The following is a 223950-nucleotide window of genomic DNA, read 5'->3' on the forward strand; positions in this document are numbered from 1 at the left end:
GCCCGGCCAGCGCGGCGAACTCGCACACCACGGGCAGGAAGTCGGGCAGCTCGCCGTCGGGCGGGGTGAGCCCGGCCACGCGGTAGCGCTGCTTGAGCGTCAGCAGGGCCATGCCCCGGCGGCGGGTGTCGCCGTGCAGGTAGTAGGTGAGGTAGAGGCTGGACCTGCGGCGCAGGTCGAAGGTCTCGACGTAGTGGCGGGCCAGCGGCATCGGCTGCCGGTCGCCGAACCACCACAGGAACTGCTCCAGCGCCTGGCGCGGATGCCCGTCGGGCAGCGCGGCGACGGCCTCGCGCAGCTCGGGGCGGGCGGCCAGCAGCCCGGCGTCCGGGTACTGCAGCAGCAGCGAGACCAGCCGGAGCAGCGCGGCGCGGTCCTGCGGCCGTTCGACGACGGCGTCGGGGGCGGGCAGCAGTCTCATGACGCCGGTCCCTTTCCGGTGAACAGCTTCAGGCCCAGGCGTCCGTCGCTGCGGCGGCCGGTCACGCCGGTCGGGTGGAACTCGCTCATCCCGGGGCCGCCGTCGCCGTCCAGGCTGCATCCGGCGGCCTGGGCCGACAGCGCGGCGGCGTCCTCGCGGTGGGCGGCGGGCACGACGTAGCGCTCCTCGTACTTGGCGACGGCCAGCAGGCGGTACATCTCCTCCATGTCCCGGGCCGTCATCCCGGCCGACTCCAGCAGGTCCCCGGCCACGGTGCCGTCGAGGGTGCGGGCCCGCATGTAGCCGCGCATCGCCGACAGCTTCATCAGCACCCCGGCCACCACCTCGGTGTCCCCGGCGCTGAACAGCCCGGCCAGGTACTCCAGCGGGATGCGCAGGTCGGTGATGGCGTGGAAGACGTTGTCGGGGTCGTCGGCGTCCGCGCCGGCCCCGGTCACGGCGTCCAGCACCGGCGACAGCGGCGGGATGTACCAGACCATCGGCAGCGTGCGGTACTCCGGGTGCAGCGGCAGCGCCACCCGGTAGCGCATGACCAGCCGGTAGATCGGCGAGCGCCGCGCGGCCTCGATCCAGTCCTCGCTGATCCCGCCGGCCCGCGCGGCGGCGGCCACCTGCGGGTCGTCGGGGTCGAGGAAGACCTTGCGCTGGGCCTCCAGCAGGTCGCGCGGGTCGGGCACGCGGGCGGCGGCGAGCACGGCGTCGGCGTCGTACAGGACGAGCCCGATGTAGCGCAGCCGGCCCACGCAGGTCTCGGCGCACACGGTCGGCTGTCCCGCCTCGATGCGGGGGAAGCAGAACGTGCACTTCTCGGCCTTGCCGGTCTTGTGGTTGACGTACACCTTCTTGTACGGGCACGACGAGACGCACATGCGCCAGCCGCGGCAGCGGTCCTGGTCGACCAGGACGATGCCGTCCTCCTCCCGCTTGTACATCGCGCCGGAGGGGCAGGCGGCCACGCACGCCGGGTTGAGGCAGTGCTCGCAGATGCGTGGCAGGTGGAACATGAAGGTCTGGTCGAACTCCATGCGCACCTTCTCGGCCATGGCCGCCAGGTTGGGGTCGCCGTGGGCGTGCTCGGGGGCGCCGCCGAGGTCGTCCTCCCAGTTCGCGCCCCACGTGATGTTCATGTCCTTGCCGGTGATGGCCGACTTGGGACGGATGACCGGCACGTGCGGCCCGGCGGGGGCGTTGAGCAGGGTGTCGTAGTCGTAGGTGGCCGGCTCGTAGTAGTCGTCCAGGTCCGGCAGGTCGGGGTTGGAGAACAGGCTGAGCAGCCGCTTGACCCGGCCGCCCGCCCGCAGCTTGAGCCGGCCGCGCCCGTCGAGCTGCCAGCCGCCGTGCCAGCGTTCCTGGTCCTCGTACCGCTTGGGGTAGCCGACGCCGGGCTTGGTCTCGACGTTGTTGAACCAGACGTACTCGACGCCGTCCCGGTTCGTCCAGGTCTGCTTGCAGGTGACGGAACAGGTGTGGCAGCCGATGCACTTGTCCAGGTTCATCACCATGGCGACCTGTGCCATGACGCGCATCAGTAGGTCACCTCCTGGCCGCGGCGGCGGATCACCGTGATCTCGTCACGCTGGTTGCCGGTCGGCCCGTAGTAGTTGAAGGCGTAGGTGAACTGCGCGTACCCGCCGATGAGGTGGCTGGGCTTGAGCAGCAGCCGGGTGAGGGAGTTGTGCACGCCGCCGCGCCGGCCCGACCGCTCGGTGAGCGGGACGTTCACGTTGCGGTCCTTGGCGTGGTACATGTACACGGTCCCGGCCGGCATCCGGTGGGAGACGACCGCCCTGGCCACCACCACGCCGTTGCGGTTGTACGCCTCGATCCAGTCGTTGTCGGCGGCCCCGATCGAGGCGGCGTCCTCGACGCTCATCCAGATCGTCGGCCCGCCCCGCGACAGGGCCAGCATGTAGGCGTTGTCCTGGTACTCCGAGTGGATCGACCACTTCGAGTGCGGCGTCAGGTACCGCACGGTGACCTCGGCGCCCTGCCCGTCAGCCTGCCCGTCGCGCTGGTCGCCGTGGTGGCGGCGCAGGTCCAGCGGCGGCCGGTAGGCCGGAAGCTGCTCGCCCAGCTCGATGATCCAGTCGTGGTCGAGGAAGAACTGCTGCCGGCCGGTCAGGGTGTGCCACGGTTTGTCGCGTTCGACGTTGATGACGAAGGCGGAGTAGCGGCGCCCGCCGGTCTCCGAGCCGGACCACTCGGGCGAGGTGATCACCGGCTGCGGTCTCGACCGCGTGTCGGCGAACGTGATGCGCCTGCCCTCGTGCTCGGCGGCCAGGTCGGCGAGCCTGGTCCCGGTGCGCTTCTCCATGGTCTCGAAGCCCTGGGTGGCCAGGCGGCCGTTGGTGGTGCCGGACAGCGCGAGGATGGCCTCGCACATCCGGTCGGCGGTGCCGAGAGAGATGTGGCCCTCGGGGGTCTCGCCGTTCTGCTCGCGCAGGTAGTCCAGCTCGGGGCCCACCCGGTAGGTGATCCCCTTGGTGGTCAGGCCCAGGTCGGCGAACAGCGGCCCGATCCCGCGCACGCGCTCGGCGACGGCGCCGTAGTCGCGCTCGACCGTGACGATCTTGGGCATCGTCCGGCCCGGGACGGGCTCGCACTCGCCGTGCTTCCAGTCACGCACCCGGCCGCCCGGCTGGGCCAGCTCGTCCGGGGTGTCGTGGGTGAGCGGGACGGCCAGCACGTCGGTCCGCCGGCCCAGATGGCGGGCGGCCAGCTCGGAGAAGGCGTCGGCCAGCCCGAGGAAGGCGTCGTGGTCGGACCTGGTCTGCCAGGGCGGGGCGATGGCCGGGTTGAAGGCGTGCACGAACGGGTGCATGTCGGTGCTGGACAGGTCGTGCTTCTCGTACCAGGTGGCGGCGGGCAGGACCACGTCGGAGAACAGCGCCGTGGACGTCATCCGGAAGTCGATCGTCGTCAGCAGGTCGAGCTTGCCCTCGGCGGCGTTCTCCCGCCAGGTCACCTCGGCCGGGCGCAGCCCCTCGGGCGTCTCCTCGTTGCGCGCCTCGGCGTCGGCGCCGAGCAGGTGGCGCAGGAAGTACTCGTTGCCCTTGCCGGACGAGCCGAGCAGGTTGGCCCGCCACACGGTCAGCACCCGCGGGAAGTTGGCCGGGTCGCCCGGGTCCTCGGCGGCGAAGCGCAACCGCCCGGCCTTCAGCTCCTCCACCACGTACTCGGCCACCGGGACGCCGCGCGCGGCGGCCTCGTCGGCGAGCTTGAGCGGGTTGCGGTCGAACGTCGGGTGCGAGGGCAGCCAGCCCAGCCGGGCCGCCTGGGCGTTGCAGTCGGCGAACGAGCGGCCCGCGAACCTGCCCTCGCCCAGCGGGCTGGCCAGCTCGCCGGCCCCGATGCGCTCGTAACGCCACTGGTCGGTGGCCAGGTACCAGAACGCGGTGCCGGCCATGTGCCGGGTCGGGCGCTGCCAGTCGAAGCCGAAGGCCAGGTGCTGGAAGCCGGTGACCGGGCGGACCTTCTCCTGGCCCACGTAGTGCGCCCAGCCGCCGCCGTTGACGCCCTGGCAGCCGGTCAGCAGCACCAGCGTCAGGAACGAGCGGTAGATCTGGTCGGAGTGGAACCAGTGGTTGGTGCCGGCGCCCATCGCGATCATCGACCGGCCCCGGGTGCGCTCGGCGTTGCGGGCGAACTCGCGGGCGATCCTGGCGATCGTGGCGGCCGGCACCGAGGTGATCTCCTCCGCCCAGGCCGGGGTGTAGGGCTGCGTGGCGTCCTCGTAGCTCGCCGGCCATTCGCCGGGCAGGTCGCGGGCCACGCCGTACTGGGCCATGAGCAGGTCGAACACCGTCGTGACGAGCTTGCCGCCCATCTCGGTGACCGGGACGCCGCGGCGCATGACCGAGCCGCCCTCGGTAGGGCCCTCGTCGAAGCGCGGCAGGTCCACCTCGACCGCGCGCCCGGACCGGCCGAGCAGGGTCAGCGCGGGGACGGCGCCGTCCAGGTCGAGGTTCCAGCGGCCCTCGCCCTCCTGGCCCCAGCGGTGGCCGAGCGAGCCGTTCGGCACCTGCGCCGCGCCGGTCGTCTCGTCCAGGAAGACGGTCTTGAACTCGGCGTTCTCGCTCTCCTGGCCCAGGTCGGCGGCGGTCAGGAAGCGGCGCGGCACGTACGCGTCGCCGCGCGGCTCCAGCGTCACCAGGAACGGCAGGTCGGTGTACTTGCGCACGTAGTCGGTGAAGTAGGGCACCTGGCGGTCGCGGAAGAACTCGGTCAGCGTCACGTGGCCCATCGCCATGGCCAGGGCGCCGTCGGTGCCGGGGTGCGGCGCGAGCCAGTCGTCGGCGAACTTGACGTTGTCGGCGTAGTCCGGGCTGACCGCGACGACCTTGGTGCCCTGGTAGCGCGCCTCGGTCATGAAGTGGGCGTCCGGGGTGCGGGTGACCGGGATGTTGGAGCCCCACATGATCAGGTAGCGGGAGTTCCACCAGTCGGCCGCCTCGGGCACGTCGGTCTGGTCGCCCCACACCTGCGGCGAGGCGATCGGCAGGTCGGCGTACCAGTCGTAGAACGACAGCAGCGTGCCGCCGATCATCGACAGGAAGCGGGTGCCGGCCGCGAACGAGGCCATCGACATCGCCGGGATCGGCGAGAAGCCCACCACCCGGTCGGGGCCGTGGTCCTTGATGGTGTGCACGTGGGCGGCGGCCATGAGCTCCAGGACCTCCTCCCAGCTCGACCGGACGAACCCACCCTTGCCGCGGGCCCGCTTGTAGGCCCGCGCGCGCTCCGGGTCACCGGTCAGCTCCGCCCACGCCAGCACGGGGTCGCCCAGCCTGGCCTTGGCCTCGCGCCACATCTCCAGCAGCACCCCGCGCACGTACGGGTAGCGCACCCGCGAGGGAGAGTAGGTGTACCAGGAGAAGGACGCGCCACGGGGACAGCCGCGCGGCTCGTACTCGGGCGACTCCGGGCCGACCGACGGGTAGTCGGTGGCCTGGTGCTCCCACGTGATCAGGCCGTCCTTGACGAACACCTGCCAGGAGCACGAGCCCGTGCAGTTCACGCCGTGCGTCGAGCGCACCACCTTGTCGTGCGCCCACCGGTCCCGGTAGAAGCGGTCCCAGGCGCCGGGATCCACCTGGTGCAGGGTGCGGCCGTCGGCCGACACCTCCGCCCTGGTGAAGAACTTCCTGGCCGCCAGCAACGGCCCCATGCCCGGGATCGCGTCTATGTCGCTCACAACTCTTCCCCTGCCACAACGGTCATGGATCCAGGCTGGTGGGCGGGCATGCGCTCCCGGCAGGGACCAAAGTCCCTTCGTACCGGCCGATGGGCCCACGACCGGCAGCCGGGGACCTTGGTCCCTACTTCCGGGTGACGGGAGGCGGTAGCGTCGGAGACATGATTCGTGTGTTCCTTCTCGACGATCACGAGGTCGTGCGGCGTGGCGTGGCCGCCCTGCTGGGCTCCGAGGACGACATCGAGGTGATCGGCGAGGCCGGGACCGCCGAGTCGGCCATCGCCCGCATCCCGGCGCTGAAGCCCGACGTCGCGGTGCTCGACGTGCGCCTGCCCGACGGCAACGGCGTCGACGTGTGCCGCGAGGTGCGCTCCAAGCTGCCGGGGCTGGCCTGCCTCATGCTGACCTCCTTCGCCGACGACGACGCCCTGTTCGACGCGGTGATGGCCGGCGCCTCGGGCTACGTGCTCAAGCAGATCCACGGCTCCGACCTGGTCGGCGCGGTGCGCACGGTGGCCTCCGGGCAGTCGCTGCTCGACCCGCAGACCACCGCCGCCATGTTGCAGCGGCTGCGCGACCAGGCCGCCCGGCAGGACCCGCTGGCGGCGCTGTCGGAGCAGGAGCGGCACATCCTCGACCTGATCGGCGAGGGGCTGACCAACCGGCAGATCGGCGAGCGCATGTTCCTGGCCGAGAAGACGGTCAAGAACTACGTGTCCAACCTGCTGGCCAAGCTCAACATGCAGCGCCGGACGCAGGCCGCCGCGCTGTCGGCGCGGTTGCGGGCCGACCGTCGCGACTGAGCGTCACCCTCATCGGGACTTTCGCCTCTGACGCCGGGAACGTACCTGGTGGGAGGCTGAGAAGCATGCAACTCGACTCGTCCGGGCTCCAGGTGCTCTCTCGTGAGGAGTGCCTGCGCCTGCTGTCGTCCACGCCGATCGGGCGGATCGTCTACACCGATCGCGCCCTGCCGGCCGTGCAGCCGGTCAACTTCTGCCTCGACGGCGAGCGTGTCGTCATCCGCACGTCGATCGGGTCGAAGCTGGCCGCGGCCACCCGGCACGCCGTGGTGGCGTTCGAGGCCGACGAGTTCGATCCCGCGATGCGCACCGGCTGGTCGGTGACGGCGGTCGGGCACGCGCGGGCGGTGACCGATCCGGCCGAGACGGCCCGGCTGGCCGCGCTGCCCCTGTCCCCGTGGGCTCCGGGCAGCCGCGACCACTACATCGTGGTCGACGCCGAGCAGGTGTCCGGCCGCCGGATCGCCGGGTGACGTACCGCTGACGCCATTGCGCGGGGCCCGGCCGGACGGCCGGGCCCCGCTTTTTTTCGTGCGGTCAGCGCGAGCCGGCCGGGCCGGCGACCCGGCGGGCGGCCAGCGCGCGGACCGCGGTCACCGTCAGGGCCAGGGTGAGCACGGCGGTGGCCGCCAGCAGGGCCAGGCCGAGGCCGTACGAGCCGAGCCGGCCGTACAGGAAGCCCATCACCAGCGGCGGGACGAACCCGCCGAGCCCGCCGGCGGCGCCGACCAGGCCGGTGACCGTGCCGACCTTGTCGGCCGGGGCGACCTGCGCGACCAGGGCGAAGGTGGCGCCGCTGCCGGCGCCGAGCGCGGCGGCCATGGTCAGGAACGCGATCGTGCCGACCGGCATGAGGCCGGGGGTGAGCGCCTGGACGCCCGCGGTGCCGGCGGTGACGACGAACACGCCGGTCAGCACGGGCACCGGGCCGACGCGGTCAGACAGCCAGCCGCCGATCGGCCGCGCCAGCACGGCCAGCACGACGAACCCGGCCATCCGGTTGGCGGCGTCGGCCTGCTCCAGCCCGTAGCCGGTCTGCAGGTAGGCGGGCAGGTAGACCGAGAAGGCGACGTAACCGCCGAAGGCGACCGCGTACAGCACGCACGCCTGCCAGGTGATCGGCAGCCTGAGCGCGGCGGCCAGGCGCGCGCCGAGCGGCTGGGTGACGACGGCGCGGCCGGGCGCGTCGCGCAGCACCAGCCACGCCACGACCGCGTACGCGGCCAGCACGACGGCGGTGATGAGGAACGGCACGGCGGCGCCGCCGCCGCGGACCAGCGGGACGGTGGTCAGCGCGCTGATCGCGGTGCCGCCCATCCCGGCGCCGAAGATCCCGACGGCCAGGCCGCGCCGGTTCGGCGGGAACCAGGCGTTGACGAACGGCACCCCGACGGCGAACACGGTGCCGCCGACGCCGAGGAAGAACCCGCCGATCAGCAGCGAGACCATCGATGTCTGCCCGAACAGGCCGATGAACAGGACGGGGACGATGGTGGCCGCCGAGACCAGCGGGAACATCACCCGGCCGCCGAACCTGTCGGTGAGCGCGCCGACCGGGATGCGGCCCAGCGACCCCACGATCACCGGGACGGCCACCAGCAGGGCCTGCTGCCCGGCCGACAGCCCGAGCAGTTCCTTGAAACGCGGCCCGAGCGGACTGAGCAGGGCCCAGGCCCAGAAGTTCACCGCGAAGCCCAGGGTCGCCAGGGTGAGCATCAACGCCGGGCTGCGGCCGGGGGTGGTGGCCGGTGCGTTCGTCATGTCTTCCTCACGTGGTTCATGCGGAGGTGGGGCGGCCTGGATGGCCGCGATCACCTGGCTGTGCCGTCTCATCACAGCTCAGCGGGCATGACGCGGGGTATGGACGAAGGTCCCGACCTCCCGGGACTTAGGACGCGCGAGGTGCCGGCGCGGCCCTCACAGCGGGACGTGCCAGCGCAGGCGGGTGCCGCCCTCCTCCGGCGTCTCCAGCTCGGCGGCCCCGCCGAGGTCGGCGGCCCGTTCCTCGATGTTGCGCAGGCCGCTGCGCCGCCCGCCGTCGCCCACGCCGACGCCGTTGTCGCCGACGACGAGGGTGAGCCGGCCGCCGGCGACCTCGATGGAGACCTCGGCCCGGGTGGCGTGGGAGTGGCGCACCACGTTGGACAGCGCCTCGCGCAGGACGGCGAGCAGGTGCCCGGCCACCTCGTCGGGCACCAGGGTGTCGATCTGCCCCTCCATGCGCAGGCCGGGCATGAACCCCAGGTGCGCGCCGGCCCCCTCGACCAGGTCGACGATCTTCGTGCGCAGGCTCGGCGCGGCGTCCTCGCGCGGGGCCTGGAGGGCGAAGATGGACGAGCGGATCTGCCGGATGGTCTCGTCCAGCTCGTCGATGGCGTGTTGCAGCCGTTTGCCCGCCTCGGGGCGTTCGACCAGCCGGACGGTGCTCATCAGCGTCATCGCGGTGGCGAACAGGCGCTGGATGACGACGTCGTGCAGGTCCTTGGCGATACGGTCGCGGTCCTCCAGCAGGCCGAGCCGTTCGGCGTCGCGGCGGGCCTCGGCCAGCTCCAGCGCGATCGCCGCCTGCCCCGCGAACGACTCCAGCATCTGCTGGTCGGCCCCGCTGAACGGCAGCCGTCCGCCGCGCTTGGCCAGCATGAGCACCCCGCGCGCGCGGGGCGCGGCGCCCAGCGGGACCATCAGGCCCGGCCCGTAGCCCAGCCGGCGCAGCGGCGAGTCGGGGTAGGGCGCGCCCGGCAGGTCCCGCTCGGACCTGGGCTCGGCGTGCGTGAACGCCTCCCCCGCCAGGGTCGCCGAGACGTCGAACGCCGTCCCCAGCAGCTCGTCGGCGCCCTCGCCCTCGGCCACGTCGACGGTGAGCGTGCTGCCCGACGGGTCGGGCAGCAGCACCTGGACCAGGTCGGCGTCGCTCATCTGGCGGGCCCGCGCCGCCATGGTGGTGAGCACCTCGCGGGAGCCGGCGCCGGACAGCAGACTGGTGGTGATCTCCGAGGACGCCTTCAGCCAGGTCTCGCGGCGGCGCGACTCCTCGTACAGGCGGGCGTTCTCCACGGCGACGCCGGCGGCGGTGGCCAGGGCGATCACGATGGCCTCGTCCTCCTCGTCGAAGTCGCCGCCGCCGCGTTTCTCGGTCAGGTAGAGGTTGCCGAACACCTCGTCGCGCACGCGTACCGGGACGCCGAGGAAGGTGCCCATCGGCGGGTGGCCGGGCGGGAAGCCGTAGGACTCGGGGTGGTCGGAGATGCGGCCCAGCCGGAGCGGGCGGGCGTCCTTGATCAGCAGGCCGAGCAGGCCGAGCCCGTGCGGCCAGTGCTCGATGCGGGCGATCTCCTCCTCGCTCAGCCCCACCGGGATGAACTGGACGAGCGTCTGCTCCTCGCCGACCACGCCGAGCGCCCCGTACGTGGCGTCCACCAGCTTGGTGGCCGTCTCGACGATCCGGCGCAGCACCGTCTCCAGGTCGAGGTCGCTGCCCACCGAGACGACGGCCTCCAGCAGCGCGTGCACCCGGTCGCGGGTGGCCAGGACGGCGTTGAGCCTCGTCTGCAGCTCGGCCAGCAGCTCGTCGAGCCGCATCTGGGGCATCAGGCTGCTCTGCTCACTTTCCGACATGCCGTTCAGTGTCCCAGCTCCTGCACCCGCTGCCGGAATCAGCCCGCCAGGCCGCCGGACGCCAGGGCTACAGCAGCGGCGGGACGGTGAACAGGTCGTCCCGGTCGCGGTCGAGCTCGGTCACGACGTCGACGACGCCCTCCACCGCCCGGACCGCCTCGGTCAGCGCGGCGGCCCGCGTCCCGCTCGCCGGCCTGCCGGTGATCGTGACCACGCCGGCGTCGATCGCGACCGCGAACGTGCCGTCCGGCGGGAGCACGGCCCTGACGTCCGCCTCCAGCTCGGCGGCCGGGCGGGTGAAGACGCGCAGCACGTCGCGCTGGTGCAGGGTGCCGACGACGCGGCCGGTGACCGGGTCGATCACCGGAAGCTGCTTGATGCGCCGGGCGTGCATGATCCTGGCCGCCTCGCGCACCGGCATGCCCGGGGTGACCGTGACCGCCGGCGACGTCATCAGCTCCGCGGCGCTGACGGCGGCGGCCTTGCGGTGCTCCTGCCGCCGCGCCCGCGAGTCGAGGACGGACACGGCGTGCCGCGCCCGGCCGGTCTCCTTGAGCAGCAGGTCGTCCTCCGACACCACGCCCACCGGCCGCCGGTCGGCGTCGATCACGGTGACCGCGCCCACCGCGTACCGCTTCATCGCCGCCACGATGTCGGCGAACGACGCGTGCTCCAGCACCGCGATCGCCACGCGTCCCATGACGTCCTTGACCTCGATCGACATGATCGCCACCTCGCTTTCCGCCTCCACGGTCCCTCGCGCGGGGGCGGTGGCGGCAGCGGCGAACGTCCCGCGGCCGAAGGGCTTAGGTCCTGGACGCCGGCGGCGGTGAGCGGACGTCAGTGGAGCGGGCCCGCGAAGACCACGATCTCGTCGATGTCGCCGGCGGCGGTGAGATGGACCATGTCGGTGCCCGACAGGACGGTGGCGCCGTCGGGTCCCTCGAAGCGCCAGCCGAACCGGGCCCACTCGTGCGGCGCGTCGACGGACGTCGTGCGGACCATGCGGCAGCCGCCGGCCCGGTAGCCCTGCACCACCTCGGTGACGAAGTCGGCCACCGCGCCCCGGCCGGCCCCGCGGCCGAGCGGCCCCCAGAACACCACGTCGGCGGCGAGGGCGCGGCTGAGCAGCGCGGAACGGTGGTCGGGGTCGTCGGCGTTGGCGGCGGCGATGAAGGCGTCGATCGCGTCGGCGTGGGCGCGGTGCTGCCGCTGCGGGGATGCCGCCGGTTCGCGCACGGTCATGTCGTCCTCCATCCGTCGCCGGGGCGTGCGGGAGCCGGGTCCGGTCGCCCGCCGATCGACTTGAGCCAGTACACCACCACCGTACCCCTGACCTACTTCTCTTCCGGCTGGTTCCCCACGAGCAGGTTGAACGCGCCGGTCAGCAGGTTGAGCGAGACCAGGCCGACGACCTCGGCGATCACCCGGTCGCTCCAGCCGTGGGAGCGCAGCGCGGCCACCTCCTCGTCGGTGATGGACGACGGCTCGACCAGCACCCGCACCGCCACCGCGATCAGCGCGGCCTCCCGCGCGTCGGCCGAGGTGCCCTGGCGGGCCAGCGCGACGTCGGCCTCGCTCAGCCCGGCGGCCAGCGCCCCCTCGGTGTGCGCGGCCAGGCACGTGCCGCAGCCGATCCACTCCTGCACGGCCAGCGAGATCTTCTCGCTGAGCGCGCGAGGGAGCTTCACCCGCTTCATCGCCCGGGAGAAGTCCAGGTATCCCTGGAGCAAGGCGGGCGAGTGGGCCATCGTGGACACCATGTCACCCACCGTGCCGTGCCGGGCGACGAGGTCGTCCAGGATCTGACGGGACTTCTCGGGGGCCTTCTCAGGAACGAGCGGTTCAAGACGTCTCATACGGCGCACTCTATACCCTTAGGGGGTATCCAGGAAATCGGTTCCGATTATGTTGAACCGGATCCGGCGGGCCCGCGTACCTTCGAGCATGCACAGGCTCCTGCGCGGTGAGATGTTCATGCTGGGCGGCTTCGTCGCGGCGGCGGCGGCGACGATCCTGCTGATCCTGCCCCCGTCGATCGACCCCGCGGACGCGCAACGGACCATCACGCCCTCGGGCCCCCTCTCGGCCGCCGACATCGACCTGCTGATCAAGGTGCGGCAGGCGGGCCTGTGGGAGATGCCCGCGGGCGAGTACGCCGCCACCCGCGCCCAGTCGCCGCGCGTCAAGCAGGTCGGCAAGCAGATCATGGGCGAGCACCAGAAGCTGGACCAGATCACCCGCGACACGGCGGCCAGGCTCGGCGTCGCCCTGCCCGACGAGCCCAACCCCGACCAGCAGCGCTGGCTGGCCCAGCTCGCGGCCGAGAGCGGCCCGGCCTTCGACCAGGACTACGCGAACCTGCTGCGCGCCGCGCACGGCAAGGTCTTCGGCACCCTGGCGCTCGTCCGGGCCGGGACGAGGAACGCCGAGATCCGCAGGTTCGCCCAGGAAGGCATCAACTTCGTCATGCGCCACATGACGTACCTCGAATCGACCGGCCTGGTGAACCACAACCAGCTCCCCGAGCCGCCGGTCCCGTCCCCCGCCCCGCCCACCTCCTGACCTGCCGGCCCCTGGAAGCGCGTCTTTCCACGGGGGACCGGTCCCATCGACACTCCGGCGGAACACCGACCTCATGCCCGAACTTCTCGAAGCACCCGTCCGCGCGTCGCGGCGGGCGATCGCCGCCCTGGGCATCGCCCTGCTGGCGGGGTGCGCGGCCGCCCCCGTCCCCCAGGGGCTGCCGGCGCACCACCACGGCGCCGCTCCCCCCGCCCCCGCCGCCGCCGCCGCGCCGAAGGTGCCGGCCGGCGACATGAAGCAGCTCACCGCCCTGCTCGGCTGCCCCGGCGGCAAGCTCCAGACCGACGCCGCCGAGCTGCGGCAGGCGGCCTGCGACACCCCCCAGGGGCGCCTGACGATCGTGACGTTCAGCACCGACCAGGGCAAACGAGACTGGCTCGACATCGCCCAGGCGTACGGCGGCGCGTACCTGGTCGGCGACCGCTGGGTCGTCGTCGCCACGGCCGACCTGCTGGAACGGCTACGCGACCGCCTGGGCGGCGAACTGGAAACCCCGCAACACCATTGACCCTTGCCGGCGCCCCCTCTCCCCGTCGCCCGGTGCGGCCGCCTGGTGCGCAAGGGGGCGGATGACGGCCCGGACGGGCTCTGGCACGATGGCCGGATGCAGGTCGGCCGTCCCGTGGTCCGCGCGCTTCGCGCCGCGGTGTTCACGGCCGTGTGCGTCCTGGCCTCGGCGGCCCTGCACACGCTGGTCGGCGGCACGGCGATCGCGCCCGGCCCGCTGGCCCTGGCCGTCGCGGCGACCTTCGCGGCCGCCTACGCCGCCGGTTCCCGCCCTCGTGGACGGGCGCCCCTGCTGGCCATGTGCGTGGCCGCCCAGTACGGCCTCCACGAGCTCTTCGACGCCTCCGAGTCCGCCCGGTACGGCCTGAGCCACCTGCTCGACGCCTCCTCCCCGTCCTTCGCCGGGCCGCCCGCCGGGCCGCCCGCCGGGCCGTCCGCCGGGGCCGTCGTCCATGGGCACGGCTCCGCCGGGATGGTGGTGATCCACCTGGCGGTGGCCCTCTCGTCGAGCTGGTGGCTGGCCCGCGGGGACGCGGCGCTGGCGGCGTTGCTGCGGTTGAGCACGGTCCGGCTGGCCCGGCTGTGGGCCGTCCTGTGCGCCTGGCTGTCCGTCCTGGCTCCGCCGCCCGCCGGGCCCGCCCGCGCGTGCCCGCTGTGGCCTCCCGTGGCGGGTCACCGGGCGCTGCTGCTGGCTCCGGTGCTCTCCCGGCGCGGGCCGCCCCGCCCGGCCGCGCGCGCCCGGCCGTCCGCCCGCTGACGTTCCCCGTCATGCGGCGGGTCCGGCGTGCCTCCAGCAGGCAGTCGACCCAGCCGGCGCCGCCGCGGCACGCCCCTCGCGTCCCGTCGCGCGCCGGACCGCATGTCCATCCGGCGGTCGAGCCGGATCCAGGAACCTCGGAGTTCGCAGTGACCTCTTCCCTTCGTCCCGCGCGTCGCCCGTTCCGGGCGGCCCTTCGTGCCGGTGTCGCCGTCGGCGGCGCCGTCCTGCTGCTGCTGGCCGCCGCGCCCGCCGCGCTGGCCCATGACCGATTGAAGAGCAGCTCGCCCGCCGACGGCGCCAAGCTCGCGCAGGTGGAGAGCATCGAGCTGGAGTTCACCTCCCGCATGACCATGCCGACCCTCGTGCTCGACGGCCCGGCGGGCGAGAACCTGCCGCTGGGCAAGCCGCGGGCCCAGGGCGTCACGGTGAAGGCCGAGCCGGCCGCGCCGCTGGAGCCCGGCCGGTACCGGCTGGCCTGGCGGGTGGTCTCCTCCGACGGCCACCCGATCGCCGGCGAACTGCGCTTCACCGTCACCGCCCCGGCCACCCCGGCCACGAGCACCCCCGAAGCCACCCCGACCGAGGCCCCGACCGAGGCCCCGACCGAGGCCGCAGCCGCGAGCCCGACCGGGACCACGGCCGGTGCCGCCCCGGCGGCCTCCCCGTCGCCGGTCGCCCAGGCCGAGGCGGAATCGGGCTCGGGCGGCGTGCCCGGCTGGTTGTGGGTGGCCGCGGCGGCCCTGGTGGCGGGCGGGGCCGCGACCGTCGTGGCCGGCCGCCGCAGGCGCGCCACCGGCGACGCCGGCGGGGACGCCGGCCCCCGGCCCTGACCGGGGCGCCGGTGCTCTAGGTGGCCATGGCGGCGGGCAGGCGCGGGCGCAGGGCCCTGCGGTGTTCCAGGCGGGCCACCGCCAGGGCCGAGACCAGCCCCGCGAAGGTCAGCGACAGCCAGGGCAGCCCCGCCCAGCCCGCGTCGGCGGCGACGTCCAGCAGCGCGCCCGACAGCAGGTTCCCGGCCAGGATCCCCGCGCCGGAGGCCAGGTTGTACAGGCCGTAGTAGGTGCCGACCAGCTCCTCGCCCGCCATGTCGGCGATGGTGGCCATCTCGAACGGGAAGGCCACCAGCGTCCCGGCGCCGAGCAGCAGCGCGCACACCAGCGCGGCCGTCAGCGTCGCCGCCCGCGGCAGGTGGAGCTGCGCGGCGGCGACCATGGGCAGGAAGGCCGCCCCCATGAGGGCCAGCCCGCGGGTGATCGCCTGGCCGCGGCTCCATCGCTCGCCGCACCAGGCGGTCAGGCGCACCTGCCCGGCGATGCCGAGCAGCGCCGACACCGCGTACAGGGCGGTCACCGCCCACTGGCCGCCGCCGGCCCGCTGCACCGCCAGCGGCAGGGCGAGGTACATCTGGTACGACAGCGCGTACGAAGCGATCATCGACGCCGCGAACGAGACGAACGCCCGGTCACCGAACGCCAGCCGCCACGCCCGCAGCACCGGCTGCCGCGCCCGCCCCGGCTCCCGGGGCCGCGCGGGCAGGTAGAACCCCTGCAGCACGGTCAGGACGGCGAAGATCCCCGCCGCCCCCAGGCACACCGCGGTGAACCCGCCCGCCAGCAGCAGCACCCCGAGCAGCGGCCCGAGCAGGATGCCGCCCTGGTAGAACACGTTGAACACGGCGAAGGCCGCCACCTTGCGCGGCCCGGCCGCGGCGGCGAGGTACGCGCGGGCCGCCGGGTTGAACAGCGCCCCAGCCAGCCCCGTGATCACCGCGGCCGCCACCAGCAGCGGCAGCGACGTGGTGAGCCCGAACAGCGCGAACCCCACGGTACGCAGGGCGCACCCCGCCATGATCATGGGCTTGTGCCCGAACCGGTCGGCCAGCGTGCCGCCGATCAGGAACATGCCCTGCTGGCTGGCGTTGCGCAGGCCGAGGATGAGCCCGATCGTCCAGGCGGCGAGCCCAGCGCCGGCCGACAGGTGCTGGGCGAGGTAGGGCATGAGCATGTAGAAGCCGATGTTGATGCCCGCCTGGTTGATCTGCAGCAGCCGGATCGGCCGGTCGAAGGAGCGGAACTGCGCCAGCGTGGCCTTCATCGCCGGCCCGCCAGCGGGTCGCGGACGGCGGCGCAGCGGGTCCAGCGGCGCACCTCGCGCTCGGCGGGGTCGTCCAGCTCGTCGGGCTCGTCGGCCGGGGTGACGCCGAGCAGGCCGTGGGCGCGGCAGTAGCCGTCGTCGAAGACCGTGTTCCAGTAGCGCCAGGGCCCGTCGGGGAAGACGGCGACGACGCAGCCGCCCGGCCCGGCCCGTCCGGCCAGCCAGCGGGCCACCAGGCTGACGGCTCCGGTGCTCCAGCCGCCGGAGACGTAGTGCTGGGCGGCCAGGGTGCGGCAGGCCCACACCGCCTCGGCGGCGCTCACCCAGTGGACCTCGTCGAAGGCGTCGTAGGCGACGTTGGCGGGGTGGATGCTGGAGCCCAGGCCGCGCATCAGGCGAGGGCGGTCGGGCTGCCCGAAGATGGTCGAGCCGACGGTGTCGACGCCGACCAGCCGCAGCCGGGGCAGGTGGCGGCGCAGCTCGCGGGTGATGCCCGCGCTGTGGCCGCCGGTGCCGACCGAGCAGACCAGCGTGTCGATGTGCGGCAGCTGGGACAGCAGCTCGCGGGCCAGCCCGGCGTAGGCGGCCACGTTGTCCGGGTTGCCGTACTGGTCGGGGCAGTAGGAGCCGGGCAGCTCGGCCAGCAGCTCCGCGACCCTGTCGCGGCGGGCCCGCTGCCAGCCGCCGGTGGGATGCGGCTCCGGCACGATCTCCAGCCGTACGCCGTAGGAGACCAGCAGCCGCTGCATGAGCGGTTCCATGCCGGGGTCGGCGACCAGGACGACCGGATGGCCGAAGGTGATCCCGGCCAGGGCCAGCCCGAGGCCGAGGGTGCCGCTGGTGGACTCGACGATCGTGGCGCCGGGGGCCAGCTCGCCCCGGGCGCGGGCCTGCCGGACCATGTGCAGGGCGGGCCGGTCCTTGATGCCGCCGGGGTTGAAGCCCTCCAGCTTGGCCCAGAAGCCGCCGCCGTCCGCGACGAACGGCGCGGCGACGAAGGCCAGCGGCGTGTTTCCGACGGTGACGCAGATACCCGAATTTCCGATGGCGGGCAGAATGTCAGGGCGCGGCAAAGTGTCGTACGACATTGGTATTTATCCCCGAGATGAACGGCGGCCGCGCGGCACGGAGGACGCCGCGGGCGCGGTGGAAAAGGACGGCGGCGAAAGACGCGCGTCCTATATGCGCATCACGCGGAGATTTTCGTGGCCTGAAACGGCCTGTCGCGAGGCGGCCCGCGGCGCGGGTCGCACGGACCCCGGCACGACGGCCGCGCGCCCGGCGGCGAGCCCGGGGACGGCGGCCACGACCGGCGCGGCGGCGGTGGCCGCGGTGGCCGCGCACTCCTGCTCGGTGCCGTGCAGGTGGCCCGGCGGCAGCTCGCCGTGCAGGCATCCGGCGTCGCGCACCGGCATGCGCCCGGACAGCCATCTGACGTGCCGGTGCACGTCGAGGTGGGCGCTCTGGACGGACGGGACGGGCCCGGCCTGGGCCCGCTCGGACAGCTCGACGGCCGCGCACGCGCCGCCGTGCGCGAACACGACGGTGATCAGCAGGGCGAGGGCCAGCATCGCGTGCGGCCACCACCGGCCGGCCCCCGAGGCGGGCGGGCGGAGCGCGGGAGCTGACCTGGTCGTGAGCATCACCGCAGATCATGCCCGTCACGCGGCGCGGCGCGCCGGGAAAAGGCCAAGGACGAGGTAAAGAAATTCCCGGCGCACGGGAATCGCGCCGTGAATCACCTTGAGCGCCCTCCGTTTCTCGATTTCCCGCCGGATGGCGGGAAGGACGGCGAGCCGTTTTCGCCGCGCGGCGACCTCTCCGCGAGACTGGCATTCGCCGGCGCGGCCACAATTACGCGCCGCCCGACCTTGGGGGTGTCTCATGGCCCTGTCCAGACGCGCGGTCATCGCCGGGGCCGGCGCACTGGCCGCGCTCCCGCAAGCGCTCCCGCAGGCGCCCCCGCAGGCCGTCCCGCAAGCCGCCGCCGACGCCGACGCCGACGCCGCGAGCCTGGCCCGGGACGAACGCTTCTGGGCGGAGGTGGCCGGGCAGTTCCGGGTCAGCGGCGACTTCGTCAACCTGGAGAACGGCTACTACGGGATCATGCCCGAGCCGGTCCGGCGCGCCTACCACCGCAACGTCGACGTCCTCAACGCCCGCAACTCCCACCTGCTGCGCACGGCGTACAAGGGCAGGGCGGACGAGGTGCGCGACCGGATCGCCGCGCTGCTCGGCGTCACCCGTGCGGAGATCGCGCTCACCCGGGGCGGCACCGAGGCGCTGCAGAACCTCATCTCCGGCTACCGGCGGCTGCGGCCCGGCGACGCCGTGCTCTACGCCGACCTGGACTACCCCTCCGCCCAGCACACCATGAACTGGCTGGCCGGGCGGCGCGAGGCGACGGTCGCCCGGTTCGTCCTGCCCGAGCCCGCCACCCGGCAGGCGGCGCTGGACGCCTACGAGCGGGCCCTGCGGACCACCCCGAGGGCCCGGTTGCTCCTGCTGTCGCACATGAACAACCGCACCGGCCTGGTGCTGCCGGTCCGGGAGATCGTCGCGATGGCCCGCGAGCGCGGCGTGGACGTCGTCGTGGACGCCGCCCACTCCTGGGGGCAGCTCGACTTCACCCTGCCCGCCCTCGGCGCCGACTTCGCCGCGTTCTCGCTGCACAAATGGATCGGCGCGCCGCTCGGCACCGGCTTCCTCTACATCCGCCGGGACCGGCTGGCCGACGTCGAGCCCGTCCTCGGCGACGAGAGCTTCCCGGCCGGCGACATCCGCTCGCGGGTGCACTCGGGCACCATGGACGTCGCGGCGCCCCTCACGGTCCCCGACGCGCTCGACTTCCACCTGCGGCTCGGCGCGGCCGTCAAGCAGGCCAGGCTGCGGCACCTGCGCGACCGCTGGGTGAGCCAGGTCCGCGACCTGCCGGGCCTGCAGATCCTCACCCCGGACGAGCCCGGCATGTACGGCGCGATCACCGCCTTCCGCATCGCCGGCCGCACCTCCACGGCCGACAACGAGGCCGTCGCCGCCACCCTGCTGGACACCTACGGCCTCTACACGGTCGCCCGCACGGGCATGGCCGGGGGCGACGCCGTCCGGGTCACCCCGGCGCTGTTCACCTCGGCGGCGCAGGTGGACCGGCTGGCGGCGGCGCTGCGGCGGCTGACCCCGCGGCTGCGGGCCTGAGGCGGTTGACAGATCACCGGCCTGTCCCGCTAAGTTGGACATGTGAACAGTTCTTCAGATGACCACGTGTTGGCCGTGGACGGCTGCGCGGTCAAGGTGGTCGACGCCGACCGCGTCGCGGCCGTGCACGAGCGCATGCCCGCCGCCGCCGACCTGGCCGACACCGCCGACGTCTTCGGCCTGCTGTCCGACCCCAACCGGCTGAAGCTGCTGGTCGCCCTGCTGGACGGCGAGCTGTGCGTGTGCGACCTGGCGGCGGTGACCGGGCAGAGCGAGTCTGCGGTCTCCCACGCGCTGCGGCTGCTGCGCGCCCATCGCATCGTGGCCGCCCGCCGCTCGGGCCGGATGGCCTACTACCGGCTGGAGGACCCGCACGTGCGGATGCTGCTGGACCTGGCGCTGGCCCACACCGAGCACACCGAGGCCATCCACCCGGAACGGGAGGGCGAACGCTGATGGGTCACGGACACGGGCACGGGCAGGCCCAGGGGCACGCCGGGGCGCGGCACCGCTGGCGGCTGGCGGTCTCCTTCATCCTGATCGGCGCGTTCTTCCTGGTCGAGCTGGGCTACGGCCTCGTCTCGGGGTCGCTGGCGCTGCTGTCGGACGCCGGGCACATGGCCGCCGACGTCGTCACGCTCGGCGCGGCGCTGGTCGCCACCAGGATCGCCGCCCGACCCGACACCACCGGCCGGCGCAGCTACGGCTCCTACCGGGCCGAGGTGTTCGCCTCACTGCTGGCCGTCGTGCTGATGCTCGGCGTCGCCCTGTACGTCGTGATCGAGGCCGTCGGCCGCATCGGCGGGCACGCCGAGGTCTCCTCCGGGCCGATGCTCGTCGTCGGCGCCGTCGGCCTGGTGGTGAACCTCGTGGCCCTGCTCCTGCTGCGCTCGGGCGCGAGCGAGAGCCTCAACGTCAAGGGCGCCTACCTGGAGGTCGTGGCCGACACCGCCGGCTCGGTCGGCGTCATCGTGGCCGGCTGGCTGGTGGCCGCCACCGGGCAGGCGTTCTGGGACACCGTCGTCGCGCTGGCCATCGGGGTGTTCGTGGCCGTCCGGGCCGTGTCGCTGGGGCGGCAGGTCTTCGCCGTCCTGGGGCAGCACGTGCCCGAGGGCATCGACGCCGCCGCCGTGGCGGCCGACCTGGCGGCCATCGACGGCGTGCACAACGTGCACGACCTGCACCTGTGGACGCTCACCTCCGGCATGAACGTGGCCACCGCGCACCTGGTCACCGCCGAGCCGGGCGACAACCACGCCGTCCTGGACCGGGCCCGCGACGTGCTGCGGCAGCGCCATCACATCGCGCACGCCACGTTGCAGGTGGAGCCGGTCGACCACCAGGGCTGCGACGAGCTGGGCTGGTAGCGCGCCTCCAGTCCCCACGGTGCACTTGTCCGACATCGGACGACTCAAATTCTTCCCACGGGTGGATTTGTCGGCTTATGTATTCTCCTGGGCCGCTGAATCGGGAAAGACACCTGTTTCATCTCAGTTCGAGGAGCTCGTATGCGCATCACCCTGCGCAGAGGCACCTTCCGCGTCCTTGCGACGGCCGCGGCACTGTCCCTGCCTCTGGCTCTGCTTCCGACCGCGGCGCAGGCGGACCCCACGCCTGCCCCGGCCGAGAAGAAGCTGATCGACTCGGTCACCGCGCCGGCGGTGAAGAAGCATCTGCAGGCGTTGCAGAGCATCGCCGACGCCAATCACGGCAACCGCGCCGCCGGCACCAGCGGCCACCTGGCCTCGCGCGACTACGTCGCCGCCAAGCTCAAGAAGGCCGGGTACAACGTCACCCTCCAGCCGTTCGACATCGCCTACTTCGAGGAGAAGTCCACGGCGCTGATGGAGCGCCTCTCCCCCAGCCCGCGCGTCTTCACCCCGACCCCGCCCGACGGCTCCTCCGTCGGCGAGTTCGCCACCATGACCTATTCCGCGTCCGGCGAGGTCACCGCGTCGCTGCAGAACGTCGATCTCGTCCTGCCGCCCGGCCCGACGCCCAGCACGTCCAACTCCGGGTGCGAGGCGGCCGACTTCGCCGGGTTCACGCCGGGCAACATCGCGCTGCTGCAGCGCGGCACCTGCGACTTCGTGGTCAAGGCGAACAACGCCAAGGCCGCCGGGGCCGTGGCGGTGATCGTCTTCAACGAGGGCCAGCCGGGCCGCACCGCGACCCTGCGCGGCAACCTCGGCACGCCCGTCACCATCCCCGTGCTGGGCACCAGCTTCGACGTCGGCCAGGAACTCGCCACGACCGGCGGCGTGATCCACATCAAGACCGACACCGTCAGCGAGATGCGCACCACCTACAACGTCATCGCCGACTCCAAGTGGGGCGACCCGAACAAGGTGGTCATGTCCGGCGCCCACCTCGACTCCGTCCCGGCCGGGCCCGGCATCAACGACGACGGCTCGGGCACCGCCGCCACGCTCGCCGTCGCCGAGGCCCTGGGCAAGATCCCGACCCGCAACCGGCTGCGCTTCGCCTGGTGGAGCGCCGAGGAGCTGGGCCTGCTCGGCTCGATCCACTACGTGGAGACCCTGCCCGCGGCCGAACTGTCCAAGATCAAGCTCTTCCTCGACTACGACATGCTCGGCTCCACCAACTACGCCTTCAAGATCTACGACGGCGACGACTCCGACGGCGTCGGCGCCCCCGCGGGCCCGCCCGGCTCCGACGAGATCGAGAAGCTCTACGAGAAGTACTTCGACCTGCTGCACCAGGGGCACAACGGCACCGACTTCGACGGCCGCTCCGACTACGGCCCGTTCATCGAGGCCGGCATCCCCTCCGGCGGAGTGTTCACCGGCGCCGAGGGCATCAAGACGCCCGAGGAGGCCGCGATCTTCGGCGGCACCGCCGGACAGCCCTACGACCCCTGCTACCACCAGGCCTGCGACACCATCGCCAACATCAACGACAAGGCGCTCGCGCTGAACACCGGCGCGGTCGCCACGGCGGCCGTCGTCTACGCCTACAGCCGCGACCTGCCCGGCCCCGACGCCGCCCGGCCGGCCGCCAAGGCCCGCGCCGCCACGACCATCCACGACGCGACCATCGAAGGCAGGCAGACCCGCTGATACCGGCCCTTCCGTGCGCCCGCGCCGGGCGCACGGAAGGATCCGCTCACGCGTTCTACATGTAGATCGATTTGTCCAGTACGCCGATCAACGAGCATTTTGCGGACAAATTGGAGAAACGCCATATTTTCTTTCTCGCGTCCACGGGTTGAAATGCAGGCAGACCAGCGATTCACTGCTTCACCGGACGCCAGAAAGGCGGCGCAATGCACGTACTCGCTCAAGTCTCCGGCAACATCACCGCCATCGGTTACGGTCTGGCCGCGATCGGCCCCGGCGTGGGCGTCGGCATCATCTTCGGCCAGGGCGTGCAGGCCATCGCCCGCCAGCCCGAGGCGTATCCGCTGATCCGCCAGAACATCCTGCTCGGTTTCGTCCTCACCGAGGCCCTGGCGCTGATCGGGCTGGTCGCGCCGTTCATCTTCCAGTTCCTCAAGTAATCGCCGCGTTCCGCTGAGCGGATGGCGAATTCGAGCTGAAGACGGGTGGCGATGACCGTTCTGGAGTCACGCCACCCCACGACTCACATTATTCAACGGACCGGTAGACCCGTTACCGCGCGGCCGATGATGAGCCGTTGAATCTCGCTCGTCCCCTCGAAAATAGTGTAGATCTTGGCGTCGCGGTGGAAGCGTTCCACCGGGTGTTCCCGGGTGTAGCCGGCGCCGCCGAGGATCTGGATCGCCTGTTCGGTCACCCACACCGCCGTCTCGCCCGCCACCAGCTTCGACATCGAGCCCTCGGCCTGCTCGAACGGCCTGCCGTTGCGGGCCATCCAGGCGGCGCGCCAGGTCAGCAGGCGGGCCACGTCGACGCGGGTCGCCATGTCGGCGAGCAGGAACGCGATCGCCTGGTTGTCGCCGATCCTGCGGCCGAACTGCTCGCGTTCGCGGGCGTAGTCCCTGGCGTACTCGAAGCCCGCGCGGGCGATGCCGACGGCCATCGCGGCGACCGACGGGCGGGTGGTCTCGAACGTGCGCATCGCGGCCTGCTCGCCGGCGCGTTCGCCGTTGCGGACCCTGGCCAGGCGGGCGTCCAGCTTCTCCTTGCCGCCCAGCAGGCACGAGCCCGGTATGCGCACGTCCTCGAGGATCACCTCGGCGGTGTGCGAGGCGCGGATGCCGTGCTTGCGGAACTTCTGCCCCATCGACAGGCCCGGCGTGCCGGGCGGGACGACGAAGCTGGCCTGCCCCCGGGTGCCCAGGGACGGGTCCACCGAGGCGACGACCACGTGCACGTCGGCGATGCCGCCGTTGGTGGCCCACGTCTTGACGCCGTTCAGCACCCAGTCCCCGTTGTCGTGGACGGCGCGGGTGCGGATGGCGCCGATGTCGGAGCCGGCGTCGGGCTCGGAGGCGCAGAAGGCGCCCAGCTTGACGTCGTTCTCGGTGCCGAACATCTGCGGCAGCCACTCCCCCAGCTGCTCCGGGGTGCCGTTGGCGGACAGCGCGGCGGCGGCCAGGCCGGTGCCGACGATGGACAGGCCGATGCCGGCGTCCCCCCAGAAGATCTCCTCGAACGCCACCGGCAGGGCCAGGCCGCTCTGCTCGAACCATTGGGTGGCGAAGAAGTCCAGCGAGTACAGGCCGATCTTGGCCGCCTCCTGGATCACGGGCCAGGGGGTTTCCTCGCGTTCGTCCCATTCGGCGCCCGCGGGGCGGATCACGTCGCGGGCGAACGCGTGGACCCAGTCACGCACCTCGATCACGTCGTCACTGAGCTCCGGACAGAACCCGGTCATCGCGTCCACTCCCTGGCCGTTCCATTGTTACCGTCGGTAACACCCTACCGGCGAGTAAGGCTCAGCCGGAAGGTGCGACGGCGTGGCGACTCACGGTAATGTTCTGGTCACCGTACGCCCATGTCGATCGAGGAAGGCCGATGGACCGCCGGCTCGCCGCACTTCTCGCCGTCCTCGCGCTGGGGGCGGCGTATCTGCTGCTCAGGCCGGTCGCGGGCGTCCGTGCCGTCGCCTACTTCGACGCCGCCGTGGGGTTGTATCCCGGTTCCGACGTACGGGTCCTCGGGGTGCGGGTCGGGCGGGTCACCGCGGTCCGTCCGGCGGGCGCCCAGGTCCGGGTCGAGCTGGCCCTTGACGCCGGGCGCAAGGTGCCGGCCGGCGCGCAGGCGGTCATCGTGGCGCGGTCGCTGATCGCCGACCGGTTCGTGCAGCTCACGCCGCCGTACCGGGGCGGGCCCGTGCTCCAGGACGGCGGCACGCTGAGCCACAGCCGCTCGCCGGTCGAGATCGACGAGGCGTTACGCGGCTACGACCAGCTCACCGCCGCGCTCGCCCCACCGATTCCGCCCGAGAACGGTCCCCCTCCGCCCTCCCCGCAACCCGGTTCGCCGCGATCCGGCTCGCCATCGCCTTCTCCGCAACCCGGTTCCTCATGGCCCGGCTCGCCAGGGCCACGGGCGGGTGGTGTGGCGGCGGATGAGCGGGGGGCGCTGGCGCGGTTGCTGCGGATCTCGGCGGGCACGTTCGGCGGGCAGGGCGAGACGGTGGGGGCCACCGTACGGGGCCTGTCCGACGCGGCCTCCGTGCTGGCCGGCGACGGCGACGACCTGGCGCAGACCGTCCGCGACCTGGCCACGATCACCGGGGCGATGGCCCGCGACGACGCGCGGATCCGGGCGTTCATGAAGGACCTGGCGGGCGTGTCGGCGCAGCTCGACGGCGAGCGCGAGGAACTGCGCGCGGTGCTGGGTCAGCTGTCCTCCACGCTCACGCAGGTCGCCGACTTCGTCGAGGACAACAGAGGTGAGATCGCCGCCAACACCCGCGATCTCGCCCACCTCACCACCCTGCTGGTACGTCAGCGCGCGTCCATCGGCACGTTCCTCGACACCGCGCCGCTCGCCCTGAACAACGCGAACAATGCCTACGACCCCGTGAGCGCGACGTTCCGGGCCCGGTTCAACCTCAACGGCCAGACCGACGACGTCGCGATGTGGTTGTGCTCGCTGGCCCACTCCATGGACGGCGACTGCGAGTCGCTGCTCGGCGCACTCAATCCCCTGGCGCGGGCGCTCAACGACACGGTGGCGATCGACACGTCGTGGCTGCTGCCCGATGTGCGGGTCGACCGCCCCGACCTGTCGCTCGGCGGGCTCGTCACGACCCACTGACCGCCACACGCAGACCGGCCCCCACCAGGCGCCGGGCCGGAGCGTCTGATGAGGGCCTTGAAGGGACGGATCTGAACGGATCAGCGGGCGGTACGAGGGTCGGCGGGCAGTAGGGGGCGGGTCAGCGGGCGGTACGGGTGGAGCAGTGGGCAGTACAGGGCGGGTCAGCGGGCGGTGCGGGTGGAGCGGCGGGCGGAGGTGAGGACGGCCAGGGCGGCCACGCCCATGCCGATCGCCAGGCCGTACACCAGCGGGGTGAACCCGCCGAAGGCGGCCGCGAGCTGCGGACCGACACTGCCGCCGACGGCGAGGGCGAAGGAGAAGAGCGCGAGCGCCGTGCCGCGGGCCGGTCCGGCCTGGGCGGAGATGGCCTCGTTCATGCTGGGCAGGCCACCGGTGATGGCGGCGACATACACCGCCAGCAGGAGCACCAGGCCGAGCGCGCCGGCCCCGCTGAACGCGACCGCCGCCAGGGCGAGCGCGCCCACGGCCAGGAACGCGGCGGCCCTGGCCGTGGTGGGGACCCGCGCCAGCCACGGCATGAGCACCGGCATCAGCACGATCGAGGGCAGCCCGGAGGCGCGCAACGTGAGCAGGTCGGCGGCGGACGTGCCCCCGTAGATCTGCAACCCGGTGTAAACGGCGACGAACCCGGCCATCAGCATGACCGTCGCCAGGTAACGCAGCGCGAGCACCCGGTCGAACAGCAGGCCGGGCACCGCGCGGTAGGCCGACAGCAGCGACCCGGCCGCCTGGCGCGGCAGGTCGGGCAGCATGACGGCGCGCAGGCCGAGCCCCGCGAGGGCGAAACCTGCGGCCGACAGCAGGAACAGCCCCCGCCAGCCGATCGTCTCGACCAGCACCTGCGCGGCGACCTGCAACAACACGGCCGAGGCCAGGAAAGCGCCGGTCACCGCGGCGATGGCGATCACGCGGCGCCGCGGCTCAAGCCGTTCGGCCAGGTAGGCCATGCCGGCGGGCGGAAACATCGCCACGGCCACCCCCTGCAGGGCACGCAACACCAGGGCCACCTCGACGTTCGGGCTCAACGCCACCAACGCGCTGGTCAACGCGGCAAGCGGCAGACCGGCCAGCAGCAGACGGCGGCGGCCGTACCGGTCGGAAAGGGGGCCGAACACCAGGAACCCGATGCCGTAGCCGGCGCCGAACGCGGTGACCAGCCAGGTCAGGCCGCCGGGCGAGGTGTGCCAGCCGGTCGCCATGTCGTGCAGGAGAGGGATCACGATGTACAACTGGCCGCTGCACAGGACCGCGGTGAGGGTGAACGCCAACAGGGTGCGGCCGAAACGGGCGTAATCGGTACGGACTGCCGGAGCGGCCTCCGTACGGGGAAGCGTGAGTGCCATGGCAGAGGACGTTAGCCAACCAACCAGTTGGACGTCAACTGGTTAGTTGGTTTTCAACCAACTAGTTGTTGGTGGCAGAATGGGGGCATGTCACCCAAGGTCTCGACCGCCGCCACCCGCGCCGCCCTGCTGGAAGCCGCCCGCGAGGAGTTCGCCGCGTACGGCGTGGCAGGGGCGCGCGTGGATCGCATCGCGGAGCGTGCCGGCGTCAACAAAGAGCGCATCTACGGGCATTTCGGCAACAAGGAGAAGCTGTTCGACGCCGTCATCAACGAGGCGCTCGACGACCTGACGTCGCAGATCGCCCTGCCCGGCGCCGACCCCGTCGACTACGTGGCCCGGCTGACCGACTACTACCGGCGCCATCCCGACCTGGTCCGGCTGCTCATGTGGGAGGCGCTCAACTACCGCGGCCAGGAGCTGCTGCCCGGCCAGGAGGCCAGGGTCGAGCGGTGCGCGCGCAAGGCGGCCTCGCTGGCCGAGGGGCGCGGGGAGGAGCCGTCGAAGGCGACGGCGCGCACGTTGTTCATGCTGACCGGGCTCGCGCTGTTCCCGTCGATGATGCCGCAGCTCGGGCGGATCATGCTCGGCGACGACGCCGAAGACCACGACGCCATCCGCGACCAGATCGGCGCCTTCGTCACAGCAGCCCTCAAGTAACCCCTCACCCCCATCCGGCCAAGGGGCGAACACGTCGAACCGGCCCCCCGGCACGATCGCGAAGGCGCGCCAAGGGCGGCCCGAGGGTGATTGAGTCCGTCACGTCGACGGGGAGACAGGCCGGACCGAGGGCGGCCGGAACGGTCGCGCCGGAGGCGCGACAGGCTGGCCCGACCCGTCGGCGGGGCGCCAAGCCGGGCCCCTCACGTCAGCGGCGCGACAAGCCGGGCCCCTCACAGCGGCGAGACGACAGGGTGAGGTGGTTACGTTGGTGAGGGCCGGGTGGGGCGGGGGAGGGTGAGCATCGGGGGGCGTTCGCCGATGGCGACCTGGCGGGTCAGGACGTCGTGGCCGCTCTCGCACCGCCGGAACTGGGCCAGCTCCACCCCCGGCGCATCACGGGCCTCGATCTTCCCCTGGCGCCGCAGCCGCGACCACGCGGCCAGCATGATCTGGGCCGCCATCCCCCCGAGCGCCTCCGTCGACTGCGGGGCGTGCTCGCGCGAGCCCAGGTCCACCTGGGCCAGGCCGTCGAGCCCGGCCAGGTCCAGCAGGTCGATGAGCAGGCCGAGCTCCACCCCGTACCCGGTCAGGAACGGCACGCGTTCCAGGGCCGAGCGGCGGCCGGCGTACTCCCCGGCGAGGGGTTGCACGAACCCGGCCAGCTCGGGCCAGTGCAGGTTGATCAGCGGGCGGGCGACCAGCTCGGTGACGCGGCCGCCGCCGTTGGGGGCGCCGTTCAGCGGACGGTCGTAGCAGCCCTTGGCGTAGGCGACGGTGGGATCGGTGAGCAGCGGCCCGAGCACCCCGGCGACCAGCGAGGCGCGGAAGTGCCTGATGTCGGCGTCGGCGAAGGCCACCACGTCGCCGGAGGTCACCGCCAGCGACTTCCACAGTGCCTCGCCCTTGCCCTCCAGCGGTGCGAGCTCGGGCAGGATGTCGCGCTGGGCGTGCACGGCGGCCCCGGCCCGCGCCGCCACGCGCGCGGTGTCGTCGGCCGAGCACGAGTCGATGACGACGAGCTCGTCCACCAGGCCGTCCAGCTCGCGCCGGATCACCTGGACGATCTCCCCCACGGTCTCCCGTTCGTCGCGGGCCGGCAGGACCACGCTCACCGTGGTTCCCCCCTTGGCCGCGACGAGTTCGCGCAGCGGCCAGTCCGCGGCGCACGACGTTCGGCGATGCCACCATTTCCGCACATCAGGCAGCATGTGCGACACCTCCCCCGTTCCCCCGCTTGTCAGCTTATGCGAGGGTGGCGTGACGCTCCAGGAAGGTATAGACGTCCGCCTCGTCCACACCCGGGAACGACCCGGGCGGCAGGGCGGCCAGGATGTGCGAGTTGGCCCGCGCGGACGGCCAGGCGTAGCCCTCCCAGCGTTCGGCCAGCTCAGCGGGCGGACGGCGGCAACAATCGCCGTTGGGGCAGCTTGACTTGGTCCGGTTGGTGGTCTCCCGGCCCCGGAACCACCGCGACTCCCGGTACGGCACCCCCAGCGTGATCGCGAAGTCCCGTTCCCGCGAGGGATCGACGTGCGCGACGCAGAAATAGGTGCCGGTCGGCGAGTCGGAATACTGGTAGAACACGGAGAACCGGTCGGGCGAGGCGAACACCTGCCGCCCCGACCACTGCAGGCACATCCGTTGCCCCTCGATGGCCCCCTGCTCGTCGGCGGGGAAGACGATGCCGTCGTTCTCGTACGCCTTGTAGATGGTGCCGCCGGCGTCGTTGCGCACGAAGTGGCAGACGAGGCCCAGGTGGTGGGTGGCCAGGTTGGTGAAGCGGTGGGCGGCCATCTCGTAGGAGACGGCGAACACGTCCCGCAGGTCCTCCACCGACAGCGCCCGCGCCGCCTTGGCCTCCTGGAGGTAGGGGGCGGCGGCCCGTTCGGGCACGAGCACGGCGGCGGCGAAGTAGTTGGCCTCGGTGCGCTGGCGCAGGAAGTCGGCGAAGTCGCGCGGTTTGCCGTGGCCGAGCGCGAGGTGCCCGAGCGTCTGGAGCAGGATCGTGCGCGGGGTGTGCATGCCGAGCTGCTCGTGTTTGACGTAGATGCGCCGGTTGCGGAGGTCGGTGATGGAACGCACCGAACGCGGCAGGTCCTGGGCGGTGTGGACGGTGTAGCCGAAGTGCGTGACCAGGCCCTGGATCGTGCTCTGGGACAGGGCTCCGGTGCGGTAGCCGACGGCGTCGAGGGCCTCGGCCGCGGCCTTCTCGATGTCGGGGAAGTAGTTGCCCACCTCGCGCTGCCTGCGCCGCAGCTCGGCGTTGGCGGCCCTGGCCTCCTCGGGCGTGGCGGTGCCGCGGGCCTGCCGGGCGCGCAGCTCGCCGTACAGGCCGAGCAGGTGTTCCAGGACGTCGTTGGGCACGCGCGCGGACACCTTGAGCCGGGGCAGGCCGAGCCCGGCGTAGATGGGGTCGCGCTGCGCCTCCTCCAGCGCGATCTCCAGCTGGGCGCGCCGGTTGGGCGGCTGACGGCGCAGCAGCTCCTCGACGGGGACGCCCAGCGCGGTCGCCAGGGACTTGAGCAGCGAGAGCTTGGGCTCGCGCTTGCCGTTCTCGAGCAGCGACAGCTGGCTGGGCGCCCGGCTCACGCGCGAGCCCAGGTCCGACAGGGTGAGGCCGCGCTGTTTGCGCAGGTGGCGCAGACGCTGGCCGAACGCGATCAGATCGAGCTCCTGCGTCAAAGACAGCGGTTCTTCGCCTAGCAGGGACGCCATACAGGCATCTTAGACAGAAATTCGGCCCATTTTCTAGCCTTTGGGCACCCAGGGCGCGTCGCAGCGGGACGCCCGAGCCGCGTGCGCCTCGGGATGAGGATTGGTCTAGGCCAACAGGAAAACTTGCGATTTCTTCTCATCTGAATACCCACGAGTAATGCACATGATGGAAACTTTGACGCTTCTTCTCCACCCTGAAGCCTATTGACCTGCGGCCTCCGGGCAGATCATCGACGTGAGCCCCAGGGGACGACAAAGGAGCGAACGATGAACGATCGCCTCAAGGGAGCTGCGGAGCAGCTGCAGGACAAGTGGGACAACGACCCTCGCTGGGCGGGCGTCGAGCGCACGTACAGCGCGCAGGACGTGATCCGGTTGCGGGGAAGCGTCCAGGAGGAGCACACGCTGGCCCGGCTCGGCGCCGAGCGCCTGTGGGACCTGCTGCACACCGAGGACTACGTCAACGCCCTCGGCGCGCTGACCGGCAACCAGGCCGTCCAGCAGGTGAAGGCCGGACTGAAGGCGATCTACCTGTCCGGCTGGCAGGTGGCCGCGGACGCCAACCTCGGCGGCCAGACCTACCCGGACCAGAGCCTCTACCCGGCCAACTCCGTGCCGGCCGTCGTGCGCCGCATCAACAACGCGCTGCTGCGCGCCGACCAGATCACCTGGTCGGAGGGCGTGCCGGACGCGCCGCACTGGCTGGCGCCGATCGTGGCCGACGCCGAGGCCGGGTTCGGCGGCGTGCTGAACGCGTTCGAGCTGATGAAGGGCATGATCGCGGCCGGCGCCGCGGGCGTGCACTGGGAGGACCAGCTCGCCTCCGAGAAGAAGTGCGGCCACCTGGGCGGCAAGGTGCTCATCCCGACCGGCCAGCACATCAAGACGCTCAACGCCGCGCGGCTGGCCGCCGACGTGTGCGGCGTCCCCTCACTGATCGTCGCGCGGACCGACGCACAGGCCGCGACGCTCCTGACCAGTGACGTGGACCCGCGCGACCAGGCCTTCACCACCGGCGAGCGCACCGCCGAGGGCTTCTACCGGGTGCGCAACGGCGTGGACTCCTGCATCGCCCGCGGCCTGGCCTACGCCCCCTACTCCGACCTGCTGTGGATGGAGACCGGCACCCCGGACCTGGACGTGGCCCGCGAGTTCGCCGAGGCGATCAAGGCCCGCTACCCGGACCAGATGCTGGCCTACAACTGCTCGCCGTCGTTCAACTGGAAGGCGCACCTGGACGACTCCACGATCGCCAAGTTCCAGCGCGAGCTCGGGCACATGGGGTACAAGTTCCAGTTCATCACGCTGGCCGGGTTCCACTCGCTGAACTACTCGATGTTCGACCTCGCCCAGGGCTACGCCACCGACGGCATGACGGCCTACGTCGAGCTCCAGGAGGCCGAGTTCGCCGCCGAGTCGCGCGGATACACCGCGACCAGGCACCAGCGCGAGGTCGGCACCGGCTACTTCGACCTGGTCAGCACGGCCGTCGCGCCCGACTCCTCGACGACCGCGCTCAAGGGCTCCACCGAGGAGGAGCAGTTCCACCACTGATTTCCTGATCTCGCCGGCCACCTCCAGGGCATGGGATGGTTTCCCCGGCGAAGGGCCGCGCCGGCTCCCCCAGCCCGGCGCGGCCCCTTTTTCATGCCCGCCGCCGACCGCCCGTGACCGCCGTGCGCTCAGCCGCCCTCCCGGGCCCACGACGGCAGGTCCTGCCGCTCGGTGATGTCGCGGACGAGCTGGGCGTGCGCGTCCTCGGCCTGCTGCCTGGTGGACCAGTGCAGGCTGAGCACCTCCTCGCCGCCCGTCCCCGGATCGGCGCCCGGCGGCGACAGGCGCACGGTCGACTCGAACAGCAGCGGCACCGTCCCGCCGTCGGCCTGGTCGAGCACCAGGTGCAGGGTGCGGATGCGGAACGTTCCCGCGGCGGTGCCGACGCGGTCGTCGCCGATCGTGCGCCGGGCGCGGTCGGCCAGCAGCTCCTGCGCCCGCGCCGGGCTGATGGGGTTGCCCTCTATGTCGTAGTAGCTCATGTACGGCCTCGCTCTCGGGTGCGGGAGGCTGACCACGCTTCCCCCGCTCCCCTCGATCATGAGGCATGCGCGGTCAGGACGCTCCGGTGGCCGTCGGGGTGGCCGGGCCCGAGACGGTGGGGCCGGGCGACTCGCCGGGGCCGTCCTGGGGGATCGTGCTGATCGAGCCCGACGGCCGCGGGCAGTCGCGGCGGCCCCCGCCCCCGCCCCCGCGGCGGCGACCCGGCGGACCGGCGCACGGACCGGGCTCCTCCCCGCCCGGATCGCCCAGATCGCCCGGTCCGGACGTGCCGGACGGGCGGGCGGCCCGGGACGGCCGGGACCGGCGGACGTCGTCGGTCCACCGGTCGGGCTCCGGGGTGAGGATCGCGAACTGCCCGCCCGGCGTGCGGGAACGCGTGCCGGGCACAGCCGGCGTGGCCGCGCTCGCCGCAGGCGCCACGCGCGCGGACGGCCGGACGCCGCCAGGGGTCGCCGTGGGCCGCTCGGTCGTGCGGGCGCCGTCCTGCGGCTGGACGACCGCGGGCTCGGGCAGCAGCGAGCCGCCGCCGAGGCTCAGGGCGTCCCCGCCCGAGGCCGCGATCACGGTGACCGCCGCGATCGAGACCGTGGCCAGCGCGGCGAAGCCGGCGTGCGACAGGTGCGCCCCGGCCTTGGCCCTGCCCCTGCGGCCACTCCCCCGCCCGTCCCCGCGCCGGCTCCCGCGGCCGTTCCCGCGCCCGTTTCCGCGCCTGCTCCCGCGCTCGGACCCGGCCGGCTCCTCCGCCGGCGTGACCGGGCCGCAGGCCGCCGGATGGGGCACCTCGGCCCAGCTCCCGTCCAGCACGTCGGAGACCGCCCGGCGCAGGTCCCACGGATCCCCCACACCCCCGGACGCCAGCAGCGCCCGCAGCAGGGCGGCCGATCCGGGACGCGAGCCCGGATCCTTGGCCAGCGCCGCCTCCACCGCCGGGCGCAGCAGGACGGGCACGCCGTCGAGCCGCGGCGGGTCGAACAGGATGCGCCGGGTCAGCACGTCCGCCTCGCCGCCGCCGAACGGGTGGTGCCCGCTCGCGGCGTAGGCCACCAGGCAGCCCCAGGCGAACACGTCCGAGGCGGGCAGGGCCGGGCCGCCGGTCAGCCGCTCGGGCGCCACCCAGCCGGGACTGCCCATGACCTGGCCGGCCTGGGTGTGGGCGGCGAGGGTGTCCACGTCGCGGGCGATGCCGAAGTCGATGACCCGCGGCCCCGCGGGCGACAGCAGCACGTTGCCGGGCTTGAGGTCGCGGTGCACCAGACCGGCCTCGTGCACGGCCACGAGCGCGGCGGCCACGCCGAGCGCCACGCCGTAGGCGAGGTCGGGCGTGAGCGCTCCCCCGGCCTTGACCACCTGGGACAGCGCGGGCCCCGGAATGTACTCGGTGACCAGGTACGGACGGCCGTCCTCGACCCCGTCCTCGATGACGGCGGCGGTGCAGAAGGGCACCAATCTCCGCGAGAAAGCCACTTCCTCGGCGAAACGCGCCCGCAACGTGGCATCGTGGAGATGCACCGCGTGCGGCGTCTTGAGCGCGACCAGGCCCCCTTGCGGGTGTTCGGCCAGGTACACCACTCCCATCCCGCCCGTCCCCAGGCGGCCGAGGAGAAGGTACCGGCCGATGACGACCGGGTCGCCCACCGTAAGCGGTCGCACGCCAGGAGGCATGTCGCTCGCACCACGCGCCATCCGGGTCTCGCCTCTCCTGTGGGGGACACGGCAAGGCACACTGTGGCGGCATCCGGGGGCCCTTTCCGCATGTCTTGCGCAAGGGGTATCGAAGGTAAGGCGTTCGTGCCCGGAAGGTTAGTAAGTCCTGGGTTGGAACGCTCTGAAGTGGTTTTTGGTGATTGACGGACTCTCAGCGGGTCAGGAGGCCAGGGCGCGGGCCTCGTCGGCCTCGACCTCGCGGTTCCAGTCGTTCTTGACCGCCCGCCAGCCCTCGTCGTCCACGCCGATGCGCCAGTAGCCGGAGATGGACAGCCGCTCCATCGGCACGCCCCGCTCCAGCCGCAGGTGACGGCGGAGCTCCTTGACGAAACCGGCCTCGCCGTGGACGAACGCGTGCACGTCCCCCTCGGGGAACTCCAGCGCGCGCACCGCCTCCACCAGCGCCTGGCCGACCGGCCGCGCGCCCCGGTACAGCCAGGTGATCCGCGCGTCGGCGGCCGTGCCGAGCTTCAGCTCGTCCCCGGGGCCGTCCACCTCCAGCAGGACGTGGGCGAGGGCGCCGTCGGGCAGCGCCTCCAGGGAGGCGGCGATGGCCGGCAGCGCGCTCTCGTCGCCCACCAGCAGGTGCCAGTCGGCCTCGGGGTCGGGCGCGTAGCCGCCGCCGGGGCCGAGCATCAGCACGACGTCACCGGGCTCGGCCGCGGCGGCCCACGGCCCGGCCAGGCCCTTGTGGCCGTGGTGGACGAAGTCGAGGGTCAGCTCAAGGGCGTCGGGGTCCCAGGCGCGCACGGTGTAGGTGCGCAGGCGCGGCCACAGCTCGCGCGGCATGGTCTCGCGCACGTGCTTGACGCTGAAGGGCTCGGGGTAGTCCACGCCCTCGTGCGGGAAGACGAGTTTCACGTAATGGTCGGTGAGGCCGCGGCAGGCGAAGTCGCGCAGGCCGTCGCCGCCGACCACGACGCGGATCATGTGCGGGGAGAGCCGCTCGGTCCGCAGGACGACGCCCCGATGGTGGTCCGTGGGCTTGTCAGCCATCACTTCAGCCCCCATGTGTTAGTTAGGTATACCTAACCTTACAGCGGGATTGACGGGCATGGCCACCGTAACGCTGAGACGCCTTCCTCCGCGCGCAACCCCAAACTGTGAAATATCAGCTCAAGCTACCCCCATACGGCTGGCCCAGTCAGGCCGCCGTCGAATGCCCCCTGCGCGCCGCACGGGCCGCGACGGCCTCCAGGAACGCCGACATGTGCCGGAAGGCCAGCCGCGCCTCCGGCAGGACGTCGGCCAGGATCGGGAACGCGTGCGGCATGCGCCGCCACTCCTCGTACCGCACCGGCACCCCCGCCTCCCGGGCGCGCTCGGCCACCCGGCGGGCCTCGTCCCGCAGCACCTCCGTGGAGCCGGTGACGATCATCAGCGGCGGCAGGCCGGTGAAGTCGCCGTGCACCGGCGAGACCAGCGGGTCCCACGGGTCGAGCCCGCAGGTCCAGTGGCGGGCCAGCCATCGCACCCGGCCCGCCGGCAACATGGGGTCGTGCCAGCGGTTGGCGCGGCGCGGGATGTCGGTCAGGTCCGCCCAGGGCGACAGGCAGATCGCGGCGGCGGGCGTCGGCAGGCCGCGGTCGCGCAGCGCCAGCAGGGTGGCCAGGGTCAGATGCCCGCCCGCCGAGTCCCCGGCGATGACGATGTCCTCGGGGGCGTGCCCGTTGCGCATCAGGCACTCGTAGGCGTCCAGCGCGTCGGCCAGGGAGTCGGCCAGCGGGTGCACCGGCCCCTGCCGGTAGTCCAGCGCGAGGACCGGCCGCCGGGCCACGGCCGACAACCGCCAGGTGATGGGCCGGTGGGTACGCGGCGAGCAGGAGAAGTATCCGCCGCCGTGGAAGTAGAGCACCGCCTTGCGCTCGTCCACCCGGCCGGCGCGGACCCACTCGCCGCCGCAGTCCGGCCCCTCGGCGGGCGCGACGACGGCGTGCTCGGGCAGGCGCAGCGGCATCAGCTGCGCCAGCTCGCCCAGGCGGGCCGCGCCGATCAGGGCCAGCGGATGACGCATCAGCACCGTGGAGGCGGGCTTCAGGGTGCCCCACATGACCGAGGTCAGGGCCCTGGCCTGCCAGCTCAAGGGGTAGTCGGGTGCCACGTCCTTGTTGATGCGCATGACGGTCCTCCACCCCTTTTCTTCCCGGTACGTGACGGCTCTACCGGCCAGTAAGGATCTCGTCCCTTCCGCGAATATTCCGGCCTTGTGCGACTCTGGGGATATGGCGGGATATTCGGTGACTCCGCGCCCCCGCAAGCTCGGCATCAAGCCGGGACACCAGGTCCTGGCCCTCGACGCCCCCGCCGGCCTCGACCTCGGCGAACCCGCCGCCACCGTGCACCGCGAGCAGGGCCAGCCCGCCGACGCCCGTTCCCCGTACGACGTCGTCCTGCTCTTCTGCCCAGACGCCGCCACTCTGCACCGCGTGCTCCCGCCGGCCAAGTCCGCGCCGGCCGGGAACGGCGGCCTGTGGATCTGCCGGATCAAACCGGCCTCCGGCATCCCCACCGACCTGTCGGACCGCCTCGCCCGCGACTTCGGACTGGCCGCCGGGCTGGTCGACAACAAGGTCGCGGCGATCGACGAGACCCGGTCGGGCCTGCGCTTCGTTTATCGCGTTGCGGACCGCCGACCCACCGGCGGATAATTCCAGGCTTCCGCCAAGGCAGACCCGTGCCCGACCCCAGGCACGGCGCGTGACCGTGTCCTCACTCTCGGGAGGTGAGCCACCATGCCCCTCTACGCCCGCCTCGTCCGGTACGGCTTCCGCAAACACGCCGTCTACGTCTGGGCCGCGCTCGCCGGCGCGTTCACCAACGGCGTGTTCGGCATCCTGCGCGCCCACGTCCTCATCGCCCTGTGGCAGGCCCGGCCCGGCCTGGCCGGCTACGACGTCACCGACGCCGTCACCTACTGCTTCGTCACCCAGGCCCTCATCGGCCCGATGATGCTGTTCGGCGGCGGCCTGGCCATCCCCGAGCGCATCCGCAGCGGCGACATCGCGCTCGACCTCGTCCGCCCCGCCTCCCTCCAGCTCTGGTCGCTGGCCGAGGACCTGGGCCGCGCCGCGTACCTGCTGCTGGTGCGCAGCCTCCCGCCGCTGCTGCTCGGCGCCGCCCTGTTCGGCATCACCGCTCCCGCCTCCGCGGCCGGATGGGCGGCGGCCCTGACCGGCTGCCTCGCCGGCGTGCTCATCAGCTTCGGCTGGCGCTACCTCGTCGCGCTGTCGGTCTGCTGGCTCGCCGACGACCGCGGCGTGGCCGTCGTCTCCCTGGTCATGACGACGTTCTGCAGCGGCATGATGCTCCCCCTCCACCTGTTCCCCGGCCCGCTGGGCGAGGTGGTCAGAGCCCTGCCGTGGGCCTCCATGGTCCAGGCGCCCGCCGACCTCTACCTCGGCAAGGCCCCCGTGGGGCAGACGGTCGCCCTCCAGGCGTTCTGGGCGGCGACGCTGTTCGCCCTCGGCCTCCTGGCCACCCGCGCCGTCCGCCACAAGGTGGTGATCCAGGGTGGTTAGGACGTACTTCCTGCTGGCCTGGACCTGGACCCGCGCCGCGGCCGCCTACCGCCTCTCCTTCGCTCTGATGGTGGTGTTCGGCCTGGTCACGGGGGCGATCGACGTCGCGGCCATCCTCGTCGTCTTCGCCAACACCACCACCCTGGCCGGCTTCACCCGCGAGGAGGTGCTGTTCCTGTACGGCGCCTGCGCCGTCTCCTTCACGATCTGCGACACCTTCGTCAGCAACCTCGACCGCATCAGCCAGCACATCAAGGCCGGCACCCTCGACACGATCCTCATCCGCCCGGCCGCCGCCTGGGTCCAGATCGCCGCCGACCGCTTCGCGCCCACCAGGGTCGGCCGCGTCCTCCAGGCCGTGGCCGTGCTCGCCTACGCCGCCGCCGCGCTCGGCCTCGACTGGCGGCGGGCCTGGATGATCCCCGTCATGATCGTCACCGGCGTCGTCATCTTCACCGCGCTGTGGACGCTCGCCGGCGCGCTGCAGTTCGCGCTGACCGACGCCCCGGAGGTGGTCAACACCTTCACCTACGGCACCCACCAGCTCAGCCAGTACCCCCTCAGCATCTACGCCCGCGACCTGGTCCGCGGCGTCACGTACGCGCTGCCCCTGGCCTTCGTCAACTGGCAGCCCGGCCTGTACGTCCTGGGCCGGGACGACCCGTTCGGCACGCCCGGGTTCATGCGCTTCCTCGGACCGGCCGCCGCGCTGGTCCTCGCCCTGGCCGCCGCGGCGGCCTGGCGGCAGGGCATCAGGCACTACCGATCGACGGGGAGTTAGCAATGATCGAACTGCGCGAAGCGGGACGCTCGTTCAAGGTCAGACGCGCTGTCGTGCACGCCGTACGCGACCTGTCGTTCAGCGTGCCGGCCGGCGAGTTCGTCGGCTACCTCGGGCCCAACGGCGCGGGCAAGTCCACCACGATCAAGATGTTGTGCGGCATCCTCACCCCCACCACCGGCTCGGTGCGGGTGGCCGGGCTCGACCCCTCGCGCCGGCGCACCGCGCTCGCCCGGCGCATCGGCGTGGTGTTCGGCCAGCGGACGACCCTCTGGTGGGACCTGCCGCTCAAGGACAGCTTCGAACTGGTCCGGCACCTTTACAAAGTAGATCGCGGAACGTTCCGGGTCCGGCTGGCCGAGCTGACCGAGACCCTCGACCTCGGCCCCTTCCTGCGCACCCCGGTGCGCCAGCTCAGCCTGGGCCAGCGCATGCGCGGCGACCTGGCCGCGGCGCTGCTGCACGCCCCCGACGTGCTGGTGCTGGACGAGCCCACCATCGGCCTCGACGTGGTCAGCAAGGCGAGCATCCGCGGCTTCCTGAAGCGGCAGAACGCCGAGCGCGGCACGACCGTGCTGCTGACCACGCACGACCTCGGCGACATCGAGCGCCTGTGCCGCCGGATCATGCTGATCGACCACGGCCGGCTGGCCTTCGACGGGACGCTCGCCGAGCTCATGGCCACGGCGCCGGAGCAGGCCACCATCGAGGACGTGGTGACCAGGCTCTACACCGGCGCTCAGTAGTAGCCGCCCTCCCGCGTGGTCTCGTAATCGTCGTCGTCGTCGAGGTCGTCGTGCGGGCGCGACCAGCGGGAGGGCATCAGCACGGGGATGAACAGGACCACGCCGAGCAGGGCCAGCACGCCCGTGGTGAGCAGCGTCCTGTCGCCCGCGCCGGCGTCCCTGACGATCTGGTGGACCGACGCCGCGTCGGGGATCAGGGACAGCGCCCTGCCGGTGTCGAGGGCGTAGACGACCGTCCAGGCCAGCAGCACCATCGAGGGCACGAACGTGGCCAGCGGCGAGATCCGGCCGGCCACGACGAGGCCGACGACCAGCCCGACCGCGGCCATGGCGCCGAGGGCGATCCACATCTTCTGGTTGTCGGGCGGCGGCGGGGTGATCGCCGCACTGGCGAGGGCCTGCTGCACGGCCCATCCGCCACCCCCGAGGACGGCCGCCGTGACCACGACGCCGATGAGCAAACCTGCTAAGTGCCGCAACGTTCTCACCTCAAATGTCAACGCGAATGTCAACGCGCTCGGCACGACCCTAGCGACAAATGCCATTTCCGGACCAGGCATCAGCCCGCCCGGAAGTTAGGGGTCTCATGCGACCGACCCTCGTGAGACCATGTGGCACACATGCGTGCGCGACTTCCCCTCCGGCTCGCGCGGACGGCCGCCTTCGCCGCCGTCTGCGTGACCCTCGCTGCCCTCGCCCACGTGGCGGGCGGCGGCGGGCGTCCGGGGCCGTTGGCGGCGGCGCTGGGCCTGGTGGCGGTGTCCGGCCTGGGGCTGGCGCTGTCCGGCAGGGAGCGCTCGGCGCCGCTGATCAACGTCGTGCTGGGCGTGGCGCAGTTCGGCCTGCACGAGCTGTTCGCCGGCGGCAGCCCGTCCTCCTACGTCTTCGAGCACGGCCACGGCCAGGGCCTGGCCGTCAACGCGGGCATGCTGCTCGCGCACCTCACGGCGACCCTGATGACCGGCTGGTGGCTGTCGCGCGGCGAGATCGTGCTGTGGTCGCTGCTGCGCCGGCTGGGGTTGCGGCTCGTGCCGCCGCTGCTCGCGGTCGTGCCCGCGGTGCGGCCGGGCGTTCCGGTCGTGCACACCAGGGCGGTCCCCCCGCAGCCGGGGTTCCGGCACCGGGTGGCCAGGCGTGGTCCTCCACTTCCCGCCTGACCTGCTGACACCCGTAGACCCCCTGTCCTTTTCCGAAGTGGAGTTCCGCCATGTCCTTCGTCCGTCGCGCGGCGACCGTGCTCGCCGCCGCCACCGCCCTCACCGCCGGCCTGGCGCTGCCCGCGCTGGCCCATGTCTCCATCAACCCGGGCACCGCCGAGCAGGGCGGGTTCACCAAGGTCGCCTTCCGGGTGCCCAACGAGCGTGACAACGCCTCCACGACCAAGGTCCAGGTCAGCTTCCCCACCGACCATCCGCTGGCGTTCGTGTCGGTCAAGCCCGTGCCGGGCTGGGACGTCAAGGTCACCGAGGGCAAGCTGCCCAAGCCGGTCAAGACGGAGTACGGCGACCTGGAGGAGGCCGTCACCACGGTCGTGTGGTCCGGCGGCAAGATCAACCCGGGTGAGTTCCAGGAGTTCGAGGTGTCCATGGGCCAGTTGCCCAAGGACGTCGACTCGCTGACGTTCCCGACGAAGCAGACCTACTCCGGCGGCGAGGTGGTCGACTGGGCCGACGCGCCCAAGTCCGACGGCACCGAGGCCGAGCACCCGGCGCCCACGCTGAAGCTCGTCCCGGCCTCCGGCGACGACGACCACCACTCCGCCGCGAGCGCGTCGGCCTCGGCCGCTCCGGCCGCCGCCACGGGCCCGTCGGTGGCGCCGGTGGCGGCCGCCTCGGCCTCCTCCTCCGACGGCACGGCCCGCCTGCTGGGCGGCGCCGGGCTGGTCGTCGGCGTCATCGGCGTCGTCGTCGGCGCCCTGGGCCTGCGCCGCCGGGCGGCCTGACCCGCGCGACGCGGCGTCCCCGGCCGGGCACCTCGCCCGGCCGGGGACGCGCCGCCCGGTCAGGACGTGATGTCCTTGCCGGAGAAGCGCGCCCACGCGATCGAGCAGAACAGCACGATGTAGGCGCCGAAGGCCAGCAGCCCGTCGCGCAGCGCCGACAGGTCCATCGGGCTGCGCAGCACCGCGTCGAAACCGGTGAACCTGGTCGGCAGCAGGTACGGCGTCACCGCGCTCAGGTCGGGGAAGGCCCGCAGCACCTGGCAGACGACCACCAGCACGAGCGTGGCGGCCACCGCCCCGATGGACACCTCGGTGAACGTCGACAGCGCCAGCGCGACGGCCGCCAGCGCCGCCATGCCGGCCCCGACGTAGCCGACGGCGACGAGGATGCGCAGCAGCCCCTCGCCCATGGAGATCGTGGTGCCCGACAGCAGCGTCACCGGCCCGGCCGGGAACAGGATCAGCCCGGTGACCAGCGCCGACAGTGCCACCACCGCCGTGACGGCGTAGGCGAAGACGACCGCGTTGAGGTATTTGACGGCCAGCAGGCGGGTGCGTCCCGCGGGCGCGGCCAGCAGGTAGCGCAGGGTGCCGCCGCCCGCCTCCCCGGCCACCGAGTCGCCCGCGACCACGCTGACGGCGACCGGCATCAGCAGCAGCACGAGGAACGAGAACGCGACGAACGTCAGCATGAGGCTGTTGCCCGCCACGCTCTGGACGAACCCGCCCATCCCGTCGCGGTCGTCGCCGCCGAACGCGCGCAGGGCCAGGCCGAGGACGGCCGGCACGGAGGCGAGCACGGCCAGCATCACCAGGTTGCGCGGCCGGCGGAAGGTCAGGCCCAGCTCCGAGCCGAGCAGCCGCCAGAACGCCCATCGCGCCCGCCGCGGGCCGCCGGCGGCGTCCGTCCACGCGTCCTGCGCGGGGCCCGCCGCGACCGCCGCGACGTCCGCCGGGTCCGGGGTGCGCCGCTCCACGGTGCGCAGCGTCTCGGTCACCGGAACCAGGCCAGGCGTGCGCCCGCCGGGCCGGCGGTCGCGCGTCTCCGGCGTCCGGGTGTCCCGCGGTGCGTGCGTCTCAGCGTCCGGCGCCGAGGTGTCAGCCGTCGACATCGAAGCCCTCCCCCGTCAGTCCGACGAAAACGTCTTCCAGGCTCGGCCGCAGCACGGCCAGCCCGCGTACGGCGACCCCTTCGCCGACCAGCGCGGCGTTGATCCGCTCCGGGGCGTCGCCGCCCAGCTCGGCCGTCACCTCGGCCTCGCCGCGCCGCACGTCGGCCAGCCCCAGGCCGCCGAGCACCCGCGCGGCGTCGGCCACGTCGGGCGTCTCGACCCGGACGCGCGTGGCCAGGCCGCCGTTCAGCGAGGCGATCGTGCCCTGGGCGGCCAGCTTGCCGGTCCGCATGATGGCGGCGTGCGTGCACATCTGCTCGACCTCGGCCAGCAGGTGCGAGGAGACGAAGACGGTGGTGCCGCCCGCGGCGATGTCCTTGACCAGCGCGCGCACCTCGCGGGTGCCCTGCGGGTCGAGGCCGTTGGTCGGCTCGTCCAGGACGAGCAGCTCGCGCGGGCCGAGCAGCGCGGCCGCGATGGCCAGCCGCTGGCGCATGCCGAGCGAGTAGTTGCGGTAGCGCTTGCCGGCCGCGGCCGACAGGCCCACCCGGTCGAGCGCGGCGGCGACGCGCGCCCGCGCGGTGCGGCGCACGGCGGTGGGGTCGGCGGCGTCGAAGCGCATCAGGTTGGCCTCGCCCGACAGGTACGGGTAGAACGCCGGCCCCTCCACCACCGCCCCCACCCGGGGCAGCGCCCGCGGCAGCGGCAGCCCGAGCAGGGAGTGCTCCCCCTCGGTGGGCGCGATCAGGCCCAGCAGCATGCGGATGGTCGTGGTCTTGCCCGAGCCGTTGGGCCCGAGGAAGCCGAAGACCGAGCCGCGCGGCACCGCCAGGTCGAGCGCGTCCACGGCCACCTGGCCGCCGCGGAAGCGCTTGGTCAGGCCGCGCGTGACGATGGCGTGCTCCCCGGAGGGCGGGGCCGCCCCGAAGGGCGCCCCCGCTTCCTGCGTGACGGCGGTGGTCACCTGATGCCCGCCGCCTGGGTGATCTCCTCCGGGGTGACCGCGCCGACCAGCAGGCGGCCGTCGTCGGTCAGCAGGACGGTGACGAGCTTGGTCCTGATCAGCCGGCCCGAGCCCCACGTGCCGCTCACCGGCGTGGCCGACTTCAGTACGGTGTCGGCCAGCGCCCCCACGTCGGCCTGCGAGCCGTCGCCGGGCGCGGCCCCGTCGCCCGCCGGCCGGCCGGCCGCCGTGAGGTCCTCCGGCTTGAACGGCAGGACGGCCACGGACGTCCACCCGTCGCCGACGACCTTGAGCTGGCCCGCGACCTTCTCGGCCTGCTCGGCGTGCTGCTCGGCGCGCTTGGCGTCGCCCAGCTCGCTGAGGTCCTTCTCCTCCACCTTGGCGCCCGCGGGCGGGGTGAAGACGAAGTTCTCCGGGGCCGGGGGCGTGAACGTCACCTGGGTGAAGCCGACCTGGAAGGCCGGTTCGGCCGAGCCCTTGGCGTAGACCTGCACCTGGAGCGGGACGTAGGTCTCGCCGTCGAGCGCGAGCCGCACCTCCTGCACCAGCGAGCCCTCGTCCTTGGGGGCGAGGACGAGCTGGTAGACCGGACGGCCCGCCACCTCGGCGGTGTTGATCACGCGGACCGCGGTGTGCTCGTCGGCCTTGGCCAGCACCTGCTCGGCCACCTGCGCCGGCGTCAGCTGGGTCGGCGGCGGGCTGGGCAGCTTGTGCTCCTGGCCCGTGCCGGGCTTGACGGTCAACCTGGTCGCGGTGTTGGTGGCGCTCTGCCAGTACCAGCCCTGGTCGCCGTTGACGATCAGGTTGGTCTCGTTCAGCTGGGTCGGCATGGCCACGCGGAACCGGTCGGCGCCGCCGTACCAGACCTTGATCTCGTGCGAGCCGGACAGCAGGCTCAGCGGCGACTCACCGCCGGTCTGGGGCATCGACGGCAGGCCGAGCGAGGCCGTCTGCTGCACCGTGCCGGACATGGGCGGCAGGCCGCCCCCCTTGCTCGTCGCCGCCACGGCGTCGGCCAGCAGCTGCTGGGCCGAACGCTCGGGCAGGACGGGCTCGCCGCTGACCGCCGCGATCACCGGGCCGGCTCCGATCGCGCCACCGATCAGCGCCGCCGCGGCGATCGGGACTCCCCACCTCACGAACGTGCCTCTGCGCATCTCACTCCTTAACGGTATGTCGATGACCAGAGCCTGCGGCATGCATCCTGTGGCCGGCCTGAGACTGTCTGAGACGCCTCTCAGGCTTCTCAGCGGCGTCTCAGCTGAAGGACGGGAGAATCAGCACATGAGAGTACTGGTCGTCGAGGACGAGCGGCGGATGGCCGCGGCCCTCCAGCGCGGGCTGCAGGCCGAGGGGTTCGCCGTGGACCTCGCCCACGACGGCGAGGAGGGCCTGCACGCGGCCCGGCAGGGCGACTACGACGTCGTGGTGCTGGACATCATGCTGCCGAGGCTGTCGGGCTACAACGTGTGCAAGCAGTTGCGCGCCGAGGAGAACTGGGTGCCGATCCTCATGCTGTCGGCCAAGGACGGCGAGTACGACATGGCCGACGGCCTCGACCTGGGCGCCGACGACTACCTGACCAAGCCGTTCTCGTACGTGGTGCTGGTGGCCAGGCTCCGGGCCCTGCTGCGGCGCGACTCGGGGCGGCGGCCGTCGGTGCTGGCGGCCGGCGACCTGACCCTCGACCCGGCCCGCCGGAAGGTGCAGCGGGGCGAGAGTCCGGTGGAGCTGACGCCGCGGGAGTTCGCGCTGCTGGAGTTCCTGATGCGCCGCCGTGACGAGGTGGTGTCGAAGGCGGAGATCCTGGAACACGTGTGGGACACCTTCGACACCGACCCCAACGTGGTCGAGGTCTACGTCGGCTACCTGCGGCGCAAGGTCGACGCCCCGTTCGGCAGGAACGCGCTGCAGACCGTGCGCGGCGCGGGCTACCGGCTGGCGGGCGACGGTGGCTGACACCCCGATGGCCTGGTGGCGACGTCAGGGGCTGCGGTTCAGGCTGACGGCCGCGGCGGCCGCCGTGCTGGCGCTGGCGCTGGCGCTGTCGGCCTCGGTGCTGCTGTCGGTGCTCGACCGCGCGCTGATCGACACGGTCGACACCTCGACCCGGCAGCAGGCCCAGACCGTGCGCGTGGCGGCCGACGCCGGGACGCTGACCAGCCCGATCACCACGCACGACGGCACGATCGTCCAGGTGCTCGACCGGAGCGGGCGGATCACGCACGTCACGTACGGCACCGACCGGCTGGTGCCGCTGCTGGACGCGGCGGCCAGGGCCAGGGTGCTGCGCGAGGGGCGGGCGACGTTCCTCGACGGGCGGCCGTACGCGATCCCGGGGCCGCTGCGGGTGGTGGTGCTCAGCGCCGACCACGGGCAGACGGTGCTGGCGGCCAGGCCGATCGGCGAGATCCAGACGAGCCTGGGCGTGGCCGGGCGCGTCCTGCTGGTCGGCACGCCCGCGCTGGTCGTGCTGCTGGCGGTGGCGAGCTGGCTGATGATCGGCCGGACGCTGCGCCCGATCTCCTCGCTGCGCCGGGTCGCCGCCGAGATCACGCACACGGCCCGGTCCCGGCGGCTGCCGGTGCCGCAGTCGCGCGACGAGGTGTACGCCCTGGCCACCACGCTCAACGGCATGCTGGCCCGGCTGGAGGAGGCCGAGCAGCGCCAGCGCGCGCTGGTCTCCGACGCCGCCCACGAGCTGCGCAGCCCGCTGGCCAGCATCCGGCTCCAGCTTGAGGTTGCGCTCGGCCATCCGGAGGGCCAGGACTGGCGGGAGACCGCCGAGGGCGTGCTGGAGGACGCCCTGCGGCTGTCCAGGCTGGCCGAGGACCTGCTCGCGCTGGCCCGCCTGGACGAGCGCGGCGGGGTTCCGGCCCGCGACGAGCCGGTCAACCTGGACGAGGTGGTGCGCCAGGTCGCCGAGCGGTACGGCGAGGCCCGGCTGACCGCGTGCGACCCCGTGGTGGTGCGCGGGGACGCCCTCGACCTGAGCCGGGTGCTGACGAACCTGATGGACAACGCCGTCCGGCACACCTCCTCCAAGGTCGAGGTGGCGCTGACCGCCGACGGCGTGCTGACGGTGACCGACGACGGGCCCGGCATCCCCGAGCAGGACCGGGAGCGGGTGTTCAACCGGTTCACCCGGCTGGACTCCGGGCGCAGCAGGGACGAGGGCGGGGCCGGTCTGGGGCTGGCGATCGTCCGGGAGACCGTGCGCGCCCACGGCGGGACGGTGGTCCTGCAGGACGCCGCGCCGGGCCTGCGTGCCGTGGTCCGCCTTCCGGTGTCCCGCTAGGCGGGCCCGAGCCATCCGCGGGGGCGATCGGCGGGAAGGCGGCGGGGACGCTCGCCCGCGCGACGCGCTCGGGGCGCCGGCGGGCTGGTGGTCACAGGCGGGGACTGCGGGGGATCATGGAACGTTCCTGGTCAGGCGGCTGTGCCCTTCTCCGCCGTGGACAGGAAGTCCTGGGCGATGAGGGGCAGGCGGCGGCGTGCGTGCACCACGGCGATGACGCGCCGCACGGCCGGTTCGAGTGAGCGCACCACCAGGCCCGCCCTGGCGGCCTGGTCGGCCATGCCGCGGTACCACAGCAGCGAGGCCTGGCCGGCGCGGACCGCGTTGAGCCAGCCGTTGCGCTCGTCGGTCTCCAGGACGACCACGGGGGTGACGGCGTACTTGCCGAACATGGCGTCGAGCTCCCTGCGCCGCGAGCTGCCGCGGGCGGGCAGCGCCAGGCGCATCCCGTGCAGCTTGCCCATGGGGACCGGGTTGGGCAGATCGAGCCCGGGCGGGGAGATCAGCACGATCTCCTGGCGTTCGAGCGGGTGGGTGATGAGGTCGGTGGGCACGGGCAGATCGGTGAGCCCGAGGTCGGCCCGCTGATCCCGGATGGCGCTGACGACGCCGTCGCGGCCGTCGCAGCGCACGATGTGCACGCGTACCCCTGGGTGCTCGGCCGCGTAGGCAGGGAGCAGCCGCCCCGCGAGTCCGGGTTCGAGACTCGGGGTGGAGGCGATGCGCAGTTCGGCCTCCGTCACGCCGGCGTGGTTGGCCAGGCCCTCGATCTCGTGCACGGCGTCGAGCGCCTCCCTCGCCAGCTTGACCACGCGGCGGCCCTGGGCGGTGACCACCACGCCGCGGCCCGAGCGGGCGAAGAGCGTCATGCCGAGCTCTCGCTCAAGATCGCGGATCGCGCGGGACAGCGCAGGCTGCGCGATGTAGAGCGACCTGGCCGCGTCGGTCATGGTGCGGTGCTCCGCAGTCGCGACCACATAGCGGAGCTGCTGGAGATTCATGCCAACGAAGCTAGGACACCGCCCTGCTCCGGGACCGGCAGATAGCGGAGATCACCTCGATTGATTTCGGAGCGTGACCGAGTACCGCTACATCCGTGACGGGTGATAAATCAGTATGCTTTTGCCCCAAATTTGGCAAAGATCCTTTGGGGTCTGCCGCAAAGCCGTGCATTGCAGACAAGCGGGTTAACGGGGAGACACGGTGACAGCAAACGGGCAATATCCACCTCCGCCACAAGGGCCCGGGCAGCCCCTTCGGCCCCCTTCGCGGCCCTGGCCGCCGCCGGGCTACGGGCAGTCCCAGCCGCAGGGCGGTCAGCCCTACCCGCAGACGCCGCCGGCCCCGCCCCAGGGCCCTCCGCAGGGCCCTCCCCAGGGGCCGCCGCAGGGCCCTCCCCAGGGGCCGCCGCAGGGGCCGCCGCCCGGCCGTCAGCCCTATCCGCCGCAGCACCACCAGCCGCAGGGATATCCGCCGCAGCCACCGCCCCCGCAGGGCCCGCCGCAGGGCCCCCCTCAGGGCCCGCCGCAGCCCCCGCAGGGCTATCCGCCGCAGGGACAGCCGCCGCGCGGCCCGCAGTATCCGCCGCCGCAGTACGGCCGGCAGTACCAGCCGCCACCACCACCGCCGCCGCCCATGCAGACCATGCCCACGAGGCAGTGGCCGCAGCAGCCGAGGAAGAAGTCCGGCATGGGGGTCGCCGGCGTCCTCGGGGTCGTGTTCGGGTCGCTGGCGGCGCTGTTCGTGCTGATCGTCATCGGGGCGGCGATGCTGAAGTCGTCCTCGCACACGGACACGACCACGCCGGTGGCGCTCCCGTCGTACGAGCCGTCGCGGACCGACGAGCCCTTCCCCAGCCAGGAGCCGACGCACGACACCTCGTCGCAGGAGCCCACCCAGGAACAGACGGAGGAGCCGACCCAGGAGCCTACGCAGCAGCCGTCGCAGCGGCCCACCGAGCGGCCGACCCAGGAGACGGTGACGCCGCCCAAGCAGGTCACGCTCAACACCAGCCTGAAGAACAACACCCTCTACCGGGCGGGCAGCCTGCCCCGGGTGAACTGCCGGGCCGGGAACACCAACATCTTCAGCCACAGCCAGCTCAAGGCGCTGATCCTGAAGACCGGCCGGTGCATGGACAAGGCGTGGGGGCCGATCCTGCAGCGGCAGGGGATCGCGTTCAGCCCGCCGAGCTACGCCGTCGCGGCCGGGCGCGGACGGGGCGCGTGCGGCGACTATCCGTCGGCCGGGAGCATGGTGCCGTACTACTGCCCGCGCAACAACACGATCTACGCCTCCACCTCGGCGATGTCCAGGGGCAACGGCAACGCCCGCGGCTACGGCCAGATCATCTCCTGGCACGGCGGCATCATCAGCATGATGGCCCACGAGTACGGCCACCACGTCCAGAACATCACCGGCGTGATGGACTCCTGGTGGCAGGGCACGGTGAACTCCTCCAGCCAGAGCGGCAAGCTGGCGCTGAGCAGGAAGCTGGAGCTGCAGGCCACCTGTCTCGGCGGCATGTGGATGCGCTCGGTCGCCTCGTCCTACCCGGTCCCGTCGTCGCTGCGCTCGCGGCTGTTCTGGTTCTACGCGCAGGTGGGCGACTATCCCGGCTATCCGCGCGACCACGGCACGCCCGCCAACAACAACCGCTGGTTCCGGCAGGGGTGGGAGAGGGACAAGACGTACCAGTGCAACACGTGGCTGGCGCCGTCCTCGACGACCTCCTGAGCGACACGTGGCGTTCATCTCATGTTGAAGAGTTGTCTCTGATGTCCAGGTATGGGGGCTAGAATCCTGGCAATCTTGTGCCCGACATGGGGCGAACGTCATTTTTTGCCTGGTAGGCGTGTGAAGGAGCCGGTGTGAGCAAGCGCGACGGGGTGGGCACCGTGCCCGGAGGCGCCAAACGCCGGACTCCACGCCCGCGCAAGGGCTCCTCCCCCGCGCCGCGCTTCGCCAAACCCCTGACGACCGCCTCCGTCATCGGCTGGACCGCTCTGTCCGCCCTGGTGCCCGGCGCCGCGCATCTGCGGGCCGGGCGCCGTCGTACCGGGCTGATCATGATCGGCGCGTACGCGGCCGTGCTGCTCGGGGCCCTGGCCTTCGGCCTGACCCGCAACCTGAGCGACGTGACCGGCCTGGCCGAGGACGGCGCCATGATGACGGTGATCGTCATCGCGTCCGCGTGCGCGCTGGCCTGGTTCGCCGTGATCGCGGTCTCGTACGTGGCGCTGGGCCCCAACAGGCTGAACCAGCAGGGCCAGGTGGTGACCGGGATCGTCGTGGGCGTGCTGTGCGTGGCCGTCATGTCGCCGTTCGCGCTGACGGCCAACTACGTGCTGGCCGGGCGGAACGCCGTCAACGCGATCTTCCCCTCACACCCGGACCCGGAGAACCCCGTCCAGATCAAGAACCCCGAGGACCCCTGGGACGGCAAGACCCGGGTGAACTTCCTGCTGGTCGGCGGCGACGCCGCGGGCAACCGCGTGGGCGTGCGCACCGACAGCATGACGGTGGCCAGCGTGGACACCAGGACCGGCAACACCGTGCTGTTCAGCCTGCCGCGCAACCTGCAGCACGTGCGCTTCCCGCCGTCCTCGCCGCTGCACAAGCACTTCCCCAACGGCTACATGGCCGAGCTGCCCAACGGCGGCCTGCTCAACGAGGTCTGGCAGTACGCCAACGACAACCCGCAGCTCATGGGCGGCAAGAACCGCGGCCCGCGGGCCCTCATGGACGCCATCGGCTACACCCTGAACCTCAGGATCGACTACTACGCCCTGATCAACATGTACGGCTTCGCCGCCCTGGTGGACGCCATCGGCGGCCTGAAGATCCGGGTCGAGGAGGACGTCAAGTGGGGCGGCCACTTCGGCACCGCGGGCACGATCAAGGCGGGCTACCGCAAGCTGTCGGGCGAGCAGGCCCTGTGGTACGGCCGCTCCCGCGTCAACAGCGACGACTTCTCCCGCATGGGACGCCAGCGCTGCGTGATCGGCGCCTTCGCCCAGCAGGCCACGCCCGGCGTGATCCTGACGAACTTCACCAAGATTGCCGGAGCGGCCAAGCGGCTGGCCCAGACGAACATCCCGCGTCCGCTCGTCGCGCCGCTGGCCGACCTGGCGCTCAAGGTCAAGGACGCCAAGATCACCAGCCTGCAGTTCGTGCCGCCGGACTTCTACTCGGGCAGGCCCGACTGGGTCAAGATCCGCGCGGCGGCGAAGAAGGCGATCGCCGACTCCGACCGCTCCGGCCGCCAGGCCCAGACCGCCAACGTGACCGCGTCCCCCGGCTCGCCGGGCTCCCCGACGGCCACGCCGTCGCGGACCCGTACGCAGGCCCAGGGGGGCACGCCGACCGAGACCCCGACCCGCAACAGCCAGCGGGGCGGCGCGAAGTCCCTGACGGAGCTGTGCGGCCTGTGACCGTCGCCCCCGCCGGAGCCGGGCTCCGGCGGGAGCTCTGATCGGCCGAGGCTCGCGACCTCAGGTCACTTCGTCAGGTGCCCGAGGATCCAGTCGGCGAGCGTGCCGGTGACCGTGCCGTGCTCGGAGTTGTCGGAGTCGCACTGGTAGTCGTCCAGCTCGCTGTGCTCCGGCGACAGGGCGGTGATGTCGGTGTAGAGGTCCACGGTCCAGTCCACGGGGTCGTACTGGAGCGCGACGGCGCTCACGGTGGGGACGAAGCAGGCCGACCGGAACCGGCCGGCGATCGGCGCGCCGAAGGCGTCGGCGACCATGCCGTAGGAGGGCAGCGTGCCGCCGGGCGCCCCGTCGAAGGCCGCGACGTCGCTGGTGCGGCTGGTGCTCGCCCACAGCGGGACGGCTCGCATGCCGCCCACCCGCTGACGGGCGCCCCGGTCCGGCTGGGTGCGCACGGTGGCGCCGGCCAGCCCGTCCCGGGCCGTCCACTCGAAGGCCGGGGCGTCGGGCGGGACGTTGCGGCCGGTGCCGTCGGCGGCGCCGTTGGAGACGCCGAGCTTGCGCGGCCTGAGCGGGAACCAGCCGGCGGCGCGCAGGTCCTCGATGAAGGCCAGGCGCAGCGGGCTGGCCGTGGCGACCGGCCCGCAGTAGCGCCCGTCCGGCACCCAGCCCCACAGGAGCTGCTGCGCGGCCGGGCTCCTGATCAGGTCGGCCTGGCCGGGCGCGGCCGGCGCGAGGGTCTCGGCGAAGTAGGCGAGCTGCTGCAGGATCAGCGGGATCCAGGCGCCGTTGTGCGGCGAGTCGTAGGACAGGTACGTCATCGTCTGGTGGTCCTCGCGGCGGCGTTCCATCTCCGCCAGCGCGTAGCGGGTGACCAGGCCGCCCGCGCCGAGGCCGCCGACGATCAACGGCGTGGTGCCGAGCCGCTCGCGGATCGCGCGGCCCACGCACGCCGCGGCGACCCCGGCGTTGGCCTGGATGTGGGTGTGGCGGGCGGCGAAGCCGAGCAGCACGACGTCGATGCCCTGGGCGAGCAGCCGGCTGAGCAGCCGGTCGCCATGCGGCGGGTACGGCGCGTCGAGCCGTCCCCACAGCCCGGCCAGGTCGCTGGGCCCGTGGCCGAACCCGTCGGCGAAGATCATGGGACGGACGAGCGCGTCGTGGCCGGCGGCGAGGTGGACGGCGGCCGTCCCCGTGGCGAGCCGGCCCTGGTAGGGCCAGGCGGAGGCGAGCTCCCAGCGCGCGTCGGGCTCGCGGTGCTCGCCGGAGCCGCCGGGCTCGTGCGTGAAGAACACCCCCGCGGGGAGCGCTGCGGCGATCTGTTGCGCGCGTCCGGCGGGCGCGGGCTCGCACTCCTGTGCCTGAATGCGCTCGACGTCGATCCTGGCCGCCCCTGGTGTCGCCATGACTGTCACCTTTTCTCGTGGGTTACCGGATGTGACCCCCGATTCGCGTGCCCGCCTTTCTGAATATCGTTCGATCTTTTTCCGGATTCGATGACGTATCCAGCTCACCTCGCCCGCGACGACAAATCAACCCGCGCCGCCGACAATTCATCCTGACCATCGGTCAAGGCATTACAGAGGATCGCCGCGAGCCATTTCCCTTTGTCACACGAGCGCGGTCTTTCGCGGCATCAGCGCCAGGGCGCCCAGGTAGAGCAGGGCGGCCACGATGAGCAGGCCCTTGTAGCCGATCACCAGCGCCAGGTATTCCAGGCAGCCGCCGACCATCGCGCCGAGCAGGTTGGCGCCGAAGGACGTGGTCGCGTCGGCGGTGTCGGAGAAACGTTTGGCGAAGACCACGTTCGCCGCGAAGATCGGCAGGAACGCCACCGTCACGGCCGCCACGGCGCGCAACGGCACCGGCAGCGACAGCAGCCACGCGTTGGGCACCAGCCAGGCCAGCAGCAGGCCGGCCAGCAGCACGGCGTACATGACGGGCAGCGGCGGGGTGCGGAAGCGGCGGGTCACCTCGACGGCGGCGAGCACGGCGACCAGCACCCCGGCGAAGACGATCGCGTTGACCACCCAGGTGGTGCCGAACAGCAGCGCGAAGCCCGTCACGCTCTTGGTCTCCAGCAGCATGAACGCCACCCCGAGCAGGAACAGGTCGGCGTAGGGCTTCATGCGCCCGTAGGGGCCCGCCACCACGCGGACGGCCAGCAGGCTGACGATGAGGATCAGGCCGAGGGTGATGATGTAGATCGGCGGGATCGTCCGGTCCTTCAGGTAGAGGAAGGGGCGGTCGTCGTCGGCGGGGGCCGGGGTGCCGGCGGCCGCGCCGGGCCACTGGCTCGCGCAGCGCTGGTCGGCGGCGGTCAGGCCGGCGGTGATGACGGCCTGCTGGCCGGCGGTGCTGACCACGTCGACGCACGGTTTGTGGCCGAAGGCGGTCTGCATGGTCGAGGCCAGGCGGTCGACCAGCCAGCTCTCGCGGTAGTAGTTGTACATCGAGAACGTGCCGCCCGGCCGCAGGTGGTCGCGGGCGGCCCGCATGGCCTCCTCGGTGAACAGGTAGCTCTCCAGGCGCAGCGAGCTGGCCCCGGACACGAGGGTGAGCGAGTCGGGCAGGGCGAACAGGATCAGGTCGTAGCGGTCGCCGCTGCGCTCCAGGAAGGCGCGGCCGTCGGTGATGTGGGTGGTGACGCGCGGGTCGGCGTAGGGCTTGTCGGGGTGCAGGCTGCCGCCCAGCTCGCGCAGCTTGGGGTCGATCTCGACGGCGTCGACGTGCTGCGCGCCCTTGGACAGCGCGATGGCCACGTCGGTGCCGCTGCCCGCGCCGACGATCAGCACGTTCTGCGGCGGCCTGGTGGTGCGCTCGTAGGGCAGCCCGTACTGGCGTTCCCACTGCAGGCGGGCGTAGGCGGGCACGGCCTGCTGGTGCGGGATGCCGTTGACGGAGATGTCGGTGACCGGCACGCCGAGCATCTGCATCGCCTTGTAGGTCACCTTGTAGTACGGCGACCACAGCGCCCCGGCCGTCAGCGTCTCCGACAGCAGCAGGCCGGCGACCAGGAGCGAGGGCAGGACCACCAGGCCCAGGTAGAGCGAGCGGGGCCGGGGCACCAGGAGCAGGCCGTAGCACAGGGCCGCGACCACGCCCCAGAACACCGGCGGCGCCGACAGGAACGACAGCGCCGTGAACGCGGCGATGCCGCTGAGGCTGCCGATCAGGTCGTAGCGGTAGGCCTCCAGGCGCGGCAGCTCGGGGAAGCAGCGCCCGACCAGCTCGGCGGGCCCCATGAGCACCGCCGCCGCGGCGATGAAGATCACCGGCAGGATCAGCCAGGCGGGCGGCCCGACGGTGCCCAGGCTCGTCCAGTACAGGACGCCCTCGGTGTTGCGGTCGACCGTCACCGGGAAGGCCAGCACGAGGGCCACCAGGACGAGCAGGACGACCGGCGAGTAATACGGCTGGCGGCGCGAGCGCCCCACGCGCAGAAATCCGAGCCCGATTCCAAGAAAAGAACCGAGCAGGACAAAATTGGTGAAATAGCTCAGATGAACGATGTTCGAGCCGGTCCACCTGATGAGCGCCAGTTCGAGGAAGAGCATGAAGGCACTGGCGAGGACGAGCCTCGGCCGCACCGGCAGCCAGTGTTGTCTTTCCCCGTCGGAAACCGGCGTCTGCGCCTGGAGCGTCATGATGCATCACCGTAGTGAACAGACCGAGGACAAGGAAGCCTGACGCCCCGGAAACAATTATGGTCCGCTTCGCCAGTTATGCGGTGTTTTCGCAGGTCACAACCGGCGTAAGGGGCTGGACGCGCCTTGACGGATGCAGGAATGTTGGGTCGTTCGTTTGCCCCCATTACGTTCGGTGGTGACTCATGCGGGTCCTGATCCAGCTCCGTCCCTCCCCCGATCTGGTCGCGGCCGTCGCCGATCCCGGCCAGACCGCCACCACGGCCGACGTCGCCGACGGCCTGCCCGGCGTCGAGCTCGACACGGGCTTCACACCGGTCGCCGTGCCGAGGCCGGTCCCCGCGGCCGGCGGCGATCCCCTCTCCCTCCACCAGCCCCTCGACTTCTCCCTGGCCGCCGAGGACGCCTCCGTGCTCGTCCGCGGCACGATCTCCGACGACGAGCTGACCTCGCGGGTCACGCTGCTGCCCACGCTGCGTCCCGACGTCGTCGGCGTGTTCGCCGACCCGGTGATCGAGTCCAGCCTGACCTGCGGCGGCGATCCGCCGGTGGGCGACTGGCACGACGTCGAGCGCCTGCTGAACGTGGCCGGGCTGCACGCCGAGGGGCTCGACGGCGCCGGGGTGGCGCTGGCCGTCCTGGACACCGGCATCAACGCCGCGCACGTGGCCCGCCACCTCGGCCGCGGCGTCACGCTGGACGCCGAGCGGAGCTGGAGCCCCTCCGGCGTCAACGGGCGGCCCGGCCAGTTCGAGGTCGACCACGGCACGATGTGCGCCTTCGACGCGCTCATCGCCGCGCCGCAGGCGTCCCTGATCGACGTGCCGCTGCTGCGGTCGGCCCGGCCGGGCGGCTCGGCGCTCGACGGCCTGCTGTCGGACGCGGTGGCCGCCTTCACGCACCTGCGCACGGTGCTGGAGGCCCAGCCCGCGGCGTCCAGGTCGCTGGTGGTGAGCAACTCGTGGGGGTCGTTCTCCCCCGAGTGGGACTTCCCCGTCGGGCATCCGGGCAACTACTCCGACAACGCCGCCCACCCGTTCAACCTGGTCGTGGCCAGTCTCGACCGGGCGGGCGCGGACGTGCTGTTCGCGGCGGGCAACTGCGGCAGGCAGTGTCCCGACGGCCGGTGCGCCTTCCCCAACCGGCCCATCGGGGGCGCCAACTCCCATCCCAAGGCGCTGTCGATCGGCGGGGTCGACGTCAACGGCGAGCGGGTGGGCTACTCCTCGCAGGGGCCGGGGCGGCTGACCGCGCGCAAGCCCGACGTGTGCGCGTACACGCACTTCTCGGGGTCGCGGGCGTTCGGCGACGGCGAGCCGGACACGGGCACCTCGGCGGCGACGCCGGTGGCCGCCGGGCTGGTGGCCGCGGTGCGCACCCGGTGGCCGGCCGCCAAGCTGTCGCCGGCGCAGCTGCGGGCGCTGCTGCGGCGCACCGCCGAGGACCGCAGCGAGGTGGGCTTCGACTACGACTACGGCTACGGGACGGTCGATCCGGCGGGCATCCTGGCCGCGCTGCACCGGCGGGCCAAGGCCGCGGCCTGAGGACGGCCCCGAGTACGGGCGGGCGGGCCGTCCCGGAGCGGCCCGCTCACGCGTTCTCCCGGTTGAACACGCGGGCCCCGACGGTCAGGCCGACCACGGCGAGCCCGGCCGTGACGGCCACGCCCAGCCCGACCGTGCCCGTGGCGTAGTGGCCGGCGAACAAATCGCGCAGCGCCTCCAGGACGTACCTGAAGGGGCTGAGGTGCGACAGCGCGTCCAGCCAGCCGGGCGCCATCGACATCGGCAGGAACGCGCCCGACAGCAGCACCAGCGGGATGACCGCCGTCGACATCACCGGCGCGAAGAGCTGCTCGCTGATGGTCAGCGCGACGGCGTACGACAGGGCGGCCAGGCTCGCCCCCAGCACCACGACCAGCAGGAACCCGGCCGCGAGCCCGGCGAGCGGCACCCGCATCCCGAAGGCGAACCCGACGGCCAGCACCATCGTCGTCTGGACGGCCATCGTCACGACGTTGTCGAGCACCCGCCCGAGCAGCAGGGCCAGGCGGCTGGCCGGGGTGACGCGCAGCCGCTCCAGCACGCCGAAGCGCTTGTCGAAGACCACCCCGAACCCGGCCAGCCCCATGCTCATCAGGCCGAGCTGCACGATCAGCCCCGGCACCAGCACCTCCCAGGTGCCGAACGTGGCGAAGATCGGCCCGAACAGCACCAGGAACAGCAGCGGCTGGACGGCGCCGAAGACGATGCCGAGCTTCTGGCGCAGGGTGGCGCGCAGGCAGTGGCGGAACAGCACCCAGGTGTCGCGCAGCATCAGACCCCCGCCTCCTCGCGCAGCGACCGGCCGGTGATGTCGAGGAACGCCTCGTCGAGCGTGCGGCCCGCCTTGAGCTCGGCCGGGGTGCCCGCGGCGGCGATCCGGCCGTCGTCGATGATCAGCAGCCGGTCGCAGAGCGCGTCGGCCTCGTCCAGGTAGTGGGTGGTCAGGAAGATCGTCACGCCGTGCTCCTCGCGCAGGGAGCGGACGTGCTCCCACAGGTTGGCGCGGCTCTGGGGGTCCAGGCCGGTGGTCGGCTCGTCCAGGAAGAGCAGACGGGGGTCGTGCAGCAGGGCGAAGGCGATGTCGAAGCGGCGCCGCTGGCCGCCCGACAGCGCGCCGCCCACGCGCTCCTCCAGTCCGGCCAGGCCGAGCCGGGCCAGCACCTCGCGGTACCGGGACCTGGCCTCGGCCTGGCGCATGCCGTACAGCATGCCCTGGAGCTCCAGCTGCTCGGCGAGCGGGGCCATGACGTTGACGCCGCCGCCCTGCGAGACGTAGCCGATGCGGCGGCGCACCTCGCGCGGATCGCCCAGCAGATCGTGGCCCGCCACGGTGGCGGTGCCCGAGGTGGGCCGGAGCAGGGTCGTCAGCATGCGCATGGTCGTGGTCTTGCCGGCGCCGTTGGGCCCGAGGAAGCCGACGATCTCGCCCGCCTCCACCGAGATGTCGACGCCTTTGACGGCCTCCACGCCGCTCTCGAAGGTCTTGGTCAGACCTGTGGTTCTCAACATGTGATCGCCTCCAAAATTAGAGTAGCCACAATTTTGGAGTCGCTGCAAGTTGGGTATCATGGCGGCATGGAAGAGGGGCTGCGGGAGCGCAAGAAGCGGGAGACCAGGCAGCGCATCGCGGATGTGGCGATGGGCCTGTTCATGACGCGCGGGTTCGACCCCGTGACGGTGGCCGAGATCGCCCGCGCCGCGGACGTGTCCGTCAACACGGTGTTCAACTACTTCCCGACCAAGGAAGACCTGTTCGCCGACCGGCAGGAGCTGGTGACCGACCTGCCGCAGCAGGTGGTGCGCGGGCGGCGGCCCGGCGAGAGCGTGGCGCGGGCCTTCCGGCGCGACTTCCTGGAGGCCCTCGACTCACGCCACTGGCGCTACGGCCTCAACGAGGGCGCCGACGTGTTCACCCGCATCGTCGACGGCAGCCCGTCGCTGGTGGCCAAGCTGCGCGAGCTGCACGTCGCGCGGGAGCAGGCGCTGGCCCGCGCCCTGGCCGACGAGCTCGACGCCGACGCCGACGACCTGACCCCGCAGGTGGTGGCCACGCAGATCCTCGGCACGACCAGGATCCTCGCCACGCACGCGGCGACCCGGACGCTGGCCGGCGAGAGCTGGGAGACGATAGCGCCCGACCTGCGGGCCCAGGCCACGGCGGCCTTCGACCTGCTGGAGTCGGGCATCGGAGACTACTGCGTGCGGCCCTCAGTTGGAGAAGACGGCCGACAGGATGCCGGCCCCGAGCCCGAGGACCATGAACACGGCCCCGAGGATTAGCAGGATCGTGGCGATCATGCCGCAGATGCGGCCGGCCTGCACCGCGCCGCGGTTGTCGTAGGCGTAGCCGCTGCCGTCGATCTCCTTGAGCGCCTTGTTGCCCATCGACCAGGCGAACGGGCCGAGGATGCCGCACACCACCAGGCTGAGGATGCCGAGCACGAGGATCGTGGTGCCGTTGGGGTGGCTCTGGGGCGGCGGCCCGTAATAGGACGGACCGTAGTTCGGATACGACATGCCCCTTGCGCCCCCTTGCCCCTGTGACTGTCAGGTGCGATTTATACCACAGGCACCTCCTTGATCATGTTGCTGCATCATGGAACGGCACATGACCGATCTTTAGGAGCTTGCCCCCGTGCGTGAACGCGTCCGCGCCTTCCTCGCCGACCGGCGTTTCCAGCGCTTCGTCGTCGGCGTCATCCTGGTCAACGCGGCCACCCTCGGCCTGGAGACCGTTCCCGCCGTCGTCGGGGAGTTCGGCCACCTGCTGGTCGTGATCGACCACGCCGCCCTCTACATCTTCGTGGCCGAGCTGCTGGCCAAGGTCTACGTCGAGCGTTCGGCGTTCGTGCGCGACCCGTGGAACCTGTTCGACGCCCTGATCGTCGGCATCGCCCTGGTGCCGGCGACCGGCGGGCTGTCGGTGCTGCGCTCGCTGCGCATCCTGCGGGCCCTGCGGCTGCTGTCGGTGGTGCCGAGCCTGCGCCGGGTGGTCTCGGCGCTGCTGCGCGCCCTGCCCGGGATGAGCTCGATCGTGCTGCTGCTCTCCCTGGTGCTGTACGTCGCCGCCGTCATGGCCACCAAGCTGTACGGCGGCGACTCCCCCGAGCGCTTCGGCAGCCTGCCGACCTCGCTGTTCACCCTCTACCAGACGATGACCGGGGACGACTGGGGCAACATCGCCCGCGAGGTGATGGGCGCCCACCCCACGGCCTGGATCTTCTTCACCATCTTCATCCTGGTCTGCACGTTCGTCGTGCTGAACCTGTTCATGGCGGTCGTGGTCAGCGCCATGGACGAGGAGTCGGCCGAGGAGCGCGCCGCGCTGGAGCAGGACAACAGCCTGCACACCCAGCGCATCCTGGAGGAGCTGGCCGCCCTGCGCCGCGAGGTCGCCGAGCTACGCCGGCAGGACGTCGCCGGCTGAGGCCGTCTGGCCGGCAGGCTCGGAACCCGTCCGGCCGGACCGGTAGACCAGCCGCCACAGCGCCACCGCCAGCAGCAGCGTGACCGAGACGTACCCGGGGACGAGCCCCGACAGCGCGGCGACCCCCAGCGGCGCGAGGGCGGTGGGCACCGCCCACCCCCAGATCCAGCGCCACCCGGCGCGCAGGGCCACGCCGAGCACGGCCGAGGCGGCGAAGTACAGGGCCAGCCCGCCGCCCAGCACCCAGCCGGCGCCGTGGTGCAGCGACTGCGCGGGCTGGGCGGCGACGACGCCGAGCCCGGCCGCCGTGGCCGTCACCCCGGCGGTCATGGCGAAGTGCGCGGGCAGCGCGACGTACGGCGGCAGGCCGCGCTCGGCGGCTCCCGGCACGGTGGTCAGGCCGTACTGGAAGGTCAGCCACCACAGGGCGACGATCAGCCCGAAGCCGGCCGCGGCGGCGACGGCGAGCTCCGGCCCCCACGAGTGGCCCGAGGCCGAGACGACGACCTGCATGACCGCCTCGCCCAGCACGATGATCACGAACAGGCCGAGCCGCTCCCCCAGGTGGGCCGGGTCGAGCACGGCGACGGCGGGCCGGGGCAGCACCCGGGCCGGGCGGCCGGCCCTGGCCCGGCGCTCCTCGCGCTCGGCCAGCCGGTGCGCCTGGCCGCGCATCTCCGCCAGGAACCGTTCGGGCCGGCGGCTGTTGACGACGGAGAAGACCACGTCGAGCAGGATGCCGAGGGCCCACAGGCCGTAGCGCGTCGAGCCGTCGGCCCAGATGGAGGCGACCCAGGGGAACAGCCCGGCGCCGAGCTGGGCCGCGGGCCAGGCCGTCATGATCGTGCCGGCGTGCTGGATCGACCGGGAGGCGCTGATCCGGCAGACGATGTACGCCGCGATGAACCACCCGTCGTGCGTCCCGGCCGCCTTGTCGATCTCGTGGGCCACGTCGGGCGCGGCGGCGGCCATCACCGCGATGCCGAACATGCCGACCAGCATGCTGGGCACCCGCGTCCTGCCGGCCCGGACGTTGGAGTAGAGCGTCAAGGACGTCCAGACGCTCCACACCGCGTAGTAGAGCACCCCGAACAGGACGACGTTCGTCCAGGTCGGGTGCTGGAGCCGATGGGCGAGCTGGGCGACCGCCACGACGACGACCAGGTCGAAGAACAGCTCCAGCCAGCTCGCGTGGCGCTCTCCCGCTTCAGTCACGGCTAACGAGAATAGAACTCCACCACGAGCTGCTCGTCCACGGGGACCGCGATCTGCTCGCGCTCGGGCCGCCGCACCAGGGTGGCGCGCAGCTCGGCGTGGTCGACCGACAGGTAGGGCGCGGTGCGCTCGTCGGCGTGCACGCCCTCGGCGGCGGCCACGAAGGGCTGCATCCGGCGTGAGCGCTCCCGCACGGTGATGACCTGGCCGGGCTTGACCAGGTAGCTGGGGATGTCCACCTTGCGGCCGTCCACGGCGATGTGGCCGTGGCTGACGTACTGGCGGGCGGCGTAGATCGACGGGGCCAGGCCGGCCCGCAGCACCAGGGAGGCCAGCCGGGTCTCCAGGATGGTGACCAGCTCGGCGCCCGAGGCGCCCGGCTTGCGCACCGCCAGGTCCCAGTAGCGGCGCAGCTGCCGCTCGGACACGTCGTAGTACCAGCGCAGCTTCTGCTTCTCCATCAGCCGCAGCCCGTAGTCGCCGGTGGTGCGGCGGTTGGTCTTGCGGCCGTGCTCGCCCGGCGGGTAGGGGCGCTGCTCGAAGTAGCGGACGGCTTTCCTGGTCAGCGGGACGCCCGCGCGACGCGACAGTCGCACCTTCGGGCCGGTGTAGCGCACGTTCACCTCAATGTGGTTAGGTAATCCTTACTTAGGTAAGGCTAACCTATCAGTGGATGTGATCTCAATGCTGCCCCTCGCCGAGCGGATCCGTACTCTCGCCTCGACCTCGACGCCGGCCAAGCTCACGGTGGACGGCGCCGACTCCCCCGCCCGGGGCGGCGTGGACGAGAGCGGCCGCCCGGTGCTGCTGGTCCGGCCCGGCGAACCGCTGCACGGGTTGCGCGAGGACGCCGTGGTCGCGGTGAACCTGACGGCCATGCGGCAGCTCGGCGCGGTGACGCACCCGCGGGCGATGATCGAGGTGCACGGGTGGGCGGAGGCCGTGCCGCGGTCGCAGGCCCGCTCCGCGGCGGTGGCGGTGGCCGCGCACAGCGCCGACGAGGGCCTGTTCGACGCCCTGGAGCGGTACGGCCGTCCCGACGCCCCGCGCCTGCTGCGCCTGGACGTGGCCCAGGTCGTCTACCTGACCGGCCAGGAGTCCGGCCTGCTGGACGCCGACGACTACCTCGGCGCGGCCCCCGACCCGCTCACCGAGACGGCCGAACGGATGATCGCGCACGTCAACGACTCCCACCGGCCGCAGCTCACCGCGGGCGTGGCCAGGCAGCTCGGCGAGGAGCCCGGCGAGGTGTGGCTGTGGGAGCTCGACCGGTACGGCGCCACCGTGCGCGTGGACGAGTCCCTGGTGCGCTTCCCGTGGCCGGTCCCCGCCCGGTCCGGGCTGTGCCTGGAGACCGCGCTGCGCGGGCTGCTGTGCGGCTGTTGATCACGATTGACGCTGAATTTCCCGGCTGGACGTCCGCCACGGACCGACCCATGCCCGCACGTCACTACCATCGGGGTACGTGAGCGGAACCCATCGATCGACGACGCGGACCGCCTCCTCCTCCGCGGAGGGGGGCGCGCGGCGCGGGCGGGCGCTGATGGCCGCCGGGGTGCTGCTCGGCACGCTCATGCTGGCCGGGGCGGGGGCGCTGATGGGCGACGCGTTCAGCTCGCCCGGCCTCGACCCGGTGCACTGGCCGCACGGTCCCGGCCCCACCTCCGGCGAGCCGGGGCCCGTCGCGGTGGGCTCCGAGAGGGCCACGGCCACCCCCACCCCCACGCCCACCGCCACCCCCACGGTCCGTCCCACCAGGGTCCGCACGGGGCCCGCCGTGACCCGTTCCACGCCTGAGAGCGGGCGGGGGACGCGCGAACCGCGCTCGACCGCGTCCGGCGCCGTCGCCGCCTCCCCCGGGCGGACGCCCTCGCCGTCCCCGTCGCACTCGCACAGCTCTCGGCCCGGCCTCACGCCGACGCCGACGCGGACGCCGTCCTGGAGCGCCGATCCGGCGACGACCCCGCCGGCGCACCCGCACGGCACCCCGCCGGGCCGCGACCCGTCCAGGACCCGCAACCCCAGGAGATGACCGCCCGCCCCGTCGCCTGGGCGCGAGGGCTGTTCAGGCGGCGTCGTGCGTCATGCCGCGCAGCAGGTAGCCCAGGCCCGTGGCGAAGGTGGCGTCCCAGTCGTGGCCGAGGCCGTGCTCGGCCAGCGCCGGGTAGCTGGCGGCCCGTTCGCGCAGGAACGCGTCGGTGTCGAGCCGGTCGCGGCGCTGCCAGGTGACCTGCATGATGACCGAGCCCATGACGTAGTTGGACAGGCTGTAGGCGGCCTGCGGGCCGTCCAGGCCGGCCCCGGACAGGGTGCGGTAGAGGAACTCCGTGCGCTCCAGGGCGTTGGGGCCCATGAGCGGGCGGTCGAGGATGGTGGCCGACCAGGGGTGGCGCAGCAGGGCGGCGCGCCAGCCGGCCATCAGGTCGCGTGCGGCGGCCCGCCAGTCGTCGTGCCCGCCGGGGAGCGGCACCTCGCCGAAGACCGCGTCGAGCGCCAGGTCCAGGACGTCCTCCTTGGTCCGGACGTGCCAGTAGAGGGTGGTCGAGCCCGTGTCGAGGCGTTCGGCCAGGCGGCGCATGGTCAGCCCGGCCACGCCCTCCTCGTCGAGCAGCGCGACGGCCTCGGTGACGATCCGGTCGAGCGTCAGCCTCGGCTTGGCGTCCTTGCGGGGGCGAACCCAAACGTTGTCCACCCGATCGATAATACGTTGTACGCGTACCGGATCGATGGTCTAGTAATGGAACATGGGTCATATCGAGGTGAGCGGCCTGACGTACCTGCTGCCGGACGGGCGTCCGCTGCTGCTGGAGGCGTCGTTCAAGGTGGGCGACGGCGCCAAGGCGGCGCTGGTCGGCCCCAACGGCGCGGGCAAGACGACGCTGCTCCGGCTGATCGCGGGCGACCTGCGGCCCGACGACGGGCGCGTCACCACCGGCGGCGGCGTCGGCGTGATGCGGCAGTTCCTCGGCACCGGCAGCGTGCGCGACCTGCTGCTGGGCGTCGCGCCCGCGCGGGTGCGGGCGGCCGCGGCCGAGCTGGACCGCACCGAGGCGGCCATCGGGCTGCGCGACGACGAGCCCCGGCAGCTCGCCTACGCCCAGGCCGTCGCCGACTACGCCGACGCGGGCGGCTACGAGCTGGAGGTGGTGTGGGACGCGTGCGCGACCGAGGCGCTCGGCCTGCCCTACCGGCAGATCGCCGGACGGGGGCTGGCCACGCTGTCCGGCGGCGAGCAGAAGCGGCTGATGCTGGCGGCGCTGCTGCGCGGCCCCGACGAGATCCTGCTGCTCGACGAGCCGGACAACTACCTCGACGTGCCGGCCAAGCAGTGGCTGGAGCGGGCGGTCAGGAGCTCGGCCAAGACCGTGCTGCTGGTCTCGCACGACCGGCGGCTGCTGGCCGAGACGGCCGACCGCGTCGTCACCGTCGAGGGCCGCGAGGTGTGGGTGCACGGCGGCGGCTTCGCCGGTTACGCCGAGGCCCGCAGGCGGCGCGGCGAGCGCCTGGAGGAGCGGCGGCGGCGCTGGGAGGACGAACGGGCCCGGCTGCGCCGGCTGGTGCACGTGCTGCGCCAGCGGTCGGCCAACAACGACGCGCTGGCGGGGGCCTACCGGTCGGCGGTGTCCCGGCTGGAGCGCTTCGAGCGGGCGGGGCCGCCGAGCCGGCCGCCGAAGGAGCAGAACGTACGGATGCGGCTGCGCGGCGGGCGCACCGGGAAACGGGCCGTGACGTGCGAGGATCTGGAGCTGACCGGGCTGGTGCGGCCCTTCTCGGCCGAGGTGGCCTACGGCGAGCGGGTCGGGGTGCTCGGCCTGAACGGCACCGGCAAGAGCCACTTCCTGCGCCTGCTGGCCGGCGAGCTCGTCGCGCACACCGGCGTGGCCCGGCTGGGCGCGCGCGTCGTCCCCGGCCACTTCGCGCAGACCCACCTGCGGCCCGACCTGCACGGACGGCCCGTCGCCGAGCTGGTGACCGAGACGTTCGCGCTGACCAGGAACGACGCCATGGCCGCGCTGGCCCGCTACGAGCTGGCGCCGGCCGGCGGGCAGCGGTTCGAGACGCTGTCCGGCGGCCAGCAGGCCCGGCTGCAGATCCTGCTGCTGGAGCTGTCCGGGGCGACGCTGCTGCTGCTCGACGAGCCGACCGACAACCTCGACCTGGCCAGCGCGCAGGCGTTGCAGGAGGGCCTGGACGGCTTCGCGGGAACGGTGCTGGCGGTCACCCACGACCGCTGGTTCGCCGACGACCTCGACCGCCACCTGATCTTCGGCGCGGACGGCGTGGTGCGGGAGAGCCCCGAACCGCGCTGGGACCTCTAGCCGGCGCCGGCCAGGCCGCGCTCGCGGCGCAGCGTCGAGACCGTCATCGTCTCGTCGACCGCCTCGGGCGAGAGCACGTGGTCGAGCACCATCACCGCGCAGCCGCTGATGCCCGCGCCCGCGCCGAGCCGGCTCGGCTCGATGCGCAGCCGCCGGGTGGCCAGCGCGGTGGAGCGGCGGTAGACGACCTCGCGGATGCTCGACACCAGCGGGCCGAACGCCTCGGCCATGTCGCCGCCGAGCACCACGACCGAGGGGTTGAGGATGTTGACCGCCCCGGCCAGCACCTCGCCGATGCGGCGGCCGGCCGTGCGCACGATGGCCATCGTCTCGGCGTCGCCCGCGCGCACCAGCGCGGTCACGTCGGCGATGGTGCGCACGTCCTTGCCCGCCTCGCGCAGGTCGCGCAGCAGCGCGGTGCCGCTGGCGACGGAGTCGACGCAGTCGGTGTTGCCGCAGCGGCACAGCACGCCGCCGCCGTCGAGCACGGGGATGTGACCGATCTCGCCGGCCGCGCCGAGCGCGCCGCGCAGGATCTCGCCGCCGGCGATCACGCCCGCGCCGATGCGGGTGGAGACCTTCACGAACATCAGGTCGCCGAGGTCGGGGTAGGCGCCGCGGTGCTCGCCGATGGCCAGCACGTTGACGTCGTTGTCGACGAGCACCGGCACGGGGAAGCGCTCGCGGATGATCGGCGGGATGACCACGCCGGTCCACGAGGCCATCACCCGGGCGCTCTCGGTACGGCCCTGCGCGAACTCGACGGTGGCCGGCACGCCCATGCCGACGCCCCTGACGCAGGAGCGGGGGCGGTCGCCGAGCAGGTCGTCCCAGGTGTCCATGAGCAGCGGGAGCACGACGTCGGGGCCCTGCTCGACGTCGATGAAGAAGTCGCGGCCGGCCAGCTCGCGCCCGGCCAGGTCGCAGACCGCGACCCGGGTGCGGCTCGCGCCCAGCGCGGCGACCAGGACGACGCCGCCCCCGGCGTTGAACTCCAGCCGGACCGGCGGCCGCCCGCCGGTCGAGGGGGCGTCGGTGCGCTCGACGACCAGGCCGCGGTCGAGCAGCTCGCCGACGCGCAGTTGCACCGCCGGGCGCGACAGACCGGTCACCCGGCCGAGGTCGGCGCGCGTGACGGCCTCACCCGTGCGGATGAGGCGGAGCACCTCGCCACTCGTGGCGAGGGTCGCGGCGGTACGTCGAGGCATCGGCTAAGTGAATCACATGGGCTTCGGTAATGAAAAGTGAAGACTTTTTCATCTCAGATGCCAAAACCCTGCTTGTGCACGACCCAAACTCTCGTTAGTGTCCGTTCTGTCCTTCCTTGGTAGACCAACGGAGCTTCGCCTTGTCCCCCCTCTCGACCGCCAGCCCCGCCCATACGGCCGATCTCGTCGTCTTCGGCGGCACCGGCGACCTGTCCATGCGCAAGCTGATCCCGGCGCTCTACCACAGCGACAGGGACGGCCGGCTGTCCCCCGAGACCCGCGTCATCGCCATGTCCCGGGGCGGGCTGACCGACGCCGACTTCCGCGGCAAGGTGGACGCCGAGGTGCGCGACCAGGTCCCCGTGGACGACCCCGCCGTCTGGCAGCGCTTCCTGGGCCGCCTGCACCACGTCTCGGTGGACGTCGGCGGCGAGGACAAGTCGGGCTGGGGCGCGCTGACCAGGCTGCTGGCCGGTCACGAGCAGCGCGACCGGGTGTTCTACCTGGCCAGCCCGCCGATGACGTTCGGCCCCTTCTGCCGCGAGCTGGAGGCGGCCGGCCTGGTCACCCCGCTCTCGCGGGTGGTGCTGGAGAAGCCGCTCGGCCGCGATCTGCCCAGCGCCCAGCGGATCAACGACGAGGTCGGCGCCATCTTCGACGAGCGCCAGATCTTCCGCATCGACCACTACCTGGGCAAGGAGACGGTGCAGAACCTGCTGGTGCTGCGCTTCGCCAACGCCTTCCTGGAGCCGATCTGGAACTCGTTGTGGATCGACCACGTCCAGATCACCGCCGCCGAGACCGTCGGCACGCCGGGACGGCGCGGCTACTACGACCACGCGGGCGCGCTGCGCGACATGGTGCAGAACCACCTGCTCCAGCTCCTCACGCTGACCGCGATGGAACCGCCGTCGCGCAACGACCGCGAGTCCATCCGGGACGAGAAGGTCAAGGTGCTGCAGTCGCTGCGGCCGATCGTGGGGACCGAGGTGGACCGGTTCACCGTGCGCGGCCAGTACACCGAGGCCGGCGGCATGCCGTCCTACCTGGACGAGCCCGCCTCCACGCCGACGACCGAGGCCTCGCGGCGGGTGGAGACGTTCACCGCGATCCGGGCCGAGATCAAGAACTGGCGCTGGGCGGGGGTGCCGTTCTACCTGCGGACCGGCAAGCGCATGCCGTACCGGCGGTCGGAGATCGTGGTGCAGTTCAAGGACGTGCCGCACTCCATCTTCCCCGGCGGCACCCCGAACCGCCTGGTGCTGCGGCTCCAGCCCGAGGAGGGCATCGAGCTGCACATCATGGCCAAGGAGCCGGGCGCGGGCGAGGTGACGCTGAAGCCGGTGCCGCTGTCGCTCAGCTTCGGCAAGACGTTCACCGCGCGGGTGCCGGAGGCCTACGAGCGGCTGCTGACCGACGTCCTGGCGGGCAACCCGACGCTGTTCATGCGGCGTGACGAGGTGGAGGCGGCCTGGCGCTGGATCGATCCGATCCTGGCGGCCTGGGAGTCCTCCGCCGACCTGCCCGAGCCCTACCCCGCGGGGACCACCGGCCCCGCCGGGGCCCACGAACTGCTCGGCCGCAGCGGTCGCGCCTGGCACGAGGAGGAAGACCTGTGAATTCCGTCATCCAGGAGATCACCGATCGGATCGCCGAGCGCAGCGCGGCCAGCCGTACCGCCTACCTGGCGCGCATCCGGCGCGACGGCGAGGCGGCGCGGGCCAATGGCCCGGCGCGCGCCCACCTGGGCTGCGCGAACCTGGCGCACGGCTTCGCCGCCGCCTCCGAGGAGGACAAGCCGTCGTTGCGCGGCACGGCGAAGCCCGGCGTGGCGATCGTGACCAGCTACAACGACATGCTCTCGGCCCACCAGCCGTACGAGACCTACCCGCCCGAGCTGAAGGCTGCGGTGCGCAGGGCGGGCGGCGTGGCGCAGGTCGCCGGCGGCGTGCCCGCGATGTGCGACGGCATCACGCAGGGCCGCGCCGGCATGGAGCTGTCCCTCTACAGCCGCGACGTGATCGCCATGGCGGCCGCCATCGCGCTGTCGCACGACATGTTCGACGCCTCGCTGCTGCTGGGCGTCTGCGACAAGATCGTGCCGGGCCTGTTCATCGGGGCGCTGCACTTCGGGCACCTGCCGGCGATCTTCGTGCCGGCCGGGCCGATGACCTCCGGCCTGCCGAACAAGGTCAAGGCGCGCACCCGCCAGCTCTTCGCCGAGGGCAAGGTCGGCCGGGTGGAGCTGCTGGACGCCGAGGCCAAGTCCTACCACTCCCCCGGCACCTGCACCTTCTACGGCACCGCCAACTCCAACCAGGCGCTGATGGAGGTCATGGGCCTGCACCTGCCCGGCTCGACGTTCGTCAACCCGCACACCGAGCTGCGGCACGCCCTGACCGAGGCGGCCGGCCGCCGCGCGGTGGAGATCACCGCGCACGGCCCGGAGTACACGCCGATCGGCGAGCTGGTGGACGAGAAGTCGATCGTGAACGCCTGCGTGGCGCTGCTGGCCACCGGCGGCTCGACCAACCACACGCTGCACCTGGTCGCCATGGCCGCCGCCGCGGGCATCGTGCTGACCTGGGACGACCTGGCCTGCCTGTCGCGCGTCGTGCCGTCGCTGACCAAGATCTACCCCAACGGCCAGGCGGACGTGAACCACTTCCGCGACGCCGGCGGCATGCAGGTGCTCATCGGCGACCTGCTGGACGAGGGCCTGCTCCACGGCGACGTGCTGACCGTCGCCGGCCCCGGCCTCGACCGCTACCGCGAGGCGCCCTCGCTGGTGGACGGCGAGCTGGTCTGGGAGCCGGTCACCGGCGGCAGCAAGGACCTCGACGTGCTGCGCCCGGTCGCCGAGCCGTTCTCGTCCGACGGCGGGATCCACATGGTCGAGGGCAACCTCGGCCGGGCCGTCAGCAAGGTGTCGGCGGTCAAGCCCGAGCACCTGGTGATCGAGGCCCCGGCCAAGGTGTTCGACGACCAGCTCGACCTGCTGCGCGCCTTCGAGGCCGGCGAGCTGGACGGGCAGGACTTCGTGGCCGTCATCCGCTACCAGGGCCCCAGCGCCAACGGCATGCCCGAGCTGCACAAGCTCACGCCGCCGATGGCGGTGCTGCTCGACCGCGGGCAGCGGGTGGCGATCGTCACCGACGGCCGCATGTCGGGCGCGTCGGGCAAGGTGCCCGCGGCCATCCACCTGTCGCCCGAGGCCGCCGACGGCGGGCCGATCGCGATCGTCCGCGAGGGCGACGTCATCAGGCTCGACTCGGCCGCCGGGACGCTGGAGCTGCTGGTGCCCGCAGAGGAGCTGGCCCGGCGCACGCCCGAGGGTCGGCCGCTGAGCGACGCGGAGTGGGTCGGCACGGGACGCGAGCTGTTCGCCACGTTCCGCCGCATGGCCGGGCACGCCGAGCAGGGCGCCGGGATCTTCGGGGTGAGCGGCGCCGAGTCGCCGCACCACGGCCCCGGGCTGGGCTTCCCCGCCGAGGCGGGCGCCTCCCACCTGGAGAGCGGCGCGCCCGTGGGCGCGCGGGGCGCCGGGCTGGGCCGGTGAGCGTCCGTGCCGTCCTTCCGGTGACGACGGCGTCCGACCTCGGTCCCGCCGCCGGGCGCGCCGGAGGTGTGAGACCCGCTGTGAGCGCCGAAGGTGTGAGCCTCGGAGGTGTGAGATGAGTGCCTTTGACCTTCCCTGGCTGGTCGCCGACATCGGGGGGACCAACGCCCGGTTCGGGCTGGTCACCTCGCCGCAGGCCCGGCCGTCGAGCGTCGCCGTGCTGGCCGGCGCCGCCTACCCCACGCTGCCCGACGCCGTCGACGCCTATCTCGCCGAGCACGCGGGCGGGGCGCGGCCGGGCGCGGCGTGCCTGGCGCTGGCCGGGCCGATCGACGGCGACCGCTACCGGCTGACGAACTCGGCATGGGCCGGGTCCGTACGCGACCTGGGCATCCCGTACGCGGTGCTGCTCAACGACTTCGAGGCGCTGGCCGTGTCGCTGCCCCACCTGGAGGGCCCCGACCTGGTGTCCCTGGGCGGCCCCGAGCCCTCCCACGGCGTCAAGGCCGTGCTGGGCCCCGGGACCGGGCTCGGCGTCGGCGGGCTCGTGCCCACGGACCGGGGCTGGACGCCCGTCCCGGGCGAGGGCGGGCACGTCACGGTGCCGGTGATCGACCGGCGCGAGCTGGAGATCGTCCGGGTGCTGCAGGCCGAGGGGTTGCCGCACGTCGTGGCCGAGCACCTGCTGTCCGGCCCCGGCCTGGTACGCCTGCACCGGGCGCTGGCCAAGGTCAACGGCGTGACCGCGCCCGACCTGAACGCCTCCGACATCGTGGCCCGGCTCGACGACTCGCTGTGCGCGGAGACCGTCGAGGTGTTCTGCGAGATGCTGGGCAGCTTCGCCGGGAACGTGGCGCTCACCCTGGGCGCCAGGGGTGGGGTCTACCTGGGCGGCGGAGTGCTGCCCCGTATCGTGGAACGGGTGCGGACCAGCGGCTTCCGTGCCCGGTTCGTCGGCAACCCCGACATGCCCGGATACCTGGAGGCGATCTCCACCACGCTGATCGTCGCGCCCCAGCCGGCGCTCACCGGCGCGGCCGCCTGGCTGCGCGGGCGGGCCACCACCGAACTCGTGGGCTGAGGCCCACCCTGATCACCACTAGACGGCCGTGACCCCGGCCGATGAGGAGAAGACTCTGATGAGCTTGCTCGACCTCGCCCCCGTGATCCCCGTCGTGGTGATCGACGACGTGGCGACCGCCGTGCCGATGGCTGAGGCTCTCGTGGCGGGCGGGCTGCCCGTCATCGAGGTGACGCTGCGCACGCCGGCCGCGCTCGGAGCGATCGAGCGGATCGCCGCGGAGGTGCCCGGGGCCACGGTCGGCGCGGGCACGATCCGCACCACCGCCGACATCTCGGCGGCCGTGGCGGCCGGTTCCCGCTTCCTGGTCTCGCCGGGCACGACGCTGTCGCTGGTGGAGGCGCTGGAGTCCAGCGGCGTGCCGTACCTGCCGGGCGCGGCCACCGTCTCGGAGGTCATGGCGCTGGCCGAGCGCGGCATCAAGGAGCTGAAGTTCTTCCCGGCCGAGGCGGCGGGCGGCGTCCCTTACCTGAAGTCGCTGGCCGGGCCGCTGCCGGACGTGCGTTTCTGCCCGACCGGCGGGATCCGGGCCGAGAGCGCCGCCGACTACCTGCGGCTGCCGAACGTGGGCTGCGTGGGCGGAAGCTGGCTCACCCCCGCCGACGCGCTGGCGGCGGGCGACTGGGCCCGCGTGGAGAAGCTCGCCGCCGCCGCGGCGGCTCTGCCCCGGTAGTTCTTCGGGCCGCCGCCCCGGCGGCGGCCCTGTGCTTTTCTGCGTCCGGTGGGCTTCGGCGTCCCGCGCCCTCTCTGGGACAGGTGTACGGTCCGTGCGGGCACACGTCGCCCTGAGCGGTGACGCTCAGCCCGGACCCCCAGTACGCGCGCACTCCCCGACGAGCCCCACATGGATGTGACGACCGATCCCGGCGCCACCCACCGACCATCCACGTCGGCACGCGCCACCCACCGACCGACCGTCCGCGTCCCGCAGGCGCTCCCACCGACCGTCCGCGTCCCGCAGGCGCTCCCACCGACCGTCCGCGTCCCGCAGGCGCTCCCACCGACCGTCTGCGTCCCGCAGGCCCCGCACCCGGCTCTGGCGCCGCCTCGGCAGGCGTTGCAGCCGGGGTCGGCGTCGTGGCAGAGCGCTCCGCCGCCCGCTGCACGCAGGCGATGTACACCGCCGGGCGCTCGCACCGACGGTCCGTCCCACCGGTGAACCGGCAACACAGGCACACCTCGACGGCGGCGCGCCCCACTCGCGCCCGTGCGCCCTGGATCCGAGCAACCCGCATGCCCGCGCGCCCGCCTACCCGCGCGCCCGCCGCCGACGACGGGCCAGCGAGATCCCCCGATCACCAGCAACGTCACCGCGGCGAGGGCATGGACCCGCAGAGTGATCCGACGTCCTCCCTCGTAATCCCCTCTGAGCCACCGGCGCACAGCCGACGGGCGACCGGCGAGCGAGCGGGCGGGCGGCGAGCGAGCGGGCGGCGAGCGAGCGGGCGGGCGGCGAGCGAGCGGCCGGGCGGGCGCATATGCCGCAATTCCGGATCTATATCCCAAAACACCCGCTGAAGTGGCACTTTCCGGGCACCCAGAGATCATCAGCCTGCTCCGAACCCGGTATTCGGACGCCCGACGGCGGGGTAGGGCAAGGAATGCCAAGCCGTAGCCCCGGGAAGCCCCATCCGCTCCTCGGAGAGCGAAAGGGAGCATCATGCCGCTGGAAACGGCCCGTCAGGAACACCTCACGCGCCCGGTGACGCCGATCGGGAGCCTGGAGCGGGGCATCGACATCCTCCTCGCGCTGAGCGCCGCGCCCCGGCCGGTCAGCCTGGCCCAGGTCAGCCGGAGCACGGGCCTGCCCAAGTCCACGGCCCACCGGATCCTGGGCGTGTTGTGCGCACGCGAGCTGGCCCGGCGGGTGAGCACCGGTTACCTGCCCGGACGGCAACTGGAGACGATGGCCGGCATCGCCCGCAACCGCATCCCCGGGTCGCGGCGGGTGGTGCTGCCGTACCTGCTCTGCCTGCAGGAGACCACCCGCCAGACCGTCAACCTGGCCGTGCCCGCCGGCCTGGAGGCCCGCTACGTCGAGCGCCTCTACGGCCACGACCGCGTCCGGTCCCGCTCCGACGGCACCGACCTCGCGCCGCTGCACTGCACCGCGACCGGCAAGGCGCTGCTGGCCTTCGACACCGGGCTGCGCGAGGAAGTCCTTGGGCGGGGCGGCTTCGAACGGCTGACCAGCCGCACGATCACCGGCGTGGCCACACTGGAGCGCGAGCTGGCCCAGGTCCGCCGGTATGGCGTGGCCTACGCCCAGGAGGAGTACACCGAGGGCGTGTCGTGCGTCGCCGCGCCGGTGTTCGGGCCGGGCGGCGGCGTGTGCATGTCGGTGGGGGTGGCTGCGCCGGGCCCGTCCGCGCCGCTGGCCCGGCTGGGCCTCACCGTACGCGGCGCCGCGCAGGCGATCTCGGCCGCGCTGGTGGTGGCCTGAAGTGTTCCGGCTCCTGGAACGCTCCACGGGACGCGGCTCGAAAACGTTCCGCCCACCGAGACCCCCGCTTGCGCCCCCGCCGGACGGACGATCGCATGACCCCATGGATTTCCTTCCCATTCCGGCCACCGAAAAGGCGCCCACGGCCCGTCCAGCTCAATCCCGGACAAACCCAGGCACGCGGGCGCCGGCCGAATGCGGGGAGACCCGGACAACACTGGCCACACGGAGCTCGACCGGAAACGGGCAGGCCCCGACAACCCCAGGCACGCGACGGCAGACCGGAAACGGGCAGACCCGAACGCCCCCGGCCACGCGGAAGCCGACCGGAAGCGGGCAGGCCAGAACGATCCTGGGCACATGGAGGCCGACCGGAGACCGCGAGGCCCGGACCATCCGCGACAGGCGAGGGCCAGCCGCAGGCAGGGAGGCCACGCGTGCCTAGAGGCCTGCACAGGGCCACCGTGCTGGAGAGCCTGCGCCTGGCCGGCGCGCTCCTGCCGCCGGGCACGCCGCACGCGACGGCCGGCCTCGACCTGCTGCGCTCCCGCTCCCTTCTGACCGGCCTGCACGTCCGGTACGGCGGCCGTCCGGTGCTCGTCCGCGGCCCGCGCCGCACGGCCCTGGTGGTGCTCTCCCAGCGGGACGCCGAACGCGTGCTGTCGCAGCCCGCCTTCGTCCCCACCGTGCGCGAACGGGCCGCCGGCCTGCCCTACGACGTGCTGCGGCCGGCGTTCGCGGAGGTGGCCCGGCAGGAGGCGGCCGCGCTGACGGACGGCGTCATCGACTACGCCCGCCTGGAGTCGCGCTGGCAGCGGGTGGCGCGGCGGTGCGTCTACGGCGCCGGCGCGGCCGGCGACGAGGAGCTGAGCGCCCTGCTCGCCCAGGTCAGACGGGCAGGCAGAGGCCGGGCCAGACGCCGCCAGGAGATCCTGTCCGGCCGCTACGACGCCCGCATCCTCGACCACCTGCGCCGAGCCGAGCCCGGCACCCTCGCCGGCCTGCTCGCCGAGACCAGCGGCCCGGAGGCGCGCGGCCTGCGGCAGGCGGCGTTCTGGCTGCTCGGCTTCAGCGTGACCGCCGCCAGCCTCATGCGCACCCTCGCGCTGCTGGCCACCTACCCCGTCCAGCGCAAGTGCGCCCGCGCCGACCCCGACTACCTGCGCGCCTGCCTGCGCGAGGGCCTGCGCCTGTGGCCGCCGGTCCCGGCCCTGTCCCGCCTCACCGTCGAGGAGACCGACTGGTACGGCGTCGCGGTGCCCGCCGGCACCCACGTGATCCTGCCGTTCGCCCCCCACCAGCGCAGCCCCCGCCTGCACTACGCCGACTCCTTCGCCCCCGAGATCTGGCTCGACGGCACCGCCGCCGGCGAATGGTGGGCCCTGCCGCGCTGCGACGGCGTGCACCTGATGCTCGGCGTCGGCACGGCGTTCCTGGGCGGGATCCTGGCCTCGTCCCGCCCGAAGGCGACCGGCCGGCCGCTGTCCCCGCACCGCCCGCTGCCCCAGACGCTCAACGCCGCCCGCCTGCGGGTGACGATGCGCCCGCTGAAGCGGCGTCCAGGCCAGAGCTGACCGGGCTTCGTCGCCACCGGGCCGCGGCTTCTCCGTTAGAGTCTGGGGTGGAAAAAGGCGTACCGGCGGAAGAAACGGTTCGGTTTGCGACGGGATGACGACGGCGAGAGGACGGCGACCGTGGGGCGCTCGGCAGGCACTCCGCTGAAGCCTGAGGATCCGCCGGCGATCGGCCCCTACGAGCTGTTGAGCCGTCTCGGCTCGGGGGGCATGGGCACCGTCTACCTCGCCAGGGGCGCCGACGGGGTCAAGGTCGCGCTCAAGGCCATCAGACGAGACTTCACGGCCGACCCGGTCTACCGGGCGCGTTTCCACGAAGAGGTGTCCAACGCGCGCAAGGTGGCCTCGTTCTGCACCGCGCGGGTGCTCGACCACGGCGAGGACCGCGGGGTGCTCTACCTGGTCACCGAGTACATCGACGGCATCTCGCTGGAAGACCAGCTGATCGAGCACGGCGCGCTGCCGCCGTCGGTGCTGCACTCGGCGGCCGTGGGCGTGGCGGCGGCGCTGACCGCCATCCACGCCGCGGGGCTGGTTCACCGCGACCTCAAGCCGGCCAACGTCATGCTGACGCTGGCCGGGCCGCGAGTGATCGACTTCGGCCTGGCGCGCTCCACGCACGTCGAGTCCCGGCACACGAACGCCGGCATGGTGATGGGCACGCCCGGATGGATCGCTCCCGAGCAGGTCTTCGAGGGCCACACCAGCCCGGCCGGCGACGTGTTCGCCTGGGGCTCGCTGATCGCGTACGCGGGCCTCGGCGGGCACCCGTTCGGCGAGGGGGACGCGTACGTGATGGCCGCGCGGGCCCGTACCGCGCCGCCGGACCTGCGCGGCCTGCCCGCCCCCCTGGACCGCCTGGTCGCCGCGGCCATCCACCCCGACCCCGCGCGCCGGCCCGCGGCCAAGCAGCTCCTGCTGGACCTGGTGGGCGCGGCCGACGAGCCCGCAGCCCAGCTGGCGGCCACCGAACACCTGACGAACGCCTGGAACCCCTCGGAGTTCCGCCCTCTCGGCCACACGCCCCCACCCGCCGACCGCACCGGCCCCCCGCACCCGCCGTCACCAGCGGAACGGACCGGCCCTCCGCCCCAGCCCTCGCCGGCGGAACGCACGGGCCCTCCGCACCAGCCCTCGCCGCCGGAACGCACGGGCTCCCCCCACCTGCTTCCTCCTGCGGAACACACGGGGCCGCGCCCTCCGATGCCCCCCGCGTCGGGCTCTCGCCCCCCGATGCCCCCGTCCCTCGACCGGACGGGGTCCCGCTCCCCCATGCCCCCCGCAGCCGAACGCACGGGCTCCGCCGTTCCCATGCCACCCGCACCCGAACGCGCGGGATCCCACCCTCCGCTGCCACCCGGGTCCGAACGCGCGGGGGCGGGCTCCGCGATGCCGCCTTCCGCCGAGCGCACGGGCCCGCGCCCACCGCACCCGCCCTCCCCCGCCGAACGCACGCCGCACCCGTCCTCCCCGGCCGAACGCACGGGCCCCCGCCCGCCCATGCCCGCACCCACGGAGCGCCCGGTACCTCGCGCGCCACAGATGCCGCCCCCCGTGGACCGGACCGGAAACATCCCGCTCCCCCACCACCAGACCACCGTCCAGGGCCCCCTACCGCCGAACACCACGGGCCAGGGCCCCCTACCGCCGCACAACACCACGGCCCAGGGCCCGCTGCCCGGGTACACGCCTCCGCGCCGCAAGCGCGGCGTGTTCACCGGCTGCATGACCGCGCTGGTGATCGTGATCGTCCTGTTCGTGTTGGTCCTTGCCACCCTGGCCTGGATCTTCCGCTCCCCCGCCATAGGCGAGGAGGGCCCGGTACAGGACGGAAAGCTGCGCTTCGCGGTAACCGGCACAAAGTGCCCCAAACCCGCAAAGTCGGCCTCCCGTCGCACCTGTCAGGTAACGGTGAAGGTGAACAACGTCGGCCCCGACGCCCGCGTCCTCTACCCCGGCCAGCAGAAGCTGATCGACGAGGACGAGGCCCTGCACGGCGGCAGCAAGCTCCTGGACAAGAGTGGCACCGAGATCACCCCGATCCGCATCGCCCCCGGCCAGTCCTTCACCGGCACGCTGGTGTTCGACCTGCCGAGAAGCGCCGAGCCGGCGGGCCTCGAAGTACACGACTCAGGTCTGAGCGCCGGAGCCCGAGTAGCCCTGGGCTAACCAGCGACTCAGACCTGAACGCCACAACAGCCAGCCCAGGGCGAACCAGCCGCTCAGGCGTGAGCCCCGAGCCCGAATCGCCTTGGGCACCGGGCCGCTTAGACCTGAACGCCACAGCATGACCAGCCCTGAGCTAACCAGCCGAACAGACATGACCCCCAGTGCCCGAGCAGCCACAGCCAACCAGCAACTCAGACCTTGAGCGCCAGAGCACAAACGGCCCTGAACCAACCAGCCCCCCAGGCATGAGCCCCAAAGCCAGAGCAGCCGTGGGCCAACCAAGAACCAACCCCCGCATCCCGGCAAAACGCCCCCTTTGGACCGCACCCATCACCACCTCGCACAGATCACCAGCCTCACGCCAGCCCTCTCCGTCGGGGCCCTGATCCATTGGCGGCGAGATGGCGACGTCACTTGAAAGGCAGAACTCCGGACAAGAAAGCCCGGCCCGCGACAAGGGCACCGCCCGTTCCAACGCCGCCCATGCCCTGCCCCCTCAGAACCCCTGCTCCGGCGACACCACTCCTTCCATCGGGGCGCCGTCGGCGAAGTGGCGCACGTTCGCGGCCACGCGTTCGGCCAGACCGCGCCAATAGGACGACGGTGGATTCGCCGTATGCGGCGTGATCAGCACGTTCTCCATGCGCCACAGCGGGTGTCCGGACGGCAGCGGCTCCGGGTCGGTGACGTCCAGCGCGGCACCACCGATCCGTCCCTCGCGCAGCGCCGTCACCAGGTCGTCTGTCACGACGAGTGCGCCCCGGGCGATGTTGACCAGCCAGGCGTCCGTACGCATCAGGTCAAGCTCGGGAGCACCGATCATGCCCTTGGTGCTCGGCGTGGTCGCAGCGGCGAGGACGACGTACGCGGCCTCCGGCAGCGCCTCCCGGTAACGGTCACGGGGCAGGATCCGGTGTGCACCGGGCGCCCGGCCGCTGTCGGTGACCGCGATCACCGGACAGCCGAACGGCTCCAGCATCCTGATGAGCGTCCGCCCGATGCCTCCACAGCCGATGATCGCCACTGTCGAGCCGGCGAACTCCCTCGACTCGTTCCTCCCCCACTCGGTGGCCCTGGCCAGCCGCGGCAGGTTGCGGGCCGCGGCCAGCATGAGCGCGAGCGCGTGCTCGGCGACGGGGACGCCGTAGGAGCCGGTGGCGGCGGTGAAGACGGGCTCCTCAGTGATCACTCCGGCTTCGGCGTACCGCTCGACCCCCGCCGCGGGCAGCTGCACCCACCGGATGCCGGAATGGATCATGGACCGCAGTTCCTCGGGCCCACCACGCCCGCAGTAGACGATCGCCTCCGCCTTCTCCAGCGGCACGACGCTGCCGCCCGACCGCCGTACGGCCTCGACCAACATGGGAACCGGCTCAGGGCCGACGTGAACGGCGACGCTCATCGGGGAACCTCCGTGACGTGCTCTCGGCCGCCTGCCAGGATCTGCTCGACCTCGGCGCGGGCCCGTCCGACGATGTCCGCGGCGGCCCGCGCCGCCTCGGCTGGCCGCCCGGCGGCGACCGCTTCGGCGATCTCGTGGTGGAGTCCGATGGCGGTCGTCTCCAGGCGTTCGGGCAGGACCAGCAGCTCCCGCCTGGCTTCGAGCAGCACGTCGGTCACCTCGGCGAGCTGGGCGAACATGCCGTTGCCCGACGCGGTCAGCAGCACCCGGTGGAAAGCGGCGTCTGCCGTGAGGTAGGCCTGGCTGTCCCCCTCACGGGCGGCGGCGTCCATGGCGCGGGCGTGGGCGGCCAGCTCGTCCCGCACGCGGGGGTCGGGCCTGGACGCGGCGAGCGCGGCGGCGGCAGGCTCGACCGCGACGCGCAACTCGGCCAGCTCACGCAGCTGCGCCTCACGCCCCGGCGAGGCCAGCCGCCAGCGGATCACCTGGGGATCATAGAGGTTCCAGGCGCTCATCGGCCGTACGGTGACCCCGACGCGAGGGCGGCTGGTGACCACGCGCTTCGACTCCAGCACGCGGACGGCCTCCCGCGCGACGGTCCGCGAAACCCCGTACCGCTCCTGGACGTCCTCCAGGCGCAGCACCTGCCCCGCACGGAGCTCCCCGCCCGCCAGCGACCTGCCGACCGCGTCGAGCACCTGCCCGTGCAGGCCGCGTAGTGTCTCCACGCTCATCGGGCCCCCGCCAGCCCGGCCAGCAGCGCCGCAACCCGTTCGACCGCGGCATCCGGGCCGCCCGAAGTCAGCGCCGAGCCCATGCCGCAGGCCACGGCGCCGGCCGCTATCCACTCGGGCGCATCGTCCACGGTCACGCCGCCGGTGGGGATCGCGGGCGCCTGCGGAAGGGCAGCCCGCACGTCCCGCAGCCAGGCGGGTGAAACGCCCGACGCCGGAAAGATCTTGACCGCGTCCGCCCCCTCCTCCAGGGCCCGAACGATCTCGGTCGGGGTCGCCACGCCCGGGAAGACCGGCACGCCGTAGCGGTGCCCGGCGCGGATCACCTCAGGGTGCAGGCTGGGTGAGACCAGGAAGCGCGCGCCGGCCTCCACGGCGGCCCTGGCGGCGGCCGCGTCGAGGACGGTCCCCGCCCCGACCAGCGCGTCGGGCCGCTGCTCGGCGAGCCTCGCCACGGCGCTGAGGGCGCGGGGCGTGGTGAGCGCGACCTCGACGGCACGCAACCCGGCATCCAGCACGGCCTCGGCCGACGTCAGCGCCGCCTCCGGCGTAGCGGCCCTGACGATGCCGAACACCCGTTGCTCCGTGACAGCCTGGACGATCTCCCAGCGGTACATGACTTCCTTCCTTATCGATCGCCCCTTTGGCGGCGGAGAATCTTCGGCTGGTTCGCGGGCTATCGATGGACCGTTTCGGTGTGCCCCGTGAAGGCGGCCAAGACACGATCGAGGCCCGCCCGGTCCGGAAGGCCGTCGGTGTCGGCTGCGCACTGGACGACGAGTGCCGCCACCGCCGCCGCCTCACGCAGGCACACCTCGTACGGCTCACCGCGCAACATCCCCGACAGGAACCCGGCGGCGAAGCCGTCCCCGGCTCCGACAGGATCGGTCACCGGCACCGTGAACGCCTCCTGCCGCAGCCCTGCGCACGTGGCGGACTTGTCCCGATGCTTGACCACGGTCAGGCCGGGCAGCGTCGCCGGGTCGAGGTGGAGGAGGTCGAGTTCGTCCTCACCGGCCAGCACCACGTCCGCCCTGGCCAGGAGCGGCGCCACCCGCTCGCGCCACGCCGCGGGATCACCCAGCTTGTATCGGACATTCGGGTCGATGGAGACGAGCGCCCCGGCCTGCCCGGCCAGCTCCAGCAGCCGCAGGGTCGCCAGGTGGGCCGAGTCCGACAACATCGGAGTGATGCCCGTGACGTGGACGATCTTCGCACCACTCACCATCTCCGGCGTCAGTTCGTCCGGCCCCATCCTGGACGCGGCGGCCCCGGAACGGTAGTACTGCACGTCGATGGCACGGAAGGGATGACTGTCGCGCACCAGCAGCCCGGTCGGCGCATCGGGGTCGATGACCGCGTGCCGGGTGTCGACACCCTCGGCTCTGAGCATGGACAGGACCGCCCGGCCCGCCGGGTCGGCGCCGACCCGGCCGAGCCAGCGCACGTCATGGCCCAGTCTGGCAAGCCCCGCGGCCACGTTCGACTCCGCGCCCGCGATGGAGCGGCGGAACACCGTGGCGCGCTCCAACGGGATGCCGGGCTCGGCCAGCATCAGGAGCATGGCCTCACCGCACACCACGACGCTCATGACTCGCCCATCTCCTGTCGTCTCGGATCCGTCAACGGTGCTATCACGTCATGCAGGACAAGAGAAGGATCGATCAGGTCGCCCGGTAGGCGGAGGGCTGGGAGATGTCGACCCTGGACCGGTCGGGCAGAGCCAGCACGGCGGCGAACCCGACCACCGCAGCGACGATCATGAAGATCGCTATCGCCTGCCAGCCGTAGTCGTGCAACAACCAGGTCGCGATCAGCGGCGCGGGGCCGCCGGCGATGATCGAGGCGAGCTGATAGCCGAGACCCGCGCCGCCGTACCTGAGGCTGGTCGGGAAGCTCTCGGCGATGAGCGAGGCCTGCGGGCCGTACTCCATGGCGTGCTGGATCTGCGTGATCATGATCGTGAGGAAGACCACCAGTACGACGCCGGTGTTGAGCAGCACGAAGTAGGGGAACGCCACCACCGCCAGCAGCGCTGCGCCGGTCGCGTAGACGAGCCGGCGGCCGATGCGGTCGCTCAGGTGCCCGAAGAACGGGATCGCGACCAACTCCACCGCCGCCGCGCAGGTCACCGCCGACAGCGCGATCGTGCGCGACAGGCCGAGTTGCTGGGTCACGTACGTGATGGCGAACGTCGTGTAGAGGTAGAACGGCATCTGCTCCGACACCCGCAGCAACGCGCTGAGCACGACCTCCTTCGGATGCCTGCGCAGCACCTCGACGACCGGGAGCCTGACCACCTGCCGCCGTTCCAGCACCCGTGCGAACATCGGGGTCTCCAGCACCTTCAGCCGCACCCACAGCCCGACCGCCACCAGCGCCAGGCTGGCCAGGAACGGCACCCGCCAACCCCAGTCCTTGAAGGTGTCGCCCGTCGTGGCGGCCAGCAGCGACATCGCGCCGGTGCCGAGGATCAGCCCGATGGGCACGCCCACCTGCGGCCAGCTCGCCATGAGCCCCCGCCTGCGCTGGTCGCCCCACTCCATCGACAGCAGCACCGACCCGCTCCACTCGCCGCCCACCGCGATACCCTGCAGGACGCGCAGGACCACCAGGATGATCGGCGCGGCGATGCCGATGCTGTCGGTGCCCGGCAGCACGCCGATGAGAGCACTGGCCACGCCCATCGTCAGAAGGGTGACGATGAGTGTCGCCTTCCTGCCGATGCGGTCGCCCCAATGCCCGAAGATCGCCGCCCCCACAGGCCGGGCCGCGAACCCCACGGCGTTGGTCGCGAAGGCCGCGAGGGTGCCCGCGTACGGCGTGGACTGCGGGAAGAAGACCTCGGCGAAGACGACTGCAGCGGCCGTGTTGTAGAGGAAGAAGTCGTACCACTCGATCGCGGTTCCGACCACGCTGGCCGTCGCGGCCTTGCGCACCTGTGCTCTGTGCTCGACGGTCGTTAATGTGCTGCTGCTCTCGGTCACGCTGCACCTCGAAGGCGTCCCTGGGCCGCGTCCGCGCCAACGGGTGTGTTACCCCGCACCCGCGCCTCGAACCACCTCCGGCTTCCACCCCCCGCGGGAACCCTCCGGCCATGGTCGCGCCTCCCCTCATCAGGACGTCCCTCCCCCCGGCATCCACTCGGCTGGATGCGGAGCCGAGCAGAACTCTAACACTCGTTAACTTCTGCGGCTACCGGCTTCACCGGGCGGCCACATGGCGAGAAGGCGTGCCACACAGGCGGTCAAGCAGGGGATTCGCCTTCATCGCTCGGGTCCGGCAAGCCGGCGAGGACGGCGTCGAGCGCGAACTTGAAGTGTTCGACCTGATCAGCCCGCAGGCGAGCGGCCTCGACCGCGTGATAGTGCGGATACCTGTCGGCGGGCAGCTCGGTCCAGTCCCTCGCGGCGGCCTCGTGCAGGACGAGATGCCCGACGCACACGCGCAGCACCGCGCCCTTCACGTGATCCGCCTGGTCAGGAGGGAAACCAGCATCCAGGAGGATGCCGAAGATGGCCTCGTGGAGGCTCATCACGGGCGCGCGTCGCGCGTACGTGGTGATGGACCAGACCGAGGCTCTGGGGTGCTCCAGCGATTGCCTGACCATCGAGGCCATGAGCCCGCGCAGCTGATCCTTCCATCCCCCTTCACGAGGGGCCTGAGAGACGATCTTGCTGCACACCTCGTCCACGATGGCCTCCAGCAGCGACTCGCGCCCGTCGAAGTAGTGATAGATCGCCGTCGCCGTCACATCGAGACGTTTGGCCAGCTTACGCATGCTGATCCCGTGGGCGCCGTCGGCCTCGAGGACCTCCAGGCCGGCTTCCAGGATCTTGTGACGGGTGAGCATCAGAATTGACCTCGCGCTTAACACATGTTAGAAATCTAACGGCCGTTAACTCCGGACAGCTTATCCGAGGGGAGACGATCCTTGGCTGCCGTCCCTACGTGCCGTCCAGTCATCCATCAACGATCAGCCGCTCACCGGGAGACACCCCCGTGTCCACGACCTCCGAAGTGAAAGCGCCGGTGACGGCCCCGCGCCGCCCCAGACGCCGGATCCTGATTCGAGCCCTGCTTGTGCTCCTCCTGCTCCTGGTTCTCGCGGTGGCCGGCGCGGTCTACGCGGTGAACCGGGGCGGAGCCCCGCAGACAGCCGCCCACTTGGGCTCCGAGCCCCAGCTCGGGGAACGCGAGACGTTCCCCATCCCCAAGGTCAACGCCCCCGACGTGGTCGGCTGGCCTTCCGGCAGAGCGCCGAAGGCACCGGCCGGGTTCCTGGTCACCCGGTTCGCGGGTGAGTTGGAACATCCCCGCTGGCTGTACGAGTTGCCGAACGGCGACGTGCTCGTGGCGGAGTCGGCCACCCTGCCCAAGGACCCGGAGTCCCCGATCATGGGGCTGTTCTACTGGCTGCGTCGCAACGACGGCTCGACCACCGAACGCAGCGCCAACCGGATCACGCTGCTGCGCGACACCGACGGCGACGGCGTGGCCGACTTCCGCAGCGTGTTTCTGGAAAACCTCGACCAGCCGTTCGGGATGGCGCTGTTGGCCGCGTCCGCGCCGTACTCGCTCGGCCCGGCGGCCCCGAACGGCACCCAGGCGGCCTTCTACGTCGCGAGCACGGACGGCGTCTGGCGCTTTCCGTACAGGCTGGGTGAAACCCGTGTCACCGCTCCCGGGAAGAAGATCCTCGACCTTCCGGCCGGCGGCTACAACAACCACTGGACCCGTAATCTCTTCGCCGCCCCTGACGGCACCAAGCTGTATGTGACGGTCGGCTCGTCCAGCAACGCGGGCGAACATGGCCTGGATGCCGAACGACGGCGCGCCGCCATCCTGGAGATCAACCCTGACGGCAGCGGCGAGCGCATCCTGGCCTCCGGCATCAGAAACCCCAATGGCCTGGCCCTCGAACCACAGTCCAGAACACTCTGGACAGTCGTCAACGAACGCGACCTCCTGGGCGACGACGCCGCACCTGATTACTTCACACGTGTACGCCCTGGTGACTTCTACGGCTGGCCGTGGAGTTACTGGGGGCAGCACGTAGACGAGCGGGTCCAGCCACGGCGTCCCGAGATGGTGGCTCGCGCGCTCCGCCCCGACTACGCCCTCGGCGCTCACACGGCTCCCCTCGGTCTGGCCTTCTCCGAGAGCCCCACGTTCCCCGAGTCCTACCGTGGCGGCGCCTTCATCACCGAACACGGCTCCTGGAACCGCGGCGATCCGGTCGGCTACAAGGTCGTGTACGTCCGCTTCAAGAACGGCATGCCCAACGGCAGGCCCCAGGACTTCCTGACCGGCTTCAAGCCGGCCCCGGACGAGAGCACTACCTACGGCCGGCCGGTCGGCGTGATCACGGGCAAGAGCGGCCGCCTACTGGTCGCGGACGACGCAGGAAACACGGTCTGGCACATCACGCCCCGATCGTGACCCCAGGCCAGGCCAGATCGGAAGACAGGAGCGGTGGTGGGTTCACGTCCGGGGAAGGAGAGCGCGTTGCCAGCACTTCGCTGTCAGGCCGAGTTCCGTGAAGAGCTCCGTCGCTCTGCGCGCGTCGCCGGCGTCGTCGCTGATGCGGGCCCGCAGGGACAACGCCAGGCCCTCGTGCAGGCGATACCCGGCGGCGCGGGCCAGCGCCAGGGCGAGCCCGGCGTGGCGGAGCGCTGTTTCGTGTGCGCCGCGCAGGCGCTCGCCGGCGGCGAGGCCGAGCAGCGCCTTCGTCTCCGGGTAACGGTTGCCCGCCGCCCTGGCCAGCTCCAGCGCCCGCATGTGGTGGTCGAGCGCGGCGTCCACGTCGCCGAGCGCGAGGTGCACGAGGCCGAGGGTGTGCAAGGTGTCGGCGACGAGCCTGCGGTGTCCGGTCTGGTGGGAGGCGTCGAGTGCCGTGGCGGCCAGCTTGAGCGCCTGATCGAGGTTGCCGGCGTCACGCTCGACCGCAGCCAGGTTGCGCAGCGTGTCCGCCTCGTTGCCGCGGTTGCCCACCTCCCGGTGCAGGTCCAGCGCGGACAAGAGGGTGTCACGGGCGTCGGGCAGCCGGTCCAGCCCATGCAGGACCTCGCCCATGATCGCCAGGCCGTTCGCCTCGCTGGCCCGGTGCTCCAGCTCGCGGCACAGGGCCAGCGAGCGGTTCAAGCTGGCCTCGGCGTCGTGGAGGCGTCCCATCTCCAGGTAGAGGCAGCCGAGGTTGCCCAGGTTGACGGCCTGGGCCGGGGTGTGGGCGATGGCCTCGTTCAGCGTGAGGGCGCGTTCGAGGTGATCGACGGCCTCGCGCAGCATGCCCAGGTCGGCGTACGTGGCGCCGGCGTTGCACAGGGCTGCGGTGAGCGCCTCGTGCCAGCCGGTCTCCTCCGCCAGGCGCATGGCCTCCGCGTAGTGGTCGAGCGCCTGCTGCTGGCGTCCCTGGAAACCGTTCAGCCCGGCCAGGCTGAGCAGCAGCGCGACCTGTGCCCGCGGCTCGCCCGCTGCTCTGGCCGCCGCCAGCCCGGTGTTGCCCATCGTGCGCCACTCCGCCACCTGGTGACGCATGAAGAAGTAGCCGCGCAGGGTGTCGGCGATGAGCCAGGCCGCCTCGTACGGGCCGTGCTCGGCGGTATGGGTCACCGTGGCGAGCAGGTTGGGCAGTTCGGCGTCCAGCCAGCCGGAGGCGGCGGCGTGGTCAAGGAAGCGCTCGGCGGCGGGCGCGACGGGCAACCGCAGGAACTGCGGGTAGAGGGTGCGTGCCGCGGCGTCGGCCTGGTCGAGGTAGTGGCGGTGCAACCGGAGCAGCTCGGCGTGCTCGTCTCGCGCGTACTCGGCGGCGCACAGCCTCAGCAGGTCATGTTGGGCGAACCGGCCGGACAGGTACTCCTCCAGCAGGCTCGCCGCACGCAGGACGGTCGCCAGCTTCTCGGCCTCCTCCTCGGTGGTCCCCAGGAGCGCGGCCATGGCGGGGACGGTGATGTCAGGGCCGGGGATGAGGCCGAGAAGCCGGAACAGGCGTTGCGCAGCCGGCGGGAGCGCGGCGTAGGAGAAGTGGAACGCGGTCCGCACGGCCGATTCGACGTCGCCGGGGATCTGGAGCGCGTCCAGCCGGTTGCCCGCGCGCAACCGCTGCACATAGCGGGCTATGGGGCGGGTGGGCGAGTGCGCATCAGGTGGGGCGAGGGGTCGAGTTGTGGGCTCGGCCTTGTGCTCAGCGGCGGGCTGGGTGTTGCCCTCGGCGATGTGCTGGGCAGTGGGTTGGGCGTTGCGCTCCGGTTCGGCCGCCGGCTCGACGGGCGGCTCGGTATGGGACTGGGCGTGGAACTCGGCATGGGGTGCGACCCTGGGCTGGACCTGTGGCGGGGCGCTGGGCCCGGCGTTGGGCTGGACATGGGTTCGGTGGGTGGGCCGTGCGGTCTGCCTGGTGGCGGTGTGGGTGGCGAGCGTGCTGAGGAGGTTGGCTGCTGCGATGCGCAGGGCGAGCGGGAGGTGGGCGCACAGGGACGCCAGCTCGGACACCGCTTCGGGCTCGGCCCTGACCTGGGGGCGGCCGAGCAAGCGGCTCAGCAGGTCGCGGCACTCCCCCTCGGTGAGCGCCGGCAGCGGGAGTACCCGGGCGCCGTCGAGCGCGACCAGTCCGGCCAGGGTGTCCCTGCTCGTGATCAGCGTGGCCGGGCCCGCACCACCGGGCAGGAGCGGGCGCACCTGGCGAGGGTCCGAGGCGTTGTCCAGCACGACCAGCATCCGCTTGCCCGCCAGCATCGTGCGGTAGAGGGCGGCGGCCTCGTCGAGGTCCCCGGGGACCTGCTCGGGCGGCACGCCGAGCGCGTGCAGGAAGCGGGCGAGCGCGTCGAGAGGGCCGAGGGGATGCGCGGCGGCGTATCCGCGCAGGTTGACGTAGAGCTGGCCGTCGGGGAACCGGTCGCGGGCGCGGTGCGCCCAGTGCACGGCCAGTGCCGTCTTGCCGACACCCGCCGTACCGGTGAGGACGGCGACCACGGACGCCTCGTCCCGCCCTTCGAGGAGTCTGTCCAGGCGGCGCAGCGCGGCGGCACGGCCGGTGAAGGCCGCCACGGCGGCGGGGAGTTGCGCCGGTACGGTCACCACCCGTTCCGGCGGCCGTCCTGCCGGGACCTCGGGCGGGCGGGCGAGGATGCGGTCGCGGGCTCGGCGAAGGTCGTCCCCCGGCTCCACGTCCAGTTCCTCGGCCAGCCTGGCCCGCATCTCCCCGTACAGGCGAAGGGCCGCAGCCTGCTCGCCCTGCTCGGCCAGCGCGGTCATCAGCCGGGCGGCCAGCCCCTCGTGCAACGGTTCGTCGTGCACCACCCGCCACAGCGCGGCCACCACCTCCGGCCCGGCACCAGGGGCGGCGTCGGCGTAGGCCAGTGCCGCGGCGACCCGTTTCCTGGCTGCGGCGACCGCGAGGGGGTGCTCACGCAGACGACTGGGAGAACCCGCCAGCACAGGGCCGCGCCAGCACGCGAGCGCCACGGCGAGCACGGCGTCCCAGGACGGGACCCGCCGGTCGGCTCCGGCGGGAGCCCCGTCGCCACGGCGGCGGGCGGTCAGTGCCTCAGGGGTGGTGTTGTTGATCGAAAGACCTGGTAGGAGGGCGGTCAACGCTTTCAAGGTCGCCAAGTCCAAGCGGGCGTCTGGAAGCGCGCCGGCGCGAGCGATCAAGGCCTTCAATGTCGCCGCATCCGGCGATGTAGCGGGCAGTGCACCAATACGAGCTGCCCATGCTTGTAAGGCTGCCGGATCCAGTGAGGCAGTGGGGAGCGCGTCGAGGCGGGCGGTGAGCGGCTCTGTGGTGGCGGGGTCCGGCGACGACGTGGGGTGAGGTGGCGGGCTCTGAAGCGCCTGGGTGGCAAGGTCCGAAGACGCGTCGGACAGCACATCAGGCCTCGTGGTCAACCCCTCCCAGGTTGCGGGGTCCGGGGTGGTGGTGGGAAATCGGCCGGGTCGGGGTGGCGATGGCTCCCCAGCTGTGAGGTCCGGGGAGGTGGTGGAGAGGGCATCGGGATGCAGGGTTAGCGCTTCCAAGGCGGCGAAGTTCAGAGCGGCACCGCGATGGGCGGGCAGCGTCTGCAAGGCGGCAACGTTCAGAGCGGCGCCGGGGTGGGTGGTCAGTGCTTCGAAGGTGGTCAGGTCCAGGGAGGTGGTGGGGAGCGCGAGGAGGTAGCCGGAGGGCGTCCGCTGGATCGCCTCCTTGCCCAGTGCGGCGCGCAGCCGGGCCGCGTACACGTGGATGAGGTTGTCGTACGTGCGCGGCGGCCGGTCCTCCCAGAGGATGTCCACGATCTCGTCGACCGGGACCGGTTGGCCGGCGTGCAGCGCCAGCAGGCCGAGCAGGGCCCGGGGCATGGCCGCGCCGACGTCCAGCTCGATGCCTCCCCGGCGGACGGCAAGCGGGCCGAGCACGCCGATCCACGGTGGTCGCGGCGCAGCGCGTTCGAAGGCGGCCAGCAGGTCGGCCCGCTCGGGATCGGTCAAGGGCAGCGCGGCGATCAGGCGTTCCAGGGAGGCGCGTTGGGGGCGGCTGACGTGTCCGCGCTCGATGTCGCGCAAGGTACGGACGCCGATCCCGGCGCGGCTGGCCAGTTCGCGCTGGCTCAGTCCCGCCGCCATCCGTCTGCGCCGGAGCGCCTCACCGCCCGAGCTCATACGGATACCGCCGCAGTTCCCGCCTTAGATTCCACCGCGGTGCCTGCTGCGGATTCTGCCGTGAGTTCCACCGTGGTGCCCGCCTTGGTTCATTTCGTGTGCCCACCATGCTTTTCGCTGCCACATCTGCCGCGTCTTCTGCCGGTTGGCCGCCGCAGGTGCCTGGAGTGCCTGGTGGACATACTGGCAAATAGTTAAGAAGCTTGCCAGTAAATCCGAGGGGCCGGTTTTCTACGGTTCGACGCATGGACGTTCTCGCCGTCGGATGTGGCGTCGCGCTGGTCGTGGTGTTCGGGGTCGCGGTCGTGGGCAAGGCGCGGGATCTGCCCGCCTTCGCGCGGTCGCTGGAGGGCAGCCGGCTCGTGGGCCGGCGGCGGCGGGCGTGGGTCGCGGGTGGGGTGGTGGTGGCCGAGTCTGCGGTCGTCGTGCTGCTGGTGGCTCCGGGGACGACCTGGTACGGGTTCGTCCTGGCGGCGGCGGTGAGCGCGATCCTCACGGGGGCTGTCGCGCTCGCCGTGGCCCGGCGTACACCCGCGCCCTGTCTGTGTTTCGGCGGACCGCCGCGTGATTTGGAGCCAGTGCACCTCGTCAGGAACGCGCTGCTTACGGGCGTGAGCGTCCTCGGGCTCGTCACCGGCGGTCCGCCTGTGCCGCCGGTGATGGCGCAGAACGTCGTCGCCGGGCTCGCCGGAGCCGTCGCGGCGCTGTTGCTCATCAAGATCGACGATCTCAGGAGCGTGTTCCGATGACGTACTTGATCATTTTCGTCACCGTGCTGAGCGTGCTGAACCTCCTGCTGCTGCTGGCGCTCGTCGCCCGCCTTCGCGGCGGTGGGGATGCGCACGGCGCCGAGCCCGCACCGGGACGGATCCCGCTGCCGGTGCTCCCGCCAGGAGCGGTGCCCGCGTCGTTCGCGGCCACGACTCAGGAGGGCGAGGTCGTGGAGGCCGACAGGGTGCGTCTGGTCGGCTTCTTCAGCCCCGCGTGCTCGCTGTGCGGTGAGCGACTGCCAGACCTTCTGGACTACGTACGCCGGGGCCGGTTCAGCAGCGACGAGGTGCTCGCGGTGCTCATCGGCGCGCCCGGCGAGGTCGAGGAGCTGGCCGCCAGGCTGCGGCCGGTGGCCAGGGTGGTGGTCGAGGAGGAGGCGGAGGGGCCGGTGTGGCGCGCGTTCGGATTGCGCGGTCTGCCTGCCTTCTACCTGCTGGACGATCGCGGCGTGATCAGCGGTTCGGGCACCGAGCCGGCCGCGCTGCCCACCGCGGAGCCGGTGTGAGCCCGAGCGACGGCAGCCTTTGGCAGCCGGAGACGCGGCAGGAGGCCCAGCCAGAGGAGACGCCTGGGCCTCGGGCTGAGACACAGCCGGGGCTCGCGGCAAGGCGGGGCCTCAGAGCAAGGCCGGGGTCAGGGGCGAGCTCGGAGGCCGAGGCACACCCGGAGGCCGAGGCACACCCGGAGGCCGAGGCACACCCGGAGGCCGGGGCACGCTCGGGCTCAGCAGCAGGGGTCGGGTGGAGGTCGGAGTCAGGGGCAGGCGCGGAGACCAGGTCGAGGCCAGACGCAGAAACCAGGTCGGGGCAGGGCGCGGAAACCTGGTCGGAGCCAGAGGCGAGGGCCGGGGCGGGGCCAGGCGCGAGGGTAGGGGCGAAGGCCGGGGCAGCGGCAGAGGTGCGGTCGGGGATCGGGGTGAGGGCAGGGGCAAGCCCGGAGTGGGGGGCGAGGCTGAGGACGGGGTTGAGGGCGCTTCGAGAGGCGGGGGTGGTGGCTTGGGAGGCGGGTCAGTGGTACGTCCTGCTGCAGGCTGCGCTGACCGCGGTGACGGGCACTGCGCCGGTGCTCACCGCCTGGTGCACCAAGCTCGTCCTGGACGAGGTGGCTGGGCGGGCGACGACCATGGCGGGGTTGGCTCCGTACGTCGCGGCGCTGCTGGTGTTGGCCGCGGTCGCCGGGGTGGGGCCGTACGTGATGGGCTTCGCGGAGGCTGAGTTCGAGCGGCGGGTCGGGCTGGTCGTACGGGACCGGCTCTACACGGCCGTGAACGCGCTGCCCGGTCTCGCCAGGCTGGAGGATCCCGCGTTCCAGGATCGTCTGCACCTGGCCGAGCGGGCCGGTAGTTCGGGCCCTGGCCGGGTGGTGACCAGTGCGCTCGGGCTGGCGCAGGCCGGGATCATGACTGCGGGGTTCCTGGTCACGTTGGCCGAGGTGAGCCCGGCTGTCGCGGTTCTCGTCGCCGTCGCGGCGTTGCCGTTGCTCCGCGTGCATCTGCGGCTGGGACGGGAGCAGGCCGAGGTCATGCGGAGCACGGGGCACGGGCAGCGCAGGGAGATGTTCTTCGCCCGGCTGCTGAGCATGCCGCACGCGGCCAAGGAGATCCGCCTGTTCGGGCTCGGGGACTTCTTCCGCGACCGGATGCTGACCGAGCTGAGGGCGGTCGACGCCGAGCGGCGGCGGGTGGCGGTCCGGCAGCTCCGGGGGCAGGGCGGGCAGGCGCTGTTAGCTGCCGTCATCTGGGGGGCGGGGCTGGTGTGGATCGTGGCGGAGGCGGTCGCCGGGCGGGCGTCGGTGGGCGATCTGTCGGTGTTCGTCGCGGCGGTGGCCGGGACGCAGGGTGGGCTGGCGTCCGGCGTGCGCAACCTGGCCGCCGCGCATGAGGCGTTGCTGCTCTTCGGTCACTACCGGGCGGTGCTGGACACCGTCCCTGACCTGACGCCCGCGACCGGCGCGCTGCGTGGCCTGGCGCCGCAGCGACCGGTGCCGCGAGAGCAGGAGCGAGAGCCTGAGCAGGGCATCGCAGTGCGGGATCAGGAGCAGGGCGTCACGGTTGGGGGGCGGGAGCGGGAGCCAGAGCGGGGCGTCACGGTGCAGGAGCGGGAGCGGGGCGTCGTGGTACCGGAACCTGAGCCAGGGGTCGGGCCGGAGCGGGGCGTCGCGGGGCGGGTGCGGGAACAGGGCGTCGCGGTGACGGAGCAGGGGTCGGGGGCGGAGCGGGGCGTCGCGGTGCGGGAGTGGGGGGTTGCGGGGCCGGAGGCTGTGGTGGAGCGGGGGGTTGTGGTGGAGCGGGGGGTTGTGGTGCGGGGGGTGTGGTTTCGGTACGGGGTTGGGCAGCCTTGGGTGTTGCGCGGTGTTGATCTCGACATTCCCGTCGGACGGTCGCTGGCGTTGGTCGGGCTCAATGGGGCGGGCAAGTCCACGCTGGTCAAGCTGCTGTGCCGGTTCTACGATCCCGAGCGCGGCGCGATTCTCTGGGACGGCGTGGACCTGCGTGAGCTCGACCCCGCCGCACTGCGCGAACGTCTGGGCGCGGTGTTCCAGGATTTCGCCGCCTACGATCTCAGCGCGGCCGAGAACATCGCGGTCGGCGATCTGCGGGCCGGGCGGGCGCGGGTGGAGGCGGCGGCCGTGCGCGCGGGCGCCGACGCGATGGTACGGGCCCTCCCACGCGGCTACGACACGCTGCTCACGAGGATGTTCTCCGACGACGAGCAGTCGGGCGTGACCCTGTCGGGCGGACAGTGGCAGCGGATCGCGCTGGCCAGGGGGTTGCTGCGGGACCGTCCCGAGCTGATGATCCTGGACGAGCCGAACGCCGGTCTCGACCCGGCCGCCGAGCACGAGGTGCACACCGTCCTGCGCGAGCATCGGGCGGGACGGACGACGCTGCTGATCTCCCACCGGCTGAGCACGGTACGCGACGCCGACACGATCGCCGTGCTGGCCGACGGGGAGATCGTCGAGCGCGGCACCCATGAGGAGCTGCTGCGGACGGGCGGCCGGTACGCCGAGCTGTTCGCGACCCAGGCCCGCGGCTACGCACCGGCAGGCGTCCAGTGATCGCCGGCCCGAGCATCCAGGCCGCCGCATCGGTGACGGCCACCTTCGACGCCACTCCGGTGACGGCCATCCTCAGCACCGCGCCGGTGACGGCGATCCTCGGCGCCACCCAGATGGCGGCCCTCCTTGGTGCCACGCCGCTGGTGGCCGTCGTCCGCGCCGTTGCGGTGGTGGTGGAGGCTGTCGTCGCCGTGGTCGGGGTCGTCGGGGGTGTCGGCGCGGTCGTGGCGGGGGGTGTGCTGGTGGTGTTGCGGGTGCGGTTCGTTGCGGTGACCGTGCGCGGGCGGAGCATGGAGCCCACGTTGTGGCACGGCGACCGGGTGCTGGTGCGCCGGTCCCCCCTGGACGGGGTGCGTCCGGGGCAGCTCGTGGTGGTGGCCGCGGAGCCGGGGGCGTCCTGGCTGGTGAAGCGGGTGGTGGCGGTGCCGGGGGATCCGGTGCCGCGGGCCGTGGTGCCCGCGCTGGCGAACCGGCCGGAGCGCGTCGTCCCGCCCGGGCAGCTCGTCGTGCTCGGTGACAACCGGCCGATCAGCTTCGATTCCCGCAGGTTCGGCTACGTGCCCGCCCGGCAGCTCCTGGGCGTGGTCGTGGGCCATCTGCCGAAGACTCCGCGCCGGCGTCCCGCCGGGCGGTGAGGAAAGGTGAGGAAAGGACAACTGTCATGGTCAAGCTCGCTGAGCGGGTGCTCGCCCGCGTCCTCCCCCGGACGACCGCCGACGCCGGTTGCACGTACCAGACCTGGTGCGACCACTGCGGCGGCAGCTTCTACAAGCGGATCTTCTTCTGGTCCGACTGCACGGTGACCTACACCGCCTGCAACAACCCCTGCCCCTGGAACTGACAACGCCCCGGAGGCCGGGCGGCGGTGGGCCGCCGCCCGGCCTCCGGCGGTCCGATCAGGCAGGTCCGATCGAGCAGGCCCGATCAGGCAGGTCCGATCGAGCAGGCCCGATCAGGCAGGTCCGATCAGGCAGGTCCGATCAGGCAGGGTCCCCGGCCGAGGACAGGCGTTTCTCGCCGGGGACGTCCCCCAGCGGGATCCCGCGGACGCTGAGCACGAACAGCACCGCGCACCCGCCCGTCAGCGCGATGTCGGCGACGTTGCCGACGAACAATCCGCCGTAGTCGATGAAGTCCACCACGTGCCCGTGGGCGAACGCGGGCGGGCGGAAGAGGCGGTCGAGCAGGTGGGAGGCGGCCCCGCCGAGCAGCGCGCCCAGCACCACGCCCCAGGCCGGCGACCGCAGCCGCCGGGACGCGTACAGGATGCCGGCGACCGCCCCCGCGGCGGCCAGGGCGAACACCCAGGTCACGCCCTCCCCCAGGGAGAACGCGGCGCCGGGGTTGAGCAGCAGCCGCAACGACAGCAGCCGCGGGATCACCGTGATCTCTTCGCCGCCGGACAACGCCGACATCGCCCAGAACTTGGACGCCTGATCGACCACGAGCACCACCGCGGCCAGCACGATCATCCACGTGCGAGGCCGCCTTCCCCGGCTGGTCTCCTGGGGGCCGCGTTCGTCCGACACTCTTGCCTCACATTCCATGGCTTCTCGCCCCGAATCTACCGAACCTGGCCGCGACCACGCTCGCTCAAAGCTGGGACGCCCTGCTGAGCAGCAGTTTCTCGGTGATCGGGGATTCGTGGGTGCCCTCGACCGTGCACGCGTGGGCTCCGGCGACCGCGCCCAGGGCGACGCACTCGGGGATCGTCCGGCCGTTCAGCAGGCCGTACAGGAAGCCGGAGACGAAGGCGTCGCCCGCGCCGTTGGTGTCGGCCACCGGGCCGGGCAGGGGCGCGGCGGGGAAGGCGCGTACGGTGGCCGACTCGCGGGTCAGGACGAGGCAGCCGTCCGCGCCCCGGGTGCAGACGACCGTGTGGGCGCGGCCTGCGGCGAGGATGTCGCGCATGGTGGCCGCGGGGTCGGCCAGCGCGGTGGCCGACAGGAACACCAGGTCGGAGCCGTAGGCGAAGTCCTTCTGGTAGTCGGCGACGCCGTCCCAGTCGTGTAGGTCGGTGGAGATGGGGACGCCGTCGAGGTCGGGGTAGACGTGGCGGCAGAAGTCCATGATCGAGATGTGCGCGTGCCTGGGCCGCGGACCGGCGTACAGCTCGCGGGGCAGCCGCTCCCCCGGCGTGACCTTGGGATCGTGCAGGGAGGTGCGCCGCCCGTCGGGGCCGACGAGCAGCACGCTGCGCCGGGTGCCCGCCTGCGCCACCCCCCACCTGCAGTCGATGTCGCGCAGGGCGTGCCTGATCAGCGCGCCCTGCGGGTCGTCGCCGACGAGGTCGGCGAAGGCGACGCCGAGCCCGAGCGCGTGGCAGCCGAGGGCGACCCCGGCCCCGGTGTTCCCGACGCGGTCGACGACGGGCGGCACGTGGTAGGTGTCCTGGTACGGCAGGGGCAGCGCGGGCACGTAGACAGTGGTGTCCACCCCGGCGCCGCCGAGGACCAGCACGTCAGGCGTCATCGGCGGGGCCGGCCTTTCACAGGGAGCGTCAGGGGATCAGCGGTTGACCAGCGGACCGGAACCGGTGGAGCCGCGCACGACCAGCTCCGGCTGGAAGATCAGCTCGACGTGCTTGGTCGGCGCGCCGCCGACCTCCTCCAGCAGCGTCTGCACGGCGGCCGAGGCCATCGCGCCGATCGGCTTGCGCACGGTGGTGAGCGGCGGGTCGGTGAACGCGATCAGCGGCGAGTCGTCGAACCCGACCACCGACACGTCGCCCGGCACCGCCAGCCCCTTCTGCCGGCAGGCGCGGATCGCCCCGAGCGCCATCAGGTCGCTCGCGCACACGATCCCGGTGCAGCCGCGGGCCAGCAGCTGCGCGGCGGCGGCCTGCCCGCCCTCGACCGAGAACAGCGAGTGGGAGATCAGGTCGTCGACGTCGGTGGCGCCGAGCAGGTGGGCCATCGCCTGCTTGTAGCCCTCGATCTTCCTGATCACCGGGACGAACCGGCGCGGCCCGAGCGCGAGCCCGACGCGTTCGTGGCCGAGGTCGACCAGGTGCTGGACGGCCAGCCGCGCCGCGAGGCGGTCGTCGGGCGAGATGAAGGGGGCGTCGATGTGCTCGCTGTAGCCGTCGACCAGCACGATCGGCAGGCCGCGGTCGATCAGGCGGGTGTAGCGGTCCATCCGGGCGGTGGTGTCGGCGTGCAGGCCGGAGACGAACACGATGCCGCTGACACCGCGGTCGACCAGCAGCTCGGTGAACTCGTCCTCGGGGGCGCCGCCGGGCAGCTGGGTGCACAGCACGGGCGTGTAGCCGTGCTGGGTCAGCGCCTTCTCGATGGCCTGCGCGAACGCCGGGAAGATCGGGTTGTCCAATTCGGGCGTGACGAGCCCGATGAGCCCGTTGCTGCGCTGCCGCAGGCGGGGCGGCCGCTCGTAGCCCATCAGGTCGAGGGCCGTCATCACCGCCTGCCGGGTGCCTGCGGAGACGCCGGGCTTGCCGTTGAGCACCCGGCTGACCGTGGCCTCACTCACCCCGGCCTGGGCGGCGATGTCGGCTAGGCGAGCGTGACCGTTCATGGAACACACTTTACTTTCCACCAGGCGGCCGAATCGGCTGCTCCGGGGACATCGGAGGCCAGCAGCAGCTCTCCCTCGACGCCGAAGTCGACGGGCGCGCCGGTCAGGTTGACGGTGCACAGCACGTCGCCGCGGGAGAAGACCAGCGTGCCGTCGGGCGAGTCGTGCCAGACCAGGTCGCCGTCCAGGGAGCGGCGCAGGCGCAGCGCGGCGCGGTAGAGCTCCAGGGTGGATCCCGTGACGCCGTCCTGGGCCTGGACGCTGAGGTCCGCCCAGTCGGCCGGGATCGGCAGCCACGGGTCGCGCCAGCCGAGCTCGCGGGTCCACGGCAGCGGGACGCGGCAGCCGTCCCGCCCGCTGTCGGGGTCGCGCAGCCGCTGCGGGTCCTGGCACACCTCGTCCGGCAGGTCGAGCACCTCGGGCAGGCCGAGCTCCTCGCCCTGGTAGACGTAGGCCGAGCCGGGCAGCGCGAGGGTCAGCAGCGCGGCGGCGCGGGCTCTGGCCAGGCTGCCGTAGCGGGTGACGTGCCGCTTGACGTCGTGGTTCGACAACACCCAGGTGGTGGGCGCGCCCACGGAGCCGGCCGTGGCGAGCGAGGAGTCGATCACCGCGCGCAGCTCGGCGGCGTCCCACGGGGTGAACAGGTAGTGGAAGTTGAAGGCCTGGTGGAGCTCGTCGGGCCGGACGTACATGGCCAGGCGCTCGGCGGTGGGCGCCCACGCCTCGGCGACGCCGATGCGCTCGCCGGGGTAGGAGTCGAGCACCCGCCGCCAGGACCGGTGGATCTCGTGCACGCCGTCGTTGTCGAAGTACGGCACCGGCTCGCGGCCGATCATCCTGGTCTGGTTCGCGTGGCCGATGTCGGGCAGGCCGGCCGGTTTGACCATGCCGTGCGCCACGTCCACGCGGAAGCCGTCCACGCCCAGGTCAAGCCAGAAGCGCAGGATCGACTCGAACTCGCCGCGCACCTCGTCGTCGTCCCAGTTGAGGTCGGGCTGGGCGGGGTCGAACAGGTGCAGGTACCACTGGCCGTCCTCGACCTGCGTCCAGGCCGGGCCGCCGAAGATGGACTCCCAGTCGTTGGGCTGGTCGCGGAAGATGTACCGATCGCGTCGCTCGCCGCGCAGCGCGGCCTGGAACCAGGCGTGCGCCGACGACGTGTGGTTCGGCACGACGTCCACGATGACGCGCAGGCCGTGGCCGTGGGCCTCGTCGATGAGCGCCTTGGCGTCGGCCAGGGAGCCGAACAGCGGGTCGACGTCCCGGTAGTCGGCCACGTCGTAGCCGAAGTCGGCCATCGGCGAGGTGTAGAAGGGCGTCAGCCAGACGGCGTCCACCCCCAGCTCGACCAGGTACGGCAGGCGATCGCGCACGCCGATCAGGTCGCCGACGCCGTCGCCGTTGCCGTCGGCGAAACTGCGCACGTAGACCTGGTAGATCACGGCGTCACGCCACCACATGTTCATGGATCTCCCCCCGGGTTTCCCGCACCATGAAAGCCCTTGCCGCAAGTTTACGCAAGCCCTTCCATGCACCTCGTATCCGGATTTATGGGTATACGGCCGCCTAAAACCCCTGGCCGAAACCTCTGCGGATGAGATTCTTTATGTCAAGGGTGGACATCCAGCGTTAAGGCGCGATGTACTACCTCTTCAATCAGCCTCGTCACAGGTGACACGCGCGCAAGGTGTGGGCCCATGAGCTCGGTCGTTCTCGACAAAGTGACCAAGGTGTATCCGGGCGACTACCTGGCAGTCGACCGGCTGAGCCTGCAGGCCGAGGATGGCGAGTTCCTCGTCCTCCTCGGGCCTTCCGGTTGCGGCAAGTCCACGCTGTTGCGGATGATCGCCGGCCTGGAGGAGATCACGGAAGGCGACCTCTGGCTGGACGGCCAGCTCGCCAACCACCTGCCGCCGCGCGACCGCGACGTGGCCATGGTGTTCCAGAACGGCGCCCTCTACCCGCACCGGACCGTGCGCGGGAACATCGCCTTCCCCCTGGAGATCGCCAAGTCGGACCCCGCGATGGTGCGCGACCGCGTCACCGAGCTGTCGAAGGCGCTGCACATCGACGAGACGCTCGACCGCCGCCCCGGCACCCTGTCGGGCGGCCAGCGGCAGCGCGTGGCGATGGGCCGGGCGATCGTCCGGCAGCCGAAGCTGTTCCTCATGGACGAGCCGCTGTCGAACCTCGACGCCGGCATGCGCACCGAACTGCGGATGGAGATCTCCGCGCTGGTCAGGTCGCTCGGGGTCACCACGATCTACGTCACGCACGACCAGGTCGAGGCGCTCACCCTGGCCGACCGGATCGCGATCCTGAATCGCGGCGTCCTGCAGGACGTCGGCACTCCGGCCCAGATTTACAACGATCCAGCGACGGCGTTCGTGGCGGCCTTCCTCAACTCCCAGCAGTTGAACCTGCTGGCGGCCGGTGTCAGGACGCCGCAGAACCAGTACGTCATGCTCGACTTCGGCCCGCACCGGCTCACGATGCCCTGGAGCGATCCCAGGGCGTACGCGATCTCGCAGCACACGGGCGGGCAGGTGCTGGTCGGCATGCGTCCCGACGGGCTGGCGCCGGTGCCGGAGTCCTACGACGGGCCGTCGTTCTACGGGCGGGTGCGGGCGCTGGAGTACCACGGGCACGAGTGGCTGGCGTACCTGGAGTGCGGCATGCCGGCGGTGCCGGTGCCCGAGCCGCCGGACCCGCGCGCCCGTCTCAATGGCGAGCGCGCCGGCGCGGGCGGGCTGACCGGGATGGTGCGGCGGCTGTTCTCGCAGCGCGCGCCGGAGCACGAGGAGCAGGAGCAGGTCGGCCAGAACGTGGGCAGCGGCTTCCACCGCCGCTCCGACCTGATCGTCCGGCTGGGGAACCGGCCGATGTGGCGGGCCGGGGACGCGGCGAAGGTCGCGGTGGACCTGTCCCGCCTCATGATCTTCACCCTGGACGGCGCCCGCATCGACCCGCCGCGCCGCTGACGCCCGACGCGCTTCCGGCCTCGAAAGCCTCTGACGCCCCGCCGGACCGGCGCCGCACCCGACGTGCAGCGCGGGTCCGGCTTTCGCCATGCCCTGGCACCGCCGCGCCTTGACCAACCGGACCCCGGTCCGTATCGTTGGCGACACTAAACGGACCGCAGTCCAGAAAGGTGTCCGCCATGTCCAGGTTGCTGCACATCTCCGCCTCCCCGCGCGGCACGGAGTCGATCTCCGCCGCCATCGCCGAGACGTTCGTCCAGGAGTACCTCGCCACCCACCCGGCCCACACCGTGGACCGCTTCGACCTCTGGGACGGCACCCTGCCCGAGTTCGGCCCCGCCGCCGCCCGCGCCAAGATGACGGTGTTCGGCGGCGGCACCCCGACAGGCGAGGAGGCCGCGGCCTGGGCCGCGGCGGTCAGGACGTTCGAGCGCTTTGACTCCTACGACCGCTACCTGTTCAGCGTGCCGATGTGGAACGCGGGCGTGCCGTACAAGCTCAAGCAGTTCATCGACGTGGTCAGCCAGCCCGCGATGATCTTCGACGTGCACCCTGAGACGGGCTACCGCGCGCTGCTGACCGGCAAGCGGGCGGCCGTCGTCTACACCAGCGCGGTGTGGGGGCCGCGGCTCGGCCCGGAGTTCGGCGCCGACCACCAGTCCACGTTCTTCGGCGACTGGCTGCGCTGGACGGGCATCGCCGACGTGCGGGAGATCCGCCACCACCCCACGCTCACCGGCTCCTACGACGCCGAGCGCAAGCAGGCCGACGAGCAGGCCCGCCGCGTCGCCAGGACCTTCTAGACCGCCGCCGCACTCCAGCGCGGACCGGCCGGGGTGTCCTCCACGGTCACGCCGCCGCGCGCCATCGCCGCGCGCAGCGCGTCCGCGACCTCGTACCGCCCCTCCCCCCGCAGCCGCGCGCGCAGGTCGAGCAGGGGTTCGACCAGGGCGCGCAGGCCGGCGGTCGCGGCGGCCTCGCCCAGCCGGGCGATCAGCAGCCGCATCAGCTCGCGGGCCTGGTCGACCCCGCCGGCGTCCTCCTCGGTGTCGGCCGCCCACGTGACGATCTCCGCCTCCAGGTCGAGCACGAGCCGCGCCGCCGCCACCAGGTCCGGCTTGCCGACCGCGTCCGTGAACAGCCGCTCGCAGGAGCGCATCGTCTCCTCCAGCGGGACGGCGGGCGCCGCGGCGGCGCGGGCGGGCCGGGGCGGCGGGACCGTCGCGGACGTGGCGCCCGCCGCCAGGTCGCGGACGGCGGCCAGGTTCGTACGGGTCCCCGCCGGCAGCACGGTCACCGCCCCCGGACGCCGTACGGTCAGGCCGCCGCGCCCGGCCACCTCCACCGCCTCCGACTCCAGGTCGATGATCAGCGCCGTGTGCTCGTCGAGCCCCAGGACGGCGGTCTCCGGCGGCAGCTCCCGCTCCATGCGCGACAGCCGCCGCTCGCCCAGGTAGCAGTAGCGGGTGTCGTGGGTGCCGCCCTCGGCGTTGTCGAAGTGCGGGATCAGCACGGCCCGCAGCCCCAGCGGCTCCAGCAGGCCGATGCCCTCGCGCCAGTGAGGCTCGGCGCCCACCTTGTAGATCTCGTAGACGGGCACGGTGGCCAGACCGGCGGTGCAGGCGGCGGCCGAGGCCAGCACGGTCACCCCCTGCCGGGAGCGCACCCGGGCCCGCAGGTCGCCGGCCACGCCGGAGGCGGCCCACCGGTCGAGCGCGTACGTGGGGCTGCCCGGCCCGGAGAACACCCAGTCCGCGCCCGCGACGGCGGTGGCCGCCTCGACCTCCAGCCCGACGCTGCGGGCGAAGTAGCGGCGGGCGCGGGCGGAGATGTCGGCGGCGTTCTCCTGGAAGGCGTAGGGCGTGTCGAGCAGCACGGCACGGGCCCCCGCGCGCAGCCCGCGGGCCACCGCCCGGTGGACCTCGACCATGGTCGGGCTCGTCTCCCCCGATCCCATGAGCACCAGCGAACCCGGCATGACCTCGGCCCCTTCCCCACCCGCCGGCGGCCGCGGGGGCCCCGGCACGTGCCCTGACCGGCCCCGGATCCGGCGAGAGGCCCGGGGAGGCCGCGCGACGGCCCGCCGGGGCCGCGCCGATGACCCGCACACCATCTTGCCCGCCGGTCGCCGGCGGCACGAGCCCGGCGACCGGATCGTGCCGGCCTATGCGGTGTGCCCCGGGCCGTCGCCCTGGCCGCCCGCGGCCGAGGCGCCCGTGACGGGGATCACGCGCGGCGCGGCGGCGGACCGCCGGGAGACCCGCCGGCCCAGCGCCTGCATCGGGCGCTCGACGTAACGGTAGGAGAGCGCGCTGACGGCCAGGACCAGCGCCAGGGCCAGCCCGGCCATCGCGAGCTGGTACGGCAGCGGCGCCCGCCGCAGGTCGCCGGTGATCTCCACGAAGTACTTCAGCAGCGGATGGTGCACCAGGTAGAGCGAGTAGCTGATCAGCCCGAGCCAGGTGAGCGCGGCGGGCAGCCGCCGCCCGCGCAGCGCCATCGCGCCCGCGAAGGTGGCCGCCGCCAGCGCGATCGTGGTCAGCCACACGTCGGCCTCGACCCACCACCAGCCGCTCTCGATCGCCCACACCGGAGCCACGGCGACCAGCGCCGCGGTCACCGCGACCGGCCACAGGCCGCCGCGCCCGCGCTCCCACCGGTGGATCGCCGTGCCCGCGAACATGACCGCGACCACGGCCGCGCCCAGCCACGGCACCCGGCTGCTCAGCAGCAGCAACGCCAGCGCCATCAGCCCGAGCACGCACGCCGCCGTCCTGCGGAACCAGCCGCCGACCACGCAGGCGAGCCCGGCGGCGAACACCGCGCACGACACGTACGCCGGCCAGCCGCCCCGCAGGACCGCCCCCGACACCACCAGCCCCACCGCCACGGACGCCCCGGCGAACAGGACGGACGCCAGCCCGCTGCGCTCGTGCGCCCCGATCAGGAACAGCGCCGTGACCAGCAGGTAGAACACCATCTCGTACGACAGCGTCCACATCGTGTCGGCCACCCCGCCCACGCTCACGACGTCGAGCAGCATGGTCGCGTGGGCCGCCACCGCGCTGCCGTCGCGCGGCACGCCCTCGCGCACCGGCACCCACCAGGACGCGGCCAGCACCAGCGCGATCACGGCCAGGTAGAGCGGGTAGAGGCGGAAGGCGCGGCTGGCCCAGAAGGCCCGCACGTCGCCGTGGCGTTCCAGCGAGGTCGGGATGATGTACCCGCTGACCAGGAAGAACACCAGGATCCCGTAGACACCGAGGCTGAACCAGTAGGGGCGCAGCGCGGGCAGGAACCACGGCAGCAGGTGCTCGGCGACCACCGCGAGCGCGCCGATGCCGCGCAGGGCGTCGAGCCAGGCGAGCCTGGACGGCGCGCCCGGCGTGGTCGGGTGGGGGGTCGCGGCGGTCGGCACCCGCCCCAACTTACCCGCAGCGGGCTAGGTGATGCGGTGGGTCGCCAGGGACGCGTGGTGGTCGGCTCCGTCGGGGCCGCAGGGGTCGGTGTGGACGGTGGCGGCGCGCAGGCGCGGCAGGTCGTGGATGAGGCGGTGCTCGGCCTCGACCGCCACGGCGTGGGCGTCGACGACCGACATGGCGTGGTCGACCAGGATCTCGACCTCGGCGTGTAGGGCGTGGCCGAGCCAGCGCAGGCGCACCGAGCCGACGCGCTCGACGCCGGGGACGCCGGCCAGGATGCGTTCGGCCTCGTCCACCAGGGCGGGGTCGACGGCGTCCATGAGGCGGTGGTAGATCTCGCGGGCGGCGTCGCGCAGGACGAAGCAGATGGCGACCGTGATCAGCAGGCCCACCACCGGATCGGCGATCGGGAACCCGAGCGCCGCGCCGCCCGCGCCGAGGAGCACGGCCAGGGAGGTGAAGCCGTCGGTCCTGGCGTGCAGGCCGTCGGCCACGAGCGCGGCCGAGCCGATCTGGCGGCCCACGGTGATGCGGTAGCGCGCCACCCACTCGTTGCCGACGAACCCGGCCAGCGCGGCGGCGGCGACCCAGCCGAGCGCCCGCACGTCCTGGGGCTCGACGAGCCGCCGGACGGCCTCGTACCCGGCGAGCGCGGCCGAGGCGGCGATGAGCACCACGATGACGATGCCCGCGAGGTCCTCGGCCCTGCCGTAGCCGTAGGTGAAGCGGCGGGTGGCGGCGCGGCGGCCCAGCGAGAACGCGATGGCCAGCGGGACGGCGGTCAGCGCGTCGGCCAGGTTGTGCAGGGTGTCGCCGAGCAGCGCGACCGACCCCGACGCGACGACGATCACGGCCTGGACCACGGCGGTGAGCATGAGGACCGCGAAGGACACGGCCAGCACGCGCATGCCCCGGCTGCTGGACTCCAGGGCGCTGTCGGTCCTGGCGGCGCTGTCGTGGCTGTGCGGCGTTAACACGTGCGCGGCCTTGGCGGCCAGCGCCCTGACCCCCCGCCGCTCCCCCGCCCCGCGCCCGTGCCCGTGGCCGTGACCAAGCCCGTGGCCGTGACCATGCCTGCCATGCCCGTGGCCGTGCGGATGGGTATCGGAGTCAGACATGAGCACCCCTTCACTTGCGCTTCTCGTCCGCTCCGACCAGGATATGTAGTCATGTACGCACGCGACAACGTCTCAGGTGCGGACCATGCGCAGGAGCAACCCACTCCCGCCCAGGTCAACGCCGCCGTGGACGCCTTCCGCATGCTCGGCGACGCCACCCGGCTCCGGCTGATGTGGCAGTTGTCGGCCCGCGAGCTGGACGTGAACTCCCTGGCCGAGGCGGTCGGCGCGGCGCGCCCGTCGGTGTCGCAGCACCTGGCCAAGCTCCGCCTGGCCGGCCTGGTGGACACCCGCAGGGACGGCCGCCGCGTGCTCTACCGCGCCCGCGACGGGCACGTGCGGGCGCTCATCGCCGAGGCGCTGTCCCATGCCGACCACGAGGTCTCGGGGCTGCCCCGGCACGACTAGCTACCAGCCCACCCGGCCCTTGCCGGAGACGAGGGCGCGGGCGATCACCAGGCGCTGCACGTCGTTGGTGCCCTCGCCGATCGCCATCAGCGGCGCGTCGCGGTAGAGCCGTTCGACCACGAACTCCTGGGAGTAGCCGTAGCCGCCGTGGATGCGCATCGCCTCCAGCGACGCCTTCAGCGCCACCTCGGAGGCGAAGTACTTGGCCATGCCCGCCTCCATGTCCACCCGCTCGCCGCCGTCGGCCCTGGCGGCGGCCCAGTACGTGAGCAGCCGCGCGGCCTGGATCTCGGTGGCCAGGTCGGCGAGCTTGAGCTGGACGGCCTGGAAGTCGGCGATGGGCTGCCCGAACGCGGTGCGCCCGCGCGCGTACTCCAGGGCGGCGTCGTAGGCCGCCTGCGCGACGCCGACCGCGCGGGCGGCGATGTTGACCCGGCCGATCTCCAGCCCGCCCAGCACCTGCTGCATGCCGCGCCCCTCGACGCCCCCGAGCAGCGCCGAGACCGGCACGCGCACCTCGTCGAGCACGACCTCGCAGGTCTCGGTGCCCTTGTAGCCGAGTTTGGGCAGGTCGCGGCTGACGCTGAAGCCGGGCGAGGCCGGATCGACGAGCAGCACCGACATGCCCTTGTGGGCCGGCTCGGTGACGGAGGTCTTGACCAGGACGGGCAGCGGGTCGGCGTGGCGGGCGTTGGTGATCCACGTCTTGGTGCCGGTCACCACGTAGTGGTCGCCGTCGCGGACCGCGCGGGTCTGGATGCCCTGCAGGTCGGTGCCGGCGCCGGGCTCGGTGAGCGCGATGGCCGTACGCCGGGCGCCCGCGGCCAGGTCGGCGAGGTGCAGGCGCTTCTGCTCGTCGGTGCCGTGTCTGGCGATCATCCAGCAGGCCAGCGAGTGGGAGCCGATCGTGCCGGCCACGCCCATCCAGCCGCGCGCGATCTCCTCGAAGACCAGCGCGAAAGAGACCATGTCGGCGCCGAGGCCGCCGTACTCCTCGGGGACGGTCAGCCCGAACAGCCCCATCTGCTTCATCTTCTCGACGATCTCGGTGGGGTAGCGGCCCGAGTGCTCCCACTCGGTGGCCACGGGCAGGATCTCCTTCTCCACGAAGGCGCGCAGGGTCTCGCGGAAGGCCTTCTGCTCGTCGGTCAGCTCGAAATCCATGGCCTCAGGTCCTTCGCGCGCCGGGAGGGACGGACGAGGCTCACGTTATTCGTCTGATGTTTGGCCGGTCAATCGTCCGGGGGCGCGGGCGGCGAGCTTGGCGACGACGTCCACGATGCGGACCGCGCGTTCCAGCTCGGCCCGGTGGAAGACCGGCCCGCCGGCGCGGGCGACGACGACGTGCATGCCCTGCGGGACGAACGGCAGCAACATCAGCCGCAGGTCCGCCGAGTCCAGGGTGATCGCGCGCGGCGGCGGGTCGGGCAGGTTCACCACCTCCGGCGCGGCCATCGAGGCGTGCCGCACGGCTCCGTCCTCGACCGCGACCGACCACTCGGCGCCGCACAGCGCGGGCAGGGCGTCCACCAGCGTGGCCAGCCCGCGGGCCGGTTCCGTCGCCACGTGCATGAGCAGGTCGTAGTCGGGGGCCGAGCCGGGCACGTCGCGGGTGGGCCAGACGCCCTCGACGCGTACGCCCGGCGTCGCCGACAGCCGCTCGCACACCTCCGTCGCGCTGATCGGGCCCGGCCAGGACACGATGAAGTCGTCCACCGCCCGGCCGGTCTCCCGTTCCAGCACGGTGACCTGAAGGATGTCGGCGCCGAGCGCCCCCAGCGCCTTCGCGACCTGGCCAAGGCCGCCCGGCCGGTCCGGCAGGGACACCCTCAGTCGCAGCAGCATTGCCCGCCCCCTTTCCCAGAGGCTCTCACAGTGCCGTGGACAGGTTTCGCGTACGTTCCACGGATATGTCGCGCATGCTGCGCTTATATCCCAGGATCCGGCGCTAAGTCCGGATTGTCGAACCGGGATGACGGTTTGAGCAGGTGTTTTCCCAAAAACGACCAAGGATCGTTCAAGGATCAGGCAGACCGATCCCCGCACGTGAGGTTCAGGCTGGGATCAGGCGAACACGTCCTGCTGGTAGCGGCCGTCCGCCTCCAGGGCGGCCAGCCAGGCCGCGCCGCCTTCGCCGTCCTCGCCGGTGTGCCGCCGGTGGACGTCCAGCAGCGCCTGGCGCACCGCCGGGGCCATGCGCAGGCCGTCGCCGCAGACGTACACGTACGCGCCCTGCTCCAGCAGCTCCCACACCTCCTCGGCGTGATCGGCCACGGCGTCCTGGACGTACCGGTACGGGTGCCCGGCCACGGCCGAGAACGCGGTGTGCACGGTCACCTCCTCGCGGGCGGCCCAGGCGGTCACCTCGTCCCGGTACAGCCAGTCGTGGTCGGGGTGGCGGCAGCCGGTGAACACCTCGGCCCGGCCGCCCGCCCCGCTCAGCGCCCGCTCCTCCAGGAAGCCGCGCAGCGGCGCGAAGCCCGTGCCGGGGCCGACCAGGATCACCGGGGTGGCCGGATCGGCGGGCAGCCGGAACGGCGGCGCGGGCACGCGTACGTACCCGTAGAACACCTCACCGGGCCGCAGCCCGGCCAGGTACGCCGAGCACATGCCCTGGTAGGTGCCGCTGCCGGACCAGGCGGGCCCCTCGACCAGCCCGACGGTGAGCCGCACCAGGCCGGGGTCGGCCAGCGGCGAGGAGGAGACCGAGTAGTAGCGCGGCCGGATCGGCCCGGCCATCTCCAGGAACACCGGCAGCGGCAGTTCGACGGCCGGGAAGCGCTCCAGCAGGGACAGCGGCGAGACCCGCTTGGCCAGGATCTCGTCGGCGTAGTTGGCGGTCAGCTCGGCGAGCTGGCCGCGCGTCCAGGGGCAGCCGGTGTGCGCGGCCAGGGCCTCCAGGTCGGCCCTGGTGGCCACCTCCTGCAGCTCGGCGAACTCGGTCAGCAGCAGGCCGGCCGTCACCGGCGTGTCCACGGGCAGGTGGGTGGCGCCGGCGGCGCGCAGCCGCACCACCTGCTCGCGCGGCACCCGCAGGCAGCGCAGGGCCCACTCGACCAGCTCGGGGTCGTTCTTGGCGAAGACGGCGACGTGGTCGCCCGCCGTGTAGGTGACGCCCTCGGGCAGGCGGGCCACGATGGAGCGCACGCCGGGCCTCGGGGCCTCGGCCGAGAAGTCCCACAGCCCGGCGGGGTCGCCGGTCAGCTCCTCGTTGGACACGACGGTCATCGGCACGGCCCGCTCCGACACGACGGCCGGCCTGACCTCGCTCTCGCCGAGCACCTCCATCTCGTAGCGCGGCCCGGCCGCGTCCGTCTGGGCGCTGTACTCCTCGGCCAGCGCCGCCCACAGGCGGGCCGTCCAGGCCGAGACGTCGCCGTCGAAGTCGCCGTCGGCGTCGGCCTCGCCGCGCTCGACGAGCGGCACCGCCCCGGCGGCGGTCAGCTTCCCGGCGGCCCGGCGCGGGAAGTCCTGGTACGTCGGCCACTGCGAGTTGCCGCAGCCGAGCACCGCCAGGCGCACGCCCGACAGGTCGGGCAGCTCCTCCAGGGCGTCGAAGCGCTGGGCGTTGTCGGGCGCCTTGCCGTTGTAGGAGGAGGCGACCACGACGAGCAGGCCGTCCGACGGCGGCGTCAGCTCGTCCAGCGTGGTCAGGGTGGTGGCGAAGCCGGACCGGCCGGCCCGCTCGGCCAGCCGCTCGGCGATGTCGGCGGCGGTGCCCAGGTTGGAGCCGTAGGCCACGGTGAGCGGCACGCCGGTGACCGCGAGGTCGTGCCGCTCCCCCTCCTCGGCGGCCTGGACGCCGGCGGCGGGGGCGGTGCGCTCGTGGGCGCGGCGCTCGCGCACCCGCAGGGTGAAGCCGTCGGGCTTGATGGTCAGCGTCTGCTTGATCTGCATCCGGTAGGCCTCGGGGTCGGAGACCGCGAAGCGGCGCAGGATCATGGCCAGGGCCAGCCGGGCCTCGGTCAGCGCGAACTGGCGGCCGATGCAGGCCCGCTCGCCGTTGCCGAACGGCTTGTAGGCCGCCGGGTGGTGCGCCTTCTTGTTCTCCGGCAGCCAGCGGTCGATGTCGAACTCCTGCGGCCGCTCCCACGCCTTGGGGTTGCGGTGCAGCGACGGCAGCAGCACGGCGACGCTCTGGTCGGCCTCGATCTCGTACCCGCCGATGGTGGTGGCCTCGACGGCGCTGACGGTGAAGGCGGGGATCGGCGACCAGATCCGCAGCGTCTCCTCCAGGATGCGGGGGATGACGTCGAGCTTCATGATCGTCTCGTAGCCGGGCGGCTCGTCGCCGGGCAGCAGGCGGTCGACCTCGTCGTAGGCCCTGGCCAGGGTGTGCGGGTCGCGCAGCAGGTTGTACAGGGCGAAGGAGAGCAGGCCGCTGGTGGTCTCGTGCCCGGCGATGAGGAAGGTGAGCACCTGGTTGCGGATGTTCTCGTCGGACAGGCGGCCGCCGGTCTGCGGGTCGGCGGCCTCCAGCATGAGGCCGAGCAGGTCCTTGGCGTCGCCGGCGCCCGCTCCGGGCAGCTCTGTGCGGCGCTGCCTGATCACGTCGTCCACCAGGGCGCGCATGGTCTCGATGTCGCGGCGGTAGGCGTCCTCGTGGCCGCGCTTCAGCTTGGTGACGAACGGGAGCTGCTGGTTGCGCAGCATGGCCTCGGTCAGCGCGCCGCCCATGGCCTTCAGGAACGGGTGCAGCTCGGGAGAGGCGAAGGAGTCGAACCGGAAGCCGAAGCCGGTCAGCGAGATCGTGTCCAGCGTGAGCCGGGTCATGTCGTCGGCCACGGGCAGGTCCTGGCCCTGGCGGCCGGCCCACGAGGCGACGAGCTGCTCGGCGACCTCCAGCATCTGCGGGTAGTACGCCTTCATCGAGCGCTGGCTGAAGGCGGGCAGCAGGATGCGGTGCGCCTGCCCCCACACCGGCTCGTGCGGCTCGGCGGTGAACAGGCCGTCGCCGCCGAAGTCGCGCACGATCGACAGCGGCGGCTTGATGCGCTTGACGAACCTGCTCTCGTCGCACACCTCCGCGACCAGGTCGGGGTCGTGGACGAGCACGATCGTGCGGCCGGCGACCTCCAGCCGGAAGATGCCCTCCTCGAACCGCTCGGCGACCTTGACGAAGTGCTCCACCGGCGAGTGGGCCGGGATCTGCAGCGTGTTGCCCAGGATCGGCAGGCCCTGCGGGGCGGGGATACGCCTCATGAGTGCTCCCTTCGGGTAGCCATACACCGTATGGCTGACGCTACCATACGCTGTATGGCAGTGAGCGCGCGCAGGGGAGCTCCCCTGAGTCTTGACGAGATCTGTTCCACGGCGCTTCGCCTGATCGACGAGGCCGGCGTCGAGGGGTTGTCGATGCGGAAACTGGCCGCCGAGCTGGACGTCAACCCCATGTCGGTCTACCACCACGTCGCGAGTAAGGAAGCGTTGCTGGCCCGCATCTGCGAGACGGTCAGCGCCCGGCTGCCGCTGCCGCCCGACGACGGCACGCCGTGGCCGGACCAGCTCCGCGCCCTGGCCCTGGCCTACCACCGGCACGCCCGGCAGCATCCGGCCATGTGGACCTACCTGCACAACCACCCCGAGTTCATCGAGGACCGGCGGCTGCCGCTGTGGCAGGCGCTCTACCGCATCCTGCGCGCCAGCGGGGTGCCCGAGGAGGAGCTGCGGCGGACGAGCGAGGTGCTGCACGCGTTCGTCTCGGGGTTCGTCTTCGCCGAGACGCGGGGGCACCTGAGCGGCGAGCCGGAGGAGGTCGAGCGCAGCTTCGACGTCGCCCTGCACATGATCATCAACGGCCTGGCCGCCCGGTGACGCCTGCGTTGGAAAGTCCAACCCGCTCGCGTTAGAGTGAGTTGGAATTTCCAACGGACAGGAGGCCGCGATGCGCGACGCCGTCATCGTGCAAGCCGTACGCACCCCGATCGGCAAGGGCAAGCCCGGCGGCGGGCTGCACGGGACGCACCCCGTCGACCTGCTCGCCCACGCCCTGCGCTCCCTGGTCAAGCGCAGCGGCGTGGACCCGTCGCTGGTCGACGACGTGATCGGCGGCTGCGTCGACCAGGTCGGCGAGCAGGCCATGAACACCACCCGCTACGCCTGGCTGGCCGCCGGCCTGCCCGACTCGGTGCCCGCGGTCACGGTCGACCGGCAGTGCGGCTCGTCCCAGCAGGCCGTGCACTTCGCCGCGCAGGGCGTCATGTCCGGCGCCTACGACCTGGTGGTGGCCTGCGGCGTGGAGTCGATGAGCCGGGTGCCCATGTGGTCGAACGTGCCGCCGGGCGCCGACCCGTTCGGGCCCTCGGTGGCCGCGCGCTTCCCCGGGGGGCTGGTCCCGCAGGGCATCAGCGCCGAGCTGATCGCCGCCAAGTGGTCGCTGAGCCGCGAGGAGATGGACGTCTTCGCCGCCGACTCCCACGCCAAGGCCGCCGCCGCCGACTTCGGCGCCGAGCTCGCCCCGATCGCCGGCCTCGACCGCGACGAGTCGATCCGGCCCGCCACCACGCCCGAGATCCTGGCCGGGCTGCGGCCCGCCTACGCCGACCCCGGCTACGCCGCGCGCTTCCCGCAGATCACCTGGTCGGTCACCGCGGGCAACGCCAGCCCGATCAACGACGGCGCGGCGGCCGTCCTGATCACCAGCTCCGAGACCGCCGCGCGGCTCGGCCTGCGCCCGCTGGCCCGGCTGCACAGCTTCGCCGTCACGGGCTCCGACCCGCTGCTCATGCTCACCGGCGTGATCCCGGCCACGGAGAAGGTGCTGCGCCGCGCCGGGCTCGCGCTGTCCGACATCGACCTGTTCGAGGTCAACGAGGCCTTCGCCGCCGTCGTGCTGGCCTGGCTGCGGGAGACGGGGGCCGACCCGGCGAAGGTCAACGTCAACGGCGGCGCCATCGCCCTCGGCCATCCGCTCGGCGCCAGCGGCGCCCGCCTCACCACCACGCTCGTGCACGCCATGCGCACGCGCGGCGCCCGCTACGCCCTGCAGACCATGTGCGAGGCGGGCGGCCTGGCCAACGCGCTCGTGCTGGAGAACGCCGGCTGAGGCTCAGGCGGCGGCCCAGACGGCCTCGAACGCCGCCTGGGTGATCTCGGTCAGCTCCCAGATCTCCAGCGGCTGGTCGGTGAGGAAGCCGCGATCGTCCTGGAGCCGGCCCCACCAGTAGCGGTGGGCGACGCGGTCGGCGCCGACCTCGATCTGCCTGATCGCCCAGTGCTCGCCGTCGCCCTCGACGCTCTCGAACAGCCAGACGCGCCCGCCGGGGTCGGCGGTGTGCCAGAAGCGGTGGGGCACGTCGGCCTCGGCGAGCTGCTTGACCAGCGGCAGGCGAAGATCCGGGACCATGCCCCGTAGGTTACACCGCTACCGCTGGTAGGCCCCGGCGTCGGGCGACCCGGACAGCGGACGGCCCAGCATGTCCTTGCCGAAGGCGGCGCCGCCGTACCAGGTGGGCGACAGCGGCAGGCCGCGGCCCAGCGCCGGGGAGCCTGGACGCAGGCGCAGGTCGGTGCGGGAGACGAACAGCGGGTCGGCCCTGACCGACTTCGGCCCCAGCTTGAAGGTGAGCTTGCGGCCGTAGTAGACGCTGCCGCCGTCGTCGACGCCCTTGCCGTCGGCCCAGCCCGCCTCGCCGCCGACCGCGATCACGTTGTTGCGCAGCCGGAGGATGGAGGGCGAGCAGCCGTCGTGGCAGGACCAGCCGATGGTGTCCTTGGCCGGCAGGTAGACCGAGTTCTGCACGGCGATCGTGCCCTTGACCGGGCCCACGACGTGGCCGGGGCCGCGGGTGATGAGGAAGGAGCCGCGGCTGCGGGCGGAGGTGACGACGTTGAAGGCGAAGACGTTGCCGGTGGCGGTCTTGCCCTTCTGGGCGCCGAGCTCGGTGAAGGTCTCGTTGTCGCGCGCGGTGTTGTGGGTGATGCGGTTGCGGTCGCCGTTGAAGATCTCGACGGCGGCGCCGTCGGTGCCGTAGTCGTGGCTCTTGGCGTAGCTGCCGGTGATGGTGTTGCGGGTCACCAGGTTGTCGTCGCCGTTGAGCAGCACGCCGAAGGCGCCGGAGTCGTTGTCGCCGCCCTCGTCGTCGACGCTCATGCGGTTGTTGCCGGTGAGCGTGCTGTCGCGGACGGTGTTGTGCGAGCCGGACGGCGTGACCCACACGCCCGCGACGTTGCCGTCGGCCGCGACGCCGGTCAGCTCGATGTGGTGGCCGCCGAGCTGGAACCCGGCGAACCGGCAGCCGGTGGCGCGCAGGCCGCTGATCTGCCAGTAGGCGCCCTTGACGACCACGCAGTCGCGCTCCTCGCCGCTGATGCGGGGCAGGGCGCCGGTGCCGTGCGAGCGGACGACGATGGGCCGGGCGGCGGTGCCGTTGGCGGTGAGCCGGAGCGGGCCGGTGAAGCTGCCGCCCCGCTTGAGGCTGACGACGTCGCCCGGCTTGAGGTCGGCGGCACTGACCTTCTCCAGCGACTTCCACGGCTTGTCGGGGCTGGTGCCGGCGGCTGAGTCGTCGCCGGCCCTGGAGTCGACGTAGTAGGTGGTGGCCGCCCTGGCTTCCGCGGCGGTCGGTACGGCGGTAAGAAGCGAAGCTGCGACGGCTACGGAGAGCAACCTCATGCGGGCACACCACTATCCAGTTGGAGACGGTACGGGGCCAGGCCATACCGTAGCGTGATCAGCGTGTGATGCGCCACACACTCACCGAAGGACCGTCCCCCGGGATCACGTCTCCGTCCTGGGCATTGTGGACGCCCTGGGCCTGCGCCCCGATGGGCAGCGCCGCGCCGGGCGCCCGGCGGACGGCCACCAGCAGCGACTCCTCGAACGTCTCGCGCGCGAAGACCAGGCAGTCGGCGTCGGAGTGCAGCCAGCGCAACCCTCCGTGACGGAGCGCGGGCTCCGCGCGACGCAGCCCCAGCAGCTCGCGGTAGGCCGACAGGGTCGCCAGGTCCTGGTCGTGCGGCCGGTTCCAGGGCATGGGGGTGCGCGAGTGCTCCCCGTTGATCCCGGTCAGGCCGAACTCGCTGCCGGCGAAGACCATGGGCGTGCCGGGCAGCGTGGCCTGCAGGCCGAGGGCCAGCAGGTGGCGTTCGCGCGAGCCGGTCACCGTGCGGATGCGCGGCGAGTCGTGGGAGTCCAGGAGCTGCCAGGAGTGCGTGAGCGAGCGCCAGGACATGTGCGAGGCGAAGGCCCTGAACGTGGCCAGGGTGTCCGTGCCGTCGCGCTCGGGCACGCCGCCCGGCACGCCGAGGAAGTGCGGCAGATCCAGGTCGGGACCGCGCAGCCAGGCCCAGACCGGACGGGTGAAGCCGCCGTAGTTCATGGTGCCGTGCCAGCCGTCGCGGTCGAGGTCGAGCGAGGCGTCGTGGTTGTGCTCGGCGATGAAGGCGGCCTCGGGGCCGAGCTGCCGGCGCAGCATGGCGGCGACCTCGTGGTTGCGGTCGTCGGCGCCGAGCCTGGCGGTCATGTTGGCGACGTCCACGCGCCAGCCGTCCAGGGGGCCGAGCCACTTCTTCAGCACCGCGCGCATGCTGGAGCGCACCAGCTCGCTGCCCCAGTTGAGCTTGGGCAGCGACTTGACGCCCCACCACGACTCGTAGTCGCCGGTGTCGGGGTCGAAGTAGAACATCTCCCGTTCGAGGGCGTTGACGTCGGAGACGGCGGCGGTGAACCATTCGTGGGCGTCGCCGCAGTGGTTGGTGGTGATGTCGCCGAGCAGGCGCATGCCGCGGGCGTGCAGCGCGCCGGACAGCCGGTGCAGGGCCTCGTCGCCGCCGAGCAGCGGGTCGACGTGCTCGAAGCTCGCGGCGTCGTAGCGGTGGTTGGAGCGGGCCGGGAAGATCGGCGTCAGGTAGACGGTGTCGGCGCCGAGCCCCTGGATGTGGTCCAGGCGGCGGGTGATGCCGTCGAGGTCGCCGCCGTAGAACTGCTGGGCGACGCCGGGGCCGCTGGGGATCACCGGGTCGCGGTCCCAGTCGCGCGGCAGCGCCCAGTCGGGCAGGTCCGGCATCGGGCCGGAGCGGTCGAAGCGGTCGGGGAAGATCTGGTAGACGATCGCGTCCGCCATCCACGAGGGCGGCGCCTGGTGGCAGACCAGGCGGAAGTCGCCCGCGTCGGTCACGTCGTGGGCGACCGGGCCGGCCGCGGTCAGCCAGAGCCGGCCGCGGCGGGTGTGCAGCAGGAAGCGGTACGGGGTGACCGGGTTGACGGCGGTGATCTCCGCCTGCCACCACACGTCGTCCGCGCCGTAGCCGGCGACCGGCGTGCCCGTCCTGGAGTCGTCGACGCGGGCCTCGGCGTAGCGGGGCTCGCCGTCGCAGACGGTGCGCACGTGCACCCCGGTGATCCCGGCGGCGCGCGGGGCGCGCAGCCAGAGGGTCACCCGCGAGCCGAGCGCCGGTTCCCGGCTGGAGACGTACAGAGCTGAGCCGTCGTGGTGCGGCTCGCCGACATGGCGCAATGGACCTATCCCTTGACAGCCCCGGCCGTCAGGCCGGAGACGATGTACTTCTGCAGCCATAGGAACACGCTCACCGTGGGTACGGCGGTGAGCAACGTCGCGGCGGCGAACATGCCGAAGTTGGCGTTGCGGTGGTCGCCGGCGATCATGCCGTACATGCCGACGGCCAGGGTCTTGCTCTCGGGGTCGCGCAGGAACACGTTGGCCATGAGGAACTCGCTCATGATGCCGATGAAGGCCAGCAGCGCGGTGACCGCGAGGATCGGCGTGACCAGCGGCATGATGATCCGCCAGAAGATCTGCGCGTGGGTGGCGCCGTCCACGGTGGCGGCCTCGTCGAGCTCCTTGGGCACGGTGTCGAGGAAGCCCTTCATCAGCCAGGTGTTCACGCCCAGCGCGCCGCCCAGGTAGAGCAGCAGCAGGCCCCAGACGGTGTTGAAGCCGAACGCCGGGTACAGCTCGGTCACCCTGGTGAAGATCATGAAGATCGTCACGATGGCCAGGAACTGCGGGAACATCTGGATGAGCAGCAGCGCCAGCAGCCCGACCCGGCGGCCGGTGAAGCGCATGCGGCTGAAGGCGTAGGCGGCCAGCATCGACAGCAGCAGGCTCGCGAACGACGAGACCAGCGCGATGAACACCGAGTTGAAGAACCACCGGCCGAACGGATAGTCGTCGGAGGCGAGCAGGTTGGCGAAGTTGTTCAGGCTCGCCCCCGACGGCAGCAGGTCGGTGGAGGCCAGCGTGCCCATGGGGTTGATCGCGGCCGAGACCACGAACAGGATCGGGAACAGCGCGAACGCGCACACCGCCAGCACGAACACGTGCCTGAGCGCGATCCTCATGCGTAGACCTCCTCCTGCTTGCGGGTGCGGCGGAAGGCCACGGCCGAGATGACCGCCACGATCGTGAAGATGAACACCGAGATCGCGGCCGCGAACCCGAACTGCGCCCCGCCCGCGCCGAACGCCAGCCGGAAGGTGTAGGTGATCAGCAGGTCGGTGGCCCCCACCTGCGGGCTCTCGGCCGGGAACGGCCCCCCGTCGGTGGTGAGCGCGATGGCGTTGAAGTTGTTGAAGTTGAACGCGAACGACGAGATCAGCAACGGCGTCAGCGCGACCAGCAGCAGCGGCAGCGTCACCCGGCGGAACGCCTTCCACGGCGTGGCGCCGTCGATGGAGGCCGCCTCGGTCAGCTCGCGCGGGATCGCCTGCAGCGCGCCGGTGGTGACCAGGAACATGTACGGGAAGCCGAGCCACAGGTTGACCAGGATGACCGCGAAGCGGGCGGTGACGGGCTCGCCGAGCCAGTCGACGCTCAGCCCGAAGAACTGGTTGATCAGGCCGAAGTCGCGGTTGAACATGTCGCGCCAGACCAGCAGCATGGCGAAGGCCGGCATCGCGTACGGCAGGATCAGCACGATCCGGTAGATCTTCGTGCCGCGCATGCGCGGGTGGTGCAGCGCCAGCGCCACCGCCATGCCGAGCCCGAACGTGCCGGCCACGGAGGCCAGCGCGAACACCAGGTTCCAGCCCAGCACGCCGACGAAGTAGCCGGAGATGGTGGGGTTGGTCAGCACGCGGGCGAAGTTGTCCAGGCCGACGTTGGTCTGCCAGCCCTGGGCCAGGTGCTCGCCCTCGGCGTTGACGAAGTAGCCCTGGGCCTCGTCGGCCGTCCAGGTGTCGCCGTTGCCCTTGACGCAGTCGCAGGCGGCGTCGTAGACCAGCGCGGCCTTGCCCTCCACGGCCCGGCTGAGGCCGTTGGCCTTGATCGCGCCGCCCGGCGTCGGCACGGACAGCGCCGAGATCTCCTGGCCGCGGGCGGCCGCCTCGGGCGCCTTCAGCACGGTCACGCCGGGGGCCGACAGGACCTTGCCGGTGAGGCCGACCTGGGCGCCGGCGAGCGGGGTCAGCCCTTCGGCGGTGCCCAGCCGTACCTGCTTGGTCGTGGGGTCGACCAGCAGGAACACCAGCTCGTCGCCGCGCAGGGCGGCGGTCAGGCCGTACTCGGGCGAGCCGGGGGCCTGGCGGACCGAGCCGGTCTCGATGGCGGTGACGGCCTCGGCCTTGTCGCCGCGGTGCCCGTCGCCGAAGTTCGTGAACGCCGTGGTCACCGTGTAGAGCACGGGCAGCACCTGGAAGGCGATCAGGAAGACGGTGCCGGGGACGAGGTACTTGGCCGGGATGAAGCGGCGGGTCAGGTAGAGGTAGGCGATGGCCGCGGCGGCCAGCCCCAGCAGCGTGAGCGAGACCCACGACTCCGCGGCGACCAGCGGCGGAACGGCGTAGAGCAGGACCGCCGCGGCCACGGCCAGCACCGCGATCCTGCTCACCACGAACGCCGTGGTGAGCTCCCGGCGAGGCCGCGGGGACACGGCGGTCCCCACGGCCTCGTGCACGTCCTGGGCCATGTCAGTTCTTGAGCGCGCCGTCGATGGCCTTCTGCGCGGCCGCGGCGGCCTTGGCCGCGTCGCCGCCCTTGACCACGGCCGTCTCCGCGATGCCGAACGGCTCCCAGATCGCGGCCATCTCGGGGATGGCGGGCATCGGCATGCCGCTCTTGCCGGCGTCCATGAACTTGGCGGCGTCGGGGTCGGCGGCCTGGACCTCCTGGAGGGCGGCGGTCAGCGCCGGGGGCCGCGGGTCGGCCTCGTACAGGGCCTTGGCGACGTCCTTGTTGGTGACGTAGTTGGCGACGAACTCCTGGGCCAGGGCCTTGCTCTTGCCCTTGGCCGCCACGAAGAACGACTGGACGCCGACGAACGGCGTGGCCGGCTTGCCGTCCTTGAACGCCGGGACGGGCGTGATGTCGTAGGAGATGCCGCCCTTCTTGACCTCGCTCATGGCCCACGGGCCGGAGATCAGGTAGGCGCACTTGCCGGCGGCGAAGTTGACGATGTAGTTCTCGTTGGTGACCGACGTCTTGAGCGCGCCGTCACCCTTCTCGCCGAGCTCCTTCAGCTTGCCGAACGCCTTGACCGAGCCCTCGGAGCCGAGCAGCACCTGCTTGGGGTCGGGGTCGCCGGAGGCGGTCTGGCCGAACAGCGCGCCGCCGGCGGAGGCGAACAGCGGGTAGGCGTGGAAGGCGTCGCCCTTGACGCCGACGGGCAGGCAGAGCACCTCCTTGACCTTGCCGGCCTTCTTCAGCTCCTTGCCCTTGTCGATCATCTCGTCGAGCGTGGCGGGGGCGTCCGGGGCGAGCTCGGTGTTGCGGATCAGGGCGATGTTCTCCACCGCGTACGGGGCGCCGTACACCTGGCCGTTGAAGGTGACCGCCTTGATGGCGATCTCGGAGAAGGCCGCCTTCTGCTCGTCGGTCAGCGTGACGGGGTCGATGGCGCCGTTCTGGACGAGGTTGCCGATCCAGTCGTGCGCGCCGATCATGATGTCCGGGCCGCTGCCCTGCTGGGAGGCGGTCAGGAAGGTCATCTGGTTGTCCTTGCTGATCTCCTTCACCTCGACGGTCACGCCGTTCTCGCTGCCGAACCGGTCGGCGAAGGGCTTGAGCGGCTTGACCCGGCTCGGGTCGGCCCAGATGACCAGCGTGCCGCCGGCCGCCGGGGCCGGAGCCGAGGCCGAGGCCGAGGCCGAGGCCGAGCCGCTGGGCTGCGCCGACGGGGCGGTCGAGCCGGAGTCACCACAAGCCGTAGCGGCGAACGCGAGGGTGGAGAGGGCGGCCACTCCCAGGACCCGTACACGCATGAGACCTCCCGAGGTCATGGAGGAGCGGCGACGCCTGCGTGCGCCGCCGCCGAAGATCGTTTTCCGCCGCTGTTCACGGCTTACGTTTCCGGGACGTTAGCGGCTCTTTGCAAGAATTGGAAGAACTTGCGAAAGAGCGTTACCGGAACCACATCCGACCCGCGACGCGCTGACCTCGCCGCACCTTCGATAACGGCCGTACGGGAAATCTGCAACTTTCCGAAACTTGCACTTGACCTGTCGCAAGGACGCGCGACATCCTGCACCAGACATCACGGACATCGGGGGAAGGAAAGCCATGCTCGGCAACGACGACTGGTGGCGGGACGCCGTCGTGTACCAGGTCTACCCCCGGAGCTTCGCCGACGCCGACGGCGACGGCACCGGCGACCTGAAGGGCGTGCGGGAACGCCTGGGCCACCTCGCCGGGCTGGGCGTGGACGCGATCTGGCTGAGCCCCTTCTACACCTCCCCCATGGCCGACGGCGGCTACGACGTGGCCGACTACCGGGACGTGGACCCGATGTTCGGCACGCTGGCCGACTTCGACGCCCTGGTCGCCGACGCCCACGACCGCGGCATCCGGGTGATCGTGGACCTGGTCCCCAACCACTCCTCGGACCGGCACCCCTGGTTCCAGGCCGGGCTGCGCGACCGTTACATCTTCCGCGACCGGCCCAACGACTGGGAGTCGATCTTCGGCGGCCCGGCCTGGACCCAGGTCGAGGACGGCCAGTGGTACCTGCACCTGTTCGCGCCCGAGCAGCCCGACCTCAACTGGGACAACCCCGAGGTGCGCGCGGAGTTCCGCGACGTCCTGCGCTTCTGGCTGGACCGGGGCGTGGACGGCTTCCGCGTGGACGTGGCCCACGGCATGGTCAAGGCTGAGGGACTGCCCGACGTGGGCCCGAAGGAGGGCCGCCAGGCCGAGATGCTGGGCGACGAGCAGGTGCCCTACTTCGACCAGGACGGCGTGCACGACATCTACCGGGAGTGGCGGCCGATCCTCGACTCCTACCCCGGCGGCCGGATGGCCGTCGCCGAGGCGTGGGTGTCCTCGCCCGAGCGGCTGGCCCGTTACGTCGGGCCGGACGAGCTGCACCAGGCGTTCAACTTCGAGTTCATGATGGCCGACTTCCACGCCAAGTCGTTCCGCACGGTGATCGAGAAGTCGCTGGCGGAGGCCGAGCTGGTCGGCGCGCCCACCACGTGGGTGCTGTCCAACCACGACAAGCCGCGCCACGTCACCCGGCACGGCGGCCTGGCCCGCGCCCGCGCGGCGACGCTGCTCATGCTGGCCCTGCCCGGCTCGGCCTACCTCTACAACGGCGAGGAGCTGGGCCTGCCCGAGGTCCTCGACCTGCCCGACGAGCTGCGCCAGGACCCGGCCTTCCGGCGCACCGGCGAGAGCCGCGACGGCTGCCGGGTGCCGATCCCGTGGACGAGCGAGCCGGGCTGCGGCTGGCGCGACCCGTGGCTGCCGATCCCGCCGTCGTGGACGCGGCTGTCGGCCGAGGCCCAGGAGCACGACCCGGACTCCACGCTCAACCTCTACCGGGCCGCGCTCCGGCTGCGCAGGCAGCACCCGGCGCTCGGCGGCGGCACGCTGCACTGGCTGGAGGCCCCCGAGGACGTGCTGGCCGTCCAGCGCGACCCGGGCCTGGTCGTGATGCTGAACACCGGCGAGCACCCGGTCGCCCCGGTCGTGCCCGGCACGGTGCTGCTGGCCAGCGGCCCGCTGGCGGCCGACGGCTCGGTCCCGCCGGACACCACCGTGTGGATCCAGCGTTGAGGTTGGGGGAACCTTTCCCTTGACGCGGCATTTGGCGGCAATGACGGTTAGTAGTCTCGGGGAGTGCCACCCCTGTGGGCCCGCTCCCTGCGCGGACGCGTCACCCTCATCGCGACGGCCGTAGCCGCCCTCGTGCTGATCCCCGTGGGCATCGCCGGGTGCATCGTCTCGCGTTCCCTGGTGACGGCCGGCGTCTACCGGGACACGCGCGACACCGCCGAGCGGGTGGCCTCCGAGATGCGCGCGGGCGGCCTGCCGCAGGGCGCCACGATCCCGGTGCCCAACCCGTCCATCGACCTGATCCAGATCGTCGGCACCGACGGCCGCGTCCTGGCCAGCAGCGACGCGGCCAGGAACCTGCCGCCGCTCAGCGACGTGCGGCCCACCGCCGAGAGCCGGGTGGTCAACACCACCAACTGCCTGCCGACCGAGTGCGTGCACCTGTCGGCGGTCAAGGCCGGCATGTCGGAGGACTCCCCCATCGTCTACGCCGGCCGCAGCACCCCGGAGGTGCTGGCCTCGCAGACGCTGGAGGTGATCGTGTTCTCCCAGGTGGCGGTGCTGATCGCGCTCACCGCCTGGGCGACCTGGCTGGTCACCGGCCGCGCGCTGCGCCCGGTGGCGACCATGCGCGCCGAGCTGGACGCGGTCAGCGCCGGCGACCTGAGCCACCGGGTCACCCAGCCGGGCGGCGAGGACGAGGTCGCCATGCTGGCCAAGGCCGTCAACAACACGCTGGCCCGATTGGAACGTTCCGCGCTGCAGCAGCGCCAGTTCGCCTCCGACGCCTCCCACGAGCTGCGCACCCCGATCGCCGGGCTGCGCGCCCAGCTGGAGAGCGCCCAGCTCTACCCGGAGGACACCGACGTCGAGGCGCTGGTGGACAGCGCCCTGCGGGACACCGACCGGCTGGAGGCGATCATCACCGACCTGCTCCTGCTGGCCCGGATCGGCTCCCGGGTGGACGTGGCCAGGGAGCCGGTGGACCTGGCCCAGCTCGTCCGGCAGGAGCTGGCCGTGCGCAGCGACAAGCTGCCCACCCGGCTGGAGCTGACCGAGGGCGTGGTGGTCGAGGGCGTGCGCCTGCAACTGGCCCGGGTGCTGACGAACCTGCTGGACAACGCCCAGCGGCACGCCGAGACCATGGTGCGGGTCGTGGTCACCAGGGAGGCGGGCCCGGCCAGGGGCGGCACCGCCGTGCTGGCGGTGGAGAACGACGGCCAGGAGATCCGCGAGGCCGACCGCGAGCGCATCTTCGAGCGGTTCACCCGCCTCGACGCCGCCCGCAGCCGCGACTCCGGCGGCACCGGGCTCGGCCTGGCCATCGCCAGGGACGTGGCGATGGCCCACCGGGGCAGCGTGCGCGTGGAGGACCGTCCGGGCGGGGCGCGGTTCGTCCTGCGGCTTCCGGCCATCTGATGTCGAAAGCGTAGATTTCCGGCAGCCGGTTAGTGGATCATGCCCTCATGACGCAAGAAGTCCCCCAGGGCGTGGATCCTCACATCCCCAACACCGCGCGCATGTACGACTACTTCCTGGGCGGCAAGAACAATTTCCCGGCCGACCGCGAGCTGGCCGAACTGGTGCTGCGCGCGATGCCGGAGGTCAGGGACGGCACGCGGGAGAACCGGCTGCTGATCGGCCGGGTGGTGCGGTACCTGTGCGAGCAGGGCGTCACCCAGTTCCTCGACCTGGGCTCCGGTTTGCCGGCCGCCGAGAACGTGCACGAGGTGGCGCTGCGGTACGCGCCGCAGGCCCGCGTGGTCTACGTGGACAGCGACCCGGTGGTGGCCGCCCACGGGCGGGCCCTGCTGGCCGGCCCCGGGCAGGTGGCCATGCTGCACGGCGACGTCCGGCGCCCGCGGGAGGTGCTGGACAGCCCCGAGGTGCGCGGGCTGCTGGACTTCGGCAGGCCCGTCGCCGTGCTCATGATGTTCCTGCTGCACCTGATCCCCGACACCGACGACCCGCAGGGCTTCGTGGCCGCCTACCGCGACGCGCTCGCGCCCGGCAGCTACCTGGCCCTCTCGCACGTCGGCACCGACCACGCGCCGGAGCGCGTGGCCCGCGTCAGCCAGTTCTACCGGCGGGCCAACGCGCCGTTCTGCCCGCGGCCGGGCAAGGAGATCGCCGCCTTCTTCGGCGACTTCGAGCTGATCCCGCCCGGTCTGGCCACGGGCAAGGGGCCGGAGCTCGGTTTCCCGTTCACCGACCCCGAGAGCCCGCCCTTCTACGACGACGACTTCGCCCGCATGGGGTACGCCGGCATCGGCCGCAAACCCTAGAGCTGCGAGCGCCGGGAGCCGGCAACCCTAGACGCGCGCGGCCGCCCGCTCCGGCTCCGGCTCGGGGCGGTCGTCCTCCTCGTCGATCAGCGTGGACTCGTCGAACGGTGCCCGCCCGGCCAGCACCTCGGCGGCCCGCCCGCGGTCGAAGTCGCCCGTCCAGGTGCCGACCACGACGGTGGCCACGGCGTTGCCCGCGAAGTTGGTCAGCGCCCTGGCCTCGGACATGAACCGGTCGATGCCGACGATGAGGCCGACGCCGTCCACCAGCTCGGGGCGGTGCGACTGCAGGCCGCCGGCGAGCGTGGCCAGGCCCGCCCCGGTCACGCCCGCGGCGCCCTTGGAGGCGACCATCATGAACAGCAGCAGCGAGACCTGCTCGCCGACCTGCAGCGGCGCGCCGGTGGCCGAGGCGATGAACAGCGTGGCCATGGTGAGGTAGATGGCGGTGCCGTCCAGGTTGAAGGAGTAGCCGGTCGGCACGGTGATGCCGGCCACCGTCCGGCTCACGCCGAGGTGCTCCATCTTCGCGATCAGCCGCGGCAGCGCGGTCTCCGACGACGACGTGGACAGGATCAGCAGGAACTCCCGGCCGAGGTAGCGCAGCAGCGACCACAGGTTGACCCGGGCCACCAGCCACAGCAGCGCGCCCAGCACCACGCCCACGAACAGCAGGCAGGTGACGTAGAAGGCGATCATGATGATGGCCAGGCTCTTGAGCGCCTCGATGCCGGTGGCGCCGACCACGGCCGCGATGGCCCCGAACGCGCCGACCGGCGCGGCCCACATGACCATGGCCAGGATGCGGAACACCAGCCGCTGGACGTGCTCCACGCCGCGCAGGATCGGCGCTCCCCGCTCGCCCATGGCCTGCAGCGCGAACCCGGCCAGCAGCGCCACCAGCAGCGTCTGCAGGACCGAGCCCTCGGTGAAGGCCGACACCAGCGTGACGGGGATGATGCCGAGCAGGAAGTCGACCCCGCCGGTGGCCTCGCCCTTGGCCGCCTCGGCCTCGGCGGCCTGCCGGGCGGCGTCGGTCAGGTGCAGCCCGGAGCCGGGGTCGATGACGTTGCCGACCAGCAGGCCGATGACCAGGGCCACGGTGGACATCACCATGAAGTAGCCGAGCGCGAGGCCGCCGACCTTGCCGACCTTGGCGGCCTGGCGCACCGAGCCGATGCCGAGCACGATCGTGCAGAAGATGATGGGGCTGATCAGCATCTTGATCAGCGCCACGAACCCGGTGCCGAGGGGCTTGAGCTCCTTGCCCGCCTCCGGCCAGACGAACCCGACCAGGATGCCGAGCAGGACCGCCACGATGACGGCCAGGTACAGATAACGAGTGCGATCACGCATGAGGGGTCTCCACCGCTTTGGAAAAAGGGGCTGGTCGTGCGACTATGCGGCTCGCTGTGACCCACGTCACGATTGAGTAAGTTTCGTTCACGCAAGGGGGGCTCATGCGCCGCTGGAGCCTGGCGGGCCAGATGCTGGTCCTGCAACTGGTCGTGGTCGCGGTCGCCGTGACCGGCTGCGCGGTGCTCGCGCTGGTGCAGGCTCACCGCCTGCTCACCGAGGAGGCGGGCGCCACGGCCAGGGCCGTGGCGGTCAGCGTGGCCGCCGCGCCGGGCGTGGCCGCCGCCCTCGACGGCCCCGAGCCGACCCTGGCCCTGCAGCCGTACGCCGAACGGGTGCGCAAGGAGACCGGCGTCGACTTCGTCACCATCATGAAGCCGGACGGCACCCGCTACACCCATCCGAACCCGGCCGAGATCGGCCGGCGCTTCCTCGGCCACACCGGGCGGGCCCTGGCCGGCCAGACGTTCGTCGAGACCTACACCGGCACGCTCGGCCCCTCCAAGCGGGCCGTGACGCCCGTGTGGTCCGGCGGCCGGGTCCGGGCCCTGGTCAGCTCGGGCATCACGATCGACCGGATCAGCGCCCGGCTGCGCGACCAGGTCGCCTGGAGCGGCCTGGTCGCCGCCCTCGCGCTCGGCCTCGGCGCGGCCGGGACGTGGCTGGTCACCGTACGGCTGCGCCGCCAGACCCACGGGCTCGGCCCGGTGGAGCTGGGCCGCATCCACGACCACCACGACGCCGTCCTGCACGCCGTAAGGGAGGGCCTGCTGCTGGTCGGCGCCGACGGCACGCTGACGCTCTGCAACGACGCCGCCCGGCAGCTCCTGGACCTGCCGCCGGACGCCGAGGGCCGGCACGTGGCCGAGCTGGGCCTGTCGGCGCTGCTGGAGGGCCGCGAGGAGCGCGTGCACCTGGCCGGCGACCGGGTGCTGGCCGTCAACGGCGCGGCCAGCCGGCTGGGCACGGTGGTGACCGTACGCGACCACACCGAGCTGCAGGCGCTGGCCGGGCAGCTCGACGCCGAACGCGGCTTCGCCGACTCGCTGCGCTCGGCCGCGCACGAGGCCGCCAACCGGCTGCACACCGTGATCACGCTGGTCGAGCTGGGACGCACCGAGCAGGCCGTCGCGCTGGGCACGGCCGAGCTGCGCGCGGCGCAGGAGCTGACCGACCGGGTGGTGGGCGCGGTGCGCGAGCCGGTGCTGGCCGCGCTGCTGCTCGGCAAGAGCGCCGAGGCGGCCGAACGCGGCGGCGAGCTGGTGCTCACGCCCGACAGCGACCTCGACGACCTGGGCCTGGACCCGCGCGACCTGGTGACGATCGTCGGCAACCTGATCGACAACGCCCTCGACGCCGCCACCAGGGTCGAGGTGCGGCTGAGCGCGGACCCGGACGGGGTGGTGATCAGGGTCGCCGACGACGGGCCCGGGCTGACCGCGCCGGAGGCGTTCGCGAAGGGCTGGACCACCAAGGGCGACGGCCACGGGCTCGGGCTGGCGCTGGTCGGGCAGGCGGTGCGGCGGCTGGGCGGCACGATCGAGGTGACCGGGTCGGCGTTCACGGTGCGGCTGCCGGTCCCGGAGCGGGTCCGATGAACCGGCCGGGTGCGGCGGTGTCCGTGCTGATCGTGGAGGACGAGGAGATCACCGCCGAGGCCAACCGGGTCTACGTCGAGCGCGTGGCCGGCTTCGAGGTGGCCGGGGTGGCGCGGTCGGGCGGCGAGGCCCTGCGGTTCCTGCGCGGCCGGCCCGTCGACCTCATCCTGCTCGACCTGTACCTGCCCGACATGCACGGCCTGGAGGTGTGCCGCGCGGTGCGGGCCGGCGGGCTGCTGTGCGACGTCATCGCCGTCACCTCGGCGCGCGACCTGGCGACGGTGCGCTCGGCGGTGTCGCTGGGCGTCTCCCAGTACCTTCTCAAGCCGTTCACCTACGCGACCCTGGCCGAGAAGCTGGCGCGTTACGCCCGGTTCAGGCAGGACACCGGCGTGATCGTCGCCCAGGGCGACGTCGACCGGGTGCTCGGCACCCTGCGCGGCAGCTCCGAGCTGCCCAAAGGGCTGGCCCGCGACACCCTCGACGCCGTGTCGGCGCGGCTGCGCGAGCGGCCCGGCGGCAGCACCGCGCAGAGCGTGGCGCAGGCCGTCGGGGTGTCGCGGGTGACCGCCCGCCGCTACCTGGAACACCTGGTCGAGCTGGGGACGGCGGTGCGCGTGCCGCAGTACGGCGGGGTGGGCCGGCCAGAGTTGCTCTACCGGATCCCCATGGAAAGTTAATGGCGGTGACGCTGCCCGTTCAATCCGGGCCCTTAGCTTCTGGGTGCGATCCGATGCACTGAGGAGAAGTCACTTGCGAGTCCTGGCCGTTGTTCCCGCCCGCGGAGGTTCGGCGGGCGTACCCCTGAAGAACCTCGCCCTGGTCGGGGGCGTCCCGCTGGTCACCCGAGCGGTACGGGCGTGCCTGCGGGCCGAGCTCGTCGACCAGGTCGTGGTCAGCACCGACCACCCGCAGATCGCCGAGACCGCCCGCGCGGCGGGGGCGACCGTGGTGGAGCGGCCCGAGGAGCTGAGCGGCGCGACCGCCTCCAGCGAGTCGGCCGTGCTGCACGCCCTGGACGCGCTCGGCGCGGACCCGGACGTGGTCGTCCTGGTGCAGTGCACCAGCGCGTTCATCGACCCCGAGGACCTGTCGGCGGCCGTGCGCAAGGTCCTGGACGGCGAGGCCGACTCGGTCGTGTCCGGGCTGCCGACGCACGAGTTCCTGTGGACGGCCGCGGGCGCGGGCGTCAACCACGACCCCGCCGTACGGCAGCGCAGGCAGGACCGCGAGCCGCAGTTCCGCGAGAACGGCGCCTTCTACGTCATGCGCACCGCCGGCCTGCGCGAGCACGGCCACCGCTTCTTCGGCGAGGTCGCCGTGCAGCCGGTGCCGCCGCAGCACGCCATCGAGGTCGACGACCCCGAGGACCTGGAGCTGGTGCGCGCCCTGGCGCCGTTCATCGACAAGCCCGAGCCGATCGACGTGGACGCGGTCATCACCGACTTCGACGGCGTGCACACCGACGACCGCGCCTACATCGACTCCGACGGCCGGGAGATGGTCCTGGTCAGCCGCTCGGACGGGATGGGCGTCTCGCTGCTGCGCCGCGCCGGGGTCAAGGTGCTGGTGATGTCCACCGAGCAGAACCCGGTCGTGGCCGCCCGCGCCCGCAAGCTGGGCGTGCCCGTGCTGCAGGGCCTGGCCGAGAAGCGCATCGTGCTGCGCGACTGGCTGGCCATCGAGGGCCTGGACCCGGCGCGCGTGGCCTACGTCGGCAACGACGTCAACGACCTGGGCCCGATGGCCGAGGTCGGCTGGCCGATCGCCACCCCCGACGCGCACCCGCGCGTGCGCGCCGCCGCCCGCGTGGTGCTGACCAGGCCCGGCGGCTCGGGCGCGGTGCGCGAGCTGTGCGACCTGGTGGTGGCCGCCCGGCCCGAGCCGCCGGTCGCCGAGGCCAAGGCCCGGCCGCGGCTCGGCCCGGTCGCGATCGGCGACGTGCTGGTCGGCGACGGCGAGCCGGTGTACGTGATCGGCGAGATCGGCATCAACCACAACGGCGACCTCGACCTCGCCCGCCGGCTCATCGACGTGGCGGCCGACGCCGGCTGCCAGGCGGTCAAGTTCCAGAAGCGCACCCCCGCGATCTGCGTGCCCGAGGAGCAGAAGGGCCAGATCAGGCAGACGCCGTGGGGCGAGATGACGTACCTGGAGTACAAGGAGCGCACCGAGTTCGGCCACGACGAGTACCGGCAGATCGCGAAGTACTGCGACGAGCGCGGCCTGCACTGGTTCGCCTCGCCGTGGGACGTGCCGTCCGTGGAGTTCCTGGAAGACATGGACGTGCTGACGCACAAGATCGCCTCGGCCAGCGTCGCCGACCACGAGCTGCTGCGCGCCCTGGCGGCCACCGGCAAGCCGCTCATCCTGTCCACCGGCATGTCCACGCTGTCGGAGATCGACCAGGCGGTCGAGATCCTCGGCACCGACCGGCTGATCATGATGCACGCCACCTCCACGTACCCGCTGCCGCCGGAGGAGGCCAACCTGCGCACGATCACCACGCTCAAGGAGCGCTACGGCGTGCCGGTCGGCTACTCCGGGCACGAGCGCGGCCTGCAGATCTCCCTGGCGGCGGTCACCCTGGGCGCGGTCTGCGTCGAGCGGCACATCACGCTCGACCGCACCATGTGGGGCTCCGACCACGCCGCCTCGCTGGAGCCGTCGGGGCTGGAGCACCTCGTCCGCGACATCCGCATCATCGAGCAGGCCATGGGCGACGGCGTCAAGCGCGTCTTCCCCGGCGAGGAGGCGCCCAAGGCCCGGCTGCGCCGGGTGACCGTCTGAGTCATGACGCCGACCACTCTCTCCGTCGTCGTGCCGGTGCGTGACGGTGAGCGCTTCATCGCCGACGCGCTCACCTCGCTGGCCCGCAACGCCCGGCACGACTTCGAGTTCATCGTCGTGGACGACGGCTCCGTGGACGCCACCCCGGACATCGTCGCCGACTTCGCCCGCGACCTGCCCGGCCTGGCCGTGCTGCGCAACCCCGCCCCCGTGGGGCTGGCCGACGCCCGCAACACCGGGCTGTCGGCCGCCTCGGGGCGGTTCGTCACGTTCATGGACGGCGACGACTGGCTGGCGCCCGGCTACCTGGCCGGGCTGGTGGCGGCCATCGACGGGCTCGGCTGCGACTTCGTGCGCGTCGACCACGTCCAGGTGGAGGGGCGCAAGCGGGTGGTGCACCGGGCCCCGCTGTCGCGCCGCGGCGTCGTGCTCGACCCCCGCTCGGCGATCCTGCCGGCCGGGGAGCGGACCATGGTGGACTACCCGTACGCGTGGGCCGGGGTCTACCGGCGTTCGCTGCGGGACCTGCTGCACTTCCCCGGCTCGCTGCACACCGCCGAGGACCGGCCGTGGATCTGGCGGCTGCACCGGGAGGCGGCCACGTTCGCGGTGGTGCCGCTGGCCGGGGTGTTCTACCGGCGGCTGGTGTCCGGGTCGCTGACGCAGGTCGGCGACGAGCGGCAGCTGCACTTCTTCGACGCCTTCGAGCTGGTCTTCAAGGACCTGGAGCCGGAGTTCCTGCCCAAGGCGGCGCGCAACTTCTGCGCGCTGCTGGCCCACCATCTGGAGCTCGCGGGCCGCTTCACGCCCGCGCTGCGCGCCCGGTTCGAGGAGCGGGGCGCGCAGATGGTCCGCGGCCTGCCGCCCGCCCTGGTGGCCGACGCCGTGTCGCGGATGGCCGTCGAGCGGGAGGCCGTGCTGCGCGCCCTGGTGCCCGACATTCCCCCCAGCCCCCACGTCCGGATCCGCCGGGATCGGGAGGACTCCTGATGAAGGTCTTCTACGCCTCGACGCTGTTCGGCGCGATGTCGCTGGCCGCGGCCATCGACGACGGCCGCTTCGGCGCGGGCCGGCGCGTGCTGATCGTGTCGAACAACGCGGCGATCCCCGAGGTGTCGGTGCCGCTCGACGGCACGCCCGGCTTCGCCGCCCTGCGCTCGCGCTTCGACGAGGTGCACTCCTGGAACGAGCTGATCGCCCCGCTGCACCCCTCCGACTGGCGGGCGCGGGTCATCGAGGTGCCGATGTTCGAGCGGCTGATCCGCTCCCACCTGGCCCTGGACGGCGTCGAGGAGCTGGTGCTGGAGTCGATCGCGGTGCCGCCCGCGCGCACGATCGCCGGCCTGGTGCGCGACTGCCCGATCACCGTCTACTCCGACGGCCTGATGAGCTACGGGCCGACCCGCGACCCGCTGCCCGCGGAGATCTCCCGCCGCATCGAGCGGCTGCTCCACCTGGACCTGGTGCCCGGCCTGACCCCGCTGCTGCTCAGCGAGTACGGCGTGCCGCCCGTGGTGCTGCCGCAGGAGCGCTTCCTCGCGGTCGTGGACGAGGTGGCCGCCACCGCGCCGGACCTGCGCGCCGGGCAGGCGGTCGTCCTCGGCCAGTACCTGTCGGCGCTGGAGATCGTCACGCCGGAGGAGGAGGCCGGGCTGCACGCCTCGATGCTGCGCGCGCTGGCCGCCCGCGGCTGCACCGACGTGGTGTTCAAGCCGCATCCGGCCGCCGGACGCCGGCACGCGCAACTGCTGCGCGCGGCGGCCGGGCCGCTGGGTGTGCGGCTGACGGTGGCCGGGGAGAGCGTGCCGGCCGAGGTGTGCTTCGCGACGCAGCGGCCCGAGCTGGTCGTGGGCTGCTTCTCCACCGGCCTGGTGACCGCCCGGCGCTACTTCGGCCTGCCGGTCGCCTCCTTCGGCACCGGCCTGGTGCTGGACCGGCTCACGCCGTACGAGAACAGCAACCGGGTGCCGGCCACGATCGTGGACGCGCTGCTGCCCCGGCTGAACCCCGACGGCGTGATCGACGAGCCGCCGCGCACGGACCTGCCCGCGCTGGTGCGCGCGGTCGGCTACTGCATGCAGGCCGACGCCTATCCCGGGCTGCGCCCGTCGAGCGTCGCGTTCGACGGGCGCTACTTCAAGCGCAAGCGCCTGGAGACGCTGGGGCTGGCCGAGCCGCCCTCGGCGCTGTCCAGGCTGCGCAGGAGGATCAGGTCAGCGATCTGAGGTAGCGGCGCACCCGCCGCTTGGCCCGGTAGCCCGCCCGCAGCATCGTGGGCGGCACCTCCACCCGCAACCTGGCCCGGCGGCGGGCCGCGGCGTGCTCGGGGCCGTCCAGCAGGGAGCGGGCGGGCGGGCGCGTCCCGTCCGCGGCCAGGCCGGTCAGCAGGGCCGCCCAGTCGTCGCGGCCGGCCGGGTGGAAGTAGTTGGCCTCGCACCAGCGCGGCTCGGCCGTGCGGAAGTCGCCCAGGGCCAGGTCGTCGAGCGTGCCGAGCAGGCCGCTGCCCTCGAAGACCAGGTTGATCATCTCGGCGCTGACGCCGAAGTCGCTCAGCACCAGCGACGGCACGCCCATGGCGACGGCCTCCAGCGCGGCCGTCGAGCTGACCGTGACGAACCCGGCCGCCCGAGAGAGCTGCTCGTGCATCGACCCGGCCGCGAACGTCAGCCTGCCGGGCTCGCCCATCTCGCGCCACAGCCGCTGGTAGTGGTGGCGTTCGTTGTGGGTCTGGCGCTCGTGCTCCAGGGCGCGCAGCTTGACCACGACCTCCAGGCCGGGCCGGCGGGCGGCCAGCTCGGCCAGCGCCGTCAGCACCCGCTCGCGCTCCTCCCGCGCCCGCGGCACCTTGGCCTGGGTGGCGAACACGACCCGGTCGCCGCCGCCGGACGCCGCGCCGGGCCGCAGGAACGGCAGCCGGGCCAGCCCGACCGCCCCTCCCCCGCCGAGCCGGCCGGCGATCTCGGAGAACTCGGCCACCTCGCGCTCGCTGTGCACCACGAACAGGTCGCAGCCGCTGCGGAACAGCCACGCCTTCTCCGTGGCCGGCACCGAGATGCCGGGCAGCCCGCTGACGAACACCGGCCGTGCCCGGCCGTCCGGCCGCAGCCCGGCCAGCACGTCGGCCACAAGGACGTCCACGACCGGGCCCGTGCAGCCCACCAGGATCGCGTCGGGCCGGGTGCGCTCGGCCAGGCGGCGCAGCGAGCGCGCCGACAGCACCGGGGGCGCCGCGCGCCCGCCCACCGCCGCCGCGATCTGCTCCGGCGAGGGCGCGATCGGGGTGCGCACCACCGCCAGCTCGCTCTCGCAGCCCGCGGGCAGGTCGTCGAGCAGGCAGGCCGCCCACTTCAGATACGAGTCGGAGTCGGCTACCGCCAGCACCCTCACCTGGAAGCTCCTGTCAAATGCGATCGCAGGCCGGGGGCCGCCCTGCTCGTCCACCAGTCGTCGGGAACGTCCACCGGCTCGACCTCGACGCCGCGCGGGCCGAGCAGCACCCGCAGCGAGGTGATCGCGGTCGAGGGCAGGCTGAGCACCCGCTGCCCGGCGTCGAGGCCGCGCAGCGTCAGCTCGGCCGGCACGCCCGCGTCGTGCACGGTGATGCCGGGACGTTCGCCGATCAGCGCCAAGTCGACGGGGTCCTCGCGGCGGTGCGGGTAGTAGGCCAGCGGCTCGCGCCCGGCCAGGTCGGTCAGCCAGCGCAGGTAGTGGTCGCGGTGGACCAGGCCGTTGCGGACCAGGGACGTGCCGAGGACGACCGTGCGCTCGGCGGGCCCCTGGGCGCTCGGCGGCTGGGCGCGCAGCCAGGCGAAGTCGTGGCGGACGAGGTCGACGCCCGCCCCCCGGACGGCGGCGGCCAGCTCGTCGGGGACGGGCAGGGCGGTGAAGACCGACACCCGGCTCAGCCGCAGCCGCAGCGCGGCGGCCAGGCCGAGCAGGGCGCGCGCCCGCGACGGAGTCGCCCGCGCCCGCAGCAGCGGCCGGAACGGCCCGGCGGCCAGCAGTTCGAGCAGCCTGAGCGTGGCCAGGCCGTCGTCCACGACGACGATGCGGCCGGGGTCGGAGGTCAGCCAGCGCATCTGGACCTTGCCGGAGAACGCGTCGCCCACGGCCTGGACGCGGCGCGGCATGCGCTCGCGCGGCTCGTCCAGCACCAGGCCGGCGGGCAGGTCGAGGCGGCGCAGCTCCTTGCGGGTGGCGCGCAGCGGACGCAGGCCGGCGCGCGGCACGACCACGGTGTCCGGGCCGAGCAGCCCGGCATGGTGGGCCTCGACGGCGCACAGCATCTGGAGCGGAGACTCCACCCAGGCCGACGCCTGTCTGACCACTCTGTTTCCCCCAGCCGGTGGATGGCCTTGCACGACCCGCCTCAAGGTAGCCCGGCCTGCTTAAGCCGCAAGAAACGACACGTGAACAATGGAGGGTATGAACTCGCTGATGCTCAACACCGACGGTGTGCAGATACCACAGCTCGGCTTCGGCGTCTGGCAGGTCCCTGCCGACGACGCCGAGCACGCGGTGACCACCGCGCTGCGCGCCGGATACCGGCACGTCGACACCGCCGCCGCCTACGAGAACGAGGAGGGCGTCGGCCGGGCCGTGCGCGCCGCCGGGGTGCCGCGGGAGAAGGTGTTCGTCACCACCAAGCTGTGGAACGGCGATCACGGGCGCGCCGAGCAGGCCTTCGACGAGAGCCTGGCCCGCCTGGGCCTCGACTACGTAGATCTTTTCCTGATCCACTGGCCGGTCCCGCAGCAGGACAGGTACGTGCAGGCCTGGCGGGCGCTGGAGAAGATCTACCGGGACGGCCGGGCCAAGGCCATCGGGGTCTCCAACTTCACGATCGCCACCCTGACCCGGCTGATGGAGGAGACCGACATCACGCCGTCGATCAACCAGATCGAGCTGCACCCGTACTTCCAGCAGCGCGAGATGCGCGCCTTCCACGAGGCCAACGGCATCCTGACCGAGGCGTGGAGCCCGCTCGGGCAGGGCAAGGGGCTGCTGGCCGACCCGGCGCTGCGCGTGCTGTCGGAGAAGTACGGCAAGACGCCCGCCCAGATCGTGCTGCGCTGGCACCTCCAGCTCGGCAACGTGGTGATCCCCAAGTCGGTCACGCCGTCGCGGATCGAGGAGAACATCGACGTGTTCGACTTCATCCTCGACACCGAGGACATGGCGGCCATCGGCGCGATGAACGCGGGGCGGCGGATCGGGCCCGACCCCGACTCGTTCAACCTGACCTGAGCGCTCTACGATCTCGGTCGTGCGAGATTTCACCTGGGGAATAGCGGCGACCGGCGGCATCGCGCGTACCGTGGGGGCGGCCATCGTGGCCGAGCCCGGCATGCGGGTGGCCGCCGTCGGCTCGCGGAGCCCGCTCAGGGCGCGGGCGCTGGCCGACGAGCTGGGCGCGGAGTCGGCCTACGGCTCCTACGAGGCCCTGTGCGCCGATCCGGCCGTCGACGCGATCTACGTCGCCACGCCGCACGCCCAGCACCTGGAGGTGGCCGAGGCGGCCATCGCGGCGGGCAAGTCCGTGCTGTGCGAGAAGCCGCTGGCGGCCGACGTGGCCGACGCCGAGCGCATGGTGGCGCTGGCCCGCGCGGCCGGGGTCTTTCTCATGGAGGCGATGTGGATGCGCTTCAACCCGCTCATCCAGCGGGTGGCGGCCGATCCGCGCTTCGGTGAGATCCGGTCGGTGCGGGCCTCGTTCGGCTTCGCGCTGCCCTACGACCCCGCCCACCGGCTGTGGGCGCCGGAGCTGGGCGGCGGAGCCCTGCTCGACCTGGGGATCTACCCGTTCGGGCTGGCGCAGCTGCTGCTCGGCATGCCCGCGGAGCTGCGGATGGCCGGCTCGCTGGCGCCCAGCGGGGTCGACGCCGAGGCCGGCGGGCTGCTGCTGTACCCGGACGGGCGGCGGGCCCTGGTGGACGTCTCGCTGCTGGCCCATCACGCCAACGACGCGAGCGTGGTGGGCACGTCGATGCGGGCCGACATCGCGGCGCCGTTCTGGGCGCCACGGCGGGTGCTGCTGTCGGGGCCGTCGATGGAGACGGAGGAGCTGGTGCTCGACCCGGCCGACAACGGGTACGCGGGCGAGCTGCGCGAGGTGCGCGCGGCCACGATCGAGGGCCGCACCGAGAGCGCGATCATGCCGCTTGACGAATCCCTTGCCATGATGGGGCTTCTGGCCGAAGCACGGGCACAACTCTCCTAGCTGGACCTTTAGGCATTTGCCACACTCTTGCCCGATGTATTACCTTGTGGGGCATCTCGCGGCAGACGTCCGGTTTGTCCGGCTTTGTCCAACCATCGCAAGACATTTCACAGGATCGTCCTGTGACCGCTGAATCCGCCTCCGGGCGGAACCGGGGACCCACGTCCTTTGGGGTGAATCGGCACTTCGGTGCCGTAGGGCAGCTTCCACGTCCGAACCCGTCAGCTAACCCGGTAAGCGGCATGGAAGCAAGGAGTAATGCCCTCGATGGCCAAGCACCGTCCCATCCGTGCCCCGAAGATCACCTACGCCCACGCCGCGCTCGGCGCGGCCATCCTCGCCTCCGCCATCGGCGCCCACGCCACCGCCGCGGCCGCCGACAGCGCGGGCCCGGCGGCGGCGACCGGCCACTCGGCCGTCGCGCCGCAGGCCGCCGCCCAGACCCGCAAGGCGGAGGAGACCCAGGTCAACGTCACCGCCCAGCAGGTCCTGGCCATGGCCAAGGCCCAGGTCGGCACCTCCGAGAACGCCTACGGCGGCGGCACCAAGTTCCAGAAGTGGTACGCCGACTCCCAGCGCGCCGCCGAGACCATCGCCCGCGACGGCGGCACCCGCGCGATGTACCTGAACGCCCCCTGGTGCTCGATCTTCGTCTCCTGGGTCGGCGAGCACACCGGCGCCCGCCCGCAGGTCGGCTGGGACGCCTGGACCGTGGCCCACGCCAAGTGGTTCGCCGCCAACGACCGCTGGGGAGCCGAGGCCAGGCCCGGAGCCGTGGTCTTCTTCTCCTGGGGCGGCAGCAAGAGCCTGGACGCCATCCAGCACGTCGGCTTCGTCGTCAAGGACAACGGCGACGGCACGATCTCCACGATCGAGGGCAACACCGGCAACGGCAAGGTCGAGGAGCGCGTCCGTCCGAAGTCGCAGGTCGTCGGCTACGGATACCCCCAGTACGCGAGCTGACCTCCCCCGCTCCGAGCGCGCGTCCCGCACGAGGACGCGCGCTCGCCGCGTCTTCAGGGCCGGACCGCCAGCAGCGAGTACAGGATCGGCAGGTGCGAGTCCCCGAACGGGAACCGGTACCGGCCGTCCGCGCCCTGGGTCAGCAGGCCGCGCGGGTCCATCTCCGTCTCGACGTGCTCGCCCAGCTCGGCCACCGTGAACCCGGCCCGCGCCGCCGCCGTGACGATCTCGCCCACCGAGTGCGGGTACTCGACCGCCTCGTGGGCCTCGGTCACCACCGCGGCGTCGGCGTACGTGCCGGTCACCGTCTCCCGGTGGGCCTTGCCGCCGCCGTAGGGCCAGTCGGCCACCAGCGGGTCGAGCGAGGACACCGTCTCGTAGGCCGGATGCAGGTCGACCAGCACCAGCCGCCCGCCGGGCCGCAGCGCCATGGCCGCGCCGCGCATCCAGGCGTCCAGGTCGCCGATCCAGCACAGCACGCCGTACGTGGCCACCGCCAGGTCGAAGCCGCCGGCCAGCGACTCCGGCAGCCGCTGCGTGTCGGCCTCCACGAACGTGGCCGCCAGCCCGGCCCTGTCCGCCAGGTCGCGGGCGCGGGCGACCGCCACCGGGGAGAAGTCGACGCCGGTCACCCGCGCTCCCAGCCGTGCCCAGCTCAGCGTGTCCAGGCCGAAGTGGCACTGGAGGTGGAGCAGGTCCAGGCCGGCGACGTCGCCGGCCAGGCGGCGTTCGAGCGCGTAGAGGGTCTGCCGGCCGGCGAGGAAGGCGTCGACGTCGTAGAACCGGTCGGCGGAGGTGGAGCCGTGGACGCGGGCGCGCTCGTCCCAGAGGGCCCGGTTGGGGACGGGGGCGTCTTGTGCGGGTTGGTGCATGGGGCGAGGATGGCACATCGGCCACCCGGCCGCACGACCGGTACGGTGCCTGGAGGCGGACGGTCCGCGCCCGCGTGTCGATCCGGCCGGCGCCCGTTCGACGCTTCGGCGAGGCCGGCTCCGCCCGGGGGCCGCGGACGGAAGGGACGGCACGATGAAATTCATGATCGTCGGCAAGGCCAACGGGGAGACCGAGGCCGGGGCGCTGCCCAGCCAGGAGCTCGTCGACAACATGCACGCCTACAACGAGGCGCTGGCCAAGGCGGGGGTGCTGCTGGCCGCCGAAGGGCTCTACCCGAGCTCGCAGGGCGCGCAGATCGCCTACAGCAGCGGCCGGGCCACGGTGATCGACGGTCCGTTCGCCGAGGCCAAGGAGCTGATCGCGGGGTTCTGGCTGATCCAGGTGAAGTCCAGGGAGGAGGCTCTGGAATGGGCCATGCGCGTGCCCGTCCCGGAGGGCTCCGACGGGATCGGCCTGGACGTGTGGCGGGTCTACGACGCCTCCGACGCGCCCGACGCGGCCTCGTCCGACCCGGCGGAGATCGAGCGGGAGAAGGCCATGCGCAGGCGTCTGGACGGGCAGGAGGGCTGACCTCGGCTTGCGGCCCCCGGACGGTGCTGGTGTCATGAGCCGGTGATGGCTTCCGACACCCACCGGGCGATCGAGGCGGTCTGGCGGATCGAGGCGCCCCGGCTCATCGCCGGCCTGGCCGGGCTGGTGCGCGACGTCGGCCTGGCCGAGGAGCTGGCCCAGGACGCGCTGGTCGCGGCCCTGGAGCAGTGGCCGGGATCGGGCGTGCCCCGCAACCCGGGCGCCTGGCTGATGACGGTGTCCAAGCGCCGCGCCGTCGACCTGATCCGCAGGAACGAGCGCATGTCCCGCAACCTGGCCGAGCTGGGCCACCGGCTGGAGGCCGCCGGTGAGCCGCCCGAGCCCGACGAGATCGAGGACGACCTGCTGCGGCTGGTCTTCACCGCCTGCCATCCGGCGCTGTCGATGGAGGCCCGGGTGGCCCTGACGCTGCGGGTGCTCGGCGGCCTGAGCACCGAGGAGATCGCCCGCGCGTTCCTGGTGCCCGAGCCGACCGCCGCCCAGCGGATCGTGCGGGCCAAGCGCACCCTGGCCGACCGGAGGGTCCCGTTCGAGGTGCCGCAGGGCGCCGAGCTGGCCGGACGCCTGTCGTCCGTGCTGGAGGTCATCTACCTGATCTTCAACGAGGGGTACTCGGCGACCGCGGGCGACGACTGGATGCGGCCCGGCCTGTGCGAGGACGCGCTGCGGCTGGGCCGGGTGCTGGCGGAGCTGATGCCCGCCGAACCCGAGGTGCACGGGCTGGTCGCGCTCATGGAGATCCAGGCGTCCAGGGCGGCGGCCCGGGTGGGGCCGTCCGGGGAGCCGGTGCTGCTGCTGGAGCAGGACCGCACCCGGTGGGACCGGCTGCTCATCGGGCGCGGGCTGGCGGCACTGGCGCGGGCCGAGCAACTGGCCCGGGACCGGGCCGACGAGCAGGCCGACGAGCAGGCCGACGAGCGGGGCGGCGCGGTGGGGCCGTACACGCTGCAAGCTGCGATCGCGGCCTGCCACGCCCGCGCGTTCGACCCCGGCGACACCGACTGGGTGCGCATCGCGAGCCTGTACGAGTCGCTGGCCCGCCTGGCCCGCTCCCCCGTCGTCGAGCTCAACCGCGCGGTGGCCCTGTCGATGGCCTACGGCCCGGCGGTGGGCCTGCAACTGCTCGACCAGATCGTGGACGAGCCGGCGCTCAAGGGTTACCACCTGCTGCCGAGCGTCCGCGGCGACCTGCTCTTCAAGCTGGGCCGGCGCGGCGAGGCGCGGGCCGAGTTCGAACGCGCGGCCTCGATGACCCGCAACTCCCGCGAACGCGCCCTGCTACGCGAACGCGCCGCCGCCTGCTGAGCACCGCCCCCGAAGGGGCGGGGCACTGCGCCGCCCGCCGCGCCGCCTGGCCGCGCCGGAAGCGCCGCCGTGAGCCCGGTGTTGGAACGTGCCAACAGATCGTCACGCTCGGTGACAACGCGGCCTGACCGGGAGCAAGCCCGGAGGGTCCGGGCGACATGCCCTTGATGCGGCACGAAAGATGTCTCTTGAGGTGGGAGCGCTCCCAAACAGCTCTTCACACCCTTCATCCCCTTAAATCCTGATTACGGGCGGCAAAACGCACGATTGGTAACGGTTCCGTTTCGGCGGATTGACGGACACAGCCGGTAAGTGCACCCTTTGTGGGAGCGCTCCCAAACACTCCCACCGCGGCGGAGCGCGTGCCGCGGTGCACCTCCCATCAGTCACCCGAGAAGGGGTCTCCCATGATGATCAGCAAGCGTCGCGGTCTGGCCGCGGCCTCAGCCCTGGCCGCGGCGGCGCTGACCGTCGCGTCGTGCGGCAGCGGCGACACGCCGGCCGCCGGCAACTCTCCCGCCTCCTCCGCGGCGGCGGCCGAGCCCGTCACCATCCGGGTGCAGACCTTCGGCGGCGGCTCCAACTTCGGCTACAAGAACGCCATCGAGAAGTGGAACGCCGAGCACAAGGACATCCAGATCAAGGAAGAGCACCTGACCGACCAGTTCGAGCAGCAGTACTGGCCCCAGATGATCCAGTGGCTGCAGTCCGGCAACGGCGCGGGCGACGTCGTCGGCATCGACGAGGGCGGCATGGGCCTGGCCAAGGCGCACCCCGAGTGGTGGGCCGACCTGAAGGAGTACGGCCTTGAGGGCCGCAAGGCCGACTACCCCGCCTGGAAGTGGGAGAACGGCGTGACGGCCGACGGCAAGATCTTCGGCCTCGGCACCGACATCGGCGGCATGAGCCTGTGCTACCGCACGGACCTGTTCAAGAAGGCCGGGCTGCCCACGGACCGCGAGAAGGTCGCCGCCCTGTGGCCGACGTGGGACGACTTCATGAAGGTCGGCCAGCAGTTCCAGGCGAAGGTGAAGGACACCAAGTTCACCGACGGCACCAACACGCTCTACAACGTGGTGCTCTACCAGGAGGCGGCCAAGAACGGCAACGTCGCCTACTTCGACAAGGACAACAACCTCATCGTCGACAAGAACCCGGCGGTGAAGGCGGGCTTCGACTTCGCCTCCAAGCTCAGCCAGTCCGGCCTGACGGCCAAGCTGCGCAACTTCACCGACGAGTGGGCGGCGGGCACCCAGAAGGGCGCCTTCGCCACGGTCGGCTGCCCGTCCTGGATGCTCGGCGTGGTCTCCGGCAACGCCGGCGACGGCATGAAGGGCAAGTGGGACGTCGCCTCGGTGCCCGGCGGCGGCGGCAACTGGGGCGGCTCGTGGGTGGCCGTGCCCAAGCAGTCCAAGCACCCGAAGGAGGCCGCGCAGGTCGCCGACTACCTGACCAGCGCGCAGACCGAGGCGAGCATCTTCACCGACTTCGGCAACATGCCGAGCAACAGCAAGGCCCAGGCCGACGCCGCCGTGCAGGGCGCGAAGAACGAGTTCTTCAGCGACGCCCCCATCGGTGAGATCTTCGCCAAGTCGGCGGAGAGCCTGCAGCCGGTGTTCCTCGGGGTGAAGCACGCGCAGGTCAAGAACGCGGTCGAGTCGGTCATCCAGGGCATGGACGACGGCTCGGTGGCCTACGACAAGGCCTGGCAGCAGCTGGTCGACGACGCGGTGAAGGCCGCGGGCTGATCTTGCTCCGCCCGGCCCGCGACTGGCGGGCCGGGCTTGCCGCCGAAAGGTCTGTTTATGAGCTTCGACTCTCATCCGCGGCCGGTGCGGACCAACCGTCGCCGCGCCCGCCCACCCGGCCGCTTCTGGCGCTCTCGACTCGACGTCAGAGCCATGCCGTACGCCCTGGTGTCCCCGTACTTCCTGCTGTTCGCCGCCTTCGGGCTGTTCCCGCTGGCCTTCACGCTCTACTACTCGCTCTACGACTACGACCTGGCCGGCGACACCAAGTGGGCCGGGCTGGGCAACTACGCCGCGCTGCTGGCCGACGAGGACTTCTGGAACGCCGTCACCAACACCGTCGGCATCTTCCTGCTCGCCACGATCCCGCAGATGCTGATGGCGCTGTTCCTGGCCAACGCGCTGAACAAGAAGCTGCGCTGGCGGCTGCCGATCCGCATGAGCGTGCTGCTGCCGCTGGTCACCTCGGTGGTCGCGGTCGCGGTGGTGTTCACCCAGCTGTTCGCGCGCGACTGGGGCCTGGTCAACTGGGTCCTGGGCTGGTTCGGCGGGGACAAGATCAACTGGCGGGCCGAGCGCTTCCCGTCCTGGCTGGCCATCGCCGCGATGGTCGACTGGCGCTGGACGGGCTACAACGCCATCATCTTCCTGGCCGGCATGCAGACGATCCCCAAGGACCTGTACGAGGCGGCCGCCATCGACGGCGCGTCCCGGCGGCGCCAGTTCTGGCAGATCACGCTGCCGATGCTGCGCCCGACCATGATCTTCGTGGTGCTCAACTCCACGATCGGCGGCCTGACGCTGTTCTCCGAGCCGACCACCTTCTACAACGGCAACGTGGACGGCGGCTCGCAGGGCCAGTTCCAGACGGTGGCGATGTTCGTCGTCAAGCAGGGCTTCCGCGAGTTCGACTACGGCTACGCCGCGGCCGCCGCCTGGCTGCTGTTCCTGCTGATCCTGATCGGCGCGGCCGTCAACTTCCTGTTCGTCCGGCGGATCGGAGGCGCCAAGTGACCGGCTGGAAACCGACCGTCATGACGCGGGTCATGCTCGGGGTGGCCATCTTCCTGTCGGCGTTCCCGCTGTACTGGATGCTCGTCATCGCCTCGCGCACGAACTCCGACGCCGTGTCGGTGCCGCCGAAGTTCCTGCCCGGCGGCAACCTCGGCGAGAACATCGTCGCGGTGCTGGAGAACGAGGACGCGCACTTCCTGCTCGGCCTGACCAACTCCTTCTTCAGCGCGGCGATCGTCACCGTGTCCGTGGTGATCATCTCCACCCTGGCCGGGTTCGCCTTCGCCAGCCTGCAGTTCAAGGGCCGCAACATCCTGCTGCTGCTCGTGCTGCTGACGATGGCGGTGCCGCTGCAGCAGATGGGCGTGGTCCCGCTCTACCGCATGATGGTGAGCCTGGAGTGGACCGGCACGCTGAAGGCCATCATCCTGCCGTACCTGCTCAACGGGTTCGGCGTGTTCCTGATGACGCAGTACACGCGGCAGGCCGTGCCGAACGAACTGGTCGAGGCGGCCAGGGTGGACGGCGCGGCGACGCTGCGGATCTGGTGGAACGTCGTGCTGCCGGCCGTGCGTCCGGGCATGGCGGTGCTCGGCATCAACACCTTCATGCTCATGTGGAACGACTACATGTGGCCGCTGATCGTGCTGACGCCGGACAACCCGACCGTGCAGATCGCCATCAACTCGCTCAACGCGCGCTACTCGACCAGCTACTCGCTGATCTTCGCGGGTACCGCGCTGTCCATCATTCCGCTCATCGCGGTATTCGTCGCATTCGGCCGCCAGATCGTCGGCGGACTCATGGAAGGTGCGGTCAAGGCGTGACGACACAAGAGGAACAGATTCGTCCCGGGCTGCGCTTCCCTCCCGGTTTCGCGTTCGGCGCGGCCACCTCGGCGTACCAGATCGAGGGCGCGGTCACCGAGGACGGACGCGGCCCGTCCATCTGGGACACCTTCACCAAGACCCCCGGACGGGTGCTCAACGGGCACCACGGGGACGTGGCCATGGACCACTACCACCGATACCGGCAGGACGTCGCCATCATGGCGGACCTGGGCCTGACGGCCTACCGCTTCTCGGTGTCCTGGCCGCGGATCCAGCCGACCGGCTCGGGCGCGGTCAACCAGAAGGGCCTGGACTTCTACAAGCGGCTCACCGAAGAGCTCCGGCAGAACGGCATCGACCCGTGGCTGACCCTCTACCACTGGGACCTGCCGCAGGAGCTGGAGGACAAGGGCGGCTGGCCCAACCGCGACACGGCCTACCGCTTCGCCGAGTACGCCACGATCGTGCACGAGGCGCTGAAGGACCACGTCCACACCTTCAGCACGGTCAACGAGCCGTGGTGCGCCGCGTTCCTCGGCTACGCCTCGGGCGAGCACGCCCCCGGCCGGCGTGAGCCGCGCAACGCGATCAGGGGCGCGCATCACCTCAACCTGGCCCACGGCCTGGCCGTCCAGGCGATGGACGCGCGCCGCGCGGGCGGCTGCGTCAACCTGTACGCGATCTCCCCCGAGACCGGCAGCGAGGCCGACCTGGACGCGGCCCGCCGCATCGACGGCCTGCAGAACCGGTTCTTCCTGGACGCGATGCTGACCGGCCGCTACCCCGAGGACGTCCTGAACGACATCCCGATCGACGACGACCTCGTGCGGCCGGGTGACATGAAGATCATCAACGCGCCGATCGACGTGCTGCTGGTCAACTACTACAGCCGCTTCACGGTCTCCGGCGCGCCCGGCGGCAGGGCGTCGGCGGCGGCGGCCCCCACGGACACGGCCTCGCCGTGGGTGGGCAGCGAGCACGTCTCGTTCGTCAACGGCGGCCGTCCGGTCACCGCGATGGGCTGGGAGATCGACGAGGACGGCCTGGTGGAGGTGCTCACCCGGGTGGCGCGGGACTACCCGCCGATCCCGATGGTGGTCTCCGAGAACGGCGCCGCCTTCGACGACGTGCTGGCCGACGGCCGCATCCACGACGCGCAGCGGCAGGCGTACGTGGAGGCGCACCTCGGCGCGTGCAGGCAGGCGATCGACGCGGGCGTGCCCCTGCAGGGCTACTTCGCCTGGTCGCTGATGGACAACTTCGAGTGGGCCTGGGGTTACGGCAAGCGTTTCGGCCTGGTCCACGTCGACTTCGACACCCAGGAGCGACTGCTCAAGGACAGCGCGCACTGGTACTCGGAGATCATCCGGCAGAATAGGCGACATGAACCGACCGACTCTTGAGGCAGTCGCGGCTCGGGCCGGTGTGGGCCGGGGCACGGTGTCGAGAGTCATCAACGGCTCGCCGAACGTCAGCGCGAAGGCCCGCGAGGCCGTCGAGCTGGCCATCCGCGAGCTGGGCTACGTGCCCAACAGGGCGGCGCGTGCCCTCGTCACGCGCCGCACGGACACGGTCGCCCTGGTGGTGTCGGAGTCCCAGTTCCGGGTCTTCGACGAGCCGTACTTCGCCGGCACCATCCGCGGCATCGGCTCGGCGCTGGCCGAGACCGGGCTGCAGCTGATCCTGGCGATGGCGCGCTCCCCCGAGGAGCACGAGCGGCTGGAGACGTACCTGACGGGGCAGCACGTCGACGGCGTGCTGCTGCTGTCGCTGCACGGCGCCGACCCGCTGCCGGGCAGGCTGGAGGAGATGGGCGTGCCGACCGTGCTCGGCGGCAGGCCCGTCGGCCTCGATCCCTACAGCTTCGTGGACATGGACAACCGTGCGGGGGCCCGGCAGGCGGTCAAACACCTGCTGGGCCTCGGCCGGGGCGCGATCGCCACGATCGCCGGCCCCCAGGACATGGGCGTGGGCGTCGACCGTCTGGCCGGCTACCGCGACGCGCTGCTGCCCTCGGGGCTGCCGGAGATCGTGGCCTTCGGCGACTTCTCCGAGGAGAGCGGCGCCACCGCCATGCAGGAGCTGCTGGACAGCCATCCCGAGCTCGACGCGGTCTTCGCCGCCTCCGACCCGATGGCCCTGGGCGCGATGCGCGTGCTCAAGGCCGCGGGCAGGGCGATCCCGGGCGACGTCGCCGTGATCGGCTTCGACGACTCCAAGGCGGCGCTGCACGCCGATCCGCCGCTGACCACCGTCCACCAGCCCACGGAGGCCATGGGCCGCCAGATGGCCCAGCTCCTCGTGGCCCGCATCAACGGCGAGGAGCTGCGCCAGCCCGTGGTGATCCTCGACACGCACCTGGTTCGCCGAGAGTCTGCCTGACCAGGCGTTATCCTGGCCCGGCTGCTCGCACGCCCGACGAAAGGACCTTCTCCCGTGCCCCAGCTCGAAGGCGGCGGCTACACCGCGCAGATCAGCCCGCGCGGCGCCGCGCTCAGAATGCTCCGGCACGGCGGGCGCGACCTGGTGACGACCTGGCCCGAGCAGGGCCCGGTCCCCTACTTCGCGGGCACCGTCCTGGCTCCCTGGCCCAACCGGGTGGGCGGCGCCCGCTACACCTTCCAGGGCCGCTCGCACCGGCTGGAGGTGACCGAGCCCGACCGCGGTCACGCGCTGCACGGCCTGGTCGCCGTCGTCGACTGGAAGGTGGCCGAGGCCGAGGCCGATCGGGCGCGCCTGACGTACGAGCTGGCCGGTGCCCCCGGTTACCCGTTCGCGCTGGCGCTGTCGGCCGAGCACCGGCTCGACGCGGGCGGCCTGACCACGACGGTCACGGCCCGCAACACCGGCGAGGCCGACGCCCCCTACGGCTGCGGGCCCCACCCGTGGCTGCTGGGCGAGGAGCTGGAGCTGCCCGCCGCCCGCTACCTGACGACCGACGACCGGCTGCTGCCGGCCGGCCTGGCCGACGTCGCCGGCACCCCGTACGACTTCAGGAAGCCGCGCCCGGTCGGCGACACCGTGATCGACCACGCCTTCACCGGCCTCGACCGGGGGGAGGTGCGGGCCGGCGTGGTGCGGCTCGCCTGGGACCCGGCGGTGCTGCCGTGGGTGCAGGTTTGCACGAGCCGGCAGCTCGGCTACGAGGGCGTCGCGGTCGAGCCGATGACCTGCCCGCCCGACGCCTTCAACTCCGGCACCGACCTGGTCGTGCTGCGGCCGGGCGACGAACACGTGGCGAGCTGGACGATCAGCGTCGCCTGAACCCGGAAGGGGCCTTGCGTGGACAGCAGGACCAAGCGCCGCTTATCGCCCGCCGAGCTCGACGCGCTGGCCAGGCGGGCCGTGGGGGCCGGTGTCTTCACGGCCGTCGAGCTGACCGACGGTTACGCCAACGCCGTGTGGCGGCTGACCCTGGAGGACGGCCGCGAGGTGGTGCTCAAGCTCTCCCCCTCGCCCGACCTCGACCAGCTCAGCTACGAGCGCAACCTGCTGCGCATGGAGGCCGCCGCCTACGAGCTGGCCGCCGCGGCGGGCGTGCCGATGGCCGAGCTGCTGGTGGCCGGGTTCGACGACCCGGTGCTCGGCGGCGACTACCTGATGCTGACCGCGCTCGACGGGGTCTCCTGGAACGACGTCAAGCCCGAGGGCGAGCAGGCGCTGCGCCGGGAGCTCGGCCGCCATCTGGCCGCCTTCAACGCGGTGACCGGCGAGGTGTTCGGCTACCCGCACGCCGGGATCGTCGGCTCGACCTGGCGGGAGGCGTTCCTGGCCATGGCCGGCGCGCTGCTGGCCGACACCGAGCGCTACCCGGCGCCGCTGCCCCGCCCGGCCGCCGAGATCATGGCGATCTTCGAGCGGGCCGCGCCGGTGCTGGACGAGGTGACCACGCCGTGCCTGGTGCACTTCGACGTCTGGGCCGGGAACGTGTTCCTCGACCTGACCGGCGAGCCGCGCATCCAGGCGATCATCGACCACGAGCGGGCGTTCTGGGGCGACCCGATCGCCGAGTTCGTCACCCCGACGATCTTCGACGAGCTGCGCGAGGACGACCCGCTGCTGGCCGGCTACCGCGAGGTGACGCCGCTGGAGCTGACCTCCTCGGCCCGCGTCCGGCTCGACCTGTACCGCGCCTACCTCTACCTGATCCTGCTGGTGGAGAACGGACCCCGGCAGTACCCGGAGTCCGAGTACGCCAGGGTCCGCGATCTGGCCGTCAGCTCACTGACGGACGTCCTGGACCGCCTCGTACGGCTTCCCCTTGACGCCCGCTGACAGCTTGCCGCACTGACCGCCGCCCGCGCCGTCCACCTGGTTCGGCACGCCGAGGTCGGCCGGTCCGGGGTTGTTGCCGGTGCAGGCGAGCGCGCCCTTGACCGTGACGCCCGACAGGATCGGCGCGGTGTTGCCGGTGAGCACGGCCGCGCCGCGCAGCTCGGCGCCCACGACCGTGAGCTGGGCGGCGCCGGTGACGCTGAGCACGCCATCCACGCGCGTCCTGATCAGGTGCACGGCGGCGGGCCTGGCGGCGGTGAGCGTGCCGCTGATCCGGCCGCCGTCGGTCACCAGGGAGGCGCCGGCCTTGACCGTGACCGGGCCGGTGACCTCGGCGTCCTTCAGGCAGGTGACGCCGCCGGCCACGGTGAGCGGGCCCCGGTGCGCGCCGGTGACCGTGCGGTCGCAGGCGGGCGGCGGGGCGATGGTGGTGACGGTGAAGCTCTTGGCCTGCCCGTAGTTGCCGGCGGCGTCGATCGAGCGGTACTCGACGGTGTGCCGGCCGCGCGGCAGCTTGCCGTAGACCAGGGAGTCGATGACGGTGCCCTGCTCGGTGAACGTCCAGGGCAGCTCGGAGGAGGTGGGCCAGCCGAAGTAGTTGAACCAGCCGTCGCCGTCCACCCGGGACTCCGAGACGACGTAGCCGTCGCGGTCGTCGTCGCCGGTGAGCTTCATCGTGAACGGGCCGTTGTAGACGTAGGTGTCGCCGGAGCGGGCCAGCGGCTCGGACAGCTCGTAGCCGGTGGTGGGCTCGGTGGCGTCGACCTGCCAGGTGAGCGTGGTGGCGCCGAGGGTGGCGGTGAGGGTGTGGGCGCCGGGCGCCAGGCCGGCCGCGCCCAGGTCGAACTCGGCGCCGGTGCCCGCCGGCCGGCCGTCCAGCGCCCAGGTGACGGCGGGGACGGACGCCGCCGGGTGGGTGGTCTCGACGTACACGACGGTGTCGCGTCCGGCCGGGCGGTCCGTCGGCGTGGACGACACGACGGCGGCCTGGACGCCGTCGGGCGGCGTGCTGAGCGTGGTGTCCACGGTCCAGGTGCGGGTCCTGCTCATGGCCGTCCGGATGGCCGGGTCCCGGACGAACTCCGTGGGGTCGGCGACCGTGGCCGTGACCGTGTGCGTGCCCGCGGCCAGGCCCAGCGTGCGCAGGTCGAGGACGTCGGCGTCGCCGGGCAGGTTCTTGCCGTCCACGGCCCAGGTGGTGGTCAGCGAGTGCCCGGCCGGGCGCATCGGCTCGACCCAGAGCACCCGGTCGGCCCCGACGGGCGCGGCGGTGGGCGCGGAGTCCTGGATCAGCGTGGTCTTGGCGGTGATGCGCTGGGTCATGACCTCGCGGCTGACCTGGTCGAAGTAGTAGCCGAGGGTCTTCATCATGGAGTGCTTGCTCGGCCGCCACACGCCGCTCGTGTAGTACAGGCCGCCCTCGTAGCGGGCGATCGGGCCGCCGGACTCGCTGTCCTCGCCCAGCCACCGCCACCACTTGCGGCGCTGGTCGAGCATCTGCTGCTCGGTCAGCAGGCTGTGGTGCGCGCTGGAGGGCTCGGCGCCGCCGTAGGTCCCGCCGGGGACGCCGCGCTGGTAGTAGTCGTACTCGTCCTGGAGGCCGCCGAGGGAGTGGCCGAGCTCGTGCGGGCTGATCAGGGCGGACATGGAGTTGCTGCCCGAGGCGGTGGCGTAGCTGCCGCCCGCGCCGCCGTAGGTGCCGCTGTTGGCCAGGGCGAGGATCTGCCGGTTGCCCGACGTCGTCCCGGTGACCAGGTTGGCGAACCGGGTGGCGGCGGAGTTGTCCATGGTGATCAGCCGCTGCACGCTGCCGGGGTTGCAGCCGCCCCAGAAGCCCATGCTCAGCGGCGTGGTACGGCGGGGCGCGTCCAGGCCGGGGTCGCAGCTCACGCCGGACTCGCCGGAGACGATGTCGATCCGGTAGACGTTGATGTAGTCGCGGTAGGTCTTGAACGGCTCGATCGACCACATCACGTTGAGGTGCCGGTCCACGTCGGCCCGGAACTTCGCCTGCTCGGCCTCGGTGTAGCCGTCGCCCATGACGATCAGGTTGAACCGCTTGGCCGGGGCGCCGGTCACCTGGACCGGCACGACGGTGGCCGCGCCGGGCCCGTCGGCGGCTGCGGACGCGTGGGCGGATGGGACATATAGAACAGCGGCGGCCAGCACCAGGGCCGCGAATCTACGCATGTCATGCACTATCGGCCCGATGGATGCGGCAGTCTCATCCCATAAGGGCATAACTCCGGAGTGATAGCTTCTGCGGGATGCAGCTCGAACTGAGACATCTCAGGACGCTGCGCGCCATCGCCGACCACGGCAGTGTGACCAGGGCCGCGGCGGCGCTCGGCGTCTCCCAGCCCGCGCTCACCGCCCAGCTCGGCCGGATCGAGCGCCTGCTCGGCGGGGCGGTCTTCACCCGCGACCACCGCGGCGTGGCGGCCACCGCGTTCGGGGAGTTCGTGCTGGCCAGGGCGCGAGTGGTGCTGGCCGGGGTGGACGACCTGCTGGCCGCCGGGCCGTACGAGCTGGCCGGGCAGGCGGTCCGGGTGGGGGGCTTCGAGAACCCCGTCGTCGTGCCCCTCGTCGCCAACCTGGCGGGCGCGCTGCCCGAGGCGCGGATCACGCTGCAGACCGAGCACTACGTCCGGGTGCTGGTGGACATGGTGGCCAACGGGCGGCTCGACGTGGCGCTGGTGGCCGACTACCCCGACCACGAGCTGCGGCCCGGCCCGGCCATGGGGATGGGCGTGGTGGCGGTCGAGCCGGTGTTCGTGGCGCTGCCCGCCGCCCATCCGCTGGCCGGGCGTACCGAGGTGGAGCTGGCCGAGCTGGCGGGCGAGCCGTGGGTGCTGCCGCCGCCCGACGGGATGGGCTGGCCGGAGCACCTGCTGGAGGCGTGCCGGCGGGCCGGGTTCACGCCGCGCGGGCGGTACCAGCTCGTGGAGGCCGGGGTGCGGCGGGAGCTGATCGCGGCCGGGCACGCGGTGTCGGCCTGCCAGGCGCTCTACGACCCGGGCGAGCGGGTGTCGGTGCTGCCGCTGCGCGGGAACCCGCTGTGGATGCGCCAGGTGCTCATCTGGCGGTCGTCGTTCGCCGCGCACGCGCCGGCGCTGCTGGAGAGCGCCCGCGCGGCCCACGCCGCCGTGGCGGCCCGCAGCCCGGTCTACACCGCCTGGACGGCCCGCTACGGCCGCCCGCCCCTCCCCTCCTGACCCCGCCCCGCTCACCGCCGCCCGGGGCACGCCGGAGGGCGGCGGGGGCTTGCTCATTTCCGGGGACGTGACACAATCTCATTGGGTGATGAATTATGACTTGTGTGATAGCCGGAGGCGGTCCCGCCGGGGCCGTGCTCGGACTGCTGCTGGCCAGGGCCGGCGTCGAGGTCACGCTGCTGGAGAAGCACGCCGACTTCCTGCGTGACTTCCGCGGCGACACGATCCACCCCTCCACCCTGCGCGTGCTGGCCGAGCTCGGCCTGGCGGAGGACTTCCTGAAGCTGCCCCACCGCAAGGCCCACGAGCTGCGGCTGGTGACCGACGCCGGCGACATCAGGCTCGCCAGCCTGCGCGGCCTGCCGGGCGGCTACGACTACATCGCGTTCGTGCCCCAGTGGGACTTCCTCAAGCTGGTCACCTCGGCCGCGAGCGCGTACCCGAACTTCCGGCTGCTGATGAACGCCGAGGCCCACGACCTGATCCGCGAGGGCGGGGCCGTGCGCGGGGTGCGCTACCGCGACCCGTCCGGCGAGCACGAGCTGCGGGCCACGCTGACCGTGGCGGCCGACGGGCGGCACTCGGCGCTGCGCGCCCGCGCCGGCCTGGTCCCCCAGGACCTGCACGCGCCGATGGACGTGGTCTGGTTCCGCCTGCCCCGCCACGACGACGACCCCGACGACACCTTCCTGCGCATCTCCAGCGGCCACATGATGGTCGCCATCAACCGCGAGACCTACTGGCAGCTCGCCTACCTGATCCCCAAGGGCGGCTTCGGGCGGCTGACCGGGCAGGGCATCGACGCCCTGCGCCGGCCGGTGGCCACGCTGCTGCCGTACCTGGCCGACCGGGTCGGGCAGATCGAGGGCTTCGACGACGTCAGCGTGCTCACGGTCGCGCTCAACCGGCTGCGCCGCTGGCACCGCCCGGGATTCCTGTGCATCGGGGACGCCGCGCACGCCATGTCGCCGGTGTTCGGGGTGGGCATCAACCTGGCCGTCCAGGACGCGGTGGCCGCCGCCAACCTGCTGGCCGCGCCGCTCGCCGCGGGCCTGCCGATCCCGGAGTCCGTCCTGCACCGGCTGCAGCGGCGGCGCATGCTGCCCACGCGGGTCACCCAGGCGGCCCAGCGGCTGGTGCAGAACCGGGTGATCACGCCTGCGCTGGGCCGGCGGTTCGACGCGTCCAGGATGCCGCGCGACCTCACCAGGATCCCGCTGCTCAACCGGCTGCCGCGGCGTTTCATCGGCCTCGGCGTGCTGCCTGAGCATGTGAAGTCTCCCGAAAGCTGATAAATGCATTCTCACAACGTGGACAAGGGGGTCGGTGGTGCCGGGTCAGTGGAATACCCTCGTATCTCGTGAGCAGCAATCTCGTGGATCTCGATTCCTGGCGAGCCCTCCCCGCGGCCCAGCAGCCCGACTGGCCCGATCGCGGTGAGCTCGACAAGGTCGTCGCCGAGCTCGGCGGCCTGCCCCCGCTCGTCTTCGCCGGCGAGTGCGACCAGCTCAAGAGGCAGCTGGCGGCCGTCTCGCGCGGAGAGGCGTTCGTCCTGCAGGGCGGCGACTGCGCCGAGACCTTCTCCGGCGCGACCGCCGACAACGTGCGCAACAAGCTCAAGACGTTGCTGCAGATGGCGATCGTGCTGACCTACGCGGCGAAGGTGCCGGTCGTGAAGATCGGCCGGGTGGCGGGCCAGTTCGCCAAGCCGCGGTCGAAGGGCACCGAGATCCGCGACGGCGTGGAGCTGCCGGCCTACCGGGGCGACATGGTCAACGGGTTCGAGTTCACCGCCGAGTCGCGCGAGCCCGACCCGTGGCGGCTGCTGAAGGCATACCACTCCTCGGCGGTGACGCTCAACCTGGCGCGCGCCTTCACCAAGGGCGGCTACGCCGACCTGCGCCAGGTGCACGCCTGGAACCAGGACTTCGTGGCCGAGTCGCCCGCCGGGCGCCGCTACGAGCAGCTCGCCCGCGAGATCGACCAGGCGCTGGCCTTCATGCGGGCCTGCGGGGCCGAGCCCGAGGAGTTCCACACGGTCGAGTTCTACTCCTCCCACGAGGCGCTCATCCTCGACTACGACCGGGCGCTCACCCGCATCGACTCGCGCACCGGCCTGCCCTACGACGTCTCGGCGCACATGGTCTGGATCGGCGAGCGCACCCGCCAGCTCGACGGCGCGCACGTCGACTTCTTCGCCGGCATCCGCAACCCGATCGGCGTCAAGCTCGGCCCGACGACCTCGCCGGAGGAGGCGCTGGCGCTGATCCAGAAGCTCAACCCGGACAACGAGCCCGGCCGGCTCACGTTCATCACCCGGATGGGCGCCTCCAAGATCCGTGAGCACCTGCCCACCCTGGTCAAGGAGGTCACGGCCGCCGGCGCCCAGGTGGCCTGGATCTGCGACCCGATGCACGGCAACACCTTCGAGGCGCCCAGCGGGCACAAGACGCGCCACTTCGACGACGTGCTCGACGAGGTCGCCGGGTTCTTCGAGGTCCACCGCGCGCTCGGCACCCACCCGGGCGGCATCCACATCGAGTTCACCGGCGACGACGTCACCGAGTGCGTGGGCGGCGGCCACGAGATCGTCGAGGGCGACCTCGGCACCCGCTACGAGACGGCCTGCGACCCGCGGCTCAACCGCGGCCAGTCGCTCGACCTCGCCTTCCGCGTGGCCGAGCTGTACCGCGGCTGAGCTCCCCGAGGCTGGGCTCCGCCGAGGCTGGGCTCCGGCGGGGCTGAGGTCCACGGGGCTGGGCCGTACCGCTGAGCGTGGTGTCCACCCAGGGTGAGCCGGTTCCGCGCGGCGCGTGCTCGTGACGCGCGCCGCGCGGGAAACCGAACCGAATTCCAGTGCGGGCGGGGTCGGCGAGGCTATGATCACCCGAAGGACCGAAATTTCGGGAGAAATAGTGGACAGTGCCCCCGAGGGGGTCGACCCCAACGTCCCCAACGTCGCGCGGATGTACGACTACTACCTCGACGGCAAGGACAACTTCGCGGCCGACCGCGCCGCGGCCGAGCAGATCCTCAAGGTGTTCCCCAACACCAAGGAGGCCGCCCGCTCCAACCGGGCGTTCCTGCAGCGGGCCGTGCGGCATCTGGTGGACTCGGGCGTACGGCAGATCGTCGACCTGGGCGCCGGGCTGCCGACGCAGGGCAACACGCACGAGATCGCGCCCGAGGCCCGCGTGGTCTACGTCGACTACGACTCGGTGGTCTGCGTCCACGGCCGGGCGCTGCTGGCCCGTACGGACAACGTCGACATCCTGCAGGCCGACATCCGCGAGGTGGACACCCTGCTGGACAAGCTGGGCGCGCTGATCGACTTCGACCAGCCGGTGGCCTTCCTCATGCTGGCGATCCTGCACTTCATCCCCGACGAGCAGGCCCACCCGATCGTGGCCCGGCTGCGCGAGGTCAGCGCCCCCGGCAGCCATCTGGTGATCAGCCACGCCATCGACGCCAAGCCCGACACCACCCCGCAGGCGCTGGAGGTCTACAACCAGGCCACGGCCGCGCTGAGCCTGCGGACCGACAAGGAGATCCTGGCCTTCTTCGAGGGCTACGAGCTGGCCGACCCGGGCCTGGTCTTCCCCCAGGACTGGCGTCCCACCGAGCCGCCCGCCCTGACGAACGGCACCGACGTCGGCTACGTCGGCGTCGCCCGCAAGCCCTGACGGACGGCCGGATCCGCGCCCGGGGCCCTCGCCCCGGGCGCGGTCAGGGCAGGGCCGCCAGGAGTTGCCGCACCCGGGCCGTCGGCGGCCCGGCCGGCACGGCCAGGTACGTGCGCACCTCGGGCTCGTCCAGGCCGGCGTAGGCCACGCCGCGGACCGGCGGCAGCTCGTCGAAGACCGGGTAGAACAGCGTCCACGACGGCGGGCCCGAGGCCAGGTCGATGAGCGTGTCGTGCAGGCCGGTGAAGGCCGGGCCGCGCGGCGGGTCCACGCCCGCCCGCGCCAGGGCTCCGGTGACCAGGTCGTGGAAGGGCGGGTTGCGCTCGCGGGGGGCGAGCCGTACGGGCAGGTCGCCGAGCTGGGCGAGGCCGAGCGCACCGCCGCCAGCCGCTCGGCCAGCCCCTGTTTGCTGAGCCGGACCCGCAGGCCGGGGTCGAGCCGGTCGAGCATCGGGTACAGGCGGGTGCCGGGCGCGGCGGACACGCCGAGCCGCAGGGTCGTCTCGGCCAGGTGGCCGGTGACCGCCCGGCGGGCCCGTTCGGCCGCGGCCAGCACCGCGCGGGCCTCGGGCAGCAGCCGCTCCCCCGCCTCCGTCAGCCGTACGTGCCGGGTCGACCGGTCGAACAGGCGCGCGCCCAGCTCGCGTTCCAGCCTGCTCACCTGCTGGCTGACCGCGGGCTGCACGATGTGCAGCCGCTCGGCGGCCCGGCCGAAGCCGCCCTCGTCGGCGACGGCGACGAAGTAGGCGAGCTGCCGCAACTCCACTGTGTCTCCATTCATCATGATCCGTGATGACTGTCCAGGAGAACGTCTCCTGGTTCGCCCGCTCTTCCCGCGATGGACTGGCCCGCATGAACGGGAGTGGATCGATCGGGATCAGGCTGGGCGCGCTCTTCGGCCCGGCCGTGTTCGGCGTCACGGCGGCCGGGGTGGCCCTGCCGGACGTCGCCGTCGAGCTGGGGGCGCGTCCTGCCGCGGTGGTGTGGGTGCTGACCGCGCACGCGCTGGCGCTGGGCATCGGGACGGCGCTGTTCGGGCGCCTGTCGGACGCGTGGGGGGTGCGCCGCACGCTGCTGCTCGGCTCGGCGGTGCTGGCGTCGGGGGCGCTGGCCTGCCTGGTGGCGCCGTCGCTGCCCGCGCTCGTGGCGGCGCGGGCGGTGCTGGCGGCGGGGTCGGGCGCGCTGTCGGCGGTCGCGCTGAACCTGGCGGCCACGGCCGAGCCGGAGCGGCGCCAGGCGGTGCTGGCCTGGTTCGGCAGCGCGATGGCGGTGTTCTCGGCGGGCGCGACGCTGGCCGGCGGGCTGGTCACCCAGGCGTTGTCGTGGCGGCTCACGCTCGCGCTGCCCGCGCTGGCGCTGGTGGCGGTGCCGTTCTGCCTGCCGGTGGCGCGGCGGGCGGGGTCGGGCGGCCGGGTGGACGTCGTGGGCGCGGGGCTGCTGGCGGCGGGCGTGTCGGCGTTCCTCGTGCTCGTCCAGTCGGCAAACCTGGGACTGGCCTGGCCGGTCGCGGCGCTGGCCGGGGTGGTGGCGGCGCTCGCGGGGGCCGCGCTGGTCCGGCGCACCCGTACGGTCGCGGGCGCGTTCGTCCCGCCTGACCTGCCGGCCGACCGCGTCTTCCGCAGGGCCGCCCTGATCGGCGTCGGCGTGTACGGCGGCCTGTTCGCCACCATGTGGGCCGCCCCGCAACTCCTGGCCGGGGTGCACGGGTGGAGCGTGCTGACGATCGGCGCCTGGCTGCTGCCGGGCGCGCTGGTGGGCGTGGTGCTGGCCAGGATCGCGGGCACCCGGTCGTGGCTGCTGCCCGCCGTGGCGGCGGCGTTCGCGCTCTGCCTGGTCGCGGCGGGGCTCGCCGGGGCGCTCACCGGCGGGCAGGCCGGACCCGGCGGGCCGGCGGGATGGGCCGCGGTGCTGCTGGTGGTGGCCGCCTCGCTCGGGTTCCCGGCGTTCTCGCTGGCCCAGGTGGTGATCACGGCCCGGATGTCGGCGAGCTTCCCGGTGGAGCGGCGCGGCGGCGCGATGGGCCTGCTGAACCTGACGTTCTTCGTCGGCGGCGGGATCGGGCTGGGCGTGGCGGGCGCGCTGTCACGCCTGGCCGGGCTGCCCGGCACGCTCGTGGTGATCGCGGTGTTCCCGCTGGCCGCCGCCCTGGCGCGGGCGGGGCGACGCGAGGGCCCCGCCGTGCAGGCGGGGCCCGCCGGGGTCAGTTCTGCTCGGCGTTCTTCAGCTCCTCGCTGAGCTCGGCCCGGATCGCGTCCATGTCGAGGGCGCGGACCTGGCGGATGAGGTCCTCCAGGGCCGGGGCCGGGATCGCGCCGGCCTGGGCGAAGACCACGATGCCGTCGCGGATCGCCATCAGCGTGGGGATCGAGGTGATGTCGAAGCCCTGGGCGAGCGCCTGCTCGGCGTCAGTGTCGATCTTGCCGAAGGTGATGTCGTCGTGCTTGTCGGAGGCCGCTTCGAAGATCGGCCCGAACTTCTTGCACGGCGGGCACCACGTCGCCCAGAAGTCGAGCAGCACGATGCCCTTGTCGGCGATGTCGTTGAAGTTCTTCTCTGTTACTTCGATGGTCGCCACAACGGCTCCTCGCTCTTTCGGTGAAATTGCAACCGTGTCAACCACGTACCCCCCACCAGCATTCCATGCCCTGAGGGCCCGCGAGCCCGCCGCGGCGGGCGATCCGGAACGCCGGAAGGCGCGGCCCGCGGGCCGCGCCTTCCGCCCGGGTCAGCGGCCGCCGGGCAGGGTCAGGCCGATGACCAGAGGGTCGTGGTCGGAGGAGCGGTAGGCGTCCGGCTGGTAGAGGCCGGGCGGGTTGAACTCGGTGTTGTAGTCGCGGATGCGCGGCTCGTCGGAGTTGATGTGCCAGATCGTGGTGCTGGTCACCCGCTTGAGCAGCTGCTTGCCTGCGAAGGCGTGGTCGAGCTCGCCGGCCAGGCCGTCGAACAGGTAGCTGTAGCGCTGCGCCTGCGGCACGAACCGCTTGGTGAGGCTGGTCAGGCCGCCGGCCTCCAGCGTGTCGATCGGGTCCTCCTCGCCGTAGGCGTTGAGGTCGCCGAGCACGAGCGGGTTGGGCAGGTCCTGGTCGCCGATGATGCCGAGCAGCGCCTGCGCCTGCTTGACGCGGGTGGGGTTCCAGCAGCTCTGGCCGTCGCCCTGGTCGGCGTCGGGGCCGCCGGCCGGGCAGCTGCCCTTGGACTTGAGGTGGTTGACGATCATGGTGAACGGCTGGCCCCCGCCCTTCCTGCGGAAGGTCTGGATCAGCGGCGGACGGCTGAAGACGGGGTCCTCCGAGGCCCTGGTCTCGCCGACCGGGGTGAGCTTGCCCGGCTTGTAGATCAGGCCGACCTGGATGAGGTCCGTGCCGGGGTAGGGGTGGCTGAGCGCCGCGTACGTGCCTGCGCCGACCTCGGCGTTGACGGCGTCCACGAGCGCCTGCAGCGCGGTCTGGCCGTTGTTCTCGACCTCCATGAGCGCGACCGCGTCGGCGTCCAGGCCCTTCAGCGCGGCCACCAGCTTGGCGAGCTGCCGCTGCTGCTCACCGGCGTTGCTCGCGCCGCGCGAGCCGATGGTGGTGAACCAGTTGAGGGTGTTGAACGAGGCCACCTTCACGTTGCCCACCACCGGGAAGGGCCGCGGCGTGCGCGGGTTGGCGTCCAGGTAGGCGATCGGCTTGGTGGGCTGGAGGCGGTACTTGCCGAAGCCGTACCCGAGCACGCCGGTGACGCCGGCGGCCACGGTGCCCGCCCGCGTGACGGGCGGCAGCGTCGCCGGGTTCTCCCGGTTGGAGCCGTCGTCGATGAGCAGCGAGCGGCGCGTGTCGGCGGCGGGGTCCACGCCGGGCCGGTCGGTGGGCTGGTAGAGCCGGCCGTCCGCCGACACCGTGACCTCGCCGAAGCGGCCCAGGTTGTAGTTGTCGTCCACGGTGAGCGGCTGCGGGAAGGTGAGCAGCATGTTCTCGACGGCCTCAAGGCCGTCCGCGGCCGGGGGCAGCGTGTACGGCTGCGCCGCCACGCTCCCGGTGCCGCAGACGTCCACGGCGGTGACCGGGGACAGCTCGGTCCAGCCGTTGAACTCGGTGGCCTTGCCGGTGACCAGGACGCGGTCGCCGGTCTTGACGTCCTTGACGGACTCGCGGGCGAAGACGAACAGGCCCTCGGAGGTCCTGGGGTCGGCGTCCGGCCGCGGGTCCTGGAGGAAGAAGCCGCTGAGCTGGTCGGTCCGCTGGAAGTCGCCGGTCACGATGCCTTCGACCCGTACGGTCTGGCCGGTCAGGGGGCCGGTGTCGCCGCTGCCCTGCACCTCGGCCACGCGGCGGTCGGCCGGGGTGTCGCAGGGCGCCGCCGCCGTGTCGGCGAGGGCCGGGGTGGCGGTCAGGGCGCCCGCCACGAGGGCAGCGAGTGCTGATCGGGATAAAACGCGCATGACCGGCACTTTAGAGGGATTATTGCCCGCATATTTCCACACAAAAGTGGATAGAACATTAAATCATCGAACCTTGACATTGGCGGCACGCGGGTATGACCAGTGCATGGACTGGGTCACCTGCGCGTTTTCTGCTGCCTGCCCCGGAATCGCCCAACAGCCGTCCGGCCTGTGCCTGGCGCATCTGCCGGTCGAGGACCTGCCCGCCGTCCTCGCCCGGTTGTCCCCCGGCAGGCTGCTCGACCTCCGCGGCACCACCGTCAACGGCGACCTGCTGTCGCGGGTCCTGGAGGCGACGAGTTGCAGACCGGGCCGCGCCCGGCTCGACCGGGCCAGGTTCACCGGCGACGTCAGGCTGTCGGGCGTGACGTTCACCGGGGACGTGTCGCTCGACGGAGCCAGGTTCGAGCGGCTCGCCTCCTTCTTCGGGGCCCGTTTCGAGGGGAACGTGTCGCTGGCGGCGGCCAGGTTCTCGCGCGAGCTGTCCTTCCACGGCGTACGCGTCCGGGGGCACGTCTCGCTCGACCGGGCCGTGATGTCCCGCGACGCGCTGTTCGGCCAGGCCGTCTTCGAGCACGGGCTCTCCTGCGAGGGCGCCCGCTTCGACGGGTACGCCACCTTCGACGACGCCCGCCTGGGCACCGGCGCCACGTTCCGCGGGGCCAGGTTCGGCCGGACCCTCTCCTTCCGCAAGGTGCGCGGGCAGGCGGGGTTCGACTACGCCCACTTCGCCGGGGACGCCTACCTGTCGGCCTCCGGCAGGCTCTCGGCCGCGCGGTCCCGCGCCGACGGCCTGCTCGACGTGACGGTCGCGCGCTGCGGGGTGGACCTGCGGCGGGCCGAGGTCTTCGGGAACGCCACCGTACGGCTGACCGACTCCAGCGCCGACCTGGAGGGCGCCGTGCTGCACGGACCCGCCTCCGTGACCGGCAAGGGGCTGTCGATGCTGAGCTCGCTGCGCCAGGTGGACGCCGCCAGCCTCACGCTGACCGGCCTCGACCTGTCGGGATGCGGCTTCGCCGGGCTCACGCACCCGGCCGGGGTGCGGGTCAGGAACTGCACGTTCGCGCTCACGCCGCGCGGCGTGCGGGTCAGCCTGCGCCGTCCGATGCTGCGCTGGATCTCGCGGCGCAGCGCGCTGGCCGACGAGCACGCCCTGCGCGGCTGGGACGCCTCCGGCGGCTCGCCCACGACCCCCGACCGGCTGGCCGCCCTCTACGCCGGGCTGCGCGGCCGGATCGAGGACCGCGACACCTCGGCGGACTTCGCCTTCGCCGCCATGGAGATGCGCCGCCAGGCCGGTGAGCACTGGTGGCTGTCGCTGTCGTGGCTGCTGTGGGGGTATGGCATGCGGCTCGGACGCGCGGTGGCCTGGTGCACGCTGCTCGCGGCGCTGACGGCGGCGGCGGTGCTGTGGAGCTCCACCTCGCACGCGGCCCGCGAAGCGGTCCACCACAACCCGGTCCTCCATCAGTAGCCGGGCGGAGCGGGCCGCCACGGACCCTCCACCGGCAACCGGGCCGAGCGGGCCGCCACAACCCGGGCCTGCACCGGCGGGCGGGACGAAATGCGGTGGCAGGCGGCGGAGCGGGCTCGCTAGGGTCGCGCCGGTGAGTACCGATCCGCTGCCGCTGCTCTGGTTGACCGGCCCCACGGGCGCCGGGAAGTCCTCGGCCGGGTGGGAGATCTTCAACCGGCTCGGCCGGAGCGGCGTCAAGACGGCGTTCCTCGACGCCGACCAGATCGGCCTGTGCCATCCGGCGCCGGAGGGCGGCCCGCATCGCCTGCGGGCGCGCAACCTGGCGGCCCTGTGGCCCGGCTTCCGGCGCGCGGGGATGCGCTGCCTGGTCCTGGCCGGTTTCGTGGACACGCCCGAGGAGGTCGGCGAGTACACCGCGCTGCTGCCCGGCGCGGCGTTCACCGTGTGCCGGCTGCGGGTGCCCCACGCGGAGCTGAGGGAGCGGTTCCTCGGGCGGGGCTGGCGTCCGGACCTGGTGGAGGACGCCGTGGCCGAGGCCGTCGAGCAGGACCGCAGCCGGTACGCCGACCTGTGCGTGGACACCGGCGGCCGGACGGTGGCCGAGACGGCCCATCTGGTGCTCGACCGGCTGGACGGCTGGCCGCCGCCCGTCACCGTCCCTGTCGCAGAAGAGGCGCACGTCCCGGCTGTTCCGGGTGCGCCGGTTCCCCTGTTGTGGTTCTCGGGGGCGACGGCGGCCGGGAAGTCGACGGTCGGCTACGAGGTCTTCAGCCGCGTCCACCGGTCGGGCGTCCGGGCCGCCTACGTCGATCTGCGGCAGATCGCCGCGCTGCGCCCGTCCACCGGGGAGGAGGGCCGCCGGCTCAGGGCACGCGGCCTGGCCGCGCTGTGGGACGGTTACCGGGCGGCCGGCGCCCGATGCCTGGTCGTCTCCGGCGGGGCGGACTCCGACGCGACCGTCCGCGCCTGCACCCGCCTGCTTCCCGGCCTGACGCCGACCGTGTTCCGGCTGCACGCCTCCCCCGCCACGCTGCTGGACCGCGTACTGCTGCGCGGCCGGGGAGGCGGCCCGGCCACGCCCGGCGACGAGCTGCGGGGGCTCGGCCCGGACGCCCTGCGGGCCGTGGCCGGGCGGGCGGCGCGGGAGGCCGCCGCCCTCGACCGGGCGGGGGCGGGCGACGTGCGCCTGGACACCGACGGCCGGCCGCCGCAGGAGGTGGCCGCGCGGGTCATGGCCCACGTCCGGCTTCCGTCATAGTGACTTTGCGCATTCGTTCAGTTACTTTGAGTGACGAGCCGCAGAGTGCGGCCGACAGTTTCGGAGGTGTCCCCCGTGCCCCGCATCGCCACCAAGATCAGCGCTGTCCTGGCGTCCGCCGTCCTGCTCGCCGCGGCGGGAGCCGTCCCGGCCCAGGCGGCCGGAGAGGCGTACTTCGAGTTCACCGACACCGACGGCCGGTCCCGGTTCGTCATGCAGCTCACCGACCCCGGCTCCATCCGGCACGCCCGCGACCTGCTGTCCGGCGCCACCGACGAGCGGCCGCACGTGCACGGCCGCATCGCCAAGCGGCCCGTCGCCTACAACGCCCGGTGGAGCTACCACCTGCAGCCCGAGACGATCAACTTCTTCGACGTGGCCATCGAGGTCTGCGACGCGCGCATGACGTACGTGGAGGACCACCTCGACGAGGTGGGCGGCGCGTTCCTGCCGGGCGGCCACTGGTGCCCGTGGAGCTCGCGCCTGACCCGCGAGCTGCCGGCCATGTAGGAGCCCGGCTCACAGGGCGGTGGCCAGTTCCTCGATGACGGTGAAGTGCCGGGGCCAGCCGCCGCCCATGATCCGGCGGGAGAGCTGCTGGGTGGGGTCGTCGGGGTCGAAGCCCTCGTGGTCGAGGAACAGCCGGGTGCCCCGGCCCTCGGGCACCAGCCGCCAGGTGACCGTCCAGTCGGCCTGCTTGCGGTCGCTCCAGCTGATCCGCAGCAGCTTCTCCGCCTCGAACTCCAGCACCTGGCAGTGGACCCTCCCGTCGAACCCCACCGCCTTCCTGGGCTGGGTGGTGAAGGTGAACCGGTGGCCCACCTCCAGCCGGAAGTCGTTGGGCATCAGCCAGCGGGCCATCAGCTCGGGGTCGGTCAGCGCCCGCCACACCTTGGCCGGCGGGTGCTTGAGAAACTCGTCCAGCCTGATCGCGGTCCGGTCCTCAGCCATCCTCTTCCTCCATCTCGTCGAGCAGCGCGGACAGGCCGGTCAGCTTCTCGCGCCAGAACCTCTCGTACGGGGTCAGCCAGTCGCGGATCTCCATGAGCGGCTCCGCCTCCAGCTGGTAGTGCCGTTCGCGCCCCTTGCGGGCCTCGGCCACGAGCCCGGCGTCCTTGAGCACCTTGAGATGCTCCGAGACGCTGGGCCGGCTCATGTCGAAGCGCTCGGCCAGCCGCCCGGCGGGCTGGGGGCCTTCCTGGAGCAGCAGGCGCAGCAGTTCGCGCCGGGCCGGGCTGGCCAGCGCGGTGAAGACGTGGTCGGCGGTCATGCCTGGCTGACCACGAACCCGTTGCCGAACGGGTCGCGGAACAGGAGCTGGCGTCCCCACGCCTGCTCGCTCGGCCCCTCGAAGGCGACGTCGTTCGCGGCGAGGCGGGCGGCCAGGGCGTCGAGGTCGGGCGCGGCCACCACGAGCCCGCCGACGGGGGCCATGTCGGGGAACCAGGAGGCCAGCAGGAGCGCGGTCGCCGCGCCCTTGGGGGCGACGGTGAGCCAGCGGCCCATCGGGAACGGGTTGTCGGTGCGCACCTCGAAGTCGAGCGCGCCGGTGTAGAAATCGAGCGCCCGCGCCTGGTCGGCGACGGGCACGGTGACGGTGAGGATCCCGGAAATCAGCATGTCGGACACTATACGTAGGATTTTTCCGACATATCAAGTCGTGGCCGGAAATATCGGGGACTTCCCTGATAGGCCATCGGCGGCTGACTCCGTAAACTGGGATCATGCGGATCGACGACTACGTGGCCGACCTCGATCGTGCGCTCTCCGGCCCGTCCGGCGCGAAGCGCGACCTGGTCGTCGAGGCCCGCGACAGCCTGTCCGACACCGCCGACGCCCTGGAGGCCGACGGCCTCGACCGCGCCGAGGCCGAGCGGCTGGCGGTCGCCGAGTTCGGCCCGGTCACCGAGATCGCCCCCGGCTACCAGAGCGAGCTGACCGCCGTGGCCGGGCGGCGGCTGGGCCTGCTGCTGTTCATCAGCGTCCCGCTGACCGCGCTCATGTGGTCGATGGTGTGGCGCACCTACCCCGCCGACCCGGCGCTGTGGATGGGCCGTCCGGCCTGGTACCACCTGATCTCGAAGCTGCTCGACGTCTGCCAGCTCGCCACCGGCCTGTACGGCGGCCTCGCCCTGCTGGCGCTGGGCCGGGGCGCGCGCTGGATCCGCCGCCCGCACCTGGTGACCAGGTCGCTGGGCATCGTCGTGTGGGGCATGCTGCCGCTCGGGGGCGCCATGAGCCTCGTGCTGTCCTACAGCCCGCCCGGGCCCGGCACGATGACCGGCTACCTGCCCGCGTTCCTGGCGAACCTGGTCACGACCGCGTTCTGGGGCCTGCAGATCTACGGCGCCACGCGCTGCCTGCGGGTCAGCCGCGCCCGCCGGCCCGCCGCCGCCCCGTCAGCCTGAGGCTCGCGCGTCGGCCCGTCAGCCTGAGGCCCGCGCGTCTGCTCGCGCGCCGCCCCGTCAGCCTGAGGCCCGCGCGTCGGCCCTGCTGTCGGCCTGGAGCACGCCGCCGATCACGCTGGTGAACTCCCGCCAGGCCGACCGCTCCCCTTCGAGCTGCTTCCTGCCCGGTTCGGTCAGCCGGTACGTGCGCCGCTTGCGGCCGCCCACCGTGGCCCACTCGCTGGCCAGGTAGCCGACCCGTTCCAGCCGCCGCAGCGCCGGATAGACGGTGCCGGTGGGCACGCTCAGCGCGCCCCCGCTGCGCTCCTGGAGCGCCTCGATGATCGCGTAGCCGTGCAGCGGCTCCCGCTCCAGCACCGAGAGCAGCAACGCGTCCATGTGCCCGCGCAGCGCGTCTGGATTCATGGTCCTGATCCTAGACAACCGTTCGCCATGTAGCCAGTCTACATGTAGGCTGCCTATATGTAGGTAGGCACAACAACGGAGTCGATCGAATGGACGTACTCGAACTCGCCCGCACGCAGTTCGCCGTGACGGGAAGCCTGCACTTCCTGTTCGTCGTGCTCACGCTCGGGCTGGCGCCGGTCGTGGCGCTCATGCACACCCGCCACGTGCTCTCCGGCAGCGCGCTGCACGGCGGCATGACGCGGTTCTGGGGGCAGATCTACGTCATCAACTACGCCCTGGGCATCGTCACCGGCCTGGTGATGGAGTTCCAGTTCGGGCTGTCGTGGAGCGGGCTGTCCCACTACGCCGGAGACGTCTTCGGCGCGCCGCTGGCCATGGAGACGCTGGTGGCCTTCTTCCTGGAGTCCACGTTCCTCGGCTTGTGGATCTTCGGGTGGGGACGGCTGCCCAAGTGGCTGCACCTGGCCTGCATCTGGCTGGTGACGCTGACCGCGTACGCCAGCGCCTTCTTCATCATGGTCGCCAACTCCTTCCTGCAGAACCCGGCCGGCTCGGTGGTCAGGAACGGCCGGCTGGAGCTGGTCGACTTCGGCGCCCTGCTCACCAACAAGACGCTGATCTTCTCCTTCCCGCACGTCATCGGCGCGGGGCTGCTGACCGGCGGCCTGGTGCTGGCCGGGGCCAGCGCGTACCAGCTGCGGCGGCGCACCCGCGAGACGCTGTTCTTCGCCAAGTCGCTGCGCACGGGGGTCGGCGTGGCGGCGGTCGGCGCCTTCCTGGCCCTGGGCTTCGGGTACGCCCAGTTCGGCGGCGTCCAGGAGGGCAAGTTCGACGGCGACGCGGGCGCCGGGGTGCCGCTCGGGCTCATGATCGAGATCGGCCAGCTCCTGGCGTTCGTGCTGCTGTTCGTGCTCCTGCCGATCATCTACTGGCTGCCGAGGTGGCGCTGGACGCACCCGGTGCTGATCGTGATGACCCCGGTGCCGTTCGCGCTGGCCATCCTGGGCTGGATGGCCAGGGAGATCGGCCGCCAGCCGTGGATGGTCTGGCACAAGCTCACCGTGGCCGACGCCCTGACGCCCGGCCTGACCTCGGGCATGGTCACCGCCTCGCTGATCGGGTTCGCCGGTGTGCTGGGGCTGCTGGCGGTCGTCGACTACGTCCTCATCGCCCGGCTCGTCCGGCGCGGCCCGCGCGACCTCGACCTCGGGGCGCTCCCGGCCGGCGCCGAGCCCGCCCCGGCGATGAGCTACTAGGAGTGCTGACATGGAAGTGATCTGGTTCCTGTTCTTCGCGGTGCTGCTGGCCGGGTACTTCGCCCTGGAGGGCTTCGACCTCGGCGTCGGCCTGCTGCTGCCGGTGCTGGGCAGGACGCGCGGCAACCGCGACCGCATGGTGGCCGCGATGGCGCCGTTCGTGCTGGCCAACGAGGTGTGGCTGGTGGCGGTGGCCGGGACGCTGTTCGGGGTGTACCCGCGCCTGGAGGGCGAGGTGCTGTTCGGGCTCTACCCGCTGGTGGTGGCCATGCTGCTGAGCTGGATCGTGCGCGACGCCGGGCTGTGGTTCCGGCGGCGGCTGGACGGCGCGAGGTGGCGCGGCTTCTGGGACGCGATGATCGCGTTCGGGTCGCTGGGGCTGTCGTTCGGGTGGGGCATGGCACTGCACGCCGCCGCCACCGGGTTCGCCTCCTCGCCGGTGCATCCGGTCGGCGTGCTGCTGGGCGTGCTGGTGACCCTGCTGTTCGCCTTCCACGGGTGGACGTTCCTGGCCTGGCGGGAGCCGGGCGTGTTCGGGGCCGTCCGGTCGGGGCGGGCGCTGCTGCTCTCCGGGCTGGTGGCCGCGCTGCCCGCGATCGGCCTGCTGGCGGGGGCCATGCCGTACTTGCTGGAGCACAGCGCGCCGGCGGCTACGTTGAATGTGCTCAGTGTCATGGCGTTGCCGTTCGCGCCGATCATGCTGGGCGCGCAAGTATGGGTATGGCGGACTTTCCGGCCAGGTAAGGGCGCCGTCCCGCTCCCCTCGTTCTTCTGAAGGCCACGTGCATAAGGATCTTCTGCGGCTCATGCGGGCCGAGCGCTCGGTGCGCCGCCACCTGACCGTCACCATGGTCGCGGCCGTGCTCGCCGGGCTGCTCGTGCTCGCGCAGGCCGAGCTGCTGGCCGGCGTGCTGTCGGGCCGGTTCACCGCCGCCGCGCTGGGGGCGCTGGCCGCCGTCGTGGGCGTCCGGGCGCTGCTGGCCTGGACGCAGGGCGTCTTCGCCGGGCGCACCGCGACGGGCGTGAAGTCCGCGCTGCGCCACCGGCTGCTGGCCCGCCTGGGCGAGCTGGGCCCGTCCAGGCTGACCGGTCACCGGTCGGGCGAGCTGGTCACGCTGACCGGCCGCGGCCTGGACGGCCTCGACGCCTACCTGACCGGCTACCTGCCCTCGATCGCGGTGGCGGCGGTGGTGCCGGTGGCCGTGCTGGTCCGGCTGTTCACCGCCGACCTGGGCAGCGCGGTGATCGTCCTGGTGACGCTGCCGCTGATCCCCGTCTTCGGCGCGCTGGTCGGCATGACGACCAAGGCCGTCACCGAGCGGCAGTTCCACGCCCTGTCGCGGCTCGGCGGGCACTTCCTCGACGTGGTGCGCGGGCTGCCCACGCTGCGCGCCTTCGGGCGGGCCCGCTACCAGGCCACCGTCATCCGGCAGGTCGCCGACGCCCACCGCAGCGCGACCATGCGCACCTTGCGGGTGGCGTTCCTGTCGTCGCTGGTGCTGGAGCTGTGCGCGTCGCTGTCGCTGGCGCTGGTGGCGGTGCCGATCGGGCTGCGGCTGCTCGGCGGCTCGCTGGACCTGACGACGGCGCTGCTGGTGCTGCTGCTGGCGCCGGAGGCGTACCTGCCGCTGCGGGCCATGGGGACCCGGTTCCACGCCTCCATGGAGGGCGTGGCCGCCGCCGACGCGGCCTTCGCCGTCCTGGACGAGGCCGCCGGCGACCCGTCCGGCCCCGCCCGCCGGTACGACGGGCACGGCGCGCCGGAGATCCGCCTGGAGAACGTGACCGTCCGCTATCCCGGCAGGGACGAGCCCGCCCTGGAGAACGTGACGCTCACCATCGCGCCCGGCGAGCGGGTGGCGCTGGTCGGCGAGAGCGGCGGCGGCAAGAGCACCCTCCTGAACCTGGTCCTGGGCTTCCTGCGCCCGTCCGAGGGACGCGTCCTGGTCGACGGCGCCGACCTGCGCGAGCTGGACCTGGACAGCTGGCGGGCGGCCCTGGCGTACGTGCCGCAGCGCCCCCACCTGTTCACCACCTCCGTGGCCGACAACATCCGGCTGGGCGCGCCCGGCGCGACCCTGGAGGAGGTCCGGCGGGCGGCCGCCGCCGCGCACGCCGACTTCGTGGACGGCCTGCCCCAGGGTTTCGACACCGTGGTCGGCGAGCGCGGCGCGAACCTGTCGGCCGGCCAGCGGCAGCGCGTGGCCCTGGCCCGGGGCTTCTGCCGCCCGGACGCCACGGCGCTGCTGCTCGACGAGCCCACCGCCCGCCTCGACGGCCGCAGCGAGGCCGCCGTCGTGGCCGCCACCGCGCAGCTCGCGCGGGGGCGCACCGCCGTCATCGTCGCCCACCGGCCCGCGATGATCGACCTCGCCGACCGGATCGTGCGGGTGCACGAGGGCCGCGTCGTCTCCGACACCACCCGCGACCGGCCGGCCCACCCGGACGGCGACGATCTCCGGGAGCCGCAGGGCGTGGCCTCCCTTCCCGAGGGGAGCGCGCGATGAACCGGCGCATGGGCACCCGGCTGGTGTGGGCCGTGCTGGCCGGGGCGGCCGCCGACCTGGCGGGGCTGGGGCTGATCGCGGCCGCCGCCTGGCTGATCACCAGGGCCGCGCAGCAGCCGTCCCTGGCCGCGCTGAGCGTGGCGATCGTGGCGACCAGGGCGTTCGCGACCGGCAAGGGCGTCTTCCGCTACGCCGAACGGCTCACCGGCCACGACGTGGCCCTGCGCGCCCAGGCCGGCACCCGCGAGCGGCTCTACCAGGCGCTCGTCCCGCCCCAGCGTCCCCGCCACGGCGGCGCCGACCTGCTCAGCCGCATGGTGGACGACACCGAGGCCGTCCAGGACCTGCTGGTCCGCGCGCTGCTCCCGGCCGCCGCCGCGCTGCTGACCGGGCTGGCCGCGGTCGCCATCGGGCTGTTCGTGCTGCCGCTGACCGCGCTGGTGCTGGTGGCCGGGCTCGTGGTGGCGGGCGTGCTGCTGCCCGCCGCGACCGCCGCCGCCGCGCGCCGCTGGTCGGCCCGGATCGCCCCGGCCAGAGCCGCGCTGGCGGCCCGCGTGGCCGACCTCGTGCACGGCTCGGCCGACCTGGCCGCCTACGGCGCGGGCGAGCGGGCCCTGTCCGGCGCGCTGGCCGCCGACGAGGCGCTGGCCGCGCAGGAGCGCCGCCAGTCGCGCGTGCACGCCGCCGCGCTCGCGGTCGGGACGCTGGCCCAGGGCCTGACGGTGGCCGCCATCGTGCTGCTCGCCCAGGGGGCGGGCGCCGGGTCCGTCGCCACGGCGGTGCTCGCGCTGACCGCGCTGGTGTCGTTCGAGCCGGTGCTGCCGCTGGCGGCGGCGGGCGAGCGCATGGCCGGGATCACCGCCGCGATCCGGCGGCTGCGCGAGGTCCGCGCCGCCGCGCCGGCCGTCACCGAGCCCGCCGCGCCCGCGCCCGTGCCGTCGGCTCCGCTGACGGTCGAGGTCGACGACCTCGTCGTCCGCCACCCCGACGCCGCGCGGCCCGCGCTCGACGGCGTCTCCCTGCGCCTGACCCCCGGCCGCCGGGTGGCGATCGTCGGCCCGAGCGGGGCGGGCAAGAGCACGCTGCTGGCCGCGCTGATGCGCCTGGTCGAGCCCGAGTCGGGAAGCGTGCGCGTCAACGGGACCGACCTGCGCGACCTGTCCGGCGACGACGTCCGCACGCTGATGACCGGCCTCACCCAGGACCCGTACATCTTCCGCACGACCCTGCGCGACAACCTGCGCCTGGCCGGGCCGGACGCCGGCGACGAGCGGCTGGCGGCGGCCGTGCGGGAGGCCAGGCTCGGCCCGTGGGTCGAGCGCACCGGCTGGGACGCCGAGCTCGGCGAGGACGGCAGGACCGTCTCCGGCGGCCAGCTCCAGCGCCTGGCCCTGGCCAGGGCGCTGCTGTACGACCCGCCCGTGCTGCTGCTGGACGAGCCCGCCGAGGCGCTGGACGAGGAGACCGCCGACCGCCTGATGGCCGACCTGCTGGACGTCATCCGCGACCGCACCACCGTGCTGGTGACCCACCGGCTCAAGGGCCTGGAGTCGGTGGACGAGGTCGTGGTGCTCGACGAGGGCCGCGTCGTCCAGCGCGGGCGGCACGACGAGCTGGTGGCGGCGCCCGGCTACTACCGCGACCTGTGGGAGTCCGAGGCGCTGACCAGGCGCTGACCAGGCGCTGACCGATCCTTCGCCTTCGCTTTGAGTTTGCGTCGCCATCAGGTTTATGATGCAAACCTGTTTGCGGGTAAGAGGAGTTGGCATGGTGGACGACGATCGAGCGCGTACTCCCGAGGAGACGCTGCGGCTGATCGAGCAGCAGCGCACCGCCACGGTCCGGCGCCTGCACGGCGACCCCGTGCTGCTCTACGTCCCCTGGGGCGTGGCCTGGCTGCTCGGCTTCACGGCGCTGTTCCTGCACTACGGCCTCGACGGCGTCCCCTATGCGCCGATCTCCCGCCCGCAGGCGCTCATGGTGCTGTTCGCGGGCATGTCGCTGGCCGGGGCCATCGCGATCTTCGGCATGGTGCGGCTGGGGGCGCAGGTCCGCGGCGAGAGCTCGGCCAAGGGCATGATGTACGGCTACGCCTGGACGGCCGGCCTGGTCTCCATGACGGTGCTCGCCATCCGCTTCAGCCCCCAGCTCCCCGCCACCGAGAGCGGCCTGCTGTGGGGCGGCGGATTCATGATGCTCGTCGCGCTGCTCTACATGGCCGGCGGCGCGATCTGGACGTACTGGCCGATGTTCTTCGTCGGCGTGTGGGCGGCGGTGGTCAACGGGGTGGGCGTCATGCTCGGCGCCGGCTGGCACGCGCTGCTGACGGCCGTGCTGACCGGCGGCGGCTACATCGCGGCCGGCGTCGTGCTGCGGCGGCGGATGTGAGCCCCGACGGGGCCGTCCCCGAGCTCGACCCGGTGATCCACGCGCAGGCCAGGCTGCGGGTGGTCGCCACGCTCAACACCCTCGGCGGGCGCGACGAGATCGCCTTCCCCTCGCTGAAGGACCTGCTCGGGATGACGGCCGGCAACCTCTCGGTGCACCTGACCAAGCTGGAGGACGCCGGTTACGTCCGCATCACCAAGACCCACAAGGGCCGCACCCCCGTCACCTACGTCGCGCTCACCCAGCGCGGACGGCTGGCCTTCGAGGACTACACCAAGGCGATCCGCGCCTTGCTCGACAACGCTGGAGGAACCCCATGACGGCCCTCGCCAGAACGGTGGAGGTCACCCGCCGCTACGGGGACGTGCTCGCGCTCGACCGCGTCTCGCTCGACATCCGGGCAGGAGAGCTGGTCGGCCTGCTCGGCCCGAACGGCGCGGGCAAGTCCACCCTGATCAACCTGTTCGTCGGGCTGCGCCGCCCGACCTCCGGCACGGTCGAGCTGTTCGGCGGCTCGCCCCAGGACCCCGTCATCCGCCGGGGCATCGGCGTCACCCCGCAGGAGACCGGCCTGCCCGAGTCGCTGCGGGTCGGCGAGATCGCCGACTTCGTGCGCGCCCACTTCCCCGACGCGCTCGGCAGGGACGAGCTGCTCGGCCGCTTCGGCCTGAGCGACCTGGTCAAGCGGCAGGTGGGCGGGCTGTCCGGCGGCCAGAAGCGGCGCCTGGCCGTCGCGCTGGCCTTCGCCGGCCGCCCGCGCCTGGTGTTCCTGGACGAGCCGACGACCGGCCTCGACGTCGAGGCCAGGCGCACCCTCTGGGACGGCATCCAGTCCTTCCACGCCGAAGGCGGCACGGTCGTCCTGACCAGCCACTACCTGGAGGAGATCGAGGCGCTGGCCGAGCGCGTGGTCGTCGTCGGGCAGGGCCGCGTCCTGGCCGACGACACCGTACGGGCCGTGCGCGACATGGTGGGCGTGCGGCGCGTCTCGCTCGACGCCGAGGACCTGCCCGAGCTGCCCGGCGTGCTCAGCACCGAACGCCAGGACGGCCGCGTCAGCCTGCTGACCGCCGATCCCGACCGGCTGGTGGTCGAGCTGGTGCGCAGCGGCACCCCGTTCTCCGGGCTGGAGGTCAGGCCGACCACGCTGGAGGAGGCCTTCCTCACCATCACCTCGACCTCGCCCCCCAAGGAGAGCGCGCATGTCTAGCCTGATCGTGGCCCACACCCGGCTGCAGCTCGTCGAGCAGTTCAGGGTGCCCATCGGGATCCTGGCCAGCTCCATGTTCCCGGCCATCTCGATGCTGGCGTTCGTGGTGCCGTTCGCGGGCGGCGACCCGGCGGCGGCGACGTCGGCGACGGGGGCGCTGATGTTCTTCGGCGCCATGTCCTCGGCGGTGATCGGGCTCAGCGCGTCGGTCTCGCAGGACCGTGAGCAGCCCTGGGAGCCCTACACCCGCACGCTGCCCGCCGGGCCGTTCCCGCGCCTGGCCGGGCGGATGGTCTCGACGGTGGTCCTGATGCTGCTGTCGGTGGTGCCGGTGCTGGTGGTCGCGGCCCTGCTGACCGAGGCGGTCATCACGCCGGTCCGGCTGGCCCTGGGGCTGGCCGCGCTGGTCGCCGGAGGGGTGCCGTTCATGCTGATCGGCCTGTTCCTGGGCCTGACGCTGCCGTCGAAGGCGGCGCTGGCGGTGGCGCAGATCGTCTTCTTCCCCGTGGCGATCGTGGGCGGGCTGATCCTGCCGCCGCAGATCCTGCCGGACATCGTGGAGGCCTTCTCGCCGTACGTCCCGTCCAGGGGCGCGGCCGAGCTGATCTGGGCGGCCATCTCGGGGGTCCGTCCCGACGGGGTCGCGCTGGTCATGCTGGGCGTCTGGACGGTGGTCGCGGCGGCGGCCGCGGCGTGGGCCTACCGCCGCGACGAGGGCCGCCGTTTCGCCTGACGGGGGCCGGCGTCCCGCCTGGGGGCGGCGGTTCGCCTGATGGGGGGGTGTGCCGCCGAGTCCGCAGCGATCTCAACGGCACACCCGTCTCCGGGAGGGGGTCCTTGTGTTTACTTCTTCTCTTGGAGGGTGACGGTGGTCTCCGCGGACCGGCCGTCCCTCATATATGTGATCTTGACCTGTTGGCCCGGTTTGAAACCTCTGACCTGTCCAACAACCGTATCGCCTGAGTCAACAGGTGTGTCCCCAATCTTGGTGATCAGGTCGCCCTCCTGCAGCCCGGCCCTGGCCGCCGGGCTGTCCGCGGTCACCTGCCGGATCAGCGCGCCGGGCACGTCGCCGGTGGCGTCGGTGACGCTCACGCCGAGGAAGGCGTGGCTGACCTTGCCGCTCTTGATGAGCTGCTCGGCGACCTGCTTGGCGGTGTTGACCGGGATCGCGAAGCCGACGCCGCCGCCGGCCGCGTCGGAGGCGATGGCGGTGTTGATGCCGACCAGCGCGCCCGCCGCGTTCACCAGCGCGCCGCCGGAGTTGCCGGGGTTGATCGCGGCGTCGGTCTGGATGACGTCGCCGATGGTGGTGCCCTCCACCGGGCTCTGCTGCTGCTCGCCGCCGAAGCCGGGGGGAAGCTGCTGACGCTGCTCGCCGCCCAGCTTGAGCGTACGGTTCAGGGCGCTGACGATGCCCCTGCTGACCGACCCGTCCAGGCCGAGGGGGCTGCCCATGGCCAGCACGTCGTCGCCGACCTTGAGCTGGTCGCTGTCGCCCAGCGTGGCCTTGGTCAGCCCCGAGACGCCCTCGGCCTTGATGACCGCGAGGTCGGTGGCCGGGTCGGTGCCCACGACGGTGGCCTTGGCCGTCTTCCCGTCGCTGAACTTGACCGTCATCTGACCCCCGCCCTGCGAGGCGCCGACGACCACGTGGTTGTTGGTGAGGATGAGGCCGTCCTCGGAGAGCACGACGCCCGACCCCTCACCCGTCTGCCCCTGGATCATGACCACCGACGGCTGCACCCGCTCGGCCACCTCGGCGGTGGACAACTGGTTGGAGGCGGCCCTGAGCACCGGGCTCGGCGCGCTGACCACCTGCTGCGGCTCGGGCTGGAACGCGGTCGCGACGGCGGCCCCCACGACACCGCCGCCGATGGCCATCGCGGCCAGCGCGAGCCCGGCGACGGCCTTCTGCCCGGCGTTGAGCCGCGCCTTGACGGGGGTGGACGGCGGAGGAGGAGGCGGCTGCTCCATGACGATCGTGTCCCGTCGGGGGAAGCCCCCGGCGGCCGGCGGGGTGGCGCCGAACTGGCTCCACCCACCGGTGCCCTGCTCGCGAGGCTCGTTCGCGTTCATCTGTCATCTCCCTCAAGTCCCTATGACTCAAGGGTGCCAAGAGGGGCGTAAGAGCTGGTTAAGGCGCTGATCGGAACTCTGTGAGACGACTCACTCACACCTTATCTCCGCTGCTCACCGCCCGGACGTATCCAGACAAAAGCAGAAAAGAATCTACAAATGCGAATCGTCACAGGGGTATTGGTCACAGCGGGGGCGCTGCTCAGCGTACGGGGCGCTGCTTGAGCCCGGTTCAGCCGGAGGGCGGGGTACGGCGGTCGCGGGTGGCGGTTCTCACCGCGACGACCACGATCAGCGCCGCGACGATGAGGACGGCCAGCAGCGCGAGGATCACGGTGGGTCCGAAGAGCATGAACGACTCCTGGTTGGGCGGGCCGGAATGTGGGCGGTGGCTCAAAGGTGCAGCGGCGGGAGGACGCCGAGTGCTCGCAGCACTCCTACCACTATGGCGACGGGGATGATCATCATCATCCCCGTGCGACGGATTTTCCGGTACAGGTGCGCCATCCTGCGCGCCTCACGCCACTCCCGCTCGTGAGCCTGCCGCGCCCGTAACTCTGCGATCTGCGCTCTGCTGACGACCTTGAGCCTGCTCCGGTCGATCTCCTGGGGCATGACCCCATTCTGGTGCCCGATGCGGCCTTCGTTCCACCGGCAGGTCCGGTCAGCGGCGGGCGCGGACGGCCGCTTCGATGCGCAGGGCGAAGCCGCCCAGGGCGATCACCAGATAGACGAGCAGCCAGGCGGTGGGCTCGTCCTGCCACGGCCTGACGATGGTGAGCACCGACAGCGCCAGGCCCAGGCAGATGGCGAGGGTGCCGATCGTGCGCACCGCCGAGGCGGGGTCACTGTCGCCCCCCTCGGACGCCATGAGGACGGGGACCTGGTTGGGGACACGGTCGTCGGCGTGCTCGCCTGCTGAAGAGGTCACGGGTCCAGAGGCTGCCACCCCGAGATCAAGATCCGATAGCTGCCGGATCTACGATCGGACGACGAGGAGCCGCGGCCTCCGCCTGGTACGGGGTCAGGTCTGGAGGGAGCGCCAGGATTCCAGCGTGGCTTCGGCGATCGTCTCGATGCGCCGGCCGTACGCCGGATGGCCGTCGGACACGAAGCTGCCGTCCCGGACCGGGAGGTCGCGGAAGGTGGCGCGGAAGTGCCGGGGCGGCCCGCCCGGCGGGAGCGGCGCGTACGCCGACAACGGCTCCAGGTCGTGGACCGGCCGCCTCCCGCGCCGGTTCCTGGCCACCTGGCGGGCTCCCACGCGGAGCAGCGCGTCCAGGCCCCGGTCCAGGCAGAGCTGCAACTGGCGGTACTGGCCGTCCAGGTACTTCGGGTGCGCCCCGGACGGATGCTGCAGGAAGTAGGCGCAGACCACCACCGCGTGCCACCGGTACATGCCGGGATCGCCCTGCTCTTCGGCCAGGACGGCGTGGTAGTAGTCCACGCAGGCGCCCAGCGGTCCGGCGGACGCGCCGCACTCGCACCGGGCCACGGTCGGACGATCCGTCATGGCCCGCACCCTAGGCGGCCGCGAGCGGCGCTGTCGAGGCGCCGGCCTCGACCGGGCGGCCCGGCGGCACCCTCGCGTCACGTGCCGCCGGGGCGTTCGCGGTCATCGGTCAGGTACGGGCGGGCCAGTATTCGTCTCTCAAGAGGCGCTTGTAGAGTTTGCCGGTCGGGTGGCGCGGCAGCTCGTCGCGGAAGTCGACCGACTTCGGGCACTTGTAGTGGGCCAGGTGCTCCCGGCAGTACGCGATCAGCTCCGCCTCCAGCGCCGGCCCCGCCTCCGCCGCCGTCATCGCCTGGACCACGGCCTTGACCTGCTCCCCCATCTCCTCGTCCGGCACCCCGAACACGGCCACGTCGGCCACCTTGGGGTGGACGGCCAGCACGTTCTCGGCCTCCTGCGGGTAGATGTTCACCCCACCCGAGATGATCATGTACGAGCGGCGGTCCGTGAGGTACAGGAAGCCGTCGGCGTCCAGGTAGCCGATGTCGCCGAGGGTGGTCCAGCCCCGCCCCTTCGGGTCCTGCGCCGAGCGGGTCTTGTCGGGGTCGCCGTGGTACTCGAAGCGGGCGCCGTTCTCGAAGTACACCGTGCCGTGCTCGCCCGGTGGCAGGTCCTCGCCCTCCTCGTCGCAGATGTGCACGACGCCGAGCAGCGAGCGGCCGACCGTGCCCTTGTGCTCGAGCCAGTCCTCGGAGCCGACGTAGAGGAAGCCGTTGCCCTCGGTGCCCGCGTAGTACTCGTGGATCACCGGCCCCCACCAGGAGATCATCTGCTCCTTGACCGGCACGGGACACGGCGCGGCGGCGTGGATGGCGCAGACCAGCGACGACAGGTCGTACTTCTTGCGGGTCTCCTCCGGCAGCTTCAGCATCTTGATGAACATCGTCGGGACGAGCTGCGAGTGCGTCACCCCGTACCGCTCGACCAGCCGCAGGTACTCCTCGGGGTCGAAGCGTTCCATCACCACCACCGTGGCGCCGAGCCGCTGGAAGGACAGGCAGTAGCGCAGCGGCGCGGCGTGGTACAGCGGCGCGGGCGAGAGGTAGACGCTGTCGGCCGACGGCGCGAACAGCGCCTGGATGAGCCGGACCAGCGTGTTCGACTCGGTCAGCGGCGCCAGCGAGGCGGCCACCTTGACGCCCTTCGGACGGCCGGTCGTGCCCGAGGAGTAGAGCATGTCGGCGCCCTGGCACTCGTCGGCGATCGGGGTGACCGGGCAGCCGGCCACCGTCTCCTCGTAGGAGACGAAGCCGTCGGCGACGCCGTCGAGCATGAGCCGCAGCTCCACGCGCGGCGTGGCCTCGGTGATCGAGGTGGCCACCTCCGCCAGGTTCGCGCTGGAGATGAAGGCCCGGGCGCCGCAGTTGTCCACGATGTAGGCGAGTTCGTCGGTCTGCAGGCGGGAGCTGATCGGCGTGTAGTACAGGCCCGCGCGGTGCGCGGCCCAGGCGATGGCCAGGAAGAGCGGGTGGTTGGCGAGCATGAAGGCGACGTGGTCGCCGGGCTTGAGCCCGGCCGCGCGGAAGGCGTGGGCCAGGCGGTTGGACTCCTCTTCGAGCTCGCGGTAGGTGAGGACCTGCCCGGAGCCCGCCATGATCACAGCGGGCTTGTCGGGGGTGACGGCTGCGATGGCTCCCGGGTACATATTAGAACAGTATTCGGTCCGTCGGCGGCGGCGCTAGGGCGCGCCGAAGCCGCGGCCCCCCGGCGGAGGGCCGCGGCTTTCGAGTCCGCCGGCGCCGGGATCTACTCGGCGGGGATCACCGAGCCCTCGTACTTCTGCTTGATGAAGTCCTTGACCTTCGGGTCCTGGAGCAGCTTGCCGAGGGTGACGATGTTGGCGTCCTTCTCGTGGCCGGCCTGCACGACGAGCCCGTTGACGTACGGGTTGCCCTCGGTCTTCTCCAGCACCAGCGCCTGACTGGCGGGCTTGAGCCCGGCCTCGATGGCGTAGTTGCCGTTGATCACCGCGGCGTCCACGTCGTCGAGCGAGCGCGGGAGCTGGGCCGCCTCAAGGGGCTTGAACTGCAGCTTCTTGGGGTTGTCCGTGACGTCGCGCTCGGTGGCCGCGGTGCCGGCGCCGTCCTTGAGCTTGACCAGGCCGTTGTCGGCGAGCAGCTTGAGCGAGCGGCCGAGGTTCGTGGCGTCGTTGGGGACGGCCACGGTGGCCCCGTCCGCCAGCGCCGACAGCGAGGTGATCTTCTTGGAGTACAGGCCGAGCGGCTCCAGGTGCACCGGGGTGACGAAGCTCAGCTTGGTGCCCTTGGAGGCGTTGAAGTCGTCCAGGTAGGGCTTGTGCTGGAAGAAGTTGGCGTTCAGCTGGCCCTCGTCGAGCTGCACGTTCGGCTGGACGTAGTCGGTGAACTCGACTATCTCCAGCTTCAGCCCGGCGGCGGGGGCCAGGTTGTCCTTGACGAACTTCAGGATCTCGCCGTGCGGGACGGGGCTCGCGCCCACCTTCAGCACCGTATCGGCCGACTCGGCGGCGGGGGTGGTGGTCGCGGACTGCGACGTACCGCATGCGGCGAGCAACAGGGACAGCGCGGCAGCACCCAATATCGAGCGAATCTTCATGATTTTTCCCTTACTTATGTGAAATGCGCCGAGCGACCCAGTCGCCCAGACTCTGCAGAATTTGCACGATGACGATGAGCAGGACGACGGTCACGATCATCACGAGCGTCTCGAACCGCTGGTAGCCGTAGCGCACGGCCAGGTCGCCGAGCCCGCCGCCGCCGACGGTGCCCGCCATGGCCGAGTACCCGATGAGCGCGACGATCGTGACGGTCAGCCCCGACACCAGGCCCGGCAGCGCCTCGGGCAGCAGGACCTTGCGCACGATGGCGGTCCGGCTGGCCCCCATGGCCTGCGCGGCCTGGACGACGTCGGTGCCGACCTCGCGCAGCGCCGTCTCGACCAGCCGGGCGAAGAACGGCACGGCCCCCACGGTCAGCGGCACCACCACGGCCGCGGTGCCGATCGTGGTCCCGATGACGAGCCGGGTGAACGGGATGATCGCGATCATCAGCACGATGAACGGCAACGACCGCCCGATGTTGACGACGATCCCCAGCACGGACTTCACCGCCGGCAGCGGGCGCAGCCCGTCCCGGTCGAAGGCCACCAGCGCCACGCCCAGCGGCAGCCCGAACAGCACGGTGAACAGCGTGGCCCACCCCACCATCTGGGCGGTCTCCCACGTGGCCGGCCACAGCAGCGGCACGATCTCTTCCCAGGTCATGCGGCCTCCCCCGCGACTTCGACGAGCAGCCCCGACTCCCGCAGGAACGACAGCGCCGAGGACGACTCCGCGCCGGTCAGCGCCACGCGCAGGCGGCCGACCGAACCGCCGGCCAGGTCCTCGATCGAGCCGCCGAGGATGTTGACGTCCACGTCGAACCTGCGCGCCAGCTCCGAGACCAGCGGACGGCCCGGGTCACCGGTGAAGGTGAGCGTGACGGAACCGGCCGGAGCGGGCTCGGGCAGCGGGAAGATCTCCCTGGTCAGGCGGGATCCGGGGGTCCTGATGAGGTCGGCGATCGTCCCCGACTCCTCGACGCGGCCCCCGGCCATGATGGCCACCGAGTCGCAGACGCTCTTGACGACGTTCATCTCGTGGGTGATGAGCAGGATCGTCAGGCCCAGCTCGGCGTTGAGCCGCTTGAGCAGGGCGAGGATCGACTGGGTGGTGGCCGGGTCCAGCGCGGAGGTGGCCTCGTCCGACAGCAGCACCGACGGGTTGCCCGCCAGCGCCCTGGCGATGCCGACGCGCTGCTTCTGGCCGCCGGAGAGCTGGTGGGGGCGGTCGCCGCCGCGTCCCTGGAGGCCGACGAGGTCGAGCAGCTCGGCCACGCGCCGCTGCCGTTCGGCCCTGGGCACGCCCATGACCTCCAGCGGGAATGCGACGTTGCCGGCCACCGTGCGCGAGGACAGCAGCGCGAAGTGCTGGTGGATCATGCCGATGCGCTGCCTGGCGCGGTTGAGCTCGCGGCCGGGCAGGGCGGTCAGGTCCTGCCCGGCGACGGTGACCGTGCCCGCGGTGGGGCGTTCGAGCAGGTTGACGCAGCGCAGCAGCGTGCTCTTGCCGGCGCCGCTCTGGCCGAGCACGCCGTAGATCTCGCCCTCGCGCACATGCAGGTCGACGCCGTCGAGCGCGACGGTCTGGCCGTACTGCTTGCGCAGGCCGGAAGCCTGGATCACGAAATTTCCCCACGAGTGAGAGCGGCCTGATGGCGGGCCGCTTCCTTACACGAACATCACCGTCGCAGCGGTGGGATCTAGTGGCTGCCCGGAGGGAACGGCAGGTGGCTCAGCCTGCGCAGCACGAAGCAAAAAGTGTGGATCATGGTGACCTTCGAGGAGAACGGGCGGGATCTGGTCTCTAACGGGCCGGCATTCGCCCCATACGCATGCGACAACACATGGCGTCCCGGTGGGCGCGGTGGTCGTTCGCGTATGCCTCGTTCACGCCGGTGCTAACGCCGCCTTTACATACTCCTATTCCGGGGAATTGTGGTGATCTGCGTCACTCAGCACCGCGGTGAGGAAACCGCCGCGCGGGGCGGGGCGGTTGTACCGGGCCGCGAGGGCGGCGGCTTCGACCGTACGCGCCCGCCAGCCGCGGGCCGTCAGCCGGGCGACGGCGTCCTCGCCAGGGCCGCCCTTCCAGAGCGTGGCGATCCGCCGCAGCTCGGGCATCGTGCGCGCCCGCTCGGCGAGCACGGCGGCCGCGGCCGGGTCGTGCTCGAAGGCGAGCCTGCTGCCCGTCGCCGACAGCGCGCCGACGTCGTCGAGGAGCCGCCCGGCCTCGGCCGGGCTCAGGTAGATCAGCAGGCCCTCGATCAGCCAGGCCGTCGGCCGCGCCGGGTCGAACCCGGCCGCGCGCAGGGTGCCCGGCCAGTCCTCGCGCAGGTCCACCGGCACCGGGACGCGTTCGCACCGCGCCGTCGCGGCCAGCCCGCGCAGCACGCCGTCCTTGAACGCCAGCAGTTCGGGCAGGTCGAGCTCGAACAGCCGCACGCCCGGCGGCCAGTCGAGCCGGAAGGCGCGGGCGTCGAGCCCGGCGGCCGGCAGGACGACCTGGTCGCAGCCGCAACCGCTCAGGTAATCGTCGAAGAACCTGGTCCTGAACACCAGGTGGGCGCTGAAGAGATCACCCGCCCCGCTCCCCCGCCCCGCATCCGGCGACCCGGCGTCCGCCGCCGCCACGAAGGCGCCCGCGTACGGGTCGTCGAACAGCCGGCCGGGCCGCTCGCTCTCGCGTGCCCGTAACCAGGCCGCGCCCACCGCCGTCCTCGCCACCCCATTCATATCGCTGACGATACATCTCCAGCGATACACTCGGCCGGCATGAACGTGGCACGACTGCGAAGGCTCGGACGGCGGCTGGTGGAGCTGTCCAAGACGGCGGCCGGCGAGACCAAGGGCCCGCCCCTCACCCCCGGCGAGGAGGCCGTCTTCGAGGACGTGCTGCGCCACCCCGGCGGCACCGTCGGCGAGATCCAGGCCAGGACGGGCTTCGTCCAGAGCCACGTGTCGGCCTCGGTGGCCCGGATGCGCGAGCGCGGCCTCGTCCGGACCGAGCCCGACCCCGGCGACGGGCGGCGCACCCTCGTCACGCTGACGGAGCCCGCGCTGGCCGCGGTCCACCGCCGGGCGGCCAGACCGGTCGAGGAGGCGGTGCGCGCGGCCGTGGGCGACGATCCCGAACGCGCGGCCCGCGTCATGGCGCTGCTGGAGGAACTGGAGGCCCTGCTGCTCCCCGGCTGACCCCGGCCCGCCGCTTTCTTCAGGCCCCTGTACATGGAGCCGCCCCGCCGCGCCCTGAGAGCAGGGTGCGGCGGAGCGGCGCCGGGTGCGGCGTCAGGCCGCGACCGTGGTGGCGACCTCGGCCGGGGTCAGCGCGATGTCGAGGACCTCGCGCACGTCGCTGACCGCGTGGATGGTCAGCTCGTTGCGCACCTCCTCGGGCACGTCGTCGAGGTCGGGCTCGTTGCGGGCCGGGATGAGCACCGTGGTGATGCCCGCCCGGTGGGCGGCCAGCAGCTTCTGCTTGACGCCGCCGATCGGCAGGACCCGCCCGGTCAGCGAGATCTCACCGGTCATGGCGACGTCGGCGCGGACCTGGCGGCCCGACAGGAGCGAGGCCAGCGCGGTGGTCAGCGTCACGCCCGCCGAGGGGCCGTCCTTGGGGACGGCGCCCGCCGGGAAGTGCACGTGGACCGAGCGGTCCTTCAGCGCGGTGACCGGCAGCTCCAGCTCCGCGCCGTGCGAGCGCAGGTAGGACAGCGCGATCCGGGCCGACTCCTTCATCACGTCGCCGAGCTGGCCGGTCAGGGTCAGGCCGGTCTCGCCGGTCTCCGGGTCGGCCAGCGACGCCTCCACGTAGAGGACGTCGCCGCCGGCCCCGGTCACCGCCAGGCCCGTGGCCACGCCCGGCACGGAGGTGCGCTGGGTGGACTCGGGCAGCGACGACTCCGGCACGAACCGCGGCCTGCCGATGTAGCCGACCAGGTCGTCGGGGCCGACCGTGACGGGCAGCTCGTCCTTGGCCGCCACCTTGCGCAGGATCCTGGCGACCGCCCGCTCCAGCGAGCGCACGCCCGCCTCGCGGGTGTACTCGCCGGCCAGCCGCCGCAGCGCGCCGTCGTCGACCTTGACCTCCTCGGCGGTCAGCCCCGCGAGCTCAAGCTGCCTGGGCAGCAGGTGGTCGCGGGCGATGGCGACCTTCTCGTCCTCGGTGTAGCCGTCGAGGGTGACGACCTCCATGCGGTCGAGCAGCGGGCCGGGGATGGCCTCCAGCACGTTGGCCGTGGCCAGGAACAGCACGTCGGACAGGTCGAGCTCGACCTCGAGGTAGTGGTCGCGGAAGGTGTGGTTCTGGGCCGGGTCGAGGACCTCCAGCAGCGCCGCCGTAGGGTCGCCGCGGTAGTCGGCGCCGACCTTGTCGACCTCGTCGAGCAGGACGACCGGGTTCATCGAGCCGGCCTCGCGGATGGCCCGGACCACGCGGCCCGGCAGGGCGCCGACGTAGGTGCGCCGGTGCCCGCGGATCTCCGCCTCGTCGCGTACGCCGCCGAGCGCGACCCTGACGAACTTGCGGCCCATCGCGCGCGCCACCGACTCGCCCAGGGACGTCTTGCCGACCCCGGGAGGACCGGCGAGGGCCAGGACGGCGCCGCTGCGCCGGCCGCCCACCACGCCGACGCCCTTGTCCTGGCGGCGCTTGCGCACGGCCAGGTGCTCGATGATGCGGTCCTTGACGTCGTCGAGGCCCTTGTGGTCGGCGTCGAGCACGGCCCGCGCGCCCGCGATGTCGTAGTTGTCCTCGGTACGCTCGTTCCACGGGATGTCGAGCACCGTGTCCAGCCAGGTGCGGATCCAGCCGCCCTCCGGGGACTGGTCGGAGGTGCGCTCCAGCTTGTCGACCTCCTTGAGCGCGGCCTCGCGCACCTTCTCCGGCAGGTCGGCGGCCTCGACGCGGGCCCGGTAGTCCTCCTCCTCGCTCTCGGCGGTGTCGCCGTTGAGCTCCTTCAGCTCCTTGCGGACCGCGGCGAGCTGCTGGCGCAGCAGGAACTCACGCTGCTGCTTCTCCATGCCCTCCTGGACGTCCTTGCGGATCGTCTCGGCGACGTCGAGCTCGGCGAGGTGCTCGCGGGACCACTCGATGAGCCTGGCCAGGCGGTCGGCCGGGTCGGCGGCCTCCAGCAGCTCGACCTTCTGGGCGGTGGTCAGCCACGGGGTGTAGCCGGAGCTGTCGGCCAGCACCGAGGGGTCGTCGATCTGGTTGACCTGGTCGACGACCTGCCAGGCGCCGCGCTTCTGCAGGATGGTGGTGGCCAGGGCCTTGTACTCCTTGGCCAGCTCCTGGGCGCGCTCGCCGGCCGGGACCGTGTCGATCGTGTCGGCCTCGACCCACAGCGCTGCGCCGGGGCCGGTGGTGCCGGTGCCCACGCGCACGCGGTTGACACCGCGGACCACGGCGGCGGGCTCACCGCCGGGCAGCCTCCCGACCTGCTCGATCACCGCCTGGACGCCGACGGCGCCGTAACGGCCGTCGATCCGGGGAACGAGGAGGACCCGCGGCTTGTTACCACCGGACGCGCGAGCCGCGTCGATCGCAGCACGCACCTCGGAGTCGGACAGGTCCAGCGGAACCACCATGCCCGGCAGGACGACCTCGTCGTCGAGCGGCAGGACCGGGAGGATCAAGCTCTCACTCATGCGAACTCCAAAGGGTTGAGTTATACCGACTCAATTCATTGGAGCGCGCTGTTGTTCCCAACCTTGCCGATGTTCGCTCACGGCGATCGTAATGTTGTAAGCGATACCTGAGGGTGACGTCAGGATCAGACCTTGGTCTGACGCCCGGCCGCCCGCCTTTCCGTATTCTTGACCAGGTGAATCACCGTCCCCGGCGCTCCGCGCCCCTCGCCTCCCGGGGCGACGCGCGCACCGGCCCTCCGAAGTCGCCCGGAGGAGCGGCCGGGCGGTTCGCCGTGGCGGTGTGGCGGGCCTTGCTGGCGGTGTCGCGGCCCTTCACGCTCGCGTTGCTGACGGGCAGCGCCGATCCCCCGTCCCGGCCGCGTTCCCGGTGGCTGCGGATGCCGGTGCCCGGATGGCTGGCGCCGCTGGTCCCGGTGAAGACGTACAGCGTGTTGCAGATCGCCGAGCTCCTGCTGGGGGTGGAGCTGTTCGGCGTGACGCTGTCCGCGGCGCAGGAGTGGAACGAGCAGGCCGCGGCCACGCCCGGTGATCCCGCGCCGCTCTGGGGCGGCGTCGTCGTCCTCGCGGCCCTGGCCGCCGGTCTGCCCGTGGTGCTGCGCAACCGGTGGCCGCTGGCGGCCTGGCGGGTGGCGGCCGTGCTGACCCCCGTCTCCGTCTGCGCCAGCCTCACGATCGGGCGGGACGAGGGCTACGCGCCCTACCCGGTCGCGGTGGGGGTGGCGTACCTGCTGGCGCTCTATTCCGTGGGCGTGCGCTGCGAGCGGCGGATCACGGTGGGGGCGGGGGTCCTCACCGTCCTGTTGTGCCTGGCCGTCGACGTCGACTCGACGCCGGTGGTGGCGGGCGCGGCCGTGGTCGTCCTGCTGTTCGGTTACAACGTGCGCGCCCGGCGCAACGCCACGGCCATGCTCGTCGAGGAGGAGCGGCGCACCCGGCAGGCCGAGGGCGCGCAGGCGGTGCTGGAGGAGCGCGCCCGCATCGCCCGTGAGCTGCACGACGTGGTGGCCCATCACATGTCGGTGATCGCCATCCAGGCGGAGGCGGTGCCGCTCAGGGCCGCGGGTGACGCGTCCCAGTTGGAGGCCGGGCTGGCCGAGATTCGCGCGTTGTCCCTGGAGGCCATCAACGAGCTGCGCCAGGTCCTCGGCGTCCTGCGCGACCCCGAGGGCCGCACCGACACCGCGCCGCAGCCCGGCCTCGACCGGCTGGAGGAGCTGGTGGCCAACGCCCGCAACGCGGGGCTGACCGTGGCGGTCGACCGGCGGCGGCCGATCGGGCGGCTGTCGCCCGCGGTGGGGTTGTCGGCGTACCGGATCGTGCAGGAGTCGCTCAGCAACGCGATGCGGCACGCGCCGGGGTCGAGCGTCACCGTCGAGATCACCGCCGACGCCGGCACGCTGCGCCTGCGCGTCGCCAACGGCCCCGGCCGCTCACCCGCCGCTGCGGCCGGCGCGGGCCAGGGGCTGGTGGGCATGCGGGAACGCGCGGCGCTGCTCGGCGGCACGCTCGACGCCGGGCCCACGCGCGGCGGCGGTTACCAGGTGAGCGCCACGTTACCGACGGAACCGCCGCCCGAGTCGTCGACCGGGCCGGCCGCAGGGCCGTCGGTTGGAAGCCTGCCAGGCGGGAAGCCGCCGATCGAGGAGAGGGAGAGCGCCGCGTGATCCGCGTGCTGATCGCCGACGACCAGGGGATGGTCCGCACCGGGTTCACCGTGTTCCTGAGCGGCCAGCCGGACATCGAGGTCGTCGGCGAGGCGGCCGACGGCCGCGAGGCCGTGACGCGGGCCGTCGCGCTGAGCCCCGACGTGGTGCTGATGGACGTGCGCATGCCGGTCATGAACGGGCTGGAGGCCACCCGGGAGGTGCTGGCGGCGTGCCCGGCGTCGAAGGTGCTCATCCTGACCACGTTCGACCTCGACGACTACGTCTACGAGGCGCTGCGGGCGGGGGCCAGCGGCTTCCTGCTCAAGGACGCCTCGGCGGCCCAGCTCGCCGAGGCCGTCCGGGTGGTCGCGGCCGGCGACGCGCTCATCGCGCCGGCCATCACCAAGCGGCTGATCCACGAGTTCGCCCGGCTGGGCGGGCCCCGTCCGCCGTCGGGGAGGCGTCCGGAGGAGCTGACCGAGCGCGAGACGGAGGTGCTCATCCTGGTCGCCCAGGCCATGTCCAACCAGGAGATCGCCCAGAAGCTGTTCGTGGCCGAGCAGACGGTCAAGACACATGTGGGCCGCATGCTGACCAAACTCGGGCTGCGCGACCGCGCCCAGGCCATCGTCTTCGCCTACGAAACCGGCCTCGTCCGCCCCGGCGAGTAACCCGTCCCTCGGGGACGGACACGACGGACGCCGGCACCGGAACACGGACGGACCCACGGCCCGCCAAGGGCCACAGCAAGCCCGCAAGCACTTGGTACGCCACGCGCCCCCGAACGGGAAGTACGGCGGTACGACGGAGACCAGGTCGGCAGGCACAGGACGTGCGTCCAGGGACGACAGGCGTTGGGGACCGCAGGCGTTGAGGACGCCGCGACCAGCGGCACAGCGGAGCCAGCGACGCCAGACGTCGGTGACCGCAAGCCTTGGGGACGACACGGCCAGCCGCACAGCGCAGCCAGGGACGCCGCGCATAGGGCACCGCAGGCGTAGGGACGACACGGCCATCGACCCAGCGGAGCCAGGGACGCCAGCGGGTGGGCAGCTCTACGAGACACCAGACGGTCCACCGAGACACCAGGCGGTCCGCACGGGGCACCAGGCGCTCCACGGGACGCCGACGGGACAGGGCGTCAGCGGTGGCGCGGGCGTAGGGAGGGGCGGGGCGGAACGGGCGTTTGGGCGGACTCATGAGACCCGGCGTTTCGGCGGGCGAGGGCGCGGTGCGGGGAGATGGCTTGGGTGGGGGGTGGTGGGACCATGGGGGCTGGAGACGATCGAATCTTGGAGGGAGGAGGCGTGGGGGCCGGTTCGGGGCGTATGTTCCGGGCGGTCGGCCGCGCGTGCCCCATGGATCCCCTTGAGCTCTTCCAGCAGGTGGCCGCCACCGTGCCCGCCTACCGTTCGTTCCTGGCCGAGCACGGTGTCGAGCCGGCGGACGTCACCACCTTGGAGCGCTTCAGCCGGCTGCCGATGACGTCCAAGGACGCCTACATCCGCCGTCACCCGCTCCCCGACCTCTGCCGGGACGGCGTGATCGGGGACATGATCGCCGTGTCGTCGGGCTCGACGGGGACGCCGTCGTTCTGGCCGCGCACGGTGGCCGACGAGCGGGTGATCGCCGCCCGCTTCGAGGAGGTCTTCCGGGACTCCTTCGGGGCCCGCGAGCGCCGTACGCTGGCCGTGGTCTGCTTCGCCCTGGGCACCTGGGTCGGCGGGCTGTTCACCATCGAGTGCTGTCGTCACCTGGCCGAACGCGGCTACCCGATCACCGTCGTCGCGCCGGGCACCGACCGCAGGGAGATCGCGCGGGTGCTGCCGGAGCTGGCGCCGCACTTCGACCAGGTGGTCCTGCTGGGCTATCCGCCGTTCCTGAAGAACGTCATCGACACCGAGCCGCTCCCCTGGGCCGACTGGAACGTCAAGCTGGTCACGGCGGGCGAGGTGTTCAGCGAGGAGTGGCGCACGCTGGTGGCCGAGCGGGCCGGGATCGCCGACCCGGTGCGCGGCGTCGCCTCCCTGTACGGCACCGCGGACGCCGGGGTGCTCGGCAACGAGACGCCGCTCTCGGTCGAGCTGCGCCGCTTCCTGTCCGGCCGTCCGGACACGGCCAGGGAGCTGTTCGGGGAGTCCCGGCTGCCGACCCTGGTGCAGTACGACCCCCGGGTGCGCTTCTTCGAGGAGCACGAGGGCACGCTGCTGTTCACCGGCGACAACGGCGTGCCGCTGATCCGGTACCACATCGCCGACGAGGGCGGGGTGATCCCGTACGAGCGCATGCTGGAGTTCGCCGGGCGGCACGGTTTCCGGACGGACCTCGCCGGCCCGCAGCATCCGTTCGTCTACGTGTTCGGCCGCAGCCATTTCACGCTGTCGTACTACGGCGCGAACGTCTACCCGGAGAACATCGCGGTGGGGCTGGAGCAGCCGGAGGTCAGCGGGTCGGTGACGGGCAAGTTCGTGATGGAGGCGGCCGAGGACGCCGACCACGACCGGCACCTGACGGTCACGGTGGAGCTGATGCCCGGTGAGAAGCCCAGCGACGAGGTCGCCCAGGCGGTGGGCGCCTCGATCCTGGCCCAGCTCCTGCGGCTGAACAGCGAGTTCGCGAACTATGTGCCGGTGGCGCAGCAGATGCCGTTCATCCGGTTGCGTGAGGCCGGAGACCCCGAGTACTTCCCGCCCGGGGCCAAGCACCGGTACACCCGCTGAGCGGGGTTGAGGCGCCGCTGCACCCGCTGGGGGAGGTTCAAGCCGCGTTACAACCGGTCAGGCGCCGGCGGAGTCCGCGTCGAGGGTGCGGCGGACGACGACGAGCGCCACGTCGTCCTCGCGCGCCCCGAACGCCCCCAGCATGCGCTCGGCGAAGTCCTCCAGGTCGTCCTCGACGGTCTCGGCGAGCTGCCTGGCCTTCTCCATGCTGTCGTCGAGCAGGACGTGCCGGTCCTCCAGCAGGCCGTCGGTGAACAGCATCATCGTGCCGCCGGGCGGCAGCTTGAGCCGGTCGACCTGGTACCGCTCGGGCACGGCGCCGAGCAGCAGGTTGCCCAGCGTGTGGTACGAGCTGCCGGGCCCGGCGAACAGCGGCGGCATGTGCCCGGCGTTGGCCAGCTCGATCTCGCCGGTGGCCGGGTCGATGAGCATCAGGCACACGGTGGCGGTCAGGCCCCGGTGGTAGCGCCGCATCATCTGGTTGAGCAGGTCGAGGGAGGCGCTCAGGTCCACCTGGGCGATGAGCGAGGCGCGCAGGGCGTGGCGCACCTCGGCCATGACGGTCGCGGCGTGCAGGGAGTGGCCCTCCACGTCGCCGACGGCGACCAGCACGCGTCCGTCGACCTGCAGCACCTCGTAGAAGTCGCCGCCGACCTCGACGTTGTCCACGGCGGGCTGGTAGCGCAGCGCGACCTGCAGGCCCGGCACCTCGGGGATGCGGCTGGGCAGCAGGCTGCGCTGCAGCGTCAGCGCGATGTCGTGCTCCTCGGTGTAGGCGCGCAGCGCGCCCAGCGCCAGGGCCAGCTCCTGGCCGAGCTGGCGCAGCAGGTTCACCTCGTCGGCGTCGAGCGGCGAGACGGCCTCGACGCCCAGGTAGACCGGCGACGGGGAGTTCTTGGTGCGGCAGAGCACGCCGGTGGTGGAGTCCTCGGCGCGCACGTCGGGCAGCAGGCCCTGCCACTCGGTGCTGGCCAGGGTGAACACCTTGGCTCTGGCGGCGTCCTTCAGCGCCCGCTCGGACAGGCGTTCCAGCACGTCGGGCGCGGCGGCCTGGGCGTCGGCGGGCTCGCCGGGACGGGCGCGGAAGCGCCGGACCCGCCCGTCGGGCAGCATGGCGAGCGTGCCGCTGTAGCGGCCGAGCACCTCGGCGGTGCCCTCGACGGCCACGGTCAGCAGCTCGTCGAAGGTCTCGGCCTCGTTCATCCGCAACGTCACCTCGGCGAGCTTGGCCAGGCGCTCGGCCATCAGCTCGGCCCGCCAGCGCGCCCGGTAGTAGCGCAGCATGGCCTCGACGGTCGCGGCGAACTCGGTCGGCTCGATGGGCTCGCTCAGGTAGGCGTCGGCGCCGCGTTCCAGCCCCTCGGTGCGGTCGGCGGGGGTGATCGCGTTGGCCGACACCTGGATGACGGGGATGGAGGCGGTGGCCGGGTTGGCCTTGATCAGCTCGCAGACCTCGTAGCCGCCGATGTCGGGCAGGCGGACGTCGAGGACGACCAGGTCGACCTGGTTGTCGGCGAGCAGTCCGAGGGCCTCCTCGCCGCCCCTGGCCTCCAGCACCTGGTGCCCGGATCGTCGTAGCCAGCTCGACAGGATGTAGCGCTTGGTGGGGGTGTCGTCCACCACCAGCACGCGTGCGGACTCAGACATCCTGGTCCTCTCCAGCACCGCCGTTCTCGCCCTGGCGGGCGCTGCGGATGGCCTGCAGGAGTTGTTCCCTGCGCAGCCCGTGCTTGGACAGTACCGGCCGGTTGCCGGGGGCGTGTTGCGGGGCGATGGTCACGATGACGACCGGGATGTCGCTCAGCCGCTCGTCCTCGGCCATCTGGTGCAGCAGCACGTTGCCGTCCACGCGGGGCATGAGCAGGTCGACCAGGATCACGTCGGGCGGGGTGGCGGCCATGACGTCGAGCGCGGCGGCGCCGTCGGCGGCCTCGTCCACGTGGACGGTGAAGCCGTAGAGCATGCGGCGGGCGGTGGCGCGGAAGACCTCGTCGTCGTCGGCGATCAGCACGCGCTGCACCTCGGGCGTGCCGCTCTGGTGCGGCAGCCGCAGGGTGGCGGTGGTGCCCTCGCCCGGCGTGCTGGTCAGCTCCAGCGTGCCGCCCAGCGCCTCGGCGAGCCTGCGCGCGTACGGCAGGCCGAGGCCGGTGCCCTTGGCCCTGACCTGGAGCGATCCGGGAACCTGGTAGAAGTCCTCGAACACGCGCCTCAAGTGTTCCTCCGAGATGCCGATGCCGGTGTCCGTGACCGTGATGACGATCTCGCTTTTGGCTTCGTCGGCATGCGCGGCCAGCACTACCTGCCCGCTTTGAGTGAATTTGAGCGCGTTCGAGAGCAAATTGCGGAGAATCCGCAGCAACATGCTCTCATCGGCGTACAGCTCGGTGGCCTCCGGCGCGATCTCCTGGCTCAGCGTCACGCCCACGCGCTCGCTGGTCGGCCGCATCGTGACGTGCAGCTGCCCGGCCATCCGCGCCAGGTTGACCAGCGTGGGCTGCGGGTCCAGCCGGCCGGACTCGGCCTTGGCCATGTCGAGCAGCTCGCTGACGAGTTCGAGCAGCGTCTGGGCCGAGTCGCCGATCAGCCCGATCTGGTGGGCCTGCTCCTCGCTCAGCGGCTCGCCGCCCTGGCCGGTCAGCAGCCGGACCAGGCCGATGACGGAGTTCAGCGGGGTGCGCAGCTCGTGGCTGACGGTGGCCCAGAACCGGTTGCGCGCCTCGATCGTCTCGCGGAGCTGGGCGGACTTCTCGTCCAGCTCGGCGTACAGGGCGACGACTCCCCTGTTGGTCTCCTCCAGCTCGGCCGAGAGCTGGTTGTACATGGCCAGCACGCCGGTGTTGGTCTCCTGCAGCTCGGAGTTGAGCCGCAGCACGTCCTCCAGGGTCTCGGCCAGCTCCCTGTTCTGCTCGCGCAGCTCCTCCAGCGCGCTGATCGGGGCCAGCTTGGCGAGGTCGGCGCGGATGGCCTCCAGCGGGACGGCGGTCAGCCGGGGCCGCAGCCGCTTGGTGAGCGTGACGTGGCCGTCGCCGAGGGCGATGTCGTCGACGAGCCGGCCGGCCAGCGTCACGCCTTCGGAGCGGTCCAAACCGGACGGCCTGGTGTGGCGGATGGTGATGGCGAGCACGTCGCCGTCCAGGGTGATCACGGCGGCGGCGCCCTTGCCGAACGCCTCCCTGCCCACCTCGCTGAGGGCGGTGGCGACCCGGATCTGGTCCTGGGACTCCAGCCCGGCCAGCTCGGCCGCGGCCCGGCCGACGCGGCGCAGGACGAAGACGTCCTGGTCGGTGTCGAGCCTGACCCTGATCAGCTCAGTTGCCGCCATTGCCGGGCCTCACCGTCACCACGCAGGCGTCGTCACGCCTGCTGCCCGCCTCGCGCAGCAGGCCCGCGGCGATGACCGCTGGGGTGCGCGCGAACAGCCCCGGCACGTTACCGGGGTCCCATCGGTCGGTCAGGCCGTCGGAGTGCATCACGACGGTGGCGTACGGGGGGATCTTGTACTCGTACTGGCGGAGGGTGCGGCCCTGGTGGCCGGCGATGCCGGGCAGCGAGATCATGCCCTGCCGGCCGCCGGCGTCGGCGACCCAGCCGGAGACGTTGCCCAGCCCGGCGTAGGTGACGGTGTCGCGGCCGACCCGGGCGACCGCGACGGCGCCGCCGCGGGTCCCGCTCAGCCCGCGGTGCAGGTGTTCCAGGATCGACAGCGGCTCCTGGTCCTGGACCTGCGCGAACAGCTCGACGGCGGTCTGCGCGGCGATGGCGGCGATGTGGCCGTGGCCGAGGCCGTCGCACAGCATCACCGTGGTGCCCTCGCCGTTCTCGGCGATGGCGTAGCCGTCGCCGCAGCTCACCTCGTCGCCGATCGGCCGGGTCAGGCCGCTGGCGCGCAGCGGGGGGCCGGGCGTGTTCTCGGCGGTGAAATGCATGACGAGCACAGTGCCCATGCCGGGCACCGAGTGAACGTCGTAACCGGTGGCGATGCGGGCGATGGCCCCCATGCCGATGCCGAGCGTGCCGGAGGTGGAGTAGCCGTCGCGCAGGGCGCGGGCCACGTCGGCCATGCCGGGGCCCTTGTCCACCGCGACGAGCTCCACGCCGGCCGCGGTCTCGGGATGCGGCCGGACCAGGACGACGCCCTCCACCGCGTGCTTGACCAGGTTGGAGACGGCCTCGCTGACGGCCACGGCCGTCTGCCCGGTGCGGGTGGTGTCGAAGCCGGCCGCCTCGGCCAGCTCGACCGCCCGCCGCCGGACGGCGCCGACGGCACTCGGGTCCTCGGCGCGAACCCAGGCCGGGTTCACCTCGCCCACTTGGTCACCGTCACGGTCGTGCCCTTCCCGGGGGCGGAGATCAGGTCGAACTCGTCGACCAGCCGGCGTGAGCCGCCGAGGCCGAGGCCCATGCCGCCACCGGTGGTGAAGCCGTCGGTGAGCGCCTTGTCGAGGTCGGGGATGCCGGGGCCCTCGTCGCTGAAGACCAGCTTCAGGCCCCGCTTCCTGCCGTTCTCGACGAGGTCGATGCGCACGTCGCCGCCGCCGGCGTAGACGAGCGCGTTGCGGGCCAGCTCGCTGGCCGCAGTGACGATCTTGGTCTGGTCCACGAGGGAGAGCCCGGCCTCGATCGCGAGGGTCCGCACGATCTGCCGGACCACCACGACGTCCGCGCTGCCCGCGATCGTCCTCGTCTCGGTCACGTGGCGGCGCCCCTGACGTGGTCAAGGAGCGCCACTCCCTTCTCCAGGTTCAGCGCCGTGCGCACGCCGCCCAGCGACAGGCCGAGCTCGACCAGGGTGATCGCCACCGCGGGACGCATGCCGACGACCACGGTCTGGGCGTCCAGCATGCGGCACATGGTGGCGATGGTGGCCAGCATGCGGCCGATGAAGGAGTCGACGATCTCGACCGCGGTGATGTCGATGATCACGCCTCTGGCCCCGGTGGCGACGACCCGATCGGCCAGGTCCTCCTGGAGGGCCAGCACGCTCTGGTCCTCCAGGTCGATCTGGATGGAGACGATCAGGATGTCGCCGAGCTTGAGTACGGGCACCCGGTCCATCAGGCGCCCTCCGCCCGGACGGCGATGCGGGCGTTGCGTGACAGGCTCACCTGCACGCCGCTGCGCCTGAAGGCGTGGGCGAGGGCGTCGGCCAGCGACGCCTTGGTGACGATGTCGCCGAACTCGATGCCGAGCGTGACGATGGTGTGCGCGATCTGCGGGCGGATGCCGGAGATGACGCATTCGGCGCCCATCAGCCTGGCGGCCACCACGGTCTTGAGGAGGTGCTGGGCCACCTGGGTGTCCACGGCGGGCACGCCGGTGATGTCGATCACAGCGTGCTCGGCGCCGGTGTCGACCAGGGTCTGCAGCAGCTTCTCCATCACGACCTGGGTCCTGGCGGAGTCGAGGGTGCCGATCAGCGGCACGGCGACGATGCCCTCCCAGAGCTTGACCACCGGGGTGGACAGTTCGAGCAGCTGCTCGGCCTGGTCCAGGATGATCTTCTCGCGGGCGTCGGCGAAGGTCTCGAAGGTGAGCAGGCCGAGGTCGTCGATGAGCCGGGAGAACCAGATGAAGCCGCGCAGGGCCTCCGGCTCGCCGTCGGCCTCGACGATCTCGTACAGGGCCTCCTTGAGCCCGAAGACGGCGCGGGCGGTGTCGGACGGCGCGTGGCCCGCGCGAGCGCGGGTGCGGGAGAGCTCCGCGAGCAGCCCGCGGACGTCGGCGAGCTCCCCCTTGCCCTGATCGAGCGAGGAGCGCAGGGCCCGGTATATGTCGAGAAGCTCGTCCGACGGGGCCTTGGCGAGCTGCACCCAACGGGCGAGGATCTGCTCCTCATGCTCACGGAGCAGCTCTTCGATGCGTCGCCGGGCGACGTCGGCTTGGACGGTCAAGGATCACTCCTGGGTCGGCTAGCGAGTGACGGTGTCAACGTATGTTAGAGCGATTTTTCCAGGTAGCGGACCGTTTGACGGCCAGCACTGTGCGCGACGGGCGGCTCCGCCAGGCACGATCCCTTGAGCTCCGCCTTCCTGGGTAGATGAACGGCGGAGGCGAGTTTTGCTGACATGCTGTCGTCATCGCCTTGACGGAGCCTCCGAGGGTTGTGACACTGTGTCAGAAACAATCGCGCGAGTTGGGGAAGTGCTGTGACGACGTCGTTCTCCGAGACCTTGAGGGCCGCCACCTGGGGCGACCACGAGTCGGCCGAGTCCGAGGGCTACCTCACCGAGCTGATGGCCGGCCGGTTGACCGAGCACGAGTACGGCGAGATGGTCGCCCAGCACTACTTCGCCTACCTGGCGCTCGACGGCGTCTCCAAGGAGCTGGCCGCCCACCCGGTCGCCGGCCGCTTCGTCTTCCCCGAGCTGTACCGCGAGCCCGCCCTCGAACGCGACCTGGCCACCATCTACGGCCCCGCCTGGCGCGAGCGCGTCGCCCCCTCCAAGGCCACCCGGACCCTCCAGGCCCGCATCCACCAGATGACCGACTGGCCCGGCGGCTACGTCGCCCACCACTACACCCGCTACCTCGGCGACCTGTCGGGCGGCCAGTTCATCCGCATGGAACTGCAGAAGATCTTCGGCTACCAGGCCGGCGGCGGCGTCGACTTCTACATCTTCGACGAGGTGGGCAGCCTGCCGCGGTTCAAGACCGAGTACCGCGCCCGGCTCGACGCCCTCGGCGCGCAGCTCGACGAGCGCGAGCGGCAGCGGATCATCGGCGAGGTGCGGCTGGCCTACCAGCTCAACACCGAGGTCCTGGCCGAGCTCATGCACGTCGTCAGGGCCCCGGCGTAGCCGTCTCCGCCGGGTCGTCGCCGCCGTCCGGCTGCCGGGCCAGGACGGCCAGGCGCGTGGGGAGCCGCGGCGGGCGCTCGGCGCGCCCCTCCCCCGGGTCCAGCCGGTAGGGCACCAGGGTGACCATGACCCCGGGGAGCAGCAGCAGGCGGTCCCGCAGCCGGGCGGTCAGCCGGTTGTGCAGGGCCGGCTCCCACCAGCGGCTGGTGACGTAGTCGACGATGTAGACGGTGACGATCTGGTCGGGGTGCAGGGCCAGCCGGTCGCGTACGTGCCGCAGGATCGGGCCGACGGCGGTCCGGTAGGGCGCCTCGATCATCCGCAGCGGCACCGAGGAGGGCGCGTAGTGCTCCCAGCCCTCGCGCAGCTCGCGGGTCGCCTCCTCGTCGGTGCACACGTGCACGGCCTCCAGCCCGGCCGGGCGGGTGGCCGCGGCGTAGGCGACCGCCTGGAGCGCGGGGCTGCCCAGCCGGGAGACCAGCACCATGGCGTGGGCGCCGCCCGGCAGCTCGACGGGCGTGTCCGGCGTGGTGGCCGCCCGTACCTTGTCGTAGTGCCGCCTGATGCCCTTCATGAGCGCGAACAGCCCCGGGATGGCCAGGCAGACCAGCCAGGCGCCGTTCGTGAACTTGGTCACCAGCACGATCACCAGGACGGCGGCGGTCACCGTCGCGCCGGTCGCGTTGACGGCCTGGCGCCGCCGCACGCCGGGCGAGCGCGGGCCGGTCCGCTGCCAGTGCCGCACCATGCCGGCCTGGCTCAGCGTGAAGGAGATGAAGACGCCGATGATGTAGAGCTGGATGAGCCGGGAGCTGTTGGCGTCGAAGACGACGAGCAGCACGGCCGCGGCCGTCGCGAGCAGCAGGATGCCGTTGCTGAAGACCAGCCGGTCGCCGCGCTTGTGGAGCTGGCTGGACAGGTAGGAGTCGGCGGACAGGATCGAGGCCAGCATGGGGAAGCCGTTGTAGGCGGTGTTGGCGGCCATGATCAGGATCGCCGCGGTGCTGGCCTGGAGGAAGGCGTACAGGACGCCCCGGCCGAGGACGGCGTCGCCGATCTGGGCCAGGGCGGTGGGCTCGACGTACCCGGCGGGCATCCCGGCGAGCCGGCCGGGGTGGTCGGGGTCGGTCATCCGCACGTGGGTGAGCAGGGCCAGCACGGTGATGCCGGAGAACATGGTGACCGACAGCGCGCCCATGATCGCCAGGGTGTTCGCCGCGTTCCTGCTCTTGGGCCGGCGGAAGGCGGGCACGCCGTTGCTGACCGCCTCCACCCCGGTCAGCGCCGTGCAGCCGGAGGCGAACGCGCGCAGCACCAGGAAGACGGCGATGAAGCCGACGGGCTGGTAGAGCGGCTCGATGGTGAAGCCGGCGCTGACCGCCCGGGGACGCTCGCCGCTCAGCAGCCGCCAGGCGGCGACCAGGAACAGCAGGTAGACCGAGGCGATGAAGGCGTAGGTGGGCACCGCGAACCCGCGGCCGGACTCGCGGGTGCCCCGCAGGTTGACCAGGGTGAGCAGCACCACGCAGGCCACGCTCAGCGGCGCCGACCAGCGCTCCAGGCCGGGCGCGTAGGAGGTGATGGCGTCCACCCCGGCGGCGACGGAGACGGCGACGGTCAGCACGTAGTCGACCAGCAGCGCGCTGGCGGCGACCAGGCTGGCGTTGACGCCCAGGTTCTCCCGGCTGACGACGTACGCGCCGCCGCCGCCGGGGTAGGCGTAGCAGGTCTGCCGGTAGGACACGATGATGATCACCAGCATGGCCACGATGGCCAGGGCGATCCAGCCGGTCACGTGCAGCAGTGCGAGGCCGCCCAGGGTGAGGGCCATGATGATCTGCTCGGTCGCGTACGCCACCGACGAGATCGGGTCGCTGCAGAAGACCGGCAGCGCCAGCCGCTTGGGCAGGAGCTGCTGTTCCAGGTGCTTGGTGCGCAGCGGCCGGCCGACCAGGGCCCGCTTGGCCCGCTCCCACGGGGAGGCGGTGGTCATGGGCGTTCCCGCCTCCTTCCGGTCAGCCGGCGATCGCCCTGCCGAGCAGGTACCCGAGGCTGACGACGGCGAGGCCGAGCACCAGGTTCATGGCGATGTTGGCCAGCGCCCGGCCGGTGGACCCGGCGGCCAGCAGCTTCCAGGTGTCGGCGCTGAAGGTGCTGAACGTGGTGAGCGCGCCGCAGAACCCGGTGCCGACCAGCGACAGCACGGCCGGTGGCAGGGCGTCGCGGGAGGCGATGCCCATCAGGACGCCGAGCACGGCCGAGCCGATGACGTTGACGGCCAGCGTGCCCCACGGCATCGCCCGGCCGGCCGCCCTGGTGACGCCGGCGTCCACGAGGTAGCGGGCCGGCGCGCCGATCAGGCCGCCGACGAAGACCACCAGCACGAGGATCATCGGCGTCCGCCCAGCCTCAGGCCCGCCCAGACGGCCAGCAGGCCCAGGACGACGCTGAGCACGAGGTAGAGCGCCGCCCAGCCGGCCGCGCCGCCGACGGTGAGCTCGCGGACGCCGTCCACCAGGTGTGAGAAGGTGGTGAAGCCGCCCAGGAAGCCGGTGCCGAGCAGCGCCTTGACCGGCATGCGGTGCAGCGAGTGGCGGGTCAGCTCGCCGGTGAGCAGGCCCAGCAGCAGGCAGCCGAGGACGTTGACCACCAGCGTGGGCCAGGGCAGCGGGTGGTCGGCGCCCATCAGGGTCTGGGTGAGCAGGTGACGGGCCACCGCGCCGATCCCGCCGCCCACCCCGACCAGGGCGAGCGCGCGGGCCGGGTGGCGGGCGGCGGCCATCAGTCCTCCGTCCCGAGCTGCGCGTCGGTGCCGGCGAGCTGTTCGGCCTCGGTCTCGCGCATCCGGCAGAGCCGGTCCACGACGCGGCCGATGAGGTAGGTGACGACGAAGGAGTACAGGCCGACCACGACGATCGCGGCGAGCTGCTTGAGCAGCACCTCGATCGAGCCGCCGTACAGCAGGCCCTTGGTCCTGGTGGCGCTGACGCCGGTCGCGAGCAGGCCGATGAGGGCCGTGCCGACGATGCCGCCCGCGCCGTGCACGCCGACGACGTCGAGGGTGTCGTCGTAGCCGAGGACGAGCTTCCAGGTGACCGCGTACGACACCACGACGGCGGCCACGATGCCGATGACCAGGGCGCCCTCGGCGTTGACGAAGGCGCAGGCGGGGGTGATGGCCACCAGCCCGGCCAGCGCGCCGGTGGCCGAGCCGAGCCGGGTGAAGTGCCGGTACCGCAACCACTCCAGGACGAGCCAGGTCAGCATCCCGGCGGCCCCGGCGATCATGGTGGTCAGGAAGGCGTTGACCGCGATGCCGCCGTCGGCCATGGCCGAGCCGGCGTTGAAGCCGAACCAGCCGAACCACAGCAGGCCCAGGCCGAGCATGACGAACGGGATGTTGCTCGGCCGGGGCGGCTCCTTCCTGCGGAAACGCACGCCGGGGCCGAGCGCGAGGGCCAGCGCCAGGCCGGCCATGCCGGAGTTCAGCTCGACGACCAGACCGCCGGCGAAGTCGAGCACGCCCCACCGGCTGATCCAGCCCTGCCGGTCGAACACCCAGTGCGCGATCGGGAAGTACACCAGCGTCACCCAGACGACGGAGAACACGATCCACGGCCCGAGCCGGGTCCGGCCGGCGACCGAGCCGCTGATCAGGGCCACCGTGATGATGGCGAAGGTGAGCTGGAACAGCGCGAAGGCGTAGGTGGGGACGCGGCCGTGCAGCATCGTGGGCGTGATGTCGGCGAAGCGCAGGTCGCCGAAGCCGATCACCCCGGCGCCGCCCACGTCGGGGCCGAAGACCAGCCCGTAGCCGTAGCCGAACCACAGGATCGTGACCAGGGCGATCGAGACGAAGCTCATGAAGAGCATGCTGAGCACGTTCTGGGCGCGGACCATGCCGCCGTAGAAGAAGGCCAGTCCGGGCGTCATGAGCAGCACCATGGCGGCGCTCACGAGCACCCAGGCCGAATCGCCGGTGTTGAGCCCTGGCGGCATCGTCGGACCTCCCTTCTGTCCCCAGGCAGAGATGATCGGGCGCACCGGAGGCAAAACTCCCTGGTCAAGCGCCTTTGCCGGGCATGTGCATTGTTGAGGCGCTCTTAGTTCTCGACGGCTTTCGCAAAGAATGTCCATCCCACGGCCGCCGCCGCGTGGCCCGCCGGCCGCAGGGGAATGCTGCCGCTCGTCACCCCAGGTTCCGGCGAGAGAGGCAGGCGGACATGCGCGCCGAGATGCCCGACCTGCCGCTCGCCACGCTCCGCGGCGTCAGCCAGGTGGACCTGCAGAACAACCTGGGCACCGCGATCTGCTTCGTCGTCGCGCTGCTCGCCGCCGGATGGCAGTTCGCGCTGTTCGGCCTGGCCGGCGCCGCCGTGGGCACGCTCACCGCCTGGTTCCTCGGCGCGGCCAGGGAGAGCGTGACGGCGGGACTGGAAGGGTTCAACGGCACGCTGATCGGCGTCGCGCTCGTGCTGTACTTCCAGACCCGGTGGATCACGCTGCTGCTGGTCGTCGTCGGCGCGATCATGGGCAGCGTCCTGACGTCGGCGCTCAAGACGCTGCTCGGGCCGCACGACCTGCCGGGGCTCACCGCGCCGTTCTGCGCGGTGGCCACGATCATGGTGGTCGGCGGCCCGGCCTACGAGCGGGTCTGGCGCCGGCACGCCCTGGCGGCGCCGCCGTCGGCGACGTCCCCGGGGACCGCGGTGACGTTCACCGACCTGTGGCAGGGGCTGCTGAACGGCGTCGGCCAGGTGTTCTTCCAGGGCAAGTGGTACGTCGGCCTGATCTTCCTGGTCGGCCTGGCGTTCGCCGGGTGGCGGGTGGCGGTGGCCGCGCTGGCCGCCAGCGCCGTCGGGATCCTGGTGGCCGTGCTGCTCGGCGCGCCCGCCGCCGACATCGGCGCCGGCCTGTACGGCTACAACGCGGTGCTCACCGGCATCGCGCTCGGCTGCGCGTTCCTCGTGCCGACCGTCCTCGGCCTGCTGTACGCGCTGGCCGGCGTGGTGTCGGCGACCGTGCTGACGGCGTTCGTCGGCCACCTGTTCGCGCCGGTCGGCGGGCACACCCTGACCTGGCCGTTCGTCCTGGTCACCTGGATCTTCCTGGCGGCGGTCCCGGCGTTCTCCGGCGTCCGGCGCGCTTCCACCTAAGGAGAGCTCATGAACCTCGCACCGCGTGAGATCGACAAGCTGCTGATCTACGTCGTCGCCGATCTGGCCGCCAAGCGCCGCGAGCGCGGCGTGAAGCTGAACTACAGCGAGGCGGTGGCGCTGATCAGCGTCGCGGTCCTGGAGGCCGCCCGGGACGGCCGGACGGTGGCCGAGTGCATGGAGCTCGGCAAGCAGGTGCTCGGCGCCGGGGACGTCATGCCCGGGGTGCGCGAAATGCTCAAGCTGATGCAGGTCGAGGCGTCGTTCAAGGACGGCTCCAAGCTCGTTTCCTGCCACGACCCCATCGGCGGCTGACACCGCCGCGACCAGAAAGGAACGGTTCGCCATGACGGACACGGACCGGATCATGTACGGCGACGAGCCGATCGAGATCAACGCCGGTCGCGCCAGGGTCACCCTGACCGTGCGCAACACCGGCGACCGGGCCATCCAGGTCGGCTCGCACTTCCACTTCTTCGAGGCGAACCGGGCGCTCAGCTTCGACCGCGAGAAGGCGTACGGCATGCATCTCGACATCCCGGCCGGCACCGCCGTGCGCATCGAGCCGGGCGACACCCACCAGGTCACCCTGGTCGAGTTCGCCGGCGGCATGCGCGTCGTCGGCTTCGCCGGCCTGGTGGACGGCGGCCTGCGGGCCAGGGACAGCCGCACCCGCGCCCTGCGCCGCCTGGCCGAGCTGGGCTACGCCGACCAGCCCGAGCCCGCGGCCGCGGTCCGCGCGCCGGGCGAGGAGCCGCCGTCGCGCAAGGCGCCCGCCAAGAAGGCCGCCGCGAAGCAGCCCGCCGCCAAGGAACCGGCCGCCAAGCAGCCGGCGGCCAAGAAGCCGGCCGCCAGGAAGAAGAAGGCCTGAGCCGATGAGCACCATGAACCGCAAGCAGTACGTCGCCATGTTCGGCCCGACCGTGGGCGACCGGGTCCGGCTGGCCGACACCAACCTGGTGATCGAGATCGAGAAGGACCACACGGCCGGCTTCTACGGCGACGAGGCCGTCTACGGCGGCGGCAAGACCGCCCGCGACGGCATGGCGGCCGACCCCGGCTCCCAGAACGCCACGATCGCGCTCGACCTGGTGATCACCAACGCGGTCGTGCTGGACCCGGTGCTCGGCGTCGTCAAGGGCGACATCGGCATCAAGGACGGGCGGATCGTCGGGATCGGCAAGGCGGGCAACCCGCACACCCAGAACGGCGTGGACCGCCGCCTGGTGATCGGCGCCGGGACCGAGGTGCTGGCCGGCGAGAACATGATCGCCACGCCGGGGGCGATCGACCCGCACGTGCACCTGATCGCGCCGCAGCAGGCCGAGGCCGCGCTCACCAACGGCATCACGACGCTGATCGGCGGCGGCACCGGCCCCACCGACGGCACCCGCGGCACCACCTGCACGCCCGGCCCGTGGAACATCGGCCGCATGTTGCAGGCCGTCGAGGCGCTGCCGGTCAACATCGGCATCATGGCCAAGGGCAACGCCAGCCTGCCGGCCGCGCTGGCCGAGCAGATCGAGGCCGGGGCGTGCGCGCTGAAGGTGCACGAGGACTGGGGCTCCACCCCGGCGGTGGTGGACTGCGCGCTGCGCGTCGCCGACGAGTACGACGTCCAGGTGGCGCTGCACGCCGACAGCCTCAACGAGGCCGGCTACCTGGAGGACACGATCAGCGCCATCGACGGCCGGGCGATCCACACCTTCCACACCGAGGGCGCGGGCGGCGGCCACGCGCCGGACATGATCCGCATCGCCGGCGAGCCGAACGCGCTGCCGTCCTCGACGAACCCGACGCTGCCGTACACCATCAACTCGGCCGACGAGCTGCTGGACATGGTGATGGTCTGCCACCACCTCAACCACGACATCCCCGAGGACGTCTCCTTCGCCGACAGCCGGGTGCGGGTGGAGACCATCGCCGCCGAGACCGTGCTGCAGGACATGGGCGTGATCAGCATGTTCTCCTCCGACTCCCAGGCGATGGGCCGGATCGGGGAGACCTTCACCCGCGCCTTCCAGACCGCACACCACTGCAAGGACCAGCGCGGCCGGCTGCCGGAGGACTCCGAGCGCAACGACAACGCGCGGGTGCTGCGCTACCTGGCCAAGCTGACCATCAACCCGGCCCGGACGACCGGCATCGCCGAGCACGTCGGCTCGCTGGAGGACGGCAAGCTGGCCGACGTCGTGCTGTGGCCGTTCACGTCGTTCGCGGCCAAGCCGGCGCTGGTGGTCAAGGGCGGGCTGATCAACTGGTCGCAGATGGGCGACCCGAACGCGTCGCTGCCCACGCCGCAGCCGGTCTACTACCGGCCGATGTTCGGCGCGATGGGGATGGCCCAGCGCAAGAGCAGCCTGACGTTCCTGCCGGACGCCGCCATCGCCGCCGGGGTGCCGGAGCGGCTCGGCCTGCAACGGCTGATCGCGAGGGTGCGCCACACCAGGACGGTGGACAAGCGGCACATGATCCGCAACAACGCGCTGCCGAGGATCACCGTGGACCCCGAGACGTTCAAGGTCACGGTGGACGGCGAGCACGCGACCATCGCGCCGGCCCAGGAGCTGCCGCTGAACCACCTGTTCTTCCTGGCATGAGCCTGCTCGCCCAGCTCCAGCTCACCGACTCGGCCTTCCCGGGCGGCCTCTACACGCTCTCGCACGGGCTGGAGGCGTACGCGCAGGCCGGCCCGGTGGACGTCGCCGCGCTGCTGGAGGACCTGCTGCTGCACGCGGCGGGGCCGGGCGACGCCACCGCCCTGGTCCTGACCCACCGGGCGGTGACGGCCGGCGACTGGGACGCGGTGACCGAGGTGGACCGGCGGCTGCACGCCGTCAAGCTCGGCCGGGAGATCCGGGCCGCCGCCACCAGGACCGGCAACCAGGTCCTGCGCACGGCCGCCCTGGTCTTCGCGACGCCGGCGCTGGCCCGCCTGTCGGAGCTGGTCGAGGCCAGGGTCACGCCGGGCAACCACGCCGTCGTGCTGGGCGCGGCCTACGCCGGGCTCGGCGTCCGGGAGGCCGACGCGGTGACCGGCGACCTGTACGCGTTCGCCGCGAGCTGGGTCAGCGCCGCCGTACGGCTGCGCCTGCTGGACTTCCGCCAGGCCCAGGCCGCCCTGCACGGCGCGGCCGGCGCGATCGGGCGGGCCGCCGGGCACGCCCTGGCCGCCCGCGGCCCGCTGGACCTGCACGCCGCCACGCCGCTCGCGGACACGATGAGCGCCGCCCACGAACGGGCCGAGGCCCGGCTGTTCACCACCTGAGAGAGGGAAGCGTCCCGATGGATCACCACCACCACCCGCACCCCGCCGTGAACGTGCCCGCCGGCGCCGCCATGGACCGCGTCTTCAAGATCGGCGTCGGCGGCCCGGTCGGCTCCGGCAAGACCGCGCTCATCGAGGCGCTGGTGCCCGTGCTGCTCGACCGGGGACGCAGCGTGGCCGTCGTCACCAACGACATCTACACCCAGGAGGACGCCCAGCACGTCCGGCGCACCCTGGACGGCCTGCTGGACCCCGAGCGGGTCGTGGGCGTCGAGACCGGCTCCTGCCCGCACACCGCCGTGCGCGACGACCCGACGATGAACCTGGCCGCCGGGGCCGAGCTGCTGGAGCGCTTCCCCGACATCGACACGCTGCTGTTCGAGAGCGGCGGCGACAACCTGACCCTCACCTTCAGCCCCGTCCTGGCCGACGTCTACGTCTTCGTCCTGGACACCGGCGAGGGGGACAAGATGCCGCGCAAGCGGGGCCCCGGCATCACCGACTCGGACCTGCTGGTCATCAACAAGATCGACATCGCGCCGTACGTGCGGGCCGACCTGGAGGTCATGGCGCGCGACGCCGACCGGGTCCGCGACGGGCGGCCGGTCGTGCTCACCGACGCCCTGCGGGGCACCGGCGTGGCCGAGGTGGCCGATTTCGTCCTCAGCGGGGCTCCGGCGTGCTCGCCGGCCCGGTAGACCGGCTGGCCGCCGGCCACTACACGATCGACTCGGTCCCGGCGGACGTGGCCCGGCACGCCGGCGTGCCCGACACCCTGCCGGTCGGCAGCCCCGGCAAGGTCGGCGTGCTGGAGCTGGCGTTCGAGCGGCGGGGCGGGCGCACCGAGCTGACCGGCCACTACCAGAAGGCGCCGCTGCAGATCATGCGGCCGCACTACTACGACCCGGCCCGGCCCGACCTGCCGTACGTGATGGTGATGTCCACCGGCGGCGGCGTGCTCCAGGGCGACCGCCAGCGGCTCGACGTCGCCTGCGGCGCGGGGGCGTCCGTGCACGTCACTACGCAGGCGGCCACCAAGCTCTACCGGATGGAGCAGGACTACGCCACCCAGCTCGTCTCGCTCACCGCCGGGCCGGACGGCTACCTGGAGTACCTGCCGGACCCGGTGATCCCCTTCGCCGGGTCCCGGTTCTACCAGCGCACCCTGGTCAGCGCCGGGCCCGGGGCCACGGTGATCGTCGGGGAGACCGTGCTGGCGGGGCGGCTGGCCCGGGGGGAGCGGCACGCCTACACCGCGTACTGCACCGACCTGGACGTCTGCGACGCCGGCGGCCGGCTGCTGTTCGCCGACCCGCTCCGGCTCGTGCCCGAGCGCGCCCCGGTCACCGGCCCGGCGATGTTCGGCGGGCACGGCGTGCTGTCCACCCTGTACGTGATCACCTCCGCCGTGCCCGCCGCCGAGCTGGCCGGCGCGCTGCACGAGGCGGCGACGGGCGGCGGGCCGGCGGGCGGCGGGCTGGCGGGCGGCGGGCCGGCGGGCGGCGGGCTGGCGGGCGGGGCCAGCACGCTGCCGAACGGGGCGGGCGCCTGGGTCAGGGTGCTCGGGCCGGAGTCGCCGCCCGTCCTGGCCGCCCTGGAACGCCTGTGGGACCTCGCCCGGCGCGCCGTCACCGGCCACCCGGCCCCGGACCGGCGCAAACCCTGAGCCGGGCCCGCGCCGGCGCGGGGCTCCCGGGAGCGGTCACGGGTGCGCCGGTGGCGATCCGGCCTACCATGGGCCTATGCCCCGCATCTCGGCCGCCACGATCGGCGAGCATCGCGCCCAGACGCGCGACCGCATCCTGCAGGCCGTCTCGCGGCTGTCCAGGGCCCAGGGCATCGACGCCATCTCCCTGACGGACGTGGCCCACGAGGCCGGCATCACCCGCACGGTCCTGTACAACTACTTCCCCGACAAGGCCGCGCTGCTGCTGGCCTTCACCGAGCGCGTCACCAGCTACTTCATCGAGAGCTACGAGCGGGAGCTGCCCGAGCACGCCTCGCCCGCCGACCGGTTGCGGGCCTTCGTCCGGCTGCAGCTCGCGGGGCTGCTCGCCCATCCCCATCCGGGCGCGGCCGACCTCGGCGCGGCGCTCGGGCCCGACGCCTACCAGCAGCTCGCCGAGCACGTCGCGCCCATGCAGCGGGTGCTGGTGGAGATCCTCGACGACGGCGTGCGGGCGGGCGACTTCCAGGTGCCCGAGGTGGGCGCGACGGCGCGGATGGTGCTGGCCGTCATCGGGGCCGAGCGGGTGCCGCTGATCAGCGGCGAGGTCACGGTCGAGACGGCCGCGCAGGCCGTGTCCGGGTTCGTGCTCCGGGCTCTCGGCGCCCGTCCGTAGGGGCCGAACTCCGGGGTGGCCGCCGGAGGCCGCCGGGGACGGTGACAAGATTGTCGGATGGTACAGAACGGTCACGTCCAGGTGAAGTCGGCGCGGGGGCGGTGGATCCTGGGCGCGACCGTGCTCGGCTCCGGGCTGGCCCTGCTCGACAGCACCGTGGTCAACGTCGCGCTGCCGTTCCTCGGCAAGGAGCTGCACGCGGCCATGGACGGCCTCCAGTGGACCGTCAACGCCTACACCCTCACCCTGGCGGGCCTGATCCTGCTGGGCGGGTCGCTCGGCGACCGCTACGGGCGGCGCAAGATCTTCCTGATCGGCACGGTGTGGTTCGCCGTGGCCTCGGCGCTGTGCGGCCTGTCGCCGAACATCGAGTTCCTGGTGGGGGCGCGCGCGTTGCAGGGCGTCGGCGGCGCGCTGCTCACGCCGGGGTCGCTGGCCATCATCCAGGCGTCGTTCGTCAGGCAGGACCGGCCGCGGGCGGTCGGCGTCTGGTCCGGGCTGGGCGGCGTGGCCAGCGCGATCGGGCCGCTGCTGGGCGGCTGGCTGGTGCAGACGGCGGGCTGGCGGTGGGCGTTCCTGATCAACCTGCCGTTCGCGCTGATCGTGGTGCTGGTGACGCTGCGGCACGTGCCGGAGAGCCGCGACGAGCAGGCGGCCGGGCGGTTCGACGTCCTGGGCTCGCTGCTGGCCGCGCTGGCGCTGGCCGGGATCACGTACGGGCTGATCGAGAAGGGCGCGCCGGTGCCGCTGATCGCAGGGGCGCTGCTCGGGGCGGCGTTCGTGGTGACCGAGCGGCGCAGGTCGCCGCAGGCGCTGGTGCCGGTCGCCATCTTCAGGAACCACGTCTTCACGGCGGTCAACGTCGTCACGCTGATCATGTACGCCGCCATGGGCGTGGTGTTCTTCCTGCTGGTGATCCAGCTCCAGGTGGTGTCCGGGTTCTCGCCGATCGCGGCCGGGCTGTCGATGCTGCCGACCACGATCCTGATGATGCTGCTGTCGTCGCGGGCCGGGGAGACGGCCCGGCGACTCGGGCCGCGCTGGCCGATGACGATCGGGATCCTGCTGGCGGGGGCCGGGTTCGTGCTGATGAGCATGATCGGCCCGCACGCCTCCTACCCGCTGCTGGTGCTGCCCGCGGTGACCGTCTTCGGGCTCGGCCTGTCGGCGGCCGTCGCGCCGCTGACCGCGACGGTGCTGGCCACGGCCGACGAGCGCTACGCCGGCACGGCCAGCGGCGTCAACAACGCCGTGGCCCGCACCGGCAGCCTGCTGGCGGTGGCCGCCGTGCCGCCGCTGGTCGGGCTGGTGGGCGACGCGTTCGAGAACCCGCCGGTGTTCGACGCCGGGTTCCGGGCGGCCATGCTGATCAGCGCCGCCATGATGGCGGTCGCCGCGGCCGTCACGTTCCTCACCATCAGGACGAACGTGCTGGCCGGGGAACCGGAGACGGCTAGTACGTGAACGCCTGACTGCGCACGCTGTTGTCGAAGTTGGACAGCAGCAGCTCGGGCTCGCCGACCGAGCGCACGCCGGGCAGCCGGGTCAGCAGCTCGCGGAACATCGTGCGCATCTCCTGCCTGGCCAGGTTGGCGCCGAGGCAGAAGTGCGGGCCCGGCCCGCCGAACCCGACGTGGGGCTTGGTGTCGCGGGTGATGTCGAAGGTGTCGGGGTCGGGGAAGACCGACTCGTCGCGGTTGGCCGAGCCGTAGAACAGCACGACCTTGTCGCCCTGCTTCAGCTCCAGCCCGCGCAGCGTGTAGTCCTCGGTGACCGTGCGGCGGAACTGCATGATGGGCGAGACGTAGCGGACCATCTCCTCGATCGCGCCGTTGATGTGGGCGTCGAAGTCGGAGGTCAGCAGCTCGCGCTGGGCCGGGTTCTCGGTGAGCAGCCGGATGCCGTGGGCCATGGTGTTGCGGGCGGTCTCGTTGCCGGCCACCAGCAGCAGCGAGAAGAACGAGCCCAGCTCCTTGTCGGTCAGCTTCTCGCCGTCGGGGTTGGCGTTGACCAGGAGCGAGACCAGGTCGCCCTTGGGCTCGGCGACGCGCTCGTGGCCGAGCTTGATGACCATGCGCTGCAGGGCCAGCAGGGCCAGCATGTTCTGGCCGGCCATCTGGACGCTGCGGGCCAGGCTGGGACGCACGCCGGTGTAGGCGGTGGAGATGTCGACGTGCTGGTGGACCTTGGCGCGCAGCTCCTGCGGGATGTCGAGCATGTCGCAGATGACGTGGATGGGAAGCTTGGCGGCCACCTGCGTGACGAAGTCGCGCGGGCCCTCCTTGACGACGTCGTCGACGATGCGGGCGCAGGCCGCCTCGATGTCGCCCTGGAGCCCGGCCAGCATCCTGGGGCTGAATGAGCGCGTCACGATGCGGCGCAGGCGGGCGTGGCGGGGGTCGTCCATGTTGACCATGGACTCGCCGAACACCTGCTTGACCCAGCCCGGCGGCTCGGGGTTGGTCACGGCGGGCTCGCTGGAGAAGATCTTGGCGTTGCGGCTGGCCTCGACCACGTCCGCGTGCCGGACGAGGGCGTAGAAGCCCTTGCCGGAGCGGAGGAAGGGCACTTTCTTCTCCGGGAAGAACACCGGGTGCTCCAGTTGCCGGAGCCGGGCGAAAGCCTCATTCCGCTCTTTGAGCGGTTTGCGCCAGAAGTCCAGATCAGCGAGGTCGATGTCCACCCGTCTATCCTGGCACGCTCCCACGCCCCGGCGGACGGGCCGAAAGTCCCCTCCGAAGCGGATGTGCATCGTGCCCTCCTGGCCCGTTCTCGTGGCGTTAAGTCCTGGTTCGGCGTGGGTGGAGATGACTGTCCGTATGAACGCGTTGCTCGCCGCCTGCCTGGTCGTCCCCCTCGTCTCCGGGCCCGTCTCCGCCGCCGGGCCGGCCGCCCGCGCGTGCGGCGGGCACCCCCTCGACTTCGACGGCGACGGCCGCGCCGACATCGCCGTCGCCGCCCCCTACGACGACTCCAGGGCCGGTTCGGTGACCGTCATGTACGGCTCGGGCCGGACCGTCAAGCTCACCCAGCCCGGCGCCGAACCCGGGGACGCCTTCGGCTCGGCGCTGGCCGTCGGCGACTTCGACGGCGACGGCTGCGCCGACCTGGCGGTCGGGGTGTCGGAGGAGTTCGCCGGAAAGCGGGTGCCCGGCGCGGACGGCAACGGGGTCGTGCAGATCTTCGACGGCTCCCCCGCCGGGCTGGTCCCCGGCGAGGAGCTGGCCCCGGCCAGGCGCGGCAGCGACCGGTTCGGCGCGGCGCTGGCGGCCGGCGACCTCGACGGCGACGGCCGCGACGAGCTGGCCGTGGGCTCCCCGAGCCACGCCTCGGGCGGCGCGGTCACCGTCTACGGGATGAAGGGCCGCAAGGCGTACCAGATCACCCAGAAGACGTCGTGGGTGCGGCAGGCGGCGAACGTCACCGACCAGTGGGGCGCGGCGCTGGCGGCCGGCGACTTCGACGGCGACGGCCGGGACGAGCTGGCCGTCGGCGCGCCCGCCGACAGCGTGCTCCTGGACGGCCAGGGGTCGGTCACCGTGCTCGACCCGCGCGCCCGCCGGGCCCGGCTGCTCACGCAGAGCTCGCCGGGCATCGCCGGAGCGGCGGAGAAGTGGGACGCCTTCGGCGCGGCCCTGGCCACCGGCGACTTCAACGGCGACGATCGCGACGACCTGGCGATCGGCGTCCCCGGCGAGGGCCTCAGCGAGAACCAGCGGGCCATGGACTACGGCGACGGCACCGTGGACGTCCTGTACGGCTCGCGCGCCGGCCTGCGCACCCACGGCAGCGAGGCGTGGTCGCAGCGCTCGCTGAAGGGCGAGCCGCGCTACTACGACCGGTTCGGCGCGGCGCTGGCCGCCGGGGACTTCACCGGCGACGGCAAGGACGAGCTGGCCATCGGCGTGCCCGGCGAGCACGCCGTCCAGGTGCTCCAGGGACGCGCGCCGGGCGGCCTGACCCGCAAGGGGAACCTGCTGGTCAAGGGCAAGGGACGGGACTTCGGCGCCGCGCTGGCCGCGCTGCCCGGCGGGGGCGGCGGCCACTACCGCGCGCTGACCGCCGGACGCCCCCTGGACGGCCTCCTGGTCGCCGCCCCCGACCAGGGCCTGGTCATGTACGCCCCCGGCGTCCGCGAGACGGGCCTGCGCCTGGGCCGCCTCCGCCAGGTCTCCCAGGGCACCGGCCTGTACGGCTACACCTTCGGCTGAACGCCCTCCGGGCTCCCGGCGGGTGGCAGCAGCACGCGGAACAGAGCCCCCTTGCCCGGCTCCCCCTCGGCCATGACGACCCCTCCGTGCGCCTCGACCAGCGTCGCCGCGATCGACAGCCCCAGTCCGGCCCCGCCCACCCCGCGCGCCGGGTCGGCCCGGTAGAACCGCTCGAACACCCGCTCGGCCACCTCCGGCGGGAACCCGGGGCCCTCGTCGGCCACCTCCACCACGGCCCGCTCGCCGTCCAGCCCGACGCGCACCTCGAACGGCGTCCCTGGGGGCGTGTGCTGCAGCGCGTTGCTCACCAGGTTGCCGACCACCTGGCCGAGCCGCGACTCGTCGCCGGTCACCAGCACCTCGCCCTCGCCGCCGTCCAGGCGGACCAGCTCGATGCGCCGGTCGGGGGCCAGGGTCTGGGCGTCGATCACGGCGGTCGCGGCCAGGCTGAGCAGGTCCACCGGCCGTCGTGCCAGCTCCCGCCGCTGGTCCAGCCTGGCCAGCAGCAGCATGTCCTCCACCAGCAGGCCCATGCGCGCGGCCTGCCCCTCGATCCGGCTCAGCAGCCGCGCGGCCTCGGCCAGGTCCTTCTCCTCCCCCAGCCGGAACAGCTCGGCGAACCCCCTGATCGAGGTGAGCGGCGTGCGCAGCTCGTGCGAGGCGTCGGCCATGAACCGGCGCATGACCTCCTCCGAACGCCGCGCCGCCGTGGCCGACTCGCGCGCGGCCGTGGCCGACTCGCGCGCCGCCTCCGCCGCCGCCTCACGCTCGCGCACCGCCGACTCGATCTGGGCGAGCATGCCGTTGAGCGAGCGGCCGAGCTTGCCGACCTCGGTGGTGCCGGCCCACATCGGCACCCGGCGCGACAGGTCGCCGCCCGCGATGTCCTTGGCGGTGCGGCCGATCTCGCGCAGCGGGCGCAGGCTCCGCCGTACCAGCCAGTAGCAGGCGACGCCCAGCACGGCCAGCGTGCCGCCGCCGGCGAAGGCCACGATGAGGGCGAGCCTGGCCACCGTGCCCTCGACGTCGCCGAGGCTGATGGCGATCACCCGGCTGTCGCCGTCGCGGCCCGGGACGGCGACCACCCGCCAGTCCGGCCCGCCGGGCGCGCGGGACTCGACGGTGAACGGCCGCCCGCCGCGCGCGGCGACGTCCGCGCCGGTCAGCCGGGGCAGCTTGGGCGAGTGCTCCTCGGTGGACTCGCTGATCACCCGTACGGTGGCGCCGCCCGCGTCCACCAGCACCGAGTGGAACAGCCCGAAGAACCGCTGCGGCTGCCGCCCGGCCTGCCGCGCCTCGGGCGGCGGCGGCAGGTCGCGCGGCGCGGCGGCCGCCACCAGTTGCCGGTCCACCCGCTCGACCAGGTAGCCGCGCAGCAGCCGCACGGCGAACAGGCCGGTCACCGTGATGGCGAGGGTGACCAGCAGCAACGTGGCCGAGACCAGGCGCAGCCAGAGCGGGGCGCGGGCGAGGTGCTTCCTCAGGGGCGCGGTCATACGCGCGCGCGTGGGCGCGCTCATAGGCGTGCTCATAGGCGCGGCGGGCGCAGGATGTAGCCGACCCCGCGCAGCGTGTGCAGGTACTTCCGGTCACCGGTGTCGATCTTGCGCCGCAGGTACGACACGTACGACTCGACCAGGCCCACGTCGGTGCGCCAGTCGCCGTTCCAGACGTGGTCGAGGATCTGCGTCTTGGACAGCACCCGGCCCACGTTCAGCATGAAGTAGCGCAGCAGCCGGAACTCCGTCGGCGACAGCCGCACCGGGACGCCGTCGCGCCAGACCTCGTGGCTCTCCTCGTCCAGCTCCAGGTCGGCGACGCTCAGCCGGTGGGGCGGCGGCGCGCCCCTGCGGGTCCTGCGCAGCACCGCCCGGATCCGGGCGATGACCTCCTCCAGGCTGAACGGCTTGGTCACGTAGTCCTCGCCGAGGCCGAGACCGGTGATCCGGTCCTCCGGCGTGTCCTTGGCGGTGACGAACAGCACCGGGACCCGGCGGCCGCGGGACCGCAGCCTTCCCGCGACCGCCAGGCCGTCGATGTCGGGCAGCATCACGTCGAGCATCACCAGGTCGGGAGTGCTCTCCTCGGCCACCCGCAGCGCCTCCCGCCCGTCGGCGGCGGTCAGCACCTCGAACCCGGCCATGCGCAGGCCGGCCGAGAACAGCTCCCTGATGTTGGGCTCGTCGTCGACCACCAGCAGCCTGGCTTCGGGCTGGTTCATCGCGGGCCCCCTCCCGGCGTGCCCTGTGCGCCACGGGGGCCCTGGGCTCCCTGGGTGATCGCGGTCGCGGTGACCGAGCCGTCGCCGGACTGCTGCCCGCGCACCACGACCGTGGTGCCGGCGGCCAGGTCGGCGACCTTGCCGGGTCTGGAGATCTGGACCGTCGTCTGGTCGCTGGTGGTGACCGTCACCGTGGCGCCGTCCATGGTCCTGACGTAGATCTTGGCGCCGTCCACCTTCTCGACGGTGCCGACCGTGCCGCCGCCCGTGCCGCCGCCCGTGCCGCCGCCCGTGCCGCCGCCTGTGCCGCCCATGCGCTGCCCGAAGCCGCCGTTCTGGCCGACGCCGGGGAACTGGCCGTCCGTACGGCGGAGCTGCGCGGCGGCCGGCGCGGCGTCGGACGTCCCGAACAGCTTGGCCGCCTGGATCCCGATGAGGACGCCCGCCACCAGCACCACCCCGGCGGCCAGCCCGAGCGTCAGCTTCGAGACGCCCCCGCGCGGCCGGACGGCGAGCTCCTCCCCCAGGTCGTCGGGGAAGGGCGAGGAGTCGAGCCGGTCCATGTCTTTCTCCTTACTCATGCCGCAGGGCCTGGATCGGCCGGAGCTTGGCCGCCCTGTTGGCGGGATAACTGCCGAAGAACAGCCCGATCCCCACCGACACGCCGAGCGCCAGCGCGACGGACGACGGCACGAGGACCGGCTCGATGCCGGCCACGGTGAACCGGGTGCCGACGAAGGCCACCAGCACCCCGAGCAGCCCGCCGACCAGGCTGAGCAGGGTGGCCTCCATCAGGAACTGGCCCAGGATCGCGCTGCGCGGCGCGCCGATCGCCTTGCGGATGCCGATCTCCCGGGTCCGCTCGGTCACGGTGACCAGCATGATGTTGGTGATGCCGATGCCGCCCACCAGCAGCGAGATCGCCGCCACCGCCCCGAGCAGCACGGTGAACGTGCCGGTCGCCTCGCTCACCGTCTCCTGCAGGGCGGCCTGGTTGAGTATCCGGTAGTCGGCGTTGCCGTCGGTGATGCCGTGCCGCTGGTCGAGGACGGCGGTCACCTCCGACTGCGCCGCCGTGGTGGCCCCGGCCCCGGTGGCCTGCACCACGATCGAGTCCAGCGAGCCGAACCCGCTCAGGCTCTGCTGCACGGCGGGCAGCGGCGCCACGGCCACGTCGTCGGCGTCCTGCATGCCGGTGGAGCCGCTCTCCTTGAGCACCCCGACCACCGTGAACGGCACCCCGGACACGCTGACCTGCCGGCCGATCGGGTCCACGGTGCCGAACAGCTCCTCCACCACCGTCTGCCCGAGCACCACGACCTTCCTGGCGGCCAGCACGTCGTCGTTGAAGAAGTACGTGCCCTTGGCCACCGGCTTGTTCATGGCCTCGAAGTAGCTGGGGTAGGTGCCGACGAACTGCGCGATCGTGTGGCTGGCGGCGCCGTACGCGGCGGTGGCGGAGTTGACGCCGACCACCGGCGAGACGGACCTGACCGACGGCGCGAGCGTCCGGTCGGTGAGCGCCTTGGCGTCGGCCAGGCTGAGCTGCCTGGCCTGGGTCCGCGGCCCGGTGTTGCCGCCGCCGCCCGCCGCGCGCCCGCCGAGACCGCCTCCGCCGCCCGAGAAGGACGGGGAGATCGTCAGCGTGTTGGCGCCCAGGCGCTGGATGTTCTTCTGAATGCTCTGCGAGGAGCCCTCGCCGACCGCCACCAGCAGGATGACCGCGGCGACGCCGATGAGGATGCCCAGCGTGGTCAGGGCGCTGCGCATCTTGTTGGCCAGCAGGCCGCGCAGCGCGAAGCGGAGGATCTCAAGCTGGTTCACTGGCCGCCGTCCTCGGGGGTGGTCCGTCGACCGGCGCCTGGCGGCGGTCCTCCACGATCTCGCCGTCCACCAGCCGGATCACCCGTTTGGCGTGCGCGGCCACGTCGTCCTCGTGGGTGATGAGCACGATCGTGCGTCCCGACTCGCTGAGCCGGTCGAGGATCTGCAGCACGTCGCGGGTGGAGGCGGTGTCCAGGTTGCCGGTGGGCTCGTCGGCCAGCAGCAGGGCGGGCGCGGTGACCAGCGCCCTGGCCACGGCCACGCGCTGCTGCTGGCCGCCGGAGAGCTGGTTCGGCTCGTGCCGCACGCGGTCTGTCAGCCCGACCTGCTCCAGCGCGGCCAGGGCGCGCGAGCGCCGTTCGGCCGGGCCGACGCCGCCGTACACGAGCGGCAGCTCGACGTTGGCCAGCGCGCTCATCCGCGGGATCAGGTTGAAGGACTGGAAGACGAACCCCACCCTGCGGTTGCGCAGGACCGCGAGCTGATGCTCGGCCAGCCGTCCCACGTCCGCGCCGTCGATCTGGTACGTGCCGGAGGTGGGCACGTCGAGGCAGCCGAGGATGTTCATCAGGGTGGACTTGCCGGAGCCGGAGGCGCCCATGATGGCGACGTAGTCGCCGCGCTCGACGTCCAGGCTGACGCCGCGCAGGGCGTGGACCTTGGCGTCGCCCTCGCCGTACTCCTTGACGAGGTCCTTCACCCGCAGGACGGGCGCCGCCGCCGCGGTGGCGGGGGCCGGGGCCGTCATCGCCCGCCGCCCGGCATGCCGCCGCCGCCCGGGAACCCGCCGCCGAACCCGCCGCGCTGGTTGGTGCCCTGCGTACCGGTCGCCGGCGGCACGAGCCGGTCGCCCTCGGACACCCCCGACGTGATCTCGGTGAGCGCCGTGCCCCGGACGCCGACCTCGACCGGGGTCCTGACCTGGCGGCCGTCCCTGAGCAGGGTGACCGTGGTCTGGCCGCCGCTGGTGGAGACCGCGGTGGAGGGGACGGTGACGACGTTCTCCGCCCTGCCGACGACCACCTCGACGGTGGCGGTCTGGCCCAGCCTGACCTTCGCGGGGATCTTGGTGAAGGTGACCGTGACCGGGTACTGGACGACGTTGTTGCTGGTGGAGGCGACCGGCTGGATCTGCGTGACCTTGCCGTCGGCGGTCACCCCCGGCAGGGCGTCGAAGGTGACGGTGGCGTTCTGTCCCTGTTCGAGCTTGCCGACGTCGGACTCGGTGAAGGTGCCCACGAGCTGGAGCCGTCCGGTGTCGGCCAGGTCGACGAACCCGCCCGTCCCCGTGCCCGCGCTGTTGCCGCTGCTCTGGGACTGGCCCTGTGACTGGCCCTGGGACTGGCTCTGGCTTCCGCCCGAGCCGGAGGCGGCGCCGCCGACGGATCCGTTGACCGCCGTGACCGTGCCCTTGAACGGGGCCCGCAGGACGGTGGCCGCGACCGTGCGCTCGGCCTCGCGGTAGGCGTTGCGCGCCTTGACGTAGGAGGCGTAGAGCGCGGCGGTGCCGGTGCCCTCGTCGATCGCGCTCTGGTACGTGGCCTTGGCCGCCGACAGGCTCTCCTGGGCGGCGTCGTCGTCGAGCCTGGCCAGGATGTCGCCCTTGTCGACCTTGTCCCCCGCCTTGACGTAGATCCGCTCGACCGTGCCGCCCGTGCCGAACGACAGGGCCCTGGTCCTGGAGCTGGCCACCGCGCCCGACGCGGACACCGTCGCGGTCACCGAGCCGCGGCTCGCCGTCACCGTGCGCACGGCCGTCTCGCCGGCCGCGCGGTCCGTGCCGAGCTGGACGTAGGCGAGCGTGGCCCCGCCCAGCAGGAGCACGCCCAGTGCTCCGTTGGTCATCAGCGCTCTGCGCCTTGTCGACACCTTCACAGCCGGTGACCCTTGCACACCAGCCTGCGCCGCAGCCGTGACGGAGCTGAACGTTCGCTGACAAACCGGGCCTGCGCGGGGTCACACAGCGAACTCTCAGGCTGCTCGCAGGCTGCCGTGAAGCTGGTCGGCCAGGATGGGCCGCCATGAGACCGACTTTCGCGCTGGGCGGGCTCGCCCTGGCCGTGCTCGTCGCCGGGTCGGGCCTGGCGCTGGCACTCCGCGACGACGACCCGCCGGCCGTCCGGGTACGGCTCGCCGCCGCCCAGCGGGGCCCGGTCACGGCCCTGGTCAGCGCCGCCGGCAACACCGTGGACGGGGCCCGTCGGGACCTGGCGTTCGGCTCGTCCGGCCCGGTGACCAAGGTGTACGTCAAGGTCGGGACCAAGGTGACCAAGGGCCAGGTGCTGGCCAGGATCGACGGGCGAGGGGCCCGCGAGGCGTACGCCGCCGCCAAGGCCGACCTCTCCGCCGCCCAAGAATCCCTAACCACCGCCACCACCAACTCCCCCGAAACCGCAACCACCGAAACCGCAACCACCGGGACTGGGACTACTGGAACCGGGACCGCCGGGACTGGGACCACTGGGACCGGGACCACCCGGAGCACGGGAGCCACCGGCTCAGCCGGGAGCTCGGGGACCACCGGTTCTGCCGGTTCGCCGGTCTCCGCCAGGCCCACCGCCGGCACTCCGGGCCCGGCCACCAGCGGCGACACCCCCGCCACCACCGGCAACCCCAGATCGCCGAACGCCGCCAACTGCCCCACCCCCTCGGCCACCTCGAAGCCCACGCCGCCCGGCACTCAGAGGCCCACCCCGACCACCGGCGGCACCGGCCCCACCACCTCCCCCGCCCCGGACACCGCCACCACCTCATCCGGCACCGCTGCCCCTCCGGGGACCGCCGCCACTGTCGGGGGCGCCGTCACTCGTGGGGGTGCCGCCGTCCCGGGTGGGGCGGGCGGCTCCGGTACGGCCATCGGCGGAGGTTCGGCGGGCGAGGGCGTCTTCGGCCCGACCACCCCGCCCACGCCTACGCCCACAGCCACGGCAAAGCCCTTGACCGCTCCGCCCACCGCCGACACGCCCACCGACGCCACCGCCGCCAAGGCGGGCAAGGCCGGCACCCCCGCTTCCACGCGGACGTCCGGCGCGTACCCGGCTCACAGCCGCACCCCAACCGCGACCCCCACCCCCACCAGAACGCCCTCCCCCACCCCCACTCACGAGCCCTCCGAACCCCAGCCCACGGTGACGGTCACCGCGACCGCCACGGTGACGGCGACGGTGACCGTGACGGCGACCCCGCCCGGCGGCGGCACCCCTGGAGGCGGCCAGACCTCCACCCCCGGCACACCGTCCACCTCCGGCGAACCCTCCACACCGGGCGGCCCGTCCACCCCCGGGCCGCCCGCCACGGTCAGGCCCTCGACCACCGCGCCCCCGTCCGCGACCGCCAAGCCCACAGCCAAGCCCACCGCGAAGGCCACCGCCAAGCCGCACGCGACGACCTCCGCCCGTCCCACCGGCTCCTGCTCCCCCGGCACGACCTCCCGGGACACCGCCACCAGGACCGCCACCACCCCCAAGGACGGCGCCCCCAGAAGCGGGATCACCGAGGACCAGGCCGCCGCGAACGTGGACCGCGCCGAAGCCGCCCTGGAGGCGGCCGCCGACGCCGTACGCGCCACCCGCATCGTGGCCCCCACCTCGGGGACCGTCCTGTCGGTGGCGGGACGGGTCGGCGACACGGCCGGCACCGGCACCTTCATCAGCCTCGGCAACCTGAACGAGCTCCAGGTCCAGGCCATGGTCACCGAGTCCGACGTCAACCGGCTCAAACTCGGCCAGCAGGCCGCCATCACCCTCGCCACCCGCCCCGGCGAGCGCCACGGCGGCACGGTCACCGCGATCGCCCCGACCGCCACCGTCGAGGACCGGCTCGTCCGCTACTCCGTCACCCTGGCCTTCGACGAGCCGCCCGCCGGGCTCATGCTCGGCCAGACCGCCACGGTGTCGGTGACGACCGCCGAGGCCAAGGACGCGATCTACGTCCCGGCCGCCGCCGTCCGCAGCCGTTCAGACGGCGCCCAGGTGGTCACCGTGCGGTCGGGCGGGCACGACGCCGCGAAGGTGGTCGGCACCGGCGTCCGTGGCGACCAGTACGTCCAGATCACCTCAGGTCTGGACGAACGGGACCAGGTCGTCATGTCCGGCACCACCGCCGGCGAGTTCCCCGACGCGACCTGGCCGGGCGCCTGACCACCCGCCCCTGCCTCCCAGCCGGCCCTCAGCCCGTTCCCAGCGAACCTTCAGCCGACGAAGGCCGCAGGGGCCGCAGGGGCCGCAGGGGCGGCAGGACCCGACGTCCCCGGTCGGCGAAGGCTGCGCGCCCCGCCGTTCCTCAGCCATGGCGGGGTGCGGCGCGGCCGGCGGCTGAGCGGGGCGGTTCGGCCGGGATCGTGAGCCGGTGGGCGGTACGGGCCCGCGCGCCGCGGCGGGAGATGTAGTCGAGCGTGCGGAAGTCCACCGCCAGCTCGTCCCTGGTCAGCCGGGCCATGAGGTAGCCGCGCCGCTGGTCGATGTAGGAGATGTGCGGGTTCTCCTGCAGTGCCTCGGCGATCCACGTGCGGTCCCGGTAGCCGTCGCCGTCGCTGGCGATCGACGACGTCACCAGCTCCCTGGCCACCACCGGCGAGTCCGGGTCGTCGAAGTCGGTCTTGAGGTCGGCCAGGTGGTGCATGTGCGCGTCGCCGGTCAGGACGACGGGGTTCGAGGTGCCCGACAGCGACCCGAGCAGACGGGTGCGCTCGGCGGCGTAGCCGTCCCAGGAGTCGAGGTTCACCTCGCGGCCCGGCCCGATCTTGTAGTCGCGCTGGGCCATCAGGATCTGCTGGCCCAGCAGGTTCCACCGGGCGCCGGACCCGCTCAGCCCCTCCTCCAGCCACCGCCACTGGGCGGCCCCGAGCAGCGTGCGCCCGTCGGACAGCCGCTCGTCGCAGCCGGCCCGCACCCCGTCCAGGCATGCCTGGTCGTCGCGGAACTGGCGGGTGTCAAGGAGGTGGAAGCGGGCCAGCGTCCCCCAGGAGACGCGCCGGTTGATGCGCAGCACCGCGCCCTGGAGGCTGGCGCGGCGCAGCGGCATGTTCTCGTAGTACGCGCGGAAGGCGTCGGCGCGGCGGCGGGCGAAGCCGGGCGCGCCGGTGCTGGAGACGGGGCCGGCCCAGTTGTTCTCCACCTCGTGGTCGTCGAAGGCCACCAGCCAGGGCGCGACCGCGTGCGCGGCCTGCAGGTCGTGGTCGCTCTTGTACTGGGCGTGCCGCAGCCGGTAGTCGGCGAGGGTGGCGCACTTGCCCGGCGTGTGCGTGCGCACCCGTCCGGCCAGGGCGGTGTAGCCGCTGGGGCCGTACTCGTACATGTAGTCGCCGAGGAAGACGACCAGTTCGGGTTCCTGCTCGGCCAGGCGGCGGTAGGCGGTGTAGTAGCCGTGCTCGTAGTGCGCGCAGGCGGCCACGGCGAAGGTGAGCGGGCTCTCCCCTGCGGGCGTCGTCCGGGTGCGGGCGGCGGGCGAGAGCCTGCCCTGGCTCCTGAACCGGTAGAAGTAGTCGCGGCCGGGCTCCAGCCCGTCCAGCTCGACGTGCACGCTGTGGGCGTCGCGCGGCCGGGCGGTCGCGGTGCCCGACCGCACGACCGAGGAGAACCGCTCGTCGGTGGCGACCTGCCAGTCGACCTCGACGTCGCGGGCGGGCATGCCGCCGCGGCCGTCGCCGCTGAGCGGCTCGACGGCCAGCCGGGTCCACAGGACGAAGCCGTCGGCGGACGGATCGCCGGAGGCCACGCCGAGGGTGAACGGGTCGGATCTGAGTGTGGTCGAGGAGGCGGGCACTGAGACGGGCGCTGAGGCGGGCACTGAGGCGGGCGCGCTGGCGGTGCGGGGCGCGACGAGGCCGGCTGCCGCCGCTGTCAGGAACGTTCTGCGGTCCACGCTCCAGGTATGTCCGCCCGCGCTGACCCCGCCGTGGCCCCGTCATGACAGCGGAGTCAAGCGTGGGTGAACAGCGCCGGTCGCCCGGAGACAGGCCGGCGGGAGGCGGCCGGGAGGCGGCCGGGAGGTCAGCGGGGCAGCTCGCGCAGGGACTTGCGGAGCGCGGCGGCGCTGGTGAACAGCACGCCGGTCATGCCCGCGCGCTCGGCGCCCTCGACGTTCTCGGCGCGGTCGTCGATGAAGACGATCTCGGACGGGTCGGCGGCCAGCTCGCGGGCGACCTCGTCGAAGATCTCCCGGTCGGGTTTGACCAGCCCCATCCTGCCGCTGTAGAAGCGGTGGCCGATGGCGGCGATCCAGGGCAGCTCGTCGAGGCCGTCGGCCATGCAGACGGGCATGTTGGACAGCAGCGCCACGCCGTCGCCCGCGTCGAGGATCTCATCGAGGACGGCGACCGTGCCCTCGTCGGGGTAGGCCCAGCTCGCGACGTCCATGGCCACCAGGCGGGCGACCTCGGACGGGGTGACGGACCGGCCCAGCACGGCCGCCCAGTAGTCGACGGGGCTCAGGCTCGCCCGGTCGAACTCCAGGCGGTGTTCCCAGTAGCCGCGCGCGAAGGCCCCCGGCTCGGCCCCGACGGCCCGCGCCATGGCCTCGTTGTCGGACTCGGACTGGGGAAGGGACAGGACGCTGCCGTAGTCGAACACAATCCACGTCATGCAAGGAATGGTCGCAGATGCGGGTCGAGCGCCGGGCAGCCCAGGTATTTCTCGGCCGTGTGGAAGTCGATCCAGTCGAGGTTGACCAGTTCCTCGACGTCCACGCCGGTGAAGCTGGCGCGCAGGGCGGGCGGGATGGCGGCGATGTCGTCCTTGTCGGCGATGTTCACCCAGCGGGCGACGTTCCTGGGGCGTTCGCCGAGGCCGTTGACGGGGGCGGGCAGGAGGCGTTCGAAGACGACGTTGCGCATGCCGAGCGGGCTGCCGAGCGTCAGGAGCAGGTCGACGGGCAGGTCGGGGTTGGCCCACAGGGCCTCGTAGGCCACGACGCTGCCGAGGGAGTGGGCGATCACCACCCGCGGCCGGTTCCTGCGGATGGCGTCGGCCACGGCCAGCCGGCACCTGTCGCGCCGCTCCTGGTCGGTGAGGTAGACCGCGACCTCGGGCGCGAACAGCTTGGCGAACGCCGCCGACCTGCTGTCGAGCTTGCCGAGCAGCCATCCGGTGAACGACTTGAGCGCGCCGGTGACGTGCTCGCCGAGCCCGAGGTCCTTGGCCCATTCGACGAGCACCTGCTGGGTGGCGGCCTCGACGCGCGCCGCCGCCTGCTTGGAGCTCTCCCCGGGCTTGGGGTCGCGCAGCAGGTGGGAGAAGTAGGCGACCTCGCTGAAGTAGGCGGCCGTCTCGCCGCCGAGCGCCGCGTGCAGGTAGCGGTCCCACTTGAGCCGCATGGCCTCGGCGGCCCCGGTGGCCGACCCGCCGGCCTCCAGGTAGTAGTTGTACTTGCCGATCCCGTGCACGCCCACGATGGCCGTCACAGCGCCTCCCCCTGACCGCTCGGTCTTTCCGCGGATATTGGCATACGCCGCCCGCCCGCGCCCGTCAAGAGCGGCGGGGGTTTAGGCTTGCCTAAAGGTTTAGGTAGAGCTAAAGTGGAGTCACGAGGACGGACAGCGTCGAGAGCGAGACCGACATGGCCTTTCGCCGGAACCCCCGTGACGAGGTGGGCGGTCTCGCCCAAGAGGTCGTCGACGAGATCACCTGGTACATGCGGGAACACAAGATCACCCGCGCTGATCTGGCCGCGTCGCTGGGCGTCTCGCCGGGCCGGGTGAGCCAGATACTCTCCGGCGACGAGAACCTGACCCTGCGCACGCTCGGCGCGGTCGTCGACGCGCTCGGCGCCCGCCTGGAGCTCACGCTCGGCGACGCCGAGGACTCCCCCGCCGCCCTGGCCTGATGGCCCGGGAGCGCCGTCCGCCGGTCCCGGTCAGCGGGCGCGGGCGATGTGCTCGCCGCCGCGGGCCCGTGACGGCGGCACGTACCCCGGCAGCGAGCGGTAGCCGGCCCGGTAGGCCGCGGCCAGCAGGCGCAGCACGTCGTTCTCGGCGTCGTGCCGCAGCACGCCGTGCAGCCGGTTGAGGTTGCCGAGGTAGCGCTCGTACCTGGGGATCCTGGTGTGGCGGGAGAGGGTGAGCGCGGTGGCCACCTTCGAGCGGGCGGCGCCGTCCTCGATCAGGGCGGCCACGTCCAGCCTGCGTTCGACCGCGTCCAGGCGGGCGTGCACGCGTTCGCGCCGCCGGTCGTCGGCCGACAGGCGCTCGCGGATGCGCTCGTGGTAGCGGGCCGCGGCCAGGCTCAGCTCGTAGACGTTCCAGGACGGGTCCACCCGCTTCTCGCACCAGACGCGCTCGTCCTCGGCCATCGCCTGGTCGAGCCGGGCCAGCAGCGACACCAGCCAGAACGTGGCCGCCTCCCGGGCCAGCGAGCGCCGCTCGTCCTGCTTGGCGCGCATCTGGCCGATCCACAGGCCGCTCGGCGCCACCGCGCCGAGGACGGTGGCCAGCGAGTCGCTCAGCAGCGCGTGCCCGGCCAGCGCGACGCCCGCGGACAGGCCGCCGGTGAGCAGGCTGATGGCGATCGCGAGCCGCCGCCCGGCGGGCCCGAAGGGCCGCCCCTTCCCCTGGCACCTCAGCAGCAGGAAGACGACGGCGGAGACCACGGCGAGCCCAACGGTCAGCGCCGCCTGCGCGACCCACTTCGGGTCCATGGAATTAGCCCTTCCCGCGAAATGTTCTCTCCATATTCGCAGCGAGGGCAGTGATTGAAAATGCCGTTGCGGACGGCATATGTCGCTCATATACGGTGACACTCATCTGAGCAAGGCGCATTCTTCCGGAACAGGAGCTCCCACCATGCCCGGCCCGCTGGTCGTCAACGACTCGATCGTCATCCCCGACGCCGAGCTCGTCTGGCGTTTCTCCCGTTCCTCAGGTCCGGGTGGTCAGGGCGTCAACACCACCGACAGCCGGGTGGAGCTGATCTTCGACGTGGCCGCGAGCACCGCGATCCCGCCCGCGCTCAAGGCCCGCGCGCTCGACCGTCTGGGCGCCGCCACGATCACCGTCGTGGCCTCGGAGTACCGCTCGCAGCTGCGCAACCGGGAGGCCGCCGGGCACCGGCTGGCCCAGCGCGTCCGGGAGGCCGTCGCGCCGCCGCCCAAGCGCCGCCGCCCGACCAAGCCGAGCCGGGGCGCCGTCGAGCGCCGCATCGCGGGCAAGAAGCACCGTTCCGACGTCAAGCGCCTGCGCCGCGACCCCCACTGAGCCCGCTCCGGGGGCGCGCCGGGATCAGAGCGAGAACGCCGGTTCCCTGACCCCCGCCGGGCAGAGCTGCCCGATCACCGCGCGCACCTGGCCGCGCAGCACGGGGTCGGTGAGGCGGCCGTCGTCGTCGAAGTGCGGGCAGGCCGGCGAGATGACCAGCTCGGCGCCCATCACGACCGCGTCCGCGCCCTGGAGCTGCTTGTAGAGCTCCGCCTGCGCCCACATCGCGCCGCACGCCCGCGCGCTGGCGCTCATCACCGCCACGTGCTTGCCGGACAGCACGTCGCCGGCCGAGAGCCATTCCAGCGTGTACGTCAGCTCCATCGGCAGCAGGCTGTGCTCGGGAGCCGTCAGCAGCACCGCGTCCGCCCCGGCGACCAGCCCGAGCAGTTCCCTGGCCGCCACCGGCACCTTCCCCGGCTGGTACGGCGGGACGTCGCCCATCCCCGTCCAGATCTCGAACCGTACGCCTTCCGGCAATTCGCCGCCCGCTGCGTCCAGCAATCTGTTGATGAATGACCCCGCGTGGAGACTGGCGGCGATCCCGATGATTTTCACCTACTGCTCCCCAGGCGTTCCGGTGTCACCTGGAAACTTCCCGATGCCTCGGTTGTCCAAGACCAGCCCGAGGTCAAATGCAGCTCAGTCTTCGCCTCAGCGCCGGTGACGTTCCTGGTCAGGCGGGCGTCGGAAGATCAACGCGAGCACCCGCAGCACCATGATCGAGGCGATCACCAGGAGGTTGTAGCCGAGCAGCTGGTACAGGCTCGTGGTGCCGACCACGACGGGCCCGCCCTCGATGCCGAGCAGCAGCACCGCCATGAGCCCGGCCGTGGCGCCGAGCACGGTGAGCAGCACCTGGTGGACCAGCCCGGTGACGTAGCGGCGGTCGCGGTCGTCGGCCAGCAGCCGGACGTTCAGGCTGAACCTGCCGTGCTCGGCGGCGCTGGCGATGCGCTCGACCCGGCGCGGCAGGCGGCGCAGCATCGGCAGCAGCGCGGCCAGCTCCTGGCCCACGGCCTCCTTGACGGACTCGGGCCCGGCCCGCTCGGCCAGGTAGCGCCCGGCGAACGCGCGGGCCTCGCCGATCAGGTTGAAGCCGGGCGACAGGCGCACGAGCGTGCCCTCCAGCGTGGCCAGGGCCCGGAAGACGGCGGCCACCTCGGGCGGGATGGACAGCCCGTACTCCGAGACGATCTTGAACAGGTCGGTGAACATCTGCACGCTGTCCATGCCGGGCCCCAGGTGCCTGGCCATGAACTGGCCGAGCGCCCGCTCCAGCGCCGCCTCGTCGATCTCCTCCGGCCGCGGGACGACCTCCAGCAGCGCGTCGGTGACGCCGAGCGGGTCCTGCCGGTTCATCGCGAGCAGGAAACGCTGCAGGGCCGAGCGGACGGAGCCGTCCAGGCGGCCGACGGAGCCGAAGTCGAGCAGGCCGAGCGTGCCGTCGTCGAGCAGCATGAGGTTGCCCGGGTGAGGGTCGGCGTGGAAGACGCCCTCGACGAGGATCTGCCTGAGCAGGCAGTCGAGCAGGTCGCGGGCCAGCGCGGGCCCCTGGCCGGGGGCGGCCGCGGTGACCGGCCCGCCCGACAGGCGCCGCATGACCAGCACCTGCTCGGTGCACAGGGCGGGGAACGGCTCGGGGTAGGTGACGCCGCCGCTGCCGGAGGCGGCCACGGCGGCCATGTTGGCGGCCTCGACGCGGAAGTCCAGCTCCTCGCGGATGGCGACGGCGAACCCCTCGGCCAGGTCGCGCAGCCCCAGCGAACGCCCCCACCGGGTCCTGGACTCCAGCGTGGCGGCCAGCCGGCGGACGATGTCGAGGTCCTGGGCCACCACGCCCTCGATGCCCGGCCTGCGCACCTTGACCACGACGTCCTCGCCGGTGTGCAGGCGGGCGGCGTGGGCCTGGCCGATGGAGGCGGCGGCCAGCGGCGTCCGGTCGAAGGCGGCGAACACCTCCTCGACCGGCCCGCCCAGCTCGGCGGCGAGCACCGGCTCGATGCGCTCCCACGGCGCGGGGGCGACGTGGTCCTGCAGGCGGCCCAGCTCGTCGATGAACTCGGCCGGCAGCAGGTCGCGGCGGGTGGACAGCACCTGGCCGAGCTTGACGAAGGTGACGCCGCCGTCGTCGAGCGCCTGGCGCAGCGACCTGGCCAGGCGCACCTTGCCCGACCTGTCCTCCAGGCTCTCGCCGCGGCCCCGCAGGTAGGGGCCGAGGCCGTGCCGGAAGGCGATCCTGGTGATCTGCGAATAGCGCCGGGCCCGGCGGATCCGGCCGCGCAGCGAGCGCAGCACCTCCAGCGGCCCCGGCACCGAGCCCGGCGGGACCAGCGCCTCGGCGAGCACCAGGATCACCATGGGGATGAGCACCATGCACATGGCGATCAGGAGCAGCAGCCCGAGCGCGCCGGCGTCGGGCGTGGTCTCCGGGTCGACCGGCCCGAACGAGGCGATCACCGGCGTCAGCATCGGCTGGGCCAGGCCCCAGGCCACCATCGCGGCCAGGAAGGTGCGTAACGCGCCGAACCTGACCCCGAGCAGGCGCTGGGCCGCCGTCGCCAGCAGCAGGATCATCACCAGGATGGCGAGCGAGACGAACAGCGTGCCCAGGAGCTCCATGAGGAGGGATCATCCCACGGCCACGCGGGCGGCGGCGGCCCGGTGGCGGGCCCGTAGCGACCCGGTGGCGGCCCGGCGTCAGCCCTTGGCGGCGGCGCGGGCGCGGCGCTCGTCGCGGCGCTCGAC

At 72.5% G+C, this 223950-nt stretch carries 204 protein-coding genes, 2 pseudogenes and 1 riboswitch (2 of these 207 cut by a window edge); of the genes and pseudogenes, 103 read left to right on the plus strand and 103 right to left on the minus strand.

Annotation, left to right across the window (positions count from 1 at the left end):
• The 3 genes in view from narJ to ACIBQ8_RS00290 are tightly spaced (each overlapping or abutting the next) and all read right to left on the minus strand, a layout consistent with a single transcriptional unit that may run on beyond the window.
• Positions 1 to 421, minus strand: the 5' portion of a protein-coding gene (gene narJ / locus ACIBQ8_RS00280) for a nitrate reductase molybdenum cofactor assembly chaperone (protein WP_397190556.1). The gene continues 242 nt to the left of window position 1, outside the view; the window shows 421 of its 663 coding nt (coding positions 1-421); its start codon is at positions 419 to 421; its stop codon lies beyond the left edge, outside the window.
• Positions 418 to 1968, minus strand: a complete 1551-nt coding sequence (narH, locus tag ACIBQ8_RS00285) for a nitrate reductase subunit beta (RefSeq protein WP_397167758.1) — start codon at positions 1966 to 1968, stop codon at positions 418 to 420. The genes narJ and narH overlap by 4 nt, the downstream gene beginning before the upstream one ends.
• Entirely contained in the window at positions 1968 to 5609 is a 3642-nt protein-coding gene (locus tag ACIBQ8_RS00290) for a nitrate reductase subunit alpha (protein ID WP_397191107.1), read from the minus strand. The genes narH and ACIBQ8_RS00290 overlap by 1 nt, the downstream gene beginning before the upstream one ends.
• Positions 5610 to 5797: 188 nt before the next feature.
• Between ACIBQ8_RS00290 and ACIBQ8_RS00295 the strand changes: the two genes are divergently transcribed.
• A complete protein-coding gene (locus ACIBQ8_RS00295; RefSeq protein ID WP_357969496.1) occupies positions 5798 to 6439 on the plus strand; it encodes a response regulator transcription factor in 642 nt (213 codons plus the stop codon).
• 65 nt (positions 6440 to 6504) lie between these two features.
• Positions 6505 to 6912: a pyridoxamine 5'-phosphate oxidase family protein gene (locus ACIBQ8_RS00300; protein ID WP_397190557.1), complete on the plus strand. Its 408-nt coding sequence runs from the start codon at positions 6505 to 6507 to the stop codon at positions 6910 to 6912.
• 64 nt (positions 6913 to 6976) lie between these two features.
• Here the strand turns inward: ACIBQ8_RS00300 and ACIBQ8_RS00305 are convergent, their stop codons facing one another.
• From ACIBQ8_RS00305 to ACIBQ8_RS00325, 5 genes are all read right to left on the minus strand, one after another.
• On the minus strand, positions 6977 to 8200 hold the full coding sequence (locus ACIBQ8_RS00305; RefSeq protein ID WP_397167761.1) for an MFS transporter: 1224 nt from the start codon (positions 8198 to 8200) through the stop codon (positions 6977 to 6979).
• Between the two features lie 156 nt (positions 8201 to 8356).
• Positions 8357 to 10054 (minus strand): GAF domain-containing protein, encoded by a 1698-nt coding sequence (locus ACIBQ8_RS00310; protein ID WP_397190558.1) that lies wholly within the window; start codon positions 10052 to 10054, stop codon positions 8357 to 8359.
• A 67-nt stretch (positions 10055 to 10121) separates the two neighbouring features.
• Positions 10122 to 10778 (minus strand): CBS domain-containing protein, encoded by a 657-nt coding sequence (locus tag ACIBQ8_RS00315; protein ID WP_397167765.1) that lies wholly within the window; start codon positions 10776 to 10778, stop codon positions 10122 to 10124.
• A gap of 116 nt (positions 10779 to 10894) precedes the next feature.
• A complete protein-coding gene (locus ACIBQ8_RS00320; RefSeq protein WP_397167767.1) occupies positions 10895 to 11299 on the minus strand; it encodes a nuclear transport factor 2 family protein in 405 nt (134 codons plus the stop codon).
• Between the two features lie 92 nt (positions 11300 to 11391).
• Entirely contained in the window at positions 11392 to 11913 is a 522-nt protein-coding gene (locus ACIBQ8_RS00325) for a carboxymuconolactone decarboxylase family protein (protein WP_397167768.1), read from the minus strand.
• A gap of 88 nt (positions 11914 to 12001) precedes the next feature.
• Between ACIBQ8_RS00325 and ACIBQ8_RS00330 the strand changes: the two genes are divergently transcribed.
• The 4 genes from ACIBQ8_RS00330 to ACIBQ8_RS00345 all read left to right on the plus strand — a co-directional run bounded on the left by ACIBQ8_RS00330 (position 12002) and on the right by ACIBQ8_RS00345 (position 14737).
• Entirely contained in the window at positions 12002 to 12619 is a 618-nt protein-coding gene (locus ACIBQ8_RS00330) for a DUF4142 domain-containing protein (RefSeq protein WP_397167770.1), read from the plus strand.
• Positions 12620 to 12692: 73 nt separating this feature from the next.
• Positions 12693 to 13148, plus strand: a complete 456-nt coding sequence (locus ACIBQ8_RS00335) for a hypothetical protein (RefSeq protein ID WP_397190559.1) — start codon at positions 12693 to 12695, stop codon at positions 13146 to 13148.
• A gap of 96 nt (positions 13149 to 13244) precedes the next feature.
• A complete protein-coding gene (locus ACIBQ8_RS00340; protein WP_397190560.1) occupies positions 13245 to 13904 on the plus strand; it encodes a hypothetical protein in 660 nt (219 codons plus the stop codon).
• Between the two features lie 149 nt (positions 13905 to 14053).
• On the plus strand, positions 14054 to 14737 hold the full coding sequence (locus ACIBQ8_RS00345; RefSeq protein ID WP_397190561.1) for a copper resistance protein CopC: 684 nt from the start codon (positions 14054 to 14056) through the stop codon (positions 14735 to 14737).
• Between the two features lie 16 nt (positions 14738 to 14753).
• Here the strand turns inward: ACIBQ8_RS00345 and ACIBQ8_RS00350 are convergent, their stop codons facing one another.
• The 3 genes from ACIBQ8_RS00350 to ACIBQ8_RS00360 form a co-directional block, all read right to left on the minus strand.
• Positions 14754 to 16001, minus strand: coding sequence for an MFS transporter (locus tag ACIBQ8_RS00350; RefSeq protein WP_397190562.1), 1248 nt, complete (start codon positions 15999 to 16001; stop codon positions 14754 to 14756).
• Complete coding sequence (locus ACIBQ8_RS00355) at positions 15998 to 17089, minus strand: PLP-dependent cysteine synthase family protein (RefSeq protein WP_397167778.1); 1092 nt, start codon at positions 17087 to 17089, stop codon at positions 15998 to 16000. Before ACIBQ8_RS00355 ends, ACIBQ8_RS00350 begins: the two co-directional genes overlap by 4 nt.
• Before the next feature lie 90 nt (positions 17090 to 17179).
• Positions 17180 to 17644 (minus strand): hypothetical protein, encoded by a 465-nt coding sequence (locus ACIBQ8_RS00360; RefSeq protein WP_397167779.1) that lies wholly within the window; start codon positions 17642 to 17644, stop codon positions 17180 to 17182.
• Positions 17645 to 17885: 241 nt separating this feature from the next.
• Between ACIBQ8_RS00360 and ACIBQ8_RS00365 the strand changes: the two genes are divergently transcribed.
• The 5 genes from ACIBQ8_RS00365 to atpE all read left to right on the plus strand — a co-directional run bounded on the left by ACIBQ8_RS00365 (position 17886) and on the right by atpE (position 22716).
• Positions 17886 to 19196, plus strand: coding sequence for an aminotransferase class V-fold PLP-dependent enzyme (locus ACIBQ8_RS00365; RefSeq protein WP_397190563.1), 1311 nt, complete (start codon positions 17886 to 17888; stop codon positions 19194 to 19196).
• Between the two features lie 66 nt (positions 19197 to 19262).
• Positions 19263 to 19652 carry an ArsR/SmtB family transcription factor gene (locus ACIBQ8_RS00370; protein ID WP_397167783.1) on the plus strand — a complete coding sequence of 130 codons (390 nt, stop codon included), beginning with the start codon at positions 19263 to 19265 and terminating at the stop codon, positions 19650 to 19652.
• On the plus strand, positions 19652 to 20563 hold the full coding sequence (locus ACIBQ8_RS00375) for a cation diffusion facilitator family transporter (RefSeq protein ID WP_397167785.1): 912 nt from the start codon (positions 19652 to 19654) through the stop codon (positions 20561 to 20563). The genes ACIBQ8_RS00370 and ACIBQ8_RS00375 overlap by 1 nt, the downstream gene beginning before the upstream one ends.
• 141 nt (positions 20564 to 20704) lie before the next feature.
• Positions 20705 to 22276, plus strand: coding sequence for a M28 family metallopeptidase (locus ACIBQ8_RS00380; protein WP_397167787.1), 1572 nt, complete (start codon positions 20705 to 20707; stop codon positions 22274 to 22276).
• A 206-nt stretch (positions 22277 to 22482) separates the two neighbouring features.
• Positions 22483 to 22716: an ATP synthase F0 subunit C gene (gene atpE / locus ACIBQ8_RS00385; protein WP_352329951.1), complete on the plus strand. Its 234-nt coding sequence runs from the start codon at positions 22483 to 22485 to the stop codon at positions 22714 to 22716.
• A gap of 92 nt (positions 22717 to 22808) precedes the next feature.
• Here atpE and ACIBQ8_RS00390 read toward each other — a convergent pair whose 3' ends face one another.
• A complete protein-coding gene (locus tag ACIBQ8_RS00390; protein ID WP_397167790.1) occupies positions 22809 to 24017 on the minus strand; it encodes an acyl-CoA dehydrogenase family protein in 1209 nt (402 codons plus the stop codon).
• A 140-nt stretch (positions 24018 to 24157) separates the two neighbouring features.
• Between ACIBQ8_RS00390 and ACIBQ8_RS00395 the strand changes: the two genes are divergently transcribed.
• Positions 24158 to 25408 carry an MCE family protein gene (locus tag ACIBQ8_RS00395; protein WP_397190564.1) on the plus strand — a complete coding sequence of 417 codons (1251 nt, stop codon included), beginning with the start codon at positions 24158 to 24160 and terminating at the stop codon, positions 25406 to 25408.
• Positions 25409 to 25572: 164 nt separating this feature from the next.
• On the opposite strand, the gene ACIBQ8_RS00400 is transcribed toward ACIBQ8_RS00395, so the two are convergent.
• The gene (locus ACIBQ8_RS00400) at positions 25573 to 26775 is read right to left on the minus strand and encodes an MFS transporter (protein ID WP_397190565.1); all 1203 of its coding nucleotides are present in this window, start codon (positions 26773 to 26775) and stop codon (positions 25573 to 25575) included.
• A gap of 87 nt (positions 26776 to 26862) precedes the next feature.
• Here ACIBQ8_RS00400 and ACIBQ8_RS00405 point away from each other — a divergent pair, with 87 nt between their 5' ends.
• Positions 26863 to 27435 (plus strand): TetR/AcrR family transcriptional regulator, encoded by a 573-nt coding sequence (locus tag ACIBQ8_RS00405; protein WP_397190566.1) that lies wholly within the window; start codon positions 26863 to 26865, stop codon positions 27433 to 27435.
• 263 nt (positions 27436 to 27698) lie between these two features.
• Here ACIBQ8_RS00405 and ACIBQ8_RS00410 read toward each other — a convergent pair whose 3' ends face one another.
• Together ACIBQ8_RS00410 and ACIBQ8_RS00415 are read right to left on the minus strand one after the other, a co-directional pair.
• A complete protein-coding gene (locus ACIBQ8_RS00410) occupies positions 27699 to 28646 on the minus strand; it encodes a glucosyl-3-phosphoglycerate synthase (protein ID WP_397190567.1) in 948 nt (315 codons plus the stop codon).
• A gap of 34 nt (positions 28647 to 28680) precedes the next feature.
• Positions 28681 to 30153, minus strand: a complete 1473-nt coding sequence (locus ACIBQ8_RS00415; protein ID WP_352351541.1) for a helix-turn-helix domain-containing protein — start codon at positions 30151 to 30153, stop codon at positions 28681 to 28683.
• A gap of 267 nt (positions 30154 to 30420) precedes the next feature.
• Here ACIBQ8_RS00415 and aceA point away from each other — a divergent pair, with 267 nt between their 5' ends.
• Complete coding sequence (gene aceA / locus ACIBQ8_RS00420) at positions 30421 to 31707, plus strand: isocitrate lyase (protein ID WP_397167797.1); 1287 nt, start codon at positions 30421 to 30423, stop codon at positions 31705 to 31707.
• A 128-nt stretch (positions 31708 to 31835) separates the two neighbouring features.
• On the opposite strand, the gene ACIBQ8_RS00425 is transcribed toward aceA, so the two are convergent.
• From ACIBQ8_RS00425 to ACIBQ8_RS00440, 4 genes are all read right to left on the minus strand, one after another.
• Positions 31836 to 32189, minus strand: a complete 354-nt coding sequence (locus ACIBQ8_RS00425) for a hypothetical protein (RefSeq protein ID WP_352351545.1) — start codon at positions 32187 to 32189, stop codon at positions 31836 to 31838.
• Positions 32190 to 32262: 73 nt separating this feature from the next.
• Positions 32263 to 33861: a serine/threonine-protein kinase gene (locus tag ACIBQ8_RS00430; protein ID WP_397190568.1), complete on the minus strand. Its 1599-nt coding sequence runs from the start codon at positions 33859 to 33861 to the stop codon at positions 32263 to 32265.
• A 213-nt stretch (positions 33862 to 34074) separates the two neighbouring features.
• Complete coding sequence (locus ACIBQ8_RS00435; protein ID WP_397167801.1) at positions 34075 to 34911, minus strand: siderophore-interacting protein; 837 nt, start codon at positions 34909 to 34911, stop codon at positions 34075 to 34077.
• A 148-nt stretch (positions 34912 to 35059) separates the two neighbouring features.
• On the minus strand, positions 35060 to 36034 hold the full coding sequence (locus ACIBQ8_RS00440) for an alpha/beta hydrolase (RefSeq protein ID WP_397167802.1): 975 nt from the start codon (positions 36032 to 36034) through the stop codon (positions 35060 to 35062).
• A gap of 118 nt (positions 36035 to 36152) precedes the next feature.
• Between ACIBQ8_RS00440 and ACIBQ8_RS00445 the strand changes: the two genes are divergently transcribed.
• The 4 genes from ACIBQ8_RS00445 to ACIBQ8_RS00460 all read left to right on the plus strand — a co-directional run bounded on the left by ACIBQ8_RS00445 (position 36153) and on the right by ACIBQ8_RS00460 (position 38960).
• Positions 36153 to 36563, plus strand: coding sequence for a hypothetical protein (locus ACIBQ8_RS00445; protein ID WP_397190569.1), 411 nt, complete (start codon positions 36153 to 36155; stop codon positions 36561 to 36563).
• 84 nt (positions 36564 to 36647) lie between these two features.
• The gene (locus tag ACIBQ8_RS00450; RefSeq protein WP_397190570.1) at positions 36648 to 37433 is read left to right on the plus strand and encodes an ABC transporter permease; all 786 of its coding nucleotides are present in this window, start codon (positions 36648 to 36650) and stop codon (positions 37431 to 37433) included.
• A complete protein-coding gene (locus ACIBQ8_RS00455) occupies positions 37426 to 38214 on the plus strand; it encodes an ABC transporter permease (protein WP_397190571.1) in 789 nt (262 codons plus the stop codon). The genes ACIBQ8_RS00450 and ACIBQ8_RS00455 overlap by 8 nt, the downstream gene beginning before the upstream one ends.
• Positions 38215 to 38216: 2 nt before the next feature.
• Positions 38217 to 38960: an ATP-binding cassette domain-containing protein gene (locus ACIBQ8_RS00460; RefSeq protein ID WP_397167809.1), complete on the plus strand. Its 744-nt coding sequence runs from the start codon at positions 38217 to 38219 to the stop codon at positions 38958 to 38960.
• Here ACIBQ8_RS00460 and ACIBQ8_RS00465 read toward each other — a convergent pair.
• A complete protein-coding gene (locus tag ACIBQ8_RS00465; protein WP_397190572.1) occupies positions 38954 to 39439 on the minus strand; it encodes a hypothetical protein in 486 nt (161 codons plus the stop codon). The genes ACIBQ8_RS00460 and ACIBQ8_RS00465 overlap by 7 nt on opposite strands.
• A gap of 141 nt (positions 39440 to 39580) precedes the next feature.
• On the opposite strand from ACIBQ8_RS00465, the gene ACIBQ8_RS00470 reads away from it, so the two are divergent.
• The gene (locus tag ACIBQ8_RS00470; RefSeq protein WP_397190573.1) at positions 39581 to 40117 is read left to right on the plus strand and encodes an MFS transporter; all 537 of its coding nucleotides are present in this window, start codon (positions 39581 to 39583) and stop codon (positions 40115 to 40117) included.
• A 50-nt stretch (positions 40118 to 40167) separates the two neighbouring features.
• Positions 40168 to 40902, plus strand: a complete 735-nt coding sequence (locus ACIBQ8_RS00475) for a YcnI family protein (protein WP_397190574.1) — start codon at positions 40168 to 40170, stop codon at positions 40900 to 40902.
• A 59-nt stretch (positions 40903 to 40961) separates the two neighbouring features.
• Here the strand turns inward: ACIBQ8_RS00475 and ACIBQ8_RS00480 are convergent, their stop codons facing one another.
• The 3 genes from ACIBQ8_RS00480 to ACIBQ8_RS00490 all read right to left on the minus strand — a co-directional run bounded on the left by ACIBQ8_RS00480 (position 40962) and on the right by ACIBQ8_RS00490 (position 44135).
• Positions 40962 to 41900, minus strand: a complete 939-nt coding sequence (locus tag ACIBQ8_RS00480) for an ABC transporter permease (RefSeq protein ID WP_397167816.1) — start codon at positions 41898 to 41900, stop codon at positions 40962 to 40964.
• Between the two features lie 100 nt (positions 41901 to 42000).
• Positions 42001 to 42978: an ATP-binding cassette domain-containing protein gene (locus tag ACIBQ8_RS00485; protein ID WP_397167817.1), complete on the minus strand. Its 978-nt coding sequence runs from the start codon at positions 42976 to 42978 to the stop codon at positions 42001 to 42003.
• Positions 42975 to 44135, minus strand: a complete 1161-nt coding sequence (locus ACIBQ8_RS00490) for an outer membrane lipoprotein carrier protein LolA (protein ID WP_397190575.1) — start codon at positions 44133 to 44135, stop codon at positions 42975 to 42977. Before ACIBQ8_RS00490 ends, ACIBQ8_RS00485 begins: the two co-directional genes overlap by 4 nt.
• A 127-nt stretch (positions 44136 to 44262) precedes the next feature.
• On the opposite strand from ACIBQ8_RS00490, the gene ACIBQ8_RS00495 reads away from it, so the two are divergent.
• Positions 44263 to 44937, plus strand: a complete 675-nt coding sequence (locus ACIBQ8_RS00495; RefSeq protein ID WP_397167820.1) for a response regulator transcription factor — start codon at positions 44263 to 44265, stop codon at positions 44935 to 44937.
• Positions 44930 to 46276, plus strand: coding sequence for a sensor histidine kinase (locus ACIBQ8_RS00500; RefSeq protein WP_397167822.1), 1347 nt, complete (start codon positions 44930 to 44932; stop codon positions 46274 to 46276). The genes ACIBQ8_RS00495 and ACIBQ8_RS00500 overlap by 8 nt, the downstream gene beginning before the upstream one ends.
• A gap of 131 nt (positions 46277 to 46407) precedes the next feature.
• Here the strand turns inward: ACIBQ8_RS00500 and ACIBQ8_RS00505 are convergent, their stop codons facing one another.
• Positions 46408 to 47277 carry a LysR family transcriptional regulator gene (locus ACIBQ8_RS00505; RefSeq protein WP_352328087.1) on the minus strand — a complete coding sequence of 290 codons (870 nt, stop codon included), beginning with the start codon at positions 47275 to 47277 and terminating at the stop codon, positions 46408 to 46410.
• A 643-nt stretch (positions 47278 to 47920) separates the two neighbouring features.
• Here ACIBQ8_RS00505 and ACIBQ8_RS00510 point away from each other — a divergent pair.
• Both ACIBQ8_RS00510 and ACIBQ8_RS00515 read left to right on the plus strand, forming a co-directional pair.
• Positions 47921 to 49012, plus strand: coding sequence for a neutral zinc metallopeptidase (locus tag ACIBQ8_RS00510; RefSeq protein WP_397167823.1), 1092 nt, complete (start codon positions 47921 to 47923; stop codon positions 49010 to 49012).
• Between the two features lie 134 nt (positions 49013 to 49146).
• Positions 49147 to 50709 carry an LCP family protein gene (locus tag ACIBQ8_RS00515; protein ID WP_397190576.1) on the plus strand — a complete coding sequence of 521 codons (1563 nt, stop codon included), beginning with the start codon at positions 49147 to 49149 and terminating at the stop codon, positions 50707 to 50709.
• A 65-nt stretch (positions 50710 to 50774) separates the two neighbouring features.
• On the opposite strand, the gene ACIBQ8_RS00520 is transcribed toward ACIBQ8_RS00515, so the two are convergent.
• Together ACIBQ8_RS00520 and ACIBQ8_RS00525 are read right to left on the minus strand one after the other, a co-directional pair.
• Positions 50775 to 52112, minus strand: a complete 1338-nt coding sequence (locus ACIBQ8_RS00520; RefSeq protein ID WP_397190577.1) for a hypothetical protein — start codon at positions 52110 to 52112, stop codon at positions 50775 to 50777.
• A 204-nt stretch (positions 52113 to 52316) separates the two neighbouring features.
• Positions 52317 to 54353, minus strand: coding sequence for a spermidine synthase (locus ACIBQ8_RS00525; protein ID WP_397167828.1), 2037 nt, complete (start codon positions 54351 to 54353; stop codon positions 52317 to 52319).
• A gap of 185 nt (positions 54354 to 54538) precedes the next feature.
• Between ACIBQ8_RS00525 and ACIBQ8_RS00530 the strand changes: the two genes are divergently transcribed.
• A complete protein-coding gene (locus ACIBQ8_RS00530; RefSeq protein WP_397167829.1) occupies positions 54539 to 55897 on the plus strand; it encodes a S8 family serine peptidase in 1359 nt (452 codons plus the stop codon).
• Between the two features lie 46 nt (positions 55898 to 55943).
• On the opposite strand, the gene ACIBQ8_RS00535 is transcribed toward ACIBQ8_RS00530, so the two are convergent.
• The gene (locus ACIBQ8_RS00535; protein ID WP_397167831.1) at positions 55944 to 56669 is read right to left on the minus strand and encodes an ABC transporter permease; all 726 of its coding nucleotides are present in this window, start codon (positions 56667 to 56669) and stop codon (positions 55944 to 55946) included.
• The gene (locus ACIBQ8_RS00540) at positions 56669 to 57406 is read right to left on the minus strand and encodes an ABC transporter ATP-binding protein (protein ID WP_397167832.1); all 738 of its coding nucleotides are present in this window, start codon (positions 57404 to 57406) and stop codon (positions 56669 to 56671) included. Before ACIBQ8_RS00540 ends, ACIBQ8_RS00535 begins: the two co-directional genes overlap by 1 nt.
• Positions 57407 to 57472: 66 nt before the next feature.
• Between ACIBQ8_RS00540 and ACIBQ8_RS00545 the strand changes: the two genes are divergently transcribed.
• Positions 57473 to 58177: a TetR/AcrR family transcriptional regulator gene (locus ACIBQ8_RS00545; RefSeq protein ID WP_397190578.1), complete on the plus strand. Its 705-nt coding sequence runs from the start codon at positions 57473 to 57475 to the stop codon at positions 58175 to 58177.
• Here the strand turns inward: ACIBQ8_RS00545 and ACIBQ8_RS00550 are convergent.
• Complete coding sequence (locus tag ACIBQ8_RS00550; RefSeq protein ID WP_352351593.1) at positions 58106 to 58414, minus strand: DUF4190 domain-containing protein; 309 nt, start codon at positions 58412 to 58414, stop codon at positions 58106 to 58108. The genes ACIBQ8_RS00545 and ACIBQ8_RS00550 overlap by 72 nt on opposite strands.
• 118 nt (positions 58415 to 58532) lie before the next feature.
• On the opposite strand from ACIBQ8_RS00550, the gene ACIBQ8_RS00555 reads away from it, so the two are divergent.
• A complete protein-coding gene (locus ACIBQ8_RS00555; RefSeq protein ID WP_397167835.1) occupies positions 58533 to 59324 on the plus strand; it encodes an ion transporter in 792 nt (263 codons plus the stop codon).
• Here the strand turns inward: ACIBQ8_RS00555 and ACIBQ8_RS00560 are convergent.
• Entirely contained in the window at positions 59298 to 60539 is a 1242-nt protein-coding gene (locus tag ACIBQ8_RS00560) for a low temperature requirement protein A (RefSeq protein ID WP_397167837.1), read from the minus strand. The genes ACIBQ8_RS00555 and ACIBQ8_RS00560 overlap by 27 nt on opposite strands.
• Positions 60540 to 60541: 2 nt before the next feature.
• Positions 60542 to 61156 carry a 30S ribosomal protein S4 gene (gene rpsD, locus ACIBQ8_RS00565; RefSeq protein WP_397169414.1) on the minus strand — a complete coding sequence of 205 codons (615 nt, stop codon included), beginning with the start codon at positions 61154 to 61156 and terminating at the stop codon, positions 60542 to 60544.
• A 67-nt stretch (positions 61157 to 61223) separates the two neighbouring features.
• Here rpsD and ACIBQ8_RS00570 point away from each other — a divergent pair, with 67 nt between their 5' ends.
• Entirely contained in the window at positions 61224 to 61925 is a 702-nt protein-coding gene (locus tag ACIBQ8_RS00570; protein ID WP_397191108.1) for a DUF2470 domain-containing protein, read from the plus strand.
• A 79-nt stretch (positions 61926 to 62004) separates the two neighbouring features.
• The gene (locus ACIBQ8_RS00575) at positions 62005 to 62571 is read left to right on the plus strand and encodes a hypothetical protein (protein WP_397190579.1); all 567 of its coding nucleotides are present in this window, start codon (positions 62005 to 62007) and stop codon (positions 62569 to 62571) included.
• A gap of 33 nt (positions 62572 to 62604) precedes the next feature.
• On the opposite strand, the gene ACIBQ8_RS00580 is transcribed toward ACIBQ8_RS00575, so the two are convergent.
• Positions 62605 to 63231, minus strand: a complete 627-nt coding sequence (locus ACIBQ8_RS00580) for a TetR/AcrR family transcriptional regulator C-terminal domain-containing protein (protein ID WP_397167841.1) — start codon at positions 63229 to 63231, stop codon at positions 62605 to 62607.
• Positions 63232 to 63283: 52 nt separating this feature from the next.
• On the opposite strand from ACIBQ8_RS00580, the gene ACIBQ8_RS00585 reads away from it, so the two are divergent.
• Positions 63284 to 64858: an ATP-binding cassette domain-containing protein gene (locus tag ACIBQ8_RS00585; protein ID WP_397190580.1), complete on the plus strand. Its 1575-nt coding sequence runs from the start codon at positions 63284 to 63286 to the stop codon at positions 64856 to 64858.
• Here the strand turns inward: ACIBQ8_RS00585 and ACIBQ8_RS00590 are convergent.
• Complete coding sequence (locus ACIBQ8_RS00590; protein ID WP_397190581.1) at positions 64855 to 66066, minus strand: ROK family protein; 1212 nt, start codon at positions 66064 to 66066, stop codon at positions 64855 to 64857. The genes ACIBQ8_RS00585 and ACIBQ8_RS00590 overlap by 4 nt on opposite strands.
• Before the next feature lie 215 nt (positions 66067 to 66281).
• Here ACIBQ8_RS00590 and zwf point away from each other — a divergent pair, with 215 nt between their 5' ends.
• From zwf to ACIBQ8_RS00625, 7 genes are all read left to right on the plus strand, one after another.
• Complete coding sequence (zwf, locus tag ACIBQ8_RS00595; protein WP_397169418.1) at positions 66282 to 67685, plus strand: glucose-6-phosphate dehydrogenase; 1404 nt, start codon at positions 66282 to 66284, stop codon at positions 67683 to 67685.
• Positions 67682 to 69625, plus strand: coding sequence for a phosphogluconate dehydratase (gene edd, locus ACIBQ8_RS00600; protein ID WP_397167846.1), 1944 nt, complete (start codon positions 67682 to 67684; stop codon positions 69623 to 69625). Before zwf ends, edd begins: the two co-directional genes overlap by 4 nt.
• A 115-nt stretch (positions 69626 to 69740) precedes the next feature.
• Complete coding sequence (gene glk, locus ACIBQ8_RS00605) at positions 69741 to 70706, plus strand: glucokinase (RefSeq protein ID WP_397190582.1); 966 nt, start codon at positions 69741 to 69743, stop codon at positions 70704 to 70706.
• A 58-nt stretch (positions 70707 to 70764) separates the two neighbouring features.
• Entirely contained in the window at positions 70765 to 71379 is a 615-nt protein-coding gene (gene eda / locus ACIBQ8_RS00610) for a bifunctional 4-hydroxy-2-oxoglutarate aldolase/2-dehydro-3-deoxy-phosphogluconate aldolase (protein WP_397167849.1), read from the plus strand.
• Between the two features lie 987 nt (positions 71380 to 72366).
• Positions 72367 to 73149 carry an IclR family transcriptional regulator gene (locus tag ACIBQ8_RS00615; protein ID WP_397190583.1) on the plus strand — a complete coding sequence of 261 codons (783 nt, stop codon included), beginning with the start codon at positions 72367 to 72369 and terminating at the stop codon, positions 73147 to 73149.
• Positions 73150 to 73586: 437 nt separating this feature from the next.
• Complete coding sequence (locus ACIBQ8_RS00620) at positions 73587 to 74723, plus strand: cytochrome P450 (protein ID WP_397190584.1); 1137 nt, start codon at positions 73587 to 73589, stop codon at positions 74721 to 74723.
• 120 nt (positions 74724 to 74843) lie between these two features.
• Complete coding sequence (locus tag ACIBQ8_RS00625; RefSeq protein WP_397190585.1) at positions 74844 to 76892, plus strand: protein kinase; 2049 nt, start codon at positions 74844 to 74846, stop codon at positions 76890 to 76892.
• Between the two features lie 496 nt (positions 76893 to 77388).
• Here the strand turns inward: ACIBQ8_RS00625 and ACIBQ8_RS00630 are convergent, their stop codons facing one another.
• The 6 genes from ACIBQ8_RS00630 to ACIBQ8_RS00655 form a co-directional block, all read right to left on the minus strand.
• On the minus strand, positions 77389 to 78294 hold the full coding sequence (locus ACIBQ8_RS00630; protein WP_397167856.1) for a D-isomer specific 2-hydroxyacid dehydrogenase family protein: 906 nt from the start codon (positions 78292 to 78294) through the stop codon (positions 77389 to 77391).
• Positions 78291 to 79028: a FadR/GntR family transcriptional regulator gene (locus ACIBQ8_RS00635; RefSeq protein ID WP_397167857.1), complete on the minus strand. Its 738-nt coding sequence runs from the start codon at positions 79026 to 79028 to the stop codon at positions 78291 to 78293. The genes ACIBQ8_RS00630 and ACIBQ8_RS00635 overlap by 4 nt, the downstream gene beginning before the upstream one ends.
• A complete protein-coding gene (locus tag ACIBQ8_RS00640) occupies positions 79025 to 79645 on the minus strand; it encodes a bifunctional 4-hydroxy-2-oxoglutarate aldolase/2-dehydro-3-deoxy-phosphogluconate aldolase (RefSeq protein WP_397167859.1) in 621 nt (206 codons plus the stop codon). The genes ACIBQ8_RS00635 and ACIBQ8_RS00640 overlap by 4 nt, the downstream gene beginning before the upstream one ends.
• Before the next feature lie 59 nt (positions 79646 to 79704).
• Positions 79705 to 80619, minus strand: coding sequence for a sugar kinase (locus ACIBQ8_RS00645; RefSeq protein ID WP_397190586.1), 915 nt, complete (start codon positions 80617 to 80619; stop codon positions 79705 to 79707).
• Between the two features lie 73 nt (positions 80620 to 80692).
• Entirely contained in the window at positions 80693 to 82015 is a 1323-nt protein-coding gene (locus tag ACIBQ8_RS00650; RefSeq protein ID WP_397190587.1) for an MFS transporter, read from the minus strand.
• Between the two features lie 260 nt (positions 82016 to 82275).
• Positions 82276 to 82881, minus strand: a complete 606-nt coding sequence (locus ACIBQ8_RS00655) for a TetR/AcrR family transcriptional regulator (protein WP_364333638.1) — start codon at positions 82879 to 82881, stop codon at positions 82276 to 82278.
• Positions 82882 to 83030: 149 nt separating this feature from the next.
• Here ACIBQ8_RS00655 and ACIBQ8_RS00660 point away from each other — a divergent pair, with 149 nt between their 5' ends.
• Entirely contained in the window at positions 83031 to 84470 is a 1440-nt protein-coding gene (locus ACIBQ8_RS00660; protein ID WP_397190588.1) for a PQQ-dependent sugar dehydrogenase, read from the plus strand.
• Between the two features lie 42 nt (positions 84471 to 84512).
• On the opposite strand, the gene ACIBQ8_RS00665 is transcribed toward ACIBQ8_RS00660, so the two are convergent.
• Positions 84513 to 88664, minus strand: a complete 4152-nt coding sequence (locus ACIBQ8_RS00665) for a tetratricopeptide repeat protein (protein WP_397190589.1) — start codon at positions 88662 to 88664, stop codon at positions 84513 to 84515.
• Between the two features lie 245 nt (positions 88665 to 88909).
• Here ACIBQ8_RS00665 and ACIBQ8_RS00670 point away from each other — a divergent pair, with 245 nt between their 5' ends.
• The 5 genes from ACIBQ8_RS00670 to ACIBQ8_RS00690 all read left to right on the plus strand — a co-directional run bounded on the left by ACIBQ8_RS00670 (position 88910) and on the right by ACIBQ8_RS00690 (position 93336).
• Entirely contained in the window at positions 88910 to 89413 is a 504-nt protein-coding gene (locus tag ACIBQ8_RS00670) for a MauE/DoxX family redox-associated membrane protein (RefSeq protein WP_397190590.1), read from the plus strand.
• Positions 89410 to 89940, plus strand: coding sequence for a hypothetical protein (locus tag ACIBQ8_RS00675; protein ID WP_397190591.1), 531 nt, complete (start codon positions 89410 to 89412; stop codon positions 89938 to 89940). The genes ACIBQ8_RS00670 and ACIBQ8_RS00675 overlap by 4 nt, the downstream gene beginning before the upstream one ends.
• Positions 89941 to 90422: 482 nt before the next feature.
• Entirely contained in the window at positions 90423 to 92495 is a 2073-nt protein-coding gene (locus ACIBQ8_RS00680; protein WP_397190592.1) for an ABC transporter ATP-binding protein, read from the plus strand.
• Positions 92492 to 93130, plus strand: a complete 639-nt coding sequence (locus ACIBQ8_RS00685) for a S26 family signal peptidase (protein ID WP_397190593.1) — start codon at positions 92492 to 92494, stop codon at positions 93128 to 93130. The genes ACIBQ8_RS00680 and ACIBQ8_RS00685 overlap by 4 nt, the downstream gene beginning before the upstream one ends.
• Positions 93131 to 93156: 26 nt before the next feature.
• Positions 93157 to 93336, plus strand: coding sequence for a hypothetical protein (locus ACIBQ8_RS00690; RefSeq protein ID WP_397190594.1), 180 nt, complete (start codon positions 93157 to 93159; stop codon positions 93334 to 93336).
• Positions 93337 to 93475: 139 nt separating this feature from the next.
• Here ACIBQ8_RS00690 and ACIBQ8_RS00695 read toward each other — a convergent pair whose 3' ends face one another.
• The 4 genes from ACIBQ8_RS00695 to ACIBQ8_RS00710 all read right to left on the minus strand — a co-directional run bounded on the left by ACIBQ8_RS00695 (position 93476) and on the right by ACIBQ8_RS00710 (position 97495).
• Complete coding sequence (locus ACIBQ8_RS00695) at positions 93476 to 94024, minus strand: signal peptidase II (RefSeq protein ID WP_397167870.1); 549 nt, start codon at positions 94022 to 94024, stop codon at positions 93476 to 93478.
• Between the two features lie 64 nt (positions 94025 to 94088).
• The gene (locus tag ACIBQ8_RS00700) at positions 94089 to 94967 is read right to left on the minus strand and encodes a carbohydrate kinase family protein (RefSeq protein ID WP_397190595.1); all 879 of its coding nucleotides are present in this window, start codon (positions 94965 to 94967) and stop codon (positions 94089 to 94091) included.
• Positions 94968 to 95003: 36 nt separating this feature from the next.
• Positions 95004 to 96029, minus strand: a complete 1026-nt coding sequence (locus ACIBQ8_RS00705; protein WP_397190596.1) for a LacI family DNA-binding transcriptional regulator — start codon at positions 96027 to 96029, stop codon at positions 95004 to 95006.
• The gene (locus tag ACIBQ8_RS00710; RefSeq protein WP_397190597.1) at positions 96026 to 97495 is read right to left on the minus strand and encodes a glycoside hydrolase family 13 protein; all 1470 of its coding nucleotides are present in this window, start codon (positions 97493 to 97495) and stop codon (positions 96026 to 96028) included. The genes ACIBQ8_RS00705 and ACIBQ8_RS00710 overlap by 4 nt, the downstream gene beginning before the upstream one ends.
• Positions 97496 to 97726: 231 nt before the next feature.
• Between ACIBQ8_RS00710 and ACIBQ8_RS00715 the strand changes: the two genes are divergently transcribed.
• Together ACIBQ8_RS00715 and ACIBQ8_RS00720 are read left to right on the plus strand one after the other, a co-directional pair.
• Positions 97727 to 99010, plus strand: a complete 1284-nt coding sequence (locus ACIBQ8_RS00715; RefSeq protein WP_397167876.1) for an ABC transporter ATP-binding protein — start codon at positions 97727 to 97729, stop codon at positions 99008 to 99010.
• Between the two features lie 179 nt (positions 99011 to 99189).
• Positions 99190 to 99813 (plus strand): FMN-dependent NADH-azoreductase, encoded by a 624-nt coding sequence (locus tag ACIBQ8_RS00720; protein ID WP_397167877.1) that lies wholly within the window; start codon positions 99190 to 99192, stop codon positions 99811 to 99813.
• Here the strand turns inward: ACIBQ8_RS00720 and ACIBQ8_RS00725 are convergent.
• From ACIBQ8_RS00725 to ACIBQ8_RS00735, 3 genes are all read right to left on the minus strand, one after another.
• Complete coding sequence (locus ACIBQ8_RS00725; protein WP_397190598.1) at positions 99810 to 100988, minus strand: hypothetical protein; 1179 nt, start codon at positions 100986 to 100988, stop codon at positions 99810 to 99812. The genes ACIBQ8_RS00720 and ACIBQ8_RS00725 overlap by 4 nt on opposite strands.
• A 186-nt stretch (positions 100989 to 101174) precedes the next feature.
• A complete protein-coding gene (locus tag ACIBQ8_RS00730; protein ID WP_397190599.1) occupies positions 101175 to 102428 on the minus strand; it encodes an acyltransferase family protein in 1254 nt (417 codons plus the stop codon).
• Positions 102429 to 102452: 24 nt separating this feature from the next.
• Positions 102453 to 103550, minus strand: coding sequence for a cation diffusion facilitator family transporter (locus ACIBQ8_RS00735; RefSeq protein WP_397190600.1), 1098 nt, complete (start codon positions 103548 to 103550; stop codon positions 102453 to 102455).
• A gap of 51 nt (positions 103551 to 103601) precedes the next feature.
• Between ACIBQ8_RS00735 and ACIBQ8_RS00740 the strand changes: the two genes are divergently transcribed.
• Positions 103602 to 103958: an ArsR/SmtB family transcription factor gene (locus ACIBQ8_RS00740; protein WP_397167882.1), complete on the plus strand. Its 357-nt coding sequence runs from the start codon at positions 103602 to 103604 to the stop codon at positions 103956 to 103958.
• On the opposite strand, the gene ACIBQ8_RS00745 is transcribed toward ACIBQ8_RS00740, so the two are convergent.
• The 3 genes from ACIBQ8_RS00745 to ACIBQ8_RS00755 all read right to left on the minus strand — a co-directional run bounded on the left by ACIBQ8_RS00745 (position 103959) and on the right by ACIBQ8_RS00755 (position 109160).
• Entirely contained in the window at positions 103959 to 105122 is a 1164-nt protein-coding gene (locus ACIBQ8_RS00745; RefSeq protein WP_397190601.1) for an acyl-CoA dehydrogenase family protein, read from the minus strand.
• Between the two features lie 45 nt (positions 105123 to 105167).
• Positions 105168 to 105803 carry an ACT domain-containing protein gene (locus tag ACIBQ8_RS00750; protein WP_397190602.1) on the minus strand — a complete coding sequence of 212 codons (636 nt, stop codon included), beginning with the start codon at positions 105801 to 105803 and terminating at the stop codon, positions 105168 to 105170.
• Between the two features lie 219 nt (positions 105804 to 106022).
• Positions 106023 to 109160: a bifunctional cytochrome P450/NADPH--P450 reductase gene (locus ACIBQ8_RS00755; RefSeq protein WP_397190603.1), complete on the minus strand. Its 3138-nt coding sequence runs from the start codon at positions 109158 to 109160 to the stop codon at positions 106023 to 106025.
• Between the two features lie 54 nt (positions 109161 to 109214).
• On the opposite strand from ACIBQ8_RS00755, the gene ACIBQ8_RS00760 reads away from it, so the two are divergent.
• Entirely contained in the window at positions 109215 to 109772 is a 558-nt protein-coding gene (locus ACIBQ8_RS00760) for a TetR/AcrR family transcriptional regulator (protein WP_397167889.1), read from the plus strand.
• A gap of 70 nt (positions 109773 to 109842) precedes the next feature.
• The gene (locus ACIBQ8_RS00765; protein WP_397190604.1) at positions 109843 to 111003 is read left to right on the plus strand and encodes a thiolase family protein; all 1161 of its coding nucleotides are present in this window, start codon (positions 109843 to 109845) and stop codon (positions 111001 to 111003) included.
• Positions 111004 to 111006: 3 nt separating this feature from the next.
• Here the strand turns inward: ACIBQ8_RS00765 and ACIBQ8_RS00770 are convergent, their stop codons facing one another.
• The 6 genes from ACIBQ8_RS00770 to ACIBQ8_RS00795 are packed head-to-tail and all read right to left on the minus strand — an operon-like array spanning position 111007 to position 118116.
• Complete coding sequence (locus tag ACIBQ8_RS00770) at positions 111007 to 111303, minus strand: hypothetical protein (protein WP_397190605.1); 297 nt, start codon at positions 111301 to 111303, stop codon at positions 111007 to 111009.
• Positions 111304 to 111321: 18 nt separating this feature from the next.
• Positions 111322 to 112572 (minus strand): right-handed parallel beta-helix repeat-containing protein, encoded by a 1251-nt coding sequence (locus tag ACIBQ8_RS00775; RefSeq protein ID WP_397190606.1) that lies wholly within the window; start codon positions 112570 to 112572, stop codon positions 111322 to 111324.
• Positions 112573 to 112630: 58 nt separating this feature from the next.
• Positions 112631 to 114415: a glycoside hydrolase family 13 protein gene (locus ACIBQ8_RS00780; RefSeq protein WP_397167895.1), complete on the minus strand. Its 1785-nt coding sequence runs from the start codon at positions 114413 to 114415 to the stop codon at positions 112631 to 112633.
• Positions 114416 to 114420: 5 nt separating this feature from the next.
• Positions 114421 to 115260, minus strand: a complete 840-nt coding sequence (locus tag ACIBQ8_RS00785) for a sugar ABC transporter permease (RefSeq protein WP_397167896.1) — start codon at positions 115258 to 115260, stop codon at positions 114421 to 114423.
• Positions 115257 to 116825, minus strand: a complete 1569-nt coding sequence (locus ACIBQ8_RS00790) for an ABC transporter permease subunit (protein WP_397190607.1) — start codon at positions 116823 to 116825, stop codon at positions 115257 to 115259. Before ACIBQ8_RS00790 ends, ACIBQ8_RS00785 begins: the two co-directional genes overlap by 4 nt.
• A gap of 1 nt (position 116826) precedes the next feature.
• Positions 116827 to 118116, minus strand: coding sequence for an extracellular solute-binding protein (locus tag ACIBQ8_RS00795; protein WP_397190608.1), 1290 nt, complete (start codon positions 118114 to 118116; stop codon positions 116827 to 116829).
• 298 nt (positions 118117 to 118414) lie between these two features.
• Between ACIBQ8_RS00795 and ACIBQ8_RS00800 the strand changes: the two genes are divergently transcribed.
• The 3 genes from ACIBQ8_RS00800 (at position 118415) to ACIBQ8_RS00810 (ending at position 122193) form a co-directional block, all read left to right on the plus strand.
• On the plus strand, positions 118415 to 119908 hold the full coding sequence (locus ACIBQ8_RS00800; protein WP_397190609.1) for a glycoside hydrolase family 13 protein: 1494 nt from the start codon (positions 118415 to 118417) through the stop codon (positions 119906 to 119908).
• Positions 119909 to 119971: 63 nt separating this feature from the next.
• Complete coding sequence (locus tag ACIBQ8_RS00805) at positions 119972 to 121327, plus strand: sensor histidine kinase (protein ID WP_397167903.1); 1356 nt, start codon at positions 119972 to 119974, stop codon at positions 121325 to 121327.
• A 47-nt stretch (positions 121328 to 121374) separates the two neighbouring features.
• Positions 121375 to 122193: an SAM-dependent methyltransferase gene (locus ACIBQ8_RS00810; RefSeq protein WP_397167905.1), complete on the plus strand. Its 819-nt coding sequence runs from the start codon at positions 121375 to 121377 to the stop codon at positions 122191 to 122193.
• 27 nt (positions 122194 to 122220) lie between these two features.
• Here ACIBQ8_RS00810 and ACIBQ8_RS00815 read toward each other — a convergent pair whose 3' ends face one another.
• The gene (locus ACIBQ8_RS00815; protein WP_397167906.1) at positions 122221 to 123549 is read right to left on the minus strand and encodes a cation:dicarboxylate symporter family transporter; all 1329 of its coding nucleotides are present in this window, start codon (positions 123547 to 123549) and stop codon (positions 122221 to 122223) included.
• Positions 123550 to 123653: 104 nt separating this feature from the next.
• Here ACIBQ8_RS00815 and ACIBQ8_RS00820 point away from each other — a divergent pair, with 104 nt between their 5' ends.
• The 5 genes from ACIBQ8_RS00820 (at position 123654) to ACIBQ8_RS00840 (ending at position 130162) form a co-directional block, all read left to right on the plus strand.
• Positions 123654 to 125147: an ATP-binding protein gene (locus ACIBQ8_RS00820; RefSeq protein ID WP_397190610.1), complete on the plus strand. Its 1494-nt coding sequence runs from the start codon at positions 123654 to 123656 to the stop codon at positions 125145 to 125147.
• On the plus strand, positions 125144 to 125827 hold the full coding sequence (locus ACIBQ8_RS00825; RefSeq protein ID WP_397167909.1) for a response regulator: 684 nt from the start codon (positions 125144 to 125146) through the stop codon (positions 125825 to 125827). The genes ACIBQ8_RS00820 and ACIBQ8_RS00825 overlap by 4 nt, the downstream gene beginning before the upstream one ends.
• A 73-nt stretch (positions 125828 to 125900) precedes the next feature.
• Positions 125901 to 127937: an N-acetylneuraminate synthase family protein gene (locus tag ACIBQ8_RS00830; protein ID WP_397167911.1), complete on the plus strand. Its 2037-nt coding sequence runs from the start codon at positions 125901 to 125903 to the stop codon at positions 127935 to 127937.
• Positions 127938 to 127940: 3 nt separating this feature from the next.
• A complete protein-coding gene (locus ACIBQ8_RS00835) occupies positions 127941 to 128927 on the plus strand; it encodes a glycosyltransferase family 2 protein (RefSeq protein ID WP_397190611.1) in 987 nt (328 codons plus the stop codon).
• Positions 128927 to 130162, plus strand: a complete 1236-nt coding sequence (locus tag ACIBQ8_RS00840) for a polysialyltransferase family glycosyltransferase (RefSeq protein WP_397190612.1) — start codon at positions 128927 to 128929, stop codon at positions 130160 to 130162. Before ACIBQ8_RS00835 ends, ACIBQ8_RS00840 begins: the two co-directional genes overlap by 1 nt.
• On the opposite strand, the gene ACIBQ8_RS00845 is transcribed toward ACIBQ8_RS00840, so the two are convergent.
• A complete protein-coding gene (locus ACIBQ8_RS00845; RefSeq protein WP_397190613.1) occupies positions 130146 to 131324 on the minus strand; it encodes a DUF6716 putative glycosyltransferase in 1179 nt (392 codons plus the stop codon). The two genes, ACIBQ8_RS00840 and ACIBQ8_RS00845, sit on opposite strands and share 17 nt — an antisense overlap.
• Positions 131321 to 132265 carry a hypothetical protein gene (locus ACIBQ8_RS00850; protein ID WP_397190614.1) on the minus strand — a complete coding sequence of 315 codons (945 nt, stop codon included), beginning with the start codon at positions 132263 to 132265 and terminating at the stop codon, positions 131321 to 131323. Before ACIBQ8_RS00850 ends, ACIBQ8_RS00845 begins: the two co-directional genes overlap by 4 nt.
• 97 nt (positions 132266 to 132362) lie before the next feature.
• On the opposite strand from ACIBQ8_RS00850, the gene ACIBQ8_RS00855 reads away from it, so the two are divergent.
• The 3 genes from ACIBQ8_RS00855 (at position 132363) to ACIBQ8_RS00865 (ending at position 135120) form a co-directional block, all read left to right on the plus strand.
• A complete protein-coding gene (locus ACIBQ8_RS00855; protein ID WP_397167918.1) occupies positions 132363 to 133184 on the plus strand; it encodes an aldo/keto reductase in 822 nt (273 codons plus the stop codon).
• Positions 133185 to 133203: 19 nt separating this feature from the next.
• The gene (locus ACIBQ8_RS00860; RefSeq protein WP_397190615.1) at positions 133204 to 134157 is read left to right on the plus strand and encodes a Gfo/Idh/MocA family protein; all 954 of its coding nucleotides are present in this window, start codon (positions 133204 to 133206) and stop codon (positions 134155 to 134157) included.
• A gap of 117 nt (positions 134158 to 134274) precedes the next feature.
• A riboswitch (cyclic di-AMP (ydaO/yuaA leader) is annotated at positions 134275 to 134412 on the plus strand.
• Positions 134413 to 134424: 12 nt separating this feature from the next.
• A complete protein-coding gene (locus ACIBQ8_RS00865; RefSeq protein WP_397167921.1) occupies positions 134425 to 135120 on the plus strand; it encodes a CHAP domain-containing protein in 696 nt (231 codons plus the stop codon).
• Positions 135121 to 135173: 53 nt separating this feature from the next.
• On the opposite strand, the gene ACIBQ8_RS00870 is transcribed toward ACIBQ8_RS00865, so the two are convergent.
• Positions 135174 to 135992 carry a class I SAM-dependent methyltransferase gene (locus tag ACIBQ8_RS00870; RefSeq protein ID WP_397190616.1) on the minus strand — a complete coding sequence of 273 codons (819 nt, stop codon included), beginning with the start codon at positions 135990 to 135992 and terminating at the stop codon, positions 135174 to 135176.
• Between the two features lie 154 nt (positions 135993 to 136146).
• Between ACIBQ8_RS00870 and ACIBQ8_RS00875 the strand changes: the two genes are divergently transcribed.
• The 9 genes from ACIBQ8_RS00875 to ACIBQ8_RS00915 all read left to right on the plus strand — a co-directional run bounded on the left by ACIBQ8_RS00875 (position 136147) and on the right by ACIBQ8_RS00915 (position 145777).
• Complete coding sequence (locus tag ACIBQ8_RS00875; protein WP_397190617.1) at positions 136147 to 136584, plus strand: YciI family protein; 438 nt, start codon at positions 136147 to 136149, stop codon at positions 136582 to 136584.
• Between the two features lie 45 nt (positions 136585 to 136629).
• Positions 136630 to 137910: an RNA polymerase sigma factor gene (locus tag ACIBQ8_RS00880; protein ID WP_397190618.1), complete on the plus strand. Its 1281-nt coding sequence runs from the start codon at positions 136630 to 136632 to the stop codon at positions 137908 to 137910.
• 407 nt (positions 137911 to 138317) lie between these two features.
• Positions 138318 to 139658 (plus strand): extracellular solute-binding protein, encoded by a 1341-nt coding sequence (locus ACIBQ8_RS00885; protein WP_358293029.1) that lies wholly within the window; start codon positions 138318 to 138320, stop codon positions 139656 to 139658.
• A gap of 57 nt (positions 139659 to 139715) precedes the next feature.
• Positions 139716 to 140672: a carbohydrate ABC transporter permease gene (locus ACIBQ8_RS00890; protein ID WP_397167928.1), complete on the plus strand. Its 957-nt coding sequence runs from the start codon at positions 139716 to 139718 to the stop codon at positions 140670 to 140672.
• Positions 140669 to 141499, plus strand: coding sequence for a carbohydrate ABC transporter permease (locus ACIBQ8_RS00895; protein ID WP_358293033.1), 831 nt, complete (start codon positions 140669 to 140671; stop codon positions 141497 to 141499). Before ACIBQ8_RS00890 ends, ACIBQ8_RS00895 begins: the two co-directional genes overlap by 4 nt.
• Positions 141496 to 142905, plus strand: a complete 1410-nt coding sequence (locus ACIBQ8_RS00900) for a GH1 family beta-glucosidase (protein WP_397167930.1) — start codon at positions 141496 to 141498, stop codon at positions 142903 to 142905. The genes ACIBQ8_RS00895 and ACIBQ8_RS00900 overlap by 4 nt, the downstream gene beginning before the upstream one ends.
• Entirely contained in the window at positions 142886 to 143884 is a 999-nt protein-coding gene (locus ACIBQ8_RS00905; protein ID WP_397167932.1) for a LacI family DNA-binding transcriptional regulator, read from the plus strand. Before ACIBQ8_RS00900 ends, ACIBQ8_RS00905 begins: the two co-directional genes overlap by 20 nt.
• 54 nt (positions 143885 to 143938) lie before the next feature.
• Positions 143939 to 144766 (plus strand): aldose 1-epimerase family protein, encoded by an 828-nt coding sequence (locus ACIBQ8_RS00910; protein ID WP_397190619.1) that lies wholly within the window; start codon positions 143939 to 143941, stop codon positions 144764 to 144766.
• 18 nt (positions 144767 to 144784) lie between these two features.
• Positions 144785 to 145777 carry a phosphotransferase family protein gene (locus ACIBQ8_RS00915; RefSeq protein ID WP_397190620.1) on the plus strand — a complete coding sequence of 331 codons (993 nt, stop codon included), beginning with the start codon at positions 144785 to 144787 and terminating at the stop codon, positions 145775 to 145777.
• Here the strand turns inward: ACIBQ8_RS00915 and ACIBQ8_RS00920 are convergent.
• On the minus strand, positions 145724 to 147967 hold the full coding sequence (locus tag ACIBQ8_RS00920; RefSeq protein ID WP_397190621.1) for a M64 family metallopeptidase: 2244 nt from the start codon (positions 147965 to 147967) through the stop codon (positions 145724 to 145726). The two genes, ACIBQ8_RS00915 and ACIBQ8_RS00920, sit on opposite strands and share 54 nt — an antisense overlap.
• Before the next feature lie 77 nt (positions 147968 to 148044).
• Between ACIBQ8_RS00920 and ACIBQ8_RS00925 the strand changes: the two genes are divergently transcribed.
• From ACIBQ8_RS00925 to ACIBQ8_RS00940, 4 genes are all read left to right on the plus strand, one after another.
• A complete protein-coding gene (locus tag ACIBQ8_RS00925; protein WP_397167939.1) occupies positions 148045 to 148992 on the plus strand; it encodes a LysR substrate-binding domain-containing protein in 948 nt (315 codons plus the stop codon).
• Between the two features lie 95 nt (positions 148993 to 149087).
• Positions 149088 to 150284 carry an FAD-dependent oxidoreductase gene (locus tag ACIBQ8_RS00930; protein WP_397167941.1) on the plus strand — a complete coding sequence of 399 codons (1197 nt, stop codon included), beginning with the start codon at positions 149088 to 149090 and terminating at the stop codon, positions 150282 to 150284.
• Positions 150285 to 150352: 68 nt separating this feature from the next.
• Positions 150353 to 151690, plus strand: a complete 1338-nt coding sequence (locus ACIBQ8_RS00935; protein WP_397167943.1) for a class II 3-deoxy-7-phosphoheptulonate synthase — start codon at positions 150353 to 150355, stop codon at positions 151688 to 151690.
• Positions 151691 to 151907: 217 nt separating this feature from the next.
• Complete coding sequence (locus ACIBQ8_RS00940; protein ID WP_397167945.1) at positions 151908 to 152675, plus strand: SAM-dependent methyltransferase; 768 nt, start codon at positions 151908 to 151910, stop codon at positions 152673 to 152675.
• Positions 152676 to 152718: 43 nt separating this feature from the next.
• On the opposite strand, the gene ACIBQ8_RS00945 is transcribed toward ACIBQ8_RS00940, so the two are convergent.
• Together ACIBQ8_RS00945 and ACIBQ8_RS00950 are read right to left on the minus strand one after the other, a co-directional pair.
• Positions 152719 to 152946: a hypothetical protein gene (locus tag ACIBQ8_RS00945; protein ID WP_397190622.1), complete on the minus strand. Its 228-nt coding sequence runs from the start codon at positions 152944 to 152946 to the stop codon at positions 152719 to 152721.
• Positions 152947 to 153314: 368 nt separating this feature from the next.
• Positions 153315 to 153458: pseudogene (locus ACIBQ8_RS00950) on the minus strand (LysR family transcriptional regulator); the annotation flags it as partial.
• Between the two features lie 8 nt (positions 153459 to 153466).
• Between ACIBQ8_RS00950 and ACIBQ8_RS00955 the strand changes: the two are divergent.
• The gene (locus tag ACIBQ8_RS00955; RefSeq protein WP_397190623.1) at positions 153467 to 154909 is read left to right on the plus strand and encodes an MFS transporter; all 1443 of its coding nucleotides are present in this window, start codon (positions 153467 to 153469) and stop codon (positions 154907 to 154909) included.
• Here ACIBQ8_RS00955 and ACIBQ8_RS00960 read toward each other — a convergent pair.
• Both ACIBQ8_RS00960 and ACIBQ8_RS00965 read right to left on the minus strand, forming a co-directional pair.
• Complete coding sequence (locus tag ACIBQ8_RS00960; protein ID WP_352351738.1) at positions 154875 to 155249, minus strand: thioredoxin family protein; 375 nt, start codon at positions 155247 to 155249, stop codon at positions 154875 to 154877. The two genes, ACIBQ8_RS00955 and ACIBQ8_RS00960, sit on opposite strands and share 35 nt — an antisense overlap.
• Positions 155250 to 155399: 150 nt before the next feature.
• Positions 155400 to 157097, minus strand: a complete 1698-nt coding sequence (locus ACIBQ8_RS00965; protein WP_397190624.1) for an ExeM/NucH family extracellular endonuclease — start codon at positions 157095 to 157097, stop codon at positions 155400 to 155402.
• Positions 157098 to 157203: 106 nt separating this feature from the next.
• Here ACIBQ8_RS00965 and ACIBQ8_RS00970 point away from each other — a divergent pair, with 106 nt between their 5' ends.
• The 3 genes from ACIBQ8_RS00970 (at position 157204) to ACIBQ8_RS00980 (ending at position 160345) form a co-directional block, all read left to right on the plus strand.
• A complete protein-coding gene (locus tag ACIBQ8_RS00970; RefSeq protein ID WP_397167951.1) occupies positions 157204 to 158574 on the plus strand; it encodes a pentapeptide repeat-containing protein in 1371 nt (456 codons plus the stop codon).
• A gap of 133 nt (positions 158575 to 158707) precedes the next feature.
• Positions 158708 to 159835, plus strand: coding sequence for a hypothetical protein (locus tag ACIBQ8_RS00975; RefSeq protein WP_397167952.1), 1128 nt, complete (start codon positions 158708 to 158710; stop codon positions 159833 to 159835).
• 75 nt (positions 159836 to 159910) lie between these two features.
• On the plus strand, positions 159911 to 160345 hold the full coding sequence (locus tag ACIBQ8_RS00980; RefSeq protein ID WP_397190625.1) for a calmodulin-binding protein: 435 nt from the start codon (positions 159911 to 159913) through the stop codon (positions 160343 to 160345).
• A gap of 9 nt (positions 160346 to 160354) precedes the next feature.
• Here ACIBQ8_RS00980 and ACIBQ8_RS00985 read toward each other — a convergent pair whose 3' ends face one another.
• Genes ACIBQ8_RS00985 through ACIBQ8_RS00995 form a run of 3 tightly spaced genes read right to left on the minus strand, consistent with a single transcriptional unit; the run spans position 160355 to position 161455 of the window.
• Entirely contained in the window at positions 160355 to 160786 is a 432-nt protein-coding gene (locus ACIBQ8_RS00985) for an SRPBCC domain-containing protein (protein WP_397167954.1), read from the minus strand.
• A complete protein-coding gene (locus tag ACIBQ8_RS00990) occupies positions 160779 to 161105 on the minus strand; it encodes a metalloregulator ArsR/SmtB family transcription factor (protein ID WP_358293072.1) in 327 nt (108 codons plus the stop codon). Before ACIBQ8_RS00990 ends, ACIBQ8_RS00985 begins: the two co-directional genes overlap by 8 nt.
• Positions 161102 to 161455, minus strand: a complete 354-nt coding sequence (locus ACIBQ8_RS00995; protein ID WP_397167956.1) for a VOC family protein — start codon at positions 161453 to 161455, stop codon at positions 161102 to 161104. Before ACIBQ8_RS00995 ends, ACIBQ8_RS00990 begins: the two co-directional genes overlap by 4 nt.
• A 104-nt stretch (positions 161456 to 161559) precedes the next feature.
• Between ACIBQ8_RS00995 and ACIBQ8_RS01000 the strand changes: the two genes are divergently transcribed.
• Entirely contained in the window at positions 161560 to 162243 is a 684-nt protein-coding gene (locus ACIBQ8_RS01000) for a permease prefix domain 1-containing protein (RefSeq protein ID WP_397190626.1), read from the plus strand.
• A gap of 57 nt (positions 162244 to 162300) precedes the next feature.
• On the opposite strand, the gene ACIBQ8_RS01005 is transcribed toward ACIBQ8_RS01000, so the two are convergent.
• Positions 162301 to 162648 (minus strand): helix-turn-helix transcriptional regulator, encoded by a 348-nt coding sequence (locus ACIBQ8_RS01005; RefSeq protein ID WP_397167959.1) that lies wholly within the window; start codon positions 162646 to 162648, stop codon positions 162301 to 162303.
• Positions 162649 to 162737: 89 nt separating this feature from the next.
• Between ACIBQ8_RS01005 and ACIBQ8_RS01010 the strand changes: the two genes are divergently transcribed.
• From ACIBQ8_RS01010 to ACIBQ8_RS01045, 8 genes are all read left to right on the plus strand, one after another.
• The gene (locus tag ACIBQ8_RS01010; RefSeq protein ID WP_397190627.1) at positions 162738 to 163907 is read left to right on the plus strand and encodes a cytochrome ubiquinol oxidase subunit I; all 1170 of its coding nucleotides are present in this window, start codon (positions 162738 to 162740) and stop codon (positions 163905 to 163907) included.
• Positions 163908 to 163917: 10 nt separating this feature from the next.
• Complete coding sequence (locus ACIBQ8_RS01015; RefSeq protein ID WP_397167962.1) at positions 163918 to 164682, plus strand: cytochrome d ubiquinol oxidase subunit II; 765 nt, start codon at positions 163918 to 163920, stop codon at positions 164680 to 164682.
• A 7-nt stretch (positions 164683 to 164689) separates the two neighbouring features.
• On the plus strand, positions 164690 to 166414 hold the full coding sequence (gene cydD / locus ACIBQ8_RS01020; RefSeq protein WP_397190628.1) for a thiol reductant ABC exporter subunit CydD: 1725 nt from the start codon (positions 164690 to 164692) through the stop codon (positions 166412 to 166414).
• Positions 166411 to 168090 (plus strand): thiol reductant ABC exporter subunit CydC, encoded by a 1680-nt coding sequence (gene cydC / locus ACIBQ8_RS01025; RefSeq protein ID WP_397190629.1) that lies wholly within the window; start codon positions 166411 to 166413, stop codon positions 168088 to 168090. The genes cydD and cydC overlap by 4 nt, the downstream gene beginning before the upstream one ends.
• A 91-nt stretch (positions 168091 to 168181) precedes the next feature.
• A complete protein-coding gene (locus tag ACIBQ8_RS01030) occupies positions 168182 to 168802 on the plus strand; it encodes a hypothetical protein (protein WP_397190630.1) in 621 nt (206 codons plus the stop codon).
• Entirely contained in the window at positions 168799 to 169122 is a 324-nt protein-coding gene (locus ACIBQ8_RS01035; RefSeq protein WP_352328377.1) for a transcriptional regulator, read from the plus strand. Before ACIBQ8_RS01030 ends, ACIBQ8_RS01035 begins: the two co-directional genes overlap by 4 nt.
• Positions 169119 to 170012: an ABC transporter ATP-binding protein gene (locus ACIBQ8_RS01040; protein ID WP_397190631.1), complete on the plus strand. Its 894-nt coding sequence runs from the start codon at positions 169119 to 169121 to the stop codon at positions 170010 to 170012. The genes ACIBQ8_RS01035 and ACIBQ8_RS01040 overlap by 4 nt, the downstream gene beginning before the upstream one ends.
• Positions 170005 to 170745 (plus strand): ABC transporter permease, encoded by a 741-nt coding sequence (locus ACIBQ8_RS01045; RefSeq protein ID WP_397190632.1) that lies wholly within the window; start codon positions 170005 to 170007, stop codon positions 170743 to 170745. Before ACIBQ8_RS01040 ends, ACIBQ8_RS01045 begins: the two co-directional genes overlap by 8 nt.
• Positions 170746 to 170855: 110 nt before the next feature.
• On the opposite strand, the gene ACIBQ8_RS01050 is transcribed toward ACIBQ8_RS01045, so the two are convergent.
• The 9 genes from ACIBQ8_RS01050 to ACIBQ8_RS01090 form a co-directional block, all read right to left on the minus strand.
• Complete coding sequence (locus tag ACIBQ8_RS01050) at positions 170856 to 172091, minus strand: S1C family serine protease (RefSeq protein WP_397167973.1); 1236 nt, start codon at positions 172089 to 172091, stop codon at positions 170856 to 170858.
• 393 nt (positions 172092 to 172484) lie between these two features.
• Positions 172485 to 172706 carry a hypothetical protein gene (locus tag ACIBQ8_RS01055; RefSeq protein ID WP_397190633.1) on the minus strand — a complete coding sequence of 74 codons (222 nt, stop codon included), beginning with the start codon at positions 172704 to 172706 and terminating at the stop codon, positions 172485 to 172487.
• A 49-nt stretch (positions 172707 to 172755) separates the two neighbouring features.
• A complete protein-coding gene (locus tag ACIBQ8_RS01060; protein WP_397190634.1) occupies positions 172756 to 173022 on the minus strand; it encodes a hypothetical protein in 267 nt (88 codons plus the stop codon).
• A gap of 93 nt (positions 173023 to 173115) precedes the next feature.
• The gene (locus ACIBQ8_RS01065) at positions 173116 to 173604 is read right to left on the minus strand and encodes a DUF5946 family protein (protein ID WP_397190635.1); all 489 of its coding nucleotides are present in this window, start codon (positions 173602 to 173604) and stop codon (positions 173116 to 173118) included.
• Between the two features lie 109 nt (positions 173605 to 173713).
• The gene (locus ACIBQ8_RS01070; protein WP_397167980.1) at positions 173714 to 175249 is read right to left on the minus strand and encodes an AMP-binding protein; all 1536 of its coding nucleotides are present in this window, start codon (positions 175247 to 175249) and stop codon (positions 173714 to 173716) included.
• A gap of 101 nt (positions 175250 to 175350) precedes the next feature.
• Positions 175351 to 176178 (minus strand): MetQ/NlpA family ABC transporter substrate-binding protein, encoded by an 828-nt coding sequence (locus ACIBQ8_RS01075; protein WP_364333824.1) that lies wholly within the window; start codon positions 176176 to 176178, stop codon positions 175351 to 175353.
• Positions 176179 to 176188: 10 nt separating this feature from the next.
• Positions 176189 to 176845, minus strand: a complete 657-nt coding sequence (locus ACIBQ8_RS01080) for a methionine ABC transporter permease (protein WP_397167981.1) — start codon at positions 176843 to 176845, stop codon at positions 176189 to 176191.
• Positions 176842 to 177804 (minus strand): methionine ABC transporter ATP-binding protein, encoded by a 963-nt coding sequence (locus ACIBQ8_RS01085; protein WP_397167983.1) that lies wholly within the window; start codon positions 177802 to 177804, stop codon positions 176842 to 176844. The genes ACIBQ8_RS01080 and ACIBQ8_RS01085 overlap by 4 nt, the downstream gene beginning before the upstream one ends.
• 297 nt (positions 177805 to 178101) lie before the next feature.
• Positions 178102 to 178914, minus strand: coding sequence for an SAM-dependent methyltransferase (locus tag ACIBQ8_RS01090; protein ID WP_397190636.1), 813 nt, complete (start codon positions 178912 to 178914; stop codon positions 178102 to 178104).
• Between the two features lie 39 nt (positions 178915 to 178953).
• On the opposite strand from ACIBQ8_RS01090, the gene ACIBQ8_RS01095 reads away from it, so the two are divergent.
• Positions 178954 to 179373: a MarR family winged helix-turn-helix transcriptional regulator gene (locus tag ACIBQ8_RS01095; protein ID WP_397190637.1), complete on the plus strand. Its 420-nt coding sequence runs from the start codon at positions 178954 to 178956 to the stop codon at positions 179371 to 179373.
• A 93-nt stretch (positions 179374 to 179466) separates the two neighbouring features.
• On the opposite strand, the gene lon is transcribed toward ACIBQ8_RS01095, so the two are convergent.
• Positions 179467 to 181827, minus strand: a complete 2361-nt coding sequence (gene lon, locus ACIBQ8_RS01100; RefSeq protein WP_397167989.1) for an endopeptidase La — start codon at positions 181825 to 181827, stop codon at positions 179467 to 179469.
• 176 nt (positions 181828 to 182003) lie between these two features.
• Between lon and ACIBQ8_RS01105 the strand changes: the two genes are divergently transcribed.
• The 3 genes from ACIBQ8_RS01105 to ACIBQ8_RS01115 all read left to right on the plus strand — a co-directional run bounded on the left by ACIBQ8_RS01105 (position 182004) and on the right by ACIBQ8_RS01115 (position 186196).
• Positions 182004 to 183494 (plus strand): sensor histidine kinase, encoded by a 1491-nt coding sequence (locus tag ACIBQ8_RS01105; RefSeq protein WP_397190638.1) that lies wholly within the window; start codon positions 182004 to 182006, stop codon positions 183492 to 183494.
• Complete coding sequence (locus ACIBQ8_RS01110) at positions 183491 to 184147, plus strand: response regulator (RefSeq protein ID WP_397167993.1); 657 nt, start codon at positions 183491 to 183493, stop codon at positions 184145 to 184147. The genes ACIBQ8_RS01105 and ACIBQ8_RS01110 overlap by 4 nt, the downstream gene beginning before the upstream one ends.
• Before the next feature lie 687 nt (positions 184148 to 184834).
• Complete coding sequence (locus ACIBQ8_RS01115; RefSeq protein ID WP_397190639.1) at positions 184835 to 186196, plus strand: phenylacetate--CoA ligase family protein; 1362 nt, start codon at positions 184835 to 184837, stop codon at positions 186194 to 186196.
• Between the two features lie 57 nt (positions 186197 to 186253).
• Here the strand turns inward: ACIBQ8_RS01115 and ACIBQ8_RS01120 are convergent, their stop codons facing one another.
• Genes ACIBQ8_RS01120 through ACIBQ8_RS01145 form a run of 6 tightly spaced genes read right to left on the minus strand, consistent with a single transcriptional unit; the run spans position 186254 to position 192087 of the window.
• Positions 186254 to 187843, minus strand: coding sequence for a SpoIIE family protein phosphatase (locus tag ACIBQ8_RS01120; protein ID WP_397190640.1), 1590 nt, complete (start codon positions 187841 to 187843; stop codon positions 186254 to 186256).
• Positions 187836 to 189518, minus strand: coding sequence for a hybrid sensor histidine kinase/response regulator (locus ACIBQ8_RS01125; RefSeq protein ID WP_397167998.1), 1683 nt, complete (start codon positions 189516 to 189518; stop codon positions 187836 to 187838). Before ACIBQ8_RS01125 ends, ACIBQ8_RS01120 begins: the two co-directional genes overlap by 8 nt.
• The gene (locus ACIBQ8_RS01130; RefSeq protein WP_397190641.1) at positions 189505 to 190506 is read right to left on the minus strand and encodes an ATP-binding protein; all 1002 of its coding nucleotides are present in this window, start codon (positions 190504 to 190506) and stop codon (positions 189505 to 189507) included. Before ACIBQ8_RS01130 ends, ACIBQ8_RS01125 begins: the two co-directional genes overlap by 14 nt.
• On the minus strand, positions 190494 to 190889 hold the full coding sequence (locus ACIBQ8_RS01135; RefSeq protein ID WP_397168001.1) for an anti-sigma regulatory factor: 396 nt from the start codon (positions 190887 to 190889) through the stop codon (positions 190494 to 190496). The genes ACIBQ8_RS01130 and ACIBQ8_RS01135 overlap by 13 nt, the downstream gene beginning before the upstream one ends.
• Positions 190886 to 191251 carry an STAS domain-containing protein gene (locus tag ACIBQ8_RS01140; RefSeq protein WP_397168003.1) on the minus strand — a complete coding sequence of 122 codons (366 nt, stop codon included), beginning with the start codon at positions 191249 to 191251 and terminating at the stop codon, positions 190886 to 190888. The genes ACIBQ8_RS01135 and ACIBQ8_RS01140 overlap by 4 nt, the downstream gene beginning before the upstream one ends.
• Positions 191251 to 192087 (minus strand): STAS domain-containing protein, encoded by an 837-nt coding sequence (locus ACIBQ8_RS01145; RefSeq protein WP_397168004.1) that lies wholly within the window; start codon positions 192085 to 192087, stop codon positions 191251 to 191253. The genes ACIBQ8_RS01140 and ACIBQ8_RS01145 overlap by 1 nt, the downstream gene beginning before the upstream one ends.
• Before the next feature lie 255 nt (positions 192088 to 192342).
• On the opposite strand from ACIBQ8_RS01145, the gene ACIBQ8_RS01150 reads away from it, so the two are divergent.
• A complete protein-coding gene (locus ACIBQ8_RS01150) occupies positions 192343 to 192993 on the plus strand; it encodes a heme oxygenase (biliverdin-producing) (RefSeq protein WP_397168006.1) in 651 nt (216 codons plus the stop codon).
• Here the strand turns inward: ACIBQ8_RS01150 and ACIBQ8_RS01155 are convergent.
• From ACIBQ8_RS01155 to ACIBQ8_RS01170, 4 genes are read right to left on the minus strand one after another with little or no spacing between them, the layout of a single operon-like run.
• Positions 192977 to 194986 (minus strand): APC family permease, encoded by a 2010-nt coding sequence (locus tag ACIBQ8_RS01155; RefSeq protein ID WP_397168007.1) that lies wholly within the window; start codon positions 194984 to 194986, stop codon positions 192977 to 192979. The genes ACIBQ8_RS01150 and ACIBQ8_RS01155 overlap by 17 nt on opposite strands.
• A 22-nt stretch (positions 194987 to 195008) precedes the next feature.
• The gene (gene crcB, locus ACIBQ8_RS01160) at positions 195009 to 195386 is read right to left on the minus strand and encodes a fluoride efflux transporter CrcB (RefSeq protein WP_397190642.1); all 378 of its coding nucleotides are present in this window, start codon (positions 195384 to 195386) and stop codon (positions 195009 to 195011) included.
• Entirely contained in the window at positions 195383 to 195775 is a 393-nt protein-coding gene (locus ACIBQ8_RS01165; RefSeq protein WP_397190643.1) for a CrcB family protein, read from the minus strand. The genes crcB and ACIBQ8_RS01165 overlap by 4 nt, the downstream gene beginning before the upstream one ends.
• Positions 195775 to 196992: an ammonium transporter gene (locus ACIBQ8_RS01170; RefSeq protein ID WP_397168013.1), complete on the minus strand. Its 1218-nt coding sequence runs from the start codon at positions 196990 to 196992 to the stop codon at positions 195775 to 195777. Before ACIBQ8_RS01170 ends, ACIBQ8_RS01165 begins: the two co-directional genes overlap by 1 nt.
• A gap of 224 nt (positions 196993 to 197216) precedes the next feature.
• Here ACIBQ8_RS01170 and ACIBQ8_RS01175 point away from each other — a divergent pair, with 224 nt between their 5' ends.
• The 9 genes and pseudogenes from ACIBQ8_RS01175 (at position 197217) to ACIBQ8_RS01215 (ending at position 205223) form a co-directional block, all read left to right on the plus strand.
• Positions 197217 to 198149, plus strand: a complete 933-nt coding sequence (locus ACIBQ8_RS01175; RefSeq protein WP_397168015.1) for an urea transporter — start codon at positions 197217 to 197219, stop codon at positions 198147 to 198149.
• 9 nt (positions 198150 to 198158) lie between these two features.
• Positions 198159 to 198464 carry an urease subunit gamma gene (locus tag ACIBQ8_RS01180; protein WP_352330244.1) on the plus strand — a complete coding sequence of 102 codons (306 nt, stop codon included), beginning with the start codon at positions 198159 to 198161 and terminating at the stop codon, positions 198462 to 198464.
• A 31-nt stretch (positions 198465 to 198495) separates the two neighbouring features.
• Positions 198496 to 198801, plus strand: a pseudogene (locus tag ACIBQ8_RS01185) (urease subunit beta); the annotation flags it as partial.
• Positions 198802 to 199024: 223 nt separating this feature from the next.
• Entirely contained in the window at positions 199025 to 200749 is a 1725-nt protein-coding gene (gene ureC, locus ACIBQ8_RS01190; RefSeq protein WP_397190644.1) for an urease subunit alpha, read from the plus strand.
• Positions 200746 to 201417, plus strand: coding sequence for an urease accessory protein UreF (locus ACIBQ8_RS01195; RefSeq protein ID WP_397168019.1), 672 nt, complete (start codon positions 200746 to 200748; stop codon positions 201415 to 201417). Before ureC ends, ACIBQ8_RS01195 begins: the two co-directional genes overlap by 4 nt.
• Positions 201418 to 201434: 17 nt before the next feature.
• The gene (gene ureG / locus ACIBQ8_RS01200; RefSeq protein WP_397168020.1) at positions 201435 to 202115 is read left to right on the plus strand and encodes an urease accessory protein UreG; all 681 of its coding nucleotides are present in this window, start codon (positions 201435 to 201437) and stop codon (positions 202113 to 202115) included.
• Positions 202097 to 203083, plus strand: a complete 987-nt coding sequence (locus ACIBQ8_RS01205; RefSeq protein ID WP_397190645.1) for an urease accessory protein UreD — start codon at positions 202097 to 202099, stop codon at positions 203081 to 203083. Before ureG ends, ACIBQ8_RS01205 begins: the two co-directional genes overlap by 19 nt.
• 76 nt (positions 203084 to 203159) lie before the next feature.
• Positions 203160 to 203759, plus strand: coding sequence for a TetR/AcrR family transcriptional regulator (locus ACIBQ8_RS01210; protein ID WP_397168024.1), 600 nt, complete (start codon positions 203160 to 203162; stop codon positions 203757 to 203759).
• Positions 203760 to 203816: 57 nt separating this feature from the next.
• Positions 203817 to 205223: an MFS transporter gene (locus ACIBQ8_RS01215; protein WP_397168026.1), complete on the plus strand. Its 1407-nt coding sequence runs from the start codon at positions 203817 to 203819 to the stop codon at positions 205221 to 205223.
• Here the strand turns inward: ACIBQ8_RS01215 and ACIBQ8_RS01220 are convergent.
• Entirely contained in the window at positions 205213 to 206442 is a 1230-nt protein-coding gene (locus ACIBQ8_RS01220) for a cytochrome P450 (protein ID WP_358293170.1), read from the minus strand. The two genes, ACIBQ8_RS01215 and ACIBQ8_RS01220, sit on opposite strands and share 11 nt — an antisense overlap.
• Before the next feature lie 136 nt (positions 206443 to 206578).
• Between ACIBQ8_RS01220 and ACIBQ8_RS01225 the strand changes: the two genes are divergently transcribed.
• Positions 206579 to 207970, plus strand: coding sequence for an FG-GAP and VCBS repeat-containing protein (locus tag ACIBQ8_RS01225; protein ID WP_397190646.1), 1392 nt, complete (start codon positions 206579 to 206581; stop codon positions 207968 to 207970).
• On the opposite strand, the gene ACIBQ8_RS01230 is transcribed toward ACIBQ8_RS01225, so the two are convergent.
• Genes ACIBQ8_RS01230 through ACIBQ8_RS01255 form a run of 6 tightly spaced genes read right to left on the minus strand, consistent with a single transcriptional unit; the run spans position 207955 to position 213860 of the window.
• Positions 207955 to 209466, minus strand: coding sequence for a sensor histidine kinase (locus tag ACIBQ8_RS01230; RefSeq protein WP_397168030.1), 1512 nt, complete (start codon positions 209464 to 209466; stop codon positions 207955 to 207957). The genes ACIBQ8_RS01225 and ACIBQ8_RS01230 overlap by 16 nt on opposite strands.
• A gap of 32 nt (positions 209467 to 209498) precedes the next feature.
• Entirely contained in the window at positions 209499 to 210191 is a 693-nt protein-coding gene (locus ACIBQ8_RS01235) for a response regulator transcription factor (protein WP_352330355.1), read from the minus strand.
• Positions 210188 to 210754 (minus strand): hypothetical protein, encoded by a 567-nt coding sequence (locus ACIBQ8_RS01240; protein ID WP_397190647.1) that lies wholly within the window; start codon positions 210752 to 210754, stop codon positions 210188 to 210190. Before ACIBQ8_RS01240 ends, ACIBQ8_RS01235 begins: the two co-directional genes overlap by 4 nt.
• A 10-nt stretch (positions 210755 to 210764) precedes the next feature.
• Positions 210765 to 212015 carry an ABC transporter permease gene (locus tag ACIBQ8_RS01245; RefSeq protein WP_397190648.1) on the minus strand — a complete coding sequence of 417 codons (1251 nt, stop codon included), beginning with the start codon at positions 212013 to 212015 and terminating at the stop codon, positions 210765 to 210767.
• On the minus strand, positions 212002 to 212763 hold the full coding sequence (locus ACIBQ8_RS01250; RefSeq protein WP_397190649.1) for an ABC transporter ATP-binding protein: 762 nt from the start codon (positions 212761 to 212763) through the stop codon (positions 212002 to 212004). Before ACIBQ8_RS01250 ends, ACIBQ8_RS01245 begins: the two co-directional genes overlap by 14 nt.
• Positions 212760 to 213860 carry an efflux RND transporter periplasmic adaptor subunit gene (locus ACIBQ8_RS01255; protein WP_397190650.1) on the minus strand — a complete coding sequence of 367 codons (1101 nt, stop codon included), beginning with the start codon at positions 213858 to 213860 and terminating at the stop codon, positions 212760 to 212762. The genes ACIBQ8_RS01250 and ACIBQ8_RS01255 overlap by 4 nt, the downstream gene beginning before the upstream one ends.
• Before the next feature lie 176 nt (positions 213861 to 214036).
• Here ACIBQ8_RS01255 and ACIBQ8_RS01260 point away from each other — a divergent pair, with 176 nt between their 5' ends.
• Complete coding sequence (locus ACIBQ8_RS01260; RefSeq protein ID WP_397190651.1) at positions 214037 to 216154, plus strand: efflux RND transporter periplasmic adaptor subunit; 2118 nt, start codon at positions 214037 to 214039, stop codon at positions 216152 to 216154.
• Positions 216155 to 216296: 142 nt separating this feature from the next.
• Here the strand turns inward: ACIBQ8_RS01260 and ACIBQ8_RS01265 are convergent, their stop codons facing one another.
• From ACIBQ8_RS01265 to ACIBQ8_RS01275, 3 genes are all read right to left on the minus strand, one after another.
• Positions 216297 to 217778 (minus strand): alkaline phosphatase D family protein, encoded by a 1482-nt coding sequence (locus ACIBQ8_RS01265; protein ID WP_397190652.1) that lies wholly within the window; start codon positions 217776 to 217778, stop codon positions 216297 to 216299.
• A gap of 227 nt (positions 217779 to 218005) precedes the next feature.
• On the minus strand, positions 218006 to 218596 hold the full coding sequence (locus ACIBQ8_RS01270; RefSeq protein ID WP_397168042.1) for an HAD family hydrolase: 591 nt from the start codon (positions 218594 to 218596) through the stop codon (positions 218006 to 218008).
• Entirely contained in the window at positions 218593 to 219414 is an 822-nt protein-coding gene (locus ACIBQ8_RS01275) for a hypothetical protein (protein ID WP_397190653.1), read from the minus strand. The genes ACIBQ8_RS01270 and ACIBQ8_RS01275 overlap by 4 nt, the downstream gene beginning before the upstream one ends.
• A 155-nt stretch (positions 219415 to 219569) precedes the next feature.
• On the opposite strand from ACIBQ8_RS01275, the gene ACIBQ8_RS01280 reads away from it, so the two are divergent.
• Positions 219570 to 219836, plus strand: a complete 267-nt coding sequence (locus tag ACIBQ8_RS01280; protein ID WP_397168046.1) for a helix-turn-helix domain-containing protein — start codon at positions 219570 to 219572, stop codon at positions 219834 to 219836.
• A 30-nt stretch (positions 219837 to 219866) separates the two neighbouring features.
• Here the strand turns inward: ACIBQ8_RS01280 and ACIBQ8_RS01285 are convergent, their stop codons facing one another.
• Entirely contained in the window at positions 219867 to 220646 is a 780-nt protein-coding gene (locus tag ACIBQ8_RS01285; protein ID WP_397168048.1) for a hypothetical protein, read from the minus strand.
• 145 nt (positions 220647 to 220791) lie between these two features.
• On the opposite strand from ACIBQ8_RS01285, the gene arfB reads away from it, so the two are divergent.
• The gene (arfB, locus tag ACIBQ8_RS01290) at positions 220792 to 221202 is read left to right on the plus strand and encodes an alternative ribosome rescue aminoacyl-tRNA hydrolase ArfB (protein WP_352327447.1); all 411 of its coding nucleotides are present in this window, start codon (positions 220792 to 220794) and stop codon (positions 221200 to 221202) included.
• Between the two features lie 24 nt (positions 221203 to 221226).
• Here the strand turns inward: arfB and ACIBQ8_RS01295 are convergent, their stop codons facing one another.
• The 3 genes from ACIBQ8_RS01295 to ACIBQ8_RS01305 all read right to left on the minus strand — a co-directional run.
• Positions 221227 to 221760 carry an NADPH-dependent FMN reductase gene (locus ACIBQ8_RS01295; RefSeq protein WP_397168050.1) on the minus strand — a complete coding sequence of 178 codons (534 nt, stop codon included), beginning with the start codon at positions 221758 to 221760 and terminating at the stop codon, positions 221227 to 221229.
• A gap of 96 nt (positions 221761 to 221856) precedes the next feature.
• Positions 221857 to 223824: an ABC1 kinase family protein gene (locus ACIBQ8_RS01300; protein WP_397190654.1), complete on the minus strand. Its 1968-nt coding sequence runs from the start codon at positions 223822 to 223824 to the stop codon at positions 221857 to 221859.
• 78 nt (positions 223825 to 223902) lie between these two features.
• Positions 223903 to 223950 carry the final stretch of an acyl-ACP desaturase gene (locus tag ACIBQ8_RS01305; RefSeq protein ID WP_397168053.1) on the minus strand. Its footprint extends 882 nt past the window's final position, so the window shows 48 of its 930 coding nt (coding positions 883-930); its start codon lies off the right edge, out of view; the stop codon is at positions 223903 to 223905.

This window comes from Nonomuraea sp. NPDC049646 (genome assembly GCF_044465525.1).
In the GTDB taxonomy this organism is placed as follows: domain Bacteria; phylum Actinomycetota; class Actinomycetes; order Streptosporangiales; family Streptosporangiaceae; genus Nonomuraea.

Excerpts from the sequence above, each read along its gene's own strand:
- narH (WP_397167758.1), bottom strand. The coding sequence starts at position 1,968 with ATGCGCGTCATGGCACAGGTCGCCATGGTGATGAACCTGGACAAGTGC.
- ACIBQ8_RS00290 (WP_397191107.1), bottom strand. The coding sequence starts at position 5,609 with ATGGGGCCGTTGCTGGCGGCCAGGAAGTTCTTCACCAGGGCGGAGGTG.
- ACIBQ8_RS00295 (WP_357969496.1), top strand. The coding sequence starts at position 5,798 with ATGATTCGTGTGTTCCTTCTCGACGATCACGAGGTCGTGCGGCGTGGC.
- ACIBQ8_RS00300 (WP_397190557.1), top strand. The coding sequence starts at position 6,505 with ATGCAACTCGACTCGTCCGGGCTCCAGGTGCTCTCTCGTGAGGAGTGC.
- ACIBQ8_RS00305 (WP_397167761.1), bottom strand. The coding sequence starts at position 8,200 with ATGACGAACGCACCGGCCACCACCCCCGGCCGCAGCCCGGCGTTGATG.
- ACIBQ8_RS00310 (WP_397190558.1), bottom strand. The coding sequence starts at position 10,054 with ATGTCGGAAAGTGAGCAGAGCAGCCTGATGCCCCAGATGCGGCTCGAC.
- ACIBQ8_RS00315 (WP_397167765.1), bottom strand. The coding sequence starts at position 10,778 with ATGTCGATCGAGGTCAAGGACGTCATGGGACGCGTGGCGATCGCGGTG.
- ACIBQ8_RS00320 (WP_397167767.1), bottom strand. The coding sequence starts at position 11,299 with ATGACCGTGCGCGAACCGGCGGCATCCCCGCAGCGGCAGCACCGCGCC.
- ACIBQ8_RS00325 (WP_397167768.1), bottom strand. The coding sequence starts at position 11,913 with ATGAGACGTCTTGAACCGCTCGTTCCTGAGAAGGCCCCCGAGAAGTCC.
- ACIBQ8_RS00330 (WP_397167770.1), top strand. The coding sequence starts at position 12,002 with ATGCACAGGCTCCTGCGCGGTGAGATGTTCATGCTGGGCGGCTTCGTC.
- ACIBQ8_RS00335 (WP_397190559.1), top strand. The coding sequence starts at position 12,693 with ATGCCCGAACTTCTCGAAGCACCCGTCCGCGCGTCGCGGCGGGCGATC.
- ACIBQ8_RS00340 (WP_397190560.1), top strand. The coding sequence starts at position 13,245 with ATGCAGGTCGGCCGTCCCGTGGTCCGCGCGCTTCGCGCCGCGGTGTTC.
- ACIBQ8_RS00350 (WP_397190562.1), bottom strand. The coding sequence starts at position 16,001 with ATGAAGGCCACGCTGGCGCAGTTCCGCTCCTTCGACCGGCCGATCCGG.
- ACIBQ8_RS00355 (WP_397167778.1), bottom strand. The coding sequence starts at position 17,089 with ATGTCGTACGACACTTTGCCGCGCCCTGACATTCTGCCCGCCATCGGA.
- ACIBQ8_RS00360 (WP_397167779.1), bottom strand. The coding sequence starts at position 17,644 with ATGCTCACGACCAGGTCAGCTCCCGCGCTCCGCCCGCCCGCCTCGGGG.
- ACIBQ8_RS00365 (WP_397190563.1), top strand. The coding sequence starts at position 17,886 with ATGGCCCTGTCCAGACGCGCGGTCATCGCCGGGGCCGGCGCACTGGCC.
- ACIBQ8_RS00375 (WP_397167785.1), top strand. The coding sequence starts at position 19,652 with ATGGGTCACGGACACGGGCACGGGCAGGCCCAGGGGCACGCCGGGGCG.
- ACIBQ8_RS00380 (WP_397167787.1), top strand. The coding sequence starts at position 20,705 with ATGCGCATCACCCTGCGCAGAGGCACCTTCCGCGTCCTTGCGACGGCC.
- atpE (WP_352329951.1), top strand. The coding sequence starts at position 22,483 with ATGCACGTACTCGCTCAAGTCTCCGGCAACATCACCGCCATCGGTTAC.
- ACIBQ8_RS00390 (WP_397167790.1), bottom strand. The coding sequence starts at position 24,017 with ATGACCGGGTTCTGTCCGGAGCTCAGTGACGACGTGATCGAGGTGCGT.
- ACIBQ8_RS00395 (WP_397190564.1), top strand. The coding sequence starts at position 24,158 with ATGGACCGCCGGCTCGCCGCACTTCTCGCCGTCCTCGCGCTGGGGGCG.
- ACIBQ8_RS00400 (WP_397190565.1), bottom strand. The coding sequence starts at position 26,775 with ATGGCACTCACGCTTCCCCGTACGGAGGCCGCTCCGGCAGTCCGTACC.
- ACIBQ8_RS00405 (WP_397190566.1), top strand. The coding sequence starts at position 26,863 with ATGTCACCCAAGGTCTCGACCGCCGCCACCCGCGCCGCCCTGCTGGAA.
- ACIBQ8_RS00410 (WP_397190567.1), bottom strand. The coding sequence starts at position 28,646 with ATGCTGCCTGATGTGCGGAAATGGTGGCATCGCCGAACGTCGTGCGCC.
- ACIBQ8_RS00415 (WP_352351541.1), bottom strand. The coding sequence starts at position 30,153 with ATGGCGTCCCTGCTAGGCGAAGAACCGCTGTCTTTGACGCAGGAGCTC.
- aceA (WP_397167797.1), top strand. The coding sequence starts at position 30,421 with ATGAACGATCGCCTCAAGGGAGCTGCGGAGCAGCTGCAGGACAAGTGG.
- ACIBQ8_RS00425 (WP_352351545.1), bottom strand. The coding sequence starts at position 32,189 with ATGAGCTACTACGACATAGAGGGCAACCCCATCAGCCCGGCGCGGGCG.
- ACIBQ8_RS00435 (WP_397167801.1), bottom strand. The coding sequence starts at position 34,911 with ATGGCTGACAAGCCCACGGACCACCATCGGGGCGTCGTCCTGCGGACC.
- ACIBQ8_RS00440 (WP_397167802.1), bottom strand. The coding sequence starts at position 36,034 with ATGCGCATCAACAAGGACGTGGCACCCGACTACCCCTTGAGCTGGCAG.
- ACIBQ8_RS00450 (WP_397190570.1), top strand. The coding sequence starts at position 36,648 with ATGCCCCTCTACGCCCGCCTCGTCCGGTACGGCTTCCGCAAACACGCC.
- ACIBQ8_RS00460 (WP_397167809.1), top strand. The coding sequence starts at position 38,217 with ATGATCGAACTGCGCGAAGCGGGACGCTCGTTCAAGGTCAGACGCGCT.
- ACIBQ8_RS00470 (WP_397190573.1), top strand. The coding sequence starts at position 39,581 with ATGCGTGCGCGACTTCCCCTCCGGCTCGCGCGGACGGCCGCCTTCGCC.
- ACIBQ8_RS00475 (WP_397190574.1), top strand. The coding sequence starts at position 40,168 with ATGTCCTTCGTCCGTCGCGCGGCGACCGTGCTCGCCGCCGCCACCGCC.
- ACIBQ8_RS00490 (WP_397190575.1), bottom strand. The coding sequence starts at position 44,135 with ATGCGCAGAGGCACGTTCGTGAGGTGGGGAGTCCCGATCGCCGCGGCG.
- ACIBQ8_RS00495 (WP_397167820.1), top strand. The coding sequence starts at position 44,263 with ATGAGAGTACTGGTCGTCGAGGACGAGCGGCGGATGGCCGCGGCCCTC.
- ACIBQ8_RS00505 (WP_352328087.1), bottom strand. The coding sequence starts at position 47,277 with ATGAATCTCCAGCAGCTCCGCTATGTGGTCGCGACTGCGGAGCACCGC.
- ACIBQ8_RS00510 (WP_397167823.1), top strand. The coding sequence starts at position 47,921 with ATGCCCACGAGGCAGTGGCCGCAGCAGCCGAGGAAGAAGTCCGGCATG.
- ACIBQ8_RS00520 (WP_397190577.1), bottom strand. The coding sequence starts at position 52,112 with ATGGCGACACCAGGGGCGGCCAGGATCGACGTCGAGCGCATTCAGGCA.
- ACIBQ8_RS00525 (WP_397167828.1), bottom strand. The coding sequence starts at position 54,353 with ATGACGCTCCAGGCGCAGACGCCGGTTTCCGACGGGGAAAGACAACAC.
- ACIBQ8_RS00530 (WP_397167829.1), top strand. The coding sequence starts at position 54,539 with ATGCGGGTCCTGATCCAGCTCCGTCCCTCCCCCGATCTGGTCGCGGCC.
- ACIBQ8_RS00535 (WP_397167831.1), bottom strand. The coding sequence starts at position 56,669 with ATGCTGCGCGACACCTGGGTGCTGTTCCGCCACTGCCTGCGCGCCACC.
- ACIBQ8_RS00540 (WP_397167832.1), bottom strand. The coding sequence starts at position 57,406 with ATGTTGAGAACCACAGGTCTGACCAAGACCTTCGAGAGCGGCGTGGAG.
- ACIBQ8_RS00545 (WP_397190578.1), top strand. The coding sequence starts at position 57,473 with ATGGAAGAGGGGCTGCGGGAGCGCAAGAAGCGGGAGACCAGGCAGCGC.
- ACIBQ8_RS00550 (WP_352351593.1), bottom strand. The coding sequence starts at position 58,414 with ATGTCGTATCCGAACTACGGTCCGTCCTATTACGGGCCGCCGCCCCAG.
- ACIBQ8_RS00570 (WP_397191108.1), top strand. The coding sequence starts at position 61,224 with ATGCTGCCCCTCGCCGAGCGGATCCGTACTCTCGCCTCGACCTCGACG.
- ACIBQ8_RS00585 (WP_397190580.1), top strand. The coding sequence starts at position 63,284 with ATGGGTCATATCGAGGTGAGCGGCCTGACGTACCTGCTGCCGGACGGG.
- ACIBQ8_RS00590 (WP_397190581.1), bottom strand. The coding sequence starts at position 66,066 with ATGCCTCGACGTACCGCCGCGACCCTCGCCACGAGTGGCGAGGTGCTC.
- zwf (WP_397169418.1), top strand. The coding sequence starts at position 66,282 with ATGCGCAAGCTGATCCCGGCGCTCTACCACAGCGACAGGGACGGCCGG.
- glk (WP_397190582.1), top strand. The coding sequence starts at position 69,741 with ATGAGTGCCTTTGACCTTCCCTGGCTGGTCGCCGACATCGGGGGGACC.
- eda (WP_397167849.1), top strand. The coding sequence starts at position 70,765 with ATGAGCTTGCTCGACCTCGCCCCCGTGATCCCCGTCGTGGTGATCGAC.
- ACIBQ8_RS00615 (WP_397190583.1), top strand. The coding sequence starts at position 72,367 with ATGCCGCTGGAAACGGCCCGTCAGGAACACCTCACGCGCCCGGTGACG.
- ACIBQ8_RS00630 (WP_397167856.1), bottom strand. The coding sequence starts at position 78,294 with ATGAGCGTCGCCGTTCACGTCGGCCCTGAGCCGGTTCCCATGTTGGTC.
- ACIBQ8_RS00635 (WP_397167857.1), bottom strand. The coding sequence starts at position 79,028 with ATGAGCGTGGAGACACTACGCGGCCTGCACGGGCAGGTGCTCGACGCG.
- ACIBQ8_RS00640 (WP_397167859.1), bottom strand. The coding sequence starts at position 79,645 with ATGTACCGCTGGGAGATCGTCCAGGCTGTCACGGAGCAACGGGTGTTC.
- ACIBQ8_RS00645 (WP_397190586.1), bottom strand. The coding sequence starts at position 80,619 with ATGAGCGTCGTGGTGTGCGGTGAGGCCATGCTCCTGATGCTGGCCGAG.
- ACIBQ8_RS00655 (WP_364333638.1), bottom strand. The coding sequence starts at position 82,881 with ATGCTCACCCGTCACAAGATCCTGGAAGCCGGCCTGGAGGTCCTCGAG.
- ACIBQ8_RS00665 (WP_397190589.1), bottom strand. The coding sequence starts at position 88,664 with ATGAGCTCGGGCGGTGAGGCGCTCCGGCGCAGACGGATGGCGGCGGGA.
- ACIBQ8_RS00670 (WP_397190590.1), top strand. The coding sequence starts at position 88,910 with ATGGACGTTCTCGCCGTCGGATGTGGCGTCGCGCTGGTCGTGGTGTTC.
- ACIBQ8_RS00675 (WP_397190591.1), top strand. The coding sequence starts at position 89,410 with ATGACGTACTTGATCATTTTCGTCACCGTGCTGAGCGTGCTGAACCTC.
- ACIBQ8_RS00690 (WP_397190594.1), top strand. The coding sequence starts at position 93,157 with ATGGTCAAGCTCGCTGAGCGGGTGCTCGCCCGCGTCCTCCCCCGGACG.
- ACIBQ8_RS00700 (WP_397190595.1), bottom strand. The coding sequence starts at position 94,967 with ATGACGCCTGACGTGCTGGTCCTCGGCGGCGCCGGGGTGGACACCACT.
- ACIBQ8_RS00705 (WP_397190596.1), bottom strand. The coding sequence starts at position 96,029 with ATGAACGGTCACGCTCGCCTAGCCGACATCGCCGCCCAGGCCGGGGTG.
- ACIBQ8_RS00710 (WP_397190597.1), bottom strand. The coding sequence starts at position 97,495 with ATGAACATGTGGTGGCGTGACGCCGTGATCTACCAGGTCTACGTGCGC.
- ACIBQ8_RS00715 (WP_397167876.1), top strand. The coding sequence starts at position 97,727 with ATGAGCTCGGTCGTTCTCGACAAAGTGACCAAGGTGTATCCGGGCGAC.
- ACIBQ8_RS00720 (WP_397167877.1), top strand. The coding sequence starts at position 99,190 with ATGTCCAGGTTGCTGCACATCTCCGCCTCCCCGCGCGGCACGGAGTCG.
- ACIBQ8_RS00725 (WP_397190598.1), bottom strand. The coding sequence starts at position 100,988 with ATGCCGGGTTCGCTGGTGCTCATGGGATCGGGGGAGACGAGCCCGACC.
- ACIBQ8_RS00735 (WP_397190600.1), bottom strand. The coding sequence starts at position 103,550 with ATGTCTGACTCCGATACCCATCCGCACGGCCACGGGCATGGCAGGCAT.
- ACIBQ8_RS00740 (WP_397167882.1), top strand. The coding sequence starts at position 103,602 with ATGTACGCACGCGACAACGTCTCAGGTGCGGACCATGCGCAGGAGCAA.
- ACIBQ8_RS00745 (WP_397190601.1), bottom strand. The coding sequence starts at position 105,122 with ATGGATTTCGAGCTGACCGACGAGCAGAAGGCCTTCCGCGAGACCCTG.
- ACIBQ8_RS00750 (WP_397190602.1), bottom strand. The coding sequence starts at position 105,803 with ATGCTGCTGCGACTGAGGGTGTCCCTGCCGGACCGGCCGGGCGGCCTT.
- ACIBQ8_RS00755 (WP_397190603.1), bottom strand. The coding sequence starts at position 109,160 with ATGAGGCGTATCCCCGCCCCGCAGGGCCTGCCGATCCTGGGCAACACG.
- ACIBQ8_RS00760 (WP_397167889.1), top strand. The coding sequence starts at position 109,215 with ATGGCAGTGAGCGCGCGCAGGGGAGCTCCCCTGAGTCTTGACGAGATC.
- ACIBQ8_RS00765 (WP_397190604.1), top strand. The coding sequence starts at position 109,843 with ATGCGCGACGCCGTCATCGTGCAAGCCGTACGCACCCCGATCGGCAAG.
- ACIBQ8_RS00770 (WP_397190605.1), bottom strand. The coding sequence starts at position 111,303 with ATGGTCCCGGATCTTCGCCTGCCGCTGGTCAAGCAGCTCGCCGAGGCC.
- ACIBQ8_RS00775 (WP_397190606.1), bottom strand. The coding sequence starts at position 112,572 with ATGAGGTTGCTCTCCGTAGCCGTCGCAGCTTCGCTTCTTACCGCCGTA.
- ACIBQ8_RS00785 (WP_397167896.1), bottom strand. The coding sequence starts at position 115,260 with ATGAGGATCGCGCTCAGGCACGTGTTCGTGCTGGCGGTGTGCGCGTTC.
- ACIBQ8_RS00790 (WP_397190607.1), bottom strand. The coding sequence starts at position 116,825 with ATGGCCCAGGACGTGCACGAGGCCGTGGGGACCGCCGTGTCCCCGCGG.
- ACIBQ8_RS00795 (WP_397190608.1), bottom strand. The coding sequence starts at position 118,116 with ATGCGTGTACGGGTCCTGGGAGTGGCCGCCCTCTCCACCCTCGCGTTC.
- ACIBQ8_RS00800 (WP_397190609.1), top strand. The coding sequence starts at position 118,415 with ATGCTCGGCAACGACGACTGGTGGCGGGACGCCGTCGTGTACCAGGTC.
- ACIBQ8_RS00810 (WP_397167905.1), top strand. The coding sequence starts at position 121,375 with ATGACGCAAGAAGTCCCCCAGGGCGTGGATCCTCACATCCCCAACACC.
- ACIBQ8_RS00815 (WP_397167906.1), bottom strand. The coding sequence starts at position 123,549 with ATGCGTGATCGCACTCGTTATCTGTACCTGGCCGTCATCGTGGCGGTC.
- ACIBQ8_RS00820 (WP_397190610.1), top strand. The coding sequence starts at position 123,654 with ATGCGCCGCTGGAGCCTGGCGGGCCAGATGCTGGTCCTGCAACTGGTC.
- ACIBQ8_RS00825 (WP_397167909.1), top strand. The coding sequence starts at position 125,144 with ATGAACCGGCCGGGTGCGGCGGTGTCCGTGCTGATCGTGGAGGACGAG.
- ACIBQ8_RS00835 (WP_397190611.1), top strand. The coding sequence starts at position 127,941 with ATGACGCCGACCACTCTCTCCGTCGTCGTGCCGGTGCGTGACGGTGAG.
- ACIBQ8_RS00840 (WP_397190612.1), top strand. The coding sequence starts at position 128,927 with ATGAAGGTCTTCTACGCCTCGACGCTGTTCGGCGCGATGTCGCTGGCC.
- ACIBQ8_RS00855 (WP_397167918.1), top strand. The coding sequence starts at position 132,363 with ATGAACTCGCTGATGCTCAACACCGACGGTGTGCAGATACCACAGCTC.
- ACIBQ8_RS00865 (WP_397167921.1), top strand. The coding sequence starts at position 134,425 with ATGGCCAAGCACCGTCCCATCCGTGCCCCGAAGATCACCTACGCCCAC.
- ACIBQ8_RS00870 (WP_397190616.1), bottom strand. The coding sequence starts at position 135,992 with ATGCACCAACCCGCACAAGACGCCCCCGTCCCCAACCGGGCCCTCTGG.
- ACIBQ8_RS00875 (WP_397190617.1), top strand. The coding sequence starts at position 136,147 with ATGAAATTCATGATCGTCGGCAAGGCCAACGGGGAGACCGAGGCCGGG.
- ACIBQ8_RS00880 (WP_397190618.1), top strand. The coding sequence starts at position 136,630 with ATGGCTTCCGACACCCACCGGGCGATCGAGGCGGTCTGGCGGATCGAG.
- ACIBQ8_RS00885 (WP_358293029.1), top strand. The coding sequence starts at position 138,318 with ATGATGATCAGCAAGCGTCGCGGTCTGGCCGCGGCCTCAGCCCTGGCC.
- ACIBQ8_RS00890 (WP_397167928.1), top strand. The coding sequence starts at position 139,716 with ATGAGCTTCGACTCTCATCCGCGGCCGGTGCGGACCAACCGTCGCCGC.
- ACIBQ8_RS00905 (WP_397167932.1), top strand. The coding sequence starts at position 142,886 with ATGAACCGACCGACTCTTGAGGCAGTCGCGGCTCGGGCCGGTGTGGGC.
- ACIBQ8_RS00920 (WP_397190621.1), bottom strand. The coding sequence starts at position 147,967 with ATGCGTAGATTCGCGGCCCTGGTGCTGGCCGCCGCTGTTCTATATGTC.
- ACIBQ8_RS00925 (WP_397167939.1), top strand. The coding sequence starts at position 148,045 with ATGCAGCTCGAACTGAGACATCTCAGGACGCTGCGCGCCATCGCCGAC.
- ACIBQ8_RS00930 (WP_397167941.1), top strand. The coding sequence starts at position 149,088 with ATGACTTGTGTGATAGCCGGAGGCGGTCCCGCCGGGGCCGTGCTCGGA.
- ACIBQ8_RS00955 (WP_397190623.1), top strand. The coding sequence starts at position 153,467 with ATGACTGTCCAGGAGAACGTCTCCTGGTTCGCCCGCTCTTCCCGCGAT.
- ACIBQ8_RS00965 (WP_397190624.1), bottom strand. The coding sequence starts at position 157,097 with ATGCGCGTTTTATCCCGATCAGCACTCGCTGCCCTCGTGGCGGGCGCC.
- ACIBQ8_RS00970 (WP_397167951.1), top strand. The coding sequence starts at position 157,204 with ATGGACTGGGTCACCTGCGCGTTTTCTGCTGCCTGCCCCGGAATCGCC.
- ACIBQ8_RS00985 (WP_397167954.1), bottom strand. The coding sequence starts at position 160,786 with ATGGCTGAGGACCGGACCGCGATCAGGCTGGACGAGTTTCTCAAGCAC.
- ACIBQ8_RS00990 (WP_358293072.1), bottom strand. The coding sequence starts at position 161,105 with ATGACCGCCGACCACGTCTTCACCGCGCTGGCCAGCCCGGCCCGGCGC.
- ACIBQ8_RS00995 (WP_397167956.1), bottom strand. The coding sequence starts at position 161,455 with ATGCTGATTTCCGGGATCCTCACCGTCACCGTGCCCGTCGCCGACCAG.
- ACIBQ8_RS01000 (WP_397190626.1), top strand. The coding sequence starts at position 161,560 with ATGCGGATCGACGACTACGTGGCCGACCTCGATCGTGCGCTCTCCGGC.
- ACIBQ8_RS01005 (WP_397167959.1), bottom strand. The coding sequence starts at position 162,648 with ATGAATCCAGACGCGCTGCGCGGGCACATGGACGCGTTGCTGCTCTCG.
- ACIBQ8_RS01010 (WP_397190627.1), top strand. The coding sequence starts at position 162,738 with ATGGACGTACTCGAACTCGCCCGCACGCAGTTCGCCGTGACGGGAAGC.
- ACIBQ8_RS01015 (WP_397167962.1), top strand. The coding sequence starts at position 163,918 with ATGGAAGTGATCTGGTTCCTGTTCTTCGCGGTGCTGCTGGCCGGGTAC.
- cydC (WP_397190629.1), top strand. The coding sequence starts at position 166,411 with ATGAACCGGCGCATGGGCACCCGGCTGGTGTGGGCCGTGCTGGCCGGG.
- ACIBQ8_RS01030 (WP_397190630.1), top strand. The coding sequence starts at position 168,182 with ATGGTGGACGACGATCGAGCGCGTACTCCCGAGGAGACGCTGCGGCTG.
- ACIBQ8_RS01040 (WP_397190631.1), top strand. The coding sequence starts at position 169,119 with ATGACGGCCCTCGCCAGAACGGTGGAGGTCACCCGCCGCTACGGGGAC.
- ACIBQ8_RS01045 (WP_397190632.1), top strand. The coding sequence starts at position 170,005 with ATGTCTAGCCTGATCGTGGCCCACACCCGGCTGCAGCTCGTCGAGCAG.
- ACIBQ8_RS01050 (WP_397167973.1), bottom strand. The coding sequence starts at position 172,091 with ATGAACGCGAACGAGCCTCGCGAGCAGGGCACCGGTGGGTGGAGCCAG.
- ACIBQ8_RS01055 (WP_397190633.1), bottom strand. The coding sequence starts at position 172,706 with ATGCCCCAGGAGATCGACCGGAGCAGGCTCAAGGTCGTCAGCAGAGCG.
- ACIBQ8_RS01065 (WP_397190635.1), bottom strand. The coding sequence starts at position 173,604 with ATGACGGATCGTCCGACCGTGGCCCGGTGCGAGTGCGGCGCGTCCGCC.
- ACIBQ8_RS01070 (WP_397167980.1), bottom strand. The coding sequence starts at position 175,249 with ATGTACCCGGGAGCCATCGCAGCCGTCACCCCCGACAAGCCCGCTGTG.
- ACIBQ8_RS01075 (WP_364333824.1), bottom strand. The coding sequence starts at position 176,178 with ATGAAGATTCGCTCGATATTGGGTGCTGCCGCGCTGTCCCTGTTGCTC.
- ACIBQ8_RS01080 (WP_397167981.1), bottom strand. The coding sequence starts at position 176,845 with ATGACCTGGGAAGAGATCGTGCCGCTGCTGTGGCCGGCCACGTGGGAG.
- ACIBQ8_RS01090 (WP_397190636.1), bottom strand. The coding sequence starts at position 178,914 with ATGAATGGGGTGGCGAGGACGGCGGTGGGCGCGGCCTGGTTACGGGCA.
- ACIBQ8_RS01095 (WP_397190637.1), top strand. The coding sequence starts at position 178,954 with ATGAACGTGGCACGACTGCGAAGGCTCGGACGGCGGCTGGTGGAGCTG.
- lon (WP_397167989.1), bottom strand. The coding sequence starts at position 181,827 with ATGAGTGAGAGCTTGATCCTCCCGGTCCTGCCGCTCGACGACGAGGTC.
- ACIBQ8_RS01115 (WP_397190639.1), top strand. The coding sequence starts at position 184,835 with ATGGATCCCCTTGAGCTCTTCCAGCAGGTGGCCGCCACCGTGCCCGCC.
- ACIBQ8_RS01120 (WP_397190640.1), bottom strand. The coding sequence starts at position 187,843 with ATGTCTGAGTCCGCACGCGTGCTGGTGGTGGACGACACCCCCACCAAG.
- ACIBQ8_RS01125 (WP_397167998.1), bottom strand. The coding sequence starts at position 189,518 with ATGGCGGCAACTGAGCTGATCAGGGTCAGGCTCGACACCGACCAGGAC.
- ACIBQ8_RS01140 (WP_397168003.1), bottom strand. The coding sequence starts at position 191,251 with ATGGACCGGGTGCCCGTACTCAAGCTCGGCGACATCCTGATCGTCTCC.
- ACIBQ8_RS01155 (WP_397168007.1), bottom strand. The coding sequence starts at position 194,986 with ATGACCACCGCCTCCCCGTGGGAGCGGGCCAAGCGGGCCCTGGTCGGC.
- crcB (WP_397190642.1), bottom strand. The coding sequence starts at position 195,386 with ATGATCCTCGTGCTGGTGGTCTTCGTCGGCGGCCTGATCGGCGCGCCG.
- ACIBQ8_RS01165 (WP_397190643.1), bottom strand. The coding sequence starts at position 195,775 with ATGGCCGCCGCCCGCCACCCGGCCCGCGCGCTCGCCCTGGTCGGGGTG.
- ACIBQ8_RS01170 (WP_397168013.1), bottom strand. The coding sequence starts at position 196,992 with ATGCCGCCAGGGCTCAACACCGGCGATTCGGCCTGGGTGCTCGTGAGC.
- ACIBQ8_RS01175 (WP_397168015.1), top strand. The coding sequence starts at position 197,217 with ATGCGCGCCGAGATGCCCGACCTGCCGCTCGCCACGCTCCGCGGCGTC.
- ACIBQ8_RS01180 (WP_352330244.1), top strand. The coding sequence starts at position 198,159 with ATGAACCTCGCACCGCGTGAGATCGACAAGCTGCTGATCTACGTCGTC.
- ureC (WP_397190644.1), top strand. The coding sequence starts at position 199,025 with ATGAGCACCATGAACCGCAAGCAGTACGTCGCCATGTTCGGCCCGACC.
- ACIBQ8_RS01195 (WP_397168019.1), top strand. The coding sequence starts at position 200,746 with ATGAGCCTGCTCGCCCAGCTCCAGCTCACCGACTCGGCCTTCCCGGGC.
- ureG (WP_397168020.1), top strand. The coding sequence starts at position 201,435 with ATGGATCACCACCACCACCCGCACCCCGCCGTGAACGTGCCCGCCGGC.
- ACIBQ8_RS01210 (WP_397168024.1), top strand. The coding sequence starts at position 203,160 with ATGCCCCGCATCTCGGCCGCCACGATCGGCGAGCATCGCGCCCAGACG.
- ACIBQ8_RS01215 (WP_397168026.1), top strand. The coding sequence starts at position 203,817 with ATGGTACAGAACGGTCACGTCCAGGTGAAGTCGGCGCGGGGGCGGTGG.
- ACIBQ8_RS01225 (WP_397190646.1), top strand. The coding sequence starts at position 206,579 with ATGAACGCGTTGCTCGCCGCCTGCCTGGTCGTCCCCCTCGTCTCCGGG.
- ACIBQ8_RS01230 (WP_397168030.1), bottom strand. The coding sequence starts at position 209,466 with ATGACCGCGCCCCTGAGGAAGCACCTCGCCCGCGCCCCGCTCTGGCTG.
- ACIBQ8_RS01235 (WP_352330355.1), bottom strand. The coding sequence starts at position 210,191 with ATGAACCAGCCCGAAGCCAGGCTGCTGGTGGTCGACGACGAGCCCAAC.
- ACIBQ8_RS01240 (WP_397190647.1), bottom strand. The coding sequence starts at position 210,754 with ATGGACCGGCTCGACTCCTCGCCCTTCCCCGACGACCTGGGGGAGGAG.
- ACIBQ8_RS01250 (WP_397190649.1), bottom strand. The coding sequence starts at position 212,763 with ATGACGGCCCCGGCCCCCGCCACCGCGGCGGCGGCGCCCGTCCTGCGG.
- ACIBQ8_RS01255 (WP_397190650.1), bottom strand. The coding sequence starts at position 213,860 with ATGACCAACGGAGCACTGGGCGTGCTCCTGCTGGGCGGGGCCACGCTC.
- ACIBQ8_RS01260 (WP_397190651.1), top strand. The coding sequence starts at position 214,037 with ATGAGACCGACTTTCGCGCTGGGCGGGCTCGCCCTGGCCGTGCTCGTC.
- ACIBQ8_RS01270 (WP_397168042.1), bottom strand. The coding sequence starts at position 218,596 with ATGACGTGGATTGTGTTCGACTACGGCAGCGTCCTGTCCCTTCCCCAG.
- ACIBQ8_RS01280 (WP_397168046.1), top strand. The coding sequence starts at position 219,570 with ATGGCCTTTCGCCGGAACCCCCGTGACGAGGTGGGCGGTCTCGCCCAA.
- ACIBQ8_RS01285 (WP_397168048.1), bottom strand. The coding sequence starts at position 220,646 with ATGGACCCGAAGTGGGTCGCGCAGGCGGCGCTGACCGTTGGGCTCGCC.
- arfB (WP_352327447.1), top strand. The coding sequence starts at position 220,792 with ATGCCCGGCCCGCTGGTCGTCAACGACTCGATCGTCATCCCCGACGCC.
- ACIBQ8_RS01300 (WP_397190654.1), bottom strand. The coding sequence starts at position 223,824 with ATGGAGCTCCTGGGCACGCTGTTCGTCTCGCTCGCCATCCTGGTGATG.